The sequence below is a fragment of the Mucilaginibacter tolerans genome (genome assembly GCF_030519375.1).
In the GTDB taxonomy this organism is placed as follows: Bacteria; Bacteroidota; Bacteroidia; order Sphingobacteriales; family Sphingobacteriaceae; genus Mucilaginibacter.
In genome coordinates, this window is sequence record NZ_JAUMKB010000001.1 from 226,513 (window position 1) to 457,198 (window position 230,686).

211 protein-coding genes, 1 tRNA gene and 1 pseudogene (2 of these 213 running past the window's edge) are annotated in these 230,686 nt (G+C 42.4%); 105 read left to right on the forward strand and 108 right to left on the reverse strand.

From position 1 onward, the window contains the following. The 3 genes in view from Q3A68_RS01205 to fucP are tightly spaced (at most 10 nt apart) and all read right to left on the reverse strand, a layout consistent with a single transcriptional unit that may run on beyond the window. A protein-coding gene (locus Q3A68_RS01205; RefSeq protein ID WP_302899169.1) for an L-rhamnose mutarotase crosses the window boundary here: on the reverse strand, positions 1 to 123 show its beginning. The gene continues 207 nt to the left of window position 1, outside the view; only the first 123 of its 330 coding nucleotides appear in the window; it begins with the start codon at positions 121 to 123; its stop codon lies beyond the left edge, outside the window. Then, complete coding sequence (locus tag Q3A68_RS01210; protein ID WP_302899170.1) at positions 123 to 1,478, reverse strand: alpha-L-fucosidase; 1,356 nt, start codon at positions 1,476 to 1,478, stop codon at positions 123 to 125. The genes Q3A68_RS01205 and Q3A68_RS01210 overlap by 1 nt, the downstream gene beginning before the upstream one ends. Positions 1,479 to 1,488: 10 nt before the next feature. Continuing rightward, positions 1,489 to 2,745 (reverse strand): L-fucose:H+ symporter permease, encoded by a 1,257-nt coding sequence (fucP, locus tag Q3A68_RS01215; RefSeq protein ID WP_302899171.1) that lies wholly within the window; start codon positions 2,743 to 2,745, stop codon positions 1,489 to 1,491. Positions 2,746 to 2,953: 208 nt separating this feature from the next. Between fucP and Q3A68_RS01220 the strand changes: the two genes are divergently transcribed. Then, positions 2,954 to 3,835, forward strand: coding sequence for an AraC family transcriptional regulator (locus Q3A68_RS01220; RefSeq protein WP_302899172.1), 882 nt, complete (start codon positions 2,954 to 2,956; stop codon positions 3,833 to 3,835). A gap of 92 nt (positions 3,836 to 3,927) precedes the next feature. Here Q3A68_RS01220 and Q3A68_RS01225 read toward each other — a convergent pair whose 3' ends face one another. From Q3A68_RS01225 to Q3A68_RS01235, 3 genes are all read right to left on the reverse strand, one after another. Further along, a complete protein-coding gene (locus Q3A68_RS01225) occupies positions 3,928 to 4,845 on the reverse strand; it encodes an AraC family transcriptional regulator (protein WP_302899173.1) in 918 nt (305 codons plus the stop codon). Between the two features lie 59 nt (positions 4,846 to 4,904). Continuing rightward, positions 4,905 to 5,333, reverse strand: coding sequence for a DUF1801 domain-containing protein (locus Q3A68_RS01230; RefSeq protein WP_302899174.1), 429 nt, complete (start codon positions 5,331 to 5,333; stop codon positions 4,905 to 4,907). Between the two features lie 68 nt (positions 5,334 to 5,401). Continuing rightward, the gene (locus tag Q3A68_RS01235) at positions 5,402 to 5,596 is read right to left on the reverse strand and encodes a hypothetical protein (RefSeq protein WP_302899175.1); all 195 of its coding nucleotides are present in this window, start codon (positions 5,594 to 5,596) and stop codon (positions 5,402 to 5,404) included. A gap of 316 nt (positions 5,597 to 5,912) precedes the next feature. Here Q3A68_RS01235 and Q3A68_RS01240 point away from each other — a divergent pair, with 316 nt between their 5' ends. Continuing rightward, positions 5,913 to 6,059, forward strand: coding sequence for a hypothetical protein (locus Q3A68_RS01240; RefSeq protein WP_302899176.1), 147 nt, complete (start codon positions 5,913 to 5,915; stop codon positions 6,057 to 6,059). A 28-nt stretch (positions 6,060 to 6,087) separates the two neighbouring features. Here Q3A68_RS01240 and Q3A68_RS01245 read toward each other — a convergent pair whose 3' ends face one another. The 4 genes from Q3A68_RS01245 to Q3A68_RS01260 form a co-directional block, all read right to left on the reverse strand. Continuing rightward, on the reverse strand, positions 6,088 to 6,801 hold the full coding sequence (locus Q3A68_RS01245; protein ID WP_302899177.1) for an arylesterase: 714 nt from the start codon (positions 6,799 to 6,801) through the stop codon (positions 6,088 to 6,090). A gap of 9 nt (positions 6,802 to 6,810) precedes the next feature. After that, a complete protein-coding gene (locus tag Q3A68_RS01250) occupies positions 6,811 to 9,369 on the reverse strand; it encodes an ABC transporter permease (protein ID WP_302899178.1) in 2,559 nt (852 codons plus the stop codon). Between the two features lie 6 nt (positions 9,370 to 9,375). Then, positions 9,376 to 10,068 carry an ABC transporter ATP-binding protein gene (locus Q3A68_RS01255; RefSeq protein WP_302899179.1) on the reverse strand — a complete coding sequence of 231 codons (693 nt, stop codon included), beginning with the start codon at positions 10,066 to 10,068 and terminating at the stop codon, positions 9,376 to 9,378. A 229-nt stretch (positions 10,069 to 10,297) separates the two neighbouring features. Beyond that, the gene (locus Q3A68_RS01260; protein WP_302899180.1) at positions 10,298 to 11,209 is read right to left on the reverse strand and encodes a sugar phosphate isomerase/epimerase family protein; all 912 of its coding nucleotides are present in this window, start codon (positions 11,207 to 11,209) and stop codon (positions 10,298 to 10,300) included. A gap of 1,419 nt (positions 11,210 to 12,628) precedes the next feature. Here Q3A68_RS01260 and Q3A68_RS01265 point away from each other — a divergent pair. Then, a complete protein-coding gene (locus tag Q3A68_RS01265; RefSeq protein WP_302899181.1) occupies positions 12,629 to 12,751 on the forward strand; it encodes a hypothetical protein in 123 nt (40 codons plus the stop codon). Positions 12,752 to 13,661: 910 nt separating this feature from the next. Here the strand turns inward: Q3A68_RS01265 and Q3A68_RS01270 are convergent. Then, positions 13,662 to 14,408 carry a LytR/AlgR family response regulator transcription factor gene (locus Q3A68_RS01270; protein ID WP_302899182.1) on the reverse strand — a complete coding sequence of 249 codons (747 nt, stop codon included), beginning with the start codon at positions 14,406 to 14,408 and terminating at the stop codon, positions 13,662 to 13,664. Next, a complete protein-coding gene (locus tag Q3A68_RS01275; RefSeq protein ID WP_302899184.1) occupies positions 14,405 to 15,478 on the reverse strand; it encodes a sensor histidine kinase in 1,074 nt (357 codons plus the stop codon). Before Q3A68_RS01275 ends, Q3A68_RS01270 begins: the two co-directional genes overlap by 4 nt. Positions 15,479 to 15,757: 279 nt before the next feature. Between Q3A68_RS01275 and Q3A68_RS01280 the strand changes: the two genes are divergently transcribed. From Q3A68_RS01280 to Q3A68_RS01290, 3 genes are all read left to right on the forward strand, one after another. Further along, the gene (locus tag Q3A68_RS01280; protein WP_302899185.1) at positions 15,758 to 18,613 is read left to right on the forward strand and encodes a TonB-dependent receptor; all 2,856 of its coding nucleotides are present in this window, start codon (positions 15,758 to 15,760) and stop codon (positions 18,611 to 18,613) included. A 51-nt stretch (positions 18,614 to 18,664) separates the two neighbouring features. Beyond that, positions 18,665 to 19,234, forward strand: a complete 570-nt coding sequence (locus tag Q3A68_RS01285; RefSeq protein WP_302899186.1) for a YceI family protein — start codon at positions 18,665 to 18,667, stop codon at positions 19,232 to 19,234. A 550-nt stretch (positions 19,235 to 19,784) separates the two neighbouring features. Next, positions 19,785 to 20,357 (forward strand): hypothetical protein, encoded by a 573-nt coding sequence (locus Q3A68_RS01290; RefSeq protein WP_302899187.1) that lies wholly within the window; start codon positions 19,785 to 19,787, stop codon positions 20,355 to 20,357. 41 nt (positions 20,358 to 20,398) lie between these two features. Here the strand turns inward: Q3A68_RS01290 and Q3A68_RS01295 are convergent, their stop codons facing one another. From Q3A68_RS01295 to Q3A68_RS01315, 5 genes are all read right to left on the reverse strand, one after another. Beyond that, the gene (locus tag Q3A68_RS01295; RefSeq protein ID WP_302899188.1) at positions 20,399 to 20,587 is read right to left on the reverse strand and encodes a YtxH domain-containing protein; all 189 of its coding nucleotides are present in this window, start codon (positions 20,585 to 20,587) and stop codon (positions 20,399 to 20,401) included. Positions 20,588 to 20,672: 85 nt separating this feature from the next. Further along, positions 20,673 to 21,176 (reverse strand): hypothetical protein, encoded by a 504-nt coding sequence (locus Q3A68_RS01300; protein ID WP_302899189.1) that lies wholly within the window; start codon positions 21,174 to 21,176, stop codon positions 20,673 to 20,675. 56 nt (positions 21,177 to 21,232) lie between these two features. Further along, complete coding sequence (locus Q3A68_RS01305; protein ID WP_302899190.1) at positions 21,233 to 21,709, reverse strand: hypothetical protein; 477 nt, start codon at positions 21,707 to 21,709, stop codon at positions 21,233 to 21,235. A gap of 38 nt (positions 21,710 to 21,747) precedes the next feature. After that, on the reverse strand, positions 21,748 to 23,934 hold the full coding sequence (locus Q3A68_RS01310; protein WP_302899191.1) for a penicillin acylase family protein: 2,187 nt from the start codon (positions 23,932 to 23,934) through the stop codon (positions 21,748 to 21,750). A 395-nt stretch (positions 23,935 to 24,329) separates the two neighbouring features. After that, complete coding sequence (locus Q3A68_RS01315; protein ID WP_302899192.1) at positions 24,330 to 24,566, reverse strand: YciI family protein; 237 nt, start codon at positions 24,564 to 24,566, stop codon at positions 24,330 to 24,332. A 23-nt stretch (positions 24,567 to 24,589) separates the two neighbouring features. Between Q3A68_RS01315 and Q3A68_RS01320 the strand changes: the two genes are divergently transcribed. The 5 genes from Q3A68_RS01320 to Q3A68_RS01340 all read left to right on the forward strand — a co-directional run bounded on the left by Q3A68_RS01320 (position 24,590) and on the right by Q3A68_RS01340 (position 30,904). Next, positions 24,590 to 24,856 carry a hypothetical protein gene (locus Q3A68_RS01320; protein WP_302899193.1) on the forward strand — a complete coding sequence of 89 codons (267 nt, stop codon included), beginning with the start codon at positions 24,590 to 24,592 and terminating at the stop codon, positions 24,854 to 24,856. A 155-nt stretch (positions 24,857 to 25,011) separates the two neighbouring features. Then, positions 25,012 to 27,615, forward strand: a complete 2,604-nt coding sequence (locus tag Q3A68_RS01325; protein ID WP_302899194.1) for a non-ribosomal peptide synthetase — start codon at positions 25,012 to 25,014, stop codon at positions 27,613 to 27,615. 52 nt (positions 27,616 to 27,667) lie between these two features. After that, positions 27,668 to 29,071, forward strand: coding sequence for an aminopeptidase P family protein (locus Q3A68_RS01330; protein WP_302899195.1), 1,404 nt, complete (start codon positions 27,668 to 27,670; stop codon positions 29,069 to 29,071). A 338-nt stretch (positions 29,072 to 29,409) separates the two neighbouring features. Continuing rightward, positions 29,410 to 29,652, forward strand: coding sequence for a hypothetical protein (locus Q3A68_RS01335; protein ID WP_302899196.1), 243 nt, complete (start codon positions 29,410 to 29,412; stop codon positions 29,650 to 29,652). A gap of 385 nt (positions 29,653 to 30,037) precedes the next feature. Continuing rightward, positions 30,038 to 30,904: an alpha/beta hydrolase gene (locus Q3A68_RS01340; protein ID WP_302899197.1), complete on the forward strand. Its 867-nt coding sequence runs from the start codon at positions 30,038 to 30,040 to the stop codon at positions 30,902 to 30,904. A 41-nt stretch (positions 30,905 to 30,945) separates the two neighbouring features. On the opposite strand, the gene Q3A68_RS01345 is transcribed toward Q3A68_RS01340, so the two are convergent. Beyond that, complete coding sequence (locus tag Q3A68_RS01345) at positions 30,946 to 32,610, reverse strand: ArnT family glycosyltransferase (protein ID WP_302899198.1); 1,665 nt, start codon at positions 32,608 to 32,610, stop codon at positions 30,946 to 30,948. Between the two features lie 142 nt (positions 32,611 to 32,752). Between Q3A68_RS01345 and Q3A68_RS01350 the strand changes: the two genes are divergently transcribed. The 4 genes from Q3A68_RS01350 to trxA all read left to right on the forward strand — a co-directional run bounded on the left by Q3A68_RS01350 (position 32,753) and on the right by trxA (position 35,660). Further along, positions 32,753 to 33,649 carry an MBL fold metallo-hydrolase gene (locus tag Q3A68_RS01350; RefSeq protein ID WP_302899199.1) on the forward strand — a complete coding sequence of 299 codons (897 nt, stop codon included), beginning with the start codon at positions 32,753 to 32,755 and terminating at the stop codon, positions 33,647 to 33,649. Then, a complete protein-coding gene (locus Q3A68_RS01355; protein ID WP_302899200.1) occupies positions 33,646 to 34,362 on the forward strand; it encodes a hypothetical protein in 717 nt (238 codons plus the stop codon). Before Q3A68_RS01350 ends, Q3A68_RS01355 begins: the two co-directional genes overlap by 4 nt. Positions 34,363 to 34,374: 12 nt before the next feature. Then, positions 34,375 to 35,241 carry an alpha/beta hydrolase gene (locus tag Q3A68_RS01360; RefSeq protein ID WP_302899201.1) on the forward strand — a complete coding sequence of 289 codons (867 nt, stop codon included), beginning with the start codon at positions 34,375 to 34,377 and terminating at the stop codon, positions 35,239 to 35,241. A gap of 122 nt (positions 35,242 to 35,363) precedes the next feature. Next, positions 35,364 to 35,660 (forward strand): thioredoxin, encoded by a 297-nt coding sequence (gene trxA / locus Q3A68_RS01365; RefSeq protein WP_302899202.1) that lies wholly within the window; start codon positions 35,364 to 35,366, stop codon positions 35,658 to 35,660. 3 nt (positions 35,661 to 35,663) lie between these two features. On the opposite strand, the gene Q3A68_RS01370 is transcribed toward trxA, so the two are convergent. Together Q3A68_RS01370 and Q3A68_RS01375 are read right to left on the reverse strand one after the other, a co-directional pair. After that, positions 35,664 to 36,860, reverse strand: coding sequence for an acetyltransferase domain-containing protein (locus tag Q3A68_RS01370; protein WP_302899203.1), 1,197 nt, complete (start codon positions 36,858 to 36,860; stop codon positions 35,664 to 35,666). A 68-nt stretch (positions 36,861 to 36,928) separates the two neighbouring features. Next, complete coding sequence (locus Q3A68_RS01375) at positions 36,929 to 38,131, reverse strand: acetyltransferase domain-containing protein (protein ID WP_302899204.1); 1,203 nt, start codon at positions 38,129 to 38,131, stop codon at positions 36,929 to 36,931. Between the two features lie 177 nt (positions 38,132 to 38,308). Here Q3A68_RS01375 and Q3A68_RS01380 point away from each other — a divergent pair, with 177 nt between their 5' ends. Further along, positions 38,309 to 39,175 carry a sugar phosphate isomerase/epimerase family protein gene (locus Q3A68_RS01380; protein ID WP_302899205.1) on the forward strand — a complete coding sequence of 289 codons (867 nt, stop codon included), beginning with the start codon at positions 38,309 to 38,311 and terminating at the stop codon, positions 39,173 to 39,175. A gap of 59 nt (positions 39,176 to 39,234) precedes the next feature. On the opposite strand, the gene Q3A68_RS01385 is transcribed toward Q3A68_RS01380, so the two are convergent. Both Q3A68_RS01385 and Q3A68_RS01390 read right to left on the reverse strand, forming a co-directional pair. Continuing rightward, positions 39,235 to 40,752, reverse strand: a complete 1,518-nt coding sequence (locus Q3A68_RS01385; RefSeq protein ID WP_302899206.1) for a glycoside hydrolase family 32 protein — start codon at positions 40,750 to 40,752, stop codon at positions 39,235 to 39,237. 1 nt (position 40,753) lies between these two features. Then, on the reverse strand, positions 40,754 to 42,082 hold the full coding sequence (locus Q3A68_RS01390; RefSeq protein WP_302899207.1) for a sugar porter family MFS transporter: 1,329 nt from the start codon (positions 42,080 to 42,082) through the stop codon (positions 40,754 to 40,756). A gap of 159 nt (positions 42,083 to 42,241) precedes the next feature. Between Q3A68_RS01390 and Q3A68_RS01395 the strand changes: the two genes are divergently transcribed. Next, positions 42,242 to 42,763, forward strand: a complete 522-nt coding sequence (locus Q3A68_RS01395) for a hypothetical protein (protein ID WP_302899208.1) — start codon at positions 42,242 to 42,244, stop codon at positions 42,761 to 42,763. Between the two features lie 86 nt (positions 42,764 to 42,849). On the opposite strand, the gene Q3A68_RS01400 is transcribed toward Q3A68_RS01395, so the two are convergent. Continuing rightward, positions 42,850 to 43,947, reverse strand: coding sequence for a DUF3810 domain-containing protein (locus Q3A68_RS01400; protein ID WP_302899209.1), 1,098 nt, complete (start codon positions 43,945 to 43,947; stop codon positions 42,850 to 42,852). Between the two features lie 65 nt (positions 43,948 to 44,012). Beyond that, the gene (locus tag Q3A68_RS01405) at positions 44,013 to 44,537 is read right to left on the reverse strand and encodes a DUF2911 domain-containing protein (protein WP_302899210.1); all 525 of its coding nucleotides are present in this window, start codon (positions 44,535 to 44,537) and stop codon (positions 44,013 to 44,015) included. Between the two features lie 388 nt (positions 44,538 to 44,925). Between Q3A68_RS01405 and Q3A68_RS01410 the strand changes: the two genes are divergently transcribed. The 3 genes from Q3A68_RS01410 to Q3A68_RS01420 all read left to right on the forward strand — a co-directional run bounded on the left by Q3A68_RS01410 (position 44,926) and on the right by Q3A68_RS01420 (position 47,766). Further along, complete coding sequence (locus Q3A68_RS01410) at positions 44,926 to 45,162, forward strand: hypothetical protein (protein ID WP_302899211.1); 237 nt, start codon at positions 44,926 to 44,928, stop codon at positions 45,160 to 45,162. A 368-nt stretch (positions 45,163 to 45,530) separates the two neighbouring features. Then, entirely contained in the window at positions 45,531 to 45,947 is a 417-nt protein-coding gene (locus Q3A68_RS01415; protein ID WP_302899212.1) for a response regulator, read from the forward strand. 166 nt (positions 45,948 to 46,113) lie between these two features. Beyond that, positions 46,114 to 47,766, forward strand: a complete 1,653-nt coding sequence (locus tag Q3A68_RS01420) for an ArnT family glycosyltransferase (RefSeq protein ID WP_302899213.1) — start codon at positions 46,114 to 46,116, stop codon at positions 47,764 to 47,766. A gap of 3 nt (positions 47,767 to 47,769) precedes the next feature. Here the strand turns inward: Q3A68_RS01420 and Q3A68_RS01425 are convergent, their stop codons facing one another. After that, entirely contained in the window at positions 47,770 to 48,432 is a 663-nt protein-coding gene (locus Q3A68_RS01425; protein ID WP_302899214.1) for a cytochrome b/b6 domain-containing protein, read from the reverse strand. A 174-nt stretch (positions 48,433 to 48,606) separates the two neighbouring features. Here Q3A68_RS01425 and Q3A68_RS01430 point away from each other — a divergent pair, with 174 nt between their 5' ends. Continuing rightward, positions 48,607 to 49,374, forward strand: coding sequence for a hypothetical protein (locus Q3A68_RS01430; protein ID WP_302899215.1), 768 nt, complete (start codon positions 48,607 to 48,609; stop codon positions 49,372 to 49,374). On the opposite strand, the gene Q3A68_RS01435 is transcribed toward Q3A68_RS01430, so the two are convergent. From Q3A68_RS01435 to Q3A68_RS01450, 4 genes are all read right to left on the reverse strand, one after another. Further along, positions 49,375 to 51,831 carry a TonB-dependent receptor plug domain-containing protein gene (locus tag Q3A68_RS01435; RefSeq protein WP_302899216.1) on the reverse strand — a complete coding sequence of 819 codons (2,457 nt, stop codon included), beginning with the start codon at positions 51,829 to 51,831 and terminating at the stop codon, positions 49,375 to 49,377. It abuts the gene before it with no gap. A 279-nt stretch (positions 51,832 to 52,110) separates the two neighbouring features. Then, positions 52,111 to 52,347 (reverse strand): hypothetical protein, encoded by a 237-nt coding sequence (locus Q3A68_RS01440; RefSeq protein WP_302899217.1) that lies wholly within the window; start codon positions 52,345 to 52,347, stop codon positions 52,111 to 52,113. Between the two features lie 100 nt (positions 52,348 to 52,447). After that, positions 52,448 to 54,934, reverse strand: coding sequence for a TonB-dependent receptor (locus Q3A68_RS01445; protein ID WP_302899218.1), 2,487 nt, complete (start codon positions 54,932 to 54,934; stop codon positions 52,448 to 52,450). Positions 54,935 to 55,162: 228 nt separating this feature from the next. Beyond that, entirely contained in the window at positions 55,163 to 55,576 is a 414-nt protein-coding gene (locus tag Q3A68_RS01450; RefSeq protein ID WP_302899219.1) for an EamA family transporter, read from the reverse strand. A gap of 157 nt (positions 55,577 to 55,733) precedes the next feature. Here Q3A68_RS01450 and Q3A68_RS01455 point away from each other — a divergent pair, with 157 nt between their 5' ends. The 11 genes from Q3A68_RS01455 (at position 55,734) to Q3A68_RS01505 (ending at position 68,867) form a co-directional block, all read left to right on the forward strand. Further along, positions 55,734 to 56,408 (forward strand): response regulator transcription factor, encoded by a 675-nt coding sequence (locus Q3A68_RS01455; protein ID WP_302899220.1) that lies wholly within the window; start codon positions 55,734 to 55,736, stop codon positions 56,406 to 56,408. Then, positions 56,408 to 57,694: a sensor histidine kinase gene (locus Q3A68_RS01460; RefSeq protein WP_302899221.1), complete on the forward strand. Its 1,287-nt coding sequence runs from the start codon at positions 56,408 to 56,410 to the stop codon at positions 57,692 to 57,694. Before Q3A68_RS01455 ends, Q3A68_RS01460 begins: the two co-directional genes overlap by 1 nt. 73 nt (positions 57,695 to 57,767) lie before the next feature. Continuing rightward, positions 57,768 to 59,000 (forward strand): TolC family protein, encoded by a 1,233-nt coding sequence (locus Q3A68_RS01465; protein WP_302899222.1) that lies wholly within the window; start codon positions 57,768 to 57,770, stop codon positions 58,998 to 59,000. 1 nt (position 59,001) lies between these two features. Further along, the gene (locus tag Q3A68_RS01470) at positions 59,002 to 59,949 is read left to right on the forward strand and encodes an efflux RND transporter periplasmic adaptor subunit (protein ID WP_302899223.1); all 948 of its coding nucleotides are present in this window, start codon (positions 59,002 to 59,004) and stop codon (positions 59,947 to 59,949) included. Then, positions 59,946 to 63,050 (forward strand): efflux RND transporter permease subunit, encoded by a 3,105-nt coding sequence (locus tag Q3A68_RS01475; RefSeq protein WP_302899224.1) that lies wholly within the window; start codon positions 59,946 to 59,948, stop codon positions 63,048 to 63,050. The genes Q3A68_RS01470 and Q3A68_RS01475 overlap by 4 nt, the downstream gene beginning before the upstream one ends. Positions 63,051 to 63,220: 170 nt before the next feature. Continuing rightward, positions 63,221 to 64,237, forward strand: a complete 1,017-nt coding sequence (locus tag Q3A68_RS01480; protein WP_302899225.1) for a fatty acid desaturase — start codon at positions 63,221 to 63,223, stop codon at positions 64,235 to 64,237. Positions 64,238 to 64,286: 49 nt separating this feature from the next. Then, positions 64,287 to 65,123, forward strand: a complete 837-nt coding sequence (locus tag Q3A68_RS01485; protein WP_302899226.1) for a sterol desaturase family protein — start codon at positions 64,287 to 64,289, stop codon at positions 65,121 to 65,123. A gap of 13 nt (positions 65,124 to 65,136) precedes the next feature. Continuing rightward, positions 65,137 to 65,754 carry a hypothetical protein gene (locus Q3A68_RS01490; protein WP_302899227.1) on the forward strand — a complete coding sequence of 206 codons (618 nt, stop codon included), beginning with the start codon at positions 65,137 to 65,139 and terminating at the stop codon, positions 65,752 to 65,754. 69 nt (positions 65,755 to 65,823) lie between these two features. Beyond that, a complete protein-coding gene (locus Q3A68_RS01495) occupies positions 65,824 to 66,261 on the forward strand; it encodes a hypothetical protein (protein WP_302899228.1) in 438 nt (145 codons plus the stop codon). Between the two features lie 111 nt (positions 66,262 to 66,372). Beyond that, positions 66,373 to 67,284 (forward strand): hypothetical protein, encoded by a 912-nt coding sequence (locus Q3A68_RS01500; RefSeq protein ID WP_302899229.1) that lies wholly within the window; start codon positions 66,373 to 66,375, stop codon positions 67,282 to 67,284. 179 nt (positions 67,285 to 67,463) lie between these two features. Further along, positions 67,464 to 68,867 carry a serine hydrolase domain-containing protein gene (locus Q3A68_RS01505; RefSeq protein ID WP_302899230.1) on the forward strand — a complete coding sequence of 468 codons (1,404 nt, stop codon included), beginning with the start codon at positions 67,464 to 67,466 and terminating at the stop codon, positions 68,865 to 68,867. 91 nt (positions 68,868 to 68,958) lie between these two features. Here the strand turns inward: Q3A68_RS01505 and Q3A68_RS01510 are convergent, their stop codons facing one another. The 5 genes from Q3A68_RS01510 to Q3A68_RS01530 form a co-directional block, all read right to left on the reverse strand. Then, the gene (locus Q3A68_RS01510; protein WP_302899231.1) at positions 68,959 to 70,212 is read right to left on the reverse strand and encodes an NAD(P)/FAD-dependent oxidoreductase; all 1,254 of its coding nucleotides are present in this window, start codon (positions 70,210 to 70,212) and stop codon (positions 68,959 to 68,961) included. Positions 70,213 to 70,365: 153 nt separating this feature from the next. After that, positions 70,366 to 71,367 (reverse strand): 4-hydroxyproline epimerase, encoded by a 1,002-nt coding sequence (locus tag Q3A68_RS01515; protein WP_302899232.1) that lies wholly within the window; start codon positions 71,365 to 71,367, stop codon positions 70,366 to 70,368. A 76-nt stretch (positions 71,368 to 71,443) separates the two neighbouring features. Further along, a complete protein-coding gene (locus Q3A68_RS01520; protein ID WP_302899233.1) occupies positions 71,444 to 73,015 on the reverse strand; it encodes an aldehyde dehydrogenase (NADP(+)) in 1,572 nt (523 codons plus the stop codon). A gap of 65 nt (positions 73,016 to 73,080) precedes the next feature. Further along, positions 73,081 to 74,019, reverse strand: a complete 939-nt coding sequence (locus tag Q3A68_RS01525) for a dihydrodipicolinate synthase family protein (protein ID WP_302899234.1) — start codon at positions 74,017 to 74,019, stop codon at positions 73,081 to 73,083. Between the two features lie 27 nt (positions 74,020 to 74,046). Further along, positions 74,047 to 76,053, reverse strand: coding sequence for a glycoside hydrolase family 127 protein (locus tag Q3A68_RS01530; protein WP_302899235.1), 2,007 nt, complete (start codon positions 76,051 to 76,053; stop codon positions 74,047 to 74,049). Positions 76,054 to 76,349: 296 nt separating this feature from the next. Here Q3A68_RS01530 and Q3A68_RS01535 point away from each other — a divergent pair, with 296 nt between their 5' ends. The 5 genes from Q3A68_RS01535 (at position 76,350) to Q3A68_RS01555 (ending at position 78,501) form a co-directional block, all read left to right on the forward strand. Beyond that, entirely contained in the window at positions 76,350 to 76,544 is a 195-nt protein-coding gene (locus Q3A68_RS01535; RefSeq protein ID WP_302899236.1) for a hypothetical protein, read from the forward strand. A 154-nt stretch (positions 76,545 to 76,698) separates the two neighbouring features. After that, complete coding sequence (locus Q3A68_RS01540; protein ID WP_302899237.1) at positions 76,699 to 77,067, forward strand: hypothetical protein; 369 nt, start codon at positions 76,699 to 76,701, stop codon at positions 77,065 to 77,067. Between the two features lie 166 nt (positions 77,068 to 77,233). Further along, on the forward strand, positions 77,234 to 77,602 hold the full coding sequence (locus Q3A68_RS01545) for a hypothetical protein (RefSeq protein ID WP_302899238.1): 369 nt from the start codon (positions 77,234 to 77,236) through the stop codon (positions 77,600 to 77,602). Positions 77,603 to 77,710: 108 nt separating this feature from the next. Continuing rightward, a complete protein-coding gene (locus Q3A68_RS01550; protein ID WP_302899239.1) occupies positions 77,711 to 78,085 on the forward strand; it encodes a hypothetical protein in 375 nt (124 codons plus the stop codon). Positions 78,086 to 78,129: 44 nt separating this feature from the next. Then, positions 78,130 to 78,501, forward strand: a complete 372-nt coding sequence (locus Q3A68_RS01555) for a hypothetical protein (protein ID WP_302899240.1) — start codon at positions 78,130 to 78,132, stop codon at positions 78,499 to 78,501. Positions 78,502 to 78,507: 6 nt separating this feature from the next. Here the strand turns inward: Q3A68_RS01555 and Q3A68_RS01560 are convergent, their stop codons facing one another. Next, the gene (locus Q3A68_RS01560; RefSeq protein WP_302899241.1) at positions 78,508 to 79,842 is read right to left on the reverse strand and encodes a PQQ-binding-like beta-propeller repeat protein; all 1,335 of its coding nucleotides are present in this window, start codon (positions 79,840 to 79,842) and stop codon (positions 78,508 to 78,510) included. Positions 79,843 to 80,003: 161 nt separating this feature from the next. Between Q3A68_RS01560 and Q3A68_RS01565 the strand changes: the two genes are divergently transcribed. Next, positions 80,004 to 80,375: a hypothetical protein gene (locus Q3A68_RS01565; RefSeq protein ID WP_302899242.1), complete on the forward strand. Its 372-nt coding sequence runs from the start codon at positions 80,004 to 80,006 to the stop codon at positions 80,373 to 80,375. Positions 80,376 to 80,615: 240 nt separating this feature from the next. Next, positions 80,616 to 82,892 (forward strand): TonB-dependent receptor, encoded by a 2,277-nt coding sequence (locus tag Q3A68_RS01570; RefSeq protein ID WP_302899244.1) that lies wholly within the window; start codon positions 80,616 to 80,618, stop codon positions 82,890 to 82,892. A 125-nt stretch (positions 82,893 to 83,017) separates the two neighbouring features. Here the strand turns inward: Q3A68_RS01570 and Q3A68_RS01575 are convergent, their stop codons facing one another. Continuing rightward, entirely contained in the window at positions 83,018 to 84,244 is a 1,227-nt protein-coding gene (locus Q3A68_RS01575; RefSeq protein WP_302899245.1) for a DUF3179 domain-containing (seleno)protein, read from the reverse strand. 151 nt (positions 84,245 to 84,395) lie between these two features. Here Q3A68_RS01575 and Q3A68_RS01580 point away from each other — a divergent pair, with 151 nt between their 5' ends. Both Q3A68_RS01580 and Q3A68_RS01585 read left to right on the forward strand, forming a co-directional pair. After that, positions 84,396 to 85,121, forward strand: a complete 726-nt coding sequence (locus Q3A68_RS01580; protein WP_302899246.1) for a DsbA family oxidoreductase — start codon at positions 84,396 to 84,398, stop codon at positions 85,119 to 85,121. A gap of 140 nt (positions 85,122 to 85,261) precedes the next feature. Beyond that, positions 85,262 to 86,437 carry an MFS transporter gene (locus Q3A68_RS01585; RefSeq protein WP_302899247.1) on the forward strand — a complete coding sequence of 392 codons (1,176 nt, stop codon included), beginning with the start codon at positions 85,262 to 85,264 and terminating at the stop codon, positions 86,435 to 86,437. Between the two features lie 13 nt (positions 86,438 to 86,450). Here Q3A68_RS01585 and Q3A68_RS01590 read toward each other — a convergent pair whose 3' ends face one another. The 3 genes from Q3A68_RS01590 to Q3A68_RS01600 all read right to left on the reverse strand — a co-directional run bounded on the left by Q3A68_RS01590 (position 86,451) and on the right by Q3A68_RS01600 (position 90,073). Next, positions 86,451 to 87,689 (reverse strand): cation:proton antiporter, encoded by a 1,239-nt coding sequence (locus Q3A68_RS01590; protein WP_302899248.1) that lies wholly within the window; start codon positions 87,687 to 87,689, stop codon positions 86,451 to 86,453. A 197-nt stretch (positions 87,690 to 87,886) separates the two neighbouring features. Further along, positions 87,887 to 89,092 (reverse strand): glycoside hydrolase family 27 protein, encoded by a 1,206-nt coding sequence (locus Q3A68_RS01595; RefSeq protein ID WP_302899249.1) that lies wholly within the window; start codon positions 89,090 to 89,092, stop codon positions 87,887 to 87,889. 105 nt (positions 89,093 to 89,197) lie between these two features. Next, a complete protein-coding gene (locus Q3A68_RS01600; RefSeq protein WP_302899250.1) occupies positions 89,198 to 90,073 on the reverse strand; it encodes an AraC family transcriptional regulator in 876 nt (291 codons plus the stop codon). Positions 90,074 to 90,354: 281 nt separating this feature from the next. On the opposite strand from Q3A68_RS01600, the gene Q3A68_RS01605 reads away from it, so the two are divergent. From Q3A68_RS01605 to Q3A68_RS01620, 4 genes are all read left to right on the forward strand, one after another. Then, positions 90,355 to 91,164 (forward strand): MlaE family ABC transporter permease, encoded by an 810-nt coding sequence (locus tag Q3A68_RS01605; protein ID WP_302899251.1) that lies wholly within the window; start codon positions 90,355 to 90,357, stop codon positions 91,162 to 91,164. Between the two features lie 3 nt (positions 91,165 to 91,167). Further along, on the forward strand, positions 91,168 to 91,941 hold the full coding sequence (locus Q3A68_RS01610) for an ABC transporter ATP-binding protein (RefSeq protein WP_302899252.1): 774 nt from the start codon (positions 91,168 to 91,170) through the stop codon (positions 91,939 to 91,941). A gap of 18 nt (positions 91,942 to 91,959) precedes the next feature. Further along, positions 91,960 to 92,958, forward strand: a complete 999-nt coding sequence (locus Q3A68_RS01615) for an MlaD family protein (RefSeq protein ID WP_302899253.1) — start codon at positions 91,960 to 91,962, stop codon at positions 92,956 to 92,958. Between the two features lie 76 nt (positions 92,959 to 93,034). Next, a complete protein-coding gene (locus tag Q3A68_RS01620; protein ID WP_302899254.1) occupies positions 93,035 to 93,385 on the forward strand; it encodes a hypothetical protein in 351 nt (116 codons plus the stop codon). Positions 93,386 to 93,441: 56 nt separating this feature from the next. Here the strand turns inward: Q3A68_RS01620 and Q3A68_RS01625 are convergent, their stop codons facing one another. Further along, a complete protein-coding gene (locus Q3A68_RS01625) occupies positions 93,442 to 95,364 on the reverse strand; it encodes an SPFH domain-containing protein (protein ID WP_302899255.1) in 1,923 nt (640 codons plus the stop codon). 299 nt (positions 95,365 to 95,663) lie between these two features. Between Q3A68_RS01625 and Q3A68_RS01630 the strand changes: the two genes are divergently transcribed. The 5 genes from Q3A68_RS01630 (at position 95,664) to Q3A68_RS01650 (ending at position 98,135) form a co-directional block, all read left to right on the forward strand. After that, on the forward strand, positions 95,664 to 96,077 hold the full coding sequence (locus tag Q3A68_RS01630) for a hypothetical protein (RefSeq protein ID WP_302899256.1): 414 nt from the start codon (positions 95,664 to 95,666) through the stop codon (positions 96,075 to 96,077). A 105-nt stretch (positions 96,078 to 96,182) separates the two neighbouring features. Continuing rightward, on the forward strand, positions 96,183 to 96,722 hold the full coding sequence (locus tag Q3A68_RS01635; RefSeq protein WP_302899257.1) for an RNA polymerase sigma factor: 540 nt from the start codon (positions 96,183 to 96,185) through the stop codon (positions 96,720 to 96,722). Further along, positions 96,703 to 96,975: a hypothetical protein gene (locus tag Q3A68_RS01640; RefSeq protein ID WP_302899258.1), complete on the forward strand. Its 273-nt coding sequence runs from the start codon at positions 96,703 to 96,705 to the stop codon at positions 96,973 to 96,975. Before Q3A68_RS01635 ends, Q3A68_RS01640 begins: the two co-directional genes overlap by 20 nt. A 13-nt stretch (positions 96,976 to 96,988) precedes the next feature. After that, positions 96,989 to 97,669, forward strand: a complete 681-nt coding sequence (locus Q3A68_RS01645) for an ATP-dependent Clp protease proteolytic subunit (protein ID WP_302899259.1) — start codon at positions 96,989 to 96,991, stop codon at positions 97,667 to 97,669. Positions 97,670 to 97,778: 109 nt separating this feature from the next. After that, a complete protein-coding gene (locus tag Q3A68_RS01650) occupies positions 97,779 to 98,135 on the forward strand; it encodes a nuclear transport factor 2 family protein (protein WP_302899260.1) in 357 nt (118 codons plus the stop codon). On the opposite strand, the gene Q3A68_RS01655 is transcribed toward Q3A68_RS01650, so the two are convergent. Next, positions 98,132 to 99,358, reverse strand: a complete 1,227-nt coding sequence (locus tag Q3A68_RS01655; protein WP_302899261.1) for a multidrug effflux MFS transporter — start codon at positions 99,356 to 99,358, stop codon at positions 98,132 to 98,134. The two genes, Q3A68_RS01650 and Q3A68_RS01655, sit on opposite strands and share 4 nt — an antisense overlap. 183 nt (positions 99,359 to 99,541) lie before the next feature. On the opposite strand from Q3A68_RS01655, the gene Q3A68_RS01660 reads away from it, so the two are divergent. The 3 genes from Q3A68_RS01660 (at position 99,542) to Q3A68_RS01670 (ending at position 102,862) form a co-directional block, all read left to right on the forward strand. Beyond that, positions 99,542 to 100,861, forward strand: a complete 1,320-nt coding sequence (locus Q3A68_RS01660; RefSeq protein ID WP_302899262.1) for a GntT/GntP/DsdX family permease — start codon at positions 99,542 to 99,544, stop codon at positions 100,859 to 100,861. 116 nt (positions 100,862 to 100,977) lie between these two features. Then, positions 100,978 to 102,534 carry a M20/M25/M40 family metallo-hydrolase gene (locus Q3A68_RS01665; protein WP_302899263.1) on the forward strand — a complete coding sequence of 519 codons (1,557 nt, stop codon included), beginning with the start codon at positions 100,978 to 100,980 and terminating at the stop codon, positions 102,532 to 102,534. A gap of 124 nt (positions 102,535 to 102,658) precedes the next feature. Next, positions 102,659 to 102,862, forward strand: coding sequence for a helix-hairpin-helix domain-containing protein (locus tag Q3A68_RS01670; protein WP_302899265.1), 204 nt, complete (start codon positions 102,659 to 102,661; stop codon positions 102,860 to 102,862). Positions 102,863 to 102,870: 8 nt separating this feature from the next. On the opposite strand, the gene Q3A68_RS01675 is transcribed toward Q3A68_RS01670, so the two are convergent. Together Q3A68_RS01675 and Q3A68_RS01680 are read right to left on the reverse strand one after the other, a co-directional pair. Further along, entirely contained in the window at positions 102,871 to 103,914 is a 1,044-nt protein-coding gene (locus tag Q3A68_RS01675; RefSeq protein WP_302899266.1) for a sterol desaturase family protein, read from the reverse strand. 94 nt (positions 103,915 to 104,008) lie between these two features. Further along, a complete protein-coding gene (locus Q3A68_RS01680) occupies positions 104,009 to 104,440 on the reverse strand; it encodes a CBS domain-containing protein (protein WP_302899267.1) in 432 nt (143 codons plus the stop codon). A gap of 111 nt (positions 104,441 to 104,551) precedes the next feature. On the opposite strand from Q3A68_RS01680, the gene Q3A68_RS01685 reads away from it, so the two are divergent. From Q3A68_RS01685 to Q3A68_RS01700, 4 genes are all read left to right on the forward strand, one after another. Next, positions 104,552 to 105,358 carry an alpha/beta fold hydrolase gene (locus Q3A68_RS01685; protein WP_302899268.1) on the forward strand — a complete coding sequence of 269 codons (807 nt, stop codon included), beginning with the start codon at positions 104,552 to 104,554 and terminating at the stop codon, positions 105,356 to 105,358. Between the two features lie 63 nt (positions 105,359 to 105,421). Beyond that, complete coding sequence (locus tag Q3A68_RS01690) at positions 105,422 to 106,630, forward strand: BamA/TamA family outer membrane protein (protein ID WP_302899269.1); 1,209 nt, start codon at positions 105,422 to 105,424, stop codon at positions 106,628 to 106,630. Between the two features lie 219 nt (positions 106,631 to 106,849). After that, on the forward strand, positions 106,850 to 107,209 hold the full coding sequence (locus Q3A68_RS01695) for a response regulator (protein WP_302899270.1): 360 nt from the start codon (positions 106,850 to 106,852) through the stop codon (positions 107,207 to 107,209). Positions 107,210 to 107,660: 451 nt separating this feature from the next. Then, complete coding sequence (locus Q3A68_RS01700) at positions 107,661 to 108,026, forward strand: response regulator (RefSeq protein ID WP_302899271.1); 366 nt, start codon at positions 107,661 to 107,663, stop codon at positions 108,024 to 108,026. A 322-nt stretch (positions 108,027 to 108,348) separates the two neighbouring features. On the opposite strand, the gene Q3A68_RS01705 is transcribed toward Q3A68_RS01700, so the two are convergent. Next, positions 108,349 to 108,516, reverse strand: coding sequence for a hypothetical protein (locus tag Q3A68_RS01705; RefSeq protein WP_302899272.1), 168 nt, complete (start codon positions 108,514 to 108,516; stop codon positions 108,349 to 108,351). A 58-nt stretch (positions 108,517 to 108,574) separates the two neighbouring features. Here Q3A68_RS01705 and Q3A68_RS01710 point away from each other — a divergent pair, with 58 nt between their 5' ends. After that, positions 108,575 to 108,895 (forward strand): hypothetical protein, encoded by a 321-nt coding sequence (locus Q3A68_RS01710; RefSeq protein ID WP_302899273.1) that lies wholly within the window; start codon positions 108,575 to 108,577, stop codon positions 108,893 to 108,895. Positions 108,896 to 108,950: 55 nt separating this feature from the next. Here Q3A68_RS01710 and Q3A68_RS01715 read toward each other — a convergent pair whose 3' ends face one another. The 3 genes and pseudogenes from Q3A68_RS01715 to Q3A68_RS01720 all read right to left on the reverse strand — a co-directional run bounded on the left by Q3A68_RS01715 (position 108,951) and on the right by Q3A68_RS01720 (position 111,286). Then, a complete protein-coding gene (locus tag Q3A68_RS01715) occupies positions 108,951 to 109,622 on the reverse strand; it encodes a hypothetical protein (protein ID WP_302899274.1) in 672 nt (223 codons plus the stop codon). Between the two features lie 6 nt (positions 109,623 to 109,628). Beyond that, positions 109,629 to 110,003 (reverse strand): annotated as a pseudogene (locus tag Q3A68_RS23115) (endonuclease domain-containing protein). Positions 110,004 to 110,212: 209 nt separating this feature from the next. Next, the gene (locus Q3A68_RS01720) at positions 110,213 to 111,286 is read right to left on the reverse strand and encodes a hypothetical protein (RefSeq protein WP_302899276.1); all 1,074 of its coding nucleotides are present in this window, start codon (positions 111,284 to 111,286) and stop codon (positions 110,213 to 110,215) included. A 227-nt stretch (positions 111,287 to 111,513) separates the two neighbouring features. On the opposite strand from Q3A68_RS01720, the gene Q3A68_RS01725 reads away from it, so the two are divergent. The 7 genes from Q3A68_RS01725 to Q3A68_RS01755 all read left to right on the forward strand — a co-directional run bounded on the left by Q3A68_RS01725 (position 111,514) and on the right by Q3A68_RS01755 (position 121,023). After that, positions 111,514 to 114,606, forward strand: coding sequence for a tetratricopeptide repeat protein (locus Q3A68_RS01725; protein WP_302899278.1), 3,093 nt, complete (start codon positions 111,514 to 111,516; stop codon positions 114,604 to 114,606). A 36-nt stretch (positions 114,607 to 114,642) separates the two neighbouring features. Further along, on the forward strand, positions 114,643 to 116,469 hold the full coding sequence (locus Q3A68_RS01730) for a porin family protein (protein ID WP_302899279.1): 1,827 nt from the start codon (positions 114,643 to 114,645) through the stop codon (positions 116,467 to 116,469). Between the two features lie 37 nt (positions 116,470 to 116,506). After that, entirely contained in the window at positions 116,507 to 117,661 is a 1,155-nt protein-coding gene (locus tag Q3A68_RS01735) for an HU domain-containing protein (RefSeq protein WP_302899280.1), read from the forward strand. Beyond that, positions 117,658 to 118,362, forward strand: coding sequence for a MotA/TolQ/ExbB proton channel family protein (locus tag Q3A68_RS01740; RefSeq protein WP_302899281.1), 705 nt, complete (start codon positions 117,658 to 117,660; stop codon positions 118,360 to 118,362). Before Q3A68_RS01735 ends, Q3A68_RS01740 begins: the two co-directional genes overlap by 4 nt. Further along, positions 118,359 to 118,760, forward strand: coding sequence for an ExbD/TolR family protein (locus tag Q3A68_RS01745; RefSeq protein WP_302899282.1), 402 nt, complete (start codon positions 118,359 to 118,361; stop codon positions 118,758 to 118,760). Before Q3A68_RS01740 ends, Q3A68_RS01745 begins: the two co-directional genes overlap by 4 nt. 50 nt (positions 118,761 to 118,810) lie before the next feature. Further along, entirely contained in the window at positions 118,811 to 119,623 is an 813-nt protein-coding gene (locus Q3A68_RS01750; protein WP_302899283.1) for an energy transducer TonB, read from the forward strand. A 110-nt stretch (positions 119,624 to 119,733) separates the two neighbouring features. Further along, positions 119,734 to 121,023, forward strand: coding sequence for a bifunctional folylpolyglutamate synthase/dihydrofolate synthase (locus Q3A68_RS01755; RefSeq protein ID WP_302899284.1), 1,290 nt, complete (start codon positions 119,734 to 119,736; stop codon positions 121,021 to 121,023). A 28-nt stretch (positions 121,024 to 121,051) separates the two neighbouring features. Here Q3A68_RS01755 and Q3A68_RS01760 read toward each other — a convergent pair whose 3' ends face one another. Further along, complete coding sequence (locus tag Q3A68_RS01760) at positions 121,052 to 121,561, reverse strand: lipocalin-like domain-containing protein (RefSeq protein ID WP_302899285.1); 510 nt, start codon at positions 121,559 to 121,561, stop codon at positions 121,052 to 121,054. Between the two features lie 106 nt (positions 121,562 to 121,667). Between Q3A68_RS01760 and Q3A68_RS01765 the strand changes: the two genes are divergently transcribed. The 4 genes from Q3A68_RS01765 (at position 121,668) to Q3A68_RS01780 (ending at position 126,178) form a co-directional block, all read left to right on the forward strand. Further along, entirely contained in the window at positions 121,668 to 122,027 is a 360-nt protein-coding gene (locus Q3A68_RS01765) for a winged helix-turn-helix transcriptional regulator (protein WP_302899286.1), read from the forward strand. Positions 122,028 to 122,100: 73 nt separating this feature from the next. Beyond that, positions 122,101 to 123,090, forward strand: coding sequence for an L-glyceraldehyde 3-phosphate reductase (gene mgrA / locus Q3A68_RS01770; RefSeq protein WP_302899288.1), 990 nt, complete (start codon positions 122,101 to 122,103; stop codon positions 123,088 to 123,090). 3 nt (positions 123,091 to 123,093) lie between these two features. Beyond that, positions 123,094 to 124,068 carry a Gfo/Idh/MocA family protein gene (locus Q3A68_RS01775; RefSeq protein ID WP_302899289.1) on the forward strand — a complete coding sequence of 325 codons (975 nt, stop codon included), beginning with the start codon at positions 123,094 to 123,096 and terminating at the stop codon, positions 124,066 to 124,068. Between the two features lie 10 nt (positions 124,069 to 124,078). Continuing rightward, on the forward strand, positions 124,079 to 126,178 hold the full coding sequence (locus tag Q3A68_RS01780) for a M48 family metallopeptidase (RefSeq protein WP_302899290.1): 2,100 nt from the start codon (positions 124,079 to 124,081) through the stop codon (positions 126,176 to 126,178). 50 nt (positions 126,179 to 126,228) lie between these two features. Here Q3A68_RS01780 and Q3A68_RS01785 read toward each other — a convergent pair whose 3' ends face one another. Both Q3A68_RS01785 and Q3A68_RS01790 read right to left on the reverse strand, forming a co-directional pair. Continuing rightward, entirely contained in the window at positions 126,229 to 126,405 is a 177-nt protein-coding gene (locus Q3A68_RS01785; RefSeq protein WP_302899291.1) for a DUF6496 domain-containing protein, read from the reverse strand. A 77-nt stretch (positions 126,406 to 126,482) separates the two neighbouring features. Further along, the gene (locus Q3A68_RS01790) at positions 126,483 to 126,959 is read right to left on the reverse strand and encodes a YybH family protein (protein WP_302899293.1); all 477 of its coding nucleotides are present in this window, start codon (positions 126,957 to 126,959) and stop codon (positions 126,483 to 126,485) included. Positions 126,960 to 127,030: 71 nt separating this feature from the next. Here Q3A68_RS01790 and Q3A68_RS01795 point away from each other — a divergent pair, with 71 nt between their 5' ends. Together Q3A68_RS01795 and Q3A68_RS01800 are read left to right on the forward strand one after the other, a co-directional pair. After that, on the forward strand, positions 127,031 to 127,906 hold the full coding sequence (locus Q3A68_RS01795; RefSeq protein WP_302899294.1) for a nucleoside phosphorylase: 876 nt from the start codon (positions 127,031 to 127,033) through the stop codon (positions 127,904 to 127,906). A 3-nt stretch (positions 127,907 to 127,909) separates the two neighbouring features. After that, positions 127,910 to 129,073 (forward strand): AI-2E family transporter, encoded by a 1,164-nt coding sequence (locus tag Q3A68_RS01800; protein ID WP_302899295.1) that lies wholly within the window; start codon positions 127,910 to 127,912, stop codon positions 129,071 to 129,073. Here Q3A68_RS01800 and Q3A68_RS01805 read toward each other — a convergent pair whose 3' ends face one another. Further along, a complete protein-coding gene (locus tag Q3A68_RS01805) occupies positions 129,074 to 129,385 on the reverse strand; it encodes a hypothetical protein (RefSeq protein WP_302899296.1) in 312 nt (103 codons plus the stop codon). It lies immediately after the preceding gene. Positions 129,386 to 129,770: 385 nt separating this feature from the next. Between Q3A68_RS01805 and Q3A68_RS01810 the strand changes: the two genes are divergently transcribed. Beyond that, positions 129,771 to 130,718 carry an MBL fold metallo-hydrolase gene (locus tag Q3A68_RS01810; RefSeq protein ID WP_302899297.1) on the forward strand — a complete coding sequence of 316 codons (948 nt, stop codon included), beginning with the start codon at positions 129,771 to 129,773 and terminating at the stop codon, positions 130,716 to 130,718. Here the strand turns inward: Q3A68_RS01810 and Q3A68_RS01815 are convergent. The 3 genes from Q3A68_RS01815 to Q3A68_RS01825 are packed head-to-tail and all read right to left on the reverse strand — an operon-like array spanning position 130,705 to position 132,557. Further along, positions 130,705 to 130,971 carry an Ada metal-binding domain-containing protein gene (locus tag Q3A68_RS01815; RefSeq protein WP_302899298.1) on the reverse strand — a complete coding sequence of 89 codons (267 nt, stop codon included), beginning with the start codon at positions 130,969 to 130,971 and terminating at the stop codon, positions 130,705 to 130,707. The two genes, Q3A68_RS01810 and Q3A68_RS01815, sit on opposite strands and share 14 nt — an antisense overlap. Next, positions 130,968 to 131,663: a 2OG-Fe(II) oxygenase gene (locus Q3A68_RS01820; RefSeq protein ID WP_302899299.1), complete on the reverse strand. Its 696-nt coding sequence runs from the start codon at positions 131,661 to 131,663 to the stop codon at positions 130,968 to 130,970. The genes Q3A68_RS01815 and Q3A68_RS01820 overlap by 4 nt, the downstream gene beginning before the upstream one ends. A gap of 42 nt (positions 131,664 to 131,705) precedes the next feature. Next, positions 131,706 to 132,557: a methylated-DNA--[protein]-cysteine S-methyltransferase gene (locus Q3A68_RS01825; RefSeq protein WP_302899300.1), complete on the reverse strand. Its 852-nt coding sequence runs from the start codon at positions 132,555 to 132,557 to the stop codon at positions 131,706 to 131,708. A 148-nt stretch (positions 132,558 to 132,705) separates the two neighbouring features. On the opposite strand from Q3A68_RS01825, the gene Q3A68_RS01830 reads away from it, so the two are divergent. Then, positions 132,706 to 133,329: a porin family protein gene (locus Q3A68_RS01830; protein ID WP_302899301.1), complete on the forward strand. Its 624-nt coding sequence runs from the start codon at positions 132,706 to 132,708 to the stop codon at positions 133,327 to 133,329. Between the two features lie 31 nt (positions 133,330 to 133,360). Here Q3A68_RS01830 and Q3A68_RS01835 read toward each other — a convergent pair whose 3' ends face one another. Then, positions 133,361 to 134,260 carry an extracellular catalytic domain type 1 short-chain-length polyhydroxyalkanoate depolymerase gene (locus Q3A68_RS01835; protein WP_302899302.1) on the reverse strand — a complete coding sequence of 300 codons (900 nt, stop codon included), beginning with the start codon at positions 134,258 to 134,260 and terminating at the stop codon, positions 133,361 to 133,363. Between the two features lie 42 nt (positions 134,261 to 134,302). After that, complete coding sequence (locus tag Q3A68_RS01840) at positions 134,303 to 134,842, reverse strand: GNAT family N-acetyltransferase (RefSeq protein ID WP_302899303.1); 540 nt, start codon at positions 134,840 to 134,842, stop codon at positions 134,303 to 134,305. A 238-nt stretch (positions 134,843 to 135,080) separates the two neighbouring features. Between Q3A68_RS01840 and guaA the strand changes: the two genes are divergently transcribed. The 3 genes from guaA to Q3A68_RS01855 are packed head-to-tail and all read left to right on the forward strand — an operon-like array spanning position 135,081 to position 138,977. After that, the gene (gene guaA, locus Q3A68_RS01845; protein WP_302899304.1) at positions 135,081 to 136,610 is read left to right on the forward strand and encodes a glutamine-hydrolyzing GMP synthase; all 1,530 of its coding nucleotides are present in this window, start codon (positions 135,081 to 135,083) and stop codon (positions 136,608 to 136,610) included. Then, on the forward strand, positions 136,567 to 137,820 hold the full coding sequence (locus tag Q3A68_RS01850; RefSeq protein ID WP_302899305.1) for an ABC transporter substrate-binding protein: 1,254 nt from the start codon (positions 136,567 to 136,569) through the stop codon (positions 137,818 to 137,820). The genes guaA and Q3A68_RS01850 overlap by 44 nt, the downstream gene beginning before the upstream one ends. Continuing rightward, the gene (locus tag Q3A68_RS01855) at positions 137,817 to 138,977 is read left to right on the forward strand and encodes an RsmB/NOP family class I SAM-dependent RNA methyltransferase (protein ID WP_302899306.1); all 1,161 of its coding nucleotides are present in this window, start codon (positions 137,817 to 137,819) and stop codon (positions 138,975 to 138,977) included. The genes Q3A68_RS01850 and Q3A68_RS01855 overlap by 4 nt, the downstream gene beginning before the upstream one ends. Before the next feature lie 78 nt (positions 138,978 to 139,055). Here the strand turns inward: Q3A68_RS01855 and Q3A68_RS01860 are convergent, their stop codons facing one another. Then, complete coding sequence (locus Q3A68_RS01860; RefSeq protein WP_302899307.1) at positions 139,056 to 139,625, reverse strand: MarC family protein; 570 nt, start codon at positions 139,623 to 139,625, stop codon at positions 139,056 to 139,058. A 221-nt stretch (positions 139,626 to 139,846) separates the two neighbouring features. Between Q3A68_RS01860 and Q3A68_RS01865 the strand changes: the two genes are divergently transcribed. Next, positions 139,847 to 141,409, forward strand: coding sequence for an ATP-binding protein (locus Q3A68_RS01865; protein ID WP_302899308.1), 1,563 nt, complete (start codon positions 139,847 to 139,849; stop codon positions 141,407 to 141,409). A gap of 8 nt (positions 141,410 to 141,417) precedes the next feature. Further along, entirely contained in the window at positions 141,418 to 143,166 is a 1,749-nt protein-coding gene (locus Q3A68_RS01870; protein WP_302899309.1) for a PAS domain-containing sensor histidine kinase, read from the forward strand. A gap of 98 nt (positions 143,167 to 143,264) precedes the next feature. Here Q3A68_RS01870 and Q3A68_RS01875 read toward each other — a convergent pair whose 3' ends face one another. After that, entirely contained in the window at positions 143,265 to 144,794 is a 1,530-nt protein-coding gene (locus Q3A68_RS01875; RefSeq protein ID WP_302899310.1) for an amino acid permease, read from the reverse strand. A 181-nt stretch (positions 144,795 to 144,975) separates the two neighbouring features. Continuing rightward, positions 144,976 to 147,225, reverse strand: a complete 2,250-nt coding sequence (locus Q3A68_RS01880) for a sodium-translocating pyrophosphatase (protein WP_302899311.1) — start codon at positions 147,223 to 147,225, stop codon at positions 144,976 to 144,978. 153 nt (positions 147,226 to 147,378) lie between these two features. On the opposite strand from Q3A68_RS01880, the gene Q3A68_RS01885 reads away from it, so the two are divergent. Both Q3A68_RS01885 and dacB read left to right on the forward strand, forming a co-directional pair. Next, on the forward strand, positions 147,379 to 148,812 hold the full coding sequence (locus Q3A68_RS01885; RefSeq protein WP_302899312.1) for an APC family permease: 1,434 nt from the start codon (positions 147,379 to 147,381) through the stop codon (positions 148,810 to 148,812). After that, the gene (gene dacB / locus Q3A68_RS01890) at positions 148,784 to 150,196 is read left to right on the forward strand and encodes a D-alanyl-D-alanine carboxypeptidase/D-alanyl-D-alanine endopeptidase (RefSeq protein WP_302899313.1); all 1,413 of its coding nucleotides are present in this window, start codon (positions 148,784 to 148,786) and stop codon (positions 150,194 to 150,196) included. Before Q3A68_RS01885 ends, dacB begins: the two co-directional genes overlap by 29 nt. A gap of 79 nt (positions 150,197 to 150,275) precedes the next feature. Here dacB and Q3A68_RS01895 read toward each other — a convergent pair whose 3' ends face one another. Together Q3A68_RS01895 and Q3A68_RS01900 are read right to left on the reverse strand one after the other, a co-directional pair. Further along, on the reverse strand, positions 150,276 to 152,114 hold the full coding sequence (locus Q3A68_RS01895) for a UbiD family decarboxylase (RefSeq protein WP_302899314.1): 1,839 nt from the start codon (positions 152,112 to 152,114) through the stop codon (positions 150,276 to 150,278). Between the two features lie 47 nt (positions 152,115 to 152,161). Next, positions 152,162 to 153,220: a class I fructose-bisphosphate aldolase gene (locus tag Q3A68_RS01900; RefSeq protein ID WP_302899315.1), complete on the reverse strand. Its 1,059-nt coding sequence runs from the start codon at positions 153,218 to 153,220 to the stop codon at positions 152,162 to 152,164. 125 nt (positions 153,221 to 153,345) lie between these two features. Here Q3A68_RS01900 and Q3A68_RS01905 point away from each other — a divergent pair, with 125 nt between their 5' ends. Next, a complete protein-coding gene (locus Q3A68_RS01905; RefSeq protein ID WP_302899316.1) occupies positions 153,346 to 154,182 on the forward strand; it encodes a sulfite exporter TauE/SafE family protein in 837 nt (278 codons plus the stop codon). Continuing rightward, entirely contained in the window at positions 154,160 to 154,600 is a 441-nt protein-coding gene (locus tag Q3A68_RS01910) for a DUF1634 domain-containing protein (protein ID WP_302899317.1), read from the forward strand. Before Q3A68_RS01905 ends, Q3A68_RS01910 begins: the two co-directional genes overlap by 23 nt. Positions 154,601 to 154,612: 12 nt before the next feature. On the opposite strand, the gene Q3A68_RS01915 is transcribed toward Q3A68_RS01910, so the two are convergent. Then, a complete protein-coding gene (locus Q3A68_RS01915) occupies positions 154,613 to 157,042 on the reverse strand; it encodes a TonB-dependent receptor domain-containing protein (protein ID WP_302899318.1) in 2,430 nt (809 codons plus the stop codon). Between the two features lie 307 nt (positions 157,043 to 157,349). Between Q3A68_RS01915 and Q3A68_RS01920 the strand changes: the two genes are divergently transcribed. Then, positions 157,350 to 158,303, forward strand: a complete 954-nt coding sequence (locus Q3A68_RS01920) for an alpha/beta hydrolase (RefSeq protein ID WP_302899319.1) — start codon at positions 157,350 to 157,352, stop codon at positions 158,301 to 158,303. An 84-nt stretch (positions 158,304 to 158,387) separates the two neighbouring features. On the opposite strand, the gene Q3A68_RS01925 is transcribed toward Q3A68_RS01920, so the two are convergent. After that, the gene (locus Q3A68_RS01925; RefSeq protein WP_302899320.1) at positions 158,388 to 158,861 is read right to left on the reverse strand and encodes a DinB family protein; all 474 of its coding nucleotides are present in this window, start codon (positions 158,859 to 158,861) and stop codon (positions 158,388 to 158,390) included. A gap of 118 nt (positions 158,862 to 158,979) precedes the next feature. Between Q3A68_RS01925 and Q3A68_RS01930 the strand changes: the two genes are divergently transcribed. Then, the gene (locus Q3A68_RS01930; RefSeq protein ID WP_302899321.1) at positions 158,980 to 160,770 is read left to right on the forward strand and encodes a DUF885 domain-containing protein; all 1,791 of its coding nucleotides are present in this window, start codon (positions 158,980 to 158,982) and stop codon (positions 160,768 to 160,770) included. Between the two features lie 205 nt (positions 160,771 to 160,975). Here Q3A68_RS01930 and Q3A68_RS01935 read toward each other — a convergent pair whose 3' ends face one another. Continuing rightward, positions 160,976 to 161,197, reverse strand: a complete 222-nt coding sequence (locus Q3A68_RS01935) for a hypothetical protein (protein ID WP_302899322.1) — start codon at positions 161,195 to 161,197, stop codon at positions 160,976 to 160,978. A gap of 119 nt (positions 161,198 to 161,316) precedes the next feature. Here Q3A68_RS01935 and ligA point away from each other — a divergent pair, with 119 nt between their 5' ends. From ligA to Q3A68_RS01950, 3 genes are all read left to right on the forward strand, one after another. Continuing rightward, positions 161,317 to 163,326 carry an NAD-dependent DNA ligase LigA gene (gene ligA, locus Q3A68_RS01940; protein ID WP_302899323.1) on the forward strand — a complete coding sequence of 670 codons (2,010 nt, stop codon included), beginning with the start codon at positions 161,317 to 161,319 and terminating at the stop codon, positions 163,324 to 163,326. 156 nt (positions 163,327 to 163,482) lie between these two features. Next, positions 163,483 to 165,933 (forward strand): DUF5686 and carboxypeptidase regulatory-like domain-containing protein, encoded by a 2,451-nt coding sequence (locus Q3A68_RS01945; protein WP_302899324.1) that lies wholly within the window; start codon positions 163,483 to 163,485, stop codon positions 165,931 to 165,933. Between the two features lie 118 nt (positions 165,934 to 166,051). Then, positions 166,052 to 166,801 (forward strand): hypothetical protein, encoded by a 750-nt coding sequence (locus tag Q3A68_RS01950; RefSeq protein ID WP_302899325.1) that lies wholly within the window; start codon positions 166,052 to 166,054, stop codon positions 166,799 to 166,801. Between the two features lie 36 nt (positions 166,802 to 166,837). Here the strand turns inward: Q3A68_RS01950 and Q3A68_RS01955 are convergent, their stop codons facing one another. Beyond that, positions 166,838 to 167,686, reverse strand: coding sequence for a sugar phosphate isomerase/epimerase family protein (locus tag Q3A68_RS01955; RefSeq protein ID WP_302899326.1), 849 nt, complete (start codon positions 167,684 to 167,686; stop codon positions 166,838 to 166,840). 11 nt (positions 167,687 to 167,697) lie between these two features. After that, the gene (locus tag Q3A68_RS01960; protein WP_302899327.1) at positions 167,698 to 169,296 is read right to left on the reverse strand and encodes a Gfo/Idh/MocA family protein; all 1,599 of its coding nucleotides are present in this window, start codon (positions 169,294 to 169,296) and stop codon (positions 167,698 to 167,700) included. 218 nt (positions 169,297 to 169,514) lie between these two features. Between Q3A68_RS01960 and dapA the strand changes: the two genes are divergently transcribed. Continuing rightward, entirely contained in the window at positions 169,515 to 170,411 is an 897-nt protein-coding gene (gene dapA / locus Q3A68_RS01965) for a 4-hydroxy-tetrahydrodipicolinate synthase (protein ID WP_302899328.1), read from the forward strand. A gap of 81 nt (positions 170,412 to 170,492) precedes the next feature. Here dapA and Q3A68_RS01970 read toward each other — a convergent pair whose 3' ends face one another. From Q3A68_RS01970 to mraZ, 16 genes are all read right to left on the reverse strand, one after another. Continuing rightward, on the reverse strand, positions 170,493 to 170,669 hold the full coding sequence (locus tag Q3A68_RS01970; RefSeq protein WP_302899329.1) for a histone H1: 177 nt from the start codon (positions 170,667 to 170,669) through the stop codon (positions 170,493 to 170,495). A 317-nt stretch (positions 170,670 to 170,986) separates the two neighbouring features. Then, positions 170,987 to 172,417: a glycoside hydrolase family 125 protein gene (locus Q3A68_RS01975; protein ID WP_302899330.1), complete on the reverse strand. Its 1,431-nt coding sequence runs from the start codon at positions 172,415 to 172,417 to the stop codon at positions 170,987 to 170,989. An 80-nt stretch (positions 172,418 to 172,497) separates the two neighbouring features. Beyond that, positions 172,498 to 173,742 (reverse strand): aminotransferase class I/II-fold pyridoxal phosphate-dependent enzyme, encoded by a 1,245-nt coding sequence (locus Q3A68_RS01980; RefSeq protein WP_302899331.1) that lies wholly within the window; start codon positions 173,740 to 173,742, stop codon positions 172,498 to 172,500. Positions 173,743 to 173,956: 214 nt separating this feature from the next. Next, positions 173,957 to 175,555 carry a cell division protein FtsZ gene (gene ftsZ / locus Q3A68_RS01985; protein WP_302899332.1) on the reverse strand — a complete coding sequence of 533 codons (1,599 nt, stop codon included), beginning with the start codon at positions 175,553 to 175,555 and terminating at the stop codon, positions 173,957 to 173,959. Between the two features lie 129 nt (positions 175,556 to 175,684). Beyond that, the gene (gene ftsA, locus Q3A68_RS01990; protein WP_302899333.1) at positions 175,685 to 177,025 is read right to left on the reverse strand and encodes a cell division protein FtsA; all 1,341 of its coding nucleotides are present in this window, start codon (positions 177,023 to 177,025) and stop codon (positions 175,685 to 175,687) included. A gap of 6 nt (positions 177,026 to 177,031) precedes the next feature. Continuing rightward, the gene (locus Q3A68_RS01995; protein ID WP_302899334.1) at positions 177,032 to 177,889 is read right to left on the reverse strand and encodes a cell division protein FtsQ/DivIB; all 858 of its coding nucleotides are present in this window, start codon (positions 177,887 to 177,889) and stop codon (positions 177,032 to 177,034) included. After that, a complete protein-coding gene (gene murC / locus Q3A68_RS02000; protein WP_302899335.1) occupies positions 177,882 to 179,240 on the reverse strand; it encodes a UDP-N-acetylmuramate--L-alanine ligase in 1,359 nt (452 codons plus the stop codon). Before murC ends, Q3A68_RS01995 begins: the two co-directional genes overlap by 8 nt. A 58-nt stretch (positions 179,241 to 179,298) precedes the next feature. Beyond that, positions 179,299 to 180,405, reverse strand: a complete 1,107-nt coding sequence (gene murG, locus Q3A68_RS02005; protein WP_302899336.1) for an undecaprenyldiphospho-muramoylpentapeptide beta-N-acetylglucosaminyltransferase — start codon at positions 180,403 to 180,405, stop codon at positions 179,299 to 179,301. Positions 180,406 to 180,449: 44 nt separating this feature from the next. Then, positions 180,450 to 181,604, reverse strand: coding sequence for an FtsW/RodA/SpoVE family cell cycle protein (locus Q3A68_RS02010; protein WP_302899337.1), 1,155 nt, complete (start codon positions 181,602 to 181,604; stop codon positions 180,450 to 180,452). Positions 181,605 to 181,698: 94 nt separating this feature from the next. Further along, complete coding sequence (gene murD / locus Q3A68_RS02015; protein WP_302899338.1) at positions 181,699 to 183,045, reverse strand: UDP-N-acetylmuramoyl-L-alanine--D-glutamate ligase; 1,347 nt, start codon at positions 183,043 to 183,045, stop codon at positions 181,699 to 181,701. Between the two features lie 43 nt (positions 183,046 to 183,088). Next, positions 183,089 to 184,330: a phospho-N-acetylmuramoyl-pentapeptide-transferase gene (mraY, locus tag Q3A68_RS02020; protein WP_302899339.1), complete on the reverse strand. Its 1,242-nt coding sequence runs from the start codon at positions 184,328 to 184,330 to the stop codon at positions 183,089 to 183,091. A 3-nt stretch (positions 184,331 to 184,333) separates the two neighbouring features. After that, positions 184,334 to 185,797, reverse strand: coding sequence for a UDP-N-acetylmuramoyl-L-alanyl-D-glutamate--2,6-diaminopimelate ligase (locus tag Q3A68_RS02025; protein ID WP_302899340.1), 1,464 nt, complete (start codon positions 185,795 to 185,797; stop codon positions 184,334 to 184,336). After that, positions 185,794 to 187,935, reverse strand: a complete 2,142-nt coding sequence (locus tag Q3A68_RS02030) for a penicillin-binding protein (RefSeq protein ID WP_302899341.1) — start codon at positions 187,933 to 187,935, stop codon at positions 185,794 to 185,796. The genes Q3A68_RS02025 and Q3A68_RS02030 overlap by 4 nt, the downstream gene beginning before the upstream one ends. Next, positions 187,925 to 188,335: an FtsL-like putative cell division protein gene (locus tag Q3A68_RS02035; RefSeq protein ID WP_302899342.1), complete on the reverse strand. Its 411-nt coding sequence runs from the start codon at positions 188,333 to 188,335 to the stop codon at positions 187,925 to 187,927. The genes Q3A68_RS02030 and Q3A68_RS02035 overlap by 11 nt, the downstream gene beginning before the upstream one ends. Beyond that, a complete protein-coding gene (rsmH, locus tag Q3A68_RS02040; RefSeq protein WP_302899343.1) occupies positions 188,332 to 189,237 on the reverse strand; it encodes a 16S rRNA (cytosine(1402)-N(4))-methyltransferase RsmH in 906 nt (301 codons plus the stop codon). Before rsmH ends, Q3A68_RS02035 begins: the two co-directional genes overlap by 4 nt. Then, a complete protein-coding gene (gene mraZ / locus Q3A68_RS02045; protein WP_302899344.1) occupies positions 189,227 to 189,691 on the reverse strand; it encodes a division/cell wall cluster transcriptional repressor MraZ in 465 nt (154 codons plus the stop codon). The genes rsmH and mraZ overlap by 11 nt, the downstream gene beginning before the upstream one ends. A 500-nt stretch (positions 189,692 to 190,191) precedes the next feature. Between mraZ and purU the strand changes: the two genes are divergently transcribed. Continuing rightward, positions 190,192 to 191,067, forward strand: coding sequence for a formyltetrahydrofolate deformylase (purU, locus tag Q3A68_RS02050; RefSeq protein ID WP_302899345.1), 876 nt, complete (start codon positions 190,192 to 190,194; stop codon positions 191,065 to 191,067). Between the two features lie 2 nt (positions 191,068 to 191,069). Here the strand turns inward: purU and Q3A68_RS02055 are convergent, their stop codons facing one another. From Q3A68_RS02055 to Q3A68_RS02110, 12 genes are all read right to left on the reverse strand, one after another. Further along, complete coding sequence (locus Q3A68_RS02055; RefSeq protein WP_302899346.1) at positions 191,070 to 191,486, reverse strand: hypothetical protein; 417 nt, start codon at positions 191,484 to 191,486, stop codon at positions 191,070 to 191,072. 61 nt (positions 191,487 to 191,547) lie between these two features. Continuing rightward, complete coding sequence (locus Q3A68_RS02060; RefSeq protein WP_302899347.1) at positions 191,548 to 191,892, reverse strand: DUF1801 domain-containing protein; 345 nt, start codon at positions 191,890 to 191,892, stop codon at positions 191,548 to 191,550. Next, on the reverse strand, positions 191,892 to 192,299 hold the full coding sequence (locus Q3A68_RS02065) for a cupin domain-containing protein (RefSeq protein WP_302899348.1): 408 nt from the start codon (positions 192,297 to 192,299) through the stop codon (positions 191,892 to 191,894). The genes Q3A68_RS02060 and Q3A68_RS02065 overlap by 1 nt, the downstream gene beginning before the upstream one ends. A 70-nt stretch (positions 192,300 to 192,369) precedes the next feature. Further along, positions 192,370 to 192,552 carry a hypothetical protein gene (locus Q3A68_RS02070; RefSeq protein WP_302899349.1) on the reverse strand — a complete coding sequence of 61 codons (183 nt, stop codon included), beginning with the start codon at positions 192,550 to 192,552 and terminating at the stop codon, positions 192,370 to 192,372. A gap of 11 nt (positions 192,553 to 192,563) precedes the next feature. Then, positions 192,564 to 194,429 carry a CocE/NonD family hydrolase gene (locus Q3A68_RS02075; RefSeq protein WP_302899350.1) on the reverse strand — a complete coding sequence of 622 codons (1,866 nt, stop codon included), beginning with the start codon at positions 194,427 to 194,429 and terminating at the stop codon, positions 192,564 to 192,566. 89 nt (positions 194,430 to 194,518) lie between these two features. Continuing rightward, complete coding sequence (locus Q3A68_RS02080; RefSeq protein WP_302899351.1) at positions 194,519 to 195,709, reverse strand: phosphoglycerate kinase; 1,191 nt, start codon at positions 195,707 to 195,709, stop codon at positions 194,519 to 194,521. Positions 195,710 to 195,795: 86 nt separating this feature from the next. After that, positions 195,796 to 196,230, reverse strand: a complete 435-nt coding sequence (locus Q3A68_RS02085; protein WP_302899352.1) for a GNAT family N-acetyltransferase — start codon at positions 196,228 to 196,230, stop codon at positions 195,796 to 195,798. Then, positions 196,208 to 197,224, reverse strand: coding sequence for a type I glyceraldehyde-3-phosphate dehydrogenase (gap, locus tag Q3A68_RS02090; protein WP_302899353.1), 1,017 nt, complete (start codon positions 197,222 to 197,224; stop codon positions 196,208 to 196,210). The genes Q3A68_RS02085 and gap overlap by 23 nt, the downstream gene beginning before the upstream one ends. Positions 197,225 to 197,313: 89 nt before the next feature. After that, complete coding sequence (locus tag Q3A68_RS02095; RefSeq protein ID WP_302899354.1) at positions 197,314 to 199,002, reverse strand: hypothetical protein; 1,689 nt, start codon at positions 199,000 to 199,002, stop codon at positions 197,314 to 197,316. Positions 199,003 to 199,253: 251 nt separating this feature from the next. Beyond that, positions 199,254 to 200,357: an MraY family glycosyltransferase gene (locus Q3A68_RS02100; protein ID WP_302899355.1), complete on the reverse strand. Its 1,104-nt coding sequence runs from the start codon at positions 200,355 to 200,357 to the stop codon at positions 199,254 to 199,256. Between the two features lie 72 nt (positions 200,358 to 200,429). Next, entirely contained in the window at positions 200,430 to 201,146 is a 717-nt protein-coding gene (locus Q3A68_RS02105) for a glycosyltransferase family 2 protein (RefSeq protein ID WP_302899356.1), read from the reverse strand. Between the two features lie 149 nt (positions 201,147 to 201,295). After that, positions 201,296 to 201,493 (reverse strand): hypothetical protein, encoded by a 198-nt coding sequence (locus tag Q3A68_RS02110; RefSeq protein WP_302899357.1) that lies wholly within the window; start codon positions 201,491 to 201,493, stop codon positions 201,296 to 201,298. Positions 201,494 to 201,545: 52 nt separating this feature from the next. Between Q3A68_RS02110 and Q3A68_RS02115 the strand changes: the two genes are divergently transcribed. Together Q3A68_RS02115 and Q3A68_RS02120 are read left to right on the forward strand one after the other, a co-directional pair. Continuing rightward, positions 201,546 to 202,109, forward strand: coding sequence for a Crp/Fnr family transcriptional regulator (locus Q3A68_RS02115; protein WP_302899358.1), 564 nt, complete (start codon positions 201,546 to 201,548; stop codon positions 202,107 to 202,109). A 66-nt stretch (positions 202,110 to 202,175) separates the two neighbouring features. Next, complete coding sequence (locus tag Q3A68_RS02120; RefSeq protein ID WP_302899359.1) at positions 202,176 to 202,535, forward strand: DoxX family protein; 360 nt, start codon at positions 202,176 to 202,178, stop codon at positions 202,533 to 202,535. A 38-nt stretch (positions 202,536 to 202,573) separates the two neighbouring features. On the opposite strand, the gene obgE is transcribed toward Q3A68_RS02120, so the two are convergent. The 6 genes from obgE to Q3A68_RS02150 all read right to left on the reverse strand — a co-directional run bounded on the left by obgE (position 202,574) and on the right by Q3A68_RS02150 (position 209,933). Then, positions 202,574 to 203,572 (reverse strand): GTPase ObgE, encoded by a 999-nt coding sequence (gene obgE, locus Q3A68_RS02125; protein ID WP_302899360.1) that lies wholly within the window; start codon positions 203,570 to 203,572, stop codon positions 202,574 to 202,576. Between the two features lie 118 nt (positions 203,573 to 203,690). Continuing rightward, positions 203,691 to 204,263 (reverse strand): adenylate kinase, encoded by a 573-nt coding sequence (locus Q3A68_RS02130; RefSeq protein WP_302899361.1) that lies wholly within the window; start codon positions 204,261 to 204,263, stop codon positions 203,691 to 203,693. Between the two features lie 66 nt (positions 204,264 to 204,329). Then, a tRNA-Arg gene (locus Q3A68_RS02135) sits at positions 204,330 to 204,403 on the reverse strand. A 108-nt stretch (positions 204,404 to 204,511) separates the two neighbouring features. Then, the gene (locus Q3A68_RS02140) at positions 204,512 to 204,973 is read right to left on the reverse strand and encodes a redoxin domain-containing protein (RefSeq protein ID WP_302899362.1); all 462 of its coding nucleotides are present in this window, start codon (positions 204,971 to 204,973) and stop codon (positions 204,512 to 204,514) included. Positions 204,974 to 205,062: 89 nt separating this feature from the next. Next, positions 205,063 to 209,205 (reverse strand): hybrid sensor histidine kinase/response regulator, encoded by a 4,143-nt coding sequence (locus tag Q3A68_RS02145; protein WP_302899464.1) that lies wholly within the window; start codon positions 209,203 to 209,205, stop codon positions 205,063 to 205,065. A gap of 173 nt (positions 209,206 to 209,378) precedes the next feature. Then, positions 209,379 to 209,933 carry a hypothetical protein gene (locus Q3A68_RS02150; protein WP_302899363.1) on the reverse strand — a complete coding sequence of 185 codons (555 nt, stop codon included), beginning with the start codon at positions 209,931 to 209,933 and terminating at the stop codon, positions 209,379 to 209,381. A 102-nt stretch (positions 209,934 to 210,035) separates the two neighbouring features. On the opposite strand from Q3A68_RS02150, the gene Q3A68_RS02155 reads away from it, so the two are divergent. Further along, positions 210,036 to 211,019 carry an NAD(P)H-quinone oxidoreductase gene (locus tag Q3A68_RS02155; RefSeq protein ID WP_302899364.1) on the forward strand — a complete coding sequence of 328 codons (984 nt, stop codon included), beginning with the start codon at positions 210,036 to 210,038 and terminating at the stop codon, positions 211,017 to 211,019. A gap of 5 nt (positions 211,020 to 211,024) precedes the next feature. Here Q3A68_RS02155 and Q3A68_RS02160 read toward each other — a convergent pair whose 3' ends face one another. The 4 genes from Q3A68_RS02160 to Q3A68_RS02175 all read right to left on the reverse strand — a co-directional run bounded on the left by Q3A68_RS02160 (position 211,025) and on the right by Q3A68_RS02175 (position 215,102). Continuing rightward, positions 211,025 to 211,441, reverse strand: a complete 417-nt coding sequence (locus Q3A68_RS02160) for a DoxX family membrane protein (RefSeq protein ID WP_302899365.1) — start codon at positions 211,439 to 211,441, stop codon at positions 211,025 to 211,027. An 87-nt stretch (positions 211,442 to 211,528) separates the two neighbouring features. Continuing rightward, a complete protein-coding gene (locus tag Q3A68_RS02165; protein WP_302899366.1) occupies positions 211,529 to 212,440 on the reverse strand; it encodes a helix-turn-helix transcriptional regulator in 912 nt (303 codons plus the stop codon). A gap of 100 nt (positions 212,441 to 212,540) precedes the next feature. Continuing rightward, complete coding sequence (locus tag Q3A68_RS02170) at positions 212,541 to 213,860, reverse strand: SGNH/GDSL hydrolase family protein (protein WP_302899367.1); 1,320 nt, start codon at positions 213,858 to 213,860, stop codon at positions 212,541 to 212,543. A gap of 18 nt (positions 213,861 to 213,878) precedes the next feature. Continuing rightward, on the reverse strand, positions 213,879 to 215,102 hold the full coding sequence (locus tag Q3A68_RS02175; RefSeq protein WP_302899368.1) for an OmpP1/FadL family transporter: 1,224 nt from the start codon (positions 215,100 to 215,102) through the stop codon (positions 213,879 to 213,881). A 317-nt stretch (positions 215,103 to 215,419) separates the two neighbouring features. Between Q3A68_RS02175 and atpD the strand changes: the two genes are divergently transcribed. Together atpD and atpC are read left to right on the forward strand one after the other, a co-directional pair. After that, a complete protein-coding gene (atpD, locus tag Q3A68_RS02180; protein ID WP_302899369.1) occupies positions 215,420 to 216,922 on the forward strand; it encodes a F0F1 ATP synthase subunit beta in 1,503 nt (500 codons plus the stop codon). Between the two features lie 130 nt (positions 216,923 to 217,052). After that, the gene (gene atpC, locus Q3A68_RS02185) at positions 217,053 to 217,304 is read left to right on the forward strand and encodes an ATP synthase F1 subunit epsilon (protein WP_302899370.1); all 252 of its coding nucleotides are present in this window, start codon (positions 217,053 to 217,055) and stop codon (positions 217,302 to 217,304) included. Positions 217,305 to 217,500: 196 nt separating this feature from the next. On the opposite strand, the gene Q3A68_RS02190 is transcribed toward atpC, so the two are convergent. Both Q3A68_RS02190 and Q3A68_RS02195 read right to left on the reverse strand, forming a co-directional pair. Further along, the gene (locus tag Q3A68_RS02190) at positions 217,501 to 217,980 is read right to left on the reverse strand and encodes a hypothetical protein (protein ID WP_302899371.1); all 480 of its coding nucleotides are present in this window, start codon (positions 217,978 to 217,980) and stop codon (positions 217,501 to 217,503) included. Positions 217,981 to 218,061: 81 nt separating this feature from the next. Then, on the reverse strand, positions 218,062 to 218,532 hold the full coding sequence (locus Q3A68_RS02195) for a hypothetical protein (protein WP_302899372.1): 471 nt from the start codon (positions 218,530 to 218,532) through the stop codon (positions 218,062 to 218,064). A 475-nt stretch (positions 218,533 to 219,007) separates the two neighbouring features. Between Q3A68_RS02195 and Q3A68_RS02200 the strand changes: the two genes are divergently transcribed. Next, the gene (locus Q3A68_RS02200) at positions 219,008 to 219,400 is read left to right on the forward strand and encodes a helix-turn-helix domain-containing protein (RefSeq protein ID WP_302899373.1); all 393 of its coding nucleotides are present in this window, start codon (positions 219,008 to 219,010) and stop codon (positions 219,398 to 219,400) included. A gap of 117 nt (positions 219,401 to 219,517) precedes the next feature. Here Q3A68_RS02200 and Q3A68_RS02205 read toward each other — a convergent pair whose 3' ends face one another. Together Q3A68_RS02205 and Q3A68_RS02210 are read right to left on the reverse strand one after the other, a co-directional pair. Continuing rightward, positions 219,518 to 220,198 carry a peroxiredoxin gene (locus Q3A68_RS02205; RefSeq protein WP_302899374.1) on the reverse strand — a complete coding sequence of 227 codons (681 nt, stop codon included), beginning with the start codon at positions 220,196 to 220,198 and terminating at the stop codon, positions 219,518 to 219,520. A 429-nt stretch (positions 220,199 to 220,627) separates the two neighbouring features. Further along, positions 220,628 to 220,924, reverse strand: a complete 297-nt coding sequence (locus Q3A68_RS02210; RefSeq protein WP_302899375.1) for an antibiotic biosynthesis monooxygenase family protein — start codon at positions 220,922 to 220,924, stop codon at positions 220,628 to 220,630. Between the two features lie 635 nt (positions 220,925 to 221,559). Here Q3A68_RS02210 and ilvD point away from each other — a divergent pair. The 10 genes from ilvD to Q3A68_RS02260 all read left to right on the forward strand — a co-directional run. Continuing rightward, on the forward strand, positions 221,560 to 223,266 hold the full coding sequence (gene ilvD, locus Q3A68_RS02215) for a dihydroxy-acid dehydratase (protein WP_302899376.1): 1,707 nt from the start codon (positions 221,560 to 221,562) through the stop codon (positions 223,264 to 223,266). A gap of 107 nt (positions 223,267 to 223,373) precedes the next feature. Next, positions 223,374 to 225,113 (forward strand): biosynthetic-type acetolactate synthase large subunit, encoded by a 1,740-nt coding sequence (gene ilvB, locus Q3A68_RS02220; RefSeq protein WP_302899377.1) that lies wholly within the window; start codon positions 223,374 to 223,376, stop codon positions 225,111 to 225,113. A gap of 72 nt (positions 225,114 to 225,185) precedes the next feature. Further along, the gene (gene ilvN / locus Q3A68_RS02225) at positions 225,186 to 225,788 is read left to right on the forward strand and encodes an acetolactate synthase small subunit (RefSeq protein ID WP_302899378.1); all 603 of its coding nucleotides are present in this window, start codon (positions 225,186 to 225,188) and stop codon (positions 225,786 to 225,788) included. Between the two features lie 47 nt (positions 225,789 to 225,835). Beyond that, on the forward strand, positions 225,836 to 226,417 hold the full coding sequence (locus tag Q3A68_RS02230) for an O-methyltransferase (RefSeq protein ID WP_302899379.1): 582 nt from the start codon (positions 225,836 to 225,838) through the stop codon (positions 226,415 to 226,417). A gap of 16 nt (positions 226,418 to 226,433) precedes the next feature. Continuing rightward, entirely contained in the window at positions 226,434 to 226,898 is a 465-nt protein-coding gene (locus Q3A68_RS02235; RefSeq protein ID WP_302899380.1) for a DinB family protein, read from the forward strand. Positions 226,899 to 227,006: 108 nt separating this feature from the next. Next, entirely contained in the window at positions 227,007 to 228,065 is a 1,059-nt protein-coding gene (gene ilvC, locus Q3A68_RS02240) for a ketol-acid reductoisomerase (protein ID WP_302899381.1), read from the forward strand. Between the two features lie 82 nt (positions 228,066 to 228,147). Beyond that, positions 228,148 to 228,429, forward strand: a complete 282-nt coding sequence (locus Q3A68_RS02245) for an antibiotic biosynthesis monooxygenase family protein (protein ID WP_302899382.1) — start codon at positions 228,148 to 228,150, stop codon at positions 228,427 to 228,429. A gap of 93 nt (positions 228,430 to 228,522) precedes the next feature. After that, entirely contained in the window at positions 228,523 to 229,587 is a 1,065-nt protein-coding gene (leuB, locus tag Q3A68_RS02250) for a 3-isopropylmalate dehydrogenase (protein ID WP_368045648.1), read from the forward strand. A gap of 57 nt (positions 229,588 to 229,644) precedes the next feature. After that, positions 229,645 to 230,403, forward strand: coding sequence for a class I SAM-dependent methyltransferase (locus tag Q3A68_RS02255; protein WP_302899384.1), 759 nt, complete (start codon positions 229,645 to 229,647; stop codon positions 230,401 to 230,403). 137 nt (positions 230,404 to 230,540) lie between these two features. Further along, positions 230,541 to 230,686, forward strand: partial view of a 2-isopropylmalate synthase gene (locus tag Q3A68_RS02260; RefSeq protein ID WP_302899386.1) — the 5' end (the start) only. 1,021 nt of this gene lie beyond the right edge of the window; 146 of the gene's 1,167 nt are visible here — the first part of the coding sequence; it begins with the start codon at positions 230,541 to 230,543; its stop codon lies beyond the right edge, outside the window.

The following is a 230,686-nucleotide window of genomic DNA, read 5'->3' on the forward strand; positions in this document are numbered from 1 at the left end:
GGTGATCCCGGAATCTGTAATACTTTTTTTTATTTCAGGCCATATCGACCGGTGGTATTCTTCATATTCAGCAATCAAGGCCGCATCATCCTTCAGATCGAGCGTCAGGGCATATTTTTTCATTATTGTAATGTTAGCTCAACCACCGGAATTTCGTAAGGTGGTTTGTTTTTTGGCAGCGTTAACTCCAAATCATTTCCACTTGAAGCAGCATATTTTACTTCCGAATAATCATTCAAAAACTGAGCGTACTTCACTTTTCCTTTATAATCTGACAGCACCAGTTTACCATCTGTTGGGTAATTATACAAATGGATATACAACCGTTTAGTTTTAGGGTTGTAAGTCAGTTTGTCGCCATCTGGTGTTTTATACTGTGCTGGCGCCAGGGTGCAGTCGTAAATAGACTTATCATTTGCATGCATCCAATGAGACAAGCTATCCAGTGCATGAGTTGCACGGTAATCAAATTCTCCGCGGGCCGTAGGTCCGACATTCAATATCAGGTTGCCCCCATTGCTTACCGAGGTGATCAACAGATCTAACAACTGACGATGAGTTTTCCAGGTATTTTCATCACGGTAATAGCCCCATGATCCTGAAAAAGTCTGGCAGGTTTCAAATGTCTTGCCATGATATTTTTCCAACTCTTTAGTGCTCACCTGCTCTGGGGTCTCAAAATCGCCGCCATCGCTATAGTCATAAAGCCCGAGCCTGTTGTTTACAATAATACCCGGCTGTAATGTTCTTACGGTTTTCAGCAGATCTTTCGCACCCCAGTCGTCACCCCATTTACCGTGTTTGTCACCTTTTTCCCACGACCAATCCATCCACAATATGTCTATCTTACCATATTTGGTCATCAGCTCGGTTACCTGGTTTTTCAGATACTCGCGGTATTTGTTCATATCACGACCTTTATTCAGGCGATCATAATTGGCTTTGCTGGTATCCACCTGAACCAGCGGGTGGGCACTATCCATGGTATAGTCGGGATGATGCCAATCAAGCAAGGAATAGTAAAATCCTACTTTCAATCCTTCGGCCCTGAAGGCATCTACAAATTCCTTAACTAAATCGCGTTTCGCTTTGGTATTCGTGGCTTTGTAGTTGGTATACTTTGAGTCGAACAGGCAGAAACCTTCATGATGTTTGGTGGTCAATACTGCATATTTCATACCAGCAGCTTTTGCCTCCCTGGCCCATTTTTTTGGTTCGAAATGATCGGGATCAAATTGGTCAAAGTATTTCTGATATTCCTCGTTGGTTAAGTGCTCATTATGCTTTACCCATTCGTGACGGGCCGCTTGTGAGTACAATCCCCAATGGATGAACATTCCGAATCGGGCATCTGTCCACCATTTCATTCGTTGTTTCTTTTGTGTTTCGGTTTCGCTACCGAGTTTTTTCTGCTGAGCAGATGTGAATGATAGCGTGAAAGCTACCATGAAGAATACGAGTACAATTTTCTTTATCATAGTGATGTTATTAATGAGCTAAGACCTGTTCAACATTTTTAACCTTGATGTTTTTGAATGCAAAGAAGAAGATATAAGCAAAGCAGATAAGCGGAATCAGATAAGCAATGCGAATGCTAGTCATATCAGAAACCAGTCCCAATGACAAGGGAATTACTGCGCCGCCGACAATGCCCATAATCAGCAAGGATGATCCTGTCTTTGTTTTTTCGCCCAATCCCTGAATACTTAACGAGAAAATTGTAGGGAACATGATCGACATAAAGAATGGCACAGCCATAATAGCATAAACTGATAATTTGCCATCAACAGTGAATGCAAGGATAAGTAGCCCACAGTTAATTACGCTATAGATGATTAATAGTTTGACAGGGGCAATATATTTCATCAAAGCCGTTCCCAGGAAACGCCCCGCCATGAAACCTAAAAAAGCGCCTGATAACAATTGTGATGCATACTTTTCATCAATAGATGCTACGTATTTTGAGTACCTTATAAAAAAACTTTGAATAGATGCCTGCGCACCAACATAAAAAAATATGCCTACTACCCCCAGCATCAGGTTCTTTTCCTTAAAGATAGACCTTCCTGACTTGGTATCGTCAGCAGTAGTATGTTCATGAATATCCGGTAACGTGGTGCGCCAAATCAGAATAGCAACTACCAGAACAGTAACAGCTATGATGATGTATGGGATTTTTACTGCGTCAGATTCGGTTTGCAAATAGGTATTCAACTGCTGGGATGACATTGCTCCTTTTTGAGTTGCTGTCAATGTCTTGCCGGAAAGGATAAACATCCCTCCGAGCAATGGTGCTAATGTTGCGGCCAGCCCATTGAACGATTGTGCAAAATTGATACGGAATGTAGCGTCTTTAGGGTCACCTAAGTTGTTGATATAAGGATTCGCTGCAGTCTCTAAAAATCCACAGCCGCTGGCTATGATAAATAATGCAAACAGGAAAAATCCATATAGTCGCGTTGTAGCAGCCGGGTAAAAAAGAAAAGCGCCAATGGCGAACATGACCAGTCCAAAAATAATACCCGCCTTGTATCCATACTTATGCATAAACATCCCTGCGGGGAAGGCAACAACAAAATAGGCAATGTAAAAGGCTGAATCGACAAAAGCAGATTGCAGATCAGTCAGCTGACAAGCTTTTTTCAAGTGTGGTACCAGGATGGAGTTAAGGTTGAGTGCAAATCCCCATAAAAAGAATAAAGAGGTGATAAGGGCCACCGCAAAAAAGCCGTTCTTCTTCGTCATAAATTAAGTTAAATTGGGTTATGGTTTATAGCATTCACTATTATTTGCAAAAAACAGGTTTATATAGATTATTTGGCTTTTACAAAGGAATAAAGATATCAGATATAAATTTTTATTTTATTATCTATATATTAAGTTATTTTGGCATAATTTTTCTATTTCAAATAATTTTCATGTATTTTGTCATTAATTATAAACCAACGCTGTAATGAAACCTCAGTTGCTGAAGATACCACGGCAACCATTATCCTCCTTTAGTATAAGGCAGGACACGGTGCCCTATATCAATAATAAATGGCATTATCATATTGAGGCCGAACTGATCTATTTTAAAAAGGGGAACGGCACCCAGTTTGTTGGCGATCATATCCAAAACTTTAACGATGGCGATCTTGTACTGATCGGTCCGAACCTGCCTCATTACTGGCGTTTTGATACCATGTTTTTTAAAAATGACAGCGAAGTACATGCAGATGTGACCGTTGCCCATTTCAGAGAGGATTTTTGGGGTGATGAATTTTTGAATCTACCTGAAAACAAAGTTATACGGTCTGTTTTTGAGAAAGCGAAAAGAGGCATAAGCATTCAGGGTGATACAAGGGAGGTGATTGCCGGACTTCTCGGAAAAATGCTGCATGCCGAAGGCAGCCGGAGGTTAATATTGCTGATAGAAGCACTGACCTTAATTTCGGAGAGCCCGATGATACCACTGGCATCCATCGGTTTTGACCATGACTATAAGGAAGCGGAAAACGACCGCATCAACGCTATATACGAGTATACAATGGCTAATTTCAGGCGGCATATCCCTACTGAAGAAATTGCTGCTATTGCCAATATCAGTCCGCATTCATTTTGCCGTTATTTCAAGTCGCGCACCCGTAAAACTTATTCACAGTTTATTAATGAAATAAAAGTAGGGCACATTTGCAAGTTGTTGATTGAAGATAAGATCAGCATCAAACAGATTTGTTTCGAAAGCGGCTTCAGAAATTTTGCCAGCTTCCATAAGTATTTTAAACAGGTAACAGGCAAAACACCGCTTCAATATCAAAAGAAGTTCTTGGAGAAGAAAGAAAAAGCTGCTTGATCTTTTACTTTTGGCTTGACCCAAAAGTAACAGCCCCAGCGGCAATTGAACTGAAGGGAATATTAATTGAACCTTAAATTTGCATTTGTGACCTAATTAATCGGCTCTACCTTATTCATATAACTATCCAAATATCCCCTCGGCGAATTACCCATTACACTTTTAAATACACGGTTGAAATTAGTGATGCTGGTAAAACCACATTTATAAGCCACTACCGAAATACTTTCATGTTTATTCTCCATCAATTTTTTGCAGGCCTCATTAACCCGCATACTGTTCAGAAATGAAACGAAAGTGTGTCCTGTATGCTTTTTAAAATACCGGCAAAATGCCTGCGGTGTCATACAGGCTTCGCGGGCGACATCATCCAGGGTGACCGCCTCGCTGTAATGCTGAAGAATATAATTATAAATATTACTGATCCTGATGCCTTCGCTCTCAGTAATCCCATGCGAAATAGCGGAAGGTGATAAAGCTTCTGGAAGTGGGTTGATATTTTGCAATATCCCAAGCAACTGCAAAAAACAGATGAGCTGATCTGATCCGCTGCTTTTACGGATTTCGGTCATTGTACGCGATATCTTATCGACATATTCAACCGGAATCCGGAAACCTTGCTCCGTTTGCTGAACAAAATCTCTCAGCGATTTCATTTCGGGCAAGTTGAACAGCGAAGCCAGTCTACCATTGGGATCAAAAAAAATGGTGAGTGTCCTGATCATTTTTTTATTATCCGGATGGAAATATTCAGGATTACTTTTAAACAAATGCGGCTGATCGGCACCCAGCAAATAGATTTCGCCTGACCTGAACGTATGCATGTTGTTCCCGGCGATCAAGGTCCCCTCTCCTGCCTGTACCCAGGTTATCTGTGCCTCTTTATGCCGGTGCAAATGCGGATAAAAGTGCGGCAGCTCGTCCTGTTGAACAATTACACTTTTATCATGAGCTACGGGGATAGTGAACTGGAGTACTTTCATCGCCAATGAATGTACAAATATTACCATTCATCTCAATACTTTACATTAAACAGGGCTAAAATATAATAAGTACTGGTTTAAACTAATTACTTATCCAGCACCCTCAACCATTCTTTTATTACCTTTTGAATAGTGTCCTTTTTAGCCTGTACATCGTCCATACTACGAAACATAGCAAGACGGCGGCCATCGGCATAAGTTCCTTCTAACAGACCCGAAGTGTCGTTCACTCTGGCACCACTGGGGAATACCAGTCGCAAACAGTCTTTTTGAAACAGGTTAAATACGATCAGGTAACGCTTATATTCTTTGGGATTAAAGGGTCGCATCTCACCGGTGTAGAAAAAAGTGGGCGCATTCCATTTCACTTCTTCGCCGATCTCTGGGTCAACACTCAAAATGAGTTCGCGAACAGCCTGAACAAGACTTTTTAAAGGATGATCCAGCTTTGCCATATAGGCATCTACCTTATCCGGCTCTGATGGTTTTGTGGTGAGATCGGTTGCGTTTGCCATCCAAAAAAGACTATATTATAAAGATAATTAATCTTTTACGCACACATCTTCACAACCGGTTGGGTATTTTATTCCGCATCCGGGAACCTTATTCTTATTTCCTTTTGGACTTTCACCAATTGCTCACGAAGGGTGGTAATAGTGGCAATTACGGTCAATTTATCAGCGATACCCTCGTCAAAGCTGTTTTTTCCGAGCAACAACTTCCTGATTTGTAACTGCATTTCAGCGGCTTCTTTTTTTAATTCAGCCAATGATCTCATAATCTGGTAAGGGTTTGTCAAAAATGACAATATTAAAACGGAGAGAAAATTGATAGTTTTCAACACAGTGTTAACTAACAGATAATCATTAAAATAGCCAAGATCATTTAAAGCCTGCACCGCCGGGTTTTCAACAAGGTTTTATAACTTAAGTTGAAGTTATAAAGCTGTCGATCAATGATTTGGCACAGAATATGCATGTTATTTTATGATGCCCCAAGTAGATAAAGGGGGCAAGGAGTGGCCTCCTTAAATAGGATGCCCCGATTAATAATATCATTCAATAACAAGATTTATTAACCAAATGGGTACTACAATGAAACGAACGTTTACACAACAGCCAATCATCCCACAAGGATACACCGGTCGCGATTTTAACAACTGGCAAAAATATTTGCATGCGCAGCTTGATAAGCTTACCAGGCCTTATGTTTTCAAGAAATTTTTCCAGCGGGAAAATTAATAGTTGATTGCCAAAACCTTAATGCGCGCTATAAATTTTCATTCAGAACTTTCCATACATTATTTGCTACAATCTTAGCGCCTTCAGCGGTAGGGTGAATACCGTCGGCCTGGTTTAGTTTGGGATTGCCACCTACACCGGCCAACAGGAAAGGCACCAGTGCAATCTTATTTTTTTCGGCCAGCGCCGGGAACATATTTTTAAATGAGGTGATATAATTGCTACCCATACTTGGAGGCACCTGCATACCGGTCAATACAATTTTGGCGTCGGGATACCTGGCTTTTACCTTGTCTATTATCGATTGCAGGTTTTTTGTCGTTTCTGTCACGGGTATTCCGCGCAGGCCGTCGTTGGCGCCAAGCTCTAGGACAAACACGTCAACCTTCTGCTTTAATACCCAGTCGATACGGGCAAGGCCACCTGCCGTTGTTTCGCCGCTAACGCCTGCATTTATAACTGCATATGGCAATTTGAGTGAATCGATCTTTCGTTGGATCACACCCGGAAATGCATTTGAAGGATCGTCTAATCCATAACCTGCGGTCAAGCTATCGCCAAAAAACACGATGGTCTTTTTATTAGAAGCAGTGGCAGTCGTGTCTTTGGTTTCAGTTTGTTGCTGGCTATCCGGCGGAGTATTTTTGCCACCACAGGCAGATAGAAACAAAATAATACAAACAGACAACCACACTTTAAAAAGCACGCTGTCACCCTTATATCTTTTATAATACAATTTCATAGGTTAAACTTACACATCCCTTCTCAATATCTCCAGCGGAGGTTTATTCAGTATCCCCCTGCTATTAAACAGGCCGATCAGGATGGTTAGTATGCCGATTCCTAAAAATAACAATAAAGCAGGCAGCATGTTGGCATTAAACGGAATATCGAAACTATATTTTGCCAGCAGCCAGCTACCCGCAAATGCAATCAGTATACCCGTTGCTGCAGATAATGCTCCTAAAAAGAAATATTCGATACCCGTAATGGCCAGAATCTGTTTCCGGCTGGCGCCCATTGTACGCAGCAATACGCTTTCCTGTATGCGCTGATACTTACTGATGCGCACTGAAGCAATAAGTACCACTACCCCGGTAATAATGCTGAACATCGCCATAAAGCTGATGATGTCGCCCAATTTATTCATCAGGTCATCCAACACACTCAATATAAAGCCCAGGTCGATCATAGAAATATTGGGGAACTTCTTTACAACATCCTGCTGGAACTTTGCAGATGCTGCCTTGGTGGGCACATGAGTAAGCAGCACGTGGAACTGCGGGGCATCATCTATTACACCTTTAGGGAAAACGACCAGGAAGTTGGTTTGCATCTTGTTCCAGTTCACCACACGGATGCTGTTTATTTTTGTAGCCACCTGCATTCCCTGTACATTAAATGTCAGATGATCGCCAACTTTCAAATGATTATGTTTTGCCCAGCGCTCTTCAACGGATATTGGTACTTCACCTTTTTTAGTCGCATGCCCCACCCAGTCGCCATCAGTTAATTTTTCTGTTACAGTCAGGGTATCGCGATAAGTAACGCGGTACTCATTAGCAAAAACGTATTTGTTGAACTTAAGACTGGTATCTTTCTGCAAATCAGCCTCGGTTTTACCGTTAATCTTATCCAGCCTAATGGTTACCACAGGCACCTGCTGAATCACAGGCAAATGGTGTGTACGGGTTATATCGGCAACATCTTTTTCCTGCTTGTTCTGTATATCGAACAAAATCATGTTAGCCTGGTTGGCACTGGCAGAGAGCGCCACCTGTTTCACCAGCATGCTCTGAATAAAAAACAAGGTGCATATAAACGCAGTACTCAAACCGATGGATACAATTAATATGACGGTCTGATTGTTTGGCCGGTACAGATTGGCGAAACCCTGCCGCCACAAATAACTCCAGCTACTTTTGATGAAGATCTTTACCAAATACATTAATAGCTTAGCTATTAGCGTCAGTACCAAAAACGCGATGAAAATGCCGATGGTGAAGAACACACTTGCCAACCAGTTGTCCAACTGAAAGTAAGTGAATGTAATGATAAACGCGACGATCAACAGATATACAAACCAGCGCAACGGGTCGCGTAGCAGGTTGAGGTTTTCATAAGAAATCCTTAAAGTATTGAGCGGCGATATATTGCGGATGGCAATAAGCGGCAGCAAGGCAAACAATATCGAAATGATAACGCCTAAAAGTACACCCTGTGCGATAGCCATCCACGAAGTATCGGTTGAGATGGATATGGGCAGAAAGTCTTTAAAAATCAATGGCATCAGGTGTTGCACTACACTGCCCAATACAGCCCCTATTACCGAACCGAGTAAACCTATACCGGTAATCTGTATAAGGTAGATCAGAAACGCCTCATAGGCTTTTACCCCCAGACAGCGCATAATAGCAATGGATGCAATCTTCTCGCGAACATAAATATGAATAGCGCTGGCTACACCCACGCACCCCAATAGCAAGGCAATAAAACCAACCAATGATAAAAACCGTGTCAGATCGCCAAAGGCGCGACCTGTATTTTCTTTTTTGGTGTCGATGGTGTCGTAGTTCAATCCGGCCTTGTCTAAACGTGGCTCCAGTTTCTTGGTGAGCTTGTTTATATCAACCTTGTGGTCATACTTATAATAGAAATTATAATTGATGCGACTACCTTTTTCCAGCAAGTTGGTCTGGTCCAGGTATTGCATTGGGATGTAAACAATCGGTGCTATGTTCGATGCAACATTCGTTTGTCCGGGGGCTTTATTTAGTGTTCCGGCTATCAGAAAAGTAACATTACCTACTTTGATGGAGTCGTTCACTTTTACATTAAATTGCAGCATCAGGGTCTGATCAACCAGCGCCATTTTCCCCTTCTTAAATGCGGTACCTGCGCTAACAGGCGTAGTCTCCAGGCTGCCGTAGTAGGGAAATTCACCTTGTAATGCCCGTATCTGTACCAGTCTTGTCCCTCCGCTCTTGGGGAACAGGATCATTGAGGCAAAGCTTTTCTCCTGCGAACGCCTGTCGCCTAACGAGTCAATCAGGTGTTGCATGGGTGGATTGACCGGCTTGTTGCTATAAATTGCCAGATCAGACCCTATAAGTGTTGCCGCCTGGTTGTCGACATCCTTTTTCAGGTTAAAACCGAATGAATAAATGGCCACAAGGGCTGCGATACCAAAGATGATGGATGAAATAAACAGGAACAACCGCGACCTGTTGCGGCGGCTGTCGCGCCAGGCCATTTCAAACAGCCATGGGATATTAAGCTTGCGCTTGTAATTTCCGGGGGTATTATCCATAGCCTTTTAAGCGTTTAAAATAGTTTTATCATCAGAGACAACTTTGCCCCCTTTGATGCGGATAATACGTTGTGTTTTTGCAGCTAAATCAAGGTCGTGGGTAACCAGCACGAGGGTGGTACCGGCTTCGCGATTGAGATCGAATATCAGTTTGACAACCTTTTCGCTGGTTTCGGCATCCAGGTTGCCGGTCGGCTCATCGGCGAATAAGATTTTAGGCTGATTGCTGAATGCTCTGGCCAATGACACCCTTTGCTGCTCTCCACCTGAAAGCTGTGCAGGGTAATGGTGACCTCGATCGGCCAGACCTACTTTATCCAGCAGATCCAACGAGCGTGTCTTGATATTCTTTTCTCCCCGCAGTTCCAGCGGCACCATCACATTTTCGAGTGCAGTTAAGGTTGGCAGCAGCTGGAAATTCTGAAATATAAAGCCCACATGCTGGTTGCGCACCTGTGCGCGCTGGTCCTCACTTAATTCACCCAGTTTAATACCGTTTAGTTCTACAATACCGGTTGACGAGCGGTCGAGTCCCGCACAAAGGCCAAGCAGGGTTGTTTTACCGCTACCTGAAGGGCCAACAATAGCGTTGGTCGAGCCGGCAATTACCGAGAAATTAATATTATCGAGCACGGCAAGTGTTTTGCCCGCGCTATTATAGGTTTTACCCAGGTTGGTAATATTCAGAATAGTTTCCACTGGTATTAAATTTTTTAGTTGGATAAACGACAATAGTAAATGTTACCGGTGCGGTAATAAAAATAGGGTATCCATAACATTATCGGCTATGAATACCCTAATAAATGATTTTAAGATGAGAAAGTTTTGCTTACTAAACTATAAATGGGTGTCATGCTGAGCCCAGTCGAAGCATGGTGGGCATGGCCTTTACGCCATATCCTTCGACAAGCTCAGGATGACAACGCTCTTAAATCCCCATCGCCCTTAAATTCTTATAGCTCGTAGCTATGCTGGCAAATGCGTCCTTCGGCATATCGTGCTCTACAAAGTAGTGTTTAGCCCCTGCCTCTTTCACATGTTCAAAAATATGTTTGAATTTCACCACGCCTTCGCCAACCGGTTTAAGGGTTTGGAAATCGCTGCTGATATCCTTCACATGCAACAATGGGAAACGACCGGGATGTGCCTTGAACAAGTCGACCGGATCAATACCTGCTTTTGTAGCCCAGGCCAGATCAAGTTCCATTTTTACCAGGTTGGCATCGCACTCCGATAATAATTCGTGATAAGGCACCTTACCTTCCACAGTTTTAAATTCCATATCGTGGTTGTGATAACACAACTGGATATTTACTTTTTTACAAGCCTCTCCGGTTTTGTTCAATATCTCTCCTGCTTGCTTTATTTCATCCAAAGTTCCTGTCGGGATATTGGCGCATACCAGGTATGGGATACCACCTTCGGCAACCTGGTCAACCAATGTCTGCATGTCGTCCTTCAGGTTAAGCATGTGAGGCGGCAGGGTCATACCGGCAGGAAGCTTGGTTCCGGGAGGCAATTTGAACGGCGCACCCAAAACGTGATGCGATTTCCATGAAAGACCCAGATCGCCGCACAATGCAGCGAATTCCTTTGGCTTCATACCATAATAACCGGGCGATTTGCTAAAAGCCGATTCTATCTCTTTAAAACCGATATCAGCAACTTTTTTCAGGTTACCTTTTACATCGGCATCAATGACATTAAACAAAGTAAAAAGTTGCAGCCCTAGCGGGTGCTCGCCCGCACCAGACAAAAATGCTGAAGCCGCCTTTGGCAGCACTAATGCACCAAGCGCAGCCGCACCAGTGCCCATAAGGAATTTTCTTCTGTTTAGCATGATTCTTAGGTTCTTATAATTTAGTTTTGAAAGATAGAAAAATCATTGCGTCTTTTCAACACAATAACATATATTTTTTGTCGATAGGGGCTGAATGCTGTTCAACCGAAGGTTACTGTCCCGCTGCCCCACTTTTTTGGGAACGAGACACCCGGGACAGACCGGGACAGCGGGACAGCTGTATTCTTTCATTGCGAACATACGAAGCAATGACATGATTGTTTTGATTTCGCTTGTCTTGTTGTGTCTGGCTTGTCCTGTTACTCCTGCAACAAGACAAACAGGACAGTACTACAGTTTATCAGTAATAAATAATAAAATACAAGAAGAGCATATATTATATACATTATTGATCATCAATATATTAATACTATAAAACCACTATCTGATATACAATATTTACTGCTTTTTATTACTGATACAGATTACTGTCTCACCTGTCCCACTTTTTTAAGAATGAGACACCCGGGACAGTCCGGGACAATACTTATAATTCATCACTAGTAAATAATAGAATAGCGGTATACAATATTTATATTATTGATAATCAATGTACTGATATAATTATTCACTTGGTTTTTTATTACTGATATGGATTATTGTCCCGCTGTCTCACTTTTTTGGGAACGAGACACGCGAGACAGTGCGAAACAGTGGAGTGTGCTAATTCCCTCTTGAGGGTAATAATATAGCAGCTGGCACAATTATTAAAAAAAAATCCCTCTCACTCGCTGATTGGGATTTTTTACCTAAACCTTATCACATTGCGTCTTGTGAACGCATAGTAAAGCGAAGATAGTAATACTTTTTATAGGTAAAACAGATTTATTAATTTATCTGTTAATTCATTGTAACTGTGATAAGCTAAATGGGAGCAATGCTCAAGCTAAACTAACCTTCTAAAAATTCGTAATTGATAGCAAGCCCGGTCTCACGCATATGGCCGGGCTTTGCTGTTTAATAAAATAGGGTGCTCGCTCTGGCTCGGGTGTCTCGCCTTGTCTTAATCCCCACAAACCGGGACAGCGGGACAGTTGAGCAACACTTTGTGCCCTCATCGCTGTGGCAGGAAGCGTTCCTTGTCGCAAATCACGTAAAAACACGTATTAATTACCGTATTATCACGGCCTTTTTTGAGCCTCTAAGTTCCGAATTTTGATACGGTTTAAAGATTGAACGAAATGATCATCATCACCGTGTTACTTATTCTGCACATCAGGCAGTGGCGTTATGCAAGCCACGCTACTGCCGAATTGTTTTACAGGCTAACCGGTGCCTGATGATCTTTATTGAATCGGATTAAGATAAACAGCAGGAGAAATAGTTAGGGTCTAATCATCCTGTTTGTATTGGGTGGCGGCCGTTGCTCACGGCAACGGTCCGACTGCTCATTAAAATAACAAGACCCGTTAACATCTTATGAAAAAAGTAGTTATGTCCTTACGTCAAAGCCTTTTTAAAATAAAACAGGCATATAAGTTATTCGGGAAGAAGCAGAGCCAGGAAGAGTGTATAGCTACTGACGAAGTACTTTTTGTTTAACCCCTTCATAGCTCATCAGTCCGCGCCCGCCCGGGTAAATCTGGTTTTTTGTTGGTTACCGGAGGATCGATGAGATTGGTTGATAGTTTAGTTTAGTGGAATACAGCCGTTACGCGAGGTGATGGCTGTTTTTTTTATACGATTGAAGGATTAAAATGATTTTTCAGGACTTGACTATTGATTTTTCGCCTTAATATGCGTAAATTAACCGTGGAGAAAAATATGTCGCGATGGGAAAATTTGGGTAAAAATTTACTTAACATACTAAACCTTCGGACTCAAACACCTTCCAACCTATAGCAACTGCCTGATTGGCAACGATTTTGCTGTTATAAAAGAGTAAACCTAAATAAAGTCATATGAAAAAGCTATTTACATACTTGAAAATGCTCGCTTTTGCGCTATTGGCATGGGTAAAAAAGATGTTTAAGAAAGAAGCTAATCAAGAAGTTACGCTTTTTGTTTGATCGGCTATCTGATTACTAAACTCTTTCGGACTTTCTGCTACGCGAATTCGTATAGCCTGTTGTTATTTTTTATTGCTTTTTACTTTTTAGTATTTGGCATTTTACGTTTTTCCGTATTTACTAACCAAAAACTATTAAATAATCCAACGTAGCTATAACGAGTGTATCCGATTGGTGATGTTCGTTGGTCCAATATGAACTTTTCTGTACAAGAATATCGCGATAAGATTAAATAGTTAGCTTCTTTTTTTGTACTACCAAACTTCTGACCGCTTTTAAGATACTTATTAAAATCTGCAGTAGCCGGATTTGTTACGATCAAACCCAATAAGATTAATATCATAACTCCGAAGAACCATTTCATAAAGCGGATACAATATAAATAAAAGCCAGGTTTAAATTTTACAAACTAATCACTGATCTCTAATCTCTGATCACTAAAATCAAATCCATTTCCCAACAAACTGGCTGAATGCCTCTTTGTACTGATCGCCTACAGCAATTATCATTTTGCCTATTTGTACCGAGTTTTTGGTCATGGATGTAACCTTGTCCAGTGATACGATGAATGAGCGGTGCACGCGCATAAAACGCTTGGATGGCAGCTTTTCTTCCAGCGCCTTTAAACTGGTGAGCGAAAGTGTTGCTTTGTCTACCCCTTTTAAATGCACTTTTACATAGTCCTTTAGCCCTTCTATGTATAAGATATCATCCAAAGCAATGCGTACCAATTGATATTCGACCTTCAAAAACAGGTAATCATCATCAGCATGTTCGTCTGTAACCACAGGAGACGGTGCTGCAACATTTGACCGATTTAGTAATTCGTGATAATTGAGTGCTTTCTGTGCAGCCCGCAAAAACTCTTCATAATTGAAAGGTTTCAGCAGGTAATCCAATGCGTCAACCTTGTATCCCTCGAGTGCAAACTGGTTATAGGCGGTAGTAAAAATAACCCGTGGCGTTTCCGCTCCTTTTCCTAATACCCGGGCCAGTTCAATACCATTCAGATCGGGCATTTGGATATCCAGGAATATCAAGTCGATCTTTTGCTGATGAATGGCCTTCAAGGCATCCACAGCACCCGAATACCGGCCAACCAAATTCAAAAAGGGCGTTTGTTCAATAAACTTGCAAACCAGGCCAAGCGCTAATGGCTCATCGTCAACTGCTATACAATTCAGGGTCATGACAGGTCGAGCATTAAGTGAACGGCATATTCGTTATTGGCATTCAATTCGTCTATCTCCAGTTTGTATTTACCGGGATATAACAAATCCAGACGCCGGCGTGTGTTTACCAATCCTATACCACTGTTAGTATCCAGGCTCACACTATTATCATTAATAATTGAATTCTTTACTGTCAGATCGAGCATCCCATCTTTTTGTAAAATTACGATATCGATATGGCTCGGTTGAGTTGCACTTACGCCATGCTTAAAAGCATTTTCAACGAAAGGCAAAAATATCATCGGTGCCACGGGCTTATCGGTCAGTTTGGTCGGCTCATCAAAATTTATTTTAACCACGTCGGTCAACCGTAATTTCATCAGGCTGATATAATCCTTTACAAATGCCAGCTCCTGGCTCAGCATGGTGTGTCCCTGTTGGGTATCATACAGTAAATAACGCATCATGCGGGATAACTGGTGGATAGCTTTTCCGGCCACATCAGCATCAACCTGAGTAAGCGCGTAGATGTTATTCAGTGTATTAAAAAAGAAATGCGGGTTGATCTGCGCCTTCAGGAATGACAATTCGGATGTTACTTTATCTTTTTCCAACTCCTCCCGCTCCTGCTGATCTTTTTGCCATTTCTGTATGGCCGTTACGCTGGTACTCACACCTATAACCAATGCGATAATGGCGATCATGGCCAAATCCCAGCCGTGATCGCGTCCTTTATGGTGCTTAGGCGGACCGCTTCTGTGAAATGCGGCTTCCATCAATTGGCGGATGTTCAGCCACTCGTCCACATAAATATTTGCCAGTACAATGAATGCAGCAATACAGATAATAAAAGTAAAATAGATACCCGTCTTGTTTTTTAATAAGAATTGAGGAACGAGAATAAATGCATTTGAATAATAAGCTATTACCAACAGACCCAAGATGGTGAATTGTTTTATCCATAGCTGATAAGGAACAACTATGTTAAATGTCAATGGCTGAAAAAAGTATATCATACCAAATATGCCCCATATCAGAACATGGGTTAATATGGTTATCAGCCTGCTTTTAGACTTAGGAATTATCATTGACCAAGTTAATTTACAATCATTTATTTACAAAAACATCATTCGACGCTACAATATTACCGATCAGCATATTGCCTCACAATTTAAACCGCCGGGCAGGTACTTTTTGCCGACGAAAGGGAAAATACGCTCTTTAAATAGGCATTTTCAGGATTCGTCGGTCAAAAAAGGACTTTATAGGGAAAAAAACGGCATCCGTCTATATATAAATACCACCCGTCTATTGCATTTTTTAGTATCCGGATTATGAGATTGTTTTGAGCATTCATAACGAAAAACATGAAGCTTAAACACTTACTAACTGTAATAATTTTGATCATCACTGCGCAGGCTTATGCCCAAACGGGCAGGCCGGTGAGCGGCGTAGTGAGGGACTCGACAGGGACAACCATCCCCGGAGCTACGATAAAACTTTTAACAGGCAAGGATAGTACGACCGTTGCCACCGACATGAACGGGAAGTTCAGTTTTCCGTCGGTTCCGGTTAATCAGTTTAGCCTGGTGGTATTTTCAGTAGGTTATCAGCCAATAAAACGGCGATTTGTTTTAAATAACGACAAGACAGCGGCTGAGCTTGCACCCATCGTTCTGAAAAGTGACGCTATTGCACTGAAAGGAGTTGTCATTTCCGATGTTAATGCAGTTAAAATAAAAGAGGACACGGTAGAATATAATGCCGCACCCTATAAAGTACGCCAAGGTGCAGCGGTGGAAGATGTGATCAAAAAACTACCCGGTGTGGATGTGGATAAGGATGGCAATATTACCGCCCAGGGCAAGAGTGTAAGCAAAGTACGACTCAACGGTAAAGATTACATGGCCGGCGATGTGACCAGTTTGACCAAAAACCTGCCCGCCGACCTGGTACAGAATATACAGGTAGTAGACGATTATGGCGATCAGGCCAATATTACGGGTATAAAAACAGGTGATCCGCAGAAGGTATTAAACATTAACATCAAACAGGATAAGAACTACGGTTATTTCGGGCAGGCAACTGTCGGCGGTGGCCGCGATGCAATTCCGCAAACACATGGATCGACAGATGATGACAGGTACATTGCATCGGCTAATGTTTTCAGCTTTAATGGCAACAGGCAAATAGCAGTATCCGGCAACCTGAACAATACGAATACCAACCTGTTCAATTTCGGTGGAGGTGGTGGCCGTGGCGGTCCGGGCGGGCCTCCTCCGGGCTTCGGTGGTAGCACAAATGGGATTACTACCGCACGCTCGTTCGGACTTAATTATCGCGATAGCTGGGGTAAACATGTTACCGCTTACGGCAGCTATAGCTTCTCGAATAATTCGGTGAATACAATCACTAATTCTATTCAGAATAATATATCACCGGATAATCCAACAACCAACAATACAAACACTAACGAGAATGATGGTAAATTGAACCATCGTTTCAACTTCAACATCGAATGGAAGCCGGATACGGTTAACTACTTCAAAATTACGCCCTCATATTCATACGCAAGTGTATTAACAAATGAAACCCAGACCAGCGACCTTTTTGCCAGCAACACAGGGATAACGCAATCGAAATATACGCTTGACCTGATAAGCCATTCGACAGCACCAAACTATGGGTTGAATGTACTATACAATCACCGTTTCAGTACCCGTGGACGAAACTTCAGCGTTTTGTTAACGTCAGGTTCAACCAAAAATAACCAATATCAAAACCCCGTTTATGATTACCTCCCAGGCAGTAAAATAACTGCCCCGGCTGACCAAAGGATCAATACCGATAGCCGTACAGACAGTGTTGGCGCAGCGCTCTCATACATGGAGCCCTTAAGTAAATTATCATTCCTTGAATTTAATTATGGTTATCACTATGCCAATACCACGGCGGATAAAACTACAGATACATTGGCCGACAATGGAAACATCAATCGCTATGATCTGTTGAGTAACGATTATAAATTCCAGTACATTACCAATCGCTTTGGTTTAAATTATCGTTTTATCGATAAACAGTACAATTATACTTTGGGCGTATCGGCTCAACCAACTTTGTTACAGGGATCATCTTTAGAAAGTGCGCCAACGCATATTACCACCTTCAACGTTTCACCAGTAGCACGATTCGTTTACAACTTTTCACGAAGTCAGGCCCTGACGATCAACTATAACGGTTCAAGCAATTCGCCGACTTATTCAGAATTACAACCGGTCACCGATTACTCTACTGCTAGCTATCCTGTACAAGGTAATCCTGATTTAAAACCGGAGTATAACAATACGTTCAGTATCCGGTACAACAAATTTGACTTTGCCAGCGGCAACGTATTTTTCTCGAACATGAACTTTACTGCAACCAATGATAAAATAGTGGCCAAAACGGTTACGTATCCAAGGAACTACCCGGTTAAAAATTTAGCTGGCACCATACTAACCCAATACCAAAATGCCGACGGCTATTATAGTGCATCAGCATTTTATCTGTATGCTAAACCTTGGCAAAAGAGAAAGTATACACTCTTTATTAATGGCAATATCAGTTATACCAACAATATCAGCTATCTCGGCAGTGTAGATACGGTTAATTTTTTGGAGACCGATCAGAAAAACATGGCCAAAAACCTCGTACTGACGCAGGGTGCGCGCTTTAGAGTGGACATTACCGATGTGATAGATGCTACGGCCAATGCCAGCTATAGCATAAACCATTCGATAAATTCGGTACCGCAGGCTAACGTAAATAATAATTACAGAACCATTAACCTGGGTGTTAGCGGCAAGAACTATTTATGGAAAGACTGGACCGTAAGTTACGACTATACCAAGACTCTATACGAAGGCTATACCGGGGCTACCAATCCGAATATCCTCAATGCATATATAGAACGCCGTTTCCTAAAAGGGAATGTAGGAACCCTGCGCTTTGCCGTGAACGACATCTTTAACGAGAATACTGCCTATACCTCTACTCAAAATGGCAGCTATATCAATCAAAGCAACGTGAACCGCTTGGGAAGATATTACATGCTGACGTTCACGTTGCGCCTGCAAAAATTTGCGGGTAAATCGCCAATGGGTCCCGGCCCTGGCGGACCGGGCTTCAGACCAGGCGGCGGGCCGGGCCCGGGTGGCCCTCCTCCAGGTGGTGGGATGGATTAATCCATGCGCTGACAGTTAGAAACAATTAATTAAACTATAAATAAGAAAACAATGAAGAAGATCACATTATTAGCAGCAGCAATGGTATTGAGCACCGCTCTTTTTGCACAAACCAAATGGCAGGTGGATAAAGCGCACGCCAAAGTAGGATTTACAGTGACTCACCTATCACTTTCGGAAGTGGATGGCAGCTTTAAAAAGTTTGATGCAAGTATTACAGCGACAAAACCAGATTTCAGCGACGCAGTATTTGAATTGACTACTGATGTAAGTTCGGTTAGTACCGATAATGACATGCGCGACAACCACATTAAAGGCCCGGATTTTTTTGATGCGGCAAAATATCCGCAAATCAGCTTTAAAAGTAAAAGTATTACCAAACTGGATGATAAGAAATATAAACTAACCGGCGACCTTACCATGCACGGCGTAACCAAACAGGTAAACCTTGACTTAACCCTGAACGGAGTAGGTAAAGACATGCGCAGCCAAAAACCAGTAGCCGGGTTTAAAGTAACCGGTACCATCAACCGTAATGATTTTGGAGTGGGACATATGCCGGCAGCCATGGTAAGCGAAGACATTGAGATACGTGCCAATGGCGAGTTTGGGCAAATTTAATGTTGGCTGCAGAGGTTGTAGAGGTTATAAAAGTTGTAATAGGACAAATAACTTCATGTTGTTACTTTTTCAACCTTTCCAACTTTTACAACCATTACTACATTAAAACACCTTCCATCCCTGAGAAAGATGGCAAGCTAGAGATCATAGACATGAGGTTGATCTTGATTTAGTTGATTGCGTTCCGGCTGAGACCCGGAACGCCTTTTCTTTTTAAATTTCCTTGTAAAAAAATTGTTACATAAATTCCAAAACTATCATAATAATTAAATCACTCAGTAATTTCCCCAGCCTATAAACCTTTAAGAAATCTACCAGACTAAAAACCCCAAAAGTGGCTTTTCCTGCTCATTTTGACCTTTCGCAACTTTCAAAGACACCACAACAGTCTAATTGTCAATTAAAAAACTAAAAACGTAGTCGATATTTTTCGCTGCAAAATGTTAATAACCACACTAGGGAATGTGGAAAACTATACTTTTAAAACATCTAACTACCAATCCGGCTTACCGTATACATTATTACTTAATTGTTAAAGATAATTGTTCGTATGAGGAAAATTTTAATAATGTCGTTGGTTGGCGTTATGTTCCTTGGAGCATGCAAGAAGTCAGGCGAAGGTACTCCGACACCTGCTACCCCCAGTACACCCACCATCCCCCCTGCCACACAACCTGTCGCTGCACAAGCCGATACCATCCCTGATGGAGCAATGGTAAGAATCAAGCTGCAATTAGATTCAGTACCCATTGATGAAACGGTATTAACGTTTGAACATCGTGCCTCTGAAAATTTTTCAAGTTCCCAGGATGCTGTCTATTTTCCAGGTTTTGGTAAAGGAAGTTTATGCAGTGTCACACATGACGGAGTTGATTGTGCCATTCAAGTCGTACCGATTGCATCTGGAAAAGCTATTCCGCTGAAGGTTACAGCCCAACATGATGGGGTGTATACTTTGAAAACCAGTTTTACAAAAATGTTACCCCGGGGCAAAGGTTTATGGTTGAAAGATGCTTACCGGAAAGACTCGCTAAACATAAGAATATGGAACTATCGTTTCGACGTTATTAAGTCGGACACCAGTTCCTATAGCACCGGAAGGTTTAGCATGGTGGTACGTTAAGAACCATAATTAGTTGATTGGTTGTCCCGATTTGAAATGGATTATACGTGCAGGCGTTCGGCAACCTGATCAATAGTGTATTCCACGTATTTTTTTGCACGGTCCATATAATCCGGAGCATCCTCCAGCAGTTCTTCCAGAATAGATTTGCCGTTTTCTTTTTCTTTTGTCAGGTAATAGATACCGTAACCTACAGCGGCGCCTATGGCCATAAATTTTAAAATACGCATGATACTGCTGTTAAACTTTAAATAAAGTTACAAAAATGGAATAAGGAATTATTTGACATAAAACATTTTTGCCGTAAGGTAGAATTTAATTGATATCCTCGTGTTCTAATTGCTGAAGCATCTGATTATCAAAATCAAAACGGAGGTCATTTTCTACCTTTTCTCGGCTAGGACGTAAAAAAATAAAATAAGCGGACATTAGTGCGGTGATGAGCAGAAAAAAAACATTACCGCTAAGAATATAAGCAACTATCGAAAACAATGAGGGCCCCTGAATAAGTGCGAAACGGGTAATTAGAACCGATTGATAGCCTGAAAGTTTTTCCTGGAAGTTCTCTTTTTCGCGTAGAATATACTTTTGTTTCTTAAATATCAGGTACCCGCCAAAGAAGCCGCCCAACGCAAGGACCGGGACAATAAAAACAAACTCATCGTCCATATTCATTACACCAAAATATATCCTGGTTGTTTGGGCGAAAGCCACTATGGCAAACAGCATCTGAAATGCGAGCAAAGCCACATGGGTAAACGCCAGCGTTTTTAGCATGCTGTCGGGCGTGATCGATTTTAAGCTTCTGTTGTAGTCCATGGGTATGTGTTATTAAAGACACAACCCATTTTTACGGAAAGTTCGTGGTAAAGTTTCTATTTTTCGTCCAGTTGCACAGTTCCGGATCTTTTATCGCGCCCAACATTGATAACCGCCATGAAAAGTGAGTTATCAAACCGGAAAATATTCTGATAAGCATCCGAGCCCTGAAAAACCAGTGTCATGGTTGAACGTTTAGCCTGTGTAAGAAATGAATTAAGGTCCTGCAGGCGCAGTGTGTGATAAATCACCTGCCGGGTAGTATTGCCACTCATCATCAGATTAGTTTGGCCCAGTAATATCGTCTCGGCTATCGCCGGGTTTATCCTGTTACTCCTGTATTGCTCGTAACTCTTTCCATTAAGCACAGTTTTGCCTAGTGGCTTAAATCGTTTGGTTATTATTAAATAATTGTGCATCTGGTCAGTAGTCATGGCCGTGAGGCTCTGCAATTCTTCCAGCGACAAGCTTTGGGCACGGCACATCATACCTGCGAAAAGCAAAATAATAACAAACAGATATCTTTTTATCATATCAGTTACAAAAATGGCATGTCATCCCCCGAACTTCATCAATCCCCGGGATGATAACTTTTTATGGCATGTTTTATTACATCTGTTTTATAAAACCAAATGTCCTTAAAATGCCCGTTAATAAAACCTTCAGCCTGATCGCTAAAATGCGCAGATGAGGAATCAAATGACTCACCGCCTGTGATAATACTTTTGGCTTTCAGACGCGGACCAAACTCCACAGCAGCAATAAAACTATTGCCACTGTAGCCATACCGTTTTTGCGTGTTCGTGCTCTTGCTCTGGTAAGATGGCAGCTGTCCAAACTGCGACCCTACCAATGCTACGGGTAAGCTGGGTAATTTATCGTCAAATGTTATGCCATCTACGGGCCTTTGATAACGATTTATTTCGCCCCATTCTATTTTCCACGTCCCGTAGCGGTTTTCGAGGGTTTTTAGCGACTCGCTAAATATCTCCAGTTGCTTCTGCGGGCTTATTTTTTTTAGCATTTGTGCGAAACGCTCTGTCTGATAGGTAGATTCTTCCACAGTCTGCGCATGAGGCAACTCATCGATTAATCGTGTCCCCCATTCTACTGCAATGGTTGTGGCTACCGAATTGCTGGCTGATTGGCGGTCCCATTTTTTCATTAAATCAATTGGTTCGGCAAGGGCTTTTTTAATTGAATCATTGGCAGATTCATAACTGCTGAATAATGAAGGCAACACATCATCAAACATAGCCAGGTAGTGATCATAGCCTTTAGCGATCAATTCATCGAGAGACACATTTTTAGCATTGCTGAATAACCTGAGTGCGTTTATACCACGATAGTTTTGCCCATTTGTTGCCATATAGGCCGGGTAGTTATTTTTATTGGGGCTGCTGGCGCCAGAACAGGTATATGGGGTAGAATTACAATTCTCTATCCATCCTGTCATCGGATCATAGATGTGCACAATCTCATTTAAGGGGTGCGTTCCCTGCCATTCTGTTGCAGGAATAGTACCATCTACAGGCAAAGCCCAGTCCAGGTTAGGATCACGCTTAGGCATAAAGTTGCCATTCCAGAAAGCGATATGCCCCTTGTCATCAGCATAAACGGTATTATTACTACCGTTAGACACCAATTGCATAGCTTTTTTATATTCCTCAAAATTGTGGGCTTTCGTAATCAGCCACGATTCCAGCAGGGCTTTATAAGAACGATTATTCGATCGCAAGGCCAGCCATTTACCGCTACGGCTGCCTAACACCGGCCCATGATGTGTGTAATAACCGGTTATAACACGCTGATCCTTTTTTCCCCCATTTTTAACTTCTATTACTAAATTCCTCGTGACAACTGGTTTCAGGCTTCCATTATATTCATAATACCATTTGCCATCTTTTTTGAATACCTTTTCAGCGTATAAGTCGGCAACATCAGCATTACTGGTAGTATGCATCCATCCGCAATGCGGGTTAAAGCCCTGGTATACAAAAAAATTACCCCAGGTAGCCGCGCCATACACATTCAAACCTTCGTCGCTGACCATGTGTACCTCATCCCTGAAATAAAATGGCACATGCGGATTGATGTACAGCATAGCATGTCCGGACGCCGTTTTTGATGGTGCCAATGCAAAACCATTGGAGCCGGTTTCTCTATCGGTTATAATATTCTCTGTTGAATGTGCATTTGATATATTCCCCAGGCTTTCCGGTCCATTGCTATAAAAATGGGCGGTCTCATTTATATTAATGCCCCCTGTTTGCGTCGCCGATACGCTGCCATCTGTAAACATTAAGGCATACCAGGGCTCAAAGTGATGAAAAACTGCCGGCTTTATTTCAGGATGTTTATACAGATAATAATTTATACCATCTGCAAAGGCATTCATCAGTTTTTTAAACCACAACGGGCTCACTTTGTAATCTTTTATAGCATCGGCACTATCAGCAATTAGTTGTAGTTGTATATCAGTATATAACTTACTATCACCATCAATTTCGGATTGCCTGCCAAGTTGATATGCATAGTTGCGTTCTATCCCTTTAAAATTCTCTTCACACTCCGCATACATTAGTCCAAAAACGGCATCGGCATCTGTTTTTCCATAAATGTGTGGTATACCCCAATTATCGCGAATGATAGTTACAGCCCGTGCTTCTGTTTTGAACCGCGTTACCTCATTTTTCGTAAAACTTTGAGCGGCGCACCAAATTGGTATACACAACGCAGCTGCTAGTATATTTTTCATTTTTATCTCGTTTGCCGTAACAATCCCGCCTAAATCTATATCAAAAGCTTATTTTTTTGACATAATTTATTATAATTGTACCAATAACACTTATTTTTATAATACAATAAAATATTAGTTTTACGTGAACACAATTTTTCATAGAAACTTCTGTTCAATAATATTGAAAAATATATTGATCTTTTGAAAACAAAACCCTCAATTGATTGATATACAAGGTATAAATAATTTACCCTGTTTAAAACAAAAAGCAGGTTCCATTTGAAAACACAAGATCGTAGACCGATCATATAAGAGCTTGGATTAATATTCAAATATTATCTGAGATTTAGTTGAATCAATATCATTGAGAGTGATATTGTGGTGCGTTCCGGGGTGAGATACGGAACGCATTTTTATTTTGGAGGAACCACCGCCCTCATTGGGTAATATTCATAGTAATTAATATTTGCTGCCGGGTCGTTCCTAATCAGATCTTTCAACTGATCCTCCGTATCAATCTCAACCACCCCTGCTCCATAAACCGCTTTTGGATCCATCACCGGGCCAAACACCACCACTAATCCCCTGTTCATTAAGTCAGTCCAATAGGCAACGTGCTGCAGCATGATCGCCCTTTCTTCTGCTGTCATATCCTGCGCAAAAGTTGGCCGGCATGGATTTAGTTTTAAAAAGTAATGCGGCATATTCTTATAATTGGGTTGTTATCAAAGATAACATTCTGCGCCTAATGCCTGAAAAGTTAAAAAATGTCACTCATTTTTTCCAAGGTATCATGCAGGTGTTTTTAGGCTTTCATAACAGAATAGCGCCGTGTTTACGCAATATTTATTGCCTTTTTGATGTTGATATGATGCAAAACCTTGACCAAAAAGTTGCAGCATATATTTTAAAGAGTGGTTCGGAAAAGAAAAATAAATGATTGTTATGGATTTTCCTTTTAAATCCGATATTTGACTGAAGTCAAACAATTTATCGCTTTTTTCGTAAGAATGAAAAAGCGTGTTATAAACCTAAAAGTTATTTATTGATTAAGTATGCTTTCGGGGGGATGCATGTTGATTAAAACACTCTAATATGCTTAATCAAACTTTATCAAATATATTGGACAAAGAGGCTACAACTAAAGTGAATGAAAATCAACTATTTGATGATTTAAACAACACATTCTTCGATTACCCAAAAGATAAAACGCTTGTAGACCTCTTTTATGAACAGGTAGACAAGACACCAAATAATATTGCCCTGATTTTTGGAAATACAGAATTCACGTATAGCGAACTAAACACGGTAAGCAATCAATTTGCTGATTATTTAAACCAAACATATTCAATTAGGCCAGACGAATTAGTTGGCATGATGCTGGACCGCAGCGAGTGGATGATCATTGCGATACTGGGAATATTAAAAGCCGGCGGTGCTTATGTACCTGTTGACCCAGATTATCCGCAAGACCGTATTAATTATATCAAAGAAGATTGCGCATGCAGGGTGTTTGTAGATTACAATGAGTTAGATGCTTTTAGGCTATCGAAGCATAAATACAGTACGCAGAATAAAAAAAGCGATTTAATATCATCTAACCTGGTATATTGTATTTATACCTCAGGCTCTACGGGCAAACCAAAAGGTGTGTTGGTAGAGCACCGGAATGTAGTTAATTTACTATGGTCGCAAAAAGAAGTATATAAAATAACACCGGATGAGCGGGTGCTGCAATTCTCCACTATAACTTTTGACCCGTCAGCCGAACAAATATTTATTGCATTCCTGACAGGTGCGGGTTTAGTTATTATAAATAAAAACACCCTGCTGGATGTAAAATCTTTTGAAAAATACATTATAGCTAAAAAGGTAACACATATACATGCGGTACCGACATACCTGGCGGAATTAACCATAGAGGATATGAGCCAGGTAAAACGGGTAATAACAGGCGGAGAAAGTTGCCTGCCCGCACTTGCTGCAAAATGGAACAACCACTGTACTTTCATCAATGAATACGGGCCGACCGAAACCACCATCACCTCTATTGAGTATGTATTTGAAAAAAGTGGCAATCCTTATCCCTTTATCCCTATTGGCCGACCAGTAGCCAATACGCAAATTCATATGCTCGGTGAGAACAAGGAACTGATGCCTTTTGGTGAGATCGGCGAAATTTACATCGGCGGCGATGGCGTAACAAGAGGATATTTGAACCGGCCGGAGCTGACCAAAGAAAGATTTATAGAGAACCCACATAAGCCCGGTGATCGGATATACCGCACTGGCGACGTAGGCAGATGGTTACCTGACGGTAATATAGAATACCTGGGGCGAATAGATGACCAGGTAAAAATAAGAGGCTACCGCATAGAATTGGATGAAATATCGGCCATATTAGAAAAGCACCCTAAAGTAACTGCTGCAGTAGTGGTTGCCCGGGCGGTTAGCGGCGAGGATAAAGAACTGATAGCTTATGTCACCGGCCCGGCAGAAATAGCTGAACTGAATGCGTATTTGAAATTACAGCTACCCTCATACATGGTACCGGGTTACTATGTCAGCCTTGAAACGTTGCCATTAACCAGCAATGGGAAAGTCGATAAGAAAAACCTTCCGCTGCCAACAGAGCGCTATCATGAAAAACGAACAGATTTCAAAGCTGCTTCAAGTGAATTGGAGAAAACACTGGTTAATATATGGCAGAAAATACTGAATATCGAGCAAATTGGCATTGATGATAACTTTTTTGATCTGGGTGGCACTTCATTGGCCGCTGTGAGAGCTATGGGTCAGATCAATACCGCTACCGACTCCAGTTTAAGCTCAACAGTATTATATCAGCAACCTACCATCAGAGGGCTGGCCAAAAAAATTGACAGCAATAGCGCACTTGACGTAAATCCCATTATCCTACTGAAAGAAGGTACCGGGTCTCCTTTGTTTATATTTCCACCCTGGAGCAGTTATCCGACCATATTTAATGAATTTGTTAACAGTTATAACGCTGACAATCCTTTATATGGCATTATTTATACCGAGGACCATGAAAACTTCCCTTATAAAAGTGTGCAGGAGTATGTAAAGTTTATTGTCGGTCACATCAAAAAATTGCATCCTAAAGGTCCATATAACTTATTGGGATACAGCCTTGGGGCAAGAACTGTATTTGAGGCAGCGGTACAACTACAGCAAGCCGGTGAAAAAGTGAACATGGTGGCTGCCATAAGCCACTTCCCTTCATATCCATCAAAAAGGCTGTTTTTGAGCAGAAGGATCCTTGATGAAATAAGAGTTTTCCAGAAAATAAAGCCAAGCTTAAAGTTCAAATATCTATACCTGCGGTTGCCTCATTTCATAAAGCTGGTTATGCAGGGAAAACAAAACCTTCCGGAAATAGTACTCGAAGTAGAAACGCAAAATCGCATATTTGAGATACACGATTCATATGAGACGAATCAAAGGTATTGCGGGGAGCTGTTATTAATTTATGAGCCCAATCCTGACGGTGATGAATCTGAATTTAAAAAGGTCCAGGTTTACCGGAATTCGATTTTCAGGCAATTGTGGAGCAAGTACATTGATGGTAATATTATAGAAAAGATAGTAGAAACCAGGCATATCGATTTCTTCAAACAACCGGTGGTTAAAGAGGTAACCGGCATCATCGAATCTTATCTGGCCGACAAAAAATAAGAACCATATCAATTAAAATATATCTGTCCGTTTGGATAGATATATTTGCTGCATGGAACTAAATCTATTTGACAAACAGGTTTACACTGACCGAAGAAGCATTTTAAAACATAATATTGGAAATGATGGACTCATCCTTTTACTGGGGAATGAGGACAGCAGCATGAATTACAAAGACAATTGTTACCCTTTCAGACAGGATAGCGGTTTCCTTTATTATTTCGGGTTGGACATCCCCTCGCTGGCTGCGGTAATTGATACTGAAACGGGCGATGAAGTAATTTTTGGCAATGAGCTGACCATTGATGATATTGTGTGGACCGGCACTTTGCCTACGGTGAACGAAATGGCGGGCATGGTTGGCGTTTCACAAACGAAGCCATACAACCAAATCATTCATTATGTGCACAAGGCGTTGATTTCGGGGAGAAAGGTTCATATCCTTCCTCCATACCGGCCCGAGAATAAAGAAAAACTGGCCGAATGGTTTAACACCAGTCTTGGTGATGTAAAAGACTACGTTTCGGTAAAATTGACGAAGGCTGTTATTTCGCAACGCGTAATAAAAACTCCGCTTGAAATTGCTGAAATGGAAAAAGCCGTTTCCATTAGTGTGGATATGATGCTTAATGTGATTAAGCACACCCGATCCGGCATAAAAGAATACGAATTGGTAGCCAAAGCGCATGAAACAGCCATTGCTAATAACGCGCGCTTGGGCTATCCCGCTATTATTACGACGCACGGGCAAACCCTGCATACCCACTATTATGGCAATACTTTACACGAAGGCCGCATGGTATTAAGCGATATAGGTGCAGAAAACGAAATGCATTATGGCGGAGATCTTACCCGTACCTTTCCGGTCGGCCGCAGGTTTACCGGCAGACAGAAAGAATTATATGAAGTAACGTTGAACTCGATGGACCATGCAATCAGCATGTTAAAGCCGGGGGTAAGATATAAAGATATCCACTTGGCTGCGTGTCAAAAGTTGGTTGAGGGCTTAACGCAGGTAAATCTGATGAAAGGAGACCCGGCAGAAGCAGTGGCAGCAGGTGCACATACCATGTTTTTTCAATGCGGATTGGGCCATATGCTGGGGATGGACACACATGATATGGAAGACCTGGGTGAACCATTGGTTGGCTATACTGATACATTGAAAAAGGAAACACAGATATTCGGACTGAAGTCACTGCGTCTTGGTCGTGAACTGGAACCCGGTTTTGTGCTGACTGTAGAACCAGGTATCTATATCATCCCTGAATTGATCGACCGCTGGCAGGCAGAAAAGAAATATGCTGATTTCATCAATTACGATGTATTAAACACCTATCGTGATTTTGGCGGAATACGCATCGAGGATAATTTCCTGATTACCGATACAGGGTATCACTTACTAGGTAAATATCTCCCTAAAACATTAAAAGAGATTGAGGCATTGAAAGAATAATGCCCGACAGTTTTCGTTTTGTCTTTATCGTTGCTCCCGCCCAATAATTTAACTATTCCGCAATCTTTTTAAAATTCTACTTTTTTTAATTGTCAAATTAACACAAAATAAACTGAATCCAATACACTTAGTTACAACATTAACAATCATCAAAAACTGACCATATCCCAACAAAACACTGTCCCATTTTTCGCCAAAGCAATAAATGGCAGAATGACAATTAACATTTATTTAACAAAAAGATGAACTTTTGTTACACTATTACGTAAAATATTCTTTATATTCGTATTCTTAAACACACGTAACCTAAATTAATAAAAAGGAAAGGGGCGTATATTATGATACAGAGATCAGCATTTTATCCTGAACGTCAGTTTCACTTGTTAATTAATTTTAAAGATGATGAACGCTGTCTGGCAGTCTTACCTGACGAAACAGGTAAGTTCCTTGTAGTTGATCAGGGTAAAGTACTTGGCCAACTTGGATTTGACAAACAGTTGAACTGTGTATCATGCGATTGCGAATTAGATGATATGATCCTTAGCCAGCTGCACAAAGGGATTAAAAATCATTACTCGTAATTAGGGTCTGCCGGTATTGGTACGCAAGTTATTTCCAGCATCAGCTAATACTGATGCTTTTTTTATATTCCCCGTACAACTACTCCTAATTTAAAAATTGCCAATAAACGCATTATCCGCTGAGGCGTTCTGTTGTTTCGTTGTGATAGATGCAGGGTTAGTTTGTGGCTTAGGGTTAGTAATGTTTTACTATAACCAGAAGGCCAAACAGCGGATTAATGCGTTTGATGGCTGGATCACTATATTAAAACTATAAACTCTCAATAATTGACATTACGAAAGCCTGCTGCTAATTGCTACAGTGGCAGTAAAATAATTATTACAACTTTTGATACCTGTGTTTTAATACTAATTTTATGCATCACCTGTTATAAAACCCACATGCATGAAAACCACCCTGTCAGCTATTATAGCTTTGCTTTTGTTTATTTCGGTTAATGTATTTGCTCAAACGGGCAAAGTGTACGATAATCTTAGCCTCCCAAGTAAGATACTGAAAGGCGAACGGAAGTATGCGGTCTACCTGCCACCCGATTATGAAACATCCGGTAGAAGTTATCCCGTTCTGTACTTGTTGCATGGCTCAGGCGATGACCAGACCGGCTGGGTACAATTTGGCGAGGTCTTGCATATTGCTGATAAGGCGATTAACGCAGGTAGCGCCACTCCAATGATCATTATTATGCCGGATGCCAATACAGGCCGTCGCGGATATTTCAACGATCCGCGGGGCGACTGGAATTATGAGGATTTCTTTTTTAAGGAACTGATACCTTATGTAGAGAAGAAATACCGCATAAAAAATGATAAACGCTACCGCGCCATAGCAGGTTTATCAATGGGCGGGGGCGGAAGCTTTGTTTATGCATTGCACCATGCCGAAATGTTTTCATCCGCTTGTCCGCTGAGTGCATCAACAGGTCCGCTTACAGTAGATGATGCAAAAAAGCAATTAGTGAAACTGGATCCCAATATCGCTGATTCAACTGTAACCAATTATTATAACCGCCACAGCGTAGTGGCCCTGATAAACAATATACCCGACGATCAGAAAAAAGCGGTCCGCTGGTATATTGATGATGGCGATGACGATTTTTTATATGAGGGCAATTGTCTGGTACACATCGCCATGCGTAAAAAGGAAATTCCTCATGAATTCCGCATACGTGACGGCGGGCACACCTGGACCTACTGGCGGGAATCATTGCCGGAAGTGCTGGCGTTTGTATCGCAGGCGTTTCATCAGTATTAATTCGAGTCAGGCTTACGAAGTTTTAAAAACTTTGTAAGTCTTTATTTTACTATCACCAGCTCACTGTAAGTAAGCTCTTTTTCGCGCGTATTTTTATTCAGAAAAGTGGGTTTAAGGCGTGATATCCAATAACGCTCAAAAGTTTTCACATGCTGCAGCTGCCAGCCTTTGGCTTTTAGGTCATTGATGATGTCAGTTTGGGCAAAGAGTAAATATGGCTTATCAGGATGAGGCCCTGTGCCATCCGTGTTGATATTGGTTAAAGGTTGATCAAGATAGAACTCCATCGCAAATGGCACATCTCCACTTTGTGCAACCGGTAATTTATCAGGGTTATTTTGATTGATGAAAAATGCAGCCTGGGTAAGCGCCTGGTAATGCAGCAGCGATGGATAAAACGCCAGGTTAAGATATAGATTCACAAAAAATGAAACCAGCAAAGTTTGGTAGCCTATCTGCCAGAAAGCTTTATTAGTGATTTTTATTGGCAATACGAACCAGGCTGTAAATAACACTAAAAGTATAATTCCGGTCAGCAGATTAAATTCCTCAGGTTTGAAAAAGTAGTTTAATACGACAACCAAAACAAATAATAAGACAGCAACAATCAATTGAGTAATCCGCACCGCCCGGATACTTTTCTGGGCACTTAAGCGATAGAAGTATTGTGCCGTGATAATTGCAAAAAATGGAAAAACGATATTGAGGTAATGCGGCAATTGAAATCTGGATGCCGAAAACACCAGGAAGGTCAGTAGTGAACCGCAGATGCAATACCATTCTTCTTTTTGGACATTTTTAACACCTTTCCGGATAGATTGGAATACCGCTGCAAACAACAAAAGCGACCATGGTAAAAAAGCCCACAAAGTGGTATGGATAAAAAAGGTTGGATCACCACTGCCTTTGATGGGCCCGGTATTAAAAAAGCGACCAAACTGGCTATCCCAGTAAAAGAAACGGATGCCTGAAACACCAGTATGTCCGAATACTATTTTCTCGGGATGCAAATCGAATTGCTCATAAACGCAATACAATTCCGGCAAGGTAAATAATATAGTCAGCACGATTGCCACCAGCGAGCGCCAGTGAAAGAGTTGTTTCCATTGTTTGGTAATGATCAAATGCCCTGCAATGGCCCCTCCTATCGGTATCAGGGCGAACATACCTTTGGTCATTACAGAGCAGGCAGCAAAAACGCAACCTGCCAGTAAATGCCAAAAATTATTCTGACTATAGGCTTTATAAAAATGATAGACTGAAGCGATTACCAGTCCTGTCAGATAAGGCTCTGCCCGCACATCATAATTTGAAATGACGATATGCTGTGCGGTCAGCAGTATCAATGCCGACCAAAGAGCTACCTCTTTGTTGTACAAGCTTTTGGCGAACAGGTAAGTATACCATACGCCCATCATCAGAAAGAGTACTCCGGGTAGTTTATAAGCCCAGGTAGTAAAGCCAAATAAGTTGAACGAAAGGGCTGAGACCCAGAAAGGGAAATGGGGCTTATCCAGCCAATCAGCCCCTTGGGCATACAGGTTGACATAATCGTGCTTTAGTACCATGGTTTTGGCTATGGTGGCATACAAGGTGCCATCGGGGCCGATGATGGTAATGAACAATCCGCTAAAATTTACAAAAACGGCTATAGTGATGAAGATATAAAGCCATTTGAAATTGGTAGCGGTTGTTTGTTCGTTCACGGGGTAAAGGTAATATCGAATAATGAATTTTTGAATAATGAATATCGGGTAAGCCACTTTCATCAATCCATAAAAATATTACAAAGCCCTCTTATCTTGTTTGAAGTAAATTTCCCTAACTTCAAATCAAAAATCATCAACCATGCAACGTCGTAGTTTTTTATTGAATACTGCCGTAGCGGCAGGTGCATTTACCCTATTTGGCAAAAGAAGCTTTGCCTCATCAATTTTCGATGATCCTGTACAGTTCAAGTTGCTTCGCGGTAACGTAGGCATGTTTGCAGAAAAAGGCGGCACCATTGCCTGGTTAACCAACAAGGAGGGTATTGTAGTTGTCGATGCTGAATTTCCTGAACAGGCTACCCATCTGATATCAAAACTGAAAGAGCAATCCGACAAGCCTTTTCAGTGGCTCATTAATACCCACCATCACGGCGACCATACCAGCGGCAATATTTCATTCAAGGGTATCGTAAAAAATGTAGCCGCTCATGCCAATTCGCTGACCAATCAAAAGAATTCCGCAATCGCGCAAAAGAAGGAAGATCAGCAATTATATCCGGATACTACTTATACCGATACATGGAAAATAAAAGTAGGCGACGAAAGCATCCGGACGTATTACTATGGACCTGGCCACACCAATGGTGATAGCATGATCCATTTTGAACATGCTAATGTGGTACATATGGGTGACTTGATGTTTAACCGACGTTATCCTTTTATCGACCGAAGCGCCGGTGCTTCCGTAAAAAACTGGCCCGTAATTCTTGAAAAAGCTCAGAAAACATTCAGCAACGATACCATTTTTATATTTGGGCATGCCTATGATCCGTTAAAAGTAACCGGCACCATGGAAGACCTAAAGGCAATGCAAAACTTCATGGAAAAACTGGCTGATTTTGTGCAAACCAGCATTAAAGCCGGAAAGAGTAAGGACGAAATATTACAGGCAAAATCTATCCCGGGAGTTACCGACTGGCAGGGCGATGGTATAGACCGTGGATTAACTGCAGCATATGAGGAGTTTAGCTCATGAAGATAATTTCCGTAATCCTGGTTTTCTTTTTGCCATTCTCATCGCAGAAAGAGCTCAACTCTACCACGCTATTGCAAAAAATGTATGCCCGTTATCATGGTAAATGGCACAACAGTTTGTCGTTCAATCAAACTACAGAACGATACAAGAACGACAGCCTGATAAAATCGGACACCTGGTATGAGCGTATCGCTTATCCTGATATGCTCCGCATTGATATTGGCAGCAAGGAAAGTGATCATGGAATAATCTTCAGAAAGGATTCGACCTATATTTTTAATAATAACAAGGTAACCCGGAGCCTCAAAAATGAAAATGAGCTGATCTTCTTTTTAGGTGGATTATACTTTTTTTCTTTTGATGATGTGCTTGAACATTTTAAGGCTTTACATTATGATCTTTCGAAGTTTCATACCACCACCTGGAAAGGCAAAGCAGCTTATGTGATCGGCGCCGATAAGGATGATGAAAAAGTAAACCAATTATGGATTGATCAGGATAAGCTGATTCCTTTGCGTTTTATAAAATATGAAGACAACAGTAAGGAAGAAGGCCTGTTTGAAGACCATATCGCATTAAAAGCTGCATGGAGCGAAACCAAATGTAAGTTTTATATCAACGACCAATTACTCCAGGTAGAAACGTATCATGATGTAACTCCAGGTGGACCACTGGATAAACGAATATTTGAACCATCAGCCATAGGAAAATAAAAACCAATCCCAATGCTCAAAAAACTACTCCTCCTCCTTTGCTTTTTGCCGGTCATCGCATCAGCTCAAACCAAACAATTTGTAATTCCGCTTTGGGAAAAAGGTGCTCCCGGTTTTGAAAAACTAAAGGACGTACCCGAACAAGCCAAGGACTATTGGGTAAAGAATATCAATAACCCTACACTCACCGTTTTTTTGCCGCCTAAGGATAAGGCCACAAGGTCGGCCATTGTGGTATGTCCTGGTGGAGGACATAGGTTATTGGTTTTTAATGCGGAGGGCATTGAGCCTGCCAAATTTCTGAGCGATATGGGTGTAGCTGTGTTTGTGCTAAAGTACCGTCTGGGACGCGACACAAACACACCATCGTATAAAATTGACATCCATGGCAAAGAAGATGGTTGCCGGGCTATGCGATTGGTAAGAAGCCGCGCAGCTGAATTTGGTATTGATCCCAATAAAATTGGCCTGATGGGCTTTTCGGCAGGTGGTGAAGTGGTTGATATGGTGAGTTTTGAACCTGATGCACCGCATCGCGACGCGATCGATAATGCAAGTGCGAAACCGAATTTTATAGTACAAATTTACCCCGGCCCGCTGTTTATTCCGGACGATATTCCTCATGATTCTCCGCCTGCATTTTTGCTGGCTGCGAATGATGATGCCTGTTGCTCACCGTCAGTAGTAAGATTATTGGTGGCCTACCGCAAAGCCAAAGTACCGGTTGAAGTACATCTGTATACCAAGGGCGATCATGGCTTTAACATGGGCAACAGATCCCGATTAAAAACGATCAATACCTGGCCACAACGTTTGGCTGATTGGCTTTCCGACAATGGTTATTTAAAATCGACCGAGCGTCCTATGGAAGTGAAATAATTTGTTGGAAAGTTAGGGGCTTGCGTAATGTTGCATAAAGCTGACCGCTTGTGTTTAAGTTGATTTCTAATTTTGCAAACGTATTCCTTAGAGATATGTTAAAAAATAAAAAGGATTAAAGAATGGCAAATTTCCAGGAAATAATAAATGCTGAAACACCGGTACTGATCGATTTTTCGGCCGAGTGGTGCGGACCATGTAAAATGATGCCGCCGATATTGAAAGAAGTAAAAGATACTTTGGGCGATAAGCTCACTATCATTAAAATTGACATCGACAAAAACCCGGCTGCAGCACAGGCATACAAAATCAGCAGCGTACCCACGTTGATGATCTTCAAAAAAGGCGAAACCAAATGGCGCCAGAGTGGCGTGGTACAGGCCGCACAATTAAAGCAAATAGCTGAGCAGTTTATCTAGCAATTATAAATAACTCAGCCACCATTGGTCGTGGGTCTTTTTGTAGTTGCTGAACCACCTGCATGGGAAATATAGAATAGTGATTATGATGATCCATAACCCGTAAACGCCTAATAAAGTCGTTCCAAAACCTTGCGGCTGAAAGAGAATAGGTTGTCTCGGGCTTATGATCTGGCTCGAGTTATATCCCGAGGCAAAGAAAACAATAACAGTTGATAGCCTGATCAGGTACCAATGACACACGTAATAGAAAAATGGCACATTTCCAAAAACCATGATAAAGCTGGCAACCCGGCTTTTAATGCCTTCTGTAACGGATAGCACAACCAGGGCAACACCAAGTGTCATACAGAGATACAGTAAGGAACAAGGGTATTTGGTAGTATTAAAAAATGAGATAATGCTCAGCGAAATAGTTTTCTGGGGAGCCCAGGGATTCGGGTCGCCATAAACGTTGAAGTATCTAAACACGAGGAAAAACACCAACACCCCCAAACCTGTATATCGTAATATTTTTCTTCTCCTTGCCCCATCAAAAGTTTTCCGGTAAAGCTGGCCAAAGCCATAACCAATAAACATCACACCCGACCACGGCAAAAGTGCATAGGCCACAAGCATTCCGCGATTGGGCCCAAAGGGAACGAAAGCGCCAAATCCGGCACCAGAAACGAACATTTTACCTGCAACACTATTATTAATAAAGTCTACTTTTTCTATATCGAATATATTGTGTCCCAGGAAGATGATCAGGCCGATAGCGGTTATTACCTTAATAGGTATTTTAAGCATAATCATCAACCCTAAAAGCATCATACTCCCTCCTATGGCCCATATAACCTGTAAAATCAGCACATTATAAAACGGATTAAGCGTTATGGCAAGTGAAATGATTGCCACTTCAACGAATAGGAGCCAGAAACCGCGTCTGATCAGAAATATACCCAGCTGATTTTCGGTCCTGCGCATCCCGGCGAGATAAGCCGAAACACCACTTAAAAACACAAATGTGGGTGCACAAAAATGTGTGATCCACCTGGTGAAAAATAAAATTGGCGTTGTTACAGACAGGTCGGTTGGCTCAGGAGAACCATGATAAAAATCCCGGATGTGATCGATTGCCATGATAAGCATCACTGCACCTCTCAATATGTCGATAGATTCGATACGATGCCTGGGCTGGGATGTGATTACTGAGGTCATTGCTTGAAGAATTAAGGTATGACTAAGATACAGATTTTCATCACATTACCTCAAACACTTAATGTCTCCTACAGATAACTTAGCCACCATTGGTGGTGTGTGCGTTTGTATTTACTGTACCAGCGGCAAGGGAAATATAAAATGAGTATTACCGCCAGCCATACAACATACACACCCAAAAGATTGAACCCAAAGTCATCAGGCTGAAAATAATTTCTTCTGTGCGGGTTAACGATTTGACTACGATTAAAACCTGACGCATAAAAAACAATGATATTGATTGCTTTTATAAGATACCAATGGCATAAATAATAGAAGAAAGGTACATTACCATATACGATCAGGATACGGGTAAGCTTATTAGATATATTTTCAGTTACCGATAATATAACAAGCGCGGGCCCTAATGTTATGCACAGATATAAGAGTGAACACGGGTACTTTGTAACATTAAAAAATGATATAATACTCAAAATCGTAGTTTTTTGAACCGACCACGGTGAAGAATCGCCATAAATATTGAAAAACCTGAAAACAAGGAAAAAAAAAATCAGCGACAATCCGGAATACATAAGTATTTTTCTTCTTTTGACCACATCAAACGTTTTTTTATACAGCTGTCCCAAAGCATAACCTATCAGCATTACTGCAGTCCATGGCAAAAGTGCATAAGCCATTGCCAGTCCGTGGCCATTACCTAGCGGCCAAAAACCTGCCGGTCCGCGACTTGTAGTTAAAAGTAACTTACCCAAAAAAGTATCCGTTACTGCGTGAGTTTTGATAACATCGAATATATTATGTCCGAATAATAGGATCACACCTATCATACCAATTACCCGCCATGACACCCTCAAGGCCACCAGCACTCCTAAAATAACCATACTTCCGCCAATGGCCCATATCACCTGTAATATAAGCACGGGGTAAAAAGGATTTAGGGTTATTGCAAAGGTTATGACAACCAATTCAATCATGATTAGCCATAAGCCGCGTTTAATCAGAAACAGGCTCAATTGGTTCTCTGTTCTACGCGTCCCGGCCAGGTACGCAGACACACCTGTAAGTAAAACAAATGTTGGGGCGCAAAAATGAGTGATAAAACGTGTGAAAAATAACAATGGCGTGGTGATCTCCAGGTCATTCGGTTCCGGGTGTCCGTGGTGAAAAAAGTCCCTTACGTGATCTATTGCCATAATCAGCATTACTGCTCCTCTTAGAATATCAATGGATTCAATGCGATATTTTGTGGCCACGGCTGTGCCTTGATTCATTGTGCTGATTATTAGGATCTAACGAAGATATAAACATTTGCCACTATTAAACGGATTGTTAGTACTTTGGACGTTTTCAAGTACATTTTAAGCCCGTTTAAACTTATTTCAAAAAAATTAGTCATAAATAAGTTATTGTGTTACTTTTACACATAGACCAATTAAACTAAATAAACCATGATTAACAGGCGTGAATTCCTGAAAACCTCTGCCCTATTTTCGGCTGGAGTTTTAGTTGCCCCAAAGCTGTTTGCATACGACAAGAAATATATCGGCCTTCAGCTCTATACCGTGCGCGATGCAATGGGCAAAGATGTAGCCGGCACGCTGGCTAAAGTAGCTGAGCTGGGTTATACATCGGTTGAAGCGAGTTACAATGATGGCAAATATTATGGCGTTGAGCCTAAAGCGTTTGCCGAACTTTTGAAAAAAAACAACCTGATCATGCCAAGCAGCCATTACCTTTTGGGGGAGGCTGCGAAAGGTAAAGGCACTGTATTAAATGACTGGGACAAGGCGGCTGAAGACGCAGCATCTATCGGTCAAAAATATATGGTTTGCGCATGGCTGGCTCCATCTGAACGTGGCAACCTTGACCATTACAAAAAACTGGCAGAAGATTTTAATAAGGCCGGTGAAACCTGCAAAAAAGCAGGCATACAGTTCTGTTACCACAACCACGATTTTGAATTTATACAGGAGAACGGAAAATATCCTTACGAGATCCTGTTAGACAATACAGATAAAAATCTGGTAAAAATGGAGATCGACCTTTACTGGCTCACCAAAGCCAACCAGGACCCGATCGCATTGATTGATAAACATCCGGGCCGCTTCCCATTGTGGCATGTGAAAGATATGGACAAGACCGAGAAAAAAATGTTTACTGAAGTGGGTAATGGGGTGATTGATTTTAAAAAGATATTTACTAAAGCTCATACTGCCGGACTGAAATACTTCTTCGTAGAGCAAGATATTTGCCCGGGCAATCCTTTCGATAGCATTACACAAAGCATTAGCTATATTAAAAAGAACCTCGTATAAATCTAAATTGAACTAAACTGATGTGAAGCCGGGCTCTGAGGAAGTCCGGCTTGTTTGTTTTATGGCCAAATGCTTTTGAGCGGGCTATAAGTTACACCACTTATTTCAAACCCATCTTTTGAATTTATAGCGAGATCGGTATAAGGCTTTTTCGGGAAGAAAATGGCTGTCATTACCGTCGCCCCTTTATCAGCGAATAACTCTACCGAAGCTGCATCAACTATCAGCGTCACATCGGTACCTGGCCCAGCAGTAATACGTTTGGCGGTCATGCGCTTAGCAAAATTCTTGTTAAAATCGGATACGCCAGCTCTGGTACGGTCGATGTACCAGTTGTTTTCAGCGGCGTCAAACCCGATTACCAATTGCTCACCGCTTTTATTAGATAACGTGAGTGAGAAGTTCTTCAATTGCTTTGATGAAAACTTCAATTCATATTGATTATCTGATCGCTTTAAGAGTTTGGTTAAATCTTTACCTCCTTTAACATTAAGGGTCTTCAAATCTACCGATGTTGTCTTCAAACTGTTTAATTCTTTTACTGGTTCAGCAGTCACATAATAGTCATGATCTATATTGACCAGCTTCAATTCGCGGGGAACGGTGTTGGCACTTCGCCAAACTTGTGTAGGTACAGTTGTAGCGTATTCCCAGTTACTCATCCAACCCAAAAACACATGCCGGTTACCGGTATTGTGCCAGGTTACACCTGCATATTCATCGGTGCCGCTATCAATCCAGCGTGTATCGGTGTTAATTGCTTTGAATGTGCTACCATCAAAATTCCCTACAAAATACTGCGTTGCTGAACCACTATTAGGTCCACCGGGGTTAATATTGACAATAAGTACCCATAGTTTCTTTCCGTCGCTTGCTGTGACAGGGAACAGATCCGGGCATTCCCAAACGCCGCCATGTGCACCCTCGTGTTCCCCAAATTCGCTTTCCTTCTTCCACACTTTCAGGTTTGGGGATGAATAAAAGGTTATCCTATCCTTTGTAGCGAGCGTCATTATCCATTTTTTACCGGGCGCATACCAGCTCACATTCGGATCGCGAAAATCAGTTATTCCCGGATTCTTCAGCACCGGGTTATGTTCATATTTGTGCCAAGTTTTGCCCTCGTCATTACTATATGCCAGACTCTCGGTCTGGGTATCTTTTCTGCCTGCCTTTTCTTTAACCGGGTCGTGATGTGTAAAAATGGCTACCAATGGTGGTCGCCCGTTTTTACCTAAGCCGCTGGTGTTGTTAAAGTCGACCACGGCACTACCCGAAAATATATAACCCAGGCTATCCGGATATAATGCAACCGGCTTATTTTTCCAATGGATCATATCAACACTGGTAGCATGTCCCCAGTGCATTGGCCCCCACACAGTTGCTTTAGGGTAATATTGATAAAACAAATGGTAGGTTCCTTTATAAAACACCATACCGTTCGGATCGTTCATCCAATGTGCCGGCGGTGAGAAATGTATTTGCGGGCGGTATTGCTCTTTATAGGTTGGCTTTTGAGCCATTGCGGCCGTAGAGGTCAACAACCCAATCATCAAATATTTTATCTTATTAATCATATCAATGCATAGTTAGCGTACGCTCTATCTGCTCCAGCGATTTTCCCTTGGTTTCCGGCATTACTTTCAATACAAATATTAATTGCAACACCATCATCCCCGTGAAAAACATAAAAGTCCAGCTTTCACCGATTTTGCCGGAGATGTAGGGGAAAGAGAATGCAATTAAAGTTGCCATTACCCAGTGCGTGCCGCTTCCAAGTGTTTGCCCTTTGGCCCTTACCTGGTTAGGGAAGATCTCTGAAATGAACACCCAGATAACCGCTCCCTGCGAGAAGGCAAAGAACCCGATATAGACCATCAGGTAGATCGCAACCATAGTGCCTGAGTCCTTCGCAAAGAAAGAATAAGAGACTAACCCTAATGTAAGAATAAGACCAAAAGAACCTATGATCATTAGTTGCTTACGCCCGATTTTATCAATAAAGCCAATGGCGATCATTGTGAAGATCAGGTTCACCAATCCAATCCCAGCCGTGGATAGTAAGGATGCACTTTTTGCCAGCCCGGCAGCAGTAAAAATCCGGGGCGCATAATAAATGATGGCGTTAATGCCCGATACCTGGTTAAAAAATGCGAACAATACAGCCAGCATAGCCGGAAAACGATAACGGGGGTTAAACAAGTTTTCGCCATGCACGTCGGCAACCTCTTCATTTTTGGCATTGATGATATTCGCCATCTCTTCCTCGTAGGTGTCGGGATTAATGATCTGCAGGATCGCACTGGCTTCCTCATTTTGCGATTTATGGAGAATAAGCCAGCGGGGGCTCTCGGGCACAAACCTGAGCAGCACCAAAAATATAAAGGAAGGAACAGCCATTATACCAAGCATTAGCCGCCAGGAATCCTGGAACAGCAAACCGATTACGTAGTTTGAGAGGTAAGATATTAATATCCCGAATACAATATTAAACTGGAACAATATTACCAGCCTGCCCCTTGCCTTAGCAGGTGCAATTTCTGAGATGTAGATCGGTGCAATCACTGAGGATACGCCAACGCCCAATCCACCAATAAACCGAAGTGTAACGAACAAATACCAGTTAGATGCAACAGCAGTACCCAGAGAGGCAAACAGGAATATAAAAGCAATAATGATCAATGATTTTTTACGGCCAAGGCTATCTGCCGGTATCCGGCCAAAAAGAGCGCCTGTAACCGTGCCGATAAGAGCAATGGAGATAGTAAATCCATGTTGCAGGTCGGTAAGGTTCCAATATTTCTGGATCGCCTGCTCCGCACCCGAGATAACAGCCGTATCAAAGCCAAACAGGAATCCACCAAGGGCCGTTATTATTGACCATGCAATAACTTTTCGTTGAATCATAATAAAAGGTTTATAATTGATGTGATATCAAATATAACTTTTAAACGCGTAGATGGCGCATTTAACAAAAAAACTTGCTACTATTTTGCTGTTTTATTAAATTTATAAAACAATCCCCCGGCAATACTTCTTCTATTTAAAACTTAAATCATTTAAGTCATGAAATATGCATTTATTCTGGGTTCCAATTCGTTTATTGTGCCCGGCAATACACTGGTTTATACCGACCATGGTCATAGCATTAATTTCTTAAGGATCAATTCTATTTATCGTGATAGACCTGAAGGGCAGGGACCGACTTCATTAAATATCGATCTGGATATAAAAGACACCGATGGTTCTATCATTAAAATTGAAGGAAATGCGCCTGTTCAAACCGGCAAAACTGATGTTGCGACCTATAACGACAGGCTTCACATTACCCGCGCCGATGGTACAACGCTAATTGATATCCATCAGATGGATAATAAAACCGCCATGCGTCTGGAGCATAATATAATAGCCGAACTGGAAGCACTTTCGCCGAATGCAGTTATACGGATACGCGGCAATTTTATGGTTAACGATCTGCACCTGGAGATCGATAATGAAAAGCTGTTTGTGAATGGCAACTCCTATGCTAACTCGACCCAGACAGGAATACTGAATTTGGAATTCAGTCACGATAGTGTGGTGATATAATAGCTTATAGTTGATAGTTAATGGTTCATAGATTGAACTTAGAATTGATCATTTTAGCTATGAACCATGAGTCATGAACTATACCATTACCTATGGACCATGGGCTTTCTTTTATACCACCCCATCACCAACCTAACCATCTGGTTGTAGGTATTAAGCCCCTGCGGCTGATTGTTGGCTTTCAGGAAGTCATCATAAAACACGCTGCTTAATGCGCCGAGTTTGCTCTCGTAGGATAACCAAAAAGCGCGTTCGGTCTTAAAGTCGTTCAACACATCGGGCGAGATATTTTTGCGCAGCTCTTTCCGGGCAAGACTGTCCTGTCGCCTTAAAGCAAACATAAACTCTTGTACGCCCACATAATAAGCTGAATAACGTAACAGGCGGTCTTTGGACTGCGTACCGGCAATAAATCCTCCGAAGTTGGCCTCATCCTCCGGGCCAAAACCCATTTGGTGCGACATTTCATGACAGGCTACAAAAGGTTTTATAAAAACAGGAAGATCGTAATCCATTTGTGCCTCGGTAGTAAAAGGATTATAATACCCTGAAGTACCCATATAATTCATCAGGGGTGTCAATAATGACGGTTTAATTCGGGGCTTGAAAGTGTGAAAATTATCGGATGAAGATGATAGTGACCGTACTGCATTTACAGCGGTGGTATAAATTGCTGCGTTGTTTTGGTGCCAGTCGTTGGTTGTTATTCTACCGCGGCAGCTATTGGCACTATCAATTAGCATAGCAGTAACCGATTTCAGGTCAGCAGTAGTGTAGCCGCTATCAGGCAGGTTGAACCTTTCAGCCGCTGAAGTGCGGTAGTAATTCATTCCCCAGAAAAGATAAAAGCACAGTAAGAAAACCTGCACGCCGACGATTAGCCCAAGGGTAAATATGCCTGCTACCTGCCATTGTTTTCGGATCAACAATCTGATCAATCTTATGGCAGCATAAACCAGGTAACCTATAATCAGGATGTAAATCACATCCCCTATACTAAACGGGAACAGGTTAAATATGGGGTGAAAGATGAAACAAACTGCCCGGTAAAGGCCTTTGGAGTAATATCGTTCCACAAAATCAGGATATCCGGCAATAAACATCAGCAGGAAAATTGCCAACGTCAATATTACAATAGTAATTAGTCTTGATTTTAGGGGCTGTTTGTTGAACCGTTTAGCCATTAAGCAAATATAGCAGATAATAAAAAAGCCCCTTATGGGGCTTTATCATATTATTTCAATGATTTTTATTTGATCTCAACAGGTACAGCCAGGTTTTCCCAAAGCAGAGTCATGCCTTTGCTGTCAATTTCAATTTTAAATCTTTCATTCATTGCCTTTGATTTCATCGGCTTAACAGTGGTCACCAATACATCTTTTGAAGGATCATCAGTAGTTGAGCCATCCATATTAATACCCCACTGACCAGTTTTTGAATTAAAAATTATCTGCCATTCTCTTTCACCTGGTTTGGTGTACAAGCTGTATTTGCCAGCTTTTAAGGTTTTGCCACCAATTTTAATATCCTTGCTGGTTTCAAATATGGTAGCTTCGTTAGCACCTGTGCGCCAGACTTTGTCGTAAGGTACCAGGCCGCCCCATATTTTTCTTCCTTTAACAGCAGGGCTGCTATAGCTTACTTTAATCTCCGAACCGGCGACAGTTCCGGTTGCAGTTGCAGCAGGGCTTGGTTTTTGGGCAAAAACCATAGTAGATGCGAAAAAGGCTATCGCAAACAGCGACAACGTCTTTAATTGGAATAGTTTTCTCATAGTGAGTTTTCTTAATTGATTTGGTTATAAAGTTATATTGAAATTTCGATTGGTGATATATGCCAAAATCACTATTGCATTAAATCTCACGCAAATCGTACTTTAAATGACTTTGCAGTAACAAAACTAAATTCCGGTCAAATTGTTTACAAATTAAGTCACATTGCAATTAGGAATTGACCTTTGAAACATAAGGTTAAACAATTGTTGTGAGTTGGGCCCTTGCTAAAATAGTGAGGGCTTTTGTTTTGTCCTCATCAACAGCTATCAAAAATACGTCTGATCGTGCAACCCGCACGTTTAAAATGTCGTATTAATTAATAATTTCTCTATAGAATATTTAATTAATTTTTACTAAATTCAGTACAACCTTTATAGCTAAGTCACCTTGGATATTGATATTTTCAAATTACTTAAATCACAGACAGTTGAGGTGTTTAGCATGTTGCTTGTCATGCGTGACATTGCAACAGCAAAGGGTATGCAAAATGATGTTGACCGTTTAAAAGACTACTTGAATGAAAACACGCAAATCATATCTATAGCGGACAAACAGCTGTCAGAATTAGAGCAATCAAGCCATGTTTACCGCCTAGGTTTACTTGACACGATTAACCCACTGTAAGACAACCAAGTGTTGTTTTTATAACATTTTTGTTACAATCAGTCTCACATAATACCACCCAAATGGCATAATCTTGGCAATTATATCCTTAACGATACAGCTATGAGGCGGCTTGGGAAGGTAAATAAGGTAGTTTAGCCTGTATTGGCGTTCTTTAAAGGGTTTTTATTTAGTAAACGGACATTGTGTGATTATGGTTGGGGTATAATATTCCCGATATGTCACCATACTAATCCCGTTTTTAAATAAAAACAACAGTCATCAATATAGGGTAAAATGATCCCAATATTTGATGAACGTTGCCCTAACACGAAAATCATTTGTTATACGAACCTTTAAACTTATTTGTTGCACCAATCTAAACTGTTATGTCAAAACTTATAATTATCGATGACGATCCGATCCATCATAAGATCGTACAATTTATGCTAACCAAAAACGAGCTAGCTAAAGAAACTACTTATACTTTTGATGGCAAGCTTGTACTTGATTATCTTGAAGAAAACAGGACCAAGATTAGTGTCCTTCCTGACTTTATATTTCTTGACCTGTATATGCCGGGCAATAGTGGATGGGATTTTTTGAATGGATTTCAAAAAATTTATAAGACACTTAAAAAAGAAATCCAGATATACGTTGTTTCATCTTCTATTTTCCAGATGGATATTAACCGCTCAAAAGGATACCCTTTTGTAACAAATTATATTACCAAGCCGATGATGAAAAGTGTTTTTGACGCCATCAGAGGGAGAAATCTAAGAATCACCGGGCCTCAGCTCAATTAACCCAAACATTCTATCAACAATTAAAAGTTTTAAGTGCCACTCTCACCGGGATGGCATTTTTTGTATCCGTTCAGTCACATTGTGGTTCAATTATTATCTTAAGTATAAACAACGTACTTTTGGGCTGCCTGGTCAATCTATCTATCTAATACCAGCTGCTATCTGAATGGAAGACGGTTATAAACCTTATTTTATATTATTATTTGTGCTGGCGCTCGTGGTTAATTTCGCGGGTATCGATCAAAGGTTTTTCACTGATGACCCTGGATTGTATGCGTCCATTTCTAAAAATCTGCTGTATCATAAAAGCTTCTTTGATCTGTTTACTTACGATCAGAACTGGCTTGACAAGCCACATTTCCCGTTCTGGATGACATTGCTCAGTTTCAAGATATTCGGGGTATCTGTATGGGCGTACAGGTTGCCAGCTTTAATCTTTTTCCTGATATGTCTGCGGTATACATTTCTTTTTGGCAAAAAATTTCACAATGAGCAAATCGCCTGGCTGGCCGCAATAATAGTTGCCACTTCGCAGCATGTAATTATGCTAAATACGGATGTAAGAGCCGAGCCGTATCTGATGGCACTCGTTATTGGCAGCATATATCACATAAGTTGCTTGGAAGAACGCTTCAGTTACATCGACCTGTTATTAGGAGCCCTGCTAACGGCTTGCGCCATTATAACCAAGGGTATATTTGTTATTGTGGCAATTTATGGCGCATTATTTGGCCAGCTTTTCTTCAAAAAGAATCTTAAATCGATATTTCAGTTAAAATGGGGCCTGCTGCTTTTACTTACACTCATATTTACACTGCCGGAGTTTTATGCATTATATACCCAGTTCGATCAGCATCCGGAAATAACCGTATTCAACAGGCACGGGGTATCTGGCATCAGATGGTTTTTATGGGATAGTCAATTCGGACGCTTCGTAAACAACGGACCCATTAGTCAAAAAAAATCAGGCGACATAATTTTCTACTTGCATACGCTGTTATGGGCCTTTGCCCCATGGTGCTTGTTATTTTACTATGCAGTTTATAAAAATATCAGAAGGATAATATCCAAAAGGCAATTAGCAGAATATTATTCCATCAGTGGAGGTTTACTGCTGCTGACGTTGTTTTCGTTGTCAAAATTTCAACTTCCTTTTTATACCAATACCATCTTCCCACTTTTTGCAATTATTACCGCACCATATTGTTTTAAGCCATTAAAGCGCTTTGGGATAGTCCTGAGGCAGATGAGCTTATATCTTTATGCCGCGGCGTTTATTATAATCACCTTCGCAATCAATTATTTTGCAAAACCCGAGGGTATAATATTCTTTATGCTTGATTGTGTTGTGCTTGCCGCAGGTTTGTTCATTGTTGTGCCTAAAATAAGAAAGCCACATCTACGGGCATTTTTCCTGGCTTGTATTGCAGTACTATTTGCCAACTTTTATCTCAATGCCGTTTTTTATAACGTCATGGCTGATTATAATGGACAAATAAAGGCTGCCAACTATGTAAATATCGACTCTTTTAATGGCTATCATCTTTATTCGCTCAAGTTCGAGAATAACATTTTTCAGTTCTATTCGAAAAGACCAATTGACTATATCCCATTAGACAGCTTTAAAAATTTCAATCCCCCGCCCCATTCCATATTTTATGCACGGAAACTGTCTATTGATATTTTGAACCAGCAACACGTTCCTTTTAAGATTTTAAGTTCATTTCCTAACTATCCACAGGAAAATATCCTGCCCGCATTTGTTAACGCGGCCACAAGAGAGACTGTATTAGACAGTGTTTACCTGATCACCAAATGATTATTAGTCAGCTTTACCGCCATTAATCATATCTGACACTATACCTTTATTGTTTTTTCTTTCGGCCAAAAACACACCTGCAAGGTGAACGATGATAAATGCAAGGATCAGATACATGCAGAAGCTATGAATTTCGCGCAGCGCATGAATCTTTAAAGCAGGGACATCATCTTCAAAAGCCATACACAAACCAGTTATTGCCATTATGCCTAAAAGCGTATAAAAAGTAAGGTATAAAGATTTAACCACTATATCGTGTTTTGCTTGCTTTGAATGTACGCCGTTAAGCTGCGTATAAGCAAATTTCAGCTTCCTGAGCAGCTTTTGATCGGCACGATGGGAAAACTCAAGTATCAATCGAAAAATAAAGAGTGTGATAAGTATATAACCGAAGTAAGTATGTAACGCCCAAACATTATCGCTGATTTCATGCGCTGCCTCACGTGCCTGATCCTGAGAAACCGTTAGGTTCTTTTCTGCAAATGATTTTTGTATAATGGATGCATTCCTATGTCCAGCGGTAATAGTGCTGTTTGCCAGTACCGTCAACAATGATCCTGAAATAATTATTGCGCTGAGCCAATGCCATAAACGCAATCCGGGAGAATATCGCTTTTTCTGTAATGTATCGGCGAATTCCGGTTTTACTGGTTCAATAAGTGCCATATTAAAATTCAAATTGGTTTTGCCTGTAAAATATGTAAGGAATCTGTTATAAAACTGTTTTAGTACCTTACAGAATATTCTGTTCAGAATTACTTCAACTTTCAGTAATAGCTTTATTGCCAAAAACATTCGGCAAACCTCTATTTATTTTTTAGGTTTGGCTGTATAAACTATATGATGCGGCTACCCATTCTACTTAGTATTATAGCGATTTTTTCAATTGTTGGTGCCAGGGCGCAGGATAATTATGAAATACAGGTTTACGGATCTGAAACAGTGGAAAAAGGGCACACAATGCTTGAACTGCATAGCAATTATACCATTCAAGGCAGCAAAACAATTTCCGATGGCGAGTTGCCAACAAATCATGTCTTTCATGAGACTATAGAGATCACACATGGGTGGACAACATGGTTTGAAACAGGGTTTTATATTTTTAACTCGCTGGGTAGCGATGGCCGTACTGCTTATGTAGGTTCACATATAAGGCCGCGCGTGGCAGCACCCGAAAGCTGGCATTGGCCGGTAGGTGTCAGTTTATCTACAGAGTTTGGATTTCAGAAAGCAGCCTTTGATGCAAATACCTGCACCCTTGAAATAAGGCCAATTATTGATAAGAAATGGGGTGGATGGTATTTTTCATTCAACCCAACTGTTGACCAAAGCTTTGCCGGACCTGATGCACACCGCGGACTGATCTTCTCGCCTAATTTCAAGCAGAGTTATGATATTACCAAGGTTGTAGCGCTGGGCATTGAATACTACGGCTCTACTGGTCCTTTTTTTCACTACGATCCGATAAAAGAACAGGACCATCAATTCTTCCTGGCAACAGACTTGAACTTTAATCCCAACTGGGAATTCAACGCCGGATTAGGTTGGGGATTAACCAGCAATGCCGATAAGGCTATCTTTAAAATGATTATTGGCAGAAGATTTTAATTACTTTACCTGGTACCTGTAAACAGTACGGCCAATATTGCCTTTATCGTCAATACCTTCTGCCACCACACGATAAGTACCGGGCCCGTCAGCATTATAATATTCAAACATGGCTTTTCCGTCTTTATCTGTCCTTAGTTCGGATATCCATATTATTGTACTTCGCAGATCAGGTTTATTAATCTTGGTATTGACCTCATATTTAGGCGAATAAAATTCGCGCGCAACATAAAAACCACGGACCTGAAATGATAGACTCCCTAATGTCCGGGTACTGACGCCTTCGGTGGATTGACGTTTACGAGATGTGATCACCAAAACGCCGGCCCCACCATTTACGCCATACATCGACGCGCTTGACCCTTTTAATAACTCTACGGTCTCCACCGAAACAGGATTAATATTATCTATTCCTCCTCTATCTAATGGTAGTGCATAACCATCAATTACTACATACATCGGCTCGGCCACCTGGTTTGTCCCATTGAATACCATATTACCTTGCAGATATGCAACCCCGTTAATAAAATAAACACCACGAAGCAAGCCGTTTAAACCCTGTGATAAACTTGGTGAGTTTTTGATCTGGTCACCCTTTATTACCTGGTCGGCATGGCCAGATCCACCTAAATTGGAAGACTCATAAACCTTATCCGATTCATTTAACACTTTTTGGGGCCTGGTATCACTCTTTGCATTATACTTGTAAGCTGCGTTTTTTATCAATTCATTTCCCAACTCAGGTTTTTTTGTACTCAAATAAACAGGCATTGCTTTATTTGCATCTGTTTGTAAATAAGTTTCTTTTTTTTCGGCCACAGCAGGCCCAGGCTTATCCGAATCAACCGTAAAAATGGTAGCATTTTTGGACCTGGTTGAACCTGTTGCCTGTAATATTAATACGGTGCTATCTGCTATAGGGGGTAAATTGGTGAACTTGAATTTACCATTGTTATCTGTCCGCTCGCCCAGGTTACTTTTCATGTCGGCGGTTAGTAACATCACATCCATGTCTTTTACAGGTGTACCGGCTGCAGTTTTTGCTGTACCACTTATTTCCAACGCTTTTTCAGGAGTATAGACGAATGCCGAATCGCGCTCATTCATTAATTTCTTCCAGGTAAAACGACGATAACCTTGTGTAAGCAACAAGGCGTCAAGGTCAGCGGTAGCGTGTTCGGCGTTTTGGAGGAAATAATAATTAGGTTGTTCGACATAGCCGCGCAATGGCAAGGTCAGGAGTAAGTAGGTCTGTATTGTTGTTTCATTATTTTCGTCAACGGGCACCTGATTTTCATCTATCACGGCAACCGAAAAATGCCCTTCTGCAGCATTACCTTTATCTTTTGCAGCCAAGTTGAGTAATACCTTTTCCCGTTTACCATAAGTAGTTTTGTTACTGGTTAAAGTAAGATCAACCATGTCCGAATTTTTGATAAAAGCGAGTCGTTCACTTAACGGATCGCCTGTTTGTGAGAATAATGTCACCCTTACTACCCCGGATGGAAACTGGGTATTGGCGATGTCCATGCTTAACCTGCGGCTGTCCAGTTTGGTGCTTACCGTGTTGACAAACCCGCTGCCGTAAATAACAAGGCTGATATTCTTATTCAAGTTTTCCTGGAAATAAGCCTTGTTGCAATGTATTTCGATGGACAGTTTTCCTAAGGTGTCCTTTAATGCCAAAGCGATACCCTTACTTTGTACTGCTGGTAAATTAAATACGCCCTGCGCCCCATCGGCAAAAGTTAGTTTAGCTTTGTACATTTTCCCTTCTTCGGGTTGAAGATAAAATGTTCCCATGCCTAAATGTGATGACGTAAAAGAAGCTACCTGATTGTTTGTATTATCAACTATCACGCCCTTTACATTTATTCCTAACCCATTTGACCCGATTGCTTTAAAAGCCACTTTTGATACCATAGAACCTACCAGCTCACCTCCCTCAGGGAAAAATTGCAGATCGTCCTTTTCTTTTGATTCTGCGGTATTAGGCGCCATACCCGTATTCAAAGTCGAACCAATTGCAATTGTCTTATCAAAAAAATACTCTGGTGCGTTTTGCATATAATTGGTATAGGCGCGAACCCGGTAATTACCAGCGGTAAGTGCAATAGGCAGCGGAAAATCACCCCATCCTATGCCATTGACTATCTGAAGTTTTATTGATCTGAAAATTGAATTATCCGGGCTTATCAGATCAACATGTAAGATCCCGCTTAATCTCGAAAGGTCATAATGTTCACCCAGGGTGAGGTAGGCCTTAAAGCGCATAGTATCGCCAACAGCATAATAAGGTTTATCGAAATGCAGATACGCCTTTTCGATCACATGATTACCCGATAAACTTTTTAATCCAGCAACAGCGTTGTTGATTACTGAACTATTATCCTGGCAATAAGCCTGCAGGTTGCAAAATGCCGCAAGAAATACACAGGTATACAGTATTTTTTTCATGGCAAAAGAGAGTTGATTTGTCAAAACCTTTCATCCGTCCGGACCATATCAATAGTCTGAGAGCAAAAAATCAGTCGGATGAATATTATAATTGGTTATCTAAACTTATAACTAAATTTTTAATTTAAAAAGCTTTATTAAAAATTAATTATAGGGTACCTGACTAAATTTCAGCAATTGAGCATACGGTGCCAAATTATTTTCACATAAAAATGAATAACAAAAACAGCCGCATGATGGCGGCTTCTGTAAATTTTTGATGTGGAGAAATCGAATTACTTAATTTCTGAATAACAGAGCGGCCTTTTGCAGATCTTTTTCGGTAATCTGTTCAGGGTTATGAAATTGTTGTTCCACTAACTCTTTTGGGAACTCGATACTTCCTCCCGAAGTTTTTACAATCACACCTGTATCAAACTCGGTATGGTTTTTATAACCGCCAATTGCTGGATTGTGCTTTTCTAAACGGATCAACAGCTCTACTATAGCGTAAGTAGGCAAATTACTTTTGGGCATCGGGGGCAAAATTACATTAACAATGTAAGAAATAATTATTAAACTTATGTTAATAATTAACCTCCATTTAATGTAATCTTAAAGATATTACAACGACAATTTATTTGCTCCCGCCATTATCATTGCCCGGTACATCATTATTATTGTTGTTGTCGTCTTTGTTTTTCTCTTTCTTAAATTCCATTTTGCCAAATCTGTAGCTCAATGTGATACCAAAGGAGCGGAACGGGATCTCGCGGATATTGGTTTGTGTAAAGCCAGTGCCGCTTGTGGTTGATTTCTGATTAAGATAATTTGCAAATGGATCGGTAGTGGTCAAACCAATGCTAGCTTTTTTGTTCCAGAATTGCTTTCGAAAAGCCAGGTTATAAAAAGCAAACACAGGCCGGTTACCCTGAATAGTCCTTTGCGATGAATTATAGTTCACAAATGCTTCACCAATCAGGTCGTGGCCGAAATCGTAGCTTGCATTCAGGTTGATGCGATACATAAAACCGCTCACCTGCGGATTACCCGGGTTGGTGGTGATCCTGTTTGAGAACATCATGTTGGTGCGCAGATTAAATTGCTTAGTCACAGGCAATGAACCAAATATGCTGATGCCTTCAGTAGTTTCGGTTCCGATATTGTAACGTTGATTCAGGTACACGTTATTGTAAGTCGTGCCGTTGATAACTAAGCTGTCATAATGCGTGGTATACGACTGCAGGTCGTCCGTGTTATAACGGTAGAAGGCTCCTATATAAATATTAGCTCCCTGACTGAATGACTTGCTATAGCCAAATTCATAATTATGACCAATTTCAGGCCGTAGGTTTGGATTGCCTACGCTGATATTATGCGGGTCGCTGATATTATAAAAAGGATTAAGGCTCCCGTAATCCGGACGCTGTATGCGATAGGTGTAGCTCAATTTCAATGATTGCGTCTCATCAAGTTTATGAGTCAATGTTATTGATGGGACCAGCTTATTATAAGACGGGACTTGCTGCGCGCCAGGAAAATTAGCTGATGTGGTAGTGTATTCATCCCTTAAGCCGGCCATACCACCAATAAAATCATTAAATAATGAAAACGTGGTCGAAAGGTATCCGGCGTATATCCTGCGATCATAGCTAAACCCATAAGTCTGGCTTGGGTCGGGAACAAAGGAAGGTCCGGCAAGTGTATCAGTAACTACTGTGTTATTGATATTTTCCAATACCAATTTTGCTCCTGTTTCTATAGTAAACTTTTTGGTCACCGGCTGGGTATAATCAACGGCCAGATCCGTTTCATGATCCCTTCCCGGGTTATTGCTTTGAATACCTGTGGATGGGTATCCGCCTGTCAAATAATCCTGCTGTTGGAAAAAGTTAGAGTGGTTATTACCATAGCTTGAGGTAAATAGCACATCCAGCTCCTGCCCTTCTTTATCGAAAGTCTTTTTATAATTCAGGCTGTAATCAAAATACTTTCCACTAAAACGACTGTCTGAGTTTCTCAAGCTAAGAATTTTCGACATTAGCGTATCGGCAACTATATCTGTTGTGATCGAAGATTGATTAGTAAGGCCAGAGTTATGATTCTTAAAATAGTTATACCCAAACGAAGCTGTTAATGCATCCTTCTTGGTAATGTCCCAATTAAAGCTGATACCCGAATGAAAACCACCGCGGGTAAAGGAGCTATTTCCTGTCTGTAATAGCTCGGTAAAGGTATTTCCACTGTATGACTTGTTATCATTAGAGTTAATGGTAGTGCTATTGATCTGCTCACCGCCACCAAAAAATGCGTTCACTCCAAAATTACCTTTGCGTGCATTTAAGTTGAAATTGCCGTTCTCGCGGCGTGTACCCGCCGATAGGTTAAAGTTGCCGTTTATACCCTGCACCTTACTATCTTTTAAAACGATGTTGATGATACCACCGGTGCCATTCGCATCATATTTAGCTCCGGGGCTGGTGATCACTTCGATAGCCTTGATCTGGGTTGCAGGAATAGATTGCAAGGCATCAGCTAAACTTGCACCGAATATGCTTGATGGTTTACCGTTAATCAGGAAGCGGATGTTGGAGTTACCCTGCAGTTGCACATTACCATCAATGTCAACGGTAACCTGCGGCACTTTTTGTAATACGTCAGATGCCGTGCCGCTCTGCGAAGTAAGGTCGTTGGCTACATTGAAGACCATCTTATCGATCTTGTTTTGCACTACGGGTGCCTTTTCTACTATATCGACAGATTTCAACTGCGTTTGAACAGGATCGATGGCTATTGTACCTAATGCAATATTTGGAGTAGCACCATTAATGCTAAGCTGGTCAATTACTTTCTTTTTGTACCCGATAAAATCAACCGATATGCTATAATCACCCGGATTAAGATTAGTAATGGTAAAATTGCCTTTAGGGTCTGTTACCACGCCATTGATCGGGCTTGTAGTACCTGCTTTAAAAACACTTACGGTAGCGTAATCGACTGGTTGTTTGGTAACCGCGTCAATCACTTTACCACTTATACGCCCCTTAGGATCGTTTAACGGCTGGGCGTTGATGATGGTCGAGAAGCTAAGAAAAACTAATAAAACAATAATAATATTTCGCATAATCTGGTTATCACTGATCTTTAAAATCGGGCGAAAATGGTCAGAAATTTTGGATTAAATCTGACGGGTGGCCAATTGTAGTGTGATTTTTACACAAGTGATTAATAATGAACCAAAACGCCCTTCATGACAAACACCAATTGACTATGTTTCAAATAGTTAATAACAAAGCGATATTTATATTGGTTTGTAACAATACTAATAGAAAGCTCTGCTTAACCGGTTAGTTCAGAATATAAGTACCAACGTTCCGGCTATAATCAGCAACGCTCCGGAAGCTGATTTTATCGTGATCGGGTCTTTCAGAAATATCGCTGATAATAGGATAGCAAGTGCTACGCTTAGCTTATCAACAGGTGCAACTTGTGATACATTTCCAACCTGTAAAGCTTTAAAATAGAATATCCAGGACAAGCCAGTAGCGCAGCCGGACAATACAAGAAAGGTCCAGTTGATCTTGCTGAGTGCTCCCATATTTTCGGCGCTTCCTTTATACAAAGCTATTGCCCAGGCGATAATCAATATAATGACGGTGCGTATGGCGGTTGCCAGGTCGCTGTCGACTCCTTTGATGCCAATCTTCGCAAATATTGCGGTTAATGCTGCAAAAGCAGCCGACAGTAAAGCATATATCCACCACATGGTTGTTGAATTAGTGAGTTATTAAATTAGTGAATGCACAAAATTAGAGGCACATCCTGTACAAAATCTATCGATACCAAATGTATCCAAAATTGAGTTTGTACATTTATTGAAAAAATGACGTAGCGTCTCCTTTTGGAGCATCAGAACCAAGCGTATGAAAATACTGATTATAGAGGACGAAAAAGGATTGCGTGAAAGTATTGAAGAATACTTTATGGAAACCGGTAATATTTGCGAAACTGCATCAAATTACCAGGAAGCAATGTCAAAGGTGAGCATTTACAGCTACGATTGTATACTGCTGGATATAACCTTGCCCGGAGGTAGCGGCATAGAAATTCTAAAATACCTTAAGAAGAATAACAATTCCGACGGTGTGTTAATTATTTCAGCAAAAAACTCGCTGGATGATCGTTTAGAAGGCCTCGATCTGGGCGCTGACGATTACCTGGTAAAACCATTTCATTTGTCCGAGCTACGCGCCCGGGTGACCGCAATCATACGCCGCAAGACCTTTAATGGCAATAATCAGTTAGTATTTAACGAAATCAATATCGACCTGCTTGCAAAAACAGCAAAAGTGAACGATCAGCCCGTTAAACTTACGCGGAAGGAGTACGCGCTGCTGTTGTACTTTCTTGCCAATAAAGGGAAAGTGGTATCAAAAAATGCCATCGCCGAGCACCTTTGGGGCGATGGTATGGATTTGGCCAATAATTTCGATTTCATCTATTCACATATCAAAAACCTTAGGAAAAAGTTATTAGAGGCTGGCAGTAATGATTATATTCAGGCAGCTTATGGCATGGGGTATAAGTTTACCAGTTAATGAAGCTCATTACCCGATATAATCGCGTCAATCTGCTCACCACTGTTGTGGTAATGCTGATCACCGGTATCATTTATTACCAGGCCATCAGCCTGATATTGATCAGTCAGCTTGAAAAAGACCTGGTAGTTGAAGAAAATGAGATATTTGAGTCCGTAAGCCTGAACCATCGCCTGCCGCAGGTTTTTAAATCAAACGACCAACAAATCACCTTCACTGAAGCTGAGCCTGGTTCCGTAAAGCGCCGGTTTATCAACACCATTTACCGTAATTACGATAATGTTAAATATGCAAAAAGGCATCATCATCATGATGAGGAGGAATTTGAAACTGGCCGTGGATTAATCACATCGGTTACCGTTGGCGACAAGTATTATAAGGTACTGATTGTGATATCGACGGTGGAAGCCGAGGACCTTATAAAAATCATTTTTGGCATTACTGCCGGGGTCATCCTTCTGCTCTTTGTCACCCTGTATGTAACTAACAGGTTGCTCCTGAACAGGCTATGGCAGCCTTTCTACGATCTGCTAAGAGAACTCCGGTTTTTTAACATCACCGATAATAAGGATATCCCGCTCGAAAAGACAAACATTGACGAGTTTGAAGAGCTCAATCAGGCCATCATCGGTATGTCGACCAGGGTCAAGAGCGACTATAAAGAGCTGAAGACTTTCACAGAGAACGCCTCTCATGAATTGCTCACCCCTATTGCTGTTATCAATTCCAAACTGGATACACTAATACAGACTGATAGCTTTTCTTTAAAACAAAGTAAGTTATTGAGCGATCTCTATAGTGCGGTGTCCAAACTCACCAGGTTAAATCAATCATTGCTGCTATTGGTGAAAATCGAGAACAGGTTATTGGAAAGCAATGAACATATTGATCTGAAACTACATATCCAAGATATGCTCATTCAATTCGAGGAGATTTTCTTAGATAAAGAATTAAAGGTAAGCAGTGATTTGGGCGAGAAAGAACTTGTGACCAGTACCTACCTGGTGGATATTTTATTGAATAACCTGCTAGGCAATGCCATAAGACATAATCTGGCAGGCGGAGAAATACGCATAAAACTAACAGACGAGTTATTAGTTATTCAGAATACAGGGGCAACGGAAGCGTTAAGGCATGACGAGATATTTACCCGTTTTCATAAGTCGACCGAGTCTGAAGGTAGTGGACTTGGGCTTACTATATCGAGGCAAATTTGCGAGAATTTAAACTTCACGTTAAATTACAGTTACCAGTCGCCTTATCACACTTTTACAGTCAATTTCTGACGCATGCGTCCCAAATTTATACAGAATTAAATTTTTACTTTAGCAAAACTAATACAATCATATCTACTGTTAAATGAAGTGGTTTTACTGTATTTTACCGTTTATTTTCTTCTGTTCCGCTTCACTGGCACAAACCTATTCGTTAGATCATTATATTGAGCTTGCTCAAAAAAACAGCCCGCTTTTAAAGGACCTTAAAAACCAGATATCTTCTGCCCGTATTGACAGTATGCGCTTACGGGCCGGATTAAGACCACAGGTTACCGGTACCGGTGCAGGAGCATTTGCCCCGGTTATCAATGGTTATGGTTATGCCGGTGCCGTTACCAATATACAAACACTTAGTGCACTGGTGGGTGTAAATCAGCAGGTCATCGGTAGAAACTACCGGAATAGTCAGCTGGCAGCAATTGCCTTGCAACAGGATTCACTAGTGAACGCCTCACAACTTTCGGTGCAGGACCTAAAAAAAGCGGTTATCGGTCAGTATATTACTGCTTATGGCGATCAGCAGCAGGTTAAATTCAATGAGGAGATAATCGACCTGCTCAACCAGGAAGAAAAGGCGCTGAAAAAATTGACTCAGAATAATGTTTACCGGCAAAGCGATTATCTTGCTTTCCTGGTTACGCTCAAGCAACAACAAATTCAGCTTATGCAGGCGCGTATACAGTACAAAACTGATTTTGCTACGCTTAACTATTTATCAGGTATTGCCGATACCAGCATGGTGGAACTAACCGAGCCTAAAATAGATATCGCGGTATTGCCTGATGTCAGCAACAGTATATTTTTCAGGAAATTTAAATTGGATAGTTTAAGATTGGCCAACAGCAACAGCCTGATTGATTACAGCTACAAACCCAAAGGCAACATTTTTGCAGATGGTGGCTATAATACAGATTTTGTGCAACCAGCAAAAAACTTCGGTACGAGTTTCGGGTTTAATGTTACCGTACCTCTTTATGACGGCGGCCAACGAAAGATGCAGCACAAAAAGATTCAGCTGCAGGAGGAAACCCGTCAGTATTATAAGTTCTTTTATACAGCACAGTACCAACAGCAAATAGCACAGCTAAAGCAGCAGATAAACGAAACAGATAAGCTTTTTGAGCAGATAAACGAGCAGGTTAAATTTGATGAAACGCTGATAAAAGTGGACACGCAGCTTCTGCAAACCGGCGACTTGAAAATAGCCGACCTGATACTGGCTATTAACAACTACTTAGCTGTACGAAACCTGAAAACTCAAACCATTATCAACAAACTACAACTGATCAATCAGTTAAATTACTGGAACAGGTAAAATGAAAATATTAACCAGATATCCGGCTATTAAATGCCTGTTTGCAGTAGCAGGCATTTCGCTGTGCCTTGGCTCCTGCAAAAGCGATACGAAGGCCGAAGGTGATGACGATGCCAATGTAAAAGCACAAACACCGGTAACGGTTACTACGGTTGACCAGAGTTCACTTACCGACTATATCGACCTAAATGCAACTTCGGTTTTTCAACAGAAGAACTATATCAAATCAAATGCTAACGGTTACATTCAGCAGGCTAATGCGCTGCCCGGGCATTTTGTAAATAAAGGCGATTTACTTTTTATTGTAAAAACGAAGGAGGCACAAGCTATCGGCAACAGCATCAACGTACTGGATACTACGCTTAAATTTTCGGGCGTCAATAAAATAAAGTCTCCAGGGCCGGGTTATGTGAGCCAGCTGAACCACCAAACCGGCGATTACGTCCAGGATGGCGAAGCATTGGCCACTATCAGTGATCGCTCCAGCTTTGTGTTTTTGATGCAAGTGCCATATGAATTACGCCAATACATAAAGCAAGGAGAAAATATCGAACTTACTTTGCCGGGTGGGCAGACCTTAAGCAGCCAGGTAGCTTCTTTTATGCCGTCCGTTGATACCGTTGCGCAAACCCAGGGCGTGGTTCTAAAATTAAACTCCGGGCAGCAAATACCAGAAAACCTGGTTGCTAAGGCCCGTATCGTTAAATCACAAAAGACCAAATCTATCGCCCTGCCGAAATCGGCCATTCTTTCTAACGAAACCCAAACAGAATTTTGGGTAATGAAGCTGATCAACCCCACCACTGCAGTTAAGGTCCCGGTAACCAAAGGTATTGAAACAGGCAACCGGGTGGAGATATTATCGCCAAAGTTTTCAAACCAGGATAAAATTATTGTAACCGGCAACTATGGCCTCGCAGATACTGCCAAAGTAAAAATAGTACAATGATGGACCGGTTTAGAATAAACAACGATAAGATCGAGAACTTTTTCATCCTGTACAGGAAGCCAATGCTTTTGATACTGGCGCTGATTATTATGGGTGGAGTATATTCTTATACCAAATTACAAACTTCCCTATTCCCTGAAATCACGTTCCCCAAAATAAAGGTTATTGCCGATGAGGGTTTGCAGCCGGTAAACAAAATGATGGTTACAGTAACCAAACCGCTTGAAAATGCCATAAAACAAGTGCCCAATCTGCAAACCGTCCGCAGCACAACCAGCCGCGGTAGCTGCGAAATATCAGCCTTTATGAGTTGGGATGCAGATATAGATCTGAGCAAACAACAAATAGAATCGCAAATAGCCCAAATACGCAACGATTTGCCCCCTGACGTGAACATATCGGTTGAAAAGATGAATCCATCTATTTTACCGGTAAGCGGCTACACGCTCGAAAGCCATAGCAAATCGCCTATTGAGTTAAAACAGATCGCTACGTTTACCGTAAAACCATTTCTATCCCAGGTAAGCGGAGTATCCGAGATAAGGGTGATAGGCGGAAAATCAAAAGAATACTGGCTGGTGCTGAACCGCCAAAAAATGAGTTCGCTGGGTCTGACGCCTGATATAATCAGCAACACACTTGCACAAACAAATTTTGTTAAATCAGAAGGCTACTTGTCCGATTACAAAATGCTGTATCTGACAGTTACCGATGCAACAGTAAGTGCAAAAGACCAGTTAGAAAACCTCGTTATCAGTAATAACAGGAAAAGGGTTATTCAGCTAAAGGATATTGCCGATGTACAAATAGACGAAGGGATTGAATATACCAAGATCAATGCTAACGGGCACGAGGGAGTATTAATAGCCGTAATAAAGCAACCCAATACTAATTTGATCTCCCTTTCTACAGACATGGATCAAAAGGTTGCTGCCTTGCAAAAAGTACTCCCTAAAGATGTAATTATTAAACCTTATTATATCCAAGCCGATTTTGTAAACGAATCTGTAAAAAGTGTACGCGACAGCCTGATGATCGGTTTATTGCTGGCTATTATAGTGGCCGTTATTTTCCTTAGATCCCTAAAAGCAAGCGCCACCATTCTCATCGTTATACCAATTACCTTATGCCTTACCATTATCATACTTAATCTTATCGGTTATACCTTCAATATCATGACGCTTGGGGCCATTGCGGCAGCCATTGGGTTGATCATTGATGATGCAATAGTGGTTGTGGAGCAAATTCACCGTACGCACGAAGAGCATCCGGACGAACCAACGCGCCATTTGCTAAAAAAAGCAATAGACTACCTTTTCCCGGCAATGTTGGGTTCATCCATCAGCACAATCGTCATATTTATACCCTTTATACTGATGAGCGGTGTCGCAGGGGCTTATTTTAAGGTAATGACCAATACCATGATCATTACACTTACCTGCTCGTTCTTCGTTACCTGGATAGGCTTGCCTGTAATCTATTTATTCCTGACGCGTGACCAGCACGGCCATGCTAGTGATAAAAAAGAAGAGGCACATGAGGTAAAACAACAAAAGTGGGTATCGTTCTTTATCCTGCGCCCGATTATGAGCATCATTATAACATTGGGATTAATTGCTGTTATCATATTTATCCCATCGATGCTGGAAACAGGCTTTTTACCCGATATGGACGAAGGAAGTATCGTTTTGGATTACAGCTCCCCACCGGGCACATCACTAGAAGAGACTGACCGGATGCTGCGAGAGGTCGAAAAATTCATCGTCGGCGAGCCGGATGTGGCTGCATATTCAAGAAGAACAGGAACGCAAATGGGTTTTTTTATTACGGAACCCAATACCGGCGATTATCTTATACAGCTGAAAAAAAATCACAAAAAATCAACTGAAGAAGTAATAAGTGATATTAGGAGTAAAATTGCAGCCTCCCAGCCTGCTTTGAGGGTGGATTTTGGCCAGGTGATTGGAGACATGCTCGGCGATCTAATGAGCTCGACTCAGCCCATTGAAGTCAAGGTTTTCGGCAGCGATCAGCACGTTTTGCAGACCCTGTCAAAACAGATAGCAGCCCAGGTAAGCGCGGTAAAAGGGACTGCAGATGTATTCGACGGTATTGTTATAGCTGGCCCATCTGTCAGCATTATTCCTAATTACGGCAAATTGGCCCAGTACAATCTGAATCCTACAATTCTTCAATCGCAAGCGCAGGCTGCTTTGGAAGGTAATGTTGTGGGCAGCCTTTATGAAACGCAGCAACTGGTACCGATTCGTGCTGTTTATCCCGGTAACCGCTACCTGAGCGTACAAAACATTAAAGACTTGACTATATTTTTACCAAACGGCAAGCTAATACCGATAAATCAGCTGGCAAATGTAGAGTTAAAACCTGGTGACGCCGAGATAAGTCGCCAGGACTTGCAATCAATGGGGGTGATCACTGCCAGATTAGATAATAGTGACCTGGGATCGGTTATACCGGCTATCCAGAAAAATATAGTTAACAACGTTAACCTGCCACAAGGATATCATGTTGAATACGGAGGAGCATATGCAGAGCAACAGCAATCATTTAAAGAACTTTTAATTATTCTGATTACATCAAGCTTGCTGGTATTTAGCGTAATACTTTTCCTTTTTAAACAATTCAGGATTGCATTTTTAATCCTTGTTATTGCTGTTTTAGGTATCGGAGGTAGCTTTTTAGCACTGTATATTACTAAGACTCCATTGAATGTGGGCAGCTACACCGGATTGATCATGATCGTAGGTATTATAGGCGAAAATGCTATTTTCACTTTTCTGCAATTTAAACAAAGAGCCATCGATAATTTAAAGGAATCAAAAGAGAATAGCGTAGATGAAGCCATTATCTATGCAATTTCCACCAGGCTCCGTCCAAAATTGATGACTGCCCTGGGAGCCATTATCGCCTTGATGCCATTAGCGCTGGGAATTGGCGCAGGTGCTCAATTACATCAGCCATTAGCCATTGCAGTAATCGGCGGATTCATAATCGCGCTGCCGCTACTTCTCATTGTATTGCCAAGTATGTTAAGGATATTATATAAATCCGGAAAATTCCATAATTACAATCATTTGTAATAAAAATGTAAATAAAACAGTTTTGTTACAGAATTAACTTCTATATTTAGAGACTGGTGTTTTAGTTTTTTCTGCTAAAAATGTTTAGTCACATAACTTTCACAACAGATTACCGTTTAAATAAGAAACAAAATTAACTTTTATTTAATATCCGAAGGTGAATTAAGCTCATGGCAAGAAAGACTGATTTTATCTATTCTACTGAATCTGAACCACATCGCATCCGCACAAAAAAGATTCTCAAGCAATTTCCTGACCTGAGAAACTTAATCGGCAAAAACCCATTGACGATATTTGCCATCATCGGACTGGTCCTTTTCCAGTTAGCTGGAGCTTATCTTTTGCGCGATCAATCCTGGTGGCTGGTATTTGGTGCAGCATACCTGTTAGGTGCTTTTGCCGATCATGCATTGTTTGTAATGATACATGAGTGTACGCACCAGTTGTTATTCAAAAACAGGAACGCCAACCGTTGGGCTGCTTTACTATCCAACTTGCCACAGATATTGCCGAGCGCTATTTCATTTGAGAAATATCATATCAAACACCATTCTTTCCAGGGAGTTCATGAACTGGATGCCGATCTGCCAAACAAATGGGAAGCAAAACTGATCAATAATTATTTCTTTGGTAAAATGCTTTGGCTATTTTTCTTCCCTATCTTCCAGATATTTCGTTTATCCAGATTGAAGGAGATTCATCCCATTGATGGATGGATAGTTACCAATTTTCTGATACAGGCAGCTTTCACCACTGCTGTTTGGTACTTCCTGGGTTTCCATGCAATTGGGTTCCTGTTCCTTAGCTTTTGGTTTTCAATTGGCCTGCATCCGCTCGGTGCAAGATGGGTACAGGAGCATTACCTTACATTTAAAACTGAGCAGGAAACTTTCAGCTATTATGGCTCCTGGAACACTGTTGCCTTTAATGTAGGGTTCCACAATGAGCATCATGACTTCCCATCTATCCCATGGAACAAACTGCCTGAAATAAGAAAAACGGCACCTGAGTATTATGATTCGCTGAAATACCATACCTCATGGACCAAGCTATTTTTCCAATTTCTTTTTGATAAAGAAGTTTCTCTTTTTAACAGGATCATCAGAAAAGAGCGCGGCAAAGTAAAACTTACGGACAAAGCGAAGCCGGATGTAGAGATGCCGCAAATGGAATTGCAGGAATTGTAAATAAAATATAATTTAGACGCTGTTAATTTTTTGCCCCTATTAATTGACTATGAATAGTCTGCGTACCCTGTTTTCGACGCATGAGGATGCCGCGCAGGTCATCCTTTATGCAACAGTTATTACTTCATTATGGCTTGCTGAATTAATAATTTCGGCCGATGGCATAAGATCCAAACTTAGGCATTCGTCAGTTAACCTGACATTCATTTTCACAGCTTTGCCTATACAGCTTTGGCTTACCACATTTATTATCATTATTTGTAAGTCGGCCAACTTACATCATTGGGGATTGCTTAACCTGGTGCACTGGCATACCAAAGGCTGGCTATACTACATCGTTGCGTTTATTTTACTCGACCTGTGTGAGTATACCTACCATGTGATCATGCATAAAGTAGACACTTTATGGAAATTTCACCTGGTTCATCATAGCGATTTAAAAGTAGATGTCTCGACTACAACCAGAGAACATCCCGGAGAAACCTTCGTGCGTACTTGCTTTCTGATGCTTTGGGTAACTATACTTGGTCCGGTAATTGGTGTGCTCATCATCAGACAGATATTTCAGTCATTTTCTAATATCATTGCTCATACAGAGTTCAGGTTATCTGACAGGGCCAACAAAATTATCGGGCTGTTATTTATAACCCCTAATCTTCATCATGTACATCACCACTACAGGTTACCTTATACCGATTGCAATTATGGCGATGTGCTAAGTATCTGGGACAGGCTATTCGGCACGTTTGGAGAGTTAGACAGAGAAGACACCTGCTTTGGAATCGACACCCATATGGACGAAAAGATTAACGGGAGATTTGTGAACATCGTTAAGATCCCTTTCCAAAAGCTGGAACGCAAGAAATACCACGACGAAATTTTATAAACCAATTATAATTATGCTGGTTGACAGGAGATTCATTCTGCTGGTCGCTATTGTCATTACCGCTGTAACGAAGACAAACGCGCAGGTTGAGGACATTTCTTCAAGATTTTATTTTCCGGGGTCACTCGGACTGGGCTTTCCTTTGACCAACAATCATACCCACCTCAATAACGGTTTATCAATCAACACGGCCTTTGAATATCGCCCCACTTACAGCAACGACGTATTTTTCAGAATAGATTACGATGCACTAAACAATAGTTATACCAGCCATTTGCAAACTATCCCTACCAACATTGTACAGGGAAAGCTGTCTACTGACTTCCTGGTTGCCGGGGTTGGTTACCGCCATAGTTCCGCCAAATGGGGCATATATGGTTTATTACAGCCTGGGATGGGCATACACTCATTTAATCTGGCAGTTAATACGCCCAATGGGGTTATGCTAAGCACTATTTCCAATAACCGTGTAGCCCTAAAGGTTGATGCTGGCATTGAATACTATATCACTCATCATTTTGCCGCAGTTTTTGACCCCTCATTTTATAAGATATTCTCTCATAGCGGTTTTAACACATCGCATTCTCAATTCGGCGCTTTAAATATCGGCATTACAACCACTATTTTTTGATAACTTTTTTAGCATTCTGCTTGTTATTTTAATATAGATTTATTTATATTTGCTAATATATTTAGCAATATGAATAAGATAACCACAGCAGAGCAGCTAATTATTTTTAGCCGTTACTTAGGTCAGCAGGTAGTGATCAGGAGTTTATTGAATGAGGATAACGACGTTATAGGCACCCTAAAAGGCATAAGACAAAACGCTTTGCTGGTTGATATCGATGAGGTAAACCGCTGGATACCGTTAAACGATAATTTTAATATTTGCGAAGTTAGGCTATTATTAAAGCCTTTAAAAAAACTAACTACTTCCGTTATTAATACGGCTAACAGTTTACCTGTGCAAGCGTTCATCACGCCTTATTACCAGCAACTTGGTTTTGATATGCCGGTATTTATTTCTCCAGGGCACAGTTGCAATTGCAAATACGTGCATGAGCTTGATCTGGCCGATTACCGTACACCTGACGAAATATTGAACAGCCAGCACCAGGTGGTAATGGTCCGCTGAGCGTAATTAAATTTTTTATTGTAAAACATATACCCTACCTCTACCGTTCTAAACCGGATCAGGCAAAGTTCGCGTTTATGTTCTTTTGTCTGATCTTTGCGTTTAGAATTAATGAGCCGTTCAAAAAAAATAAAGATCATTCTTCCTATCGTGATCACCCTGTTTTTGGGTGCTTATGCTGATCATAAACATGTTCGGCAAAAGCTGAACATTACCGGCCGTTTACAGGATAAGCAGATGGACGAGATCTCGGGCATAGCGGCATCCGCTATTCACGAAGGCATTTACTATGTACATAATGACAGCGGCGATACCAGTCGCTTTTTTGCTATTACTCCGCAGGGGAATATCAAATCGGTGATCTATTTTAAAGGCGATGCAAAAGAAAAACAAGGGGTTCGAGATTGTGAGGACATTGCTGTAGGGCCCGGACCGGTAAAGGGCAAAAGTTATGTATATATGGGCGACATTGGCGATAACGGCGCTGTACGGAAATACATTACAATCTACCGCATAGAAGATCAAAAATCATGGATCGGAACAGATAGCATTATCAAAACGAATGCAGTTCCGGTGCATCTCAGATATCCGGATGGCCCGCGTGATGCAGAAACGCTGATGGTTGACCCTATCGAAAAGCTATTCTACATTGTTTCAAAACGAACCGATTCGGTTTCCGTATATACCTCTCCACTAAACTTTAAACCTAATGACACTGTAACGCTAACCAAACGCTGTAAGCTATATTTCAATGGGTTCCGTCCATTTAAGTGGATAACTGCCGGAGACATTTCAAGGGATGGCCAACAAATATTGCTAAAAGATTATGTAAAGGTTTATTACTGGAAACGTAATGGAAGCGAACCCATCTGGAAAACAATGCAAAGAAAGCCAGTAGATTTACCTTACCAGCAGGAGAAGCAAGGCGAGGCAATCGGATTTACATTGGATGGTAAAGGCTATTATACCACGAGCGAAGGCGTTTTTGCTCCTATCTATTATTACAACGTGCCGGAGAAATAAATTCCCCCGAAAACAAGCAACATCTTAACTCTCATCTCATCTTATTGATATTAACGGACACTTGCTGTTCGTTAATGATACATTTACGTTGACATCAAATCGCGTAAGCAGCTTTAAATTAGAACCATACAAAACCGGCATTAAATTTAATAACAGTTCTTTTATAACCACTCACACACATGAAAAGATTTACCTGCAGTCTTACCTTACTAATACTTATCTGCACATCGGCATTAGCACAGGAAAAATACCTGACTAACCTGATGAAAGAATATGGCATACCCGGCATGCAATTGGTTTGTATTAAAGACAATAAAATTCAAAATATTAACCTGGGGGTTATAAGCAAAGGATCGGATAAAAATGTGACTTCGAATACCGTTTTCGAGGCGGCATCATTGAGCAAATGTGTTTTTTCTTATATAGTGATGCGTCTGTATGACCGTGGTGTTATCGATCTTGATAAGCCGCTGATAGACTATATAGGCAACTATGACCGCTTTGACCCAAGCGATACCCGATATGCTAAGATAACCGGCAGAATGGTACTGCGCCATACTACCGGGCTGCCTAACTGGGGAGACAAATATGCCAAGTTGATTTTCACACCAGACAGTACATTTTCTTATTCGGGCGAAGGGTTTCAATACCTGCAACATGTAGTTGAAAAGCTCACTAATAAATCGTTGAATGACCTGGCACAACAGGAAGTATTTACACCGTTGGGTATGACTAACTCCAGCTACGCATGGACTGATAAATTTGATACGCTGGCCGCCTTTGGCAATAGTCCTGATGTGATAAAAAGGCATAAAAATCAGATGGCTGCTGCAAGTCTGCTAACCTCTGCTCACGATTATGCCGTCTTTTTGCAGGCTTTGATAAACGGTGTTGGTTTAAAACCAGAAACACAAAAGATGATGTTCACTACTGCATCAAATGCCGATTGGTTTAAGCATCATATTGACGCTGAAACCAAAAAGCATATCTCGTGGGGCCTCGGTGTGGGTTTGCAGGAGAATAAAACCGGAAAATGGATATGGCATTGGGGCGATAATGGCGATTTTAAGGCTTTTTATATTGCCAATCCGGAAAAGAAGGAAATACTGGTTTACTTTACTTATTGCACATGGGGGTTGCACATTACCACAGATGTTCTGAATTCCTTCTTTCCAAAGCAAACCTGGTGGCCGTGCCTGTGGACAGGTTACCAGTTTCACGAGCTGCAAAGAATGGAAACATTTATGGCTAAGCTGAAAAAGCAAGGTTATGAACATGCTATCGAAATAGCTGATGAAATGAAGCAAAAAGACAGCGGCTTCAATTTGCCAGAAGATGATGTAAACGACCTGGGCTTCATTCTGATGCGCGACAATAGGAAAAAAGAAGCAGTTGAGGTATTCAAATTCAACCTCGCCAAGTTCCCTACCAGCGCCAATGCCTATGATAGTTTAGCCGAAGGTTATGAGGCGAGGGGCGAAAAGGAATTGGCTATTAAAAACTTCAAGAAAGCCATTGAGCTGAACCCGAAGAATACTTATGCTGCGGATCGGGTTAAAGAGTTGGAAAAGAGTACTCAATAAAATAAGGGGGCTGTTAGTCTGAGCTTGTCGAATACTATGTGGGCAGGCCTTTGGCTCTATCCTTCGACAAGCTCAAGATGACACCAATTATTTATTGAAACCTATCCACCGCAAACGGCGTGATATTCATCTCTGGCGATTGACTATTCAATACCTGGCTAATGATCTTACCAGTTGCAGGTCCTAAACTTAACCCAATCATGGCATGTCCTGTTGCTACCGCCAGGTTTTTGTATTTGTTTGATGAACCGATATACGGCATCCCATCAGGCGATACCGGGCGAAAGCCAAACCAGATATCTTTTTTCTGCGGCATTTCAGGTTTAAAGTTCGGGAAGTACTTTGGCACCGACTCCACTATTCCCTGCACACGATTCATATTGATCCGGCTATTAATCTTGCCCACTTCCATCGTACCACCATATCGTATGCTATTATTCATCGGGGTGATAGCTACGCGGGCTTCGCATAGTATGGATGGAATGGTCATGCGTTTGGATTCATCCTGCGGCACCATGAATGAATAGCCTTTTCCTGGCATTAAAGGCACTTTGAAACCCGCTAGTCGCGCTATACCGGGGGACCATGCTCCACCTGCCAGTACATAAGCATCGCCTTTAAATTCTTTGTCTTTACTGCTTACCGAAGTGATTTTACCTTCACTATGCGCAATCCTCACAATCTCAGTATTTCGGTAGATGGTTGCTCCTTTTGCGTTTTCGATATATTTTATCAGCTCACGCATTAACTTATTAGGATACAAATGCGCATCACAATGATAATGAACCGCACCTAAAATGTCCATTTCTACTCCGGGCTGTAGTTTGCCGCATTCCTCCGGACTAAGATATTGCGCATCAAGTCCGAGATTGATAGCCTGCTCAGCCATGTGCTTTTCTTCTTCAACAAACTTTGGGGTTTTAAACAGCATTAATATGCCTTTATCTTCTAACCCAAAATCGATATTTGCATCCTTTTCAAATTCCTGGAAAAGCACCTTGCTCATAACAGATATATCGCGCAATGCGCCTGCTGAACGGTCGACATGCTTACGGGTAGCGCTTTTCAGGAACTTTAATCCCCAGCCAATCAGCTCAGGATTAAGTGAGGGCTTTACATAGAATGGGCTTTTACTGTCAAACATCCAGCGGATACCCTGCTCCACCATTCCTGGCGCAGCCAGTGGTATAAAATGGCTCGGGGTGATCATCCCCGCATTGCCATACGAACAATTGTCGGACAAGTCGCCCTGATCGATAATATCAACTTCCCAACCTGATTTATTAAGGTAGTACGCGGAAAACAACCCAATTATACCGCCACCTATGATAACTGCTTTACTCATTTTTGATATCTGCTTCACTATGTTATTTCTTGGTTCCCGCAAAATAACGTCGTGGGTGGGTGTCATACTGAGGTTCTCGAAGCATAGTGGGCAAAGGCCTCTACGCGCACACTGCGAGTGCCTCAGTGTGACACCCCATTTTTTTTTGTTCGTTTATATCACCTGGAACCCATACGCATACGGATCCTCATCATCAATTTTTATGGTATTGTATCCGTAAACCCGCGCCCAACCTTCTATACTTGGGATAATAGCCGGTTTACCACCTACCTGTACCTCATCCTCTACTCTTCCGATAAACTGGCTGCCAATGATACTTTCGTGTATAAACTGGTCGCCTTTTTTTAGTTTACCTTTAGCGTGCCATTGCGCCATACGGGCCGAGGTGCCTGTGCCGCAAGGTGAACGGTCAATCGCCTTATCGCCATAAAACACAGCGTTACGTGCCGTAGCTTCGGATGATATCGTTTTACCAGCCCAAAGAACATGGGTGCAGGTATTGATCGTTGGGTTATCAGGATGAACGAAAGTATATTTTTCATTTATCCGCTGACGAATCACCCGGCTCCATGATATTAGTTGATCGGCGCTGTAGTTTTCCAGGCCTTTAAAGTTGGGCTGAGGATCAACTATGGCATAAAAATTACCGCCATAGCTCACATCAAAAGTGAGTGTCCCCAGATCAGGGCATTCTACATCAAGGTTCTCTGCAGCAAGATAAGCAGGAACATTGGTTAGCTTAACCGATTTTACTTTTTGCCCTTCCTGTTTATATTCGATCAGTACCAAACCGGCAGGCGCTTCCATACGCACAATACCTTTGGTCTTAGGGATAATCAGTCCTTCTTCTATCGCAATGGTGATCGTACCGATAGTGCCATGCCCGCACATAGGCAGACAACCGCTGGTCTCGATAAATAATACAGCTACATCATTCTTTGGGTCATGTGGCGGGTATAAAATACTCCCTGACATCATATCATGCCCACGAGGTTCAAACATTAGTCCCTTGCGTATCCAGTCATATTCTTTCAGAAAATGCTGACGTTTGTCGCTCATGTTCTCCCCGCTCAGGTTTGGGCCGCCACCAGCTACCAGTCTTACCGGGTTACCGCAGGTATGCGCATCTATACAAAAAAAAGTCTTACTTGACATGATTCTTAGTCTTAAGTCCGAAGTCTTTAGTCTAAAGTCTCAGATAATCCGACTTAAGACTTTTGACTTACGACTTCTATTTAGTCCATTTATTATCAACCAGGCGCCATATTTCGAGCGGGTTGCCGTCTTTTAATTCATCAGGCAGCAGGTCATGCGCCCAGTTTTGCCAGCTTACGGGGCGTACAAAACGTTTGATAGCCCCTGTACCCACCGACGTAAAACGACCATCGGAAGTAGCAGGAAATGGCCCGCCGTGCTGCATGGATGGCACCACTTCAACGCCTGTTGGCACATTATTCATGATCACGCGGCCCGCTATTTTAGCCAGGTTTTGGATCAGCGATTTATGCTTTGGCAGATCCGTTTCATCTGATACTATACTTGCGGTTAACTGACCAGGCAAAACATTAAGAATCTGTTGCACCTGTACTTCGTAATCAGCCTCTATCAATAAAGAATATGGGCCAAAAACTTCATCTTTCAGTTTAGGATTAACCAAAAACGACGAAGCGCTCACAGTAGCTACTAATGGCTGTGCCTGATTGGCTTTCTCTCCATTCACAATTCCCCTATTGATAATAGAAACTCCTTGCTCTTCCAGCATTTCTTCCGATAGATTCGCGTAGTTTTTGCAGATGCCGGGTGTAAGCATTGTGGTAGAGCTGATCTTGGCTATCGCCTCGCCCAAAGCATTTTTGAATTTCTTTAATCCATCAGATTTTATTGCTATCAGCAAACCCGGGTTAGTACAGAACTGCCCGGCGCCTAAAGTGATGGATGCAGCATATTGTTCAGCGATCTGCTGATACCGGTTATCCAATGCATCGGGCAATATAATCACTGGGTTAACGCTACCCATTTCGGCAAATACAGGTATGGGTTCTTGGCGCTGCTGAGCCAACTTTACTAAAGCCATTCCGCCTTTATAAGAACCTGTAAAGGTGACTATCCTAGTTTTTGGATGCTTTACCAAAGCCTGGCCGACAGTATAACCGTCATCATAAAGTATGGAGAACACGCCTTCGGGCATGTTATGTTTTTCGGCAGCCTTTTTAATAGCTGATGCAACCAGAGCGCTTGTACCGGGATGAGCAGGGTGCGCCTTCACGATCACTGGGCAACCTGCGGCCAAAGCCGAGGCTGTGTCTCCACCTGCCACTGAGAAAGCCAGTGGGAAATTACTCGCGCCAAAAACCACCGCCGGACCAACAGGTATCAACATTTTTCGGATATCTGGTCGCGGTGCGGGTTTTCTTTCAGGTAAAGCACTGTCAATAACTGCCTCTACCCATGAGCCTTCCTCCACCAGATCGGCAAACATGCACAGCTGGCCGGTTGTGCGGCCGCGTTCGCCCTGTAAGCGTGCCTGAGGCAAACCACTCTCGGCCATAGCACGTTCTATTAGCTCTTCGCCTAAAGCGTTAATCTCATCAGCAATACTGCGTAAAAAGTTCGCTTTTGTTTTTTTATCAATATATCGATAAACATCTGATGCTTTTTCAGCCAGATCTAGCGTTGCATCAACATCAGCCAACGTTGCTGATTGAAATTCACCGGGTAATTCATTTCCGGACGACGGATCGATCGCCTGAAATGTTTTACCACCGTTTTTATATTTATAACCTACCAGGTTTTGTGTTTCCATGATATTAATTTATGGCTAAAACATAAACCATGACAATGAGTTTGAACCCAGTCAGTGTTTAATATTTATGCCAGTTGTGCCGATTCGACTTTTCCCCAACTACCTTCAGGCAACACAGGCCGGTTTGCCAATGCATCATTAATGGTTTTCAATACCTTTTCGCGCTCAGCACCTTCAATTTTCAGGCGTGGTGCACGCACATTTTCAGTACCGATGCCTGTCGCAACCTCTGCCAGCTTAATGTATTGAACCAGTTTTGGATGAATATCCAGTTCCAGAACTGGTAAAAACCAGCGATAAATAGCCAAAGCCTCGCTGATGCGGTTGGCTTTTACCAAACGGTAAATAGCAACTGTTTCTCTGGGAAAGGCGTCGACCAAACCGGCTACCCAGCCGTCAGCACCCATTACCAGGCTTTCCATAGCCAATGGGTCAACGCCTGTCATGATCTTGAAACGATCCCCAAAGCGGTTGATCATCCTGGTCACGTTGGAAATATCTCTGGTAGATTCTTTAACTGCTTGTATATTATCATACTTTGCTAATTCTTCAAACATATCCAGCGTTACTTCTATCTTGTAATCCACCGGATTGTTGTAGATCATGATGGGAAGCGGTGTGCTTTTAGCTACAGCAGTTAAAAAAGCCAATGTTTCGCCATCATCAGCTTTATAACGCATAGGTGGTAGCAGCATTAAACCACTTGCACCATATTCTAATGCTTTTTGAGCACAAGCTACAGCAGCTTTGGTAGTCTGTTCAGCAATATTTAGTAGTACGGGAACTTTCCCTTCTACAAACTCAACTGTATGCTTTAATAATGCATATTTTTCTTCTTCATTTAAAACGCTTGCTTCGCCTAATGAGCCGCCTAAGATAAGGCCATCTACACCTGCCTCTAATTGCGCATTGATATTGTGATCAAATGCCTCGAAATCCAGTTCATCATTATCTGTGAACTTAGTTGTAACTGCGGGGAACACCCCTTTCCATTCAAATTTCATACTGTTGTTTAAAATCGTTCTGTTTATTTATTTTGCCACCAGGTCTACATATTTCACTTGCTCAGGGAACCAAACTATCATTTCTCCCTTGCCGCGGTTGGCCCATGAATAATATGGGATGGCAGTCAGCGTAGCAGCTTGTGTACTTATGTTTTGCCCGGAAGGGTCTACATTAATACTTTTTACATCGGCTTTCAGCACCATTACGCCGTTTAGCAGGTCGCTTTGATATTGTGTTTTGAAAACTACATCTTTTGGCACGATAAGGTTACTGGCCAGGCCGTTATTGTCTTTCCACTCTGCACAGTAGATGATCGGACCGCGCTGCAAAGCAATCTTGCCCATATCTTCAGGAACATTGGCATTGGCCATTACGCGGCGTACTTCCATTGGTAGGTTCATTTCTACTTTATCGTTCTTTTTCCATTTTCTGCTGATCACTGCATAACCTTTTTCAACCTGATAGTTCACCGGTATCCCGTTCACTTTTATTTCTACTCCCTGAGCTGATTTCTTTTGATAGCTGTACAGATCTGACGGAATTGCTTCGTTCTGCGCCCATCCGGGGATACGTATTTTCAGATCCATATCCATTTTTTGAGCCGGGTCAACAGTGAATTTCAAGCCGCCCTCCCATGGATAATTATTTTCCTGCTTAATCTTTACTGTCTTGTTGTTTAAAGTTAGATTTCCAACCCCGCTGATGAACAGATTTACATACAATGCATTACCTTTCTCAGCATAAATATAACCGGGGATCGACGGCACCAACCTTGCCACATTAGTAGGGCAACAGGAGCAGGTGAACCAGCCTGAGCGTATCGGCTCCGTATCAGATCCTAAAAAGTTATACTTTATCTGCATGGCATTGGTATAGAAGAATGACTTTCCGTCCAAACCAACACCCGATATTAAGCCATTATACAGTGTTTTTTCCAGTACATCAATATACTTGCTATCACCATGCAGCAGGAACATCCGCTGGTTCCAGAACACGTTACCGATGGCTGCGCAAGTCTCATTATAAGCGGTGGCATTAGGCAGTTCATAATTATCGCCAAAACGTTCACCGTCTCCTACCGCACCAATACTGCCCTGCACATACATCTTTTTGGTAACCATGTTTTCCCAAATCCGATCAATTGCTTTCAGATAAGCAGTATCGCCTGTCAGTGCAGCTACGTCAGTCATTCCGGAGTAGAGATACATTGCGCGCACTGCATGCCCTTCGGCTTCGGTCTGATCAACTACAGGTTTATCATCCTGCCAATACATCCCGTTTTCCCACTCATTTTTGCTCTTGGTATTGTATTCTTTGTGACCGCGTTGGTCGATAAAAAATTTGGCTAATGTTAAATATTCCGTTTTGCCTGTTACACGATACATTTTCACCAGTCCCATCTCCACAATTTCGTGCCCCGGAGCTACATGTCTTTTATCAGGTCCGAAAGTACGAACCAGCAGATCGGCGTTTTTGATAGCAATATTCAGGAAGTTTCGTTTACCTGTTGCCATGTAATGCGCCACAGCAGCTTCGTACATATGACCGCAGTTGTATAATTCGTGGCTCATATTCTGCTCGTTTACCCAACGCTCAGCGCCGGCCCATGGCCCTGGGTGTAACGGATCGATCGTACGGGCAGTATATAAATAACCATCTGGTTCCTGCGCCTTACCGACAATGGTAATAAGCGAATCCAGATAGGCCGACAATTTAGGATCAGGATGCTCTGCTAATGAATAAGATGCCCCTTCGACAGTTTTGTAAATATCGGTGTCATCAAAAGGGTATACGGTACAGAATTTACCCTTATGCTCGGCTGCCATGATAAAATTCTTCACGCGGCCCGTGCTATCGCACCGTTTAAACGATGCAGGAATAGTAACCGTACGATTAGTTTCGATACGCGACGTCCAAAACTGATCAGTGAGTTTTACACTGGTAAACGGCACCGGCTGTATCGGATAATCCTGATGCTGGGCAAACGCTGCAATACTGCAGCAGGTTAATATTAATGTGCTTATTCTCTTCATTTAGGATGGCAATTAACAATGGTTCAAAGGTACAATCTCTATCCTCTAAATGTAAACAGGATATTTACCCGATACTAACCACATTTTAACTATGATAAAGTACTTACAGGAGCAATGGTGATAAAATCATAACATAATTTTAGCCTTTTACTTATCATTTCTTAAGCAAAACCAATTAATACGTGGCAAAAAACCATCATTAACATTAATTTAACATTACGCCAACAATCAGTTAACTTACGACGAATACCTTTGTAGCAGATAGTCAAAGTTGTTTCCAGTAAAAATCAACGATCATGAGAAATCACATTCACACCGAGAAAGAGAATAAGGAAGAAAAATTAGTTCAGGAGAATCACAACGATGAATATTGGACAAAAAAATACGATATTTCCCCTGACGAATTGAAAGAAACAGGGAATATTGATCTTTCTACTCTTATAATCAAAGCCGGTATCAAACGCAAAAGCTTTCAACCACTGACTGCTTAAGCGACAATATTATAGTTATTATGAAAAACGGACGGTTCTTTTAGAGCGTCCGTTTTTTATTGCTTTTTTTAGTGAAATATTAAAACTTAACATCCTGTTTATTTTCATTTTGTAATTAAAATCTTACATTTATTACCTGTACAAATCTGACATTATGAAAAGAAAATTATTTAGTCCTATTGCATTAGCCTGCTGCTTTATTGTTTTTGCTGCCTTTGTTTTTGCTGATTTGGGCGGCAAATGGACCGGCGTGATCAAAACACCCGATGGAAATGATCTGCAAGTAAGTTATAACTTCAAAGTTGACGGCGATAAACTGACCGGCACAGCCGAGTCCCCCGCAGGCCAGGTTACTGTTGATGATGGAAAAGTAACCGGGGACACTTTCTCCTTTAAAGTAACTGTTGATGGAAATGATTATCCGCACAGCGGAAAAGTTTATGCCGATTCATGTGGTTTGGATATCGACTTCGGCGGCCAAAAAATACATACTACTTTAAAACGCGCCCCTGCAGATAAATAAGAATTTCAACCTAAAATAGTTCATAGTAAAAGGCCCCGCCGTAAGGTGGGGTTTTTGTTTTGCTGCCGTTTGTTCCATCAAAAAAGTATTGATTATTTGTAACTTAGTTATCGTTCTCTAATCTAATTACCAATTATTAGCCTACCAAAACTTAACCATTCAAAACATGAAAAGAAAGCTCTTTATCACTGCAGTGTTGCTATGCTGCTGCGTAGTTGCATTTGCTTACTTTGCAGGGATCACCGGTCACTGGAAAGGTACTTTACTGGCTCCTGACGGCAATGAATATCCGCTTGATTACTCCCTTACGTCTGACAATACCAACTTGACAGGCAAAGGCCAGTCGACACAGGGGACCATGGATATCACAGAAGGCAAAGTAAAAGGCGACAGCCTGTCGTTTGCGATTGATGTAGGTGGTGTGAAAGTGCTTAACACCGGTAAATATTTTACTGAAGGGGATTCTATTAGCCTGAACATCGATTACCAAGGCTACAAAATGCACAGCACTTTAAAGAGAGCTGCTGATCAATAATTCGAAATATCAACTCCTGACAATAAGAAGTCTCCCCGAAAGGAGACTTTCTTGTTTTATCTGTAACGTTTTATCAGAAAACTGCATCATAGTTTAAAACCTATTAACATGAAAACAAAAGCATTGATCACCCTGTCATTAGCATGCTGCTTTATAATTTGCCTGGCAGCAACCATAGCCGACCTATCGGGCAAATGGACAGGCATGGTACGAACCCCTGATGGGAACGATCTTCAACTGAACTACGTTTTTAAAATAGATGGAGACAAGCTGACCGGAACAGGCCAGGGCAATGGCGAGCCTGTCCCAATTAGCGACGGCAAAGTAGCAGGAGATGTGATCACATTTAAAGTAACAAGCAACGAAGGTGAGGTTTATCCTCACACCGGAAAATATTATGCACAGGGTGATTCCATAGCGATGGACATCGAAGTGAATGGGACCAAGTTTCACAGTACGCTGAAAAGAGTGACGGATAAGTAAATCGTAATTTCTAACTCTAAATGCTAATCTCTAAACTCTAAGTTATGAAAAGAAAAATGCTTATCACTTTGACATTGCTATACTGCACTGTCATCGGTTTTGCGGCAATTATTGCTGATATTGGTGGTCAATGGACTGGTTCAATAGTGGGTCCGGACGGCAGCGACATTGCCCTCAATTATACATTTAAAGTTGATGGCGATAAATTGACCGGTACAGCTTTCGCACAGGGTATCGAGATAAAATTAGATAGCGGCAAAATGAGCGGCGATGATATTACTTTTAAGATTACCAATCCGGAAGGCATTGTGATCCCCCATGTGGGTAAATATTTTGCCAACGGCGACTCTATATCAATGAATATCACTTATCAGGACTATAAGTTTCACTCAACGCTTAAAAGAGCAAATAAGTAAAACAGGTTATTTTAAGCTGATGGCGTAGACATAATTGTCCGCACTTCCAAAATAAATTACCCCATTACTGATGGCTGGAGACGAAACAATGGAACCGAGCGTATAAAGCCGGTCCATTCCGTATACAGTTGCATCATAATATGCAAGGTCCTTCCCCTTCGCAGCCAGACTAAAATTTATATTTCCTGCGCTGTCCAGTATGCTTTTTGCATTTGTTAGTCTGCCTGAGGTTTCAAACCTGCCTGTTAATCTGCCTGAATTAATATCTACAGCACATAAATTGCCTGTAAAATCTCCAAAATATGCCGTATTGCTTGTCAATGCTGGAGACGAATACACGTATCCGTTGGTTTTATAGCGAATTTTTTCTTTCCCGGTTTTGGCATCAAAACCAAGAAAAAGGTAAGTATCCGATGTGCCAAAATATACCATGCTATCCTTTATGGCTGCGGTTGTCAGCACCCACGAATTATCGGCAGCATATTTCCACACCAATTTTCCGCTGTAAGCATCCAACGCGTAAAAATGGCCATCGCGCGAGCCAATATATACCATGCCCCGGGAGCATGCGGGCGATGCCTGTATGCCTTCCAGCAGATGGTAAAGCAGTTGTTTATCTGTTTCGAATTTCCATTTAAGATCACCCGTTTGGGCATCAACTGCATAGAGGAAAGTGTCCCAACTGCCGAAATAAACGTTACTATTATAAAGTGCGGGACTGGAATGAATTAATCCATTGGTTTTAAAGGCCCACTTCTTTTCCCCGGTTCGTGCATGCAGTGCGTATAAATTCCCATCACTGCTGCCAAAATAAATGATCGGATCGTGGTTGTCCGTACCTATAACAGGCGATGACAGGAAAAAATCAAACGGATCATCCATATACATATCATCGGGTTTCATCGTCCACAATCCCTTTGCACCCACTTTCTTTTCTCCGCCCGTTTTAAATTTCCATTTCAGCTTTCCCGTTTTTGCATTAAGCGCATAATAAAATCCATCATAACTACCAAAATAGACTACGTTTTTATAAACTGCGGGTGAGGAATGCACCGGTCCTCCCGTAATAAATTTCCATAAAAGCTTACCGGTTGTTTTATCTATTGCATACAGGCTGCTGTCCCCGCTCCCGATGTAAACTGCTTTATTGTAAACAGCAGGCGATGAAAAAACTTTGCCGCCTGTTTTAAATGCCCACTTTATATCACCCAATGAAGTATGATTATCGGGAGCATACACACCTGGGTGTGTTGGCGAAGCAGCAAACATTGACAATTGTGAGGTTTGCGCAGACACAGAGCCCGACCATAAAAAGATAACAAGAATAAAATATTTAAACATAGATTGATTTTGACAGGATGGGTTTATAATTTGAGAAGGCTTAAAAATACGAAAGGATACACAAAAAGCAACTTCATTTAGACGGCAAGGCACCGGGCGAGCATTTGATAAACGTAAAGGTTGTAAAATAAATAAATGCACTTATTTTTGCGCCACGAGCTATGAAGCAAAAAATAACTGCCGTTTTACTCATCCTCGCTATTATCAGCAGCAGTTTTTCGCGCTTTTTTATCTACGCAGGTTTCGAAATGAACCGGAGCTATATCGTCAGTAAACTTTGCGAAAACCGTAACAGGCCCTGGCTGCATTGCAACGGTAAATGCTACCTGATGAAAAAGATAAAACAAGCTGAAGAAAAACAAAACAGCACTGAACGCCAGACGCAAAAGAACCTGATACAGGAAGCTTATTGCGAAAACGACACGCAGGTGAGCTTCTATACTCGCCTGATCCGGGAGATCATGACCCCGAATAACCGCATCGAACTGCCGCAAGGCCACGGTGCTATCTTTCGTCCACCCCAGTTGGGATAATCCTTTCTTTATTCTTCCCATGCATAAAATTGGGTGTTACGCTGAGGTACTCGAAGTGTGTACGTAAAGGCCTTCGCCCTCATGCTTTGAGTGCCTCAGCATGATAGTACGCATAACTGAATTGGAAGTCCTGGTTTAATAGCACCTAGTTAAGATAATCTGTGTGTGCTTTATCCCATAATTAATTTCATCTGCTAACTGTTCAAAACCAATGAAAGGTTTTGAATCACAACATATTATATGAATATTTTTAAAAAAATATGGCTTTTAACAATTGTCCTCGTTTTTGTGGGGCAAATAGCAAAAGCACAACACCTGCTTACTGGTCATGTGATCGATAGTGTCACGCGCCAGCCTGTTGAATATGCAACTATTACTATTGAAGGAAAATCCATCAGTACTAATAAAAACGGCAATTTCAGGATCGTACTGCGTAAAGACAGCGGCGTGCTTACTGTAACCTGCATCGGTTGTAAAAGCAAAACCCTGACTTGCGGGATGACTGAGGAACATCTGATTATACCTATCACACGCGGTAAAATTGATCTGAAAGAAGTGGTAATCACCCCACAACTGAGCGGTGCATCTTTCCATACATTAAGCACACTTGACCTTAGTCTGCGACCTGTAAACTCGTCGCAGGACCTGATGCGGCTGGTGCCAGGGCTGTTCATTGCCCAGCATATGGGCGGCGGTAAGGCCGAACAAATTTTTATCCGCGGTTTTGATGCGGATCATGGGACCGACCTGAATGTTTCCGTCGACGGCATGCCTGTTAATATGGTATCGCATATCCACGGGCAGGGTTATGCCGACGTGCACTTCTTGATACCTGAAACTGTTTCGACGTATGACTTTGGCAAGGGACCGTATTACACTTGCTATGGTGACTTTACTACCGCCGGGTACCTGGCTTATACTACTAAAGATGGATTGGATAAAAGCCTGATCAGCATCGAAGGCGGCCAGTTTCATACATTCCGTTTTGCCGGGTTGATCGATCTGTTAGGCGAAAAAGCCAAACAAAACGGAGAGAATGCCTACATAGCCGGAGAATATAATTACACCGATGGCCCTTTTAAATTGCCTGAACATTATAAACGAACCAGCTTTTTTGGTAAATACACCAAACAATTGGGGTCAAATAATAAACTAGCTCTTAGTGCATCCACATTCAGCACAAGCTGGATACCATCAGGCGAAATACCAGAACGTGCCATAGCTTCCGGAACTACAGCAATTGATGACAATGGAAATCCCTACACTGTGCCTATCTCTCCTAATCCTATCAATCGTTTTGGCACTATTGATAGCGTCCAGAATGGTAAATCGAGCCGCGTAAATGCTATTGCGAAATTATCCACCGATCTGAAGAACAACTGGGTAGTGGAAAATCAACTGTACTATACGCATTACAAATTCGCCCTGCATGTTAACTCTACTTTCTTTGCCGATGATAACATTAATGGCGACGTTCGCCAACAGGGAGAAGAGCGGGATATGCTTGGATACAATGGTAAATTTGGCAAACAGACTAATTGGGGCAACTCGTCTCTTACGTCCACCCTTAGGCTGAACACCCGTTTTGACCGCACTTACGGCACTGAGTACAGCCACGTAACTCATCAATACCAGTTTCTGGACTATGTTACCCTGGGCGATATACGCCAAAATAATACAGGTATTTTCCTGGATGAAACCTTGCAAAGCGGCAAATGGTTGTTCAATGCAGGTTCAAGACTGGATTACTTTAAATTTCACTATCACGATACGACCAAAACGCAGGTGGTGATAAGCCCTAAAATCAACATTGAGTATACTGCCAATGATAATGTTCAGCTCTACCTGAAGGCAGGCAAAGGATTTCACTCCAACAATGCTATTGCCGTAATTGGCAATAATGGAATTGAAACGATTCCGGCGGCTTATGGTGCAGACCTGGGCTTGAATTGGAAACCCATCCCTCATTTGTACATCAATACAGCTTTATGGTACCTATACTTGCAACAGGAATTTGTTTATACCGACGACGGTGACATTGTCCCGGGAGGTAGGACGAAGCGTATGGGTGTCGATCTCTCTGCTCGTTATCAGCTGGCAAAATGGCTTTTTACCGATCTGAATGTTAACCTTGCAAGACCGCGCTTAACTGACAGTACAAAAAACACCGGTTACCTGGCACTGGCCCCTACCTTTACCAGCACAGGAGGCTTGGACTTCAAATTTGATAATGGAATTAATGGTGGCCTGAGCTATCGGTATATGCATAGTCGTCCGGGTAACAACACCAATACACTGAGAGCTGATGGCTATTATCTGACCGATCTGAAGCTGAACTATACCCAAAAACGCTATGAAATAGGTTTGACTATCGAAAACTTGTTGAACACCAAATGGAATGAGTTTGAGGCCGAAGAAGCGACTCAACTGAGGGGCGAATCAGCCCCTGTTGACCAAATGAGCTTTACACCGGGCACACCATTTTTTGCAAAATTGCGGGTGGCGTTGTTTTTCTAATAGTACCAAAGAAAAGGGTATCAACTAAGGCACTCGAAGTGTATGCGGTAAGGCTTTTTACTCACCATGCTTCGGGTGTCCTCTGCATGACACTTTCGCACAGATGCATCAGGCTACAATTAGACTCACGGCATGTAACTAAATCTTTTCCCCTCGCCTTCCCAAAATAAAGATGTAGGGTGAAAATGTATCCATGAATGGCGATATTCCTGGTAAGCCTGTACTTTAGCCAGTCGTTTGCCTTTTTGTACACCGGCAATACATAATCCGTCCAGATCCCATGTAGATAACGTTTCCTTGTCGGTAAGGCATTCGTCAGCGGCTATTTTAAAATTTAGCTCTTTACCGTCAACATGCCTGTTAAATGCATGAAAGGTTAGGCTGTCGTTTTCAAGCATAATCACCAAAGGTGTATTTCCGATGTTATCATTCACTATACGAATCTTCTCCAGTTTTCGCCAGTTATAGGCTTTAGGTTGTCTATCTATCACTACACCTACATACCATGATTTGCGAACCAACGAGTCCTTATTTTTCATCAGGGAGTCCTTATCCACCGGTTGAACCCGGTCATAATTTCTCAGATCATTATAAGCATCAATAAAATGATTATCCGGTTGCAGAATGAGTGAACCCGGATGTTTGTCGAGCCATGCACTAAGAGTAGACTGCTCATAAGTTATTTCTTTTAGCCTGGAACCGCTCATCGGTCCCGCAGCCGCCTCGCCTGTAGCCTGGTACCACCAGGTGCCGCTGCTTTCGTCCTCAATAACTGCGTTATAATGCCTCGCACCCACCAAACGGAAATTTTGACGTACCCCATTAATAAGGGGGCTATAAACCCTACCCGAACGGCACATGGTACAATAGGTAACCAAAACTGGCAGCTTGCCCACATTATCTTGTATTTTGTGATGATAGCCCAGGTAATTCAGCGGGTATGCTTTAGCAACGCCATCGCTTACCACGCCGAGCACAACATTAGTTTCGGGCACTTTATTATCTATCGCATTGGCAAATTTGATATCCACAGGTTCTTCAAACATTGCCGAGGCTTTGTAGCCAATGTCAGTCACGTAAAAACTGGCTAATCCTATCACCAAAACTACTCCTTTTACCCAGCGACCCTTTTTTGTATTGTTTGCAAAAAATTTAAATAAATACCAAAACAATAGCAAGCCACCTGCTATTCGCAACGGCAGTATTATTTTTTCAAGATAGTAACAAAGTTTTATGGCCTCCAGGTTCTGACTACCCGGAAATGGCATTAAAAGGTAAGCATGCAGCAAACCGGGGAAAAACAGCAGGAACATACCTGCCCAGAATAAAAATGGCTGTGTACTCTTTTTCACTCCTCTCAATTGGTTTTTGCCGTCTGCAACTGGTTGAATTAGCTAATATATTAATTATATTAAGAAAAGCCAATTTGTTGAAAAAAGCCTATCATCTACATTTTTACTTTCAACTTACTTTGATATAAGTGTTGTAACATATTTTTGTATTATGAGAGCTACAGAAAAAATGAAGGTTGAAATATGGTCGGATGTGATGTGCCCGTTCTGCTACATTGGTAAACGCCGTTTTGAGGAGGCTTTAGGGCAATTTGCAGATAAAGCTCAAATAGAACTTGAATGGAAAAGTTTTCAGCTTAATCCTAATATGAAGACCGACCCCACCCTGAATATCAATCAATATCTTGCTGATGTAAAAGGATGGACGCTTGATTATGCCCGTCGCATGAATGATCATGTGACCGAAATGGGGGCGCAGGTTGGCCTTACCTACGATTTTGACAAAGCTGTAGTTGCCAATAGCTTCAATGCACACCGCATTAGTCATTTAGCCAAAAAGGATGGCCTGGGCGATGCTATGGAAGAAGCCTTGTTCAAGGCCTACTTTACTGAAGGCAAAAACATAGATGATAAAGAAACACTTGTCGATCTGGGTGTTTCTGTAGGCCTGAGAGCAGAAGAAATAAGGCAAACGCTGGATAGTCATGATTTTGCTGATGCTGTAAAGCATGATATTACAGAAGCACAGCATCTGGGCATCCAAGGTGTGCCATTTTTTGTAATGAACAATAAATACGGAGTTTCCGGTGCACAGGCCGTTCCTGTTTTTGCAGAAACGCTTGAAAAATCATTCTCAGACTGGCAACAGGAAAATTCAAAACCCAAGCTTACCGTAATAGAAGGCGAAAGCTGCAGCCCGGATGGAGACTGCAGTTAAATTCTAACAAATTTCTAAACAGCCTTATGGTTTGGCGGTTGTAATTTAGGGCGCAAGCATTTAAATTGCATTTATTTAAAATGTTGCTATCTTTGTAATAAAGACACTTAGTGTATATTTTACACTAATGTTTACTTGAAATGGATACAGCTTTGCATCAACCTGTTACAACATCACGGCTGGCACTGCGCATTGCCGTTGGAGCTATGTTTTTCATGGCGGGCTTATGTTTTGCAAGCTGGGCATCACGTATACCAAGCATTCAGCAAACGCTGCATTTATCTGATGCAGGCCTGGGCGGCGTATTACTTGCTATCCCTACCGGGCTGATGTGTTCTCTACCTTTTACGGGTTGGATCATCACCAAAATTGGCAGCCGCAAACTGCTCATCATCGCCATTTGCTTATATGCCTGTTTTCTTGTCGGTTTAGGTGCCGCGCAAACCCCAGTAGAGCTGATTGCTTGTTTATGGTGTTTTGGTTTTGTAGGCAATGCAGCCAACATAGCAGTGAACACTCAAGCCGTTGCTGCCGAAAAGCTATATAAAAAACCAATCATGGCCTCGTTTCATGGTATCTGGAGCCTGGCAGGCTTCACCGGTGCGGGCATTGGTATTTTTATGATCGGACATAAGATCGTTCCTTTTCATCACTTCATTGTAATCCTGATATTGATTGTTATAGGGGTTGTTTTTACTTCGCGACAACTGAATGATGATAGCGGACTGGTTAGTAAAGAGGAAGTTATGGTACTCTCCATCCGCGACCGCCTTCGCACTATGGTGCCGCTGCTTAAACTGGGCGTTATCGCTTTCTGTTCGATGATATGTGAAGGGACAATGTTTGACTGGAGCGGGGTGTACTTTAAAAAAGTAATTCATGCCGAAAATGGCTGGATTGGCGCCGGGTATTTCGCATTCATGTGTTTTATGGCGATGGGCCGGTTTGTTACCGACTGGTTTGCCGGGCAATTCGGATTGAAACGAACATTACAGATTAGCGGCACGCTAACAGCGGCAGGCTTACTGGTGTCTGTAATATTCCCATATCTATGGCCGTCTATCTTTGCATTTATGCTGGTCGGGATCGGTGTATCATCCGTAGTTCCAATGATATACAGTTCAGCCGGAAAAACGGCTACTATGTCTCCGGGCGTGGCACTGACTGCAGTATCTACTATCGGCTTTTCAGGGTTTATGATTGGTCCACCGCTTATCGGATTTATTGCAGGGATAGCAACGTTAAGGGCATCATTCCTGTTGATTGCCTGTATGGGAATGTGCGTGGCTCTCCTTTCGAGCAAAGCAAAGCTGTAATCAACTGACTTCCTTAAAAAACTTTTAGTCTTGCAGCAACCTTACCGATTGTAAGGCCCTGTACTACAATAGAAAATATCACAATGATATAGGTAATCAGCACCAATTCATCGCGATGCATACTTTGAGGTAAGGAAAGAGCCATTGCTACCGACAAGCCTCCCCTCAAACCACCCCAGACCAAAATTGCCACAGCATTTTTTTCAAATTTTATTTTAACCCTCATTAGCAATACCGGGAAGTAAACTGACACCCATCGCGCCAGCAAAACAACCAGGATCATAGCAAATCCTATGAAAACTATGGTTGAATATATTTTTACCTGGAGTATTTGCATACCGATAAGCAGAAACAATATGGCATTAAATATCTCATCTATCAGATCCCAGAATTTGCCGAGATAATCCCATGAAGTTTGTGAAAAAGCGATGCCACGCACTTTTGAGCCAATAATGATACCAGTAACAATTATTGCCAATGGCGCCGAAATATGCAGACGGTCTGCGATGGTGTAACCTAGCGTTACAGTGGCTAAAGTGATCAACACTTCCACACGGTAGTTGGCAATAGACCTGATAAAAAAGTAAGCAACATACCCCATTGCCGCGCCAAATAGAATGCCACCGCCGGCTTCTTTAAGAAAAAGCAGGATGGCATTCGTAGCCGAAAAATTACTGCCCTTGCCGGTAGCAACTTCAAAGATCGTGAGGAAAACCACCACACCTACCCCGTCATTAAACAAAGATTCACCGGTAATTTTCAGCTCCAGCGATTTGGGGATACCCGCCCTTTTCAATATGGCCATTACGGCAATTGGATCGGTTGGCGACAGCAGTGCACCAAATAACAAGCAGTCGATATAAGGTATTTGCACGCCAAATAACCGGAAGAGATAATACGATAACAGACTAACCAGAAAGGTAGAAATAAACACCCCGATTGTAGCTAAAATTAGCACGGGCCAAAACTCCTTTTTCAGTTTATCTGCGTCAATATGAATGGCCCCTGCAAAGAGCAAAAAGCTCAGCATGATCTTTAAAAGCACCTGACCAAAATCAATACCCGAAACAATACTGTGTGCCCGTGCTGAAAACGAAGGGAAGATATTGCCAAGAATAACAATGAGAATTGACGAGAACAAAGCCAGTACCATAATCCCGATGGTGGGCGGCCATTTTATCCACCGGTCGTTTACATAGGCAAACAAGGCAGCTAACGCTATGATAATAGAAATGATCTGGTAAGTTGCCATGCGACCCGATTAGTGTAAACGTCGCTAAAATACTGTTTTTGGGTGGTTTAGTTATAAAGGTGAAAAGCAATCCTAACCACTACAAGCTATAAACTCCTTGCAACCTATCTAGCATCCAGATAGAAGAAATATTTCAATGTTTATTAAAAAGCAATGTCACCCTGTATCTGCCCACAGGATGACATTGTGATCGGTTGTTATTTAGTAAGCTTCAGCATCACCACATCATGCGATGGTATGGTTTGCTTGAATGCTTTTTGCGTGGTGCCTACATCCTTATGTGCCCACAGATCACGCAGTTTGTAATTGTTTTTGCTGAAATCGACGTCGGTATTGGATACTTTGTCCTGTATCAAATGCCCTGCCCAGTCAAAATTGACCGTCTGCGAACGGTCTGAACGGTTCAGGAACAACACGGCCAGGTTACCGTCGCTTAACGGCTTAACCAATATTTCCATGCCATCAAACTGGTAATATTTGAAACACTCCACTCCAAGTGCGTCCTGGTTTACGGCTATTGCTTCCTTATTAGTCAGGATGGTTTTGGTGTCTTCCGACATCGAGTGCAGATTATTCCCGGCCATCAAAGGAGCAGCCAGCATGCACCAGATTGAGAAGTGCGAGCGGTCTTCGGCAACACTCATTCCGTTGCCTACTTCCAACATGTCAGGGTCATTCCAATGTCCCGGACCTGCATATTGCCTGATGCTATCCTGTTTGTCCAGGATGTTCAGTACGCTTTGTGGTGTCCAGCCACCTTTGGTAAGACTCTTATCAAAATATGGGCCTATGTCCCCGGTTGTCCTCCAAAGCTGACCTGCTTTTGCTCCCCACGCCCATGGACGATTAGTCCCCCATTCGCACAGGCTGAAAACAATCGGTCTGCCAGTGGCTTTCAGTGCTTTGCTCATTAACATATATGATTCACGGGCATTTTGACCTTCCGCATTACACCAGTCAAATTTCAGGTAATCAACACCCCATGATGCATATAACCTGGCGTCCTCATATTCATGGCCACGGGTGCCAGGATAGCCAGCGCAGGTTTTAACTCCCGCACAGTTGTATATCCCGAATTTCATCCCTTTTGAATGCACATAATCAGCAAACGCTTTCATCCCATTAGGAAACTTTTGGGGATCTGCCACCAATTGCCCGTTAGCATCACGCTCCATGCTCATCCAGCCATCATCCAACACAAAGTAGGTATAACCTGCATCGCGCATACCCGATGATACATAAGCATCCACCATACTTTTCAGTAAGGGTTCGTCAATTTTAGTTTGAAAAATGTTCCAGGTGTTCCAGCCCATGGGCGGTGTAAGAGCCAGATTTTCTGATTTTTGGGCAAAAAGGTGCGCGCTGGCCAATACCAAAGCAAATAAGGTAAATAGTTTTTTCATGAGTAAAGAGGTTTATAATTGTTTTCTCAAATATATAATGTTTTGAGGACAGTTATAAGGAATCGATGATTCGTTAGCCGGCGACCAGTTAACTGATTTACAACCTCAAATAAAAACCCTATTGCCGGTATAGGTCTCCCTAAACTCTCTGGGAATACAGAGTTTTTTGCGCTTAAATACGCGATTGAAATTGGAGATGTTGTTGAACCCGCATTTGTAGGCGATTTCGGCGACGGTGTTATTGGTATCGATGAGCATCCGCGACGCGTGCCCCAGGCGGATCTCATTAAGGCTATCGATAAATGTTTTACCCGTATGTTTTTTAATAAACCGGCTAAAAGAAGCTTCGGGCATGTTTGCTATTCGTGATACTTCGGCCAGGGATACCTGCTTATGGTAATTATTATTCATGTATTCAAACACCTTCTCTAAGCGCCGGCTGTTATAATTGAACCTTTCGTCGTTGAAAACAGGGTCGGAAAGCATTCGCATATTGCGTGATATCGAAAGGCTGTGTAAAATAGTTAACAATTCAAGCACCGAATCAAACCCGTGTTTTTTATCCAATGAAAGTAAACGATCGAGCAGGGAATGAGCCACTTCTTGCGAAAACAATATTCCTGATTGCGACCCCTCCAGCATGCTTTTTATAAAACTAAGCTGATTTCTGTTCAGGAAGAGCTCGTCAAATAAGTCTTTATGGAACTGGATAGTTACTTCGGTAAATTCGTCGCTCTGGCATTGATGAGCACCCCAGGTGTGATATAGATTGGGCCCGATCAGCACAAGTTCGATATGATCTATCACCTCCATATGGCCGCCTATTACCCGTTTCGCTCCTTTTGCATTCAAAATCAGATTTAACTCGTATTCCTCATGGTAATGCAGCGGGGAATCAAATTTTTGTTTAATCCTCGAAAAAATCGTAAAGCAATCATTAGGCGTCAAAGGGGTGATTTCCCTCATCACATGATTGATCATAGGTCAGGTATTATATAGTTATCTGTTTAAAACTGGCGCGATATTGACGCAATATAAACTTACTTGATTTTTGTGACATTGTCAACCCAGACTAGTGCCTTTTCCGAATATTTTTTATTACAAAACATTTGTGAATCAGCAGGGTTTTTCAGGATATTGTTATCATAGTTTATTAGAAGGTACTTTTATGTTTATGAAAAATCATTTTTCAACTTTGATTCGTAAGTTTTTGCAACGACAGCATCGTTCATATCTTCATAAATAATACCTTTGCCCCGTTAATGAGCACCATAAACAAATCACCTGTGCCAGCTGCAAAAAAGGGCCCGTCGTTTAAAACGCGCCTGTCGAATGCTTTTGTTACGCTTTACAACATCAACAATTTTATACTTCGATTTTTCAGGCAGGCTTTTGTTCCGCCATTTGAGTTTAAGGAGGTGATGCGACAATGCTACGAAACCGGCGTTCGCTCATTTACTCTGATCACATTCACAGGCTTTATTACCGGTTTGATTTTCACCAAGCAGTCAAGGCCGTCTCTGGCAAATTTCGGCGCACAATCATGGCTGCCGTCTTTGGTTTCAATTGCTATTATGCGTGCACTGGCACCGCTGATAACCGCGCTTATAGCCGCGGGAAAAGTTGGATCGAGCATAGGCGCTGAACTGGGTTCCATGCGGGTAACTGAACAGATCGATGCAATGGAAGTATCGGGCACTAAACCATTCAAATTTTTGGTTTGTACCAGGGTATTGGCAACAACGCTCACCATACCCATATTGGCCACTTATACAGGTTTTATAGCATTATTGGGGGGGTATCTGAATGTTTCAGTAAATGAAGGCACAAGTTACACTACATTTATGGAGCAGGTTTTTGAGCCGCTTACATTTGTTGATTTTGTTGCATCTTTAGCTAAAGCTATTGTTTTCGGCTTTACAATCGGAATTGTGGGTTGTTATCAGGGATACTATTCTACCAAAGGCACTGAAGGCGTAGGTAAGGCGGCTAACGGAGCTGTTGTAACTGCCATGTTTTTGGTGTTTGTTGAAGAAATATTGATCGTACAAATAGCAGGCTGGTTCCGCTAATATATGGAAAAGGGCAAAGCAAATATCGACTATCAAAATAAAGTAATCACCATCAGGGGCTTGGAAAAATCCTTTGGTGATTTTGAGGTATTGCGCGGGATCGATCTTGACCTTTACCAGGGAGAAAATCTGGTGGTGCTAGGACGATCAGGAACAGGGAAATCAGTACTGATCAAAATTATATCCGGTTTGCTTAAAGCAGATAAAGGTGAGGTAAATGTATTGGGCTGCAATCTGAATACCATAACCGAAAAAGAATTGCAGGAACTTAGGGTAAGAATTGGATTTTCGTTCCAGAACAGTGCATTGTACGATAGTATGACTGTTCGCAAGAACCTTGAATTCCCACTTGTTCGAAACCAGAAAGGTATTACGCGTACCGAAATAAATACCTCGGTGGAACGTGTACTGGATGCTGTTGGCTTACTACATACGATCAACCAAATGCCATCTGAACTATCAGGCGGGCAACGGAAGCGCATAGGCATTGCCCGTACCTTGATATTAAATCCCGAGATTATGCTGTATGATGAACCGACAGCAGGCCTCGACCCGATTACGTGCATTGAAATTAATGATCTGATCAACGAGGTTCAACAAAACTTTCATACCTCCTCGATCATAATTACACACGACCTAACCTGTGCAAAAAGCACAGGCGATAGGATAGCGATGCTGCTCGACGGCCAATTTCAGCGGGTCGGATCATTTGATGAGGTGTTTAGCACGAATGATGATCGTGTAAAACCATTTTTTGAATATAACTTTATACAATAAGCTATTAGCCACAACAATATGGAGGCAACAGAAAACAGGAAAGCAATTATAGTCGGGATATTTTTAGCCCTAGGCCTCATTATATTTATTGTGGGCGTGCTCACATTAGGCAGCGCACAAAAAACGTTTAACAAAAGTATACATATCACCGCGGTGTTTGATGACGTTGCCGGTCTGAAAAAGGGGAACAACGTATGGTTCTCCGGGGTTAAAGTGGGCACTATCAGCGATGTGCGTTTCACAGGGCCTTCTCAGGTTGATGTAAAAATGAGTATAGATGAGGCTTCTCAACCATACATACACCATGATGCAGGAGTAAAGATCGGATCTGACGGGTTAATAGGTAACAAGATCATCGTAATAGAAGGCGGGAGTCCGCATGCTCCGGTTGTTCAGGATGGCGATGTTTTACAGGTCGAAAAAGTAGCTTCTACTGATGATATGCTGAAAACATTGCAGCAAAACAATGTAAACCTGCTGGCAATAACCAAGGATTTTAAAGAACTGAGCCATAAAATACTACAGGGAAAAGGAACTGTAGGCGCTTTATTAGCCGACAGCACCATGGGTATCCAGTTGAAAAACACCATGAAAAACCTGGAGACCACTTCGCAAAGTGCAGCGCGTATGGCTGTTCAACTGGATAATTTCGGCAAAAAAATAAACACCAAAGGCGGTTTAGCTGATAAGCTGCTGACGGATACCGTTACATTTAATAAAATACAAGGCGCGATCGCTCAGTTACAAAAAACTGTAAACAGTGCAAGTGAACTGACCCAGAACCTGAACACCGCAAGCAGGAAATTAACCACTACCGATAATGCCATTGGTGTATTGTTGAATGATCCGAAAGGTGCAGAACAAGTGCGAACTTCATTAAACAATATACAGCAAAGTTCTATTAAACTAAATGATGACCTCGAGGCGGCCCAACATAATTTCCTGCTGAAAGGCTTTTTCAAAAAGAAGGCTAAAGCCCAGGCTGATAGTTTAAAGAAAGCTGCCGGCGGCAAGTGATTAGAGGCTAGAGATTAAAGATTAGTTGAATGGTAACTTGACAACCTTTCAACTTTATAACATTACAACTACTACAATGAAACCCGGAGATAAAGTGATATGTATCGATGCGAGGATCGATCCGGAAAAGGCGGAAGAGATTAAGCGCGATTTTGAGATCTGGATAACAAAGGATAAGGAATACACTATTCGTGAAATACTGGAAAACGATGGGATAGTACCAGGTGTCCTATTGGAAGAAGTTCATAATTTCCCAAAATACTTTAAGCTGTTAAATCGCTTCCAGGAACCGGCATTTGCTTTATGGCGTTTCCGTAAGTTAAGCTACGCTACAGGTCAACAGGAAGAAGAGCACGAGGCGGAGTTGGTAGAAGTGGGCAAGCCTTCGATAGAGCAACCCGAGCATCCTGGTGAGGAACGAATTTAAATTATAGCAAAAAGGCGCACCTTACGGAGCGCCTTGCATTGTGATAAAGGTAAAGGTTACTCCGTTCTGTTATCTGAATTGTTATCGTCTTTCCTTTTAGGATGATCTTTTGCCTTTCCGTTTTCGGCTTGCAGCTTTTTCAGCATTTCGTTACCGATAAGGGCATCGATCATACCGCCACCGCTTTCACCATTTTTACCGCTGACCAATATTTCAGGAACTAGCTTGATATTATTGGTGGCCAACGTTTCGGCCACGCGAACAATAGCATATTGTTCTGAACCCATGGCCTGGGTTTTCTGCTTAGTAACTTCAGCCTCGGCCAAACCGATGGCTTTGATCTTACCGGCCTCGGCTTTACCGTTTACTTCAGTAGCGTTAGCATCGGCAGTAGCATTCACGGTTTTCACTTCGGCATCGGCTTTAGCGTTGATAGTTTTCACTTTAGCATCGGCTTCAGCATTGATGGTTTTTGATTCGGCCTCACCTTTGGCACTGGCAACTTTTGAAGCGGCCAGTTGCGTATTGATCTCTACCTGGCGTGTTGATTTTACTACCTCAGGCTGCATATCGGCACCGGCTTTGGCGCTTTCAAATTCCTTACGTTCCACCTGCGCATTACGCTGAATTTCGTAAGTGATCTTTTCCTGCTCTGCCAGTTTACGGTCGGTAAGGGTTTTCATCAAAGCTTCCGGAGGAACGATGTCACCGATCAGGGTATCCACGCCCACCACGTTATAATCACTCAAAACCTTGCTGATATGCCCCTTTGCATCATCCTGCCGTTGTATACGGTTAGCCAGAAACTCGATCACGTCACTCTTTTGTGCCGAGTTACGGAAATAGTTGGCAATGGTTGGTTCCAGTACCTGCGATACCAGGTTCTTCATATTACCAAAACGCGCGATCACCTTAGGTGCTTCGTTTCTTGGTATATGGATGATCTGCGACACATCAAGGTTGAATGTAAAACCGTCTGATGACCTTACAGTAATTGTACACAAGTTCTTATCTAGCTCATGTGCCTCCGTACGGCTGTTGGCCCAGTTCAGCACGATATTAGTTGTAGGTACCACTTCCACAGCATGGGTGTAGATGTTTACCGGGTGTTTACCCGGATCAAGTGGTTCATCCCAAACACCTTTCTGGCCCTTCTTCACAATATTGCCATGCTTAAAGCTGTCGCCGCTCGTATCCTTACCTTCAGGCCCAACGAAGGAGTTAACTACACCAACGTAACCAATCGGGATATAGATCATATCTACCTGCTCTACGATCACAAACCACGGGTTCAGGTAATATGTACCTGCAAGAATCACATCTTCCTGCAAACCTTTCATACCACCTGCATTGATGAATGCAATAGGATCCTGATAGTTTTTATGGCCTGCCACAGATACACCTGCAATTTCGCCTTTACCGAGTGGCTCACCATCGAGTGTAGTCACAATACCTACTTTATTTTCCTGTATCTGGGTGATAGGCACCATCTCGATATCAAACAAGAAGGCGTTGATACGGTAGCTACCAGGAGTAAGAAACGCAGCTTGAGGACCTTTCTGGCCGCCGTTATCCAAAAACGCGGTAGCATCCTGAAATTTGTCGCATTCAACCGGTTTACCCAATACGCGTCCTGTATCCAAAGGAGCACCGTCTTTAGCCTTTACCAGTCCCAACTTATTTTGCTCGATAATAATAAACGGTTGCATAATAACCGAATACTGCCATGGCCACATACCCCAGTATAAACCCGGAGCCAATGCCTTGGCCTGCATACCGGCTTCGCCGTTGGTGGCGATGATACGGCCATCGGGAAGTCGTTTGTTACCCGAAAGCACATATTTTTTAACAACCAAACCGATACGGTCATCCGGAACGATAACCATACCAAAGAAAACACGGAGCACAAATTTGTACCCCACAAGAAGTACGATGACAGGCACAGCCCACCAAAGTAATTGGATCGAAAAATTGTTCATATTATTTGTTTAGATTTTTTAACGGAGACCTTAAGGTGCGGACTCCTCACAAAAACTTATAGCTTGTTGAGACCTTAGCTATATAGCACCATTTAGAGATATTGCATTTTACTTTGTTACACATTTTGATAAGATTTATTTTATCAAATATGCTTTTCGGATCTGTGATTTGCAATAGCCAGGATCATATTTTCTTATTAAATTATTGTGAATCATTTAATTGGCAAGCCCTCAATAATCGTTTATCAAAGGTTGATTTATTGGCAAAAAACCGCCAAATATTTTAGCTTTAATGCATTATGAACAGATCATTTATAGCAAAAAATACATTCATAGCAGGCATTGTATTGTTAAGCTTGTTCGTTTCCTGCCAGCTTTCTATTAAGCCTGAGATGTTATACGGCAAGTGGAAATATGTAAAGATTGAGAACAATAGTGTTGCCAATACTACCAACGTTACCCCCGAGCAACTCGATGCAGAGTCGCCTTATATTACATTCACAAAAGATAGTTTGCTTATCTGGTGGGGTGGTAAGTTATTAAGTCATGGAAGCTATAAAATAGACGGCGACAAAATTCAATTCAAAGAAATATTAGAGGGAGGGAAAATAAGGGAGTTCCCATTCATTGTTTCCCAACTTGATGATAAAAACTTGGTATTCAGCACCCAGGGGGATGATGGGGCAAAAGTGACGGCCTTGAAGGAGCAGTAGCCGTTGCGGTCGTTCAAATGACTAATGACCAGTAACTAATGATAATTTTCAAGAAAAAGGTGATAGTTTAACCTTAACTTGCACTTAGTAGTAAAGAACAAGCTTATGCCAGGATTTAAATTTTCAAACCGGACAGCAGAAGAAAGGGAAGAGCTTTTTATCAGTCTTTATAAAAATGCATTCCCGACTGTGGCGCGGTACGTGAGCAAAATGGGCGGAACATTTGATGAGGCGAAGGACATTTTTCAGGATGCGCTGGTTGTTTACTACGAAAAGTCTGTTGATTGTTCCTTCGAACTAAAGACGAATGAAAAAGCCTATCTTTTAGGCATTGCCAAACATTTATGGCTGAAACAACACCGGGATAATTCAAAACTTGCTCCACTTAATGACCTGGAGATAAAAAACGAAGTAACTGAACACGCATCCGACAAGAAAATCCTCAGCTTCCTGCAAATGGCCGGTAAAAAATGCATGGATCTGCTGCGTTCATTTTACTATGATGGGTTGCAACTTGCTGATGCTGCTGAATTATTTGGATTTTCAGGTGTGCGATCAGCCACTGTCCAGAAGTACAAATGCCTGGAAAAAGTAAGGGAAACCGTTAAACAAAAAGCATTAACCTATGAGGACTTCGTTGATTGAGACCGAGCAGATAGAAGCACACCTGACGCGCCTATCAGAACCAGGCGACCAGCTTGTGTTCGAAGCCAGGCTATTGCTGGAACCCGAACTGAATGAAAAAATGCAATGGCAACAGGAAGCCTATCGTATGGTAAAGCTTTATGGACGCGATCAACTGAAACAAGAGATCGAGGCCGTTCAGCAGAAACTATTTACACAAAAAGAGCATTTGAGCTTCAGCCAGAAAATAAAAAGGTTATTCGCTAACCGATAAAACCCGAGATTTTATGAAAATTGACCAAAATGAATTCCGCAAATATGCGGTGGGGCATCGCCATGTTCAAAGTTTACTGGTAGAGGATTATATTTCTAAAACCGAAAGCCGGATCACGGCTTCTATGACGCCTTACATTACAGAAGAGCGCGAGCTGCGAGTAGCACAAATGGATGTATTCTCTCGCCTGATGATGGACCGCATTATATTTTTAGGCGCGGCAGTAGATGATAATGTGGCTAATATTATCCAGGCGCAGTTGCTCTTCCTGCAATCAACCGACCCGAAAAAAGATATTCAGATGTATATCAATTCACCGGGGGGCTCGGTGTATGCAGGGTTTGGCATTTATGATACCATGCACCTGATTGCCCCGGATGTAGCCACCATTTGTACTGGTATGGCAGCATCTATGGCGGCGGTATTATTATGTTCAGGAGCTGCGGGAAAGCGGGCTGCCCTCACCCACTCCAGGGTAATGCTGCATCAGCCTTTGGGCGGGGTGCAAGGACCGGCTTCAGATATTGAAATAACCGCACGTGAAGTATTGAAAGTCAAGAAAGAGCTTTATACTATACTCTCTAAACACAGCGGACAGGAATATCAAAAGATACACGACGTATCCGACCGCGACTTCTGGATGATCGCTTCTGAAGCAAAAGAGTTTGGGATAATTGATGAGGTGTTAGGCTAAGACACGATTGAAAGATTTTCAGGATTTTGCTTGACTCCGTTGGCTGTGTCTTCACAGCCAACTATTTAGTATTAGTACAATTCTCCTATTTTTGAGAAAAACCTGAAATATGATCTCGCGCGAACAAGCCTTAGCATTTGCAAACGAATGGGTAGATGCATGGAACGCTCACGACCTGCCACGAGTGCTGGAACATTATACCGACGACTTTGAAATGAGCAGTCCGCTAATGATACAAATGGGATTGAGCAAGACGGGAACGCTAAAAGGCAAACAGCAAATAGGCGATTACTGGCAAAAAGGATTAGCCAAATATCCTGATCTGCATTTCAAAATAATTGATGTGCTCACTAGCGTAAATTCGGTCGTCATCTACTACCACACCATCAACAATAAGCTATCGGCTGAGCTTTTTATATTTAATGATGCCGGGAAGGTTTACAAATCCGCGGGGCATTACAATTAATGCCCGGCAACCGCAGCTGGAGGTTCAGCATTGACGCCATGCTTAATATAACGGCGACCGATCAATAAAACCATCAGGGCTATAAAAGATGAGCCGGCCATGATGGCTGCCATCGGTGTTGCTGATCTGCTACTGAAAACGCCTACGCAAGCCGATGCACCAGCGCCAAGCCCTAACTGCATCGTACCTAATAACGCTGAAGCCACCCCCGCATTTTTGGGAAATGGTGCCATTGACAAGGCTGAAGTATTCGGATAGGTCAAGCCAACACAACATAACATCAGGAATATCATGGCTATGGTGCCGGTCAGACCGAACCACCCGTTTGCGGCACCAGTCAGAAACAGTGCACAAATAATTACTTGTGAGATAAGCGCCACCCGCACCACCTGTTCGCTTTTAAAGCTTCTAATGAGAAGACTGTTTAACTGGCCGGAGCCTATAAACCCGACTGACAGGCCTGCAAATACCCAGCCGTACTCTTTTTTGTCCAATCCAAATACATCCATAAATACCAAGGGTGAGCCTGCCACATAGGCAAAAAGTCCGCAAAAACCTACAGCACCCGCTATGGCATAAGTGTAGAACTGAGGATTGCGGATAACCAGCAGAAAGCTACTGATGATTGGCCCGGGCTTTAAAGAATATTCAGGGTCAGGCTTATAACTTTCAGGAAGAGTAAATACAACCGCTATTAAAATCAAAACGGCAATACCGAGCAATACAACAAAAACCGATTGCCAACCGAATGCATCTGCCAGGTAACTACCGGCTGTAGGCGCTATTAATGGCGATGCGCCCAGCACCAACACCAACAATGCAAACACCTTTGCATTATCTTTCACTGGGAATAAGTCGCGAACCATAGCTATCGATGCTACTCCGGCAGCGCAGCCCCCTATGGCCTGAATGAGCCGCATCAGGATCAACATCTCAACAGAGCCTGACAAAAAGCAACCTACTGAGGCGACAATATAAAGGCCCAAACCGACATATAGAGGCCGCTTGCGCCCGAACCGGTCCATTAGCGGGCCATAGATCATCTGTCCTACGGCGAGTCCTATAAAATAGCTGGACAATGACAAATCGACTCTGGAAGTGGTGGTATTTAATGCCTTCGCGATGTCCTGAAAAGCAGGAAGGTACATATCAATAGAGAATGGGCTCAATGCGGTGAGTGTGCCTAAAATGAGTACCAGGAAGAAATAGCGCTGTTTAGTCATAGTTGGTGGTCTGAGTGCGAAGATAAAAAGGGTTTCTTTGATGAAATGTAAATTTTAATGAATACCAGGAAATTGACTACTTTTTAAACTTTTTAAAAAAGTATATCGATTGAATTTTAAAGCCAAATATTGTTGCTATTTTAGCCATACTGCTTTATTAACCTAAAAAAAGCTGTATATCCAATGACCGTATTGACCATCCTTTTTTGCATCATCTTGCTCGTCGTACTGGTGAGCTGGGCAAAAATGAACCCGTTCCTCTCGTTCCTCATCGTGTCTATCATTGCCGGTCTATTATTAGGCATCCCAATGAATAAAGTTACCGGAGCTGTACAAAAAGGGCTTGGAGATACTTTAGGAACAATTACTATTATTATTTGCCTTGGTGCTATGACGGGGAAGTTGGTGGCTACCAGTGGTGCCGCACAAAAGATTGCCGAAGTGCTGGTAAAACTATTTGGGGTAAAATATATTCAATGGGCTTTGGTTGTGGTGGGATTTATAGTTGGTATCCCATTATTTTACAATACCGGTTTTGTACTGATGGTACCACTTATATTTTCGGTAGTATACAAGTACAAACTCCCTGCGGTGTATATCGGCTTACCTATGCTAGCCGCTTTATCGGTTACACATGGTTTTTTACCTCCTCATCCCTCACCTACCGCGTTGGTAAATATGTTTCACGCCAATATGGGCACTACACTTAGCTATGGTTTGATCCTGGCGATACCCGCGATCATCCTGGCGGGGCCTGTATTTGCCACTACGCTTAAGAAGATACCTTCAACCCCGCTGGAAACATTCCGGGCAGAAGAACTGCCCGCTGATAAACTGCCCAGCGCTTTTACAAGCTTTCTTACCGCGCTATTGCCGGTTATTATTCTGATGGGAAGCGCTTTTTATCTGAACACCGACCGTAGTACCGGACCTGTACACAACTTCATCGCCTTTATCGGCGACGCGCCAATTGTGATGCTGATATCGATACTGGTTGCTACCTATTCACTGGGAATAAAACAAGGTATCGGCATGAAAAAACTGGCCGGACTATATGGTGACGCAGTAAAAGATATCGCTGGCATTTTGCTCATCATAGGCGGTTCCGGAATATTTAAGGAGGTACTGGTGACCAGCGGCGCCAATAACGATATCACCGCCATGATGCAAAGCATGCAATTACAGCCTCTAGTTTTAGGTTGGCTGCTTGCGGCTATCATCCGCATCAGCTTAGGATCAGCGACAGTTGCCGGGCTTACTGCAGCAGGCATTGTATCAACCATGGTATTGCACGACCATACAATCGACCCCAACCTGATGGTGCTTTCAATAGGTGCAGGCAGTCTGGCTTTTTCACATGTAAATGACGGCGGTTTCTGGATGTTTAAGGAATATTTTAACCTTTCTATTAAAGACACAATCAGATCATGGTCGGTAATGGAGTCTATCGTTTCCGTTGTAGGATTGGTGGGAGTTCTGATCCTTAATGCAATTATCAAATAGAATCAGGGTAATATTTTATCCATAACTCATTCACTTTAAAAAATATATCCTAATTTAGGGCTACTCCAGGATTGGGTTTCCTGGCCTTCAAACATCAAATCCTTTAGACAATTACTATGAAAACTTCAATCTTTTCAGGTCTACTCCTATTAACTACATTTTGCTGCGGTTTTGCTCAGGCACAGCAGGAAAATGTCGATACAGCTGCCATCCGCATGATTAGAGCTGCGGAAAAAACTAATTCGCATATTCCTATGATTGCACATTACCTGACGGATGTATCCGGGTCGAGACTGACTAACTCTCCCGGCTTTTTCCGTGCGGGAAATTGGGCTGTTGAAACCATGAAAAAATGGGGATTGGTGAACGCCAAGCTCGAACCATGGGGTGATTATGGCCGTGGTTGGGAACAGGAAGAGTTTAGCGTTGATATGGAAGTACCTTACCATCAGTCGTTCATTGGTTATGCCATACCATGGACAGCCAATACCAATGGAAAGATACGCGCGCAGGTAGCTATCCTGAATCCGGCCTCGATGATTGATACCAACTTTATGGCCAAACATGCTGCAGATTATAAAGGCAAGATCATTTTACTGGCAGGCGCCCGGGCTAAAATTGATGGTGACTTCAAACCATTTTCGACGCGGTTAACGGATAGTGAACTGATGAAAATGCCCGACACCTACATGATAGCCCGTAAGTTGATCGATTATTACATGGGGCAGCTAAAAATACAAGGCGAGTCAATACAAAAACTGAAAGCTGCCGGGGCTTTGGCTCTCTTATCATCTAACGGCCGCGATGGTACCGTCACAGTACAAGCTTTTACCGGGTATAAAGGGGGTGGAAAAGAAGGATTGCCAGAGGCTGCTATTTCTGGTGTTGACGGGTTGAAACTTAAACGTCTGATCGAATCAGGGCATACAGTTGAACTATCTTTAAACATTAAAGGAAAGTTCTATAGTGAGGATACCAAAGGCTATAATGTAGTGGCCGAAATTCCGGGAAGTGACCCTAAATTAAAGGCACAACTGGTGATGCTGGGTGGTCACATGGACTCGTGGCCTGCAGGTACTGGCGCAACTGATAATGGCGCGGGTTGTATTGTGATGATGGAAGCAGTACGCCTACTGGACTCACTTCACCTGAAGCCTAAGCGCACTATCCGCATTGCATTATGGAGTGCTGAGGAAGAAGGGCTTTTAGGTTCTTATGCCTATGTAAAAAATCATTTCGGCAATGGCGAGACAGGCGTTTTCAAGCCGGAGCAGGCAAAAATATCAGCTTACTTCAACCTTGACAATGGTTCAGGAAAGATAAGGGGAATTTTTGCACAGAAAAACGACGCCGTGAAACCTATATTTGAACAATGGCTTGTACCGTTTGCCGATATGGGCGCCAAAACTGTAACCATGAGCAATACTGGTTCAACGGATCATTTATCATTCGATTGGGCGGATATTCCAGGTTTCCAGTTTATTCAGGACCCACTGGATTATGAAACCAAAACACATCATACAAATATGGATACTTATGATTACCTGCAAATTGACGACCTGAAACAAGCGGCTGTGATTGTAGCTTCATTTGTATACCAGGCGGCCAATCGCCCGGAAATGTTACCACGCAAAGCTCCGGTTAAAGAGCAGTTTGTGTTTGATGGGTTTTAAATGATTTTGTGCACTGGGTGTCATGTTGAGGCACTCGAAGCATGCGGGCGAAAGCCGTTACGCACATACTTCGAGCACCTTACATTGGCGCCCCTCTTTTTTATTATTAACTATCAGTTTCTAAATGAAAAAAGACGATAACAACCCATTCAGCAAGCTCGCACAACCTGCTCAACGTGCTGCAGCTAATGCTGGAATACAAACTTTGCAGCAATTATCGCAATTGACCGAAGCCGAGTTCATGAAACTACACGGCATCGGCAAAAATGCACTCAGCGTATTGAAGGATGACTTGCGAAAAGCCGGCTTGTCTTTTAAGTTGAAATAGAATCCCGCTTACTTAATTGCGACTTCTTTTTCCGGAACGGACTGATCTACTGTATCTGCTGCGTGATGACTCAACTCCTCAAAATACTTCTTCCTCACAATACTCGACATTTTATGATCGCCGGTATGGCTCCAGCCGGGTGGCATGATGAGGTACAGAAATTTATTTTTAATACCCGGAGCCTTTGCTACGTCTTTTGCCAAAAGGAAGATTTCGCCAAAATAAGCATCGAGGAAGCTATTCGGTTTCATTGGCCGGGTAATGCCGTATTCAATTGGTATTTTGCGATCCTCGGGTTGATAGGTACGAAACACCCGGTCCCAAACATTTAATAGATTGCAAAAATTGGTGTCCATGTAAAGTGGGTTGCGGGCATGGTGCACACGGTGGAAGGACGGTGTGAGGACCATTCTTCCTAAAAATCCGAAGCGGGCGTCATTTACCAAGTTTTCACCAATATGTATAAATGCGCCCCATGTACCATCAATAAACATGATCACAAAAAGCATAGCAGGGTTAACGCCAAGTAAAACACAAATGGTAGTTCGTATCACATCTGCATAAGGCCCCTCCAAAAAGAAATGTGCATAGGTAACCGATAAATTCATTGATGTAGGCGCGTGATGGGTAGAATGCAGGCACCACAATATCCTCACCTTATGTGCCAGAAAATGATAAACAAAGTGCGCCAGTTCCCAAACCACATACCCGTATATGAACCAGTACCAGGTGAATGTAGTTTTTAAGATGGCATACTTGCTAAAAAGGCCGATGCATGCTGCGACCATGGCAAAAGAGATCAACCGCCCCACGAAGGCATTGAACACATAGGTCAAAAATGACAATTTATAATCAATTACTTTAAAACGTTTATAGAACACCCCGCGGATAATCTCGATAAGCAGCAGGAAAGGAATAAGCGGACCTAAAACAGAAGTGATGCCATGCCAGGTAAGCAATTCATCGTATTTACCTGATTTTAGTATATCTACCAGGTTACCAAAACCCCAAAAACCGAGGAACTCGTCCCAGATTGCTTTTAAGAAATTCATTGCAGAAGATTATTGATCAGGGTTCTAACATACATAAAAACATTAGAAATGGCCAAATCAATAGTTTAGAAATTAACGATACAGTAAGAAATCCTCAGGACTGAATATAGCTTCTTAGTTGCTCAATAGTTTCTTCGTGTGACAGGATAGTCTCGGTAACCAGGTCGTTAATAGAAATGATACCGCACAATTGATCGCCTTTAAATACCGGCAGATAACGAACGTTGTTCTCGCTCATGATATGCATACAGGTTTCAACCGAGTTATCCGGGATAAGATGCGGAAGATTGGTGGTCATTATTTCCTGAACCGAAGTTTCATTAGATGATTTACCTTTAAGTATAACTTTCCGGGCATAATCCCGTTCGGTAAGCAGGCCCTGATATTGGCCATTTTCGTCGGTCACTACCACCGATCCAATGTTCCTGTCATCCATCAATCTTAACGCGTCTAATACAGAAGTTGACGCATCAATAGTGACAACAGCAGAGCCCTTGCGGGCAAGAATATGTGCAACTTTTTTCATAACATTCAGATTTAGTGGAGAAAACGGCTTATACCCAAATATAATAAATCCGTTTCAATACCACGAACTTTTATTTAAAAATGTAAAGTTTAATTTTTAGATTGGCGTACTATGAAGAGAACCCCTTTATGGCTGATTATGCTGGTCTTTTTTTTCAGCCGGAATTCATTCGCCCAAACAGCTGGCGATGGACAATTCTATACTTCCTTTGATGGCACCAAAATTTATTACGAAGTAAAAGGAAACGGATACCCTGTAATACTCATTCACGGCTTTTGCGGATCAGGCGATGGGTGGAAAAAGAGCATACTTTATACCAACCTGATCAAGGGGGGCTACAAGGTAATAACAGTTGACCTGAGAGGTAACGGGCAATCGGATAAACCGCATATCGATGCAGCTTACAGCAATGATGCCGAAGCGAAAGATATAATGGGACTGATGACCAGCCTAAATATTACCAAATACAATATTGTAGGCTATTCCCGTGGTTCCATCATTGCTTCAAGACTGCTTATCCTGGATAACAGGGTAAATAAAACGGTAATGGGCGGCATGGGTGATGGCTTTACCGATCCTCACTGGCCAAGGAGATTACACGCCTATGCCTCGCTGATGGGAAATAAAAATTACCACGAGTTTGATGAAATGGTGAAATATATCCGCTCACAGAATTTAGATGTAGCTGCACTGGCTTTACAGCAAAAGTATCAGCCATCTACCAGCGGGGCTGAATTTTCAAAAGTAACCAAACCAGTATTGATCATACGAGGCAGCGAAGACAAGGAAGATGGTTCTGAAGTTGGCCTACAAAGGCTCATTCCGGGTTCAAGGCTATCCTATGTACCCGGCGACCATAATACTGCTTCAAAAAACAATCAGTTTTCAGCAGCAGTATTCTTTTTCTTTCAATCCTGATGTGATTTCGTATTCTTTCACGTTATTGTGATTGTATATCACAAATTGCGTCTTTAAGGAATAATGTACAAAAGCCTGATTTTACTTTACCTGCTTGGTGTCCCCTGTTTTTTATACGCGCAAAAAAACATTGACCCCAGCAAACAGATCGACACTACAGGAAAAAAGGATTTAATTGATGTAGGTAAGTCCTTTTTCCATATCAGCCAAAAACCCGATACCGTTAATAAAGGCAGATCATTATATTTTTCCATCTTGCCATTATCATCCGCTGTGCCAGGGGGCGGACGGGCAATATTTACAGCCACTACAGCCGGGTTTTACCTAGGTGAACGAAGTACAACCTATCTGTCGACCATAACATTTGCTCCTTATTTTAATTTCAAAGGCAGGTATGGATTCCCTTTTCGTTCCAATTTATGGCTCAAAAATAATAGCTGGACGATACAGGGCGATACACGCTTTTTGGTATACCCGCAAAATACCTGGGGACTGGGTGGTGGCACTCCGGAATTCAATAAATTTGTGGTGAACTATAACTACTCCCGTTTTTACCAAAGTGCGTTAAAACGTATCACGTCCTACCTGTATGCAGGGGCTGGCTATAATATGGATGTTTATATGGATATCGAAACCAATAATCCGGGGGCTTTGCAAAAATTCACCAAATACCCCTATGGCACATCATCGGAACAGACCTCTGTCTCCTCAGGTATTACAGCAAATTTGCTTTACGATAGCAGAAATAACCAATTTAACCCATTGCCTGGTGCCTATACCAGCGTTGTGTACCGTGTGAATGCCCATGCATTTGGAAGCGACGCCAATTGGCAGTCAATTTATATAGATATGCGGAAATATATTTCGCTTACCAATACTAATGAGCACAACGTACTTGCTTTTTGGACCTACTACTGGAAGACCTTTGGGAATGGTATTCCCTATCTCAACCTGCCAAGTATAGGGTGGGACCCTTACCAGCGGTCGGGGCGGGGCATAGAGCAGAACCGCTACCGTGGCAAAAGTCTCGTCTATTTCGAAACGGAATACAGGAGAGATATCCTTGAGAATGGATTGTTGGGCTTTGTAGTTTTTGCCAATGTTAATTCGGTATCTGAGCCGACCACCAACCGCTTTACTTATTGGCGTCCAGCCGGAGGCACCGGTTTGCGCATTAAATTCAATAAAAAATCAAATACCAATATTGCCATTGATTATGGTATCAGCCAGGGTTATTCTGCAATTATTCTTGGTCTGGGCGAGGCGTTTTGAGCGAATATTATTCATAATATTATTGCTTATATGTAAAGCAAATGTTACAAAACAGACGGCTTTAATACGCCCTTGGTATTTTACATAAACAAAAAAATATTATATTTGATGAGTAATTAGCTCGATCAGATTTTTAGCCGAAGCATTAGCTCTTACCGAGCTCTTTCACGTGACCCCAGTAATTTCTTTTCGGCATTAAAACTTTATCCAATTAAGCAGATGTTAAAACGTGTACTAGTTTTAGATGATAATCAGGATATTCTTGACGTTGTTCAGGAAACATTGTCTTATGAAAAGTTTGAGGTGAAAAGCACTGCTGACAGTAATAAAGTAATGTCGCTCGTAAAAGAGTTTGAGCCTGACCTGATAATACTTGATTACAGAGTAGCGGGAACTAATGGAGGTGAGGTTTGCCAGCAAATCAAATCGCACCCGGAGTTTAATAATATACCGGTTATTATTTTCTCAGCATATATCAATCATCAGGACGAAATACTGGCTTACGGCTGTGATGCTATCATTAACAAGCCTTTTGACTTAGCAGAATTGATCGACAAAGTGAACGATCTTATCTATTAAATTTTACTATTTATATATCATCCCTTATTAAAGCAACTAATTTGAACTTGTTTATCAAAAACTTGTGAATTATTAATGCTTAAAGAAGTAGAACAGATTTCGCCTGTAATTGTTAAACCTGCGACGGTCCGATATTGCCGCAAATGTGGTTCGTCTTTTCACTTTCAGCTGCACCGTAACTGGTTTTTAAGAACCTTTCTTTTTTTCCTTCCTTTAAGAGTATATTTCTGTGCTAAATGCCAGAAGACCAGGTATGTTCTTATCAAAAAGAAAGCAAAAGCCCCGGATGCATAATTTGTACTAAAAAAAGGAGCACCTCTGTCCTAAAATTCCTACTATGCCTCGTTATTTGGACATCCGCCATATCTTCAATATGTAGTATAAACTCAGTCTGTCCATGGTACAGTTATTGTTGATACAAATCTTAATACTAAGAATACACCTACTTAATATGCGTAAAATTATAGTTGTTGATGATAACGAGGATATCTTAGAGATTATAAAGCTGATACTTGAAGGTTACGATTACGAAGTAATTACGTTGGCGGATGGAGGCTTGTTATTCAATAGCATCCGGGAGTTCAAGCCTGATTTAATTCTGCTTGATATTATGCTGGGCAATATGGATGGCCGCGAATTATGTAAAGCAATTAGGGAAAACGACCAAACCAAAGACATCCCTATTATATTCGTATCGGCTAGTCACAATTTATCAGACCCGTTTATGACAATGGATTCAAATGTGGATTTCCTGGCAAAACCGTTTGATATTAACGACCTGATAGACAAGGTTGCGATGACCTTGTCTGCTGCATAATATTTCTCTCTAGCATTCGTCAATTGGTCTTTTTTCTGACCCTAGGATTATTTTGCGCCGCTTTGTGATCTGAAACACACTGCTCATAATCTTGTTTTACCTCGATCGCATTTTTTTTATATTTCAATATAGCTTCGCGCCAGTTACATCATAGCCAAACTCAACAAGTTTATCAGCTATAACTGACCCTTGCCTGGTGTGCTCCGCAATTGTGCCGACGCTGTTAAAAGAGCCATATCCTCTATTACCAGCCTGATGTCCTCATATGTATCCATAATAAATTGAAAATTGATCCTGTCTGCCGTTGACTGCATTTCCTGGATCACGTTTCGGGAATATGTTCAGCTTTACCAAGATACCCATAAAACAAATGACAGGTGCCACGGCAAAAACGATAAACATTCTCGGCTATGCCCGCATATTTGAGTTGGACTATATCGGGCAGGCGGTCCTTATTGAGGGTTAATATCCGTTCATATACACTGCTCATTGTGTGGCAAAAGCGTTATTTTTATAAAAGATAATACTAAAAAAAGATACTTAAAAACATGCAAGAAAGAATAGTTGTTGCCTGCTATCAACCGAAACCAGGTAAGGCAGAGGGCCTGAAAGAACTCATGCGTGAGCATTTATCCACTTTAAAAAATCAGGATCTGGTAACTGACAGCGCCTCGATAATGATGGAGTCAAAAGACGGAACCATTATAGAAGTTTTTGAGTGGAAATCTCAGGCAGCAATTGATCAAGCACATACTAATCCTGCAGTTTTGCAAATGTGGGGTAAACATGCCGTGGTTTGTGATTATATCCCTGTAGCACAAATACCGGAAGCGGCACAGCTATTTTCAGGATTTATTCCTTTTGTATAAGGCTGAGTATTACGGGCGCGGCTAAGCGTTAAGAGGATTCGTTGTTTTTTTGTTATTACTCAAGAATGTCGACCAACTGACTCTTTTGCATCTTAGCGTTTGCATTTGCCGGTGTCATCATAATTATATACAATAAATCATTTCTCTTCCTAAATGAAATGGACGCAGGAATATTCGATTCTGCTGCTTTTCCATCGATATAATCCTGATCTTTATTGAATACAATTGAAAATGTCTTGTATTCAAAGTAATAAGTTATTTGGTCTTCCCCGATACTTACCACTTTTATATCAGGGCATTCTGCATTGATCTCAATATTATTTACCAAAGATACTTTTTCAGACTTTAGAAGAATTTCCCCTCCAAAACTCCTAATTGCAAAATACAACTGCGAGCTTTCCCGTTGTGAATGATTTTTGCTTATTCGAATTGCTTTTGAAAGCTTTAATGAAGCTGGTATGCGGGTTTTAGTAATAAGAACATTGAAATCATTTTTATAAATATATTGTGATTCTGGTTCACGAACTTTACTCTCTATTGTATTAAACAACTTTAGTTTCGCAAGTGCATCGTGCGTAAATAATTGTCGGTAGCTCGCGATTTCGCGCATCGACCAACTTTCTTGATCTACAATTAGACTATAAACTGACCTCGCCAAGGTTATCACAAACACTAAAAAAACTACGCTCCAAGCGATGATCCGATATTGCTTCTTTTTATTTTTCATATAAAATTATGTTATCAGGTACATGGCATTCGGCTTAGAATCTATCACATTCAAAACCCTATCCATATCACCAAGAATCTCTTCATTCGTAACCCTCAAAATCGTCAACCCCAAGCGACCCAAAACCTCATCCCTGTTTTAATCATATTCTTTTTTACGCAGATGAATTGGCCCATCAGCCTCGATCACTAATTTTGCTTTATGGCAATAAAAATCTGGAATATAATACAGACTCTTTCCAAATGCTGACGAAACGCAAACCGGATATCTTAAAAATTTATGATCTGAAAATTTTCTGTTTCTGAGATGTTGCCATAAAAGATTCTCGGCTGGAGTTTGGTACTTCCGCAAATCACGGCATTGGTCGATAATGTTAGGCATAGAACAAAAATAGGCAACCTGCAGAGTTTAGCAAATCGCTGAGTCGATTCACCCGTCATTGCTTCGCTCGAATGTCATCTCTCTCTGCTGCGCGCAAAGAGGGTTTTGTTTTCTTATTTTTTTCTTACCCTCTTTATCGCTTGCAATAGAGAGGGTCGAACAGTGTTGCACATCCGGGGAGAGTCGACTCTGCGATTTGCCGTGTGGATCTATCTCTTCACCCCAAACATCCGCAGCTCCTTATCAATCTGCTCATTCCATTGCGCCTGGGCAGCACGGTCCGTCCCATGCTTTGTTTCGCCATCGTATTGTTTTTGCATACGTGTTGCTTCGCGCAATGCTTCAAGATATTCTACATTAATAGGACCGTAAAAATTATCAGCAGGCAGCTTCATTGACAGCAATTTCTTCTTATACCGCTCGCTAATTATTTTCTCAATATCAAAGTGCCGTTGCTCATGGTTCAATATATAATCATCTTTTTCTCCTTTCACCCAGCAATCGCTTTTGGCTACGCTTACTTTGATGGCCATATCTACATAGATGATTCCGTTCACTACACTGTTCTGTTGTGCATAGCCCATTAACGGAATTACTTCCGCCTCAAAATGACTGTCCCGTGGCCGCTCCTTAAAATCGGCCCAGGTAAGCGGGCGTTTGGGAGAATAATAAATAGTATCGCCTTCGGGCGTTTCGGTATAATCTGTAAACCTGATTTTCACAGCTTTTGCGAGCAGTGGGTTGGTTCCGGCATTGTTGTTCATCCAGTCATTAAAGTCAGACAGTACGCCCTCCAATCCCATCCTTAGAATTGCTTCTATATCAACCTGCTGGTTGACACTCCTATCATAGCGGACACCTCCGCTAAAATCCACAAGATGCGTCTTATCGTATTTCGACTTCAGTGAGAATGAAAAAACAACAGTTAAGTGCCCGTTTATAGTGCCTGATGGTGATTTCTCTTCGGTCAGTTTTAATTCCTTTATACCTAATACGATAGCACGTTTTTCTGTATTTCGATCTAAATTATGCAGTACAAAATCCCGGACCGATACCCCTGCCCCTCCTTGAAGATCAACCGGTTTGGAGGTAAGCGACCGATCGGGGTTTAAGTAGATCAGGGTTGCAACCGGGGCCTGGCTTTTTCGCTCATCTGCTACAGCTGAGATGTAAAACTCTTTGGGCGTTACTTTTATTTTTTCGTCACGCAGGATAATAGTATCGCCAGTTTTCTGTTTAATACCAGATGCCCCGCACAGCAAAATACTAACAATTGAAAACATTAAGACGAGACCGCGGTTAAATGACATGCTGATTAAAATCGGTTAGATGATAAAGCTATTATACAGTATTGTTTTTCTGATGATCTGACGCATAAAGTTTTCCACATCAATAACATACGTATTACCTAATCGTTCAGTAAAATAAAAGTGTTATTCACATTTGTGAATTACTTGTGTGGATTGCATTTTTGCGTTATAACTACTTTCGCATATTGATATCTTGCGCTATGACCAAACTGAAATACACCGCTATTATTATTCCTGTATTTTTTTCGCTAACAGCCAGAGCCCAGCAAGACCCTTCTTTCCAGATTTATAGAACGTATCACGCCGCATCAGACCTGCTTAGCAAAGGTAAGTATGTTGCAGCAGCTGAGCAATTCCGTTTGGTAGAACATTCAAGACTGGAAACAAGTACTCAACCTAAGTTTGAGTCGTCGCTGACACTGGTACAGGAAAATGCACAATATTACGAAGCGGTTTGCTCGCTTGAGCTGGGAAATGACGATGCCGAGAGCCTTTTCATGAAGTTCATTAAAGATCATCCTGAAAATCCTCTGGCAAAAGTGGCATACTTTCAGATAGGTAAATTCTACTTTAAGGAGGGGAAATATACCGAAGCTTTACAATGGTTCAATAAAGTAAATGCGGGTGACTTAATAGGCAGTCAGACTATTGAGTACAAATTCCGAAAAGGTTATGCTTATTTCGAAACCAACGACTACAAAAATGCACAACTGCTTTTCAGCGAAGTAAAAAATGAGCAGTCGCCTTACACACAGGATGCGACGTACTATTTTGCTTACATCGCTTATCTGAACAAAGACTACCACCTGGCCCTGGTCAACTTTGAAAAACTAAAAAATTCAAAGAAATACGAGAGCAGCTATCCATACTACATCACTGCGGTTTATTTCCTTGATAAACGCTATAACGATGTGATCAGCTATGCGGTGCCGATCTTGAAAACCACACATCAGCAGCACGAAACCGAAATGCTGCGCATAGTAGGTGCTTCTTATTTCACAAAGGCTGATTATGATAACTCTGTAAGCTATTATAGCCGCTTTGAAGATCAGGATCACGGCAAAACTCAAAATACGCAGGATAGCTACCAGATGGGTTATGCTTATTTCAAGGTAGGCAACTATGCCAAATCAGCCAGTGAGCTGGAAAAACTGGTTGACCAGAACGATATCTACGCTCAAAATGGCAATTATACTTTAGGAAATGTATTCCTGAAGATGAACAACAAGCAGAGCGCACGCAATGCCTTCTTCGTAGCGTCAAAAATGAATTTTGATCCGCAATTGCAGGAAGATGCTTTGTATGAATATGCCAAATTATCTTATGAGCAGGATTTTAATACCCAGGCGCTGGATGCAACAAGATTGTACCTGAAAAACTATCCGCAATCGCGCAGAACCGATGAGGTAAAAACTTTGCTTGGTGAAGAATTACTCACCTCGAAAAACTACAAAGAAGCAGTTGAGATATTAGAGCCAATTCCGAATAAATCAGCAAGCGCAAGAGCGGCATATCAAAAAGTGACCTACTACCGCGGTTTGGAATTTTATAACGAGCGCGCTTTTGAAAATGCCATCGGCATATTCCTGCGCTCATTAAAAAACCCATCAGACAAAAAGACCGAGGCCCTAACAGTTTACTGGATGGCAGAAGCGATGTTCGAAGTACGTAAATACGGCGAATCGGTACAAAACTTTGAACGCTTTCTGGATATGGATGCTGCCAGCGAAACTGCTGTATACAACTATGCCAACTACGCATTAGCTTACGCCGCCTTTGGCGATGAGCAATACAAAAAAGCTGCCCGTTACTTTGAGAAATTTTTGGCCGGTGACGAAAAAGACCGCAATACCATTAACGACGCAATCACGCGCTTAGGAGACAGCTACTTCGTGCTGAAAGAATACGGGAAGGCACGTGAAAACTACGACAAGATCATCGCGCAGCATACTAAAGGCGAAGATTATGCTTTATTTCAACGCGGTATGATACAGGGTTTGCAGGGTTCGCCGGATGCGAAGATCAGCACCCTGACCGATGTGCTGAGCCAGTTCCCGAATTCAGACTATGCAGATGACGCCTCTTTCGAGATCGCTTATACTTACTTCCTGAAAAACGATGGCTCAATAGCCAAACAGGATCTGCAGGCGATGATACAAAAGTATCCGCACAGCAGCTATATCCCGCGTGCATTGGTAACTATCGGTTTGATCGATTATAACGCAGGTAATGATGACCTGGCAGTTGAATCATTCAAAAAGGTAATATCTGATTACTCATCAACCGACGAAGCTAAACAGGCGCTGAAACAGATCGAAAAAATATATACCGATAAAGGTGATGCACAAACATTCATCACTTATGCACAAACTACGCCTATTGGCAATTATACGGCTGCAGACCAGGAAAACATCATGTTTACGGCTGCCAACAACCTTTACTTGAAAGGTGATTGGGCCGGAACAGTTCAGGGGGTAAATGCCTACCTGGATAAGTTCCCAACTAAACCAATCTATGAAAAACAGGCGCACTTTATCAGAGGTCAAAGTTTGATCAACCTGAAACGTGGCGACGACGCTGTAGCCGACTTCAACGTAATATTGAACGATTGGACCAGCGCTTATACCGAAAAATCACTGATCAGCATGGCCAACTGGGAAATTTCTCAGAAGAAATATAACGAAGCCGTTGTATACCTGAAGAAGCTGGAGATCAACTCAGAATATAAAGCCGACTACTCATTTGCGATCAACAACCTGTTACTGTGTTATGCACAAATGAAGAGCCCCGATGATGCATTAAAATATGCTAAACTGGTTCGTGAGTATGAGAAATCATCACAGGAAGATAAGTTCAAAACAGGTTTATATGCGGGCATAGCTTATATGCAAAAAGGCGATACCACATCGGCAGTTAAGGAATTTGACTACACCGTAGCTAATACCAAAACTATTGCTGCCGCTGAAGCTAAATACAACATCGCCCAGATAGAATACAATAAAGGGAAATACAAATCATCGCAGAAGACCTGTTTTGATTTAGTTAAAGGACTACCAAATTATGACTACTGGGTGGCTAAGACCTACATCCTGCTGGCTGATAACTATATGGCGATGAAGGATAACTTCCAGGCTAAAGCTACGCTGCAAAGTATTATAGACAACTACAAAGGCGACGATGATATTTTACCAACAGCAAAAGATAAGCTGGAAAGATTAGGTACGGGTGGAACTAAGGCGACTAAACAAGCACAACCCAAACAGGAAACCCAACCGGATACGACTAAAAATTAATTAACAGGATAACAAAGAAATAGGAAAAGACAAGCAATGATCAGATCAAGATTTATATACGCGCTGCTTACCTTAGTAATAGTATTTTACTTTGCTCCTGCTAACGCACAGAATAAAACTACTACTAAAAATAAAAAGGCCACTACCGTTAAAAAGCCTGCTGAGAAGCCGAAAACAGCTGCTAAAAAACCAAAGGTTAGTTCAGCTGCACAGGATACCACAAAAAAAAGTGCACAGGGTCAAGCCAATAAAAACGCCAATCAAGGTGGTTTATCAGAAGAGGTAGTGGTGACTACTGCTTACAAACCGGTTTTGGCTGATGCAGTGAAAATACGCCGTAACCCTGATTTGGAAGATAAAACGCCATTTAAGGCGCCACTAACTTACTTCCCGCTAGACAAACGCCTCGAGCGCAATACCGATATCCACCAACTACAGGCGATGCAGATGCCGAAAGAACAGGATTCGGTGCCGTCAAATAACTATGCACGTATCGGCGTGGGCAATATGAAAACCACTTTTGGCGAGGTTTATATAAATAACGGACAGGATCAGGCACTACAGGTGGGCGGCTTTGGCAAACATATTGCGCAATCAGGCAGTATCCCTAAGCAAAATGAAAGCCGCGATGAAGCAGGTGTATTTATAAAAGGCATTGTTGACGATAATGATATTATCGCACGCATAGGATATAACAGAAGAGCAACTTATTTCTATGGATTCGATCCCAGCAATCCACCACAAGCATACAGCCCGTTAGCGCAGCATTTTAATACCATAACCGGTACTGTCGAGCTGACTAAGAAATTCAAGGACGAGCAAAACGCATTTACCTACGCGGCTAAAATAGATGGCTATTTATGGAACAATGCATTTGCAACCAAGGAAAACAATATCGTACTGAGCGGCTTCGTTAACCAAACTGTTAAACAGTTTTATGCGGGCCTGGGCGCTTCATTAGACATGAGTTCTCAAAAGGACAGCGCTTATTCTATTAATAACAACCTGGTACGGTTGAACCCCTACTTGAAATTCCAGGGTGACAATTATAAAATCGATGTGGGATTGAACCTGGTTCGAGGGTTCGGCAACTCTACTAAAGCATACATCTTCCCTGCTGCCAAGCTTGAATTCCAGGTGATACCAAAATATGTGCGCCTGTTTGCCGAAGTGAAGGGTGATGTCAATAAAACCTCGTTACATGATTTGGCCGAAGAAAATCCGTTTATCGAAAATAATATTCCAATCCAAAACTCAGTCGACAGACTTGATCTGGCAGCAGGCTTAAAAGGCACCGTTGCTCCGGGCGTTGGGTTCAAATTTACCGTATTCAGAAACAGGGTAAAAAATATGCCATTACTATTGCTTGACTCTAACTCATATAACCATAACCAATTTGGAGTTGTGTACGACAACGGTACTGCAACTATCACGGGTGTAAATGGAGAGCTGGACGTTAAAGTTTCTGACGAAGTGAATGTATTCGGCAGGGTTGAATATAAAGACTACAAAATGGCAAGTGAAGCTGAGCCCTGGAACCTGCCTAAATTTAAACTGACAGCAGGCACCCAACTGCATATCACCAAACAGCTCAGCATTAATGGAACCTTGCTATTCAGAGGAAGTACATATGACAGAACTACCCCTGTAGTCATTACCAATGGTAACAGTACCACAACTACATTCCAACTGGTTCAGATCAGCTCATTTGCTAATCTTAGCGGCGGTGTAGAATACAAGATCAACAATACGTTTTCAATTTTTGGACAGGTAAACAATATACTGAACAACAACCCTCAGGTCTGGCGCAACTACCAGGCATATGGTTTCAACATATTTGGTGGTGTAGGTGCACATTTTTGAGTTGGATGATTTGTGATTTACTGTTACTTTTAGCGGAATGGATTTAGCCGTATATATAAGTGAACTACTGGGATTAGAAGGCGAAGTAAATGTGCCGGGAATTGGTCGCTTTGCCCAAACCCGCGTCAACGGCTACTATCAGGAGAAGGAAAATAAGTTCTACCCCCCGACACATAAAATAAGTTTCGACCCGGAGCATTTACCCGACGACAAGCTGGCCACTTTTATCTCGGAGAAGAAAAACATTTCGCTGGCATCAGCAAAATACTTTATCGACAAGTATGTCAACGGGTTAAAACAACAGATACCCGTACAAAAGGTGGATGTCGCTGGGATTGGGCAACTTTATTTAAATGGTTCAACAATTGGATTTAGCGAGGATGCGCCATCTAAAGAAAATGATCCCGCATTTTTTGGGTTGAAGCCTGTTAATGTAGAAGTACTGGTAGAAAAACCAACGGTGAGATACACTCCTCCTCCAATTAAAATTCAGGAAGAGAAAAAAGCCCCTTCCATTGCCGATCAGGTGATGACCGAACTGGTGAACGACCGCATTCCTCCGCCGCCACTCAAACCTATGGTTACAGAACAACCTCCTCCTGTTATTGAAAAACCAACGGTTATTGAGGAAACAGAACAGCCAGCAGAAGAAGAATATGTTTATGAAGAACCTGCAAGGCGGAATAATAATACCTGGATAGCAGTATTGCTGATACTGATCATCGCCCTGCTCGCGTTGACGGGTCTTTATAGGTACAAGCCTGAGTGGTTTGACCGTTCGAAAGATAAGCCTCAAACTTTTGTACCTGTTGATACTACCGCTAAACAACCGATAGAGAACCAAGCGACCGGTACAGATACAACTAAAAAGGCTGTCGTCGCTACCAAACAGGATTCTTTGGCAAAGGCACAAGCGCTTGTTACAAATAATACCGTTGATACGGCAGCCGTCCGCTGGGAAGTCATAGGAAGTTCATTTGAAACACAAGCAGCGGCAGAGCATGCAATAGGAAATTACAAAAGCATAGGACTTGAAGCCAAGGTAGTGACAGATGCACCCGGAAAACGTATAAAACTAACTTTAGGCACCTATAGGACTGAAAAAGAAGCAGAGGATGCAAAGTTAGCCTTAATTAAAACCGGAAAGGTTAAGAAAGACATTTATACATTAAAAATCAAACCAAAAAAATGATGCTATTAGCACAAATAACTGATACGGCGCATAAACTGGCCGACACTGCAAAAAATTTACCACTCGTGCCCGGGCAGGGTGATGAGCTGAGATTCGGCGATTTGCTGATCAAGGGTGGTTGGGTAATGATCCCGATTGGGTTTCTGGCAGTATTAGGGCTTGTAATATTCTTTGAGCGATATTTTACCATTCGCAAAGCCGCCAAAGATGAATCGAACCTGATGAGCCAGGTGCGTACCAGTATTTTGACAGGCAAGCTGGAATCTGCAATAGCGATATGCCGCAACAGTAATTCGCCGCTTGGCCGTATGCTGCAAAAAGGTTTGCTGCGTATCGGCCGCCCGATAAAGGATATTGAGGGTGCTATTGAGAATGTGGGTAAACTGGAAGTTTCCAAACTGGAAAAAAACATCAGTATATTAGGTATCGTGGCTGGTATAGCGCCGATGTTTGGGTTCCTGGGAACAATTGCAGGGGTTATTAAAATATTTTATGATATATCAAAGACTGATAACATTAGTATGGGCGTAATATCCGGTGGTTTATATGTGAAGATGGTGACATCTGCAGCCGGTCTGATGGTTGGTATAGTGGCTTATGTATGTTATCATATATTACAGATGATGGTAGATAAAGTAATTTTGAAACTGGAAACCGATGCTATAGAATTTATCGACCTGTTAGAAGAACCAAGCAAATGAATTTAAGAAAAAGACATCAGCGCGTATCGGCTGAGGTGCATACCTCGGCAATGAACGATATTATGTTCTTTCTGTTGCTTTTCTTCCTGATCGCTTCGACCATCACCAACCCGAACGTGATCAAATTGATGCTGCCAAAATCATCGTCGGGCAAGGCAATGTCTAAAAAAACTATTTCGGTGAGTATTAGCAAGGATCTGAAATACACCGTAGAGAAAAAGCCGGTCAAAGTTGAGGATCTGCAAACTACACTAATGAGTTTCAAAAACGTGGCAACTGAATTGACGATAGTTTTGTCGGTAGACCGTACAGTAGCCATACAAGACGTAGTCCAGGTGATGGATATAGCACAGAAATTGAATATAAAACTTGTTCTGGCAACGGAACCTAAAGGATAGATTTTGTGGTAGAGACGCAATGCATTGCGTCTTTTAGTAATTGAAGAGAGATGGAATATTACCAGGAAGAGAATAATTACCCCAAGGCATTTTTGGCCACAGGCATCATTATGGGAATATTGATCGCCTTGTGTTATTTCATTGTGTTTCATAACCCGCCTCCGCAAGAGATGGGAACCGGTGGAATATTGGTTAATTATGGTACAACCAATGAAGGTATGGGCGATGATTATATGAGTACGGAAGAGCCTTCAAAATCAGAGAGACCAAATCATACAAAACCAACTAAAATTACTAAGGCACCTGTTACACCTCAAAAAACCCAGGAGGCCCCCAGCGATAAAAAGGTGGTTACCCAGACTACAGAGGATGCACCCGAGGTAAAGGACAATGCTAAAAAGCCGACTACTGCCCCGGTTTCACAAGCTATTGCCAAACCTGCCAAGCCGACGCTAAATCAAAATGCATTATATAAGGGCAAACCCACAGGCGGAACAGGAAATGGCGACGGAACAACCAATACTCCCGGCAACCAGGGTAGCCCGAACGGATCGAACCTTTCAAATAACTATAATGGTACAGGTTCAGGAAATGGTGGTCTAGCCCTGGCAAACAGAAGTTGGGTATCGCGTCCTACTGTTGACGATAATCACCGTACTACAGGCGTTATTATGGTTCAAATACAAGTTGACAAAAATGGCAATGTTGTTTCTGCCACCCCGGGCGCCAAAGGTACAACCGTATCCGATTATGAACTTTTCAATAGATGCAAAGAGGCCGCGCTAAATGCGAAATTTAACCCTTCCGATAATGCTCCGGATTTACAAGTAGGTTATATAAAATTTACGTTTAGAGTAAAATAAACAGTTTGCAGGTGTCGGGTTGCGGTTTGCATCTTCTAATTACATAGCTTTGTCCTATTCGATTGGCTATTGCCCACTGCCCACTGCCAACTGATAACTGCCAACTGAAAATGGACTACCAACAAACCCTCGACTACCTTTACAGCCAGTTACCGATGTTTACCCGGGACGGGGCTTCTGCATTTAAAAAGGACCTGACCAATACGCTGGAGCTTTGCAAACGACTTGTTGATCCTCAAAAAAAGTTTAAAAGCGTGCATATTGCAGGGACGAATGGCAAAGGCTCCACCTCGCATATGCTGGCAGCTATATTACAAACGGCGGGATACAAAACAGGGCTTTACACGTCTCCTCACCTGCGCGAATTCAGGGAACGCATCCGCATCGATGGGGAGATGATCAGTCAAGATCATGTGATCGATTTTGCAGAAAATCATCGTAAAGACTTTGAAGATATTAAACCTTCTTTTTTTGAAATGACAGTTGCTATGGCTTTTGACGCTTTTGCCCGCGCCAAAGTGGATATAGCGATTATTGAAGTTGGTTTGGGCGGAAGGCTTGACTCAACCAACATCATTACTCCCCTTCTTTCGGTAATTACCAATATTGGATGGGACCACATGAATATGCTGGGCGATACACTTCCTCTTATCGCAGGAGAAAAGGCAGGCATTATTAAACCTGGCATTCCGGTGGTTATAGGCGAATATCAATCTGAAGTTGCCGATGTTTTCATTAATAAAGCGAAAGCAGAAAACGCCCCGATCAGATTTGCATCAGAGGAATGGGAGATTTTGAAGTCGGAGGTCACATCAGAACATTTAGAATTTAGCATCCTCAAAAAAGACTCAGGACTCAAGACTCAAGACTTAAAACTTGACCTCACCGGTACCTATCAACTTACAAATGCAAGGACGGTCTTATCTGCAGTAGACGAATTGCGCCGACGGGGTTTTGCAATAAGCGATGATGAGGTAACAACCGGATTGAGCCAGGTAAAAAGACTAACCGGGCTTCATGGTCGCTGGGAGACATTGAGTCATCATCCGCTTACCATTTGCGACACTGGCCATAACCCGGAAGGCATAACCGAAGTATTAAAAAACATCGAAAGCACGCCACATGAAAACCTGCATATTGTGATGGGTGTAGTGAATGACAAAGATATCAGCAAAATACTGGCAATCCTGCCCAAACGTGCCATCTATTATTTCTGCAAACCCGATATCCCGCGTGGACTAGATGCGGAATTATTACAACAAAAAGCCGTAGCCTTCGGTCTGCATGGCGAAATCTATGTGTCCGTAAAAGCCGCTCTGAAAACTGCACAAAGTCACGCCGATAAAAGCGATCTGGTGTTTGTAGGTGGAAGCACTTTTGTGGTAGCGGAGGTTGTCTAGCCTTACCTACTACTTCTCGGCGCTTAGCTTATTCAACCCGCTCCCATACCACCTCTCCTCTTACTGAACCTCCCGTTGTTGGTGCGGGTACTGTGTATTTAAATATTTTCCCGTCCAACTCAAAAGGCCTGACTTGTTTGGTGCCTTCCCAGTTTGGAAACGAAGCATGATTGATATTGAATGTTATCGCATGCTTTATGGTGTCTATGGTATAGGTCCCGAAATGTGCATTGCTGCCTTGTAAAGCCAATTTATTCTCCTGATCAGTCCCTTTGCTCTTATCCCCTGAGGCAAATCTTGGCCTACCTTCGCTCACAATTTGCAAGCAGTAGTTCCCTTTACCATCCATTATCAGAATACCATGCGGATGATCGCCATATAAGTGGACCCTGTCGCCGTTGGCCAGCAAATTATCTACTAAAATTAATGAATAGGTACCGGCGATGGCATCCGGGACCTTTTTGGCAACGACGTTTTGTCCATAAGCTGCTGCGCCCCACGCCAGCAGGCAAAAATTTAAAAGGTATCTGATTTTCATGCATCAAAGCTATATTTGTATAGTTTGTGTATCAAGTATGCACTAAAAAGTAACCTGCTTACCAAATAGTTACCAATCTGGTTATCAACTCAATTAGTTTAAAATAATGGAGAAGAAAACAAAACACACGCTACCGCAATGCGGCATCGACTATGCTTTTCAACGCATTGGTGGCAAGTATAAAGGCAGAATAGTGTGGCGGTTGAGAACCGGTACATTCCGGTATGGCGAACTTCGCCGTACGGTGACAGGTGTTACTGCCAAAATGCTTACCCAGGCTTTAAGGGAACTGGAAGATGATGGCCTGATCGAACGAAAAGTGTATTTGGAAGTACCGCCCAAGGTAGAATATTCATTAACAGATACAGGTAAAGAACTGCTCCCTTTCCTTTCGCTTTTGCGCGATTGGGCCAAAGAGCAAATGCGGGCGAATAATATACAAGCAATGCCAACACCGACCTACTAGTAGTAATTATTTTACACAGCGATTTTATTTTAAAATATTACTTTTAAGGCTCAACATTTAAAGCTTTTAACCAATGACCTACCTGCCCTCTAAAGACAGATACAAAAATATGATATACCGTCGTTGCGGTCGCAGCGGCATTAAACTACCGGCTGTTTCGCTGGGTTTGTGGCACAACTTCGGCGGTGTGGATGTGATGGAAAATTTCCGCAAGATTCTTCATCTGGCATTCGACAGCGGTATCACCCATTTCGATTTGGCTAACAACTACGGTCCGCCGCCAGGATCCGCTGAAGAGAATTTCGGTATACTTTTAAAGAAAGATTTTCAGGGCTACCGCGATGAAATGATCATCTCCAGCAAGGCAGGTTATACCATGTGGGATGGCCCCTATGGCGATTGGGGTTCAAAAAAATACCTGGTATCAAGTCTCGATCAAAGCCTAAAACGCATGGGATTGGATTATGTAGACATTTTCTACCATCACCGTCCCGATCCGGAAACACCACTGGAAGAAACAATGAGCGCTCTTGATTTGATCGTTCGCCAAGGGAAGGCACTTTATGCAGGTGTCTCTAATTACCCTGCTGATGAAGCCGAAAAAGCTTTTGCAATTTTAAAGAGGTTAGGAACACCATGCCTGATCCATCAGCCTAAATACTCTATGTTTGAGCGTTGGGTAGAAGGTGGCTTATTGGATGTGCTGGAAAAAGATGGTGTAGGTTGCATTCCATTCTCCCCATTGGCACAAGGACTCCTAACCAACAAATATCTGCACGGCATTCCGGAAGGTTCACGTGCGGCAAAATCAACAGGCTTTTTACAGGAAGGGCAGGTAACTGAGCAGCGTGTAAACCAGGCAAGGCAACTGAATGATATTGCGTCAGAACGCGGACAAACTCTGGCTCAGATGGCTTTAGCATGGTTGCTGAAAGATCAACGCATTACTTCAGTTCTGATTGGCACCAGTAGACCTGAACAATTGGCCGATTCATTAAAATGCCTCGATAATATTACATTTTCAAAAGAAGAATTGGCGAAGATCGAGCGTATTCTGAAATAATCTATGGATAACATTAACTGGGGAATAATCGGTTGCGGCAATGTAACCGAGAAAAAGAGCGGACAAGCTTATAATAAAATTCATAACAGCAGACTAATAGCTGTAATGCGCCGAAACGCTTTGAAGGCGGCCGATTATGCAGCAAGACACAACGTAAGCCGCTGGTATGATGATGCTGACCATCTATTAAATGATCCCGAAGTAAACGCCGTGTCTGTCGCTACCCCTCCGGCTTTTCACCTGGAATATGCTATAGCGGCTTTAAAAAAGGGACTGGGCGTTTACGTAGAAAAACCCGTTACCCGCAATGCACAAGAGGCGCAAACCATGGCTGATGCTGTCAAACAATACAATGGCAAGCTAACTGTGGCGCATTACCGTCGGGCTTTACCGATGTTTCTATACGTAAAAGAGTTACTCGACAATCAGATCATCGGTGATATACGCACTGTACAGATCAGGATGTGGAAGAGTTTAAGGCCTGATCTGATCGCCAACTCGGAAACCAATTGGCGGGTTCAGCCGGAGCTTTCGGGCGGCGGCTATTTTCACGACCTTGCCCCTCATCAACTCGACTTGATGCTGTACTATTTCGGAGAGCCTGAGAAGTATCATGGTTATTCACTAAATCAATCGAAAGCTACCCCGGCTGACGATCATGTTTGCGGAGAAATAGTGTTCAAAAATGGCGTGGTGGTAAATGGCTCATGGAGTTTTAATGTCGCCGAAAGTGAAGTGGTAGATAGTTGTGAGATTATCGGCACAAAAGGCAGAATAACGTTTCCTTTCTTCGGCACTTTTGTAAGCTGGAGAAACATTTACGAGCAACAAACGGTAAACTTCACCCATCCTGAACATATTCAGCAACCGATGATCGAAAAAATCGTACACTATTTCAGAGATAAAGGGCCAAACCCCTGCTCTATTGAAGAGGCGGTAACCCTGATGAAGATTCTCGACGCGTTTACAGTAACATAAAATATATTAAATGACCGACCTCACCTTATCCTTCCCGAAAATGCCTGAAAATGCTGAGAAAAGTATTACCAGGCCATCAAAACAATTCAAAAAAAGTGTTTACAAAGTAGTTGTTGCAATCATATCTTTCGTAGTTGTCTACATCCTGCTACTCATTTCAGCTACCGCCATTGCATTAGCAATGGGCTGGTTAGGCGTAATGATAATACTAGCGCTAAAAAATTTTGTAGTCCTTTTACTCGGTCTGGGACTTATTCTTTCAGGCCTGATGCTTGCATTTTTTCTTGTCAAATTCATTTTCGCAAAAAGAGAGAAAGCAATTACCGGTCACGAAATAAAGGAGCATGAGCATCCCGAGCTTTTCGGTTTTATTCGCAAGGTGACCGATGAGGTCGGGACTAATTATCCTAAACATGTTTATCTAACCAACGAGGTAAATGCAAGTGCATCATTCAGGCCCAATTTTTGGAGTTTATTTTTACCGATCAGAAAAAATCTGACTATCGGGTTGGGCTTGGTGAATAGTATAAATCAGTCGGAATTCAAGACTGTGTTAGCGCACGAATTCGGTCATTTTTCACAAAGAAGTATGCGGTTTGGCGGTTATGTCTACCATTTAAACAGAGCCCTTTACAATTTATTGTATGAAAATACAGGTTACCACAAGGCATTGAACGCCTGGGGAAGCCGCCACTGGGCACTTCGTTTTGCTGCCATGATCAACATTTATATCATCAGGTGCATCCAAGAGATTCTCCGAAAGATGTACATTTTTATTAATAAGAGCCACATGCAGCTATCCCGTCAAATGGAATTCCATGCGGATACTATAGCAGCGTATGCAAGTGGCGGAAACAATGTGGTTTCATCATTAAGGAGGATTGAAATCGGGGATATGTGCTATAACCAAATGTTTGGCATCATCAACTCAGAGCTCTCTGAAAAACAACGGCCTGCTAATATTTACGAACTACACTCCGTATTTCTAAAAAACTACGCCAACGATTATGGGCTTCCCACAGATAAATGTGGGTTACCTATAGTTGGCAAAAAGATAGATGCTTTAGACAACGTGCAAATTACACTCGATAATCAATGGGCCTCTCATCCCGACCTGGAAGATCGTGAAAACAATGTAGACCGGCTTAACTTACACTCTCCGATAATATATGAATCGGCATGGGAACTGTTTAACAAGCCACAGGAACTACAAAAGTATTTTAGCGATTTGATATATGAAGGTGTAAGTTCTAAAGAAGAATTGGCCATAGTTGACATAAGACTAATTGAGGAGCATTTGGAAAATAAAAAAAACGCCAATTCTTTTAATAAACTATACAAAGGTTTTTATGATAGCCGTTTACTGACCGTCTTTAATTTCGATGAAGCGTTAACAGAAAATACTGAGAAAGACCTGAAACATTTTAACGATCTTTTTACCGATGAAAACAGTAATGTCCCGAGGCTCAGCAATGCGATAAACCTGGATATTACAAAGCTTGATACACTTATCGAAAGCAAAAGCGATGATATCAGGTCATTTGACTTTAAGGGTATAACGCACTATCCCAAAGATGCCGAAAATATAAAAGAGCAACTTGCCAACGCCTTAAAAGAAAAAGAAAGTGAGCTCGAAAATTTGGATAAAAATGCTTTTAGGATGTTTTATAATGCGGCATCGACCGATGAGTTAAAAAAGGAATTAATATCCCACTACGAAAAGGTGTTTAAATATCAAACCGAAGCCATTCAGGATTTTGGCAACTATAATATGGTGATGAATGCAGTAAGGCCGGTTTATACTCAAATGTCATTCAAAGATATTTATGCAACAGTGGATCGCATTTATGCGGTGGAAAAGAATGTAAAAACCCGTATGACAGAAGTGCTCGCTGAACCCGCTACTCAACATTTCATAGATGAAACACAGGCGGAAGTATTGGAGAAGTATCTAAAAAACAAATATATCTACTTTTTGGAACCTAAATATGACAACCAGGCATTGGGTACTCTTAACAGCGCAATGAATATTTATATCGATGTGCTGTATAAAAGAAATCATCAGTTTAAAAAGGACCTTTTTGATTTTCAATTAACATTGATCGATTAAATCCTTTACAGAGACGCCATGCATGACGTCTCTGCTGTTTTACGCAGGAATCAGGATTTCTTCTTCGGCACTTTGGCGCCTTCCTTCCGAGCTTCAGATAAGCCGATAGCTATTGCCTGTTTCCTGCTGCTCACTTTTTTACCGCTGCCGCTTTTTAGCTTACCCTCTTTCATTTCATGCATGGTTTTCTCAACCTTTTCTCCTGCTTTTTCTGAATATTTTGCCATGGCTGTAAATTTTAACTAGATGATAATTAATTAACAACCATAAATAGAAGCAGTTTGCGGAGATTAGCATTCTGATATTATTGAGGAATATCGGCTTTTGACGCGTGCAGGTGAACGATAAGATATTGTCCATTGACTTTCTTCATCACTATTGTGCGTCTGCTGAGTGCCCCCGGATCATTAAGTTCAAATGTAACCACCGCGACGTCACCATACAGGTCGACATTTAGCTTTTGAGGCTTTATTTCGAGGTATGGTGGAGATGACTTCTTCTCTTTTACCCGCTGAAAAAATGCTTTGAACACAGCCATTGCTTTTTCCTTCCCATCAACCCTGTCCGACACCATGGCCGATGGCGGGAAAAACACAGTCACATTGCCTGCAAAAAAAGATTGAAATTGGTCAAAGTCCAAATTCTCAAAAGCCTTTACGAACTTGCTTAATTGGTTATTTACTGCTATTGAGTCGGCATTTTTATTTTGAGCAATTGTTTGTGAATTTGCCGATAACGTAATAAGGAAGCCAAAGCTAAAAATAAGTGCATATCGGATCATAGGTTATCTTTTTATTTAAAGTTAATTGATATGCGAGAACAAGCAAACTGCTTTGATTATTTTTACCATCAATGAAACCAATAACAGAATCTGAACTGATATTAAACTCGGATGGCAGCATTTATCACCTGCATTTATTACCGGACGACGTTGCCGATACAGTAATAACAGTAGGCGACCCGGACCGTGTATCCAGAGTTAGCCGTCATTTTGATACAATCGATCTCAAAAAATCAAAACGCGAATTTGTTACCCACACAGGTACCATAAACGGGAAAAGAATAACCGTTATGTCGAGCGGGATCAGCACAGATAATATTGATATAGTTTTGAATGAGCTTGATGCGCTGGTTAATATCGATCTGAAGACACGGTTGCCTAAAACGCAATTGAGGAAATTGAATATTATCCGTATCGGCACTTCAGGTGCTATTCAAGCTGATATACCTGTTGATAGTCTGCTGGTATCGAAGGCCGCATTTGGGCTGGACACATTAATGCATTACTATAAGCAAAACATTACAAAGGCTGAGCAACAATTACTGGATACCCTTAAACAGGCGTTACCCAGCGATAGCGGGTTTGTCCCTTATATCGCGTCGGTCGACAAAGGATTATTGGCTGAACTAGGACACGGCATATTACAAGGCATAACTTTTACTGCACCTGGGTTTTATGCCCCGCAAGGACGGGAAATAAGAGCGCACGCCGCACACAGAGGCTTTATGAATGCCCTACAAAAACTTGATCTGCATGGGCAACGTATTACTAACCTCGAAATGGAAACTGCCGGCATTTACGGGCTTTCAGCCGTTTTGGGACACAGGGCAATATCATTTAATATAATATTGGCCAACAGGTCAACCCAAACATTTAGTAAACAGCCCGAAAAAATAGTAGACAATTATATTCGTCAGTTATTGGACAGAGTTGCGGATATTTTATAAGTAATGATAATTATCCTATCTTCAAAAAAACTTTACGAAAAGCCATTTGAAGGCAAAATCGACATTACCCCTATGAGCGTTAAAAAAGTAGCTGCCCCGTTTTATGAAAAACTTTCCTTAGTACTTGTTGGCCTTATTGCTTTGGGCTATCTGGTTATCTTAGGTAAAGACTTACTCGATCCACTCATCTTCGGCTTTCTTTTTGCCATCCTCTTATTACCTGTATGCGGTTTTTTCGAAAAAAAATTCCGTCTTCCCCGTAGCATTGCCTCGCTTATGTCCATTCTCATGCTGGTAGCATTTATAGGTGGCATATTGTACCTGGTTGGTTCGCAAATATCAAAACTAGCCGATGACTGGCCAATGCTAAAAAAACAGGTGGGCCAATCAATAGACCAGATAAGAGAATGGATACAAACCAGTTTCCATATCAATATGGAGAAACAAATGGATTATGTACACGATGCTACCGATAAACTGATGGCGTCGGGCAGCAGCGTTATCGGCACTACTTTAGGGGCGGTATCATCATTAATGCTGTTCTATTCATTTATACTGATCTTTACTTTCCTGGTATTACTTTACCGCCGGTTATTATTCAAATTCCTGGTGTGGGTGTTCAGTGACGACAATTCGCCCACTGTGTTTGATATCGTCGAAAACATCCAGAATATTCTTAGAAAATACATTTTAGGTCTGGTTCTCGAAATGGTGGTTGTGGCCGCAATTGCCTGTACTGCATTTTTACTAATAGGCATTAAGTACGCCATGCTGCTTGGGCTAATTGTAGGCTTGTTTAACATTGTGCCTTATGTAGGGATATTTACAGCCTTGTTTTTAAGCTCACTCATCACGTTTGCAACCGGTAATCCCCAGGATGTAGTGTATGTGGTCGTAAGTGTGATCATTCTGCATGCGGTAGACTCGAATGTTTTATTACCTACAATCGTGGGGTCAAAAGTGCAGCTAAATGCGTTGATATCCTTTTTGGGAATCGTAATAGGTGAATTGATATGGGGCCTGTCGGGCATGTTTCTGGCTATACCAGTAATTGCTATACTGAAGATCTGTTTCGACCGTATAGAAAGTCTCAAGCCATGGGGTTTCCTTTTAGGCGGTGATTATGAATATAAAAAGGCGGCAGTAAAAGCGATGAAAATCGAATGATCAGTGCGTCATTGTCAGCTGATAGACCCTGACAAATATAGTGGCGCAATAAGCCATCAATATCAGGGTATTAAGCGCCAGCAGACAGTTTGAATCTGGCTCTTTGTATTTATTCATTGTACAACGTACCAGGAAATAAACAAAACCTCCAATTAAAACCACGGGGAAAATAAACAGCCATTTGCTGCTGGTTACAATATACAGATGCTGCAGTTTGTTAGGATCGACCTGAAACAGCGGGACCACCGCCAAGACCAATAACAACAGAAATAAACGACTAACTGCCTTAGCCACAATACCACTGATTTTCATGCGGCGTAAAACTAATTAAAATCGAAAATAAATAACGTTTTGCTAAATGAAAATGCTGCTTTGTAAATGACGCTAAAAACTTTTCCTTCATTTTTTTGTAGCTATAGTTAAATACCCCCATATGGACCCATACAAAAGGAATTATAGCACTACCATAGTTTGCTGGCGCTGCCGCCAGACATTAGACACAAGAATAAGCAGAGGCTTTATTTTAAAAACATTAGCCTTTTGGCTACCTATAAAAGTATATTTCTGCCAGAAATGTCTTACAAAAAGATATGTCCTGAGTCTTAAAGACAATGCCGGATCCCTGGTATAATTCACAAACAATTCGCTTTTGATGAGCTGATGTGTATTTTCGGGGACAAAATAATACACATCCCAAATGCGTGTTCTAGTAAACTTTCTACTGGTATTTCTATTCCTGTGCCGAGTCTCTGCTTTTAGTCAAAATGCGTTTAAAATAGTGCCGCTTGGTGTTAAGGGCGGGATTGATGAAAGCAATCTTTCGGCCTATATGCTGGCCCCTGCCAATAGTAGCAATTTCGTTTGCCTGGATGCCGGCACCCTACATTTTGGCATAGAAAAAGCCGTTGAAAAAGGAGTGTTCAAAGCCCCGGCTGAACAGGTATTAAGAAAATATATAAAAGGGTACCTTATTTCCCACTCACATCTGGATCACCTATCAGGGTTGATCATCAACTCGCCCGAGGACACGACAAAAAATATCTATGCTTTTTCAGATTGTATTGAGACCTTTAAAACCCGCTATTTTACATGGAAAAGCTGGGCCAACTTTGCGGATGAAGGCGAAACGCCACAATTGAAAAAATACCATTACAAAGTGCTCATTCCCGGCAATGAAACACCGATAGAAAATACGGAGATGTCGGTAAAAGCATTTCCACTAAGTCACTCGAATCTCACCAGCTCAGCCTTTTTGGTTAAAAGTCAGGACAGGTATATCCTTTATTTAGGCGATACTGGTCCGGATGAAATAGAAAAGGGCCATAACCTGGAACTATTGTGGCAATCCGTAGCCCCATTGATCAAAGAGAAAAAACTGAAGGCCATCATGATTGAAGTTTCTTTCCCAAACGAGCAGCCTGATAAAACGCTGTTTGGTCATCTTACCCCGCATTGGCTAATGAAAGAGATGGACGATTTGGAAAAATTAACAGGCGCGGGAAGCCTGAAAGGGTTTAATATCGTTGTAACGCACGTAAAACCACCACAAAGTAGTATCGGGCGTATCAAAAAACAATTGGCAACCGAAAATAAATTGCAGCTCAACCTGATCTATCCCCAGCAAGGCAAGCCTATTGAATTCTAAGCTGTCTCCAAAGCAAATATTGCCCGCGCATACAATGCCCGCAAGGGCGATAGCCTCTGTTCGCTGCTTCTCTTGCTGATTCAAAAAATATACGGTTCTCTGTTTTCATTCTTTTGCCTGATGAACATTTCAGCGTGCCATATATCTTCAGCTTTTTATTACCGGCGAGTTGAACTTGACCGCAATCAATCAAACCTTTAAGCTTTCGTGATCTTTTAAACGCGGTATCGCCCAACTCCAAATGTGCTATCATGCGGCATCATGAAAAATGATTCCCAAAGTATGCCTGCGTCCTGAGGTTACTTCGCTTACACCATGTTTCATATTAACACGGTAATAACCTTTAGAACCTTTTACCGGTCTGAAATTCGTGGTAAATATCAGCATGTCCCCTTTCCCGGGTTTCAACACAACAGCTTTTGACTGTGCCCTTGGTCGTTGCTCTATTAATACAAACTCGCCGCCTTCGTAATCCTTACCCGGTTCATCCAAAAACAGTACCAATTGCATTGGGAAGTAGATATCGCCATACAGGTCCTGGTGAAGGGTGTTATAACCACCTTTATCATATCGCAATATCAAGGGTGTTGGCCTGGTTTGCTGATGCACATAGCACTCGCTGAGTAATTCCTCATGTGTTTCAGGGAAGTGTTTATTGATATTCAGTACCCGCATCCAGCCATTAGCAACCGGAGCAAGGTACGGGTACACCTTATGCCTTATTTGCTCAATAATTGTTGGCAGTGGATAGTTGAAATATTTATACTCACCCAGCCCGAACCTATATCGCTCCATATTGATTGTTTTGCGATATATATCTTTTTGGTCATATGCCTTTGCAAGCTGATCGCATTTATCCGCAGTAATGACATTATTAACCAAAGCATAGCCATGTTCATTCAATTGAACGGATATGATATTCCAATCTACTTTTTCGAATTCCATAAATGATGTTTAAGCTTTCCCTTTAGAAGAGGTTTAGAAGGTTTAAACAGCTATAGCATTTACCCGTGCCGCTTCCCAGCCGATGATAGCCGATTTTCGGGTTGAGCCCCAATGATAGTCACCGAATTCACCTGTCGATCTAATTACACGGTGGCAGGGGATCAGAAAAGCTACCGGGTTATCGCCTATAGCGCTCCCCACCGCCCTGCTGGCATTTGGCGAATGAATATTTTGGGCCACCGATCCGTAGGTGTGTAACCCTCCCATCGGGATCCGGAGTAAGGCTTCCCAAACTTTAAGCTGGAACGGCGTTCCCTTTAAGTGAAGTTTTACGGTTGAAAGCTTTGCCCAGTCCTTTTTAAATATGAACAATGCGTTCTGCTGTATCATATCGACCACCTGGTGATAGGCAGCATTAGGGAATTGTGCCTGCAATTCTGCAAATGCAGCCTGTTTATCGTCGGCAAAAGCTAAGTAACATATACCTTTTGCTGTCGAGGCTACTAAAATATCTCCGAAAGGGCTCTCTGCAAAACTGTAATTAATGGTAAGCATCCTGCCCCCATGCTTATATTCTGCAGGTGTCATACCTTCAATATTCACAAATAAATCGTGCAAGCGCCCTGTTCCTGACAGGCCGGTTTGAAAAGCCGCATCAAAGAGTGTAGCCTGTTTTTCTTTAAGAATTCCTTTTGCATACTCTACAGTCAGGTATTGCAAAAACTTCTTTGGACTGATACCTGCCCAGTCGGTAAACATCCTTTGAAAATGAAAAGGGCTCATGTTGACCTTTTCTGCTACATCGTCGAGGTTGGGTTGATCTTTAAAATTCAACCTGATATATTTGATCGCGTCAGCAATGCGCTGATAATTGATCGTTTCCTGTGTCTCCATTTTTTTTAATTATTAACACAACAAAATTACCCTGGAGCCCGCTCTCATAAAACCCGAAACTTGCTAATATAACATCACGTAAACTAACAATATATTTTTTACTATAGTAAATCGTAAATTTGTACTTAATCCTAAAAACAATTTGTCTATGAAAAAACTCTTGACCACATTATTTATCATTCCTGCAATTTGCTCTGTTGCATTTGCTCAAATCAGAACTTCTGATGAATTCGGCCTTAATATTGGTTATAATGCTGCCAATGTTACTTATTCCGGAGGTTATGATCACAGCGATTATGTCAGCGGATTGAACATCGGATTTTCTGCAGAACATTACTTTTCCGACCGTTGGAGTATTAAAGGTAAGGTAAATTACGACCAAAAAGGTTTTGGTAACGGCTATCTCACCTTTAACGACGGTACTGAAATCGATGACGTTGATTTTCACCTTAATTATTTAACTATTCCGGTGATGGCCAATTGGCATTTTGGCAGAACACGGAACTGGTACCTTCATTTTGGCCCTTATGTGGGTATTTTACTAAGCGCCTCTGAATCATCTAATAGCGGCGTAGATGTAAAACAGGCATTCAATACTACCGATGTAGGTTTTGATGCTGGTATCGGTGTAAAATTTCCTATATCCAATCGGGCCAAATTCTTTATAGAGCTAGATGGGCAGGGCGGGTTTACAAATGTCTTTAAAGACGGCGATACTTTACAAAACGAGCGTTCAAGCATTAACTTCGGTTTCTTGTTCCCGTTGAGGTAACACGCTCGGTCTCAAATTAAAGAGAGCCAGCTTAGTTTACGCTAAGCTTGTTCTCCTTAAAAAACTTCCATATCTCGTCGCAGGCGTTGAGGTTTTTAGAAAGCGAGCCTATCATAAATTTAGGCAGATATTGTGTCCCTCCCGGCCAGATATGTCCCCCATCCACGATAGTAAAGCCGATCACTTTTAGTCCATAACTATTGGTGTATTCTTCCTTCACAACGCTGGTACCATCGTTTACCATTACAGGTAAATTAGTAATCACCGGTTTGCTGTCACAGTGATCAACTGCGGCCCATTTTTTAAGCATGTCTTCGTGACTGTAAATAACGCCACCTGCACCCTTCATTTTTCCACCGGCAAATGGCACTAAGGGGTCCTTGGTTCCCTGGATATACATTACCGTCATGGGTTGGGTTGGTTGATATCCCATATCCTGATCCATTGATGCTGCGACAATTGCGACTGCCGCAATACGATTATTAAGCTCACAGGCAAGGCGGGATGACATAAACCCACCGTTCGACATGCCTGTTATGTAAATCCGCGACGGATCGGCATGATACGTATTAATGATATAAGTGATCAATTCATCAATAAATTTAACATCGTTTACCCCTCTTGAGTTAGCAGGTGTCCCTCGGCCATCGTTCCAGCTGCGTTCAATACCTTGTGGACAAACGATAATAAACTTGTCACGATCAGCAAGTGGTCTGAAATCGGCAAATTTAAGCTGGCCGCTGGCTGTGCCTAATCTTCCGTGCAATGAAATAATAACGGGTGGTTTATTTGTATTGTTGATTCCCGGGGGAAGGTAAGTGATGAATTCACGGCGCATATGATCGACAATCATGCTTTCGTTTTTTTGCTGCGCGGAGGTATCTGCCGACATAAACACCAGTATCAGTGTTAAAAAAGTTAAAGTTTTCATATTGAGAATGAAGGGGCTAAAATCCATTGGACATTAACTACGCTAAAAGTTTAAATCCTTTTTCATATTCACCACCAATAAATGCTCCCCTCCTGGCAATGGCACATTTATTTTTTTAGATTGATGATATCCCATGGCCTGATAAAGCGGAACACCTGGCAACGTTGAGCCAATCTCCATCCTGGTAAAGCCATACTGATATGCTGCTTTTTCACATACGGTAATCAGCATACGGCCAATCCCCTGACGGGCCCAGTCGGGATGAACAAAAAAAGCCCGTATTCGCGCAGCATCTGTTGCCGGGTTCAGCAGCGGATCTGCATCATCTTTATGCTGATCGCCGCCAAAAAGTGTGCTCCGCATACTCCATCCCCCACAAGCTACGATACACTGTTTTGATTCGACCAAATAATAGGTGCCGTCCTGTATCAGCCGGCTATCGACCCCAAAAACATACTTGATAGCGCCCTCAGTTTGCGCGATGGAATAATAACCATCGCTTAGCCCGCGAGCCGACAAAGCAATCAACTGCTGCAATTCATCTATATCCTCAAAAGTGGCTAAACGGGTGGTTAATGACATGGCTCCTAAAATATTTATTTTCTGTTAGTCTTTTTATAGACATACGAAAATTGCATAAAGTTTAATTTCAACAGCTATGTAAAATTTAAAAAAACTTAAGGCATTAAACAGTACCCCATCATGGCGTTGTTCCCAATTGAAAAGGTCATGCTGAATTACGTCATGTTATTCCCGCGCATCCAATCAAGAATCTCAAATCTCATATCTCAAATCTCACATCTAAACCCTATCTTTGCCCATGCAAGAAAAAATCCTCATTCTTGACTTCGGCTCCCAATTTACCCAATTAATAGCGCGCCGTGTCAGGGAGCTCAATATCTATTGTGAGATCCACCCGTTCAATCACATTCCCGAAATCGACAGTTCAGTAAAAGGCATTATACTTTCAGGCAGCCCCTATTCAGTTCGCCAGGAAGATGCCCCGCATTTTGAATTTTCAAAGCATCACAAAACAATGCCAATATTAGGTGTTTGCTATGGTGCGCAATATATCGCTCATTTCAATGGTGGCGAGGTATTGCCATCCAGCACACGTGAATATGGCCGGGCTAACCTTCAATATATTGAAAAAGGACACCCGTTATTTAAACAGGTGCCTGAAGGATCGCAGGTTTGGATGTCTCACGCCGACACTATTGCCCGCATAGCTAATGATTTCGAAATTATTGCCAGCACCGAAACTGTAAAGGTGGCTGCATACCATATAAAAGATACCCAAACCTACGGTATACAATTTCACCCAGAAGTAACCCACAGCATTGACGGCAAGCAATTGCTGCAAAACTTTCTGGTCGACATTTGCGGCTGTGCCCAGGATTGGACACCGGATTCGTTCGTCGAGACTACTGTCGCTTCACTGAAAGAAAAATTAGGCAATGATAAAGTAGTCCTGGGCCTTTCAGGGGGCGTCGATTCATCTGTTGCTGCAGTATTATTGCACCACGCTATCGGCAAAAACCTCTATTGCATTTTTGTTGATAACGGTCTGCTCCGCAAAGATGAGTTTGAGTCGGTATTAGATTCATATAAACACATGGGTTTGAACGTGAAAGGCGTTGATGCCAAACAACGTTTTTACGATGCCCTTGCAGGGTTAACTGACCCCGAGAAAAAGCGTAAGGCTATTGGCCGTGTGTTCATCGAAGTATTTGATGACGAAGCGCACCAGGTGCAGGATGTGAAATGGCTTGGTCAGGGTACCATTTATCCCGATGTGATCGAGTCGGTATCTGTAAAAGGGCCGTCGGCTACTATCAAATCACATCATAATGTAGGCGGCTTACCTGATTTTATGAAGCTAAAGGTAGTTGAGCCACTAAATACCTTATTTAAAGATGAAGTTCGCAAGGTAGGTAAGGCTTTAGGCATTGATCAGAATATTTTAGGCCGCCACCCATTCCCAGGTCCCGGTCTGGCTATCAGGATATTAGGTGAGGTCACCCCTCAAAAAGTACAAATATTACAGGAGGCTGATGCAATTTATATCAACAATTTGCGCTCGGCCGGTGTTTACGATAAGGTTTGGCAGGCAGGCACCATATTTTTGCCGGTGCAGTCAGTAGGTGTTATGGGCGATGAGCGTACTTACGAAAACGTAGTGTGCCTTCGCGCGGTGGAATCATTAGACGGCATGACGGCCGACTGGTGTCATCTTCCATACGATCTGCTGGCCAAGATCTCCAACGAGATCATTAACAACGTAAAAGGTATCAACCGGGTAGTATATGACATTAGTTCGAAACCACCGGCTACTATTGAGTGGGAATAAGTGGTTACTTTTAGGAGGTATTGTTGTATTGGCGGCATGCTCGCCAAAGGTGCGAACCGTTTCTGCACCTGCAAAAATCAGTACGCCTGAAGCAAAGAAAGAAGCTGAAAGAGCCTCGGAAAAACCAGTATCGACAAGGATATCCACAATATCTATGCTGCTGCCCTTTACTTTGGACGATCTGAACGCAGGTGCTCAATACACGCCCGCTACTTTGAGCCGCGCTAATCTTTCATTGGATTATTACCAGGGATTTAAGCTGGCTTTAGACTCGCTTACCGCAAAGGGATACAACTATAAGCTACAAGTGTATGATACCAAAGACGTACCTGCAACAGCAAGTAACTTAGCTACAGTGCCAGCCATCCGCACGAGTGACCTTGTAGTAGGTCCGGTATTTCCTGACGATTTGCAGGCCTTTACCAATGTACTCGCGGGGTCAGGAAAAGTGATACCCACTGTCTCACCGCTTTCTCCCGCTGCCCCATCGACTGTTAAAGACCAGTTTTTGGTAACAGTGGCTACACCGCTGGAATATCATGCATGGTCGGCAGCAGAATATATCAATGAGCATTACAAGCCGAAAAAGGTCTTTATCCTGAAATCGGGTTATAGTGATGACAATAAGTATATTACTCCTTTCAAAAAGGGGATAGATAGCACTAGCAAGCGTAAAACCAAAATCATTGCACCGACCATTGTCCGGGGCAGACTGGATGAATTGGTGCCGCAACTATCAACCACGGAGGAGAATGTATTTGTGGTTCCATCCACCAATCAGCAGTTCCTGATGGTTACGTTACACTCGTTAGATTCACTTGCAAAAAGATATCCGGTTACTTTATTCGGGCATCCAAGCTGGACTAAGTTCGCCTATCTTAAACCTGATCTGCTGCAACGTTTAAAAACGCATATCACTACTACTGATAGAGTCGATTATAAGTCGCCCCAAATACTGGTTTTCATCCGCAATTACCGTAGGGCTTACCGCGCCGAGCCCACGCATTATGCCATGATGGGTTTCGACGAGGGCATGTATTTTGGCGCATTATTGGGGGAAAATCCGGATGACCTGAAAAAACTTGACAAAAAAGATTTTTCCGGATTGCTGAATAAGTATAGATTTATCAAAAAACCGGGGCTCGGCTGGATCAACACCCACGTAAATGTGCTCCAATACAATAATTTTGAGTTAAAAAAGGTAGAATGAAGGCATTGAACCAGCTTAAAACGTTTCAGCGAATATTGGGTAGCTACCCTGCCGAAACGCCCCTAAGTAAGTTTTTGCCTGGCTTCTATCGTCAGAATAAGCAAATGGGATCAAACGACCGGCGTGTGGCCAACCGTTTGATGTATAACTATTTCCGTTTGGGAAAGGCTCTTTATAACACACCTACCGAAGATCGGCTCATTGTAGCCGAATTTCTGTGTAACACGCAGATAAACTCCTTTCTTCAGCATTTTAAACCCGAATGGGCACTTTGCATAGGCTTTGATATTGATGAGAAGCTGAAACTGGTCAAAACCGCTTATCCTGATTTTAAGTTGACCGATGTTTTCCCCTGGTCGGCAGAACTTTCGGAAGGGATTGATAAACAAGCTTTCCTGAAATCCTTTTTTGTTCAGCCTGATCTCTTTATCCGCGTACGAAAAGGTTTTGAGCAGAATGTAAAATCGGTGCTGACCAAGGAGAGTATTACCTTTAAAGATGAAGGCAATGGCTGCTTTTCATTACCTAACGGAACCCGCCTGGAGACACTTTTCCCGCAGCAGAACTTTTTTGAGGTGCAGGACTTATCGTCGCAGCGAACAGCCAATTACTTTAAACCTGAAAAATGGGATGCCTGGTGGGATGCTTGTGCCGCTTCAGGTGGCAAAAGCTTATTGCTGCATGAGTTGGAACCCCATCTGAAACTCGTTGTATCGGACATACGCGAATCAATCCTGGCCAATCTTGATGAGCGCTTTCAACAGGCAGGATTGATCAAATACCAAAAGAAGATATTAGACCTTACCCAAAACGTTGATCCTGAACTGTACAACTATGAGTTCGACGGTATTATCCTCGATGCCCCGTGCAGTGGCTCCGGCACCTGGGGGCGTACGCCTGAAATGATCAGCCAGTTTGAGTCGCAAAAGATCAGCTTTTTTCAAAAGCTGCAGCAAAACATTGCCCGCAACGTGGTGAAATATCTTAAACCAGGGAAGCCGCTTATTTATATCACCTGCTCGGCATTTAAGGCAGAAAACGAAGCTAATGTTGATTTCCTGGCAAAGGAAGTTGGCTTAAAGCTTGAACAGCAAATTATATTAAAAGGCTACGAAAGCAAAGCGGATACGATGTTTGTGGCGAGGCTGGTGAGATGATGTGTGGATGTGCAGATTTTCGCATTGTCTCTGACTGAATAATCATTTGCACATTCGTATATCCTCGCAACTGCACATCTACAAGTGCGTATTGCTCCTAAACAATTTAATTGCAATAGCCAATAATATCACCCCAAATGCTTTGCGAAGAATGTTTAACCCTGTCTTACCCAGCAGATGTTCGAGCCATTTTACATTCTTCAGTACCAGGTATACAAACATTGTATTTAGTACGATGGCTACCACAATATTTTGTGTTTGATATTGCGATTTGAGTGATAGCAAAGTGGTCATGGTACCGGCACCTGCAATAAGCGGGAAAGCCAGCGGAACAATGGATATGGTTTCGGGCATTTCTTCCTTAAAGAACTTGATGCCGAGTATCATTTCCATCGCTATAAAAAATATCACCAGCGATCCGGCAATCGCGAAGGATTGTATATCCAATCCGATCAGGTCGAGCAGTTCATTACCTGCAAATAAGAAGCCGATCATCAATATCAACACCGCAACAGACGCTTTTTCTGACTGTATATGACCCGCTTTCTGACGCAATTCAATGATCACCGGGATGGCCCCCAGTATATCGATGATAGCAAACAGGATCATCGTAACCGATATGATCTCTTTCAAAACAAAAGGGTGCATAAGCCTCTAATTAAGTACTGTGAACGGACACACAAATAAAAATAGCAATTATGTAAATGTGATAAAAAGAATAACATGATTTACAATCCATTAATAATATTATTTAACGTGTTGTTTTGACACTTCTAATATTTAAATAATATTATTATAATATAATCAAACCCCGCAACCAATTACTATCAAAATCGTAAAAGCACTGAAATAAAACCCATTACAAATTTATGAATGAAGTAAATACATCCGTGCTGGTGATTGACGACGAGGAGATGGTGCGTGATAATATCGAGGACATTTTGATGCCTCATGGCAAGTCGGAAGAGCAAAGCAATATCGACAGTGCCTTTGATATCTTATTTGGCAGCCCCAAGCCTTTGTTGCTCACCCGTACCAAATGTATTCCCGCCTTTACCGTCGACAAAGCATCGAACGGTATGGAAGGTGTTAAAAAAGTCAAAAAAGCGATTGAAGCCGGCAACCCTTATGCTGTGATCTTTTTAGATATGCGCATGCCCGGATGGAATGGTCTGGAAACAGCTGTTGAAATCAGGAAATATGATGCCAAAGCAGAAATCATTTTTGTTACCGCCTACAGCGACCGCTCTATTGACGAGATCGTAGAGCAGGCCGGGCAAAACGTGGGTTATCATTGCAAGCCCTATGCCCCTGAAGAGATCATTCAGCTTGCAACAAAAGCTGTAACCGACTATAACAAACTTCGTAACCTGGAAAAATTGATCGAGTCAATTTCATCGATAGGTTTAAGTAAAAATCAACTTAATTCTTTACTAAAAAACATATTGGAGCAGCTTGCCGGTTCGCTGGATAGCGATATGGCGTTGATAGGGAAGTTGGATAAAGAACTTAACTACGAAAAGATACTTTCTATAGGAGCTATTGAAGAGAGAGTAGATGTGGACCAGTTAGCCGAAAGAGTTAAAAACTCAGGCATTGAAAAGGATGAGGTAGTGCAGTTAGACGAGATGGTGCTGGCACGCCTTGAAAACTATTACGTGTTTACGCTGCTACAAAAGGAGGAGAAGCTGAAAACAGAAAAAATGTATCTGTTAAAGCTATTTGTACAAAACGCTGCACAGGCCATTCGTAATGCTGAATTGAATGAAAAACTGATCCGCAAGGAGAAGCTATCTGCGGTAGGTCAGGTGATTGGTATGGTAATGCACGATCTGCGCACACCTATCAAAAACATCAAGTTTATGACAGATATGATGCGTCAGGAAAGTGACGGCAATGAACTGATCGATATGATCGACCAATCAGCGGAACAGGCGTCTAATATATTTGAAGACTTCCTTGACTTTTTGAAAGAGATACCCGTACAAAAAATGCCCGTTGACCTGAATAAGGTTGTAAATGAAGCCATCGAGCTGGCTAAAAGTCACGAGGGATGGTCAAACATCACCATTCATTCTTATTTGCCTGACGGACAGTTTATTCCCGGAGATGAAAGCAAATTAAGAAGAGTGATCAGCAACCTGGTTAACAATGCTGCCGATGTTTTGCATGATCATAAGGTAACTGAACCTACTATACATATTTCCGGCTGGGTTGAGAACAAGCATCTGATGCTGGTGATCTGCGATAATGGCCCCGGCATCCCAAAAGACATATTGAGCACCTTGTTTGAACCATTTGTGACCAAAAATAAACGCTGCGGAACTGGTTTAGGTTTGGCTATTGTTAAGCAATATATAGCGGCGCATGGCGGAAAAATCGGCGTCAGCAATAATAACGGTGCTATCTTCACTATCGCGTTGCCACTATAAGTTCGCTAATGTCAAGTACCGTTTTAAATAAAAAGTCGACGAAAGACAGTCAGCAACTATCTGCTCGTAAGGAAACCACCAAACAATACCGGCAATTACTTATCATGTCGAAAACCGGTGCCTGGGAATATTTTCCTGCTACCGGAACGGTTGACTGTAATGATATCTACTTCTCTATGCTGGGAAGGGATATTAACGATTACAGAATGAGTTTAAATGAAGCATGGACCAACCTGCTTCATCCCGAAGACCGCGCCGATGCGATGCGGAAATTTACCGAATACCTGGAGAATCCAACCGGTATGTATGAATGCGAATTCCGTATGCTTCACGCTGATGGCAAATGGGTTTGGATATATTCAAGAGGGGGCCTATTGAAGGCCGATGACAATAAAGGAACTGTAAGTATCATTGGCACCCATGTAGACATAACCGAGCAGAAGCAAGCGCAGGAAGAGATTCAGCGTGACCGTATATTGCTGCGCACACTAATAGACAATCTGCCTGATACTATTTACGTGAAAGATGCTGAAGGGCGAAAAATCATAGCCAACAGAGCCGATGTGGCTACTATCGGCGCCAGGTGCGAAGCTGATGTGATTGGCAAAACGGACCTGGAATTGTTTCCCAACAGTATAGGTTTGCGCGGATACAAGGACGATATGGAGGTTTTACGTACCGGTGAGCCATTAGTAAACCGGGAGGAATTTCTTTACAACGACAAGGGTGAAAAGTTTTGGTTGTCAACCTCTAAAGTTCCGGTTTATGACGAACATGGCAATATCATCCGTATACTGGGACTGGGGCACAACATCACCGAACGAAAGCGTGCCGAAGAAGCCCTTAATAAACTTAATCAGGAGCTGGCAGCGCAATCTGAAGAATTAAAAATATTGAATAGCCAACTTCTGCTTCAACAGGAGCAGGAACTGGAGAAAGCTATTGCACAAGGTAAATTCGAGATCGCATCAGAGGTTTTGCATGATATTGGAAATGCCCTGGTAGGTTTCGGCTCTTATCTGACAAGAATTAACCGGGTGGCGGAAAGCAATAACCTGGAAAGTATACGCAACCTGGGTACTTTCCTTAAAACACAGCAGGCAGCTATCGGAACAGCTATTGGCGCTGATAAGGCAGCCGCTCTGGTGTCGATTACTGAAGGCATTGCTAAAGCCCAAGGCGATAATCAGAAGGAAGTAAGTACAGCTATTGGTGAATTATTAAACATCGTTTCACACATACAGGAAATACTGAATATACAGCGCCAATCGGTGCGTAATCATAATGGCACACATGAGCGAAAACCGGTAAACCTGGGGGGTATTATTGATGATTGCAGGTCGATGCTTTTTGCCTCCTTCGATAAGAAGGGGGTAAAATTCAACGTCAACATAAAACCTGGTAATTACGTGATCAAAGGTGATCATACCAAACTAATGCAGGTAATGCTGAATGTAATTAAAAATAGTTTGGAAGCGATCGATATGGAACGCGACACTAAGTGGATCTCAGTTGCAATGGAATCAACCGGTGAATATATTCTATTGAAGATCGCTGACAATGGCCAGGGGTTTGATGAAAAGACGAGCGAACATTTCTTCGAACGTGGATTTACTACCAAAAAGAAAGGCACCGGGCTTGGCTTATACAATTGCCGGTCGATAGTAGAAAGCCACGAGGGAACATTTAATATCAGCAGTGACGGACCAGGGCTTGGTGCTGTTACAACTATAACATTTGCTTTACAGAACGCCTAAACTTTATCAATTGGGATGCTGAGCGTTCAGCAGCAAGTTCTTTAAACGCAAAAAGGCCTCCCCAGAATAGGGAGGCCTTACTATTTTATAGTAATACTTTACTTTAACTTTTCGAAATCTGAAGCAATGGGCAATGAATCGCCTGCGCTGCCCAATTTACTGTTTTTTGTGCCGTAGCTGAAATAGATGATCAGACCAATTACCAGCCATGCCAGGGCACTCAACTGTGTAGATAACGGCAAGCTAATGATCATCGCCAAACAAATAATAATACCCAATATAGGAACCAGCGGAACCAAAGGTGTTTTAAATGGCCTTACCATAGTAGGGTTTGTTTTTCTGAGCAGCATTACCCCGATACATACCAGCACAAATGCGAACAAAGTACCTATTGAAGTCAGGTCTCCCGCGATGCTTTCAGGTAAAAAGGCTGCAAACAGGCCAACAAAAATAAATAATATCATGTTGCTCTTGTAAGGTGTACGGAATTTAGGATGCAGATCGGAAAATACTTTTGGCAACAAACCATCTGTTGACATGGTATAGAACACCCTTGACTGCCCTAATAACATTACCAGGATGACTGATGAGAAACCGGCTAATATTGCAATGGTTACTAAAGTTGATAACCAGCCGAATCCATGCATATAAGTGCTTATTGCATAAGCTACTGATGCTTCTTTACCAGCATGCATAAAATCCTGGTATGGTGCAACGCCTGTTAATACCCACGAGAACAGGATATACAGAACAGTACAAACCACTAACGAACCTAGAATACCGATCGGCATATCACGTTTTGGATTTTTAGCTTCCTGGGCTGCAGTAGAAACCGCATCGAACCCGATAAAGGCAAAGAATACAATGCCTGCCCCGGTAAGTACTCCTCCCCATCCGTGATTAAAGAACGGCGCGTACGAATAGGATGTGCCATCCGGTAATGTCGCGTTAGGAGCATTAGCAGGGATTAAATAAGGTGTGTGGTGAGCAGGATTAATGTACTGCCAACCTATTGCGATAAACACTAATACGATAGCCACCTTTACAAATACGATGATCGCGTTAACAGTAGCTGATTCCTGCGTACCTTTTATCAATAATGCCGAAAGCAAAAATAATATAAATAGTGCAGGAAGATTGATTACGCCCTGGTGGGTTACTCCGGCCGCATCAATTGCCTTTTCCAGAGGAGAATGGCACCATTCGAACGGTATTCGCCCTCCGAGCAGTTTGTTCGCATATTCACTCCAACTTATAGATACTGTAGCGGCACCCAGTGCATATTCAAGTACCAAAGCCCAGCCGATTATCCAGGCAACAATTTCGCCCATCGTAGCATAAGCATAGGTGTACGCACTACCGGCAATTGGGATAATAGATGCAAACTCTGCATAACAAAGTCCTGCAAAAGCACAGCCAACAGCTGCAATGATAAATGAAATAGTAACGGCAGACCCGGCATGCGCTCCGGCTGCAGCTGCGGTCCTCACGAAAAGACCGGCACCAATAATGGCTCCAATACCAAGAGCGATCAGGCTGCCTGCGCCAAGCGTGCGTTTCAGACTGCCGTGCCCCTCCTCAGGAGTGGCCATCAGTTGTTCAAGAGATTTTTTTACAAATAAACCCATTATAAGATCAGTTTTGTTTTATTGAGATAAAATCAGTTTTTTTCAAACGTACTTAAATTTATTGAAAATCTAAAGTAGGCATAAAACTGAGGGAGATCGGCATATTTTTTCAATTATTGTGTAAAACCAAACAAAAAAGGAGCCCTGTTTTGAGCTCCTTTTATCAAAAAATTATATCTGATTAACCTTTTTTGTCTACTTTAAAGGCATTAACATGCATTGACTGCACCCTGATCTCCTTTTTAACCTGATGATCAATGCTTGCTGATTTTTGAACATTAGCATTTAAATGCGGCGCAATTACCAATGAAACGATAGACATCAGTTTGATCAAAATATTCATTGACGGGCCCGAGGTATCTTTGAACGGATCACCTACAGTATCACCGGTTACTGATGCCTTATGCGGTTCCGATTTTTTATAAAACATTTCACCGTTGATCTCTACACCTTTTTCGAATGACTTTTTAGCATTATCCCATGCACCGCCTGCGTTGCTCTGAAATAAACCCATCAATACTCCTGAAACGGTCACACCTGCCAGCATTCCGCCTAAAACCTCAGGACCGAAAGTAAAGCCCACAATGATCGGGGTAATTAATGCTATCATACCTGGTGCTACCATTTCGCGGATAGATGCTTTGGTTGAAATGGCCACGCATTTTTCGTACTCAGGCTGTGCTTTATACTCCATAATACCGGGTATTTCGCGGAACTGGCGGCGAACTTCTTCTACCATTGCCATGGCTGCACGCCCCACCGCTGATATAGCCAGCGACGAGAAAATAAATGGAATCATCCCGCCAACAAATAAACCGGCCAGCACCGGCGCCTTGTAAATATCAATATGTTCAATGCCTGCTACACCTACAAAGGCTGCAAATAAAGCCAGTGAGGTTAAGGCTGCTGATGCAATAGCGAAACCTTTACCAGTGGCAGCAGTAGTGTTGCCCACAGCATCCAGGTTATCTGTGCGGTGACGAACTTCTTCAGGCAGACGGCTCATTTCGGCTATTCCACCTGCATTATCTGCTATCGGCCCAAATGCATCGATAGATAACTGCATGGCCGTGGTTGCCATCATGCCTGCTGCCGCTATCGATACACCATATAAACCTGCGCAATAATATGATCCGTAAATACCGGCAGCCAATACTAAAATCGGCAACACGGTTGATTCCATACCTACAGCCAAGCCGCCTATAATATTGGTGGCATGACCTGTTGACGACTGACGAATGATACCTAACACCGGGCGTTTGCCCATTGCAGTATAGTATTCAGTGATCATGGACATCAAAGTACCTACCACCAAACCAACCACAATGGCGCCATAAACACCATTTCGGGTAAAATGAGAAGCACCTTCCTTCAATACACCACTCGCTTCGTCACGAATCATATGTAGGTCATCAGCTGGCAACATCCATTGCACTACGAAATAGGTAGCAATAGCAGTTAAAATAATGGATGCCCAGTTACCAATATTCAATGCTTTTTGAACGCTGTCCGTTTCATTTTTTATTTTAACAAATGCTGCACCTACGATCGAGAAGATCAAACCTAAACCGGCGATAACCATCGGCAACAATACCGGAGCGATACCTCCGAAATTATCGTGCGATGCCACTTCTCGACCAAGTACCATGGTTGCCAACATAGTTGCCACGTAGGAGCCAAATAAGTCGGCACCCATACCTGCAACATCACCCACGTTATCGCCAACGTTATCAGCAATGGTTGCAGGGTTACGCACATCATCCTCGGGAATACCGGCCTCTACCTTACCTACAAGGTCGGCACCTACGTCAGCCGCTTTAGTATAAATACCGCCGCCCACACGTGCAAACAAAGCGATAGATTCGGCCCCCAATGAAAATCCGGCTAAAACATCCAGTGCCCTTGCCATATCTTCACCGTTAACCGTGCTACCGGCAACATTTTTAACATACACGGTATAGAATACAATAAAAAGAGAGCCTAAACCGATAATGGCTAAACCGGCAACACCTAAACCCATCACGGTGCCACCTGTAAACGACACTTTTAGTGCTTGAGCCAAACTGGTACGTGCAGCCTGTGTAGTGCGAACATTTGCTTTGGTAGCGATACGCATACCGATAAAACCCGCAAATGCTGATAAAAATGCGCCGCAAATAAATGATACAGCTATTACCGGGCTCGAAGTAGCAACAGTAGTGCCGGACCAGGCCAGCAATATGGCAGCAACTGCTACGAAGTAGCTCAGAATTTTCCACTCTGCTTTCAGGAAGGCCATCGCACCATCGGCAATATGGCCTGAAAGTTCGGTCATTGCGCCATCGCCCGCGTCCTGTTTGGTAACCCATGATGATTTACCCAGCATAAACAGGATGCCGATAAAACCCATGATTGGAATAAAGTAAATTAGGTTATTGTACAAAAAATCCATGTTAAAAAATTTGGTTTATAATTGATTGTATTTTAGAGTGATTGACTGCAAAAATAATTGGACAGGGCAAAATAGCAAATTTAATTTCTTTACCATGCATAGCCCGATTATAAAATTTTTAAATAGCTTAGAGGTTTCAACTTAACTGACTTCATGAAGGAAACGCAACCATCACAAATGAAACATGAGCTTGGCCTGCTCGACGGCACCATGCTCGTCGCAGGGTCGATGATCGGCTCGGGGATATTTATTGTAAGCGCCGATATTACCCGCAACGTGGGCTCAGCCGGGTGGCTCATCGCTGTTTGGCTTATCACAGGATTTATGACCTTGACTGCCGCCCTAAGTTACGGTGAGCTGAGCGGTATGTTCCCTAAAGCTGGCGGACAATATGTTTATTTGAAAGAAGCCTACAACAAGTTGATTGGCTTTTTATATGGATGGAGTTTTTTCGCGGTGATCCAGACAGGAACTATTGCGGCTGTTGGGGTTGCTTTCTCCAAGTTTACAGCATACCTTGTTCCAGCTGTGAGCGAAGATCATATTTTTTTCAATCTCGGCTTCGTGAAGATCAGTGCGGCACAAATTGTATCAATTTTTATCATCATCATCCTTACCTATATCAATACGCGTGGTGTAAAAAGCGGAAAGATCATTCAAACCATTTTTACACTAACCAAACTGCTTAGTTTATTTGGTTTGATCATCTTCGGATTGGTTTCGTTAAGCAAAGGCACCTGGCACATGAACTGGAGCGATGCCTGGCAATTACATAAACTAAACACTGATGGCTCTTTTGTAGAATATACCACAGCCGCCGCATTTGGCGCTATAGCAGCATCAATGGTAGGTTCTATCTTCAGCAGCGACTCATGGAACAGCGTTACTTTTATTGCCGGGGAGATGAAAAATCCTAAACGGGATGTTGCGCTCAGCTTGTTTTTTGGTACAATGATCGTAACCCTCATTTATGTTGCTGCTAATGTGATGTACACTTCCGTTCTACCCTTACATGATATAGCAACTGCTGAAAAAGACCGCGTAGCGGTTGCGGCATCGCATGTGATATTTGGCAACGGAGGGACTTATGTTATTGCTGTCATGATCATGATCTCCACCTTTGGCTGTAACAACGGGTTGATATTTGCCGGAGCAAGGGTGTATTATACTATGGCAAAAGATGGCTTGTTCTTCAAACAAACAGGTACGCTTAATAAATACGCCGTACCGGAATTTGGGTTGTGGATACAGGCGGTGGTAGCTTCCATTTTATGCCTGAGTGGAAGGTATGGTGACTTATTGGACATGATATCATTTGTAGTAGTAGTTTTTTATGTATTGACTATAATTGGGATCTATAAGCTCAGAGTAACCAGGCCCGATGCTGAGCGTCCCTATAAGGCATTCGGTTATCCTGTTTTACCCGCTATATACATAGTAATGGGTATTGCCTTTTGCGTTTTACTTCTTATTTATAAACAATCCTATACATTATTTGGATTGGGCATTGTATTACTAGGCATTCCAATTTATTTTATTGCTCAAAGGAATTCTACTAATGAGGATCAAAGCATTACTGATATCTAATATTCTGCTGATAGGAGGGATTGCAGGTGCACAAACCCTGCAATCGCGCTTACAGACAGCTTTTAACCGCTTGCAAGCCGATAGTCAATGCAAATATGCTTCGATATCGCTAACAGTCCTCGACGCCAAAACAGGCGAAACTGTTTTTACTGCTAACCCGAATATGGGTTTAGCTACAGCGTCGACGCTGAAGGTCATCACCTCTATCACAGCTTTTAATATTGTCGGCAAGGATTTTCAATACCAAACCCAATTTGGTTACAGCGGAAATATTGCTACCGATGGCACCTTAAATGGCGATCTCATCATTAAAGGCGCGGGCGATCCTACTTTAGGAAGCTGGCAATACAGCGGTCATCATGAAAATGATATTTTGAGTCAACTGGTAGCCGCGATACAGAAAGCTGGTATTAAGAAGATCAATGGGCATGTAGTGGGTGATGATTCTGTTTTCGGAACACAATCCGTTCCCAATGGTTGGATATGGATGGATGTGGGCAACTACTATGGCGCAGGCACTTCAGGGCTTTGCTGGCGCGAAAACCAATTCGACATCAAATTAAAAACGGGGCCGGTAAATACGCCGATAGGTGTAATTAGAACCGTACCAAACACCCCTTATTTGAACTATAAAAGCGAACTCCTAAATGCGCCCTCGGGTACTGGTGACAATGCCTATGCTTATTTACCCGTCCGCACAAAACTGATGTACCTGCGTGGCACTTATGCTGAAGATCAGGAAAAGAAAAGCATATCCGTAGCTGTTCCAGATCCAGCATACGATGCAGCGTATCGTTTAACAGATACTTTAAAGAGATTAGGTTTTGCTATAACTGGCGAACCGGAATCAGTATTGACCTTAAATGCAGCCAGTCAACCTATACCGGCAATCTCAACAAATCTAACTACAATAGCTTCCCCGCAATTAAGCAAGATCATTTATTGGCTCAATCAGAAAAGTATCAATCTGTATGCAGAGCAATTGCTCAAAACCATCGCCTGGAAGTCGGGCAAACAACCTTCTACCGATAACGGCGTAGAGGTGGAGCAGGATTTCTGGAAAGCCCGTGGCATCGATCCAAATTCGTTAAATGTTGTAGACGGCAGCGGCCTGTCTCCCGGCGACCGGGTGACTACTATGACGATGGCAACTGTCCTCAAATCGGCCAAAGGCACTGATTGGTACCCGGATTTTTATGAGAGTCTGCCGGTTTATAACAATATGAAAATGAAAAGCGGCAGTATATTGAATGTCCTCACATATGCAGGTTATCAAACGCGTAACGGTCGCGAGCTTTGCTTTTCTATAATGGTGAATAATTTTAATGGTTCATCCAGGGGAATTAAGGAGAAGATATTTAGGGTGTTGGATGAGTTGAAGTAGGTTGTGTTAATTTGATTGGGGTTCAATTGATGTATAGTCCGCTCCTAGCGGTGTAATACCTTATTTAGCGCTGCCTATCTCAGATAACCCCATACAAAGCGCCACCCTTCTCCCCCATTTTATCTATAGTTTTTTCCACGTTCGGATCTTTTTCCAATACAGGTGCATGATGAGGTTTAATACGGGCGTCAATGATCAGCGGGCCGTTACAGCCCCAGTGTTTATGCTCGGTAAAACTGTCGATGCCATAAATGTCGTGTGAAGGATTGCTGCGGGTAAAGGTTACCCATACAAAATTATTGATACTTTGAGCGGTAAAATCAGCGTCGTCGCATAATACCAGCAATGGCAAACTATTTAAATCCTGGTCGCGCAAGTGTTCATCCAGAATTTCCAAAACAATCGGCAGATCACTGTTTTTTATATTTTTAGGAACTTCAATAGCGAGTACCCCCGGCATCACCATTTTAAATTTCTCAAATGGTCGCGGCAAAGTAAATCCGGCAGGGGGCTCGTTCCACAATTCCCTTTTGATTCCTCCCGCTACCGCCACTGCAACTTTACTACCAGAATTCAATCCGCTGCCACTATAGTCAAGTGTATCGATGGTAGTTTTGGTATAAAAATGCAGATCGCGGATAAGATCAATCCGTTGAAGCACATGTTTCAGGAAGCCGCCAATATCATTCACGCTTAAATCAGGGTCATCTTCTTTCGCGACAATAAACAGATACTTAGCCAGACTTAATTGTCCCTTTCCTAAAATCTGGTTTGCGATGGTTAGTATTTCCTGTGGCTTACGTTCATTAAGATAGGGAGTGTATCGCTCGCTGCCAATGGCAAACAAAAGAGGGTGCACGCCCGCAGCATCTACCGCATTAACTGCGTGCAACCCGGGTATTTCTTTCGGAATAGCTGCCCCGGTTATCTCATGGATCAGCGCTCCAAAGCTGGTATCTTCCTGAGGTGGCCGGCCAACCACCGTAAACGACCAGACGGCATCCCGGCGATGATACACATTATGCACCTTCATCAGCGGAAATGGATGCGTCAGACTGTAATATCCTAAATGATCGCCGAATGGCCCCTCGGGTTTGTTATCGTGCGGCATAACTGTTCCAGTGATCACAAAATCAGCATCTGCCGAAATGCAAAACCCTTCATCATCATAAAAATAGCGAAAGCGCCTCTTGCCCAATGCTCCAGCAAAGGTCATTTCCGATAAACCCTCTGGCAAAGGCATCACTGCAGCTACCGGATGCGAAGGCGGTCCGCCGACAAAAATGCTCACCTTTAATGGCTGCCCTTTTGCATTTGCTTTGGTTTGGTGCACGCCTATACCGCGATGTATCTGGTAGTGTAAACCTATCTCTTTATCGTTAATATAATCGTTCCCTGCCAATTGGATACGGTACATACCCAGGTTGGCATCCATAATCCCGGGCTTATCGGCATCCTCGGTATATACCTGTGGCATTGTAATGAACGGGCCGCCGTCCTTAGGCCAGTTTACTATTTGTGGCAAGTCACTTATCCGTGTTTTCCCAAAACTAACAGGCGAGTTGCCGCTCACCTTCATAGGTAAAGCAGACAATGCCGTCAATCCAACATGCGCATATTTAAAAGGGTGCTTAATAGCTTTGATTGGATTATTCTTCAGCTCAACCAATGTCTTTACCTGCTCCAGTGTATCCCTGAAAATAAAACGGGAGCGCTCAAGTGTCCCGAATAGGTTAGAAACAGCAGGGAATTTGCTGCCTTTTACATTTTCGAAAAGAATTGCCGGCCCCTGGTGTTCAAATACCCGCAAATGGATGGCCGCCATTTGCAGATATGGGTCTACCTCTTCCTTAATACGTATTAAATGACCATTTTTTTCGAGATCGGCAATGCAGGCTTGTAAACTTGGATAACCCATTGACAGGTGGAGTATTTAATTGCCAAAAGTAACCAAAAAATGAAGCTTTAAGCTATATCGATCTCCTTATCCAAATAAACATCCTGTATGGTGTGCAGAAAATCCACCCCTTCTTTAAACGGACGCTGGAATGCCCTGCGACCAAGGATCAATCCCGTGCCTCCTGCGCGCTTATTCACTACGGCATGCTTTACCGAATCGGCCAGGTCTGATGCACCTTTTGATTCACCGCCTGAATTGATCAACCCTGCCCTGCCCATATAGCAATTGGCCAGTTGATAACGGCACAGATCTATCGGATGATCGGTAGCTAATTTGGAATACATCAGCGGGTCACTTTTTGAAAAATTGATGGCGGTAAAACCGCCGTTCACGTCGGCCATTTTTTGTTTAATAATATCTGCCTGGATCGTAACCCCAATGTGATTGGCCTGACCAGTAAGATCGGCGGATGTTTCATAATTCACGCCGTCTTTTTTGAAGGCATTATTACGCGTATAGCACCATAAAACGGTAGCCATACCCATTGAGTGTGCCTCTTCGAAAGCCTGGGCAACTTCAACTATCTGCCTGTCCGAATCCTCAGACCCAAAATAAATAGTCGCGCCAACGGCCGCAGCGCCCAAATTCCAGGCGTCTTTCACCGTACCGAACATCACCTGTTTGTATTTGGTGGGGTAAGTCAATAGCTCATTATGATTTAATTTAACCAGGAAAGGAATTTTATGAGCGTATTTTCTCGACATCATGGCCAAATTACCAAAGGTGGTGGCTACGGCACTGCAATCTGCTTCGATAGCCAGTTTGATGATGTTTTCCGGATCGAAATAAAGCGGGTCTTTCGCAAAAGATGCACCGGCTGTATGCTCTATCCCCTGGTCGACAGGGAAAATGGAAAGGTAACCTGTATTTGCCAGGCGGCCATGCCCATACATCGCCTGCAGGTTGCGCAAAACCTGCGGATTACGGTTGGTTTGAGCAAAAACTTTGTCCACGAAATGCGGTGAAGGCAAATGCAGCTGTTCTTTTGGAAATGTTTTGCATTTGTGGGTAAGCAGGTCTTTAGCCTGGTCGCCCAGCAGGTCGATTATTTTCTTTGATGCCATAACGCAGGTATTTGTAATGTACATGCAAATTACGGTATGTTCCGGCCATTCAGGATATTTTTTACTAAATATCTGACCCCGAAAAACAATTGTTACATTTGAACTCTCATTAATCCTGTCTCCTCATGTCGGTAATAGTATTTACTGTTATTCTATTGCTTGGTTCTTATTTTGCAGGCCTGCTTGGTTCGCTGACAGGTTTGGGTGGAGGCTTTATAATTATTCCACTACTTACACTTCTGCTTAGGGTTGATATCCATTATGCTATTGGCGCTTCGCTGGTATCGGTTATCGCTACCTCCTCCGGATCAGCAGCTGCATACGTAAAAGAAGGTATCACCAATATCAGGCTGGGCATGTTTTTGGAAATTGCAACCACTGCAGGGGCTTTTACAGGTGCTGTGTTGGCAATTTATGTTCCTACACACTTCATTGCTATTTTATTTGGGCTGATACTCATTTTCTCAGCGGTCATATCCCTCCGTAACCGGGCAGAACAAATAGTGCATAAAGAAACATTCCTGTCAAAAAAATTACGACTTGGAGGTAACTATCCCGCAAACGGTGGTGCCATTGAGTATGGTGTAAGTAATATTGCAGGCGGCTTCTTTATGATGGTTTTTGCAGGTATTATTTCCGGTTTGCTTGGTGTAGGTTCGGGAGCGCTGAAGGTTGTTGCTATGGATGGCATTATGCGCATACCGTTTAAAGTATCTACTACCACCAGCAATTTCATGATCGGTGTCACTGCAGCCGCAAGTGCGGTAGTTTATTTGCAACGTGGTTATATTCATCCGGGCATTGCCATGCCGGTAGTGATTGGTGTACTATTGGGCGCAATCAGCGGTTCTAAAATATTAGTGCATACGTCATCTTCCAAGTGGCTACGCTGGGTTTTTGCTATTGTAGTTACTGTATTGTCAATCCAAATGATCTATAATGGAATCAAAGGAAACATATAACTCACCTATTCCCCTTGAAGAAAATCAGCAAAAGGGCAAATCCAGTCTTAAAGATAAAGACATTCAAGTAATTATTGGCTGGATATTACGGGGAGGAGTTGCTGTTTCTATGATTCTTGTTTTTATTGGCGGTGTATTCTTTGTATACCGGCATGGCTACAGTATGCCGGATTACAAGACATTTAAGGGCATCCCTTTTTTCGTTCAAAATATCGGAGGAATTCTCAATGGCGTTATTATGCTAAAAGGTCAGGCAATTATTCAGTTGGGAATTATTTTGCTGATTGCCACTCCTGTAATACGGGTTGCATTTTCAGCTGTAGCGTTTTTGATGGAGAAGGACTATCTCTATACTGTTATCACCCTCATCGTATTGTTAATCATCATCGCCAGCATGATTAGCGGCAATGCGGGTTAAGAAAAGTGCCTATTAATTCTCCGCACTCCCGCTGAGCCTCTTTTGTTCTTCAGTAGTTTTAGTTTTCGCTCTTACAGGGCTTGAACCAAAGTGATATGTAAATGTAGCCGTAACGAATCTTGATCCTACTTTGTCTCGCGAGTAAATATCCAGCCCGTTGAAGGTTGTAGTGTATTTATTAAAGTAACTGTTAAACACATCACTGACTGCGAGCCTTATAGCACCTTTATTATTTAAAATTGCATACCGCAATCCAACGTTCGTCCACGCCAGGTATTTGTACTGACTAATAACAAAATAAGTAGGCGATTCATAATCATTCACCAATTGGGCGCTTAACTTTGATGTCAGCTTAAAATTTTGGGCGATATTAATATTTGCATTATTGGTGCTTTTGTCCGTTACATTATAATTCTTGTAAACATACCGCTCGTGCGACGCATCGATCTGAGCATCAACGTGCCACCAGGGGGTTAGATCAATCGGAAGATTGAATTCAATCATGTATTGATAGCGGGTTCCTAAATTAGCCTTTATGGTAACATATTGGTCAGTTAACTTATCCTGGTCAAAAATGGTTTGATAGTAATTATTGGTAATGATCGCGCTCAAACTTACCCGGTATTTATCTGCAATAAAATCAGATATCCGATATGTGTTTATGAAATCAGGGCGAAGAAACGGATTGCCTGTACTAGAGTAAAACTGATCAACATAGCTTATAAAAGGATTTAGATCCTGGTAATTAGGACGCCCGATTGTGCGCGAATACGATAAAGTGAGCAAATTGTTTTTATCTATCTGCTGACTTAACTGGGCATTCGGGAACAGGCTAAAATAGCTGCTATCGGCGTGCCTCGCCGGATTGACAGATTCCGCCGTAAAATGGGTGTGCTCTCCCCGTAAGCTTATTGTAAGATTTGTACTATTACTCAATTTACTTTCCAGCTCCAGATATGCAGCATCAACTCTCTCTGTGTAAACGAAATGGTCCGTTCTCGTACTATCTACTACATACTGACTATTTTTTTGCGTGTCAAAGTCGATCTGGTTATCATTGCTTACCCGGCTGCTTTTAGCACCTAAATCTAAACGGGTATTTTTTGCTAATGCCTGGCTAAAATCAATATTAGCCGATTTGATAGTAATATGTGAAGGGGAGTTATCTCTGTAAAAAATAGGATCATTCTCGTTTTGACCCGCTGCATTAAAAAAGTCGTTCCGTAGATTTTCCAGTGATTTGCGGCGATAATCTGAATAATCTGCGTCAGCCGATAAGACACTTTTTCCAGCCTTATCCAGATCGATCTTATAATTCAGGTTATAGTTGATGTTGTTGAGAGTCCTGTTGATTATAGACAGCGATTTGATACTTGAGTCGCGTACCCCATTGGTTGAAATATAAGTGGTATTTCTTTTATCAATATCAGCATTGTTATAAAAACCATTTACCAGGAAACCAATAGTTTGGCGCTGGCTAAGATCGTAATCGGCACCAAGACTAAAGTTGTGGTTGCTTGTTTTAACATCCGCATCATAATCAAGGTAAAAATTATTTATCAGCCCGTTATTATCAATAAATCTGTTTGTTCTGATAGTGTGTGGTATGCTGTTATTCGAATAATTGTATGATGCAAAAAGGTTAAGCTTTTCGGTACGCAAATTATAGTTGACACCCGAATTAAATTTGTATTTATCGCCGTAAGCTGCACTTTCGGTAAACGATACGTTTGATCCCTGGGATTTCTTTTCCTTCAATATTACATTGATCATCCCGCCAGCCCCGGTTGAACCATATTTGACACCTGCATTGTCGATCAGCTCAATCTGACTGATACTGCTTCCCTGGTAATTTTTCAGAAAATTGGTGAGTTCTTCGCCACTAAGTAATATTGGTTTACCATTTATTGCTATCAACGCCCTTTGACCGCCATGATAAAGCACTTCATCGTTAACTATTTTTACTCCTGGTGATGTATTCAGAATATCATAAAGTGAGGCCCCTGAAGCCATAATGTTCTGCTCCACATTCAGTACGCTCTTGTCTTTTCTTACTTCAACAAAATCTTTTCTGCCGGCTATAACCACTTCACCCAACTGAGTGGGCGATTGCCTGATAGAGATAAACCCGATATCCCTGCTTTTCCCTTCTTCAACCTCGTACGGCCCCGAATAGGATTTAATAAAGTTAAGTTTGGTTATAAACACCAAATACTTTCCTTTACTGATGTTGCTGAAAAGAAATATACCTGATTTATTGCTTATTGTAGATTTTACCACTAATGAATCGCCATAATTCAATAATACTACCGTCGCTTCATCAACCAGCCCTTTATCCGAATACACTTTGCCAACCAACGCTGAGGAAGGCGTTTGCGCATATGATAGGGCACATGCACATGTAACTAGTATGGCAAACAAGCATCCGGTAAGAATTCTCATTAATTGAGGGCGTGTAAAGGTTTATTCAATAATCTGTGGTTTAAATACGGCACAATATAGCAACTAAAAATTGCATTCTGATAAATTGCGACCCCGTTTTTTAACGGTAAATTAATAATACAGTTACGTAAAACTATTATTTAAAAAAAACTTTATGCAAACAACAAAAAAGTTCTTTCTAATATAATTTACGCCGTTAAATATTTCCCAAAATATGGTTTCATTAACCATCTCAAACCGAATTAAATATGAGCGTTTGAATTTATATCGCCCGAGACATTATATTTGTTTCCCGATCATCCATAAAATGAAGAAAATTTTACTTCTGTCAATTACAGTTCTACTTACAATAACTGCCTTTGCGCAAAACGAATCATCAGACGAAACTCCGGTAAATTATAAAAATCTGTCAGGAAATATACACGGCACACTGACCATGCCTAAAAATATTTCAGCAAAAATTCCGGTTGTACTTATCGTTGCCGACTCAGGCCCTACCGACCGGAATGGCAATAATGAGCAAACCGGGTTGAATGGCAACATGTACAAATTATTGGCAGAAGGGCTGGCAAAAAATGGTGTTGCTTCGGTGCGTTTTGATAAAAGGATGGTGGGAGAAAGCAAAACAGCCAACAAACTGGAAGACCTGCGATTTGACGATTATGTTGATGATGCTGTTGGGTTAATTGGCATACTGAATGACGATCAGCGCTTCTCAAAAATTGTTATCCTGGGGCATGGCGAAGGTGCCTTAGCTGCGATGCTTGCCGCACGAGACCAACCGGTTAAAGATATCATTTCTATCAACGCCACCAGCGAACAGGGCGATAAATTGATGACTGAACAATTTAAGTCAAAACCCCAATATCTGCAAGATGAATTTAAGACACTACTGGATAGCATGAAGAGAGGCAAGACATTTGACAATGTCGACCTGGCAATGTACCCCCTGGTAAGTACTGCAAAGCAGAAATATTTGATGTCATACTTTAAATACCCTCCGCTACGGGTTATAAAAATGATGAAAGTACCTACGCTTATTATACAGGGAACAACTGATCTACAGGTAAGCGTTGCTGATGCCGAAAAGCTGAAGAAAGCAAAATCAGATGCTACGCTGATCACGATAAAAGGCATGAACCATATTATGAAGGAAGCGCCGGCAGATAAAGATGCGAATATGGAGACTTATGCGAACCCCGCTTTACCGTTAAAAGCTGAATTGGTGCCCGATATAGTGGATTTTATTAAAAAGAATTGATTTTTTAAGCCTGAAGCCTTGAGTCAAAAGTCTTTTCCTGGACTTATGACTTAAGACTACCAACTTTATACTTGCGGCTCAGAACTACTTCCAGTCTCCAAGCATTCTCCTGATCACGATGATCTCGGCCGTATGGTAAGCGTTATGATCAGCTATTTGCAGTGCTTCGCGTAATATACTTTGACCATCGCCATGCGGGATTGCTTGATAAATGTCCCCGCTCTTTAACAGATTGATAAACTCATCGCGCTCGGCTTTTATTTGCCTCAATGAATCTTCCCATTCAGCGTCATCTTTTGGGGCAACATCTTTAACCCAATACCCTTCGGGCCATTCAGGCGACTCATGCTTCTCGTCCTCGCTAAACTTGAGCATATCCCATTGTGCTATTCGGATGTGCTCCACCAATTGCCAGATTGAATAAGGTAAGTTTGCCGGCTTTTCTCCTCTGAGCTTTGCAGGCAGGCCATTCAAAGCATCATCCAGGCTGGCATGGGCATTGCCGCCGTTCAGGAGTTTTACTAATTCCTCTATTAAAATTTCGTGTTCGCTTTTCATAATTCAATATACAAAGGGGCTGGATTGATGTTTGTGAATTTTATTGTAGTGCGGTGATAAATTAGGCAATTTCATTTAAAAAGTTTTAAGTTTATCGGAACGATTAAAAAATTCTCCGGTGATTAAAAAAACTATAGCTTTTATCCTATTCGTTGCACTTTTTGCTGCCTGTAAAAAAGATGCATCGGTTGGCCCTATCCAGGGTAGTATGGACGATGTTTCTTTTAATAAATATGAAACCTTTTTCCTGGATGAACTTTGGAAACAGTTTCCGGACTGGGGTACCAGCGTAGGTTATCATAAGTATGACTCCATTTTATTGATACCAGACAAAAAAACGCGCGAGAAACAACTGCATTTCGTTAAGGTGCAATTGGATTCGCTGGGCAGATACCAACCCGCTGCCTTTCTGCAAACCAACAAAATGGATTATGCCATGATGCAAAATCAACTGCAGTATATGCAATGGCAAATGGAACAACTAAAGGCTTACGAATGGGACCCGTCGTCTTATAATGTGATAGGAACTTTTGCCTATATTCTGAGTGAACATTATGCGCCGCTGGATAAACGTCTTACTAACTTCTATCAAAAAATGCTCAATGTACCTGCTTATTACAAAGAGGCGGAAAAAGACATTAAAAATCCGGTTGTTGAACTCACCAATCTGGCTATTGAGCAGCACCAGGGAGGTTTAAGCGTTTTTGGAGCTGACTTTGCCGATTCTCTTAAGAAAACCAGGTTACCTGAGGCTACACAAAAACAGATGCTAGACAGGGCGAAATTATGCACCGATGCAATAAATGGCTATACTGAATTTCTGAAAAATCTAAAAAATGATCACCCGCGAAGTTTCAGACTGGGTAAGGATTTGTATGACGACAAATTCAAATACGAAATACAAGCTTCGGAAACAGCCCAGCAGATTTACAATGCAGCCATTGAACGTAAAAAGTTCATCCATCATGAGATGGGAAAAATCGCCCTGAAACTGTGGCCAAAATATTTCGGAAACCAGCCTGCGCCAACGGATACGCTGGACATGATCGCCAAAATGATCGACACGCTGTCGGTTAAACATGCAAGGCCTGACGAGTTTCAGGCTACTATTACTCAATTGCTTCCAAAACTGACAACGTTCGTTGCCCAAAAGGGTCTGCTAACCATGGATCCTACCAAACCTTTGGTTGTGCGCAAAGAGCCGGGGTATATGTCAGGTGTAGCGGGGGCTTCCATGAGTTCGCCAGGGCCGTATGATAATACACAAAACTCTTATTTCAATGTAGGTAGTTTAGCAGGATGGGCACCCGAAAAAGCAGAAAGCTACCTGAGAGAATATAACCAGTATACTTTACAGATGCTTTGTATACATGAAGCCATACCGGGCCACTATGTACAGCTAGTTTATTCAAACAAAGCACCGAGCATGATCAAATCTGTCTTCGGCAACGGAGCTATGGTAGAAGGCTGGGCTGTTTACAGTGAACAGATGATGCTGGACAATGGCTATGGCAACGGCGATCCGGAAATGTGGCTGATTTGGTATAAATGGCATTTGCGCGCTGTGTGTAACACCATACTGGACTACGGTGTGCATTGTCAGAACATGCCGAAGCAAACCGCCATGGCATTATTGACGCATGAGGCATTTCAGCAACAAGCCGAGGCTGAAGGTAAATGGAAACGCGTATGTGTTACCAGTGTACAACTGGACAGCTATTTCACCGGATACAAGGAGATTATGGATCTGCGTGATGACTGGAAAAGTAAAATAGGCGATAAATACACTTTGAAAGAGTTCAACGAGAAATTTCTGAGCTATGGTAGTGCTCCGGTAAAACTGATTAAAGAAGCTATGCTGGCGAAAGAAAACCCGCAGGGGCAAAATCCGGATGCAGGGAAGCACTAATGCCAATTAGCGGTATGCAGTGGGCAGTTGTAATTTGGGGACTGATCATTACCCATTACCCACTACTCACTGATTCTTGTGCATCCATTTACACAACTTGTAGAAGCAATTTATACATTTCGGGTAAAAGTGACCTCTGTTACCCAAAACAAAAACTCCGGCCCGGATAAACTATACAGTTAAGGATTTTCTTTTAGGTAAAAAATCAGGCTTTTTTAAATATTTTGAACTTAAAACAGGTTGCATCAAAAGAAAATTTAAGATTTGGCACACTGTTTGCCTTACATATAACAGTTAAATTAATTAGTAAAGGTGGCTGGGCGCGAGGCTCAGCTATTTTTATTTTATAACGTTCTGTTCCAGCTTGCTTAAATACAGGTGTGGAATTTTTTTCCCACCACATTGGTTTTCCTTCCCCGTTTTCCACATTTGTGAATTTGCATTTTCCCAACTTACTCTATATTTTTTATAGGATTTAAAAGGGTTAACATTTTTTAACAATTCAACTTAAAGCTTGGCAAAATCACATATTTATTATCTTCGCTTATGACTTTCGAAGAAGCGAAAAAAAGGATAGCGGCCCTCTCGGCTGAACTTAAGCAGCACAACTATAATTACTATGTGCTGGCCATGCCCACTATTACAGACCTTGAGTTCGACAAAAAGCTTGAAGAACTGATTGCCTTGGAAACACAGTTCCCCGAACTGATCGATCCGGATTCGCCTACGCAAAATGTGGGGGGATTTATCACCAAAGAATTCAAGACAGTAAAACACCGTTGGCCCATGCTGTCATTGGGTAATACCTATAATGAGCAAGAGCTGCTTGACTTTGACGAGCGCATTAAAAAAGCGATAGGCGAAAATTTTGAATATGTATGCGAGCTAAAATTCGATGGCTTGTCCATGAGCCTCACCTATAAAGACGGCAAGTTGGAACAAGCAGTTACCCGCGGCGATGGTACACAAGGTGATGAAGTGACCACTAACGTAAAAACCATCCGCAGCATACCTAAAAAACTTCCGGAAGCCGATTACCCTGATGATTTTGAGATACGGGGAGAAGTATTTATGCACCTGAAGGCTTTTGAACGTTTAAATGATGAGCGTATTGAGAATGGTGAACCACCTTATGCTAACCCCAGGAATTTTGCTTCGGGAACTATCAAACTACAAGACTCTGCCGAAGTAGCCAAACGTCCGCTGGACAGCTTCATGTATTTTCTGTATACCGAAAAGCAGTTGTTTAGAACCCATTGGGAAAGTTTGCAGGCCGTAAAAAACTGGGGCTTCCCAGTAAATGATGAAAGCCGTTTGTGCGCTAATATTCAAGAAGTGCTGAAATTTATCGGCGAGTGGGAAAGTAAGCGATTTCACCTAAGCTATGATATCGATGGTATTGTGATCAAGGTAAATAATTACTCACAGCAACAGGAACTTGGCTTTACGGCTAAATCGCCACGCTGGGCTATTGCTTATAAATACAAAGCGGAACGCGTTGAAACCGAATTGTTAAGTGTAAGTTACCAGGTAGGACGTACGGGTGCTGTGACCCCTGTTGCAAATCTAAAACCCATATCGTTAGCCGGGACGACTGTTAAACGTGCTACCCTGCACAACGCCAACGAGATCATCCGCCTCGATTTGCATGAGGGTGACTCGGTTTATGTAGAAAAAGGAGGTGAGATCATCCCGAAGATCATCAGTGTAAATCTTGAAAAGCGCAAGCCCGGCGCTAAAGCTATTATTTATCGTACTACTTGCCCGGATTGTAACACGCCGCTCGAGCGCAAAGAAGGCGAAGCTGCCTTTTATTGCCCGAATGACGAGGGCTGCCCTACCCAAATTGTGGGTAAAATGCAGCACTTTACCGGGCGCAAGGTGATGGATATTGACGGCCTGGGCGACGAAACCATTGAAACCTTATATCAGAAAGGCTTTATAAAACACATCAGCGATATCTATGACCTTCATAACAAAGCCGACCAGTTGAAAACGATGGAGCGCTTTGGCGAGAAATCCATCAATAACATGCTGGATGGCATTGAAAAATCAAAACAAATGCCATTCGACCGGGTGTTGTTTGGCCTGGGTATCCGTTATGTAGGCGCTACGGTTGCCAAAAAACTGACTACACACTTCAAAACCATCGATAACCTGATGGCGGCATCTTTTGACGAACTGAATGCTGTAGAAGAAATTGGCGAACGTATTGCTCGCAGCATTATCGAATATTTTGCAGATGAAAAGCACCGCGAAGAAATTGAAAAATTGAAAGCGCAGGGTTTGCAGTTTGTGGCCGAAGAAAAAGAAGTTATACTGCAGAGCGAGAAACTGGTAGGCAAAACATTCATCATCTCAGGAACTTTTGAAAAATATTCCCGAGATGAATTGAAAGACATCATAGAACAAAACGGCGGCAAGATATTGAGTTCCATTTCACCCAAACTCAATTACCTGGTTGCCGGGGACAACATGGGGCCCTCAAAGCTGGAGAAAGCAACAAAACTAAATATTCCGATTATTAGCGATGAGGAATTGATGGGGATGCTATGACACGATTTTAGGATTTGTGTGATTAGCACGATTGTAACATCATACGTCAATCAAGAAAATCCTACAAATCTTAAAATCGTGTCTTAACAATATTTAACAATCGGCGTCTAATTACTTTGTTAACTTACAAACGTATTAGCGTAAAGCCGCTTGCTTATGAAACCAGCCTTACTATTCTTATTATCCTGGGGAATTTGTTTTACCGCCTTTGCACAGAAGGTAACCATCAACGGTAAAATCACTGACCAAACTGGGAAACCCGTACCTTTTGCCAATGTGTATGTAAAAAACACAACCAATGGGGCATCGGCAAATAGCGAAGGCGACTACTCATTAGGGTTGCATTCCGGTCAGTACGATTTACAGTTTAAAGCGGTAGGTTATAAACAGGAAACCCGGCATATCAATATTGAAGCGGCTACCACGCTTAATATTACGCTCTCAGCCGAGGTTTATGAATTAAAGGCTGTCACCATTAATGGCAATGGCGAGGACCCGGCTTATGCCATTATTCGCAAGGCTATCAAAAAACGAAAAGCGCACCTGAGTGAGGTAAAAGCATACACCTGCGAAGTGTACATCAAAGGCTTGCAGAAGTTATTATCGGCCCCCAAAAAGTTTATGGGTTTTGATATTCAGAAGGCAAGCAAAGAGATCGGGCTGGACTCTAACCGCCGGGGCATCGTTTATTTATCCGAATCTGAATCAAAGCTGAGTTACCAATATCCCGGGCAATTGCATGAAGAAATGATATCGTCCAAGTTCTCCGGCAGTAACCAGATGTTCAGCTTTAACCGCGCCAGTGATGCCAAGGTAAACTTTTATGAAAACTTTCAAAGTTGGGGCGGACTAAGCAACAGGCCATTGGTATCGCCTGTTTCGGATAATGCTTTGTTTTATTACCGCTATAAATTATTGGGTACCTCTTCGGAAAATGGTGTAACCATTAACAAAATAAAAGTTACCCCGCGCCGCGCACACGATCCTTGTTTTGACGGCATTATTTATATCATTGACGATAGCTGGCATATTTACGCGCTCGATCTGCAAATTACCAGCCGTGCTAATATCAATTTTGTCGATACGCTGCGCGTCAACCAACAGTTTATGCCTGTGGGTGATACGTGGGTACAATCGTCCAATAAATTTGAATTTGGCGGGGGCCTACTAGGTTTCAGGCTGAAAGGGTATTTCGTATCTGTTTATAAAGATTACGATCTAAACCCGACATTCAAAAAACACGAATTCAATGAGCTACTGCACATCCCCCAAAAGGTCAACAAAAATGATACAGCCTATTGGAATAACGAAAGGCCATTGCCATTAACCGACGAGGAAAAAACAGATTATAAAAAGAAAGAAATATTAGCCAGAAAAAGGGAATCGAAGCCCTACCTTGACTCACTAGACCGGGAGACCAACAAGGTAACGCCCGGGGGGCTGATGCTGACCGGAGTAAATATCATAAACAGATATAAGAGGGAATTTTATCATATCGACCCGCTTGCCACCTCATTGTTGTTTAACACCGTTGAAGGCCCTGTACTTAACTATGGCATGACCTTTCGCAAACAGGCTGATACGAATAGCAACAAACGCATTAGTCTGGGGGCCAATGTACGCTATGGCTTTTCGGATCATTTGTTTAATGCAAAGGCGAACGCTACCCTTCCCATCGTCGAATATTATTTAAACATCGCCGGAGGCTCTGATGTGGTTGATATGAACGATAAAGAGCCTATTTCACCATTTTTCAATACCATTTACACGTTGTTTGAGCGGGAGAATTACCAGAAACTCTATCAAAAGCGATTTGCCTCAGCAGCATTATCAGGCAGGATAACCGGCGGATGGCAGGCCAGCGCAACTGTTGAATATGCGAACCGGAAATCGCTGCCAAACACCAACAATTACAGTTTTTTTCATCCTGATCATCATGAGTTCAGCTCTAATAACCCGTTGAGGCCTAATCAAGATATACCGTTGTTTGCAGAGAACCAGTCGTTCAAATTAACGCTGCGAACCACTTATGATTTCAGCAATAAATATGAAACCTACCCTTTTGGAAGGCGCTATTTACCATCTGATTATCCAACCATTGGCTTAACCTTTACCAAGGGTATTAAAAGCATCTTTGGTTCTGATGTGGACTACGATCTGCTAAGCGCCGATATCAGCAAAAAGGACATCAGCCTTGGTGTTTATGGACGGACTTCATTTTTTGCCGGGGCAGGCAAATTCCTAAATGCCCACGCATTGTACTTCCCCGATTACAAACAATTCAGCGGCAACCAGATATTATTTTATCAGAATAACATAAATAGCTTCTTATTACTTGATTATTATCGTTTTAGCACCTATAAAGAATATATTGAGGGGCATATTGAGCATAATTTTTCGGGTTTTATTACAAATAAAATTCCGTTGATCCGCAAGTTGAAGCTACAGGAAATCGTCGATTTTAACTACCTCGCTACGCCTGAGCTGCATAATTACTATGAGCTTGGCTTCGGCGTACAATATCTCACTTTCAGGGTGATGTACGGCACTTCATTCAATAGCGGCGGTAATAATAAGAATGGGGTGAGGATCGGGGTGAGTTTTTAGTCATTCCGTCATTTTTCAATGGTTATTAGTTGTTTGCCACTTGATTTTTAGTAATTCTGGACATGGAATTATTTTATAATATTCTGTGGAATTTTAAGTTTCCCTGCATCTCAACAATATGACACGACTTTTTCTAGTCTATCTTATCGCATCTTTTGGGCTCATGTCAGTTTGTTCAACAAATGACACTTTACATCCCGAATATATCAATTGTGCCTGTGACACCCTTAAAACCAAAGAGACCATAACCAAAAAGACCTTTAACAGAATAACTAAATACGATACATCTGCCTTTTCTAAATCAGATTTTTATAAGTTAAACAAGGACACTAACAGAATGCTTTGGTATAGGGACATCGAGAATATAGACACAACTAAGTTTACCAAGCTTTGGAATGACTATGTGCCTGCAAATTATCGTGCCTCTGATATTGACTTTACTAAATTTTATAATCGTAAAAAAGATATTGAGCTAGCTTTTCAATTTGGTCCTAATATGGATTTATGGGCCTATCACATTTTCGTTATCAAAAAGGTTGGTTGTTGCTTTCTTGTCACAAGAAGTTATTTCAGACACGCGAGATTTACTTACAAGGCCTACTCAATAATAAATCAGGAAAAACTTGACTCCTTATATTTAATTCTAAACCGTGTCAATAAACAGCCTGTCAGCGATAAGGAAGAATTTGCGTATCGAGGCTATTTCATTGACAATCGAAATAATAGGACGTTTTTTATTGACTTTAAAAAAGAAATTGAAAAAGTTAAATCGGACGATGAAATAATTCAGCCCACACAAGAAATTAAAGAACTATATGATTTTGTTGACAAGAAGATCACGTGGACAAAGACGTATTCCCTGCCATAAGAACTACAATTAACAAGGAATGTTACAATACTAAAATTACCCCAACAACTCATGAATATATCCCGCGCTATCTTTATAATTCTCCTGGTTCATTTCGACGAAGAAGTTCTTGATACCACCTGTTTTTGCATCCTCAAAAAACTCCTTCCAATCGAGGACACCTTTGCCAATAGGCACCTGCTTTTTATCAGCGGTCCAATCGGATAAGTGGGCCGAGATAAACCTTCCCGGATATTTTTTAAAATAGGTTGAACCTTTATATCCTAAGTTGATCACCTCCGTCTGGAACTGCATTTTTACCAAATTGTCATCCAGGGCTTCCATAATGGCATCATAAATAAGCTGACCGTCAAGCATCTTAAACTCCCCGCTGTGATTGTGCAGACCGGTTGCCATACCTTCAGCTTTGACCTTTTCAGCAATCTTATTTAACTCACCGGCCGCTTCTTTGAAATCCGAGATCGTCTTACCCGTCGTTTCCAAACCGGGCGTTACAATTTGCGACAATCCTAGGCCATGTGCAAATTCCACGCACTCACCAAAATGACTCTTCAGATCGCCCATACCGAAGTGGCAGCTTGGGCATTGCAGACCCGCATCTTCGATCATTTTCTTCAGATCAGCAGCTTTTACACCAACCAAAGGCGCGAACCCTGCACCGGCATAACCTTTCGGATAACACATTTCAGTATACTGATAACCCATACCGGCCATGATTTTCATCGTTCCGGAAAAGTCTTTTGATACCTGGTCCCTTATTGGAAAAGTTTGAAAACCAACCGGGTGCTTATATTTCTTTATTTCTTCAGCCTGTAAAAAACGAGGTATCATTGCCATAGCTCCTACCCCTACAGCGGTGTGACCGATAAATTTTCTCCTGTTCATTTGCTTTTGGTTTAAATGGTTTTCGGATCCCACCCTATTCTATATTCACGGGTGAGGTATTTGTTTGCATCGGTTACGTTGGTTATTTGACGGCTTGCTGCATCGTATTTTAACGAATGCCCTGAGCGTAAGGCTGCCGCGTATAAATTGACTGCCTCTGTCAGTGCTTCGGCCTCAATAAAGCTACCAGGGTATTGCTTACCAGCTTTGCACGAATCGGCAAATAACTGTAGCGCGTTGATCATTTTGTCGTGGGCGTATGCTTGTCCACCTGCAATGGCTGCTTTTACCTCCTTCTTTTTCTTCGAGAAAAGCCGCGGGTTATTCACATAAAATCCGGTTATTATCTTGCCCTTTTCTCCCACAAACATAAACCCTTCATTAGGCAGTTCTTCATTTAATGCTCTCAATTCATCAGGTAGCGGAGGTTTCATACCGCCATCATACCAGCAAAGATCAACTTGAGGCCTGTCGCCATTTGCGGGATATCTGAAGCGCACAGTAGAAGCCATCGGGAACGAGAAATCGTTTTTTACACTGGCTGGTGTAACACCATTCATGGTAACGAAGTGGTTTAAATTAGGCTCAATAATCTCAGGTGAGGTCAATTGCAATGCATTAAACACCGTCCACAAACTATAATGCCCCATATCAGCCATAGAACCGCCGCCGAAATCATACCATCCCCTGAAAAACATGTTTGTATACTCAGGCGAATAGGCGCGGTCTGCTTCAGGCCCCAGCCACAAATCCCAGTTCAAGCCATCTGGCACAGGAACCGTTTCAGTTGGCATTGTCGGGAACTGCGGCCACACAGGGCGGTTGGTCCAGTTATGTACTTCTTTCAGTTTCCCGATCTTGCCCCCATTGATCCACTCCATCACCTGGTCCATCTTGCCATTGGAGTCCCAGGGAATAAGATGGGTCACGATATTGGGTTTTTCCTTTGCCAGGTCTATTACCGCTTTTCCTTCCAGCAAACGATTGGAGACTGGTTTTTGCATTAGGACGTGTTTATTTCTCTTTAATGCCGCTATGGCAAACAATCCATGCAAATGGTCAGGCGTGATGATCTTTACCGCATCCAGATCTTTTTCTTTTTCCAGTAATTCCCGATAGTCCGCATAGGCGTTACAGGCTTTAAAATTATCCCCTCCCCTCTGACCGCTGTAATAAGTATCAACAATATCCTTCGCGTTATCCCGCCCGCCAACAACCATATTGTCGCCACCCGGATTCCAATCGGATTTGTTGAGCGTCTTCCTCACCTCATCTCTTATTCCAAATTTCGACCAGTCGCGGTACCCCACAGCATATTGATTAGGATCGCATACAGCAACAATCTGTATTGACGGCACCGCTAATAATGGCAGTATCTCCCGCAAACCCTGCGTTCCGCAGCCAACATAGGCCAAGGTAAGCTTATCGCTGGGTGCTATATGATTTGGACCGCCCAATACATGCCTCGGAACAATGGTAAGCGCCAGGGCACCCGTTGCGGCTGTTTTAATAAATTTACGGCGATCAATTGCAGAAGTGGATCCGGAAGCGGGTGCTTCTTTTTCTTCCGGACCTGGTAAATGATTAGCATTTAAGGTCTCTTTTTTCATAATAGGTGCGTTTGTAATTGGTTATTACAAATTAGTCACAATTAACTATAAATAAAACTGAGGGGGTAGTTTAACGTAAATGTTACAAAAGGTTCTATTGCTATGTCGCAGAGACGCAATGCATCGCGTCTCTACATGAACCCAACAACAAAAAACTGATCTCTGATCGCTGATCTCTAATCTCTATTCTTTATCTTTACACTCTTTTTATTACGACAATGGAAAAATTTTATGGCACAGGCGTGGCCATGGTAACCCCTTTCGATGAAAACGGACAGGTGGATTATGCGGGCCTCAGGAATCTGATCAATTATTTGATCGACGGCGGGGTGGAATACCTCGTATCATTAGGTACAACCGGCGAATCAGTCACATTGAGTAAGGAAGAGAAGAAGAAGATTTTTGCTTTCACTGCCGAAGTAAATGCGGGTCGTGCAGGCCTTGTCGCTGGTATTGCCGGCAATAACACTTATGAGGTTGTTCAACAGGTAAAGGAGTTTGATACAAGGGGTTATGACGCTATACTTTCGGCCAGCCCGAATTACAATAAACCAACACAGGAAGGCATTTATCAGCACTATAAAGCTATTGCTGAAGCATCGCCGCTGCCTATCATTCTGTACAACGTACCAAGCCGTACAGGTAGCAATGTGAGTGCTGAAACAACGGTAAGATTAGCAAAGGATTTCAAAAATATTGTTGGCATCAAAGAAGCTTCAGGCAACTTTGACCAGTTGAACCAGATCATGCGCGACAAACCGGAGGATTTTTTATTGATCTCTGGTGATGACCCAATTTCACTTCCTATGATTGCATTAGGCGGTGTGGGTGTGATATCAGTAGTTGGAAATGCATTGCCAAGACAGTTTTCAGACATGATCCGCCTTTGCCTGAAGGGTGATTTCAAAGCAGCTCAGCCTGCACATGCATCCATGATTGAGTTTACCCGGATGATGTTTGCTGAAGGCAGCCCTGCCGGTGTAAAAACTGCATTAAAAACGTTAGGTATATGTGGCAACAAAGTAAGATTGCCACTGGTACAGGTCAGTGCCAAACTAGCTGAAAAGATAGCACTGGAAACCAAGAACTTGACTTCTCCAGTAGCTGTTCATTAAAATAAAGACATATTATTATAAATACAGAAACCCGCTCCCTTTTCGGAAGCGGGTTTTTTGGTGATAAAGTAAGCCTATACTTTATGCTTTGTTTTTTGAATCCTGAATTTCCAAACGAATTGCTTGTGCTAAATTCTTAAGCTCCTGCATACCTTTACGAACGCGGGTTCCTGCGGCGCTGTTGCCTTTGTTGTAGAATTTGTCTGCATCTGCTTCCAAAGACGCAACAAGGTTTTTTACATCAGTAAATTTTTTCATTTGAGTTACTCCTTTTAAATATTGAGGTTTATTGTTTTAATTAAAGCTAAGCTAAACTGTTTTTATTAAAAAAAAAACTTTTCCGCATAAAAAATAATGCCTTTACAGTGGTTTTTTTCCACATTTTGAGTATGACAAGACCCTTAAATAGTTATTATGATTATTGATATTTCCAGGAAGAAAATAATATATATTTTATACTTTCAGTATTGGTAAATAATTTACCCTTCGATTAATTCTAACACGGATTTTACACAAAATCAATTTAAAGCCGTATTAATTGAACTTATTGAATAATATCATCGTTATAAAATAAACTATATCACTTTCTTTAATATTTCGGGGTGCGATTGCTGTGTTTTAATGATCAGTTCGCCAAAAAGTGTATTGGCCCAGGCGAACCATTTACGTGTAAAGTCGGATGGATTATCCTTATTGAACGATTCGTGCATAAAACCGGTTCCCGCATGGGTGTGTTTAAGCCATTTTAAGCAAGTAGTTATCTCTGCAGGATTGGTTGAAGTGATCGCACGGATAATGATACTCATCGGCCAGATATAGCCAAGGCCTACGTGCGGTCCGCCGATACCCTCCGCCGCTTTTCCCCTGAAGAAGTATGGATTTGAAGTGCTCAGGACAAACTTGCGGGTGTCCTGGTAGAGCGGATCAGTTGCTTTCATTGCTCCCAGATATGGCAGTGCCAATAAGCTCGGCACATTGGCATCGTCCATAAACAGCTGGTTACCAAACCCATCAACCTCATAAGCCAGGATATTGCCGTATACAGGATGGTGAGCCACCGCATATTTATGCAGGGCATTCTCTACCTCATTGGCTAAAGTGCGGCAGTTTAAACCCGCACTATGGTCTTTGGCGATATTCTCATACATCTCAGCCAATTGTCTTAGGCTTGCTACAGCAAAGTAATTCGACGGTATCAGGAACGGATAAATAGTCGCATCATCTGAAGGACGGAATATCGAACAGATCAAGCCAATGGGTTTTATTGGGTTACCATATCCGCTCAATGGTGCAGTATCGGTAGATACTTCAGTCTTACGCTGAAAATGATATGGGCCGTGTCCTTTTTTACGTTGCTGGGCCTTAAAGGTATCCAGGATCAGTTTACCCGCCTTTTGCCATTCACGGTCGAAGAAACTACCATCGCCGCTGATCTTCCAGTAGTTATAAGCTAAGCGGATTGGATAGCATAAAGAGTCTATCTCCCATTTACGCTCGTGCAGCTCAGGTTTCATATCAGTACGATCTGTATCCCACTCACTGCCGGTAGCGCGCTCATTAAAGGCGTTAGCATAAGGATCTATCAGTACACATTTCGCTTGGCGGTTCAAGACACCTAATATCAGGTTTTTTAACTGTGGATCGCTCTTGATCAATGGCAGATACGGCCAAACCTGCGCAGACGAATCGCGCAGCCACATGGCGTCAATATCACCGGTAATCACGAACGTATCAACCTTACCATCCTTGTCATTGAATTTCACTGTGGTATCCAGGGTATTCGGATAGCAATTCTCAAACAACCAGGCTATTTCCGGGTCGGCTATGGCAGTCTTTACTTTTGCAATTTTATCTTCAACAGCAGCACTGGTAAATCGACGCAAATTGGGGCTTATACGCTTACTTGGATATTGATCCAGGGGGTTAAACCAATCGGGCTTCAAACCCATTCCAATTCCGGCGGTAGTGATGCCATTTATTTTGATAAAATCGCGGCGCGTAAGCATAATCAGGTTTGTTGATGAGGGTGTAAAAATAAAAAAGCCTTTCGTATAACCGAAAGGCTTTTAAAAATGTTTGAGCCAATTTATGCAACGGCCATTTTATTTTCTTTATAATAACCTGACCTTAATTTTTCACCCATTTCGCTGTAAGCAGCCAAAGTGCGTTCCACATCTTCTGAGCTATGTGCCGCTGTTGGAATTAAGCGTAACAAAATCAAGCCTTTAGGGATAACCGGGTAAATAACAATGGAGCAAAATATGCCGTAGTTCTCTCGCAGATCTTTGGTAAGCGTAGTTGCTTCGTATAAATCGCCTTGTAAAAACACGGGGGTAACCATTGTATTGGTAACACCAATGTCAAAACCACGCTCTTTTAATCCGCGCTGCAATTGATTGGCAATTTCCCAAAGTTTTTCGCGCAGTTCCGGCTTTGATTTCAAAAGCTCAAAACGTTTTTTTAGGCCTAAAACCATCGGCATAGGTAATGCCTTAGCAAATATTTGCGAACGCATATTATAACGCAGGTAATCTATCACTTCTTTATCACCTGCTACAAAGGCACCTATACCCGCCATTGATTTTGCAAAAGTGGCAAAGTAAACATCCACGCCTTCAATACAATCCTGCTCTTCATGGGTGCCCGCGCCGGTTTTACCCATGGTACCAAAACCATGCGCATCATCCACCAGCAAACGGAAGTTAAATTTCTTTTTTAATTCGACTACTTCCTTCAGCTTACCTTGTGCACCTGACATCCCGAAAACACCTTCGGTGATCAGCAATATTCCGCCACCGGTTTGCTCTGCCAACTTTGTAGCACGCTCAAGTTGTTTTTCACAGCTTTCCATATCATTGTGTTGGTATACAAAGCGTTTACCCATATGCATACGTAAGCCATCAATAATACAAGCATGCGACTCACCATCGTAAACAATAACGTCGTTACGGTCAACCAATGAGTCTATAATGGATACCATACCCTGATAACCATAGTTAAGCAAAAACGCATCAGCTTTGCCTACAAACTGCGCCAGGTTATTTTCCAGTTCTTCATGATGAATGGAGTTACCGGACATCATACGTGCACCCATAGGATAAGCCATTCCATAATCAGTCGCTGCTTTGGCATCAGCCTGCCTTACTTCGGGATGATTAGCTAAACCGAGGTAGTTATTAAGGCTCCAAACCAAATGTTCCTTGCCATTAAACTGCATGTGCGGGCCGATCTCTCCCTCTAATTTGGGGTATGAAAAATAACCATGCGACCATTTTTGATGCTGGCCCAATGGCCCACCCATCGTCTTCGATATTTTGTCAAATAAATCCAATGTGCTGCTTTTTATATCAATAAAATACAAATATAGGCCTTAAACGCCCTTTAACCAAAGATTATAACTTTTTATAATAGCTTATAACGCTCAAACTGTGGGTTAAGTTATCTGCGGTTTGTACCAATTCATTTACAAACCCACCCAAAATAAAAGGGGCACAAATAATTGTGCCCCTTTTAATATTATATATTATTGTGGAAGGTTGCCATGGTTAGTCTACATTATCATGCAGGAACGAATTATTGTTCCTTATCTCGGTCTTTCCCTCTTCGTCCGACAATAATGAGAACCTTGATACCTGGCTTTCATCCGAAGGAGGTGTTTGCTGTAAAGCGATCTCCTTACGTTTGTAGGCCGGTACATTTTCCAGCTCCTGGATATTTCCGGCGCGCAGTTTCATGCTCAAGTCCTTCAAGCGCATAATACGCTCACGAGATTTGCGCAACTGTTCTTCAATGCTTTCGTCGGTTTTATGATCGTCTGCACCAACAATGGGCTCTGGTTCCGGTTCTGGCTCAGGAATTGGTTCCGGTCTAACCGGCTCAAAATTCATTACCGAATCAGCGATCTTAAAGGTAAACTCTTCCTTCATTTCCGGTTCTGCAGAAGCAGGTTCCTCCAGAGTCAAATCATATTTTATTACTGATGGCTCTTCTGATTTTGCAAACAGATCGAACAGGCCGGCCTGTTTCTGCTCTTCTTTTACAGCTTTGATATATGGTTCTGATTCAATAGACTCAACAGGTGGCTTCACCTGGTTGATAAACTCATTTACCACAGGTTTTACCAGATCGGTTTCAGGCATCAGCATGGAAACTACTTTCTTACTGCTCTGCTCCTTCTCGCGCTCATCCCTGGTTTGGAAACCGGTAGCAATGATTGTTACCGATAGCTTTTCGCCCAAGGCTTCATCACGGCAGTTACCCCAAATCAGATCGGCAGCTAGCCCAGCTTCTTCTTGTATAAAGTCAGTAATAATGGATACTTCATCCATGGTCACTTCCTTATCACCTGAGCTGATATTTAACAGAATATATCTTGCACCTTCTATTTCGTTATCTTTTAATAGCGGAGACAATAAAGCGCCTTCAACAGCTTTCAATGCGCGATTCTCGCCTTCAGCAGTCGAGCTGCCCATAATGGATACACCACTGTCTTTCATTACCGTGCGCACGTCTTTAAAATCAACGTTGATATAACCAGGCAAAGTAATGATCTCGGCGATGCCTTTGGCAGCAGTAGTCAGGATGTTATCAGCCTGTGCAAATGCCGAACCTAAGGTCAGGTTACCAAATATCTGGCGCAGCCTGTCGTTAGAGATCACCAGGAATGAGTCAACATACTTCTTCAGTTCTTCCAGTCCTTCTTCAGCCTGCATTTTACGGCGCTTGCCTTCGAATGAGAATGGCGTGGTAATAATGCCTACAGTCAGGATGTCCAGTTCGCGGGCAGCTTTTGCAATAATAGGGCTTGCGCCTGTACCCGTACCACCACCCATACCTGCGGTAATAAACAGCATCTTGGTATTGGTACCCAGCATCTGTTTAATATCGTCGATATTTTCAATGGCCGAGTTTTTACCAACTTCGGGGATAGAGCCTGCGCCCATACCTTCGGTCAAACTGGCACCTAATTGAACTTTGTTGGGGATGGGGCTTAATTCTAAAGCCTGTGCATCGGTATTGCAAATTATGAAATCAACACCGGTAATACCTTGCTTGTACATATGGTTTACCGCATTGCCACCGCCGCCGCCAACACCAATAACTTTGATGATGGACGACTTTTCTTTTAACATCTCAAACTGCATATTCCTTATTTCCAGTTAAATGTGAATGACGAATTATTTTATTAACCCATTGTAATATTACACCATTTTCAACAATGTTTTTCCACAATTGTCAATATTGTGGAAAAGTCAACCATTGTTAATAAATTACTACTTAAGGAAATCTTCGTCCTTAATATCGTCTTTTATAAATTTCTTGCCCGTCTCCAATAGCTTGCCCAGCAAGCCAAATTTCCTTTCATCAGTGTATTTGCTTTTATCCGTTTTCACTTCTACATTGGTAGGTATATCATTGTATTCCATCTTCTGGATACCTTTTATCAGCAAACCAATACCTGTTGCAAAAGTCGGGCTCTGTAATTCTTCATATATATTTTTGGGCAGCGTTTCGTTCTTTGCCAAATGCTCGTTCGGATAACCTACGCGGCAATCCAAACCGGTAACGTATTCTACCAGTTGCGGCAAATGCTTTAACTGCGCACCACCACCGGTTATTACGATACCTGCTATCAGTTTTTTCTCGTAGCCTGATGATTTGATCTCGTAATATACATGCTCCACGATTTCTTCCATACGGGCCTGGATCACATAAGCGAGATTTTTTACCGATATCTCTTTTGGCTCGCGACCGCGTAATCCGGGAACGCAAACAATCTCGTTCTCTTTGTTCTCTTCGGCCAATGCCGAACCGAAACGCACTTTCAACTGCTCTGCAATGTTGCGCATTACTGAGCAGCCTTCGCGTATATCCTCGGTAACGCTATTACCACCAAACGGAATAACTGCAGTGTGACGGATAATTCCTTCGTGGAAGATGGCCACGTCAGTAGTACCGCCGCCTATATCCACCAATACCACGCCTGCCTCTTTTTCCTCATCGCTTAATACCGACTCAGACGACGCCAATGGTTCCAGGATCAATTCCTGGCTTTCCAAACTAGCTTTATTGACACACTTCACAATATTTTTGATAGCCGTAACCTGGCCTGATATGATGTGGAAATTAGCCTCCAGGCGTACCCCTGCCATACCGATCGGATCTTTGATTCCCGGCTCGTTATCCACGGTAAACTCCTGTGGCAACACATGGATGATCTCCTCTCCGGGAGGCATTACCAGGTTGTACATATCTTCTACCAGCTTATCGATATCCTTACGGCTTATCTCACTTTGCAGGTCTTTCCGGGTTATGAGTCCACGGTGTTGCAGGCTCTTGATATGCTGACCGGCAATACCAACGTTTACCACACGTATCTCAACGTTCGATTGCGTACCGGCAATATCAACGGCAATAGTAATCCCCTGAACTGTTTTATCAATGTTCGATACCATGCCACGGGTCACCCCGGCCGATTCAGCCTTGCCAATACCCAATACCTCTATCTTACCATTTTTACTGCGGCGGCCAACAATAGCACATATTTTTGTAGTCCCGATGTCCAATCCTACTACAATTGGCGAACTTTTTTCGTGTGTCGAACTCTTGTCCATACTTAATTAATTGTTTGTGAATGTATCTTTACCCATTTTTATTGAATCCGTTTTAGCTGTCACAGCCTTTAGCGAATCCTTTTTGAAATTATCGCTTTTTACCCCCACTACCTGGTTGGCAAATTTCATGTTAATGATCTTGTACCTGTCCCAACCCACCTGCGGCAATGCCTGTTTATAAAACACCAGCAGGTTGTGGAACTTGTTTTCCAGCGAATCGGCATTACCCAGCAATATCCGGTTGGTGCCTACGCGTGGTATCAGTTCTATCTCGTGATTCGTGTTAACATACAGCTGTGCAATCTGCGCTGTCCAAAGCGAATCTTTATTGATGAACTGAATAGTTTTATAAAGCTGTTTGGCGATATCGGTATGCAGCGTATCCAGCTTACCACCATAAGCTTCTTCTATATATCCGTTTGCCACCAGCACCTTTGCAGTGAAGTTTGACGACATAGGTATTTTTAACCCATTCTGATCGATATAAAAATCCTGTCCTGCCTGGTTCATTACCCGCATTACCGGCTGCCGCTGGCTAATCTCGACCTTGATCACCCCATCCATATCCGCGTATACTTTTGCCGACTCGATGAATGGATTGGCCTTCAGCCTGTTCTCCAGATCGTGCAGGTTGATGCTTGCCATGTTGCGGCCAACCAACTGGTGTTTATGTACTTTCAGAATATAGTCTACCTCTTCCTTATCGATGAAGTACTGGTTACCCGGAATATATATCTTCACCGCCTTGCAAAACACGCCCGACTTTTTGAACTCGATAAAACCCATTAGCACAACCAGCCCACCCAGGCAAATTGCCCAGGCCGATCCGATTAAAATGCGCTTCCAAATGAGTTTCTTAAACATCTTCCAAAACCTTTTTTAGAGGTTGAACCAATTGGTCTATATCGCCTGCCCCTACAGTTAAAAGTAATTCAGGTTTTTCAATCCGCACAAGACCGACGGCCTCTTGTTTTCCACATTTCCGTTTATTTAACATTTGCATCCTGCTGAGAATCATATCAGATGTGACGCCCTCAATCGGCAATTCCCGTGCAGGGTATATATCCAGCATGATCAACTCATCACTCATATCAAGCACTTCGGCAAAGCCATCGGCAAAATCCCGGGTGCGGGTATATAGGTGAGGTTGAAAAATTGTTGTGAGTTTTTTATTTGGATATAATTTTTTTATTGATGTTATAGCCGCACGCAGCTCTTCCGGGTGGTGCGCATAGTCATCAATAAAAATGTGTTTATCGTTCTTAACAATATACTCAAAGCGACGCTTTACCCCTCTGAACGATTCCAGCGCACGTTTAATTAGCGCAGGTTCAACATCTATTTTCAACGCAACCTCAATAGCTGCAGTGGCATTCTCTATATTATGAATACCTGCAATACCGAGTTTGATATTATCTATCTGTGTGTTGCTGTTCTTGAAGTCGAAATAAAAATCGCCATCCTTAACATGGATATTGACCGCTTTTACGTCTGCAGGTCCCTGCCCACTGTAGGTGATACCCTCTATAGTTAAAGGCAGGTCCTCGTGATAAATGAGCGTACCATTTTCCTTCAATTGCGATGCAAACTGACGGAACGATTGCGTTAACTGATCATGGCTGCCATAAATATCCAGGTGGTCGGCATCCATTGAAGTGATGATAGCGATATCGGGATGCAGGGTTAAAAACGAACGGTCAAATTCGTCAGCCTCAACCACCACAATGTTATTCTTACCATATAGTACATTGCTGTTATAATTGGATGATATACCGCCTAAAAATGCGGAGCAGTCTTTGCCCGAATCCTTCAGGATATGTGCAATCATGCAGGATGTTGTGGTTTTTCCGTGCGTACCAGCAACAGCTATCGTAAACATGCTTTTGCTGATCAATCCCAGTACCTGTGAACGTTTGAATAGTTCAAAGCCATTATTCTTAAAGAAATTCAATATGGCTGAATCTCTTGGCACAGCCGGGGTGTAAATAATCAGTGTGCATTCATTTGGCGTCTGGAAGCTTAACGGAATCCAATCGGTTCTGTCATCAAAAATTACCTGTATACCTTCGTGATGCAGTTGATCGGTTAAGTCGGTTGAAGTTTTGTCGTACCCACAAACTATACAGCCCAAATGAGCAAAATAACGGGCCAATCCGCTCATGCCGATGCCGCCAATGCCTATTAAGTATACCCGTTTGATGTTTTGCAGTTCCATCTTCTTTTTCAAAAAAGCCCCCTCCCGCAACCGCACGAGAGGTAGGCCGAAATTTAAATTAACCTGTTATTTGAATAACCTCTTTCGCGATAGTCTCATCAGCATCGGGTAGTGCCAGTTTGCTGATATTTTCGCTTAATATTTTTTGTTTTTCTTTATCGTTTAAAAGCTCAAGGGCTACATCCATTAGTTGTGCCTGCGCATCCTTATCGGCCACAAAAATTGCGGCGTCCTTTGCAACGAGTGACATGGCATTGGTTGTCTGATGATCCTCAGCCACATTTGGCGAAGGCACCAGGATTACCGGTTTGCCAACCACGCAAAGCTCTGATATCGTGCCGCCTGCCCTCGATATAATAATATCCGCTGCCGCATAGGCCAGATCCATCCGGTCGACAAACTCCATCACACGGATATTGGGATGAACTTTACCTCTGAACGATTCCATGATATCCGGGTAATAATGTTTACCAGTTTGCCAGATTAATTGCACATCTGCAGCTATGATCTTATCTATGTTGGCCAGCACACTTTTATTTAATGTGCGTGCGCCGAGGCTGCCACCTGTTATAAAAATGGTTTTTTTATCACCCGACAATTTGGCCCATTCCAATCCCTGCTCGCGTTTTCCTGCAATATCAACCGACTCCCTGCGGATAGGGTTGCCCGTAATAACAATCTTGTCTGAAGGAAAAAACCTCTCCATCCCATCATACGCCACACATATTTTCTTAGCTTTTTTCCCCAATTTTTTATTGGTAACACCCGCATAGGAGTTTTGCTCCTGTATCAGGTATGGCACTTTTTTCAGCGAGGCAGCATACAGCAACGGACCTGAAGCATAGCCACCCACACCTACCGCGGCATTAGGTTTGAAATCACGGATAATGCGTAATGACTTCATGATACTACCAATCAGTTTAAAAGGCAGCATCAGATTTTTAAATATCGACTTACGCTGAATACCCTGTATATCTAATCCCACAATCTCATAGCCGGCAGCGGGCACACGCTCCATCTCCATTCTTCCTTTGGCGCCGACAAAAAGTATTTTAATTTCAGGATCAAGCTTCTTCAAAGCATTAGCAATAGCGATAGCCGGGAAAATATGCCCCCCGGTGCCACCCCCGCTAATGATTATTCTCTTGTGCCTGTGTTTTTTCATTCTTCTATTTTTTAAGTCCATGGTCTATGGTCCATAGACTCTTTTTAAGCCACCGCTACCTCTTTTATTTCCCCCACAATTACTTTCTTGGGTTCATCAATATCACGGCTTACCGATAAGATAATTCCAAACGCCACACTCGTAAATAATATCGATGTCCCGCCCATACTGATCAACGGCAACGGCACACCTGTTACCGGCCCTAATCCTACGGCTACCGCCATATTTGCGAAAGCCTGTATGGTCAAGCTAAAGCTTAATCCAGCCGCCAGCAAAGCGCCAAAGGCTTTAGGCGCTTTGGTTACTATTTTGATACATCGGTATAACAGGAAAAGGTAAATACTGATAATCGCCAGTCCGCCGAGCAAACCGCATTCCTCGATAATCACTGCGTATATCTCATCCGAAAAAGCTTCGGGCAAGTAATTCTTCTCCTGGCTGTGACCTAAGCCTTTACCGAATAGCCCACCTGTTGCAATAGCAATTTTTGCATGGTCAGACTGGAACGACTTATCTGCATTCGCCTTACCGGGATGCATGAATGTATGCATACGCGAAATGTACGTATGCCTTCTTGGCCCCAGGAAGATAACACCTGTTAACAAAACAGCACCTGCCAGGCAAGTAATCGCTATCTGCTTAATGCTGATACGACCGATAATAAGTAGCAATATACTTACACCAAAAAGCATCAATGCTGTTGATAAGTTTGCTAAGGCGATCAATATAAATACTACGCAAACGGCCCCCATTATCGGGATAAATGATTGCTTTACATCCTTAATATTTTCCTGCTTGCGCGATAAAGTACGTGCGAGGTAAGTGATAAGTGCTAACTTAGCTAAGTCGGATGTTTGGAAGCTTAATCCAGTTCCCGGTATCGGTATCCACCGGCTCGCATTATTGATATGAGCACCAAAAACCAGGGTGTATAGCAGCAACGGAATCGTGACGATCATCAGCAATTTCGATATACCGGCATAATACCTGTAATCCAGTTTATGCGAAATGTACATCAGCGCAATACCCCCGACTACCATCATCAGGTGTTTGAATAAAATCGACTCAACACCCACGCCTTTTTTATAAGCAAGCGTCCCCGTAGAACTATAAACAGCCAACAATGAAATAGCCGAAAGCAATATGACGATCAACCATATCCACCTGTCTCCCTTGGTATTGCTTAAGATTTTATTCATTTTTTACTGGTTGGACGTGTTACGTTTTACGTCCTACGTTTTTTACCTATTAATCTTACGCACAACGCATCACGTCATACGCATAACTCTTCAATTACAACTCTTTTACTGCTTGCTTGAACTGTCGTCCTCTATCCTCATAATTCTTAAACAAATCAAAACTTGCACAAGCTGGCGATAACAACACCGTATCCCCCTTTTTAGCTAAATGATACGCTACCTGGACGGCTTCCTGGGCCGAAAAGGTATTCACACTGATCGGAACAATGTCATCAAATGCTTCATGGATCCTGCGATTATCCTTGCCCAAACACACAATGGCTTTAACCTTTTGCTTTACCAGATCCTTCAGCATATTGTAGTCGTTGCCCTTGTCTACACCACCAAGGATCAACACGACGTCAGTAGTCATACTTTCCAAGGCATACCAAGTTGAATTAACATTAGTAGCTTTAGAATCGTTGATAAAACTAATGCCCGATATTTTGGCAACAAATTCTAACCGGTGCTCAATGTTTCTGAAACCACCCATACTCTCCCGTATGGTTTCGTTTCTCAGTTCGAGTACTTTTGCTACAATACCCGAAGCCATTGAGTTGTAGATGTTGTGTTTGCCTTGCAGGGCCAGTTCGTTGATCGACATTGTGAAATGTTCTTTAAGTGTGTTTATAATGATATTGTCCTCTTCGAGATATGCTCCCGGTGTAGTTTTTTTTTTAATGCTGAATGGCAATTGCTGTGCCTCAAATTTTCTTGTCTCCATTCCACTTGTCGTTTCCGGGTCATCAGCACAGTAAATGAAATAATCGCCGGCTCTCTGGTTCTGCGTAATGCGGAACTTCGATGCTACATAGTTTTCCATCTTATAATCATATCTGTCCAGGTGATCGGGTGTTATGTTCAACAGCACGCCGATGTCTACTTTAAACTGATACATGTCGTCCAGCATAAAGCTGCTCAGTTCCAGCACATAGATGTCGAACTTTTCGGTAGCCACCTGGTAGGCAAAGCTTTTGCCAATGTTGCCGGCCAGCCCTACATTCAATCCTGCATTTTTAAGAATATGATAGGTTAAACTAGTGGTAGTGGTTTTACCGTTCGATCCCGTAATACCTACAATCTTTGCATCGGTATATCTTCCTGCAAATTCTATCTCCGATATAACCGGAATATTCTTTTCTCTGAGCCTCTTTATTATCGGAGCCTTTTCAGGTATACCTGGGCTTTTTACAACCTCCACTGCTTTTAGAATCTCCTCTTCGGTATGCTGATTTTCCTCGAAGCGGATATTCCAATCCTGCAGTTGTTTTTTATATTGATTGGCTATCGATCCGAAATCAGAAACAAAAACTTCATAGCCCTGCTGCTGAGCAAGGTATGCAGCACCTGCACCGCTTTCGCCTGCGCCGAGTACTACGAGTCTATTTGATTTTGATTCCATTTTATTTAACATTCCAACTTTTCAACCTTACAACTTTCCGACACTACCTTAATTTCAGCGTGACCACAGCCAGAATAGCCAACGCAATACTGATAATCCAAAAACGCGTCACGATCTTTGCCTCGTGAAAACCCTTTTTCTGATAATGGTGATGCAGAGGAGCCATTAAGAATATCCGCCTACCTTCGCCGAATCTTTTCTTGGTGAGCTTAAACCATGATACCTGCATGATCACCGACAAATTTTCAATCAGGAAAACGCCGCAGAGCAGCGGCAGCATAAGCTCCTTTCGGATCATAATAGCGAATACTGCAATAATGCCGCCTATGGCCAAACTTCCGGTGTCACCCATAAACACCTGGGCGGGGTAAGAATTGTACCACAAAAACCCAACACAGGCCCCCACAAACGCACCTGCAAAAATTACCAGCTCGCCTGAATCAGGGATGTACATAATGTTCAGGTAATCTGCGATCATTGTATTACTTGACACATAGGCAAGGATAGCCAGTGTGACGCCAATAATAGCTGATGTGCCCGTTGCCAGGCCGTCAATACCATCGGTTATATTAGCCCCGTTTGAAATGGCCGTTATTATGACGATCACGAAGAACATAAACACTACCAGGTCATATCGCTCATAACCTTTGCCTAAAAACTTTAGCACTTTCCCATAGTCGAACTCATTGTTTTTATAAAAGGGTATTGTTGTCTTGGTCGACCGGATGTCCTGGGTATAGATAGGCTTATTCCCTTTCATGTGGAATCCCACCGGGCGATCATACTTGATAGGCGGCTTAACTTCCTCGCGGATGATGATATCCGGATTACTGTACATGGTAAACCCGATAATCAAGGCCAATCCTACCTGGCCAGTAATTTTGAATCTTCCCGCTAGACCCTCTTTATTCTTTTTAAATACCTTGATGTAGTCATCCATGAAACCAATAGCGCCCAGCCAGACTGTGGTACCCAACATCATCAATACATATACATTCTCCAACTTTGCAAATAACAGCGTAGGTATCACGATGCCTAAAATGATGATGATACCACCCATAGTAGGCGTGCCGGCTTTTTGCATCTGGCCTTCCAGTCCCAGGTTCCTTACCGTTTCACCCACCTGCTTATAGCGCAGGTAATCGATCAGCCTGCGACCATAAACTGTAGTAATTACCAACGAGGTGATAACTGCCATAGCCATCCGGAACGTGATGTATTGGAACACCCCAGCACCGGGAAGGCTATAGTTTTTTTCAAGGAAACTGAATAAGTAATACAGCATTATTTAACCGTTCATTTGTTTAAAAATCTCTGTTAATTCCTCTTTGTCATCAAAGTGATTTCTCACCCCCTTTATTTCCTGGTACTTCTCGTGCCCTTTTCCAGCAACTACCACTATGTCTCCCGGCTGCGCCAGGTTGCAGGCTACTTTGATTGCTTCCCTTCTGTCCACAATGCTCATTGTATGTCTTTTAAAGGCTGGATCAACCCCTTCTTCCATATCTTTTATGATCTGTGCCGGGTCTTCCGAGCGTGGGTTATCAGAAGTGAATATCACTTTATCACTCCATTCGCACGCTACGCGGGCCATAACCGGCCGTTTGGTTTTATCCCTGTCGCCCCCGCAACCCAGTACCGTAATCACTTTCTCATTCCCCTTGCGCACATCATGCACCGTGCTTAATATGTTTTGAACCGCATCAGGAGAGTGGGCATAGTCCACTATCCCAACAATACCATTTGGCGCGATCACATAATCAAATCTTCCCCGGGCACCGGTCAGTTTGCTCAGGCTCGTCAATACTTTAGACTTGTCCTGCTCCAGCAACATTGCGGCAGCGTAAACCGCCATCAGGTTATAGGCGTTGAATGTACCTACCAGCTTAAACCACACTTCTTCATTGTCGATATTGAGCAGCAAACCGCTGAACTGATTCTCCACCATTTTGGCTTTGTAATCAGCCATATTTTTCAAACCGTAGGTTTTTTTATGGGCCGCAGTATTTTGCAGCATCACCATGCCGTTCTTATCGTCCACATTAGTTAACGCGAATGCATTTTTTGGCAGACCATCGAAGAATGCCTTTTTGGCTTTCAGGTAACTATCAAATGTTTTATGATAATCAAGGTGATCATGGGTCAGATTAGAGAATATCCCGCCTGTAAATTTCAGATCAGCGATACGATGCTGCACAATGGCATGCGAGCTTACTTCCATAAAGCAGTAGTCACATCCTTTTTCCACCATCTCATTCAGCAACATGTTCAGGTCAACCGGATCAGGCGTGGTATGCGTAGCCGCTACCACTTCGCCGTTAATCTGGTTCTCTACAGTTGACAGCAGTCCACATTTATAACCCAAATCACGGAATAGCTTATAAAGTATGGTGGCAATGGTGGTTTTACCGTTTGTTCCGGTTACGCCAACCAGTTTCAGCTTATGCGATGGATTATCGTAAAAATTAGCAGCAACGGTACCCAAAGCAATAGAGCTGTCGGCTACCATAAAGAAATCAACCTCCCCGGTAACATGGGCAGGCAATTCTTCACATATGATAGCCACGGCACCTTTTTCAATAGCCTGGTCAATATAATCATGGCCGTCAACCTGTGTTCCCTTTACCGCCACAAACATGCATCCCGGTACCACCTTACGCGAATCAAAAACGATTGCGCTGATTTCCATGTCAGCACTACCATGAAGTTCGGTGAATGCAAGTCCCTCTAAAATGTCGCTCAAATACCTCATTGTAGTTCGATTATTATTTTTGATCCTTTTGGAATAATACTTCCGGCCGAAACAGATTGCTTCACTACCGTTCCGCTGCCGTGCGCAGAAACTTTATAACCTGCATTCCCTAATACATACAAAGCATCACTCAATCCCATGCCGGTCACTTCCGGCACGGCTCCTTTTTGATATTTGGTCTCATCGTAAGGCACACCATTGCTCGTATCCACGCTATTGTTTGCCGAAGCATACATAGGTTTGATGTTCAGCTTACTGTAAACTTCCTGGGTTGCCTTACGGTTGCCTGTTTTCACTTTTGGCATAGGACTGTTGCTGACATACTGCAGTGGTGTGGCCTGGTTCATTTGCAGATCGCTTGAATAAACACGATCAGCAATTGCTCTGAAAACCGGCCCCGCTACCCAGGCAGCCAGGTGAGACCCTATGGTTGGATCATGTATCACAACGATCATTGAATATTTTGGCTTATCAGCAGGGAAATAACCGCAGAAGCTTGCCTGGTGCCTGTTCTTATCGCCATATCCGCCTTTTCCGTTGGCAATCTGCGCGGTACCGGTTTTGCCGGCTACGGTATATAACTTATTTTTGATCACCAATTTGCCCGTTCCTTCCTGGACCACACCTTCCAGCATTCCCCGAATTCTGCCTAATGTTCTATCTGAGCACACTTTGTCGTTAATCACTCTGGCCCGGAAACGCTCAACTGTATTCCCATAACGGCGTATCTCACTCACGAAGATTGGTGCAATCATAGTGCCGTTGTTGGCTACCGAGTTATAGAAGGTAAGCATCTGCAATGGTGTCAATTTCGACTCATATCCGTAAGCTATTTGCGACAAAGACTGTAGCTTATTCCAATCGCGCGATGAAGGATTTTTTATCCTTGGCGCACCTTCACCCGGAATCTGCAGCCCGTTCCTCTCATTCAAATGATAACTGTATAGCTTATCAGTAAACTCCTGCGGGTTGTTATGATAATGCTGCCAGATGAGTTTAGCAGCACAAACATTTGACGATTCTTCAAAGGCCTTTTTTGCACTGATTATCGTTCCGGGATCTTCAGCATCCCTGATTGTCAACACTTTCTTGCCATTACGAGGATTATACAATTCATATTCACCATGCTGCGCATCAACCAATGTATTGGTATCGATCTTGCGTTGATCAATGGCCGTCATGTACGAAGCCAGTTTAAAGGTGGAACCCGGCTCAGCCGATTCGCTGATCGCATAGTTCATACGCTCTTCGTAAACACCGCTTTTCGCGCGGGTATAATTGGCGATAGCTTTGACTTCACCGGTGGCGACTTCCATCAGAACCACACAACCATGATCTGCACCGGTTTTTTCGAGTTGCTTTTTCAAAGCCGCCTGCGCAACGTCCTGAAAGTTTACATCGATGGTTGAGATAATATCAGCACCTTCCTTTGGGTCGACTTCATTGCCGTCATTATTTACAGGCATCCAGACATTGCCGGCCATACGTTGCATCAGGCGTTTGCCGTTTTCACCATTGATATAATCGGCATAAGCGCCTTCCAAACCGACCGCAACCGGTTTACCGGCTGCATTTTTAGCATTATCGTTTGTATAACCAATGGTACGCGATGCCAGTGAACGGAACGGCAATACACGTTTGTTTTGTTGTATCACGATCAGTCCACCCTTGTACTTACCCATATTGAAGATCGGGAACTTGCGAATCTCTTTTAATTCCTGGAAACCAACCTTTCTTCGAATCAACTGATAACGGTCCCCCTCCTTACGCGCTTCGCGCAGCATGCGCGCATATTCACTTCTTGATTTATCACCAAAAAATTTCGACATGCACAAAGCCAGTGAGTCTACTTTTTCCTGGAACACATTATCATCCGCAATGCCACCTGCCAGCATATCCATATGCAATTCGTATTCCGGAACCGAGGTAGCCAGCAGGCTGCCATCTGATGCGAAAATATTGCCGCGCTCTGCTTCTATATTGATATACTGGGCCGACATGTTTTTGGCCATCGCTTTCCACTTAGGTCCCTGGATATATTGAACCCGGAAAAGCTGAAAAACGACAGCCCCCGCAAACAGCAGAATAAGCCCGAATGCGAGGTACACCCTTAAAAGTATGTTTGTCCTAATTCCCATCCTTGTCCTCCTTTTCCTTTAGTCGCTGTGGCGGTTCAATAGATTCCTTAATTCCCAATGTATCCACACGCTTGCTCACTTCACTCAGCGTGCTTTTAAAAGCAAGGTCAGCTTTAGTACTCTTATAGTCCCAGGTGAGTTCCTTAACCTCTTTGGTCATCTTATCTATATCTCGCAGGTTTCTTTCGGCAAGGTGCATGTTACCCAGGTAGATCATCCCCAAAAGCACCAAAAACAATATGAACGGCAGGGCACTTGTAGCTTTTTCCGCATTCACATTTTTCTTAAAAAGCTGCCATAGCGCACTCTCGGAAATCTCCTTTGCAGGCTGCTTCTCCTCAACAATAAGCTCTTTCTCAGCTTCTTCTTCCTGAATTTCTGTACGCAAACGATTGGTCATTTTTTTACAGCTATTCTTAGTTTAGCGCTCCGTGCCCTGTTGTTATTTTTTATTTCTTCCTCTGATGCCGTTATCGCACCGCGGCTTACTGCATCAAAAGGCTTTTGATCGTTCCCATAAAAATCCTTTTCCACCTCGCCGCTGAATTTCCCTTTGGCAATGAAATTTTTCACCAACCTGTCCTCTAATGAATGGTAAGACATTACCACAAGTCTGCCACCCGATACCAACACTTCTGCCGACTGGATCAGAAAATCCTTCAAAGCTTCCAGCTCCTGGTTTACTTCAATGCGCAATGCCTGGAACACCTGTGCCAGGTATTTATTCTCCTTACCCTTCGGAATCAGGCTACTGATGGCATTTTTCAGATCAGCAACAGTATTGAGCGGCCCATTCAGCCTTGCTGTCACTATCGTTTTTGCCAGCGATTTGGCATTTTTTATCTCTCCGTAAATCCCAAAGATTCTATGCAAATCAGCCTCACTGTAAGTATTTACAACTTCTTTTGCCGTTAGCGTTGATGACTGATTCATGCGCATATCCAGTTCAGCGTCAAAACGAATGGAAAACCCACGCTCAGCTTGATCAAACTGATAGGATGAAACACCCAGATCTGCAAGAATACCATCCACAGGAATTGCATTATGCAGGCGAGTAAAATTTTTCAGGTAGCGGAAATTCTGATCGATAAATTCAAAGCGATCGTCGGCGATGATATTTTGCTGAGCATCAGCATCCTGATCGAAAGCCAGTAAGCGGCCGCCTTTACCCAAATGATTCATGATCTCACGTGAATGACCACCTCCGCCAAAAGTCACATCCACATAAGTGCCATCTGGGCGTATATTCAGAGCCTCAATGCATTCCTGCAACATTACGGGAGTATGGTAATTACTGCTCATCACGCCTCCTTCCATTGCCCATTACTTCTTCGGCCAGGTTAGAGAAATTTTCAGGCTCATTATCCATCTGCGCATCGTAAGCACTTTGCGCCCACACTTCTATTCTGTTCAACTGGCAGGCCAACACCACATCCGATTCAATACCGGCATATTCCAATAAAGCTTTTGGTAAAAGCACACGACCAGCGGCATCGAGTGTCAATTCTGAAGCGCCGCGGGTGAAGTAGCGGATAAATTCGCGCGTTTTTTTCTCGTATGAATTGAGTTTACTTAAATCTTCAACAATCTTATCCCATTCGCGACGAGTGTAAATAACCAGATGCTTCTCAAAGCCACGATTGATCACAAGGCCCTCTTTGTCAGCTTCGGGAAGCTGCTTTTTGAGACCAACAGGGACCATCATCCTGCCTTTGGCATCCAGTTTACATTCAAATTCGCCTAAAAAATGGGACATGTGTACACTATGGTAATATTCCAAAGTAAAAGTAAACTACTTTTTTCATTTTTTACCACAAATTCCCATTTTTTTCCACCAAAAAGTTTTCAACAACTTTGAAGGTTATTTTTCTACCACTTTATCTCATGTAAAATTTCTAAACAGCGTCATACTCTTTAACTTATCAATGTCAGCCCGAACTTGCAAATGAACAGATTCTGATTAAATTCTACTAATAATTAAGTTTTTATCTTTCCACAACAAATGGTGATAGCAAAAGAATAGCACCATATATCATTGGCATACAGCGTCATAAATATAAGGAGCTAGAAAAACGAACTAAACAGTACGTCGTAGATTATGATCCCGCTCATCTTGCAGCTTAGAGCCTTTTATTTCCGATCTGTGAGGGCATAAGCGGTGACGTTGGTAGAATAAAATTGCAGCAGATTACTTTGCAAGTGAAGCATGTATCGGTAATGCCTTATTTGTATCGATGAACAGAAGTTAGCTTAAACATGATTAAATTTCAGCTGCAATTACCTATCATTGTGGCTCTTAATATGAATATGGTTATCGTAATACAGTGTACCGACCAGGTGGGACTGGTAGCTAAAATATCAGGCCTGCTAGCTAATGAGAGTTATAACATTTTGTCGATGCAGGAACATGTGGACAAAGCGGAGAATTTATTCTTCATGCGCCTGGAGGTAAACAAGCAATCAGCGGCATCAGTTCTTGAAGAGAAACTGCGTGAATTATTGCCGGAAGGTGCGCTGATCAAAGTAAATCCCGATGCGGTAAAAAAAGTGATCGTTATGGTAACCAAGGAATACCATTGCCTTGCTGACATATTGATCCGTAACTACTTTAAAACACTGGGCGCCAGCGTACAATGCGTGATCGGGAATTATACCAACCTGGAGGATATCTGCAAACGGTTTGATGTGCCGTTTTACCATGTACCGTATGAAGGTCCGCACCCTGAATCGGAGCAACGGGTATTAAATGTAATTGATCAATATCAATACGACTACATCGTGCTGGCAAAGTTTATGCGCATTTTATCGCCTGATTTTGTGAGACATTTTCCGAAGAAGATCATCAATATACACCACTCATTTTTGCCTGCATTTGTGGGGGCCAATCCCTACAAACAAGCTTACGAACGCGGGGTAAAACTGGTAGGCGCAACCGCTCATTTTGTAACCGATGAACTGGATGAGGGGCCGATTATAGCGCAACAAATCATCTCAGCCGATCATTCGCTAACGGCGGCAGATATGATGAAAGCCGGCAAAGAGATCGAAACAGCAGTATTGGCCAAAGCTCTGAAAGTGGTGTTTGACGACCGGGTGTTTATCTACAAAAACAAGACTGTGGTACTGGAATAATCTCAATCAAACTTCACAGTATCCGGCCCGGATATTCTGGCTACATGGCAATTGCAGCCGCCTGATATTTTAAGGTTGATTATTTTCGTCTGATTGGTTGCCGGGTCGGTGGCTGAAACCTTAATGTTATCTCCTTCGGTTGAATAATCCATTTTGTTATTATCGCTTGCCACGATGTAATAACCCATCACAAGATCCCAATTCGGCACTCCGGGGTGGAGTTGTTTATTAGAAGTTACATCAAATACTGAAAAGTTGTTCACTGCAATAGGCTTTCCGCTATTATCGGTATAATGAATTCCCACAGAGGCAAAAAGGTCTGTACATATCTGTGGGCCACAGGGCGTTTTTTTCTGTGTTTTCTTACAGGATGCGAGCGATACGGCTACAATAAAAAGGATTATAAGTTTGTTATACATGGGTAAGTGTTTATCCTATATTACGCCCAGGCTTATCCGTTTGCTACACTAACCCTTGAAATTAATCATAAAATGCTATTCCCATTTTGAGGATCGTATCAATAGTTTCTACAGGCAAATCGGTAGTCGGGTCGAGCAGAAATATCTTTATTCTTGCGCGATCCTCGAAGATCAGTTGCGGATGATCGAACCATTTCCCATTAACCATACCGAGAAATGGCAGACCAGTTTTCTTGTGGATCCACACATAACAAAACATTTTGCCTTTGTAGCAGAAGAAAGGCATCCGGTATTTCCACGCCTCGGTAATATCTTTATCAAAGTCGAGTATGTGCTGCCGTAAAAACAACAGGCAGCCTTTAACAGGCTCTTCTTTTTGCAGATAAAAAAGGTCAATGTCTCGCATCAGGGATTTTGATAATTAATAATAATTACCAGGTCATCCTTACCGGTTTGCTTTAGCCCATGCGAACTGCCAGGCCTTGTCAGAATAGCGTCGCCTTCTTTTACAGGAAAGCTCTTACCATTGATCTGTATTTCACCTGTGCCACTGATGACATAATAAATCTCGTCTTCGTTTTGCAAATGATAGCCAATTGCAGAACCGGGATGCAATACGCGTTTACGAAATACCATTTTTAACCCGTCTGCTTTGGAAAAGAAGCTATATCCTACTGTGCTGCCACCGCCGTTATGGGTACCTGGTTCGTTTTTGGCGATATCATTTTCATGTTCGAGGAGGTAGGGTTGTGAGGTTTGGCAAAAGGCGGAAGATGTCGATAAACACAACAGCAAACCAAGTAATATTTTCATAGAGAGTGATTTTTATAACAAAAATAGCGATGGGTATAAACCCAATCGCTATAGGATATTCCGAGAGCCCCTATTGGATCAAATCGTGATGCTTCAATATGACATCAGTATTTGGGGTATCAAGATCGACTTGCTTTAAAATTGATATCACTTTTTCAATATCTTTTTCGTCAACTGCTTTATCGAACTCATTCATCAACCCAGCTACATATAGCCTTTCGTTGACCGTCATTCCCTTATATTGATCATTCATCTTCGTAGCTATCAATTCATCACCCTCACCTTCAAAAAACTCGGATGCTCTTTCGAGGTATACACTTTATGTGTTTCTTTCTTAAAATCAGTGTCCTTCGCTTTCATTATGTCCTGGAACTGCTGTGTATTGCGGTCAATCAGCGGGAACCAGGTGCTTTGTACCTGCACCATAACGCGGTGGCCCTTTTTAAACGTGTGCAGCACATCCTGTAGCTCAAAGTTTACCGGGGTTACCTTTCCTGGAACAAATGGCTCGGGTTTATCAAATCCGTTGCGGAATTTACCCCGTATTGCTTCACTGCGCACCATTTGCTCATAGTGGGACATATATACCTCTTTACTGGTAAACTGGTTATTTTTAGCAGAGTCAGGATAAACATCAATTACTTTTACCACCCAGTCTGCATCCGTTCCGGTAATGGCTACTTTCAGATCGGCCCGAATATTTCCGGCAAGGGTTACATCATGATCTAATACATCAGTCTGATAAGTCAGGACATCCGGCCTGCTCGAAGCGAAGCGCTGGTCACCTGTCATATATTCACGCTGCATACCCAGAGTGGTATTGTTATAAAATGGAACAGGCTTGTTGGGATCGGAGATAAACTCATCAAAACTATCTGTTGAAGTTGGTGCATCGAATGATAATTTCCCTGCCGGCAACAGATACAAGTTTTTTTCCTCAGCTTCTTTAGGCGGCCATACGTTGTATTTCTTCCATTGGTTAACGCCTGTTTCAAAAGCAGATATTTTAGGAAGATCCATATCGGTGCCTTTCAGGTAATGACTGAAGAATGCAAACTCTATCTTCTCGCGATAAAATGGCCCGGTCGGACCACCAAAAAACACATCGCCCAAATGATCCCCATCGCCACGTGACCAGCCACCGTGCACCCATGGCCCCATCGTAAAGTAAACTGGGGTATTAGGGTTCTCTTTTACCAATGTTTTATAGGTATTGATTGCGCCATACAAGTCTTCCGCATCATACCAGCCGCCGGTAACTAGCGTCGGGGTTTTAATATCATGCAGGTGATAAAGTACATTGCGGTCCTTCCAATGCTGATCATAGTTCGGGTGATCCAGCATTTCGTTCCACAAGCGGATAGTATCCTTATAATATTTGTCGTTGGAGTTTTTCACTGAGCCCATTTTCAGGTAGAAATCATAGCCATCGGCTGTGCCATAGTTGAACCTGCTACCCTGCCGCTGCGTGGGTTTATCATCCTGCCTGTTGGTAAAACCAGGATAAAAGCCAAAGTTGGCCACCAGCATAAACGCCCCGTTATGGAATGCATCATCTCTATACAGATCAGCCATAGGTGCCTGAGGTGAGGCAGCAGCCAATGCCGGGTGACGACTTAATAAAGATGCTGTAGTGAAAAAGCCTGGATAAGATATGCCCCATACCCCTACTTTGCCGTTATTATTCGGGATGGTTTTGATGAGCCAGTCGATGGTGTCATAGGTATCAGTACCTTCATCTACATCCTTTTTCGTTTTATGCACTTCCTTTTCAGGCGTCATTTCTTCAAATGTACCCTCGCTCATCCAGCGTCCGCGCACATCCTGGTAGACAAAGATAAAACCGTCATGCAAAAACAGTGATGACGGACCAAGCGAACCTTTATATTTATCAGTACCATATGGTGCAACGCTATACGGCGTCCTGTCCATCATGATCGGGTATTTTTTGGATTGATCTTTTGGTACGTATACCGAGGTAAACAACTTTTTGCCGTCGCGCATCGGCACCTGGTATTCGTATTTCTGGTAGTTTGCTTTCACATAGTCAGCATCTGAAATATTTTGCTGAGCTTGAGAGCAGATAGCTAAAAGCATCAAGCTTAAAGCCAGAAGTAAATGTCTCTTCATTAATTATTGAGGGTTAGTAATATCAAAGGTAATAAAAACAAAAAGCCCCGGAATTCCGGGGCTGTCACAAAAACGTTACCTAAAAAGACTTATTCATTGATGGCTTTTACGCCTGGTAATTCCTTGCCTTCCATGTATTCAAGCAGTGCGCCGCCGCCTGTTGATACATAGCTTACTTCGTTGGTCAGGTTGAATTTGGCCACAGCCGCAGCTGAATCGCCGCCACCGATCAGCGAAAAAGCACCATTTTCAGTTGCACTAACTACTGCCTCGGCAATAGCCTTAGTGCCTTGTTCAAATTTCTCCATCTCGAAAACGCCCATCGGGCCATTCCATAAAATGGTTTTTGAACCTTCAACCACTTTGCTGAATACTTTGATAGAAGCCGGACCGATATCCAGGCCCATCCAACCGTCCTTTATATTGTCGTTGTTTGCCGTGTCTGTATTTGCATCGTTTGAAAAGTTATCCGCAATAATCGAATCTGTCGGCAATAAAAGATTTACACCTTTTGTCTTAGCTTTTTCGATAAGGCTGTTCGCAAGATCCAATTTATCTTCCTCAACGAGTGATTTTCCAATATGCCCCCCCTGTGCCTTGGCAAAAGTATAAGCCATACCTCCACCGATGATCAGGTTATCCACTTTATCCATCAGGCGTTCTATCAGTTCGATCTTGTCAGATACCTTAGCACCCCCCATAATAGCGGTGAAAGGTTTTTCAGCATTGTTCAATACCTTTTCGGCGTTGGCTAATTCGGCAGCCATCAGGTAACCGAAGCATTTTGCTTCAGGGAAGAATTGCGCAATAACAGCTGTAGATGCATGCGCGCGGTGTGCTGTACCAAAGGCGTCGTTTACATATACATCACCCAAAGCAGCGAGCTTTTTAGCGAACTCTATATCGCCTTTTTCTTCTTCTTTGTAGAAACGAAGGTTTTCCAGCAACAGTACCTGCCCTTTTGCCAAGTCTTTTGCTTTTTCAATGGCTTCAGCACCGATACAATCATCAGCAAATTCAACCTGCTGACCCAGCAGATCAGATAAATGCGGAACCAAATGCTTCAGTGAATATTTCTCTGTCGGACCATCTTTTGGTCTTCCCAGGTGTGACATCAGGATCACTTCGCCCCCATCCTTCAAAATCTTTTTGATGGTTGGCATAGCGGCTGTCATCCGGTTATCGTCTGTAATATTATAGTCCTTATCTAATGGGACGTTAAAATCAACCCTGATCAGGGCTTTTTTCCCCAAAAAGTTTATTTGATCTACTGTTTTCATATTGTTTTAGGGCGTTGTTTTACGGACCGCCAAATTCAGCATTTAATTCTAAATTCTGAACGCAAAAATGAAAAAGGTGTTTGGGGCTACTGAATCTTTAAATAGAGCACATAATGCGGCCCTATTCCGGGTACATCAAACTCGTCGGAGATGGTCTCAAAACCAAGGCTTCTATAGAAAGGAACTGCTTTTTTCCGGGCATTACACCAAATGTAATTCACTTTTTGCCCGCGCATATAAACGATTGCAAAATTCACAAGCTGATTACCAAAACCTTGGCCACGATGGCTCTCAAGGGTTGCCATGCCCCGTAATTGGTAAGCTTTGCCCGGCAATCCTTTATAAATCTGCGGATGAAATGACGCAATGCAAACCAGTTGATTATCATCAAAATAGCCTAAATGAAAGGCGCCTTCAGCATCGTCATTGGGAAAACGGCATTCATCCAGTGTTAACCGGCCCTCGCGCAATACCTCGTTACGGATGGCTAGCACATCATCAGCCTGAATAAACCTGATCATGCTTTGCTACACTTATTTTTGCTACCAGGTCGGCCAGACGGCTCGAGTAGCCCGTTTCATTGTCATACCAACCCACCACTTTCACCAATCCGCCAACTATCGAAGTAAGTTTCGCATCAAAAATGCAGCTATGCGGATTATCTAATATGTCAGTAGAAACTATCGGGTCCTCAGTATACTCCAGCACATTTTTCATTGGGCCTTCGGCTGCTGCTTTGAACGCCCGGTTGAGCTCTTCAACTGTAGTCTGCTTTTTCAGGCTACAGGTAAAATCCGTCAAAGAGCCATTCAATACAGGCACCCGGATTCCTGCACCTCCTAATTTTCCTTCCAAGTGAGGGAATATGTTGGTGATAGCTTTAGCTGCGCCGGTTGTAGTAGGTATAATTGACGCCGACGCCGCCCGGGCACGCCGGAGATCTTTATGGGGGGCATCGTGCAGATTCTGGTCGCCGGTCATGGAATGTACCGTGGTAATGTAACCATCAACAATTCCCCAGTTATCTTCCAATATCTTCACCATAGCCGCAACATTATTGGTGGTGCATGATGCATTGGAGATGATAGGTGCCCACAGATCAAAATTAATGTCGTTTACGCCAATTACAATAGTAGGAATAATTTTATCGGGTGATGGCGCAGAAATGATCACCTGCTTTGCACCTGCTAACAAATGCTGACTTGCGCCATGTTTAGAGGTAAACTTACCAGTAGACTCGATTACGAGGTCGATATTCAATTCTTTCCAGGGAAGATTTGCCGGGTCCTTTTCGGACAAGATTTTTATCTGTTTACGATCAATATACAAATTGCCCGAGTCGCATTTTATAGTCCCTTTGAATGTACGATGAACAGAATCGTATTTGAACAGGTGCGCCAATGTTTCGGTATCGGTCAGGTCATTGATCGCAACCACCTCGATACCGGGCTTAGAAAGCACACTACGCAGGAATATTCTCCCTATACGTCCAAATCCGTTAATAGCTACCCTCATAACAATTGATATTTATGACAAAAGTACACAAATATCAAAAGGCATTGGATTGGCGAATGTCATATTACAATAAGAAACAGGAATATAAGCTACGCGATCACCCTTTTATCTTTTTTGCAGGAATTTCTTTCCTTCGCTTCTCTTATTATTTTTTGGTACAGGTTCAGTACCTCTTTCAATCGCTCTTTTATTTTGCCGGATACTGCAATGTTGAGCGCATATCTATGTTCAGGCAGGTATAGCTCGATATTGGTATTAGCAATCTTGTAATCCACATCAAACATACGGCTGTAATAATCGATACCGCATTGCATAATGGCTCGTGCCAGTCGATCTGCGACATCTCCATATTCCGCGTTGCCCTCACCTAAAAAGGTCCTTAGATACAGGATATCCTCGCGGGTACTTTTCACTAATCTTTTCCCCGCATCGGCTGCTTCTGCAGCATTCGTCTTTTTCGTGGCTTTTGCGGCATCAATTTCCCTGTCAATTTTTTGGATACGGCCAGAGAAAAAGATACTGCTAAATAGCTGCCTGATTTCAGCCGGGAAATCAGAGAAAAGATTCAAAAGATCGCTTGTAGATATGCCTCGTTGCTTATCCACGTATTTCTTCACCGAGTCTACAACCTCAGTCAGATAAAACTGAATAGTCTTTTCGGGATGATAAAAATACTGCTCGCCGCCTACTGATTTTGCGTAGCTTTCCTTTTGTTTTGAAGTATAGAAGAGTTTAGCCAGTTCAATCCCTTTTTTAAATTCATCCGCATGAAACCCTCCGTTTTTGGTTGCCAGACCTAGATTAAGCATCGAGAGATTTTTGATGCAGCTATAATTCTCTTTGGTAATTTTAAACTTTGCCTCGTCCTCAACAAAATTACAGAACCTAAATTTGCTGAATGACACTTTTTGATTACCCCAAACCTTGAAACCAAACCCTTTTCCAAAAAAAGGTTCACTCTTAACCGATCCGACATAATTATCGTTGATATATAGACCGACTTGGTCATCCGTCTTCTTCAAGAGTAAATGATTGGATGAACGTTGATTTATGGCGAAAGCTGTTTTCCACGGGATGATCTCTTTATAATCGCCTTTAGTGTGCTGCACCAGGCTAAAGTGCCCATTGCCGGTAATCACGAAGCTATAATAGCTATTTTGCTCCCTGCCGAAAACGATACCATAACTATATTTATCCACTCCCTCAAACCATTTTGTATCTACCTCTATTGTCCAGTTATCTTCGTAATTTAAATCGGCAAATACACATGGAATGGATGAGCCTGTTTTTTTTTCTCTCGAGATGATATATTCATCAGCATTTTTTGTCAGCGAATGAAATTCATCTTTTTCTTCCAGCCAATCAGACGATTGACTGATCAGGTCGCCAATCAATACAGCCTGGATGAGTTTCTTTTTATCTTTTGGAAGAAGGGCTTTTTCCCAAATACTCAATGCTTTTTCAGCATCGCCCTCTCTTATAAACTCTAAAGCGAGTTCATCAGCCAAATTGCTGTTCCAAAACCAGAAGGGGGAATAAAGGGGTTTGGCTATTGGAGTATCTGCAATGGGGGTTTTTATTTCTTCAGCTAAGAAATCATTTTTTTCTGCGGGTAAAGCAATTTGAAGATCATTATCAAAAGCTCGCATTTCAGTCCCACCCGGTTGAAGCCCAGTCTGCTTTGAGGCGCTATGTTCAACGATTGTTTTGGGCGAACTACTCCAGCGCAGAAAACTACCACCCAAAAGCCTGTTAAAATAGTGTGTATAAGCCGTCATAATCCCTAATTATCCTTGTCCGAAATAAGCCTGAAACTCAGTGTATGAGTTCCGCAAAAAGTTTAATATATTCCTGTGAGTCTGCTCAAAAATCCCGGTCACTTAAATCTTGAAAAGGACGTTACGGATGGTTTAAATATACGGCTGGATAATGCAGTTCAGTACACTAAAGCATGAAAAGTTTACCACATTTTTCAAAAAAAAATGTGGATATTAAAAATAAAAAAAATGGCAAAAAAAGTTATGGATTTCTAAACGAATAAATTGCGTAAAGCAAGGTTTTCGCGTTCTTTTGACCTGATAAAAAAGGACACTGCCCAGTTAAATAACAGGCAAACCGTCAGAATAAGGCCAAGCAATATAGAATTACCGTAAGAACTGAATACCAAAGCCAGAACTACACAAAGCAAATTCAGTGCAATTAATATCATTGCTGTTTGCAGATGTGTAAAACCAAGCTTTAACATACGATGATGAATATGTTTACGGTCAGCTTTAAACGGCGATACGCCGCTGTAAACGCGAAGTATAAATACTCTTAATGTATCAAATATTGGTCCTATTAAAATAGCTACCGACAGGGCTGGAGCCGAATAAACATCGGGCGATTTCACTGTAGTAAATTTATTTAATTCGATAAATTTAATGGCCATTACTGCTGAGATCAGGCCGATAAGTAATGAACCGGTATCGCCCATAAATATTTTTGCCGGGGTGATATTAAACCTCAGGAATCCTATTAAAGCACCCGTCATAGCCAGTGATACTGCACCAAGCTCATATTGATGCATGTATATAAACAGTCCGGCAAAACACGCATTTGCCACAACACCTGTGGCACCGGCCAAACTATCAATTCCATCTATCAGATTAAAGGCATTTACAATCAAAATAATCGTGAGCACAGTCAGGGCGACGCTTGGCCAATAGGGCAGATCGCCGATGCCAAAAACGCCGTACATACTGGTAAGGCGTATATTACCCATAACCACCAGAATTAATGATGCTAAAAACTGGATGAAAAATTTAGTACGTGAGTTAACCCCGGACAGATCGTCCTTTAAACCCATTGCAAACAGAATAATACATGCTGTAAGCAGGTAGTTTATAGGCAACGACTTATCTGTCATACTAAACAGCAGCGAGGTAATGGTAAAACTTACGAAAATAGCTACTCCACCTAACCTCGGAATTCCGTGATCATGTTGTTTTCTGAAATGGCCCAGATCATCATACAAATGCCGTGCGCGTGCCACATGAAGTATAGAGGGTATCGCAATAATTGTGACGATAATAGAAAAAACGACTATTGTAATATAATACACTAAGTGATATGAATGTAAATATTCCGTCATTGAGAATAAAAGTTATAGGTCGATCAGTTACATTTAAAACCGGTGTCCAAGTTAATAAAATTTCTGTTTGTCCTAAAAAAATTGTGCTATTTTACGTAAAGGTTTAAGTAATATCGTAACTATCGGCAAAAAAATACTATTATTTTTCATGGCTTTGAGATCAAAACGCATAGCTTGTACGCGGTTCCCTAAGCTTTTGTTACTTATACCACCAACTACCATCTTTATAAGCACCTTATTCAAATAATATGCATTAATATTATTCTGATGAATAAATCTTAACATCAACTCGTAATCGCCTGCACTTCCATAATCAAGTTTGTAACCGCCTAATTTTTCGAATAGACTTCTCTTGCAATAAAATGTAGGATGAGGGGGCATCCACCCCCAATTAAATATTCCTTTTCTATACTTTCCTGAACGCCATTTGCGGATAACCTTGTCGTTGGGATCAATGTAATCAAGGTCACCGTATATTATCGCAGTATCTTGTTCGGCAAATACCTTTGCTATGTTATACAGCACATCATTATCCGCAAAGAAATCATCTGCATTAATTGTGCCAATAACATCACCGGTAGCCAGTGCAATACCTTTATTCATTGCGTCGTAAATACCATTATCAGGTTCTGATATAAAAGCGTCGACATTTGTGCTGTATTTATCAATTATTTTAATCGTATCATCTGTCGAGCCGCCATCAACTATAATGTATTGGATGTTTTTTAAACTTTGCTGCAACACGGAATTTATGCAACGTTCTATGGTGTTTTGGGCATTATATGCCACAGTTATAATTGAAATTTTCGGACCCTGCATTTCTGGAAAAATACACTTTTAAAATAACCAAATTATGGCACTTTCGGAATTGCTGCACAAGATAAATAAATATGCAGCTTAAGTGTATATGCTGAGCGCCAAGTATATAATTTATAAAGCTAAATAACTAAGTTTTGCCTTATAACGGGTATTGGTCCGCCGGAAGGACCGCCCTGCTTCACTTCCTTTTTTCTTCTCAACTCTTTCTCCTCTTCTCCATTTATCATTTCTGTCAAACCTGGGCCGTCGGGGTGCCCTTTTGCCTCCGTTACAGGACTCCTGCTCGCTTTTTTAATTGGTTTATCTTTGGTTTTCATATTAATTTACCAATCTATCCGATATTTGGTTTAAGTCTTTAGATCGACGCTAATGGAAGCATTCTTTGCTGTACTTTCCCGGTTTATCCATCTTTCAGGTGAAAGCAAAGCGGCTTTTGCAACTGCTGTAAAGAAAATGGAGCTTCCCAAAGGGCATGTACTGGTAAAGGAAGATACCGTTTGTAACTATCTTTATTTTGTAGAAAGTGGTTTGACCCGCACGTATTATTTTAAAGATGGCAAAGACATTACCGACTGGATAAGCGCCGAAAACTCCTTTGCATGCTCTATAGTAAGTTTCATCACCCGTAAGCCCGACCGACGAATAATTGAATTATTAGAGTCCTCTGTTTTATATGCAATCAGTTACGATAAACTGGAAGAGTTATACGCCCGCTTTCATGAAATTGAAAAGTTAGGCAGACTGCTGGTAAGCTCAGGCATGGTGCAAATGCAGCAGAAGTTTGACGACCAGCATTTTGAAACCGCCCCACAGCGCTATCAAACTCTGATGAAAACCAACCCTTCGTTTATATTAAGAGTGCCTTTAGGAATGATTGCCTCCTATCTTGGCATTACCCAGGAAACTTTAAGCCGTATCCGTTCGCAAGTTTGATTTTTTGATTAATGTCAAAAGGTTCCACAGCAATACTGCTGAACTTTGATTAAAAATCAAATCGACATGAACACTCTATTTTGGATATTACAGGCATTGGTTGCAGCAGCCTTCCTGTATTCAGGCATCAGTAAGTCAATTTATTCGGAGCAAAAACTGGTAGCTATAGGGCAAACCGGCGTTGAAGGTCTGCCTATGGCATTAACCCGCTTTATCGGTATCATTGAAATATTAGGGTCAATCGGCCTTATTCTACCGCTAGCATTAAATATTTCTCCAAAACTTACCCCGGTATCAGCTATTGGTTTTGCAATAATCATGGCACTAGCAGCACGGGTCCACTATAACCGACATGAACCCAAAAATGTGGTTAATAATTGTATTCTACTGCTGTTATGTGTGCTAATTGCTTGGTATAGATTTTAATTTATTCAACAAAAAAACCGGCTATAAACCGGGTTATGCTACTTATTGATCTCTTTCCAAAGCAGATCCTTCAATTCATCCAATCCCTTCTGAGCCACGGACGATATAAACACAGCCGGGATACCCTTTGGCAGCTCCTTTTTCATTTCGGCCTGTAATTCAGCATCCAGCATATCTGATTTGGTAACCGCCAGCACGCGTGGCTTGTGTACCAATTCCGGGTTATATTCTTTTAGTTCTTTCAGCAGGATATCGTACTCTTCTTTAATAGCACGGCTTGTATCAGCAGGAATCATAAACAACAATACCGAGTTACGCTCGATATGGCGTAAAAAGCGAAAGCCTAATCCTTTGCCTTGTGACGCCCCTTCAATAATCCCCGGGATATCGGCCATCACAAAAGATTTATTGTTGCGATACGCCACAATGCCCAGATTCGGCACAAGGGTGGTAAAAGCATAATCAGCTATCTCGGGCTTCGCCGCTGAAACGACAGATAACAAGGTCGATTTACCCGCATTCGGGAATCCCACTAAACCAACATCTGCCAGCAGCTTTAATTCCAGTATATTCCAGTCTTCGCGACCTGGCTCTCCGGGCTGTGCAAATCGCGGGGTTTGCTGCGTTGCAGATTTAAAATGCCAGTTACCCAAGCCACCTCGACCACCGGGTGTTAATATTTTGGTTTCACCATCTTGAGTGATTTCGAATATGGTTTCTCCGGTCTCAGCATTTTTGGCGATGGTGCCAAGGGGCACTTCTAAAATCTCGTCGCGTCCTGTTTTACCTGAGCGTAACGCGCTGCCGCCCGAATCGCCATCCCCCGCGATAACATGTTTGCGAAATTTAAGATGAAGCAATGTCCACAACTGGGCATTACCTTTTACAATCACATTACCGCCACGACCGCCATCTCCACCGTCTGGACCGCCTTTTGAGGTTAAAATATCACGATGTAAATGTGCAGAACCCGCCCCGCCATGCCCTGACCGGCAACATATCTTCACATAATCAACAAAATTTGAACCTTGAGCCACTCGATTTACGATTTTAGATTTACGATTTGGGATTTATTTTTTATCCGAAATGAATTTTTATTAAACAAAAATATCCGGGGGTAGTTTCCCGGATACAGCGCTTTAAAGATTTATTATCTTAATATTTTTCAGTCACCTCGCTGATAGCGGCAAATATCTCGTCGATAGAGCCGATACCATTGATGCTATTGAATTTATCCTGACCTCTGTAAAAATCAGCAACAGGGGCAGTTTTATCATTATATTCTTTGATACGCTTGCGGATGATTTCCGGGTTAGCATCATCTGATCTGCCTGAATCCTTACCACGCAACAACAAACGATGCTCCAGTTCATTATCATTTACTTCAAGAGCGACCATTGCTGTAATAGAAGAGCCTTTGCTTTCCAGTAATTCATCCAGCGCTGCAGCTTGAGCAACTGTACGTGGAAAACCATCAAAAATGAAGCCTTTGGCATCCTTATTAGCATCCAGTTTATGGCTGATCATACCGATAACTACCGCATCCGGAACCAATTTGCCCTCGTCCATCAGCTTTTTAGCTTCCAAACCCAATTCAGTTCCTTCAGCTATTTCGCCACGTAATAAATCGCCCGTTGAAAGGTGAATTAAACCGTATTTGTCGATAAGATTTTTTGATTGCGTACCCTTACCGGCCCCTGGAGGACCAAACAGAACTAAATTCAGCATATATAGTTGTTGGTTGAAATTTAAAAGGCCTTCCGGTGCAGTACAGAAAGGCCTAAAATTTTTTTGTGCACTTGAAGGGAGTCGAACCCCTAACCTTCTGATCCGTAGTCAGATGCTCTATCCAATTGAGCTACAAGTGCAACATTTTATATATTCCCGTCAAAAAGTGCGTCTTAGTTAAACAGGCGCTTTTTCAAACGGACTGCAAAAATAGGATTTCTTTTTAAACAGTAATAATTTTTTTGAAATTACTTTACAGCCTCGGCAATTGCATTAAAATCGGGCATGTCGCCGGCTACATCCAACACCTCGGCATAGATCACTTTCTGGTCTTGATCAATCACAAACGCAGCACGTTTTGATACGCCTTTTAGTCCTAACACAAATTCTTCGTACCATGCACCATACGCAGGTGATACTGTTTTATTGAAGTCTGACAGTAACGGAAACTGGTAATTATTTTCTGCCTTGAATTTTGCCAATGTAAAAGGTGAGTCGACTGATATACCCAGCACCTGTGCATTCAGACCATCGTAATAACCAAAATTATCACGCATAGTACATAACTGAGCTGTGCAAACACTGGTAAATGCCATCGGAAAAAAGTGAAGCACTATCTTTTTGCCTTTAAAATCAGATAACGATATTTCCTTTTTATCGGATGATACTAATGTAAATTGAGGTGCAAGCTGACCTGGTTGAATTGCCATAAAAGATTTTTTTCGGCAAATAACCAATAAATAAACAAACTACATTGCCCTATTAATTTTTTTACATTGAGGTGTAAGACTCCGTTGATTTAAACAGAAACTTTTACCGGGAATTCTGTCTGCTGCAGCATTTCTACCAACAACTCGATCTTTACCGGCTTAGGAATATAATTATTCATCCCTGCCTTCAGGCATTCTTCCTTATCCTCAACCATCGCATTGGCTGTCATCGCTATAATTACCGGTTGCCGCTGATAGTTATCCCTGATATAACGGGTACATTCCAGGCCATCCATTTCAGGCATTTGTACATCCATTAATATCAGCTCATAAAACTGCTCGTCGAGCATTTGGATAGCTTCACGTCCATTATTAGCTACTAAAGCATTATAGCCTAGTTTTTCCAAAACCTTCAGGATCATCTTTTGATTAATGGCATTATCCTCGGCGACAAGAATATTCAAGGGTTTTGATAATGCAAAGTCTTTGTTAAGTTTCTGATGAGATTCCTGATGTTCCTGCCCTTTTTCGCTTTCATGATGAAATTGGTTAAGGATCACTTTTTCCAGATGTGATGGCTTAACTGGTTTATTGAGTACTGCAACAAACAAACCAGGATGTTTTTTTTGACTTTCATCACCAATAGAGCTTAATAAAATTACGGGCAAATGTGGTCTCCGGTGTTTGAGCAAGGTAGTAAACTCAACTCCATCCATACCCGGCATTTGCATATCGGTAATTACCAGATCAATACCTTCATTAGTTTCCAGCAGGTACAATGCTTCAGGGCCTTCCGTTGCTGAAACTACCTCCATTTGACGCTGCTTTAACTGCAATTGCAGAATACGCAGATTGGTAAGATTATCATCAATGATGAGAACTTTTTTACCGGTCAATGCTTCTTTGCCCGATATGGTGCGGCTTTGTTGCTGATTTTCGGGCACAAGGCAAATGATAGAAAAACCGAAAGTAGCGCCTTTTCCCTGTCTGCTCTTAACTGCAATATGACCGCCCATCATCGCAACCAGGCGTTTACAAATGGCCAGTCCAAGTCCGGAGCCACCGTATTTGCGCGTGGTAGACGAATCAACCTGGCAAAAAGCTTCAAACAATTGCGGCAATTTTTCTTCAGGAATACCAATACCTGTATCTTTTACTTCGAAGCCAACCTCGATCCTGCCATCGTCCAAGTCCCCTATTTTATTTACAATGACCAATATTTCGCCGCGGTGTGTAAATTTAATGGCATTACCCAGTAAATTGATCAGCACCTGACGCAGACGCATGCTATCACCATTAAGCTGGTAGGGCAGATCTGGCTCTATATAATAGATCAGGTCAATACCCGACTCGGCTGCTTTTCCTGAAAACAGATCCATAACCTCTTCAACACATCTGCGCAAATCAAAGTCATGCGCATCGAGCTCCATTTTCCCCGATTCGATCTTTGAAAAATCAAGTATATCATTAATCACATTCAGCAGCGCCTCGCCACTGTGCAATATTGTTTGCGAGTATTCTCGCTGCTCGGAACTAAGTTCTGTTTCATTTAAAAGGGTAGCCATACCCAAAACGCCATTCATTGGTGTGCGTATCTCGTGGCTCATTGTCGCCAGAAAAACACTTTTTGCCTGGTTTGCCTTTTCAGCCTCTTCCCTGGCTTTGCGTTCATTTTCGGTCATCGCTTTCAAAAGCTCCGTACGCTCCAATACCTGCTTTTCAAGTTCCAGCTTTTGCAGTGCCATCGTCCGCACCCGGTATTTAATAATCCCATAAATAGCCGCGGCGATACACCCTGCAGCCAGTATTTTGAACCACCATGTGAGCCAGAACGGAGGGACTATTGTAATCTTCAAGGTATCTGTTACAGGCGACCAGGAGCGACCATTATTACGACATTTTACCTTAAATATGTATTGCCCTGGGGGAAGATTGGTATAAGATGCAGTATTCCGGCTGCCAACGTTTATCCATTCGGTATCAAAGCCTTCCAGCTTGTATTCATATTCTTTTTTATCTGCGGACCCAAAATCCAGCGAGGCAAATTCAAAGGATAGCATCGATTGTTTATAGGATAAAGTGATCGACCTGGTATCGGTAATACCTTGTTTAAGCGGAGATGTGTCTTTACTGTTTTTGGCTATTGTTAGCGGTTTATTGTAAATCTGCATTCCGGTTAGAACAACCGGGGACAATGCAGCAGGTTTCAATATCTGTTCGGGATAAAAACTATTAAAACCATTAATGCCTCCGAAATATAACTTCCCGTTACCAGCTTTTAATGCAGAGTGAGCTTTAAACTCATCACCCTGCAAGCCATCTTCGGTAGTAAAATTTTGAAATTTGCCGGTTTCCGCATCCAATTCCGATAATCCATTGTTTGTGCTGATCCAAAATTTACCCCTGTCGTCTTTCCTTATCGCATAGATAACATCGCTAGGTAAACCCTCTTTTTTAGTAAATACGGTAAAGCGTTTTGTCTCCGGATCGAACAAGTCGAGGCCCGAAAGGGTACAAAGCCATAGGCGCCCTTTATTATCTTCAAGTATATCCGTAATCCCGTTATTGCTTATACTATTCTTTTTTTCATCATGCTGAAAAACTGTAAAGGTACCATTGCTCCGGTCCATAAGGTTAAGGCCGGCATCTGATGTACCTATCCACAAACGGCCCTTGCTGTCTTCGAACAAAGAATAGATATAATTACTGCTAATGCTTTTGGGATTATTTACATCGAGGTTATAATATTTTATAGTGTTTGTTTTCTTATCGTAGCAATTCAACCCTCCGCCGAAAATACTTAACCATACTTTATTATCACGACTTTGCAACAGGTTATATACATTGTTTCCGCTTAATTTATGTCCACCGATAGCATCCTTGTCGAAGTAATCGCATTTTCCTGTCACCGGGTCCATTACTGTCATACCGTTGCCCCAAGTACCTATCCATAATTTGCCCTCCTTATCCTGGGTGATCGCCAATACATAATTGCCAGAAAGCCCTTTTTTGCCCCCTCGTTCCTGTTTATAATGGATAAATGTGCCATTTTGAGAATCAAACTTATTGATGCCGCCACCATCTGTTCCTACCCAAATATTTTTATCCCGGTCTTCAAATAAGGAAAGAACAAAATCATTCGATAAGCTATTCGGCATAGAATTATGCCGGTATAAAGTGAAGCTTGAACTTGATTTTTTAAAGAGATTGACACCTCCGCTAAATGCCCCCAGCCACATGTTTCCCAAGCGGTCACGGCAAATGCCATAAATAGAATTCCCGTTAATGCTGTTGCCATCTATTTCATCATGTTTATATGGATAAAACTTTTTATTGCTTATATCCAATAAGGTAAGGCCACCATTTTCTGTACCGATCCACAAATTGCCTGCTTCGTCTTTTTCCAGGCTATAGATTGTATTGGCAGATAGGGAGTTTATATTATTTTCATTGTGTACATACCGGATAGAAGCCCCGTTTTGCTCGTTGAACAAATACAAACCGTCTTCCTGCGTACCAACCCATAACTCATGTTCATTGTTTTCTGTTATACTGATTACATTTTCTCCTGACAAAGAGTGTGTCTTTTGATCAGAAAAAAGGTAATTAGTAAAAGAATTTGTTCCCGGGTTATAAAGATTTAAGCCATGGCTTGATGTTCCGGCCCATATATGACCGTGAGAGTCTTTGTAAACGGTTCTTATATTATCGTCACTTATACTTCCGGTAATTGCATCTGAATGTATATGATGAATAAATTTATTCTTTTTCAAATCAAAGTAATCCAGGCCATTAACTTGTGTAGCGATCCACAAAGAGCCATTATCGTCAAATGCCAGCCGGTTGATAATATTGCATGCCAGGCTGTTGCTGTTGTGAGCATCGTGCGAGTAGCGGGTAAAAACACCTGTTTTACGACAATATCGGTTTAAGCCATTTTGTGTAGCTATCCAAATATTTCCTTCGGGATCTTCAGCAAGGTCTGTGATCATGTTATTGCTGATGCTGTTCCCGTTTTTAGAGTCGTAACGATAAGTGGTAAACTTATACCCATCGTACATATTCAGCCCGTTACGGCTGCCAACCCACATAAAACCACGGCTATCCTGTATAATGCAGTTGACATTGATTTGCGACAAACCTTCATGAGTGCCGAGATGTTCAAAATTGAGGTTCGGTCGCTGGGCAAAGGATAAAAATGGACAAAAGATTAAAGTGATGAAAAAAATCATCACTGCGCTGGGGGCAAAGGGTCTCCTAATCATTCAACAACAAAAATCAGATCAAATTTCAATTACAAATTAGCCCAGGGAAATAGTGGCTATTTATTAAAATTTGTACGAATCGCCGATCGGAAATGTTTTGATTATTTTAACCAAAAAATAAACTATTTAACTGATAGGCATTATCTTAAAACTAATGTAAACCGTCCCCTGCCATAAGTATTCGTGTCAGCTTTTATTACCTGGAACGCATAATTGCCTACCCGCATATCCAGCGAATCCTTCATATACTTATCCTTCAGCCAAAACCTTATGTTTTGCGAAATCTGATCGATATAATTCAACTTTAAAATATAGATACCATCATATCTGGTATTTATTTTTAACCTGATCGGATTCTGCTGTAAATAAGGCAATTTCTGAATGACGCAATTAACACCATCACTTGTAAGGCTTGAGATACTTGCAATGCCAAAACCGGGAAAATATACCGCATCCTGGGAATTTATATACATGGTGCTGGCGCTGTGATTAAAAATTAACAGGGTCTCATCAGCATGTAAAGAATCCTTTTGGATCATGATCTTAAATGAACCGCCATCCGGGATTGTATCTCGTTGATTTGCAACGGGTTTAATCAAAACAGGCTTAATTTGCGCCACAGGCGGATTATCTACTCCTTTGATGCATGCAGCAAACAGGATGATAAGAACGATTGTTGATAAAGCTGGTTTCATATAATCTACATATTTAACTGATAATCAGCTCAAAAAACCATACCAAATCACAATACCCATTCGATTTATGTAATGAATAGCCAAAACCAATACCTTAGTCTCATGAAAGCAATTGTAATTACTGCAGCAGGAGGCCCGGAAGTTTTGCAAATGGAAGACCGCTCTCAACCTGTTATAACTGCAACTGAAGTGCTGGTAAAAGTAGCGGCCGCAGGTATTAACCGGCCCGATGTATACCAGCGCAAGGGCAACTACCCACCACCAAAAGGAGCACCCCGCGATATACCCGGGCTGGAGATAGCCGGAACTATTGCCGCTGTGGGTAACCGGGTAACGCGCTGGAAAATTGGCGACAAAGTTTGTGCACTGATTTCAGGCGGTGGTTATGCGGAATATTGCAATGTACCTGAAGGACAATGCCTTTCTGCACCCGGCAACATGACTTTTGTTGAAGCGGCATCACTCCCCGAAACATTCTTTACGGTTTGGAGCAACGTGTTCGACCGCGGCAAGCTGCAACCCGGCGAAAGCCTGCTGGTGCATGGTGGTTCAAGCGGCATTGGTGTAACGGCTATTCAAATGGCAACTGCGCTAGGAAACAAAGTTTATGTTACGGCCGGATCTGACGAGAAGTGTAAGATTTGTCAAGAGCTTGGTGCAACGAAAGCCATCAATTATAAAACAGAAGATTTTTCAGAATCGATACATAAACTCACGGATGGTAAAGGCGTGAATATGATACTGGATATGATAGGCGGGGATTATACTCCCGGAAATATTGCGTGTCTCTCCGAAGAGGGCAGGTTAATTTTGATCAATGCTATGAGGGGTAAAGATGTACAGATAGACCTGGCCCAGGTAATGCGCAAAAGACTGATCATTACCGGCTCAATGCTCAGATCAAGAGAAATTGAATTTAAAAGCGCTATAGCCCGCAACCTTGAACAACATATCTGGCCGTTACTGGCATCGGGCAAAATAAAGCCGGTTATCTATGCTGTTTTCCCTGCTAAAGATGCTGCCAAAGCTCACACATTGATGGAAAGCGGCGGACATGTCGGGAAGATAATCTTAAGTTTTGAATAGAACTATTACTGTTTGCGCGGCCAGTATGCCCAACCAATGGCAAAGAGGCATGCGAGAAGTAAAACGCTAAATTCAACGCCATTTCTTCCTTCACCGACTACAAACCAGCCATATTTAGCATGTATAATGCATATACCGCTGATTAGTATAATGGCATGGCATATACATGCGGGGATAATTAGGCGATTAAAGAACAAAGCCAAATCACTTGCAAACTGACCGATAACCAATGCCCATGCCCACAATGCGCCAGCTGGGAAACCCCAATGGCTAAACGCCTCACCAAAATCATTAACATCTGCGGGGTGCAATAAGCCGCGCACCGAATGCACACCAATAATCAATGCGGTTGCTATCCTAACTATATTCATCCCATCGTTAGGTTTTGAGACCGGGGTACTTTTAAGCAGATCAATTTTCATAACTCATTTGTGATCATTATTATGATCGATAGCTACAAATGTATCAGCGTGCTTTAAAAAGTATTGTGCAGAAATGCTCAATTTTCTTCAGGAAATACGCCTATGGTTGTGAGGCTGTACACCATACTCTGACTTGAATGCCCTGCAGAAAGCACTCATATTTTCAAAACCGCATTTCCAAGTGATTTCATGAATCGGTGTGTTCGTTTGTTTCAGTAACCCGGCAGCATATTCCAGTCGAATTCGGGTAAGGCATTGATGAGGTGTAGTATTAAATACGGCCTTAAATTGCCTCACCAATTGAGGGACTGACAAGCATGCTTCATTGCTGATAGCCTGCAGATCCGGCTTATCAGCGAAACAGGAATACATAAAATCTTTAGCAACACATAACCGTTTGTATATCTCTGCCCGCGTGGATGCTTTAACGGCATTAACAGCATATGCACGCTTTGTTTCTGATTTGTAAGTGCCTATAAGATATTGCAATACACCAACCAGGTGTTCGTCCACCAGGTTGCTATCATATCCTTCGTTCTCAAGAGAAAAAATCAAATCTGATAATTGCTTTAATAATCCCGGTTCGGTACAGTTAAGAGTCTGGAAAAATTCAGGCACCTGTCCCTCATTATAAAAAGGGCGATCCAAAGATTGCTCCTCGGTATATAGTTTATCGGAGAAAACAGCAGAAGCAAATCCGTTTTTGAAAAAAATTGAAAAGCTTTGAACTTTACCGACTGTATCAATACTGCTGGAATAGGTCTGCGCGTCATTCAGGATCAGGAATTGCCCCGGACGCACCGCAATACGGCGATTATTGATGCCATACCACTCCTCTCCCGTCAAAACAGTTTTAAAAGAGAGACAACCTACATGACTCTCACAATTACTACTGCTGACCAACGCATTAAAGACGATGTTATGCTTTTTAAAACTGCTAAAATGAAGCTGTTCGTCAAATCCTGGCTTATTGTGATCGGGCAGACTGGTGAAATACATCCGTTAGTGCTTATGGGTAAGCAAGATAGCTATTTTCCCGAGTTTGCAGGGAGCAGTTTGCAGATAAAGGGGAAATGCAAACTGCCCACTGCTAACTGGACTACGGGAACTTTACCCCGCTATATTCCGACACATCGGTCAAAGGAATAGATGAGCCATATTTGGCATTTATGGCTTTTATAAACTCATTAGCTACAATTGCATATCCACGTGGCGTAAGGTGCACGCCATCTAAAGAGAAGATGCCCCCGCTGATGTAATTAGAGTTAAGGCTAATGCCGCTCTCCAGCAAACCATGTTCCTTTACATTATTCAAAAAAGTATAGGCATCAAATACAGCCAAACCTTTTGATGCGGCGATAGACTTGATAGCGGCATTATAAGATTGTACATAATCCTGCGCCAAAGCAACCTCGTTTGCATCCAGCACAAACTGGTTATCAATAGGTGTATATGGCGTTAACCCATAGGGTAAATTTCCATAAGGGGTACTTATCGGCAGACCGATCTTATTTGTCGGAAAAGTGAGTACGATCAGGTCTTTCGCGGTGGCCGGTCGTGGTGCATAAGTTGTTCCGCTCACCAAAGCATTAATGTATAAAGCCTGCACCTGTGGATTTGCTTTTTTTACAGCTCCCAAAACCGCACCAACGGTTATCGTATTAAAATAGGGGATCGAGGTTACATCAGGGATAGTACCGACAACACCCTTTGCGCCTGTAGCAGTTAATCTGCCGATAACCAGATTATATAAACCGGCAAATGTGGCTTTGTCCGTCAACACATCACCTGCACCGCCAGAGGTAGCATAGCCTAAAGCATCATTATTGCCCAGCCAGTTTGAGAAAAAGGTAAATTGTTTTGCTGTAACAAAATCAAGATAAGTAGTGGTGTTAGTGCCTTCTGCACCCGGCAGCAGCCGCTCATAAAAGCCGTTCAGGTTGCCATATGGGGCATAACTAACATGCAACAATTTTATTCCGGGTACACCATAGTTCTCAATATCACCAGTATATTTGGCGTAAAGGGTTACATTACCAAATCCCGGGATGGCCTGTATACCGCGTATTGCCAGGTTAGTAGTGACTGGTGTTGTAATTGGCGTACCATCAGCATTAAATCCTGTTAGTTGCAGATAACCTGAACCATTTGCCTGGCCGGCATCAAACAAAGGCTGATTAAAAACCCCGCCGCCTACCGACTGCATTTGTTTGGCCATAATGCTTGGATAGGATACCATTTGTCCGGCGCGGTACAGGCCACCATCGGCAAAACCTGCGGTTAAAGAGTTGCCTACGGCAATATATCTTGTAAAATCGGCCGAACCTTTAGATGGCTTTGGCGTGTCTATGCTGGGTTTGCAGGCGCTTAACCATACTAACCCCGCGATGATGTATAGGTAATGTTTAAAGTGTTTCATTTCAGTAATAATTTAGGGTTACCAGTGATAAGCTAATGAGATACCGGGGATATACACTTCAGATTTAAATGTACCCGATAGCTGCGTTTCAAAATTGGTCTGTGTACGCTGCAATAAATGCTCATACTCAAAAGACAGGTCGATATCAAGATGCTGAGCCAGTTTATAACCTATACCAGCTGTAAGATAAGCACGGTCTGCATCCGGTACCTCAGGTGTTACGTAACCATTTGGTGCTGCCGCTTCTGCGTAACCCCCGCCAAAACGCAAAGCCAGTTTATTGGTAGCCATATACTGGGCACCGCCACGAACGCCTACGGTATTATGGTAATTACGTGGCGAATGGGTATCTTGCAATAAACCTGTGTTCGTTTTATAATCGAAGGACAATGTTTTGAACGGATCCCATTCTACTATATTCACATCCAGTGCCAACAGCCATTTGCTGCATGGACGGTAGCCAAATCCAATAGAGTTGGTTGCCGGTAATGGAATGCTAGCGCTAAACTGGTTAGGCGAAGGGAAGCTTGTTGCCAATGATGCAGGTACGGCAAAAGTGGCTGTACCATCATTGATGGTCGTCTTTACTTGGGAGCGGTGAGTGATACCCACGGTAACGCCTGATTGTGTGGTGAAGTAAACACCTGCGTTCCATCCATAGCCTTTGCCACTACCGTTCAACTCCGCCTGACCTGATTGCCCGGTGCCGTTTTCGATAGGAATTGCCCTCGTCAGGTCAACCGTACCATGATTATACACCAATCCACCACCAATGCTCATCCAGTCGGTTATCTTAATACTGATGGTTGGCTGAAAGTAGAATGCCTTCAGGTCGAGCCTCTCAGCAGCAAATCGTCCGGGCCAGGTAGTTCCCCAGTCGGTCAACCCGCCAAACGGTGTGTAAACTGCCATACCCACTTTCCAGCGAGCACCTTTTGGCCCCCATGTACCATAAAAAGTAAAAGGCGGCGCCCATTTACTGGCGGTATGATATTGTTCTGACGTTCCGGCCGGATTAAATACCGAGTTAAAGCTGAGCGGGCTTATCCCTGCCTGCACATAGTTCTGCGACTCGGTAGCCACCGCACCCGGATTAAAAAATAAAGCGGCGCCGTCTTGCGCCAGACCTGTCCCGGTATGGCCCATACCAATTTGTTTTTGTCCTTCTAGGTTCACCTGGAAGCCCTGAGCAAAAGCCAATACCGGCGCCATGGCAAGCGCCAATAGTAAAAGTTTACGCATAAAATAATCTGATTAGGGGTTTATAAATTGTAACCGTTTATAATTGTTATGCAAACATAGTAATTTGATCGATATTTCAATGACGTTGTAGTGACAAAAGTTAAATATTAGTTAATCGGCAACTTGTTTTCAGTTAACAAGACTAGGTTTTAAAGCATGTTTTTCTGCCAACTGCAAACCGAAAACTGTGAGCTAAAAATATTTCTCTGGCACTATTTAAATATTTATCAAAAAACCTTAGCTTTGCGGCTCTAAAACAAAAGCATTTTATAGAGAACTATTTCATTTACAAAATCTTTTAAATTACCAGGTTATATATGCCAAACATTGGAAAAATATCACAGATCATCGGTCCGGTAGTTGACGTTAGCTTCTCCGAAGGTCACCTTCCTAAAATTTATGACGCGTTAGAGATCACCAAAGGCAGCGGCCAGAAAATTATTCTGGAAGTTCAGCAGCACTTAGGCGAAGACCGTGTACGTGCAGTAGCGATGGACTCAACTGACGGTCTGCTTCGCGGAATGCCGGTTGTGGATCTTCAGTCAGCTATTAAGATGCCTGTCGGCGATGATATCAAAGGCCGTGTATTCAACGTAGTAGGTGACTCAATCGACGGTCTTGGCGATCTGGATAAATCTGATGGTAAACCAATCCACAACGTTCCTCCACGTTTTGAGGACCTTTCTACCGAAAGTGAAGTATTATTCACCGGTATCAAGGTAATCGACTTATTAGAGCCTTATGCAAAAGGTGGTAAGATCGGTCTGTTTGGTGGTGCAGGTGTAGGTAAAACTGTATTGATCCAGGAATTGATCAACAACATCGCAAAGGCATATGCTGGTTTGTCAGTATTTGCCGGTGTAGGTGAGCGTACCCGTGAAGGTAACGACTTGCTGCGCGAAATGATCGAGTCGGGCATTATTAAATATGGTGATGACTTTATCCACGCGATGGAGCAAGGTAAATGGGATTTAACCAAGGTAAACAAAGAAGAACTAAAAGAATCAAAAGCAACATTCGTGTTCGGTCAGATGAACGAACCTCCGGGTGCACGTGCTCGTGTGGCTTTATCAGGTCTTACTATCGCTGAATACTTCCGCGACGGGGATGCTGAAGGTAAGGGCCGTGATATCTTATTCTTTATCGATAACATTTTCCGCTTTACGCAAGCTGGTTCCGAAGTATCAGCGCTGTTAGGCCGTATGCCATCAGCGGTAGGTTACCAGCCAACACTGGCTACCGAGATGGGTACCATGCAGGAACGTATCACTTCGACCAAACGCGGTTCAATCACCTCGGTACAGGCGGTGTATGTACCTGCGGATGACTTGACCGACCCTGCGCCGGCAACAACTTTCGCCCACTTGGATGCTACTACCGTATTGTCACGTAAAATCGCCGAGCTGGGTATCTACCCTGCGGTTGACCCTCTTGACTCTACTTCACGTATCTTAAGCCCGCAAATTCTTGGCGACGAGCACTACAACACTGCTCAGCGTGTAAAAGAAATTCTGCAGCGCTACAAAGAGCTTCAGGACATCATCGCCATCTTAGGTATGGACGAGCTTTCCGAAGAAGACAAACTGGTTGTGTCCCGTGCACGCCGTGTACAGCGTTTCCTTTCTCAGCCATTCCATGTTGCCGAGCAATTTACAGGCTTAAAAGGTGTACTGGTTGACATTAAAGATACTATCAAAGGTTTCAACATGATCATGGACGGTGAAGTGGATGAATATCCTGAAGCTGCATTCAACCTGGTTGGAAGCATTGAAGACGCTATAGAAAAAGGCAAGAAACTGTTGGCTGAAGCTAATGCTTAAGATCTGAGATATGAGATTTGAGATTTTATCTCAGACCTTGTATCTCATATCTGAATAAAACAAAAGTGCGGGAAAGAGAAGCAGGACAAAATGTCTCACATCTCATATCTCACATCTCAAATCTCAAAAGATGCTACTAGAAATTCTGACTCCCGATAAAAAAGTGTTTGAAGGCGAGGTTGCCGCGGTAAACCTGCCGGGCACTATGGGCGCATTTGAAGTATTGAATCAGCACGCACCGCTGATCTCAACCCTTGAAGACGGCAAACTGATTGTACGTCATGGGGGGAATAAGGAAGATGTATACCTTATTCACGGCGGCGTTGTTGAAGTACTGAACAACAAAGTGATGGTATTAGCCGAAGGCATTACCCACCGATAATAAGATATAAATTTAACTACTAAACGCCTGGTGAGTAATCATCGGGCGTTTTTTTTTGACCATCGATTTATCGGCTTAAATGATTACCCTGATTTTGCCTAATGCCCGCTTAACTAATCTCTAACCTTTTTCGTTTGTTCTCTGCGCAGGTATGAGTTGGGACAATGCGAACATTTCGCTTTCCGACTTCAAAGCCTTACTTGTTAATCAACACCGCCTGCTGCGGGTTGTTGCACGGCGCACATATCAGGCTATCATTAAGCATGATGCTTTTTACTTCGGTAAAAGCGCAGCATTGTTGCGAGCTTAGACCGGCAACGACTTTAATATGATCAGCACTCAGATTGCCAAGCTGAAGGGTATATGTTTGAGACAGGCCGTCAGGCAGCCATAGGAAGCGGTTATTGGTATCCAGGGAATCGACCATGAGATTGTAACCTGGATCGGCCACCAGCTTGGTTACCTTCAAATCAGAAAGCTTGTAGGGTGAGTTGGGCGACAGGAACAGGTCGGCACCGGTAGTTTTATCCACTATTCTTACCTTCATTGCCATCAATAACATTAGTTCATTAGCCAAAGGGCACGGCCCGCACTTATTCGTAATATTGCCGGTACCATTGTGGCAAGCTGACCATACCACAACCAACAGTAATAACCCAATGTAAATCTTTTTCATATATTTCGTTTTCAATACCTTACGAAAGGAAAGGCATTTTTGTAACAATTTACTGGTTTTTTCAAACCAGAAAGGTCAACCTCATTTCCTGATGGTCACCGACTGTTGTGGGCTGCATGGTGCGCATATCAGGCTATCATTAAGCATAATACTTTTTACTTCGTTAGTGGGGCAGCATTTTTTCGAGTTGAGCCCGGCGACTATCTTGATATGATCTGCGCTCAGGTTGGCTAGCTGGACGGTATAGGTTACGGACCCATAGTCGCTTAGCCAGATAACACGATTGTTGGTCTCTGTTGAATCTATATTGAAACTATAGTTAGGGCCGGTTAAAGAGCTGTTTACTTTCAGATCAGATGGCTTGTAGGGCGAACCGGGCGACAGGAACAGATCAGCGCCGGTAGTTTTATCCACTATCTTTACTTTCGCCGCCATCAATATCGCATCCAAAGGGCATGCCCCGCATTTATCGGTCATATTCCCTCCCGAACCATTGTGGCAAGATGACCAAAGCACCGCCAACAGCAATAGCACGATGTAAATCTTTTTCATAGACTTGTTTTCAAGTCATTACGTTACTAAAACAATTTGTGTAACAAGGTAGTGTTTTTTTATACTGATAACTCTCTCCGCGTCATTGCCGAGTTGATTGAGGAGGATGAAGTTGAATGAGTTGGTTATTATAGCAGGCAATAACTTAATCAACTACTTAACCTATTCAGTGCAATCAGCAAACGCTATTCGTTTGCCACCTGCTTAGCGAATGAACAGTACACCCACCATCACTATTCTCATCAAAATCTAATTCTCATACTTATAACGAAAACTTAATTTTGCCTATCGGGAAAATTTGCACGATGCGGATCAAAAAGTTAAGTATAAATTATTAACAATCAGAAAATCAGACACCTGTCTTATTGACAGAGTCAAAAAAAAGTCACATCTTTCAGTCCTGATTTAATTTAAATGCTTTGACCGAAAGTCCCCGCGTGCTGCTCCGCGAGTTATACTTTGGAAGGCAATGATTATGACCCTTAACTTAGTGTGCGATAAAAAAATGGGTGAAATTGAGAACAAAGCGCCAAAAACTACAGTTGGCCAAAGTATTAAAATGATCCGCCAGCGCAACGGCTGGACACTGGAAGATGTGGCGAACCGACTGGGTATCTCTATTCCTGCGATGTCAAAAATCGAAACCGGAGTGACCGACGTAAACCTGTCGCGCCTGGAACAAATTGCCGACATTTACGGTGTAAGTCTGTTGCAACTGCTCAACGTGTACAACGAGGAGCTTGCCCCTATTGAATTTACGAGCGATATTCTGAAAAAGAAAATAGCGGAGCAGGAAGCCGAAATAACATCGTTGCAGCGTAAAGTAATCGAACTTTACGACGAACTGCATACGCGCAGCAGGCTTTAATTTGGGCGGACTATAAATTAATACTTCTGAGAAAGGCAGGGGTGCGTTTACCGGCATGGTAAAAACTGCCCCCACCCTTCAAACCACATCAATCTTCCATTCACAAAAAAGATCAACTTAGTTCATCATTACCTTGTGCACTTGTGGCTCATGCACTATGCGCAGGTATGGTTTCAAGGTTGTCCATCCTTCCGGATATAACTGAGCAGCTTCTTCGTTAGTTACCGCCGGAACGATAATTACATCTTCGCCGGCTTTCCAGTTAACCGGGGTAGCTACTTTATGTTCTGCTGTAAGTTGTATCGAATCGAGTACACGTAATATCTCGTCAAAGTTGCGGCCGGTGGTCATGGGATAGGTAAGCGACAGCTTTACCTTTTTATCGGGCCCGATGATAAATACAGAACGCACGGTTTGGTTGGTAGCTGCAGTGCGGCCTTCCCAGTTGCCGGGCTCTTCGGCAGGCAGCATATCGTATAGCTTGGCAATTTTTAAGTCGGTATCGCCTATCATAGGGTAGTTTACGGCAAAGCCCTGTGTTTCTTCAATATCCTTAGCCCATTCGGCATGGCGATCTATTGGGTCAACACTCAGGCCTATCACTTTGCAGTTACGTTTCGCAAATTCGGGGGCCAGCCTGGCCATGTAGCCCAGTTCGGTGGTGCAAACCGGCGTAAAATCCTTAGGGTGCGAAAACAGTATCGCCCATCCATTGCCTATCCAGTTGTGAAAATTAATGGTGCCCTGCGTAGTTTCAGCCTGAAAATCCGGGGCGATGTCTCCTAATCTGATACTCATAACATTAAATTTTAATCGTTTAAAAAGTTTTGTTCAGTTGTAAACAGATGTATGCCGGCATAGGCAACTGGCGAGCACGCTATGAGATCTTTTCCCGGTCCGGAGTTGTCATTGCCGTAGTTTTTTAACCCGACAAATGCAATACGGTAAAGGCTGTTGTAGTACTCAAAGTTAGCTAATAATTGGTGTAAAAAATCAAGTATTTTTTGAGGAAAAATCACTTTTCGCGTGCTCCGTCTTGCGAGGAACGAAGCAATCCCTGGTTAGCAGAGCGGTTATGCAAGTTCTATACCGTTCCATTCGCCCTGTATAGTTTGGGAATTGCTTCGTCGCTCACTCCTAGCAATGATGCTTCTATCGTAGAGACGTAATACGTTGCGCCCCTACGATACAATTAGTGCCCACTGCTACCTCAAAACGGCAAACCGATTAATGCACTAACGCTGCGTCGTACTCATAATACACAGGGGTAATTACCGGTTTCGACGAATCGGGATTTACGCCTGCTTTAGTCAGGATAGGCATCAGGGTTTCGCCAAACTTGTTGAATGCTTCCAATGATTCCCAAACATCAATCACCAGCCAATTGTTGTCTTGCTGGGCGCCTACATGGTAATGAAGTCCTGCAGGGTGCGAATGACCTGCTTTGCGCAGTTCGTCCCATACCTGGTCATATACTTTTGAAGTCATGCCAGGAATACTGAATTGAACGATTACTCTTTCCATAATAAATGCATTTAAATACGTAATTGGACCATTAACTAACGATACAAAGTAGCAAGATGCCGTGTAAAGAGGGCTTTAGGCATATAAAGAAGGGTATTCTAAAGTTAGGTAAAAAAGAATGTTACAGGCAAGGAAAATGCGTTAAATTTTGAATTAATTTTTGCATGAAATCCACTACAAAACCTTGCCTGGTTTGCCACGCGATGCATCTCGTCTCTAGGAATTATTATTACTGTCCACCGCAAACTAAAAACCGCAAACTGAATAACAACTTTTTTACCCAAAACCGACATTTTACGCCGAAAATTGGGTCTTTATTATGCATACATAGCAACTGTACCGAATACCGTTTTTAACTTTGGTCTACGTTGATAATAATTTTATTCTGAAATATATTATCTTTGCAGAATCTTTGCAAAGATTTAAGTTTTATACAGAATAAAATACTAAATAAAAATTTATTTTTCACCCTATTGCGGTTTGAAGGGCATCTGGGTAACTTGCTTTTGCTTGACGTGGTTGAACTGGTTGTAAAGGTTGAAATAGTTGTAATGGTTATAAATTTTACAACTACTACTACCAATAAAAACTGATACAACCAATACAACTGATACAATCATAGCCTAATATACAAAATGAGTACTACCACCGACGAACAAATCGTGCTGAACAAATATAGCCGCACGCTTACGCAAGACCCAACCCAACCGGCCGCACAGGCTATGCTTTATGGTGTCGGCCTCACTGAGGACGATATGAAAAAAGCACAGGTGGGCATTGCAAGCATGGGCTACGACGGCAACACCTGTAATATGCACCTGAACGATCTTGCAAAACTGGTAAAAGAAGGTGTATGGGACGAAAGCCTGGTGGGCCTTATTTTCAATACGATTGGTGTGAGCGACGGTATGAGCAATGGTACCGAAGGCATGCGTTATTCGCTCGTGAGCCGCGATGTTATTGCCGACTCTATTGAAGCGGTTTGCGGCGCACAATATTATGACGGGCTAATCGCGCTGCCGGGCTGCGATAAAAACATGCCGGGATCGGTGATGGCGATGGGTCGTTTAAACCGTCCGGCTATTATGGTTTACGGCGGTACCATTAAACCGGGTCATTGGAAAGGTGAAGATCTGAACATCGTTTCGGCGTTTGAGGCTTTGGGTAAGAAGATCGCCGGTACTATCAGCCCTGAGGATTTTATAGGCGTAGTTAAAAATGCTTGTCCGAGTGCGGGTGCCTGTGGTGGTATTTATACCGCTAATACGATGGCTGCCGCTATCGAGGCTTTAGGTATGAGCTTGCCATATTCTTCATCAAATCCAGCACTGAGTGAAGAGAAACAACAAGAATGCCGCGATGCTGGAAAATACATCAAGGTATTGCTGGAGCGTGATATCAAACCAAAAGATATCATGACCCGTGAGGCTTTTGAGAACGCTATTACTACCATCATGGTATTAGGCGGTTCGACTAATGCTGTGCTGCACCTCATCGCCATAGCAAAAAGTGTGGACGTACCACTGACCCAAGATGATTTCCAGGAGATCAGTAACCGTATTCCCCTGCTGGCAGATATGAAGCCGAGCGGTAAGTACATGATGGAAGACCTGCACAAAGTTGGCGGTGTACCTGCTGTAATGAAATATCTGCTGCAACTGGGCTGGTTGCGCGGCGACTGTCTGACAGTTACCGGCAAAACATTAGCCGAAAACCTGGCCGATGTTCCTGAATTGGATTTTGATACACAAAAGATAATATTCCCTGTGGAGCAGCCGATAAAGACTACCGGTCACCTGCAGATATTGTATGGTAACCTGGCCGAAGGCGGTTCAGTGGCGAAGATCACCGGAAAAGAGGGTGAGCGCTTTGAAGGCCCCGCCCGTGTATTCGACGGGGAGTTTGAACTGATTGACGGCATTCTGAGCGGCCGAGTCCGTGCGGGTGATGTGGTGGTGATCCGCTACGTTGGTCCGAAGGGCGCACCCGGCATGCCGGAAATGCTGAAGCCTACCTCAGCCATATTTGGAGCAGGTTTGGGCAGTTCTGTAGCCTTGATTACCGACGGACGCTTTAGCGGAGGTACACATGGATTTGTGGTTGGTCACATCACTCCTGAGGCCCATAACGGCGGTAATATTGCACTAGTTAAGGACGGTGATATTATCGAACTAGATGCTATCAACCGTGTCATGAACCTCAAAATATCGGATGCCGAACTGGCACACCGCAGAAGTGAATGGAAACAACCGGCACTGAAAGCCACAAAAGGCCTGCTATACAAATACGCAAAAACCGTAAGCACTGCTGCTGATGGTTGCGTAACGGACGAAATGAGCTAAAGGCCGAAAGGTGAAAGGCAAAAGGTTGTCTGGATAAAATTTGAAGAATTGACAGAATTTAAAAATTCGAAATCGGCAATCCGGAATTCGAAATAAAAATAAAAGATATGGAAGTTGCACAACAACAAGAAGTATTAAAACCGGCTGAGAAACCGGCGAAAGAAGTAACAGGTTCAGTAGCTTTATTGGAAGCATTGATCGTTGAAGGTGTTGAGACGATATTCGGGTACCCGGGTGGAGCGATCATGCCTATTTATGATGCTCTGTATGACTACAGCGATAAACTGGATCATATTCTGGTACGTCACGAGCAAGGCGGTATTCATGCTGCACAGGGCTACGCGCGTACATCAGGTAAAGTAGGCGTAGTATTCGCAACCAGCGGTCCGGGCGCTACCAATTTGGTAACCGGTTTGGCTGACGCACAGATAGACAGCACGCCAGTGGTATGTATCACCGGACAGGTATTTGCCCACCTATTAGGTACTGATGCTTTCCAGGAAACAGATGTGATCAACATCACCACTCCCATCACCAAGTGGAACTACCAGGTAACGGATGCCAACGAGCTTCCTGAAGTGATCGCAAAGGCATTTTATATTGCCCGCAGCGGCAGGCCGGGACCTGTGCTAATCGATATTACTAAAAACGCGCAGATACAGAAGTTCCAGTTCAAGGGCTATACCCCCTGCAAACATATTCGCAGCTACAGGCCAAAGCCAATTGTTCGTCCGCAATATATTCAACAAGCGGCAGAACTGATCAACCAAGCAAAAAAGCCATTCATTTTATTTGGCCAGGGTGTAATATTAGGCAGCGCTGAAAAGGAATTCCAGGCATTTGTAGAAAAATCAGGTATTCCTGCTGCATGGACAGTGTTGGGTGCAGGTGCAATTCCGACAGACCATCCCCTTAATGTAGGTATGTTGGGTATGCACGGCAACTATGGGCCGAATGTATTAACCAACGAGTGTGATGTACTGATCGCTATCGGTATGCGTTTTGACGACCGTGTAACTGGAAGATTAGATAAATATGCCAAACAGGCAAAAGTTATACATTTAGATATCGACCCGGCAGAGATCGACAAGAATGTAAAAAGTACCGTTCCTGTTTGGGGCGATTGCAAGGAAACATTGCCACTGCTTACCCAGGCTATCGAATCAAAAACTTATCCTGAATGGTTGCAAAAATTCCATGATCACACCAAACAGGAAATTGACCTGGTGATTCAGAAAGAGCTAAACCCTACTACCGACGAAATGACAATGGGCGAAGTGATCAAACAATTGAACGAGATCACCAAAGGCGAAGCAGTTATCGTGACCGACGTAGGCCAGCACCAGATGGTGGCTTGTCGTTATGCTAAGTTCAACAATACCCGCAGTAACGTAACCAGCGGTGGTTTGGGGACGATGGGCTTTGCCCTCCCGGCAGCCATGGGTGCTAAATACGGAGCAAAGGATCGCACTGTAGTAGCTATCATCGGCGACGGCGGTTTCCAGATGACTTTGCAGGAATTAGGCACCATCATGCAAAGCAATATTGATATCAAGATTGTCATCCTGAATAACAAGTTCCTGGGCATGGTTCGCCAGTGGCAGGAGTTATTTAACGAGCGCCGCTACTCCTTTGTAGATATGCAAAGCCCTGATTTTGTGAAGCTGGCCGCTGCTTATGGCATCGCTGGCAAATCAATTTCAGAAAGAACAAATTTACCGGCCACCTTACAGGAAATGCTGGATCACCAGGGCCCATATTTATTAGAAGTTATGGTTACCAAAGAGAATAACGTATTCCCGATGGTGCCGCAAGGTTGCAGCGTAGCCGAGATCAGGCTAAAGTAAAACCCTTTGCCGTTTTGAGTTGGCGGTTTGCAAAAAACTAATGACGAATGACAATTGACTAATGACAAGACAATGAGCACACAGGAAGAAAAACAAGAATTCAACATAACGGTTTATACCGAAAATCAGATAGGTCTGCTTAACCGCATAGCCATCATATTCACTCGTCGCAAGATCAATATTGACAGTCTGAATACTTCTCCTTCTGAAGTAAGCAGTGTTCACCGCTTTAATATTGTGATTAACGAATATGAAGACGTAGTGCGCAAGCTTTGCCGTCAGATAGAAAAGCAGGTCGAAGTATTGAAAGTTTACTACCATACCAACGAAGATGTGATATGGCAGGAACTGGCATTGTATAAACTATCGACCGACGTAATCGCTGAGAAAATAAGCGTTGAGCGCCTGCTTCGCGAGAATGGCGCACGTGCGGTAGCCATCCGCAAGGACTATACGGTATTTGAAACAACTGGTCATCGGGAAGAGATCGACAACCTGATCAATATTTTACAGCCTTATGGCCTGATCGAGTTTGTTCGCAGCGCAAGAGTAGCGATCATCAAAGACAGCGAAGGCTTCAATGCCAAGCTTCGTGAATTTGAACGTTTGGAGCCAGGCGAAGATGTGATAGAAAACGAATTCCTGAATGAAGGGGATAAAGTGTTCACCATGTGAGGTAAAAGGTTAAAGGCAAAGAAAACAAATCCAAAATCCGAAATTAAATGATATTAGATAACGAAATAGAAGTCCGCCCCTCAGCTTACGATAGCATTAAAAAAGCTACCGAAGCTTGCGGTTTTTTGCAGATGTCGGAAATATCTACCTGCACGCTGCTGAAGACGCTGGCTGCTTCTAAACCTGCGTCTAAATTTTTGGAGCTGGGTACAGGAACTGGTCTGGCTACTGCCTGGATTCTGGATGGCATGGATAAGGATTCGACCCTGGTATCACTGGATAATGATGAGCCACTATTAAGCATTGCTAAGGAGAATTTAGGGGTTGATAAACGCCTTACCCTGATCTGTGCCGATGGCGGCGAATGGATAAAGAAAAACCACAGGCAAAAATTCAGCTTTATATTTGCGGACACATGGCCAGGCAAATATACGCACCTGGAGGAGACCCTAGAAATGCTGGAAACCGGTGGCTTATACGTCATCGATGACATGCTGCCGCAAGCCAACTGGCCTGATGGTCATGCAGATAAAGTAGCGAATTTATTAAGTTATCTGGACGGGCGCGAAGACCTGGTGTTAACCAAAATGGGCTGGGCGTCGGGCATTGTAATTGCCGCAAAAATATAAGCACTAAGAACAACCAATGACGAATAAACTAAAATATATCAGACGATCAAGAGAGCTTTTTATTAGGCTGATAGATGAACTAAGTATCGAAGAAATTAACAAAATACCGCAAGGGTTCAATAATAATATCGCCTGGAACTTCGGGCATATCATCGTAAGTACCCAGGCCTTGTGCTATGTACGCCCCGGTATTAATCCAAATATGGAAATAAGGTGGGTGGATAAATATCAAAAAGGCAGCAAGCCGGAAGCGTTTATTTCAGAGATGGAGATTGAGGAATTAAAAAGGATAGCCGTTTCATCTATCGACGATATTGAAAAAGATTTAAGAAATGAAGTTTTCAATACCATTCCTCAACCATATCCAACTGCAACCTATGGTTTTGTGATGGATTCAATAGAAGAAATAATTACATGCTGTTTGGCACATGAATCGTTACATTACGGGTGTGCTGCAGCAATAAAAAGGGCATTGAATTAAACGAGTTGTATGTTACCGGCAGAAAAACCGGTGCAAATCAAAAAATAAATAAAAACCAAAAATCGGTGTAATCATTAAAAGCATCGGAGTAATCAAATAAACAAAACAATGGCAAAACTAAATTTCGGCGGCACTGAAGAGAACGTAGTAACCCGCGAAGAGTTTCCTTTAGCAAAAGCACAGGAAGTATTGAAAAATGAAACCGTAGCTGTTATCGGTTATGGCGTTCAGGGTCCCGGTCAGGCACTCAATCAAAAAGACAATGGTATCAACGTAATTGTTGGTCAGCGTAAAAATTCAAAAACATGGGATAAAGCAGTAGCTGACGGCTTTGTACCCGGCGAAACCCTTTTTGAGATCGAGGAAGCTTTAGAGCGTGGTACTATCATCTGCTACCTGTTGAGCGATGCAGCACAGATCGAACTGTGGCCAACTGTTAAAAAACACCTGACTGCAGGTAAAGCATTGTATTTCTCTCATGGTTTCGGCATCACATTCAAAGAGCAAACCGGCATCATCCCTCCTGCTGACGTGGATGTGTTCCTGGTGGCTCCAAAAGGTTCAGGTACTTCCTTGCGCCGTATGTTCCTGCAAGGCCGTGGCTTGAACTCAAGCTACGCTATCTTCCAGGATGCTACAGGCAAAGCCAAAGACAGAGTTATCGCTTTAGGTATTGCAGTAGGCAGTGGTTATTTGTTTGAAACCGATTTCAGAAAAGAAGTTTACAGCGATTTAACTGGTGAGCGTGGTACGCTGATGGGTTGCATCCAGGGGGTATTTGCCGCTCAGTATGATGTATTGCGCAGCAAGGGCCATTCACCTTCAGAAGCATTCAATGAAACTGTTGAAGAATTAACACAATCATTGATGCCATTAGTAGCTGAAAATGGCATGGACTGGATGTATGCCAACTGTTCAACTACGGCACAACGCGGTGCTTTGGATTGGTGGAAGAAATTCCGTGATGCTACTAAACCGGTGTTTGAAGAATTGTATGAAAGCGTTGCGACTGGTAAAGAGTCTCAACGGTCAATCGACTCAAACAGCCAACCTGATTACCGTGTGAAACTGGATGCAGAGTTGAAAGAACTGCGCGAAAGCGAAATGTGGCAGGCAGGTAAAACTGTTCGCAGCTTACGCCCTGAGAATCAGGTTGTAGAAGCGTAAGGCATAGATATGAGACGTGAGATATGAGATTTGAAATGAAAAGCACCCCGTCTCATATCTCATATCTCGCATCTAACAAAGGATGATTCTCGAAGTAGTAATACTGAAGGTGATCCCAGGGCAGGAAGATGAATTTTTAATGGCATTTTCTAAAGCACAAGAGATCATTTCAGGTATGGCAGGTTATATTTGGCACCAACTGAAAAGATGTATTGAGAAAACCAATCAATTCATTTTACTGGTTGAATGGGAAAAGCTGACCGATCATACCGAAGGCTTCAGGAAATCAAAACAATACCAGGAATGGAAAAGCCTGCTGCATCATTTTTATGATCCTTTTCCAACTGTTGAACACTATTATTGAGCCGAAAGGCGAAAGCTGAAAGGATAAAGGCAAAAGTTCATGAAGTTTACTAATGACTATTGAACTAATGACCAATGAACTAAAACAATGGGAATAAAAAAACACATATTAGTAATACCCGGTGATGGCATCGGTCCTGAGGTAACTACCTGGGGTAAAGCTGTACTGGAAAAAATCGGCCAGGAATATGGTCATGAGTTTACGTTCGACGAGGGTATAATGGGCCACGTAGCTATCGAGGCTACAGGCACTTCGTTACCTGACGAAACACTTGCCAAAGCCAAAGCCAGCGACGCGATCCTATTCGGTGCTGTTGGTCATATCAAGTATGATAATGATCCGTCAGCTAAAGTAAGACCGGAACAGGGCTTATTGAAGATCCGCAAAGAATTGGGCTTATACGCTAACCTGCGCCCTATCATGCTGTTTGATGAATTATTGAACGCATCAAGCCTGAAGCCTGAAATACTGAAGGGAACTGATATCCTATTCTTCCGAGAGCTAACCGGCGATGTGTACTTCGGCGAGAAGAACCGTACTACCGATTTCGCATCAGACTTGATGAACTACAATCGTTACGAAGTTGAGCGCATCGCACGCAAAGCATATGAAGCGGCAAGAGCTCGTACCAAAAGACTGTGTTCAGTAGATAAAGCAAACGTCCTTGAAACATCACGCCTATGGCGCGAAGTGGTTCAGGGAATTGCACAAGAATATCCTGATGTAGAAACCGAGCACATGTTTATTGACAATGCGGCAATGCAGTTGGTGAAGAATCCTAAAAAATTCGACGTCGTAGTAACCGCCAACTTGTTCGGCGACATCCTGACCGACGAGGCTTCACAAATAGCAGGTTCGATGGGTATGCTGGCGTCAGCTTCGGTTGGTGATGGCACAGGCTTCTTTGAACCTATCCACGGTTCGGCACACGATATTGCAGGTCAGAACAAGGCAAATCCACTGGCTTCAATTTTGTCGGTTGCTTTGATGTACGAAATTGCATTCGGCTTGAAGGAAGAAGCCAAACGTATTACATCGGCCATTGATAAAACATTAAAAGCAGGTTACCGCACCGGCGATATTGCTGACGCGAGTACCGATAAAGCAAAAATATTAGGCACTGATGCTATGGGGCAAAAGGTGCTGGAATACCTATAAAAGACCATGGTCTACCGTCCATGGACCATGGTCAAAAAATCGGTGTAATCGTATTTTATGAAATGGAATGCTGAATTATATGACAACAAACACGCTTTCGTATCGCAATACGGGGAGAGTGTGTTGGCATTGCTGGATGTAAAACCCGGTGAGCATATCCTTGATCTGGGGTGTGGTACTGGTGATTTGGCTAAACAAATTCAGGAGCATGGTGCTGAAGTGATCGGCATTGATGCGTCGCCCGAAATGATCGCGAAAGCAAATGCTAAATATCCTGAACTGAATTTTAATGTAGCCAATGCTGCCAGCTTTCATTTTGATGAGCCTTTTGACGCCGTTTTCACCAATGCCGTATTGCATTGGATACACGATGCAGATGGCGTGATAAAAAGTGTTTATAATGCGCTAAAGCCAGGTGGCAGGTTTGTGGGCGAATTTGGTGGCAAAGGGAATAATCAATTGATGATGGCCGCTGCGTCAACCGTACTCAGAAATTATGGATATATCAAAGGTAACATCGCCCTTCCGTGGTATTTTCCGTCGACAGCGGAATATGCCTCTAAATTGGAAGCAGGTGGTTTCAGGGTAACGTTTACGTCGCACTTTGATCGCCCCACCCTCTTGCTGGATGGCCGCGAGGGCATAACCAAATGGTTCAGCATGTTCGGATCATCGTTGTTTCAACAGATACCGGCTGGCGAGCTGACACAAATATTAAATGAAATCACCGACCTGTTGCAACCGACTAACGAAATAGACGGCCAGTGGTATGCTGATTATAAAAGGCTGCGGTTTGTAGCTGTAAAGGAGATATGAGACGTGAGGTTTGAGATATGAGATTTTCAAATCACGATCATAAATTGATAAATTTAACTATTGAATATTAACCGGATGCAGATATAGAACAGGACAGGCGTCTCACATCTCATATCTAACATCTCAAATCTAAGAATATGTTACACGATCCCAACCGCGTTTATGTTTTTGATACCACGCTTCGCGATGGTGAGCAGGTACCAGGCTGTCAGTTGACCACACCCGAAAAGATAGAGATTGCCCGCGAACTGGAAGCGCTGGGTGTTGACATTATAGAAGCTGG

Coding starts and splice junctions, on each gene's coding strand:
- Q3A68_RS01210 (WP_302899170.1), bottom strand. CDS start 1,478: ATGATAAAGAAAATTGTACTCGTATTCTTCATGGTAGCTTTCACGCTA.
- fucP (WP_302899171.1), bottom strand. CDS start 2,745: ATGACGAAGAAGAACGGCTTTTTTGCGGTGGCCCTTATCACCTCTTTA.
- Q3A68_RS01220 (WP_302899172.1), top strand. CDS start 2,954: ATGAAACCTCAGTTGCTGAAGATACCACGGCAACCATTATCCTCCTTT.
- Q3A68_RS01225 (WP_302899173.1), bottom strand. CDS start 4,845: ATGGTAATATTTGTACATTCATTGGCGATGAAAGTACTCCAGTTCACT.
- Q3A68_RS01230 (WP_302899174.1), bottom strand. CDS start 5,333: ATGGCAAACGCAACCGATCTCACCACAAAACCATCAGAGCCGGATAAG.
- Q3A68_RS01235 (WP_302899175.1), bottom strand. CDS start 5,596: ATGAGATCATTGGCTGAATTAAAAAAAGAAGCCGCTGAAATGCAGTTA.
- Q3A68_RS01240 (WP_302899176.1), top strand. CDS start 5,913: ATGAAACGAACGTTTACACAACAGCCAATCATCCCACAAGGATACACC.
- Q3A68_RS01245 (WP_302899177.1), bottom strand. CDS start 6,801: ATGAAATTGTATTATAAAAGATATAAGGGTGACAGCGTGCTTTTTAAA.
- Q3A68_RS01250 (WP_302899178.1), bottom strand. CDS start 9,369: ATGGATAATACCCCCGGAAATTACAAGCGCAAGCTTAATATCCCATGG.
- Q3A68_RS01260 (WP_302899180.1), bottom strand. CDS start 11,209: ATGCTAAACAGAAGAAAATTCCTTATGGGCACTGGTGCGGCTGCGCTT.
- Q3A68_RS01265 (WP_302899181.1), top strand. CDS start 12,629: ATGAAAAAAGTAGTTATGTCCTTACGTCAAAGCCTTTTTAAAATAAAA.
- Q3A68_RS01270 (WP_302899182.1), bottom strand. CDS start 14,408: ATGACCCTGAATTGTATAGCAGTTGACGATGAGCCATTAGCGCTTGGC.
- Q3A68_RS01275 (WP_302899184.1), bottom strand. CDS start 15,478: ATGATAATTCCTAAGTCTAAAAGCAGGCTGATAACCATATTAACCCAT.
- Q3A68_RS01280 (WP_302899185.1), top strand. CDS start 15,758: ATGAAGCTTAAACACTTACTAACTGTAATAATTTTGATCATCACTGCG.
- Q3A68_RS01285 (WP_302899186.1), top strand. CDS start 18,665: ATGAAGAAGATCACATTATTAGCAGCAGCAATGGTATTGAGCACCGCT.
- Q3A68_RS01290 (WP_302899187.1), top strand. CDS start 19,785: ATGAGGAAAATTTTAATAATGTCGTTGGTTGGCGTTATGTTCCTTGGA.
- Q3A68_RS01295 (WP_302899188.1), bottom strand. CDS start 20,587: ATGCGTATTTTAAAATTTATGGCCATAGGCGCCGCTGTAGGTTACGGT.
- Q3A68_RS01300 (WP_302899189.1), bottom strand. CDS start 21,176: ATGGACTACAACAGAAGCTTAAAATCGATCACGCCCGACAGCATGCTA.
- Q3A68_RS01305 (WP_302899190.1), bottom strand. CDS start 21,709: ATGATAAAAAGATATCTGTTTGTTATTATTTTGCTTTTCGCAGGTATG.
- Q3A68_RS01310 (WP_302899191.1), bottom strand. CDS start 23,934: ATGAAAAATATACTAGCAGCTGCGTTGTGTATACCAATTTGGTGCGCC.
- Q3A68_RS01315 (WP_302899192.1), bottom strand. CDS start 24,566: ATGACAGCAGAAGAAAGGGCGATCATGCTGCAGCACGTTGCCTATTGG.
- Q3A68_RS01320 (WP_302899193.1), top strand. CDS start 24,590: ATGGATTTAGTTTTAAAAAGTAATGCGGCATATTCTTATAATTGGGTT.
- Q3A68_RS01325 (WP_302899194.1), top strand. CDS start 25,012: ATGCTTAATCAAACTTTATCAAATATATTGGACAAAGAGGCTACAACT.
- Q3A68_RS01330 (WP_302899195.1), top strand. CDS start 27,668: ATGGAACTAAATCTATTTGACAAACAGGTTTACACTGACCGAAGAAGC.
- Q3A68_RS01335 (WP_302899196.1), top strand. CDS start 29,410: ATGATACAGAGATCAGCATTTTATCCTGAACGTCAGTTTCACTTGTTA.
- Q3A68_RS01340 (WP_302899197.1), top strand. CDS start 30,038: ATGAAAACCACCCTGTCAGCTATTATAGCTTTGCTTTTGTTTATTTCG.
- Q3A68_RS01350 (WP_302899199.1), top strand. CDS start 32,753: ATGCAACGTCGTAGTTTTTTATTGAATACTGCCGTAGCGGCAGGTGCA.
- Q3A68_RS01355 (WP_302899200.1), top strand. CDS start 33,646: ATGAAGATAATTTCCGTAATCCTGGTTTTCTTTTTGCCATTCTCATCG.
- Q3A68_RS01360 (WP_302899201.1), top strand. CDS start 34,375: ATGCTCAAAAAACTACTCCTCCTCCTTTGCTTTTTGCCGGTCATCGCA.
- trxA (WP_302899202.1), top strand. CDS start 35,364: ATGGCAAATTTCCAGGAAATAATAAATGCTGAAACACCGGTACTGATC.
- Q3A68_RS01370 (WP_302899203.1), bottom strand. CDS start 36,860: ATGACCTCAGTAATCACATCCCAGCCCAGGCATCGTATCGAATCTATC.
- Q3A68_RS01375 (WP_302899204.1), bottom strand. CDS start 38,131: ATGAATCAAGGCACAGCCGTGGCCACAAAATATCGCATTGAATCCATT.
- Q3A68_RS01380 (WP_302899205.1), top strand. CDS start 38,309: ATGATTAACAGGCGTGAATTCCTGAAAACCTCTGCCCTATTTTCGGCT.
- Q3A68_RS01385 (WP_302899206.1), bottom strand. CDS start 40,752: ATGATTAATAAGATAAAATATTTGATGATTGGGTTGTTGACCTCTACG.
- Q3A68_RS01390 (WP_302899207.1), bottom strand. CDS start 42,082: ATGATTCAACGAAAAGTTATTGCATGGTCAATAATAACGGCCCTTGGT.
- Q3A68_RS01395 (WP_302899208.1), top strand. CDS start 42,242: ATGAAATATGCATTTATTCTGGGTTCCAATTCGTTTATTGTGCCCGGC.
- Q3A68_RS01400 (WP_302899209.1), bottom strand. CDS start 43,947: ATGGCTAAACGGTTCAACAAACAGCCCCTAAAATCAAGACTAATTACT.
- Q3A68_RS01405 (WP_302899210.1), bottom strand. CDS start 44,537: ATGAGAAAACTATTCCAATTAAAGACGTTGTCGCTGTTTGCGATAGCC.
- Q3A68_RS01415 (WP_302899212.1), top strand. CDS start 45,531: ATGTCAAAACTTATAATTATCGATGACGATCCGATCCATCATAAGATC.
- Q3A68_RS01420 (WP_302899213.1), top strand. CDS start 46,114: ATGGAAGACGGTTATAAACCTTATTTTATATTATTATTTGTGCTGGCG.
- Q3A68_RS01425 (WP_302899214.1), bottom strand. CDS start 48,432: ATGGCACTTATTGAACCAGTAAAACCGGAATTCGCCGATACATTACAG.
- Q3A68_RS01430 (WP_302899215.1), top strand. CDS start 48,607: ATGATGCGGCTACCCATTCTACTTAGTATTATAGCGATTTTTTCAATT.
- Q3A68_RS01435 (WP_302899216.1), bottom strand. CDS start 51,831: ATGAAAAAAATACTGTATACCTGTGTATTTCTTGCGGCATTTTGCAAC.
- Q3A68_RS01440 (WP_302899217.1), bottom strand. CDS start 52,347: ATGCCCAAAAGTAATTTGCCTACTTACGCTATAGTAGAGCTGTTGATC.
- Q3A68_RS01445 (WP_302899218.1), bottom strand. CDS start 54,934: ATGCGAAATATTATTATTGTTTTATTAGTTTTTCTTAGCTTCTCGACC.
- Q3A68_RS01450 (WP_302899219.1), bottom strand. CDS start 55,576: ATGTGGTGGATATATGCTTTACTGTCGGCTGCTTTTGCAGCATTAACC.
- Q3A68_RS01455 (WP_302899220.1), top strand. CDS start 55,734: ATGAAAATACTGATTATAGAGGACGAAAAAGGATTGCGTGAAAGTATT.
- Q3A68_RS01460 (WP_302899221.1), top strand. CDS start 56,408: ATGAAGCTCATTACCCGATATAATCGCGTCAATCTGCTCACCACTGTT.
- Q3A68_RS01465 (WP_302899222.1), top strand. CDS start 57,768: ATGAAGTGGTTTTACTGTATTTTACCGTTTATTTTCTTCTGTTCCGCT.
- Q3A68_RS01470 (WP_302899223.1), top strand. CDS start 59,002: ATGAAAATATTAACCAGATATCCGGCTATTAAATGCCTGTTTGCAGTA.
- Q3A68_RS01475 (WP_302899224.1), top strand. CDS start 59,946: ATGATGGACCGGTTTAGAATAAACAACGATAAGATCGAGAACTTTTTC.
- Q3A68_RS01480 (WP_302899225.1), top strand. CDS start 63,221: ATGGCAAGAAAGACTGATTTTATCTATTCTACTGAATCTGAACCACAT.
- Q3A68_RS01485 (WP_302899226.1), top strand. CDS start 64,287: ATGAATAGTCTGCGTACCCTGTTTTCGACGCATGAGGATGCCGCGCAG.
- Q3A68_RS01490 (WP_302899227.1), top strand. CDS start 65,137: ATGCTGGTTGACAGGAGATTCATTCTGCTGGTCGCTATTGTCATTACC.
- Q3A68_RS01495 (WP_302899228.1), top strand. CDS start 65,824: ATGAATAAGATAACCACAGCAGAGCAGCTAATTATTTTTAGCCGTTAC.
- Q3A68_RS01500 (WP_302899229.1), top strand. CDS start 66,373: ATGAGCCGTTCAAAAAAAATAAAGATCATTCTTCCTATCGTGATCACC.
- Q3A68_RS01505 (WP_302899230.1), top strand. CDS start 67,464: ATGAAAAGATTTACCTGCAGTCTTACCTTACTAATACTTATCTGCACA.
- Q3A68_RS01510 (WP_302899231.1), bottom strand. CDS start 70,212: ATGAGTAAAGCAGTTATCATAGGTGGCGGTATAATTGGGTTGTTTTCC.
- Q3A68_RS01515 (WP_302899232.1), bottom strand. CDS start 71,367: ATGTCAAGTAAGACTTTTTTTTGTATAGATGCGCATACCTGCGGTAAC.
- Q3A68_RS01520 (WP_302899233.1), bottom strand. CDS start 73,015: ATGGAAACACAAAACCTGGTAGGTTATAAATATAAAAACGGTGGTAAA.
- Q3A68_RS01525 (WP_302899234.1), bottom strand. CDS start 74,019: ATGAAATTTGAATGGAAAGGGGTGTTCCCCGCAGTTACAACTAAGTTC.
- Q3A68_RS01530 (WP_302899235.1), bottom strand. CDS start 76,053: ATGAAGAGAATAAGCACATTAATATTAACCTGCTGCAGTATTGCAGCG.
- Q3A68_RS01535 (WP_302899236.1), top strand. CDS start 76,350: ATGAGAAATCACATTCACACCGAGAAAGAGAATAAGGAAGAAAAATTA.
- Q3A68_RS01540 (WP_302899237.1), top strand. CDS start 76,699: ATGAAAAGAAAATTATTTAGTCCTATTGCATTAGCCTGCTGCTTTATT.
- Q3A68_RS01545 (WP_302899238.1), top strand. CDS start 77,234: ATGAAAAGAAAGCTCTTTATCACTGCAGTGTTGCTATGCTGCTGCGTA.
- Q3A68_RS01550 (WP_302899239.1), top strand. CDS start 77,711: ATGAAAACAAAAGCATTGATCACCCTGTCATTAGCATGCTGCTTTATA.
- Q3A68_RS01555 (WP_302899240.1), top strand. CDS start 78,130: ATGAAAAGAAAAATGCTTATCACTTTGACATTGCTATACTGCACTGTC.
- Q3A68_RS01560 (WP_302899241.1), bottom strand. CDS start 79,842: ATGTTTAAATATTTTATTCTTGTTATCTTTTTATGGTCGGGCTCTGTG.
- Q3A68_RS01565 (WP_302899242.1), top strand. CDS start 80,004: ATGAAGCAAAAAATAACTGCCGTTTTACTCATCCTCGCTATTATCAGC.
- Q3A68_RS01570 (WP_302899244.1), top strand. CDS start 80,616: ATGAATATTTTTAAAAAAATATGGCTTTTAACAATTGTCCTCGTTTTT.
- Q3A68_RS01580 (WP_302899246.1), top strand. CDS start 84,396: ATGAGAGCTACAGAAAAAATGAAGGTTGAAATATGGTCGGATGTGATG.
- Q3A68_RS01585 (WP_302899247.1), top strand. CDS start 85,262: ATGGATACAGCTTTGCATCAACCTGTTACAACATCACGGCTGGCACTG.
- Q3A68_RS01590 (WP_302899248.1), bottom strand. CDS start 87,689: ATGGCAACTTACCAGATCATTTCTATTATCATAGCGTTAGCTGCCTTG.
- Q3A68_RS01595 (WP_302899249.1), bottom strand. CDS start 89,092: ATGAAAAAACTATTTACCTTATTTGCTTTGGTATTGGCCAGCGCGCAC.
- Q3A68_RS01600 (WP_302899250.1), bottom strand. CDS start 90,073: ATGATCAATCATGTGATGAGGGAAATCACCCCTTTGACGCCTAATGAT.
- Q3A68_RS01605 (WP_302899251.1), top strand. CDS start 90,355: ATGAGCACCATAAACAAATCACCTGTGCCAGCTGCAAAAAAGGGCCCG.
- Q3A68_RS01610 (WP_302899252.1), top strand. CDS start 91,168: ATGGAAAAGGGCAAAGCAAATATCGACTATCAAAATAAAGTAATCACC.
- Q3A68_RS01615 (WP_302899253.1), top strand. CDS start 91,960: ATGGAGGCAACAGAAAACAGGAAAGCAATTATAGTCGGGATATTTTTA.
- Q3A68_RS01620 (WP_302899254.1), top strand. CDS start 93,035: ATGAAACCCGGAGATAAAGTGATATGTATCGATGCGAGGATCGATCCG.
- Q3A68_RS01625 (WP_302899255.1), bottom strand. CDS start 95,364: ATGAACAATTTTTCGATCCAATTACTTTGGTGGGCTGTGCCTGTCATC.
- Q3A68_RS01630 (WP_302899256.1), top strand. CDS start 95,664: ATGAACAGATCATTTATAGCAAAAAATACATTCATAGCAGGCATTGTA.
- Q3A68_RS01635 (WP_302899257.1), top strand. CDS start 96,183: ATGCCAGGATTTAAATTTTCAAACCGGACAGCAGAAGAAAGGGAAGAG.
- Q3A68_RS01640 (WP_302899258.1), top strand. CDS start 96,703: ATGAGGACTTCGTTGATTGAGACCGAGCAGATAGAAGCACACCTGACG.
- Q3A68_RS01645 (WP_302899259.1), top strand. CDS start 96,989: ATGAAAATTGACCAAAATGAATTCCGCAAATATGCGGTGGGGCATCGC.
- Q3A68_RS01650 (WP_302899260.1), top strand. CDS start 97,779: ATGATCTCGCGCGAACAAGCCTTAGCATTTGCAAACGAATGGGTAGAT.
- Q3A68_RS01655 (WP_302899261.1), bottom strand. CDS start 99,358: ATGACTAAACAGCGCTATTTCTTCCTGGTACTCATTTTAGGCACACTC.
- Q3A68_RS01660 (WP_302899262.1), top strand. CDS start 99,542: ATGACCGTATTGACCATCCTTTTTTGCATCATCTTGCTCGTCGTACTG.
- Q3A68_RS01665 (WP_302899263.1), top strand. CDS start 100,978: ATGAAAACTTCAATCTTTTCAGGTCTACTCCTATTAACTACATTTTGC.
- Q3A68_RS01670 (WP_302899265.1), top strand. CDS start 102,659: ATGAAAAAAGACGATAACAACCCATTCAGCAAGCTCGCACAACCTGCT.
- Q3A68_RS01675 (WP_302899266.1), bottom strand. CDS start 103,914: ATGAATTTCTTAAAAGCAATCTGGGACGAGTTCCTCGGTTTTTGGGGT.
- Q3A68_RS01680 (WP_302899267.1), bottom strand. CDS start 104,440: ATGAAAAAAGTTGCACATATTCTTGCCCGCAAGGGCTCTGCTGTTGTC.
- Q3A68_RS01685 (WP_302899268.1), top strand. CDS start 104,552: ATGAAGAGAACCCCTTTATGGCTGATTATGCTGGTCTTTTTTTTCAGC.
- Q3A68_RS01690 (WP_302899269.1), top strand. CDS start 105,422: ATGTACAAAAGCCTGATTTTACTTTACCTGCTTGGTGTCCCCTGTTTT.
- Q3A68_RS01695 (WP_302899270.1), top strand. CDS start 106,850: ATGTTAAAACGTGTACTAGTTTTAGATGATAATCAGGATATTCTTGAC.
- Q3A68_RS01700 (WP_302899271.1), top strand. CDS start 107,661: ATGCGTAAAATTATAGTTGTTGATGATAACGAGGATATCTTAGAGATT.
- Q3A68_RS01705 (WP_302899272.1), bottom strand. CDS start 108,516: ATGAGCAGTGTATATGAACGGATATTAACCCTCAATAAGGACCGCCTG.
- Q3A68_RS01710 (WP_302899273.1), top strand. CDS start 108,575: ATGCAAGAAAGAATAGTTGTTGCCTGCTATCAACCGAAACCAGGTAAG.
- Q3A68_RS01715 (WP_302899274.1), bottom strand. CDS start 109,622: ATGAAAAATAAAAAGAAGCAATATCGGATCATCGCTTGGAGCGTAGTT.
- Q3A68_RS01720 (WP_302899276.1), bottom strand. CDS start 111,286: ATGTTTTCAATTGTTAGTATTTTGCTGTGCGGGGCATCTGGTATTAAA.
- Q3A68_RS01725 (WP_302899278.1), top strand. CDS start 111,514: ATGACCAAACTGAAATACACCGCTATTATTATTCCTGTATTTTTTTCG.
- Q3A68_RS01730 (WP_302899279.1), top strand. CDS start 114,643: ATGATCAGATCAAGATTTATATACGCGCTGCTTACCTTAGTAATAGTA.
- Q3A68_RS01735 (WP_302899280.1), top strand. CDS start 116,507: ATGGATTTAGCCGTATATATAAGTGAACTACTGGGATTAGAAGGCGAA.
- Q3A68_RS01740 (WP_302899281.1), top strand. CDS start 117,658: ATGATGCTATTAGCACAAATAACTGATACGGCGCATAAACTGGCCGAC.
- Q3A68_RS01745 (WP_302899282.1), top strand. CDS start 118,359: ATGAATTTAAGAAAAAGACATCAGCGCGTATCGGCTGAGGTGCATACC.
- Q3A68_RS01750 (WP_302899283.1), top strand. CDS start 118,811: ATGGAATATTACCAGGAAGAGAATAATTACCCCAAGGCATTTTTGGCC.
- Q3A68_RS01755 (WP_302899284.1), top strand. CDS start 119,734: ATGGACTACCAACAAACCCTCGACTACCTTTACAGCCAGTTACCGATG.
- Q3A68_RS01760 (WP_302899285.1), bottom strand. CDS start 121,561: ATGAAAATCAGATACCTTTTAAATTTTTGCCTGCTGGCGTGGGGCGCA.
- Q3A68_RS01765 (WP_302899286.1), top strand. CDS start 121,668: ATGGAGAAGAAAACAAAACACACGCTACCGCAATGCGGCATCGACTAT.
- mgrA (WP_302899288.1), top strand. CDS start 122,101: ATGACCTACCTGCCCTCTAAAGACAGATACAAAAATATGATATACCGT.
- Q3A68_RS01775 (WP_302899289.1), top strand. CDS start 123,094: ATGGATAACATTAACTGGGGAATAATCGGTTGCGGCAATGTAACCGAG.
- Q3A68_RS01780 (WP_302899290.1), top strand. CDS start 124,079: ATGACCGACCTCACCTTATCCTTCCCGAAAATGCCTGAAAATGCTGAG.
- Q3A68_RS01785 (WP_302899291.1), bottom strand. CDS start 126,405: ATGGCAAAATATTCAGAAAAAGCAGGAGAAAAGGTTGAGAAAACCATG.
- Q3A68_RS01790 (WP_302899293.1), bottom strand. CDS start 126,959: ATGATCCGATATGCACTTATTTTTAGCTTTGGCTTCCTTATTACGTTA.
- Q3A68_RS01795 (WP_302899294.1), top strand. CDS start 127,031: ATGAAACCAATAACAGAATCTGAACTGATATTAAACTCGGATGGCAGC.
- Q3A68_RS01800 (WP_302899295.1), top strand. CDS start 127,910: ATGATAATTATCCTATCTTCAAAAAAACTTTACGAAAAGCCATTTGAA.
- Q3A68_RS01805 (WP_302899296.1), bottom strand. CDS start 129,385: ATGAAAATCAGTGGTATTGTGGCTAAGGCAGTTAGTCGTTTATTTCTG.
- Q3A68_RS01810 (WP_302899297.1), top strand. CDS start 129,771: ATGCGTGTTCTAGTAAACTTTCTACTGGTATTTCTATTCCTGTGCCGA.
- Q3A68_RS01815 (WP_302899298.1), bottom strand. CDS start 130,971: ATGATAGCACATTTGGAGTTGGGCGATACCGCGTTTAAAAGATCACGA.
- Q3A68_RS01820 (WP_302899299.1), bottom strand. CDS start 131,663: ATGGAATTCGAAAAAGTAGATTGGAATATCATATCCGTTCAATTGAAT.
- Q3A68_RS01825 (WP_302899300.1), bottom strand. CDS start 132,557: ATGGAGACACAGGAAACGATCAATTATCAGCGCATTGCTGACGCGATC.
- Q3A68_RS01830 (WP_302899301.1), top strand. CDS start 132,706: ATGAAAAAACTCTTGACCACATTATTTATCATTCCTGCAATTTGCTCT.
- Q3A68_RS01835 (WP_302899302.1), bottom strand. CDS start 134,260: ATGAAAACTTTAACTTTTTTAACACTGATACTGGTGTTTATGTCGGCA.
- Q3A68_RS01840 (WP_302899303.1), bottom strand. CDS start 134,842: ATGTCATTAACCACCCGTTTAGCCACTTTTGAGGATATAGATGAATTG.
- guaA (WP_302899304.1), top strand. CDS start 135,081: ATGCAAGAAAAAATCCTCATTCTTGACTTCGGCTCCCAATTTACCCAA.
- Q3A68_RS01850 (WP_302899305.1), top strand. CDS start 136,567: ATGACATTAGTTCGAAACCACCGGCTACTATTGAGTGGGAATAAGTGG.
- Q3A68_RS01855 (WP_302899306.1), top strand. CDS start 137,817: ATGAAGGCATTGAACCAGCTTAAAACGTTTCAGCGAATATTGGGTAGC.
- Q3A68_RS01860 (WP_302899307.1), bottom strand. CDS start 139,625: ATGCACCCTTTTGTTTTGAAAGAGATCATATCGGTTACGATGATCCTG.
- Q3A68_RS01865 (WP_302899308.1), top strand. CDS start 139,847: ATGAATGAAGTAAATACATCCGTGCTGGTGATTGACGACGAGGAGATG.
- Q3A68_RS01870 (WP_302899309.1), top strand. CDS start 141,418: ATGTCAAGTACCGTTTTAAATAAAAAGTCGACGAAAGACAGTCAGCAA.
- Q3A68_RS01875 (WP_302899310.1), bottom strand. CDS start 144,794: ATGGGTTTATTTGTAAAAAAATCTCTTGAACAACTGATGGCCACTCCT.
- Q3A68_RS01880 (WP_302899311.1), bottom strand. CDS start 147,225: ATGGATTTTTTGTACAATAACCTAATTTACTTTATTCCAATCATGGGT.
- Q3A68_RS01885 (WP_302899312.1), top strand. CDS start 147,379: ATGAAGGAAACGCAACCATCACAAATGAAACATGAGCTTGGCCTGCTC.
- dacB (WP_302899313.1), top strand. CDS start 148,784: ATGAGGATCAAAGCATTACTGATATCTAATATTCTGCTGATAGGAGGG.
- Q3A68_RS01895 (WP_302899314.1), bottom strand. CDS start 152,114: ATGGGTTATCCAAGTTTACAAGCCTGCATTGCCGATCTCGAAAAAAAT.
- Q3A68_RS01900 (WP_302899315.1), bottom strand. CDS start 153,220: ATGGCATCAAAGAAAATAATCGACCTGCTGGGCGACCAGGCTAAAGAC.
- Q3A68_RS01905 (WP_302899316.1), top strand. CDS start 153,346: ATGTCGGTAATAGTATTTACTGTTATTCTATTGCTTGGTTCTTATTTT.
- Q3A68_RS01910 (WP_302899317.1), top strand. CDS start 154,160: ATGGAATCAAAGGAAACATATAACTCACCTATTCCCCTTGAAGAAAAT.
- Q3A68_RS01915 (WP_302899318.1), bottom strand. CDS start 157,042: ATGAGAATTCTTACCGGATGCTTGTTTGCCATACTAGTTACATGTGCA.
- Q3A68_RS01920 (WP_302899319.1), top strand. CDS start 157,350: ATGAAGAAAATTTTACTTCTGTCAATTACAGTTCTACTTACAATAACT.
- Q3A68_RS01925 (WP_302899320.1), bottom strand. CDS start 158,861: ATGAAAAGCGAACACGAAATTTTAATAGAGGAATTAGTAAAACTCCTG.
- ligA (WP_302899323.1), top strand. CDS start 161,317: ATGACTTTCGAAGAAGCGAAAAAAAGGATAGCGGCCCTCTCGGCTGAA.
- Q3A68_RS01945 (WP_302899324.1), top strand. CDS start 163,483: ATGAAACCAGCCTTACTATTCTTATTATCCTGGGGAATTTGTTTTACC.
- Q3A68_RS01950 (WP_302899325.1), top strand. CDS start 166,052: ATGACACGACTTTTTCTAGTCTATCTTATCGCATCTTTTGGGCTCATG.
- Q3A68_RS01955 (WP_302899326.1), bottom strand. CDS start 167,686: ATGAACAGGAGAAAATTTATCGGTCACACCGCTGTAGGGGTAGGAGCT.
- Q3A68_RS01960 (WP_302899327.1), bottom strand. CDS start 169,296: ATGAAAAAAGAGACCTTAAATGCTAATCATTTACCAGGTCCGGAAGAA.
- dapA (WP_302899328.1), top strand. CDS start 169,515: ATGGAAAAATTTTATGGCACAGGCGTGGCCATGGTAACCCCTTTCGAT.
- Q3A68_RS01970 (WP_302899329.1), bottom strand. CDS start 170,669: ATGAAAAAATTTACTGATGTAAAAAACCTTGTTGCGTCTTTGGAAGCA.
- Q3A68_RS01975 (WP_302899330.1), bottom strand. CDS start 172,417: ATGCTTACGCGCCGCGATTTTATCAAAATAAATGGCATCACTACCGCC.
- ftsZ (WP_302899332.1), bottom strand. CDS start 175,555: ATGCAGTTTGAGATGTTAAAAGAAAAGTCGTCCATCATCAAAGTTATT.
- ftsA (WP_302899333.1), bottom strand. CDS start 177,025: ATGGACAAGAGTTCGACACACGAAAAAAGTTCGCCAATTGTAGTAGGA.
- Q3A68_RS01995 (WP_302899334.1), bottom strand. CDS start 177,889: ATGTTTAAGAAACTCATTTGGAAGCGCATTTTAATCGGATCGGCCTGG.
- murC (WP_302899335.1), bottom strand. CDS start 179,240: ATGGAACTGCAAAACATCAAACGGGTATACTTAATAGGCATTGGCGGC.
- murG (WP_302899336.1), bottom strand. CDS start 180,405: ATGAAAAAACACAGGCACAAGAGAATAATCATTAGCGGGGGTGGCACC.
- Q3A68_RS02010 (WP_302899337.1), bottom strand. CDS start 181,604: ATGAATAAAATCTTAAGCAATACCAAGGGAGACAGGTGGATATGGTTG.
- murD (WP_302899338.1), bottom strand. CDS start 183,045: ATGGAATCAAAATCAAATAGACTCGTAGTACTCGGCGCAGGCGAAAGC.
- mraY (WP_302899339.1), bottom strand. CDS start 184,330: ATGCTGTATTACTTATTCAGTTTCCTTGAAAAAAACTATAGCCTTCCC.
- Q3A68_RS02025 (WP_302899340.1), bottom strand. CDS start 185,797: ATGAGGTATTTGAGCGACATTTTAGAGGGACTTGCATTCACCGAACTT.
- Q3A68_RS02030 (WP_302899341.1), bottom strand. CDS start 187,935: ATGGGAATTAGGACAAACATACTTTTAAGGGTGTACCTCGCATTCGGG.
- Q3A68_RS02035 (WP_302899342.1), bottom strand. CDS start 188,335: ATGACCAATCGTTTGCGTACAGAAATTCAGGAAGAAGAAGCTGAGAAA.
- rsmH (WP_302899343.1), bottom strand. CDS start 189,237: ATGAGCAGTAATTACCATACTCCCGTAATGTTGCAGGAATGCATTGAG.
- mraZ (WP_302899344.1), bottom strand. CDS start 189,691: ATGTCCCATTTTTTAGGCGAATTTGAATGTAAACTGGATGCCAAAGGC.
- purU (WP_302899345.1), top strand. CDS start 190,192: ATGATTAAATTTCAGCTGCAATTACCTATCATTGTGGCTCTTAATATG.
- Q3A68_RS02055 (WP_302899346.1), bottom strand. CDS start 191,486: ATGTATAACAAACTTATAATCCTTTTTATTGTAGCCGTATCGCTCGCA.
- Q3A68_RS02060 (WP_302899347.1), bottom strand. CDS start 191,892: ATGCGAGACATTGACCTTTTTTATCTGCAAAAAGAAGAGCCTGTTAAA.
- Q3A68_RS02065 (WP_302899348.1), bottom strand. CDS start 192,299: ATGAAAATATTACTTGGTTTGCTGTTGTGTTTATCGACATCTTCCGCC.
- Q3A68_RS02070 (WP_302899349.1), bottom strand. CDS start 192,552: ATGAATGATCAATATAAGGGAATGACGGTCAACGAAAGGCTATATGTA.
- Q3A68_RS02075 (WP_302899350.1), bottom strand. CDS start 194,429: ATGAAGAGACATTTACTTCTGGCTTTAAGCTTGATGCTTTTAGCTATC.
- Q3A68_RS02080 (WP_302899351.1), bottom strand. CDS start 195,709: ATGAAAACAGTAGATCAAATAAACTTTTTGGGGAAAAAAGCCCTGATC.
- Q3A68_RS02085 (WP_302899352.1), bottom strand. CDS start 196,230: ATGATCAGGTTTATTCAGGCTGATGATGTGCTAGCCATCCGTAACGAG.
- gap (WP_302899353.1), bottom strand. CDS start 197,224: ATGAGGGTAGCTATTAACGGATTTGGACGTATAGGGAGAATATTCCTG.
- Q3A68_RS02095 (WP_302899354.1), bottom strand. CDS start 199,002: ATGACGGCTTATACACACTATTTTAACAGGCTTTTGGGTGGTAGTTTT.
- Q3A68_RS02100 (WP_302899355.1), bottom strand. CDS start 200,357: ATGACGGAATATTTACATTCATATCACTTAGTGTATTATATTACAATA.
- Q3A68_RS02110 (WP_302899357.1), bottom strand. CDS start 201,493: ATGAAAACCAAAGATAAACCAATTAAAAAAGCGAGCAGGAGTCCTGTA.
- Q3A68_RS02115 (WP_302899358.1), top strand. CDS start 201,546: ATGGAAGCATTCTTTGCTGTACTTTCCCGGTTTATCCATCTTTCAGGT.
- Q3A68_RS02120 (WP_302899359.1), top strand. CDS start 202,176: ATGAACACTCTATTTTGGATATTACAGGCATTGGTTGCAGCAGCCTTC.
- Q3A68_RS02130 (WP_302899361.1), bottom strand. CDS start 204,263: ATGCTGAATTTAGTTCTGTTTGGTCCTCCAGGGGCCGGTAAGGGTACG.
- Q3A68_RS02140 (WP_302899362.1), bottom strand. CDS start 204,973: ATGGCAATTCAACCAGGTCAGCTTGCACCTCAATTTACATTAGTATCA.
- Q3A68_RS02145 (WP_302899464.1), bottom strand. CDS start 209,205: ATGATTTTTTTCATCACTTTAATCTTTTGTCCATTTTTATCCTTTGCC.
- Q3A68_RS02150 (WP_302899363.1), bottom strand. CDS start 209,933: ATGAAACCAGCTTTATCAACAATCGTTCTTATCATCCTGTTTGCTGCA.
- Q3A68_RS02155 (WP_302899364.1), top strand. CDS start 210,036: ATGAAAGCAATTGTAATTACTGCAGCAGGAGGCCCGGAAGTTTTGCAA.
- Q3A68_RS02160 (WP_302899365.1), bottom strand. CDS start 211,441: ATGAAAATTGATCTGCTTAAAAGTACCCCGGTCTCAAAACCTAACGAT.
- Q3A68_RS02165 (WP_302899366.1), bottom strand. CDS start 212,440: ATGTATTTCACCAGTCTGCCCGATCACAATAAGCCAGGATTTGACGAA.
- Q3A68_RS02170 (WP_302899367.1), bottom strand. CDS start 213,860: ATGAAACACTTTAAACATTACCTATACATCATCGCGGGGTTAGTATGG.
- Q3A68_RS02175 (WP_302899368.1), bottom strand. CDS start 215,102: ATGCGTAAACTTTTACTATTGGCGCTTGCCATGGCGCCGGTATTGGCT.
- atpD (WP_302899369.1), top strand. CDS start 215,420: ATGCCAAACATTGGAAAAATATCACAGATCATCGGTCCGGTAGTTGAC.
- atpC (WP_302899370.1), top strand. CDS start 217,053: ATGCTACTAGAAATTCTGACTCCCGATAAAAAAGTGTTTGAAGGCGAG.
- Q3A68_RS02190 (WP_302899371.1), bottom strand. CDS start 217,980: ATGAAAAAGATTTACATTGGGTTATTACTGTTGGTTGTGGTATGGTCA.
- Q3A68_RS02195 (WP_302899372.1), bottom strand. CDS start 218,532: ATGAAAAAGATTTACATCGTGCTATTGCTGTTGGCGGTGCTTTGGTCA.
- Q3A68_RS02200 (WP_302899373.1), top strand. CDS start 219,008: ATGACCCTTAACTTAGTGTGCGATAAAAAAATGGGTGAAATTGAGAAC.
- Q3A68_RS02205 (WP_302899374.1), bottom strand. CDS start 220,198: ATGAGTATCAGATTAGGAGACATCGCCCCGGATTTTCAGGCTGAAACT.
- Q3A68_RS02210 (WP_302899375.1), bottom strand. CDS start 220,924: ATGGAAAGAGTAATCGTTCAATTCAGTATTCCTGGCATGACTTCAAAA.
- ilvD (WP_302899376.1), top strand. CDS start 221,560: ATGAGTACTACCACCGACGAACAAATCGTGCTGAACAAATATAGCCGC.
- ilvB (WP_302899377.1), top strand. CDS start 223,374: ATGGAAGTTGCACAACAACAAGAAGTATTAAAACCGGCTGAGAAACCG.
- ilvN (WP_302899378.1), top strand. CDS start 225,186: ATGAGCACACAGGAAGAAAAACAAGAATTCAACATAACGGTTTATACC.
- Q3A68_RS02230 (WP_302899379.1), top strand. CDS start 225,836: ATGATATTAGATAACGAAATAGAAGTCCGCCCCTCAGCTTACGATAGC.
- Q3A68_RS02235 (WP_302899380.1), top strand. CDS start 226,434: ATGACGAATAAACTAAAATATATCAGACGATCAAGAGAGCTTTTTATT.
- ilvC (WP_302899381.1), top strand. CDS start 227,007: ATGGCAAAACTAAATTTCGGCGGCACTGAAGAGAACGTAGTAACCCGC.
- Q3A68_RS02245 (WP_302899382.1), top strand. CDS start 228,148: ATGATTCTCGAAGTAGTAATACTGAAGGTGATCCCAGGGCAGGAAGAT.
- Q3A68_RS02255 (WP_302899384.1), top strand. CDS start 229,645: ATGAAATGGAATGCTGAATTATATGACAACAAACACGCTTTCGTATCG.